General features: G+C 38.4%; 215 protein-coding genes, 1 tRNA gene, 3 pseudogenes and 1 riboswitch (1 of these 220 cut by a window edge). Of the genes and pseudogenes, 90 read left to right on the forward strand and 129 right to left on the reverse strand.

Annotation, left to right across the window (positions count from 1 at the left end):
* Together WA249_RS04400 and WA249_RS04405 are read right to left on the reverse strand one after the other, a co-directional pair.
* A partial coding sequence (locus WA249_RS04400) for an AbaSI family restriction endonuclease (protein ID WP_336166634.1) occupies positions 1–791 on the reverse strand: 791 nt, incomplete at its 3' end.
* A 171-nt stretch (positions 792–962) separates the two neighbouring features.
* On the reverse strand, positions 963–1,520 hold the full coding sequence (locus tag WA249_RS04405; protein ID WP_336166635.1) for an NAD(P)H-dependent oxidoreductase: 558 nt from the start codon (positions 1,518–1,520) through the stop codon (positions 963–965).
* Positions 1,521–1,636: 116 nt separating this feature from the next.
* On the opposite strand from WA249_RS04405, the gene WA249_RS04410 reads away from it, so the two are divergent.
* The 3 genes from WA249_RS04410 to WA249_RS04420 all read left to right on the forward strand — a co-directional run bounded on the left by WA249_RS04410 (position 1,637) and on the right by WA249_RS04420 (position 3,152).
* On the forward strand, positions 1,637–1,972 hold the full coding sequence (locus WA249_RS04410; RefSeq protein ID WP_336166636.1) for a winged helix-turn-helix transcriptional regulator: 336 nt from the start codon (positions 1,637–1,639) through the stop codon (positions 1,970–1,972).
* A 27-nt stretch (positions 1,973–1,999) separates the two neighbouring features.
* Positions 2,000–2,218 carry a DUF6500 family protein gene (locus tag WA249_RS04415; RefSeq protein ID WP_336166637.1) on the forward strand — a complete coding sequence of 73 codons (219 nt, stop codon included), beginning with the start codon at positions 2,000–2,002 and terminating at the stop codon, positions 2,216–2,218.
* A 358-nt stretch (positions 2,219–2,576) separates the two neighbouring features.
* A complete protein-coding gene (locus WA249_RS04420) occupies positions 2,577–3,152 on the forward strand; it encodes a hypothetical protein (RefSeq protein ID WP_336011618.1) in 576 nt (191 codons plus the stop codon).
* Positions 3,153–3,199: 47 nt separating this feature from the next.
* Here the strand turns inward: WA249_RS04420 and WA249_RS04425 are convergent, their stop codons facing one another.
* The 3 genes from WA249_RS04425 to WA249_RS04435 form a co-directional block, all read right to left on the reverse strand.
* Positions 3,200–4,891 (reverse strand): hypothetical protein, encoded by a 1,692-nt coding sequence (locus WA249_RS04425; protein ID WP_336166638.1) that lies wholly within the window; start codon positions 4,889–4,891, stop codon positions 3,200–3,202.
* 50 nt (positions 4,892–4,941) lie between these two features.
* Positions 4,942–6,021, reverse strand: a complete 1,080-nt coding sequence (locus tag WA249_RS04430) for a dsDNA nuclease domain-containing protein (protein WP_336166639.1) — start codon at positions 6,019–6,021, stop codon at positions 4,942–4,944.
* A gap of 191 nt (positions 6,022–6,212) precedes the next feature.
* Positions 6,213–6,761, reverse strand: a complete 549-nt coding sequence (locus tag WA249_RS04435) for a TetR/AcrR family transcriptional regulator (RefSeq protein ID WP_336166640.1) — start codon at positions 6,759–6,761, stop codon at positions 6,213–6,215.
* A gap of 768 nt (positions 6,762–7,529) precedes the next feature.
* Here WA249_RS04435 and WA249_RS04440 point away from each other — a divergent pair.
* Positions 7,530–8,432 carry a helix-turn-helix domain-containing protein gene (locus tag WA249_RS04440; RefSeq protein WP_016143719.1) on the forward strand — a complete coding sequence of 301 codons (903 nt, stop codon included), beginning with the start codon at positions 7,530–7,532 and terminating at the stop codon, positions 8,430–8,432.
* A 112-nt stretch (positions 8,433–8,544) separates the two neighbouring features.
* Positions 8,545–9,546, forward strand: a complete 1,002-nt coding sequence (locus tag WA249_RS04445) for an aldo/keto reductase (RefSeq protein WP_336166641.1) — start codon at positions 8,545–8,547, stop codon at positions 9,544–9,546.
* 46 nt (positions 9,547–9,592) lie between these two features.
* Here the strand turns inward: WA249_RS04445 and WA249_RS04450 are convergent, their stop codons facing one another.
* The 6 genes from WA249_RS04450 to WA249_RS04475 form a co-directional block, all read right to left on the reverse strand.
* Positions 9,593–9,985: a hypothetical protein gene (locus WA249_RS04450; protein WP_336166918.1), complete on the reverse strand. Its 393-nt coding sequence runs from the start codon at positions 9,983–9,985 to the stop codon at positions 9,593–9,595.
* A 22-nt stretch (positions 9,986–10,007) separates the two neighbouring features.
* Positions 10,008–10,751, reverse strand: a complete 744-nt coding sequence (locus tag WA249_RS04455; RefSeq protein ID WP_336166642.1) for a hypothetical protein — start codon at positions 10,749–10,751, stop codon at positions 10,008–10,010.
* A 180-nt stretch (positions 10,752–10,931) separates the two neighbouring features.
* The gene (locus tag WA249_RS04460) at positions 10,932–12,128 is read right to left on the reverse strand and encodes an ATP-grasp domain-containing protein (protein WP_336166643.1); all 1,197 of its coding nucleotides are present in this window, start codon (positions 12,126–12,128) and stop codon (positions 10,932–10,934) included.
* Positions 12,125–13,336, reverse strand: coding sequence for an ATP-grasp domain-containing protein (locus tag WA249_RS04465; protein ID WP_336166644.1), 1,212 nt, complete (start codon positions 13,334–13,336; stop codon positions 12,125–12,127). The genes WA249_RS04460 and WA249_RS04465 overlap by 4 nt, the downstream gene beginning before the upstream one ends.
* 14 nt (positions 13,337–13,350) lie before the next feature.
* Positions 13,351–14,241, reverse strand: coding sequence for a 2Fe-2S iron-sulfur cluster binding domain-containing protein (locus WA249_RS04470; protein WP_336166645.1), 891 nt, complete (start codon positions 14,239–14,241; stop codon positions 13,351–13,353).
* A gap of 15 nt (positions 14,242–14,256) precedes the next feature.
* Positions 14,257–14,937 (reverse strand): hypothetical protein, encoded by a 681-nt coding sequence (locus WA249_RS04475; protein WP_003653956.1) that lies wholly within the window; start codon positions 14,935–14,937, stop codon positions 14,257–14,259.
* Between the two features lie 374 nt (positions 14,938–15,311).
* On the opposite strand from WA249_RS04475, the gene WA249_RS04480 reads away from it, so the two are divergent.
* On the forward strand, positions 15,312–16,196 hold the full coding sequence (locus WA249_RS04480; protein WP_336166646.1) for a DMT family transporter: 885 nt from the start codon (positions 15,312–15,314) through the stop codon (positions 16,194–16,196).
* An 11-nt stretch (positions 16,197–16,207) separates the two neighbouring features.
* Here the strand turns inward: WA249_RS04480 and sxtR are convergent, their stop codons facing one another.
* Entirely contained in the window at positions 16,208–17,119 is a 912-nt protein-coding gene (gene sxtR / locus WA249_RS04485) for a multidrug efflux pump transcriptional activator SxtR (protein ID WP_336166647.1), read from the reverse strand.
* Positions 17,120–17,258: 139 nt separating this feature from the next.
* Between sxtR and sxtP the strand changes: the two genes are divergently transcribed.
* The 3 genes from sxtP to WA249_RS04500 all read left to right on the forward strand — a co-directional run bounded on the left by sxtP (position 17,259) and on the right by WA249_RS04500 (position 19,040).
* A complete protein-coding gene (sxtP, locus tag WA249_RS04490; RefSeq protein ID WP_336166648.1) occupies positions 17,259–18,503 on the forward strand; it encodes a multidrug efflux MFS transporter SxtP in 1,245 nt (414 codons plus the stop codon).
* A gap of 23 nt (positions 18,504–18,526) precedes the next feature.
* Positions 18,527–18,853, forward strand: a complete 327-nt coding sequence (locus WA249_RS04495) for a gamma-glutamylcyclotransferase family protein (protein WP_336166649.1) — start codon at positions 18,527–18,529, stop codon at positions 18,851–18,853.
* Positions 18,854–18,964: 111 nt separating this feature from the next.
* Positions 18,965–19,040 (forward strand) — tRNA-Thr (locus WA249_RS04500).
* Between the two features lie 168 nt (positions 19,041–19,208).
* Here the strand turns inward: WA249_RS04500 and WA249_RS04505 are convergent.
* Genes WA249_RS04505 through WA249_RS04520 form a run of 4 tightly spaced genes read right to left on the reverse strand, consistent with a single transcriptional unit; the run spans position 19,209 to position 22,601 of the window.
* Positions 19,209–20,096, reverse strand: a complete 888-nt coding sequence (locus tag WA249_RS04505; protein WP_336166650.1) for a hypothetical protein — start codon at positions 20,094–20,096, stop codon at positions 19,209–19,211.
* 51 nt (positions 20,097–20,147) lie between these two features.
* Entirely contained in the window at positions 20,148–21,026 is an 879-nt protein-coding gene (locus WA249_RS04510; protein WP_336166651.1) for a hypothetical protein, read from the reverse strand.
* Positions 21,007–22,209 carry a DUF2515 family protein gene (locus WA249_RS04515; RefSeq protein WP_336166652.1) on the reverse strand — a complete coding sequence of 401 codons (1,203 nt, stop codon included), beginning with the start codon at positions 22,207–22,209 and terminating at the stop codon, positions 21,007–21,009. Before WA249_RS04515 ends, WA249_RS04510 begins: the two co-directional genes overlap by 20 nt.
* A 38-nt stretch (positions 22,210–22,247) precedes the next feature.
* Positions 22,248–22,601 (reverse strand): hypothetical protein, encoded by a 354-nt coding sequence (locus tag WA249_RS04520; protein WP_336166653.1) that lies wholly within the window; start codon positions 22,599–22,601, stop codon positions 22,248–22,250.
* Between the two features lie 72 nt (positions 22,602–22,673).
* Here WA249_RS04520 and WA249_RS04525 point away from each other — a divergent pair, with 72 nt between their 5' ends.
* Together WA249_RS04525 and WA249_RS04530 are read left to right on the forward strand one after the other, a co-directional pair.
* Entirely contained in the window at positions 22,674–23,321 is a 648-nt protein-coding gene (locus WA249_RS04525; protein WP_336166654.1) for a hypothetical protein, read from the forward strand.
* 256 nt (positions 23,322–23,577) lie between these two features.
* Positions 23,578–23,961, forward strand: coding sequence for a hypothetical protein (locus tag WA249_RS04530; protein WP_336166655.1), 384 nt, complete (start codon positions 23,578–23,580; stop codon positions 23,959–23,961).
* A gap of 228 nt (positions 23,962–24,189) precedes the next feature.
* On the opposite strand, the gene WA249_RS04535 is transcribed toward WA249_RS04530, so the two are convergent.
* From WA249_RS04535 to WA249_RS04550, 4 genes are all read right to left on the reverse strand, one after another.
* Positions 24,190–24,615: a GFA family protein gene (locus tag WA249_RS04535; RefSeq protein ID WP_336166656.1), complete on the reverse strand. Its 426-nt coding sequence runs from the start codon at positions 24,613–24,615 to the stop codon at positions 24,190–24,192.
* 8 nt (positions 24,616–24,623) lie between these two features.
* Positions 24,624–25,451 carry an SAM-dependent methyltransferase gene (locus tag WA249_RS04540; RefSeq protein ID WP_336166657.1) on the reverse strand — a complete coding sequence of 276 codons (828 nt, stop codon included), beginning with the start codon at positions 25,449–25,451 and terminating at the stop codon, positions 24,624–24,626.
* Between the two features lie 4 nt (positions 25,452–25,455).
* Positions 25,456–26,754, reverse strand: a complete 1,299-nt coding sequence (locus tag WA249_RS04545; RefSeq protein ID WP_336166658.1) for an FAD-dependent oxidoreductase — start codon at positions 26,752–26,754, stop codon at positions 25,456–25,458.
* A gap of 439 nt (positions 26,755–27,193) precedes the next feature.
* Positions 27,194–28,066 carry a pirin family protein gene (locus WA249_RS04550; protein ID WP_336166659.1) on the reverse strand — a complete coding sequence of 291 codons (873 nt, stop codon included), beginning with the start codon at positions 28,064–28,066 and terminating at the stop codon, positions 27,194–27,196.
* A 277-nt stretch (positions 28,067–28,343) separates the two neighbouring features.
* Between WA249_RS04550 and ycaC the strand changes: the two genes are divergently transcribed.
* Positions 28,344–28,970: an isochorismate family cysteine hydrolase YcaC gene (gene ycaC / locus WA249_RS04555; protein WP_335995785.1), complete on the forward strand. Its 627-nt coding sequence runs from the start codon at positions 28,344–28,346 to the stop codon at positions 28,968–28,970.
* 54 nt (positions 28,971–29,024) lie between these two features.
* Positions 29,025–29,966: a LysR substrate-binding domain-containing protein gene (locus WA249_RS04560; RefSeq protein ID WP_336166919.1), complete on the forward strand. Its 942-nt coding sequence runs from the start codon at positions 29,025–29,027 to the stop codon at positions 29,964–29,966.
* A 103-nt stretch (positions 29,967–30,069) separates the two neighbouring features.
* Here the strand turns inward: WA249_RS04560 and WA249_RS04565 are convergent, their stop codons facing one another.
* Together WA249_RS04565 and gabT are read right to left on the reverse strand one after the other, a co-directional pair.
* Positions 30,070–31,518, reverse strand: coding sequence for an NAD-dependent succinate-semialdehyde dehydrogenase (locus tag WA249_RS04565; RefSeq protein ID WP_336166660.1), 1,449 nt, complete (start codon positions 31,516–31,518; stop codon positions 30,070–30,072).
* Positions 31,515–32,807, reverse strand: coding sequence for a 4-aminobutyrate--2-oxoglutarate transaminase (gene gabT / locus WA249_RS04570; RefSeq protein WP_336166661.1), 1,293 nt, complete (start codon positions 32,805–32,807; stop codon positions 31,515–31,517). The genes WA249_RS04565 and gabT overlap by 4 nt, the downstream gene beginning before the upstream one ends.
* 155 nt (positions 32,808–32,962) lie before the next feature.
* Between gabT and pdxR the strand changes: the two genes are divergently transcribed.
* On the forward strand, positions 32,963–34,462 hold the full coding sequence (gene pdxR, locus WA249_RS04575) for a MocR-like pyridoxine biosynthesis transcription factor PdxR (protein WP_336166662.1): 1,500 nt from the start codon (positions 32,963–32,965) through the stop codon (positions 34,460–34,462).
* A gap of 67 nt (positions 34,463–34,529) precedes the next feature.
* On the opposite strand, the gene WA249_RS04580 is transcribed toward pdxR, so the two are convergent.
* On the reverse strand, positions 34,530–35,972 hold the full coding sequence (locus WA249_RS04580; protein ID WP_336166663.1) for an amino acid permease: 1,443 nt from the start codon (positions 35,970–35,972) through the stop codon (positions 34,530–34,532).
* A gap of 327 nt (positions 35,973–36,299) precedes the next feature.
* Positions 36,300–36,848, reverse strand: a complete 549-nt coding sequence (locus WA249_RS04585; RefSeq protein ID WP_004789974.1) for a helix-turn-helix domain-containing protein — start codon at positions 36,846–36,848, stop codon at positions 36,300–36,302.
* 68 nt (positions 36,849–36,916) lie between these two features.
* On the opposite strand from WA249_RS04585, the gene WA249_RS04590 reads away from it, so the two are divergent.
* Positions 36,917–37,612: an AzlC family ABC transporter permease gene (locus tag WA249_RS04590; RefSeq protein WP_016139906.1), complete on the forward strand. Its 696-nt coding sequence runs from the start codon at positions 36,917–36,919 to the stop codon at positions 37,610–37,612.
* Entirely contained in the window at positions 37,609–37,932 is a 324-nt protein-coding gene (locus tag WA249_RS04595) for an AzlD domain-containing protein (RefSeq protein WP_336166664.1), read from the forward strand. Before WA249_RS04590 ends, WA249_RS04595 begins: the two co-directional genes overlap by 4 nt.
* Positions 37,933–37,972: 40 nt before the next feature.
* On the opposite strand, the gene ssb is transcribed toward WA249_RS04595, so the two are convergent.
* The 3 genes from ssb to WA249_RS04610 all read right to left on the reverse strand — a co-directional run bounded on the left by ssb (position 37,973) and on the right by WA249_RS04610 (position 41,211).
* Positions 37,973–38,566 carry a single-stranded DNA-binding protein gene (gene ssb / locus WA249_RS04600; protein ID WP_004639902.1) on the reverse strand — a complete coding sequence of 198 codons (594 nt, stop codon included), beginning with the start codon at positions 38,564–38,566 and terminating at the stop codon, positions 37,973–37,975.
* 51 nt (positions 38,567–38,617) lie between these two features.
* Positions 38,618–39,982: an MFS transporter gene (locus WA249_RS04605; RefSeq protein ID WP_336166665.1), complete on the reverse strand. Its 1,365-nt coding sequence runs from the start codon at positions 39,980–39,982 to the stop codon at positions 38,618–38,620.
* A 146-nt stretch (positions 39,983–40,128) separates the two neighbouring features.
* The gene (locus WA249_RS04610) at positions 40,129–41,211 is read right to left on the reverse strand and encodes a DUF475 domain-containing protein (RefSeq protein WP_336166666.1); all 1,083 of its coding nucleotides are present in this window, start codon (positions 41,209–41,211) and stop codon (positions 40,129–40,131) included.
* A 262-nt stretch (positions 41,212–41,473) separates the two neighbouring features.
* On the opposite strand from WA249_RS04610, the gene tenA reads away from it, so the two are divergent.
* From tenA to WA249_RS04625, 3 genes are all read left to right on the forward strand, one after another.
* Positions 41,474–42,148, forward strand: a complete 675-nt coding sequence (gene tenA, locus WA249_RS04615; protein ID WP_336166667.1) for a thiaminase II — start codon at positions 41,474–41,476, stop codon at positions 42,146–42,148.
* A 66-nt stretch (positions 42,149–42,214) separates the two neighbouring features.
* Positions 42,215–42,586, forward strand: a complete 372-nt coding sequence (locus WA249_RS04620) for a MerR family transcriptional regulator (protein WP_016139900.1) — start codon at positions 42,215–42,217, stop codon at positions 42,584–42,586.
* A gap of 102 nt (positions 42,587–42,688) precedes the next feature.
* Positions 42,689–43,495: an SDR family NAD(P)-dependent oxidoreductase gene (locus WA249_RS04625; protein ID WP_336166668.1), complete on the forward strand. Its 807-nt coding sequence runs from the start codon at positions 42,689–42,691 to the stop codon at positions 43,493–43,495.
* Positions 43,496–43,537: 42 nt separating this feature from the next.
* Here WA249_RS04625 and WA249_RS04630 read toward each other — a convergent pair whose 3' ends face one another.
* The 6 genes from WA249_RS04630 to WA249_RS04655 all read right to left on the reverse strand — a co-directional run bounded on the left by WA249_RS04630 (position 43,538) and on the right by WA249_RS04655 (position 46,877).
* On the reverse strand, positions 43,538–43,879 hold the full coding sequence (locus WA249_RS04630; protein ID WP_003654014.1) for a GlpM family protein: 342 nt from the start codon (positions 43,877–43,879) through the stop codon (positions 43,538–43,540).
* A gap of 52 nt (positions 43,880–43,931) precedes the next feature.
* Complete coding sequence (locus tag WA249_RS04635; protein ID WP_336166669.1) at positions 43,932–44,285, reverse strand: DUF1304 domain-containing protein; 354 nt, start codon at positions 44,283–44,285, stop codon at positions 43,932–43,934.
* Positions 44,286–44,350: 65 nt separating this feature from the next.
* A complete protein-coding gene (locus tag WA249_RS04640) occupies positions 44,351–45,328 on the reverse strand; it encodes a zinc-binding dehydrogenase (protein ID WP_262473124.1) in 978 nt (325 codons plus the stop codon).
* 3 nt (positions 45,329–45,331) lie between these two features.
* Complete coding sequence (locus tag WA249_RS04645; RefSeq protein WP_336166670.1) at positions 45,332–45,934, reverse strand: TetR/AcrR family transcriptional regulator; 603 nt, start codon at positions 45,932–45,934, stop codon at positions 45,332–45,334.
* A gap of 357 nt (positions 45,935–46,291) precedes the next feature.
* A complete protein-coding gene (locus WA249_RS04650) occupies positions 46,292–46,501 on the reverse strand; it encodes a hypothetical protein (RefSeq protein ID WP_336166671.1) in 210 nt (69 codons plus the stop codon).
* Between the two features lie 58 nt (positions 46,502–46,559).
* The gene (locus tag WA249_RS04655; protein ID WP_336166672.1) at positions 46,560–46,877 is read right to left on the reverse strand and encodes a hypothetical protein; all 318 of its coding nucleotides are present in this window, start codon (positions 46,875–46,877) and stop codon (positions 46,560–46,562) included.
* Between the two features lie 919 nt (positions 46,878–47,796).
* On the opposite strand from WA249_RS04655, the gene uvrA reads away from it, so the two are divergent.
* On the forward strand, positions 47,797–50,628 hold the full coding sequence (gene uvrA / locus WA249_RS04660; protein WP_336166673.1) for an excinuclease ABC subunit UvrA: 2,832 nt from the start codon (positions 47,797–47,799) through the stop codon (positions 50,626–50,628).
* Positions 50,629–50,667: 39 nt separating this feature from the next.
* On the opposite strand, the gene WA249_RS04665 is transcribed toward uvrA, so the two are convergent.
* Positions 50,668–52,377, reverse strand: a complete 1,710-nt coding sequence (locus tag WA249_RS04665; RefSeq protein WP_336166674.1) for a GGDEF domain-containing protein — start codon at positions 52,375–52,377, stop codon at positions 50,668–50,670.
* 1,009 nt (positions 52,378–53,386) lie between these two features.
* Between WA249_RS04665 and omp33-36 the strand changes: the two genes are divergently transcribed.
* Positions 53,387–54,289, forward strand: coding sequence for a porin Omp33-36 (omp33-36, locus tag WA249_RS04670; protein WP_199966378.1), 903 nt, complete (start codon positions 53,387–53,389; stop codon positions 54,287–54,289).
* Positions 54,290–54,347: 58 nt separating this feature from the next.
* On the opposite strand, the gene WA249_RS04675 is transcribed toward omp33-36, so the two are convergent.
* From WA249_RS04675 to WA249_RS04690, 4 genes are all read right to left on the reverse strand, one after another.
* On the reverse strand, positions 54,348–56,315 hold the full coding sequence (locus tag WA249_RS04675) for a BCCT family transporter (RefSeq protein WP_336166675.1): 1,968 nt from the start codon (positions 56,313–56,315) through the stop codon (positions 54,348–54,350).
* Between the two features lie 167 nt (positions 56,316–56,482).
* On the reverse strand, positions 56,483–57,175 hold the full coding sequence (locus tag WA249_RS04680; RefSeq protein WP_336166676.1) for an ion channel: 693 nt from the start codon (positions 57,173–57,175) through the stop codon (positions 56,483–56,485).
* Between the two features lie 172 nt (positions 57,176–57,347).
* A complete protein-coding gene (locus tag WA249_RS04685; protein WP_336166677.1) occupies positions 57,348–59,063 on the reverse strand; it encodes a cation acetate symporter in 1,716 nt (571 codons plus the stop codon).
* Between the two features lies 1 nt (position 59,064).
* Positions 59,065–59,397 (reverse strand): DUF485 domain-containing protein, encoded by a 333-nt coding sequence (locus WA249_RS04690; RefSeq protein ID WP_336166678.1) that lies wholly within the window; start codon positions 59,395–59,397, stop codon positions 59,065–59,067.
* Between the two features lie 181 nt (positions 59,398–59,578).
* Between WA249_RS04690 and WA249_RS04695 the strand changes: the two genes are divergently transcribed.
* On the forward strand, positions 59,579–63,076 hold the full coding sequence (locus WA249_RS04695; RefSeq protein ID WP_336166679.1) for a hybrid sensor histidine kinase/response regulator: 3,498 nt from the start codon (positions 59,579–59,581) through the stop codon (positions 63,074–63,076).
* Positions 63,077–63,465: 389 nt separating this feature from the next.
* Complete coding sequence (locus WA249_RS04700) at positions 63,466–64,233, forward strand: hypothetical protein (RefSeq protein WP_016139887.1); 768 nt, start codon at positions 63,466–63,468, stop codon at positions 64,231–64,233.
* Between the two features lie 45 nt (positions 64,234–64,278).
* Here WA249_RS04700 and WA249_RS04705 read toward each other — a convergent pair whose 3' ends face one another.
* Positions 64,279–64,929, reverse strand: a complete 651-nt coding sequence (locus WA249_RS04705; protein ID WP_004790013.1) for a response regulator transcription factor — start codon at positions 64,927–64,929, stop codon at positions 64,279–64,281.
* A gap of 376 nt (positions 64,930–65,305) precedes the next feature.
* Between WA249_RS04705 and msuE the strand changes: the two genes are divergently transcribed.
* Positions 65,306–66,043: an FMN reductase gene (msuE, locus tag WA249_RS04710; RefSeq protein WP_336166680.1), complete on the forward strand. Its 738-nt coding sequence runs from the start codon at positions 65,306–65,308 to the stop codon at positions 66,041–66,043.
* Between the two features lie 43 nt (positions 66,044–66,086).
* Positions 66,087–67,199, forward strand: a complete 1,113-nt coding sequence (gene sfnG / locus WA249_RS04715; RefSeq protein ID WP_336166681.1) for a dimethylsulfone monooxygenase SfnG — start codon at positions 66,087–66,089, stop codon at positions 67,197–67,199.
* A 95-nt stretch (positions 67,200–67,294) separates the two neighbouring features.
* On the opposite strand, the gene WA249_RS04720 is transcribed toward sfnG, so the two are convergent.
* On the reverse strand, positions 67,295–67,708 hold the full coding sequence (locus tag WA249_RS04720) for an Lrp/AsnC family transcriptional regulator (protein WP_336166682.1): 414 nt from the start codon (positions 67,706–67,708) through the stop codon (positions 67,295–67,297).
* A gap of 105 nt (positions 67,709–67,813) precedes the next feature.
* Here WA249_RS04720 and WA249_RS04725 point away from each other — a divergent pair, with 105 nt between their 5' ends.
* On the forward strand, positions 67,814–68,356 hold the full coding sequence (locus WA249_RS04725; RefSeq protein ID WP_336166683.1) for a cysteine hydrolase family protein: 543 nt from the start codon (positions 67,814–67,816) through the stop codon (positions 68,354–68,356).
* Between the two features lie 41 nt (positions 68,357–68,397).
* On the opposite strand, the gene acs is transcribed toward WA249_RS04725, so the two are convergent.
* A complete protein-coding gene (acs, locus tag WA249_RS04730; protein ID WP_336166684.1) occupies positions 68,398–70,347 on the reverse strand; it encodes an acetate--CoA ligase in 1,950 nt (649 codons plus the stop codon).
* Between the two features lie 294 nt (positions 70,348–70,641).
* On the opposite strand from acs, the gene WA249_RS04735 reads away from it, so the two are divergent.
* Together WA249_RS04735 and WA249_RS04740 are read left to right on the forward strand one after the other, a co-directional pair.
* Positions 70,642–71,217, forward strand: a complete 576-nt coding sequence (locus WA249_RS04735; protein ID WP_336166685.1) for a DUF805 domain-containing protein — start codon at positions 70,642–70,644, stop codon at positions 71,215–71,217.
* 115 nt (positions 71,218–71,332) lie between these two features.
* Positions 71,333–72,304 (forward strand): mechanosensitive ion channel family protein, encoded by a 972-nt coding sequence (locus tag WA249_RS04740; protein ID WP_336166686.1) that lies wholly within the window; start codon positions 71,333–71,335, stop codon positions 72,302–72,304.
* Here the strand turns inward: WA249_RS04740 and WA249_RS04745 are convergent.
* From WA249_RS04745 to prfB, 5 genes are all read right to left on the reverse strand, one after another.
* On the reverse strand, positions 72,293–73,000 hold the full coding sequence (locus WA249_RS04745; protein ID WP_336166687.1) for a 16S rRNA (uracil(1498)-N(3))-methyltransferase: 708 nt from the start codon (positions 72,998–73,000) through the stop codon (positions 72,293–72,295). The genes WA249_RS04740 and WA249_RS04745 overlap by 12 nt on opposite strands.
* Positions 72,997–74,289 (reverse strand): 3-deoxy-D-manno-octulosonic acid transferase, encoded by a 1,293-nt coding sequence (locus WA249_RS04750; RefSeq protein ID WP_336166688.1) that lies wholly within the window; start codon positions 74,287–74,289, stop codon positions 72,997–72,999. The genes WA249_RS04745 and WA249_RS04750 overlap by 4 nt, the downstream gene beginning before the upstream one ends.
* Positions 74,290–74,446: 157 nt before the next feature.
* Positions 74,447–75,505: an alkene reductase gene (locus WA249_RS04755; protein ID WP_336166689.1), complete on the reverse strand. Its 1,059-nt coding sequence runs from the start codon at positions 75,503–75,505 to the stop codon at positions 74,447–74,449.
* A 27-nt stretch (positions 75,506–75,532) separates the two neighbouring features.
* The gene (locus WA249_RS04760) at positions 75,533–75,835 is read right to left on the reverse strand and encodes an ArsR/SmtB family transcription factor (protein ID WP_002121891.1); all 303 of its coding nucleotides are present in this window, start codon (positions 75,833–75,835) and stop codon (positions 75,533–75,535) included.
* A gap of 221 nt (positions 75,836–76,056) precedes the next feature.
* Positions 76,057–77,152, reverse strand: a protein-coding gene (prfB, locus tag WA249_RS04765) for a peptide chain release factor 2 (protein WP_336166690.1) whose coding sequence is annotated in 2 segments (ribosomal slippage) — positions 76,057–77,079 and positions 77,081–77,152 — 1,095 coding nt in all. Because the reading frame shifts where the segments join, the coding sequence is not laid out codon by codon here.
* Positions 77,153–77,543: 391 nt separating this feature from the next.
* On the opposite strand from prfB, the gene WA249_RS04770 reads away from it, so the two are divergent.
* Complete coding sequence (locus tag WA249_RS04770) at positions 77,544–78,311, forward strand: putative porin (protein WP_336166691.1); 768 nt, start codon at positions 77,544–77,546, stop codon at positions 78,309–78,311.
* Positions 78,312–78,359: 48 nt separating this feature from the next.
* Here WA249_RS04770 and recJ read toward each other — a convergent pair whose 3' ends face one another.
* The 10 genes from recJ to WA249_RS04820 form a co-directional block, all read right to left on the reverse strand.
* Entirely contained in the window at positions 78,360–80,060 is a 1,701-nt protein-coding gene (gene recJ / locus WA249_RS04775; RefSeq protein ID WP_336166692.1) for a single-stranded-DNA-specific exonuclease RecJ, read from the reverse strand.
* Entirely contained in the window at positions 80,061–80,717 is a 657-nt protein-coding gene (pdxH, locus tag WA249_RS04780) for a pyridoxamine 5'-phosphate oxidase (RefSeq protein ID WP_336166693.1), read from the reverse strand.
* Between the two features lie 10 nt (positions 80,718–80,727).
* The gene (glmM, locus tag WA249_RS04785) at positions 80,728–82,065 is read right to left on the reverse strand and encodes a phosphoglucosamine mutase (protein ID WP_336166694.1); all 1,338 of its coding nucleotides are present in this window, start codon (positions 82,063–82,065) and stop codon (positions 80,728–80,730) included.
* Positions 82,066–82,214: 149 nt separating this feature from the next.
* The gene (guaB, locus tag WA249_RS04790) at positions 82,215–83,681 is read right to left on the reverse strand and encodes an IMP dehydrogenase (protein ID WP_004790042.1); all 1,467 of its coding nucleotides are present in this window, start codon (positions 83,679–83,681) and stop codon (positions 82,215–82,217) included.
* Positions 83,682–83,875: 194 nt separating this feature from the next.
* Positions 83,876–84,673, reverse strand: coding sequence for an MBL fold metallo-hydrolase (locus tag WA249_RS04795; protein ID WP_336166695.1), 798 nt, complete (start codon positions 84,671–84,673; stop codon positions 83,876–83,878).
* A gap of 270 nt (positions 84,674–84,943) precedes the next feature.
* Positions 84,944–85,519, reverse strand: a complete 576-nt coding sequence (locus tag WA249_RS04800) for a TMEM165/GDT1 family protein (RefSeq protein WP_336166921.1) — start codon at positions 85,517–85,519, stop codon at positions 84,944–84,946.
* A 15-nt stretch (positions 85,520–85,534) separates the two neighbouring features.
* A riboswitch (yybP-ykoY riboswitch) is annotated at positions 85,535–85,720 on the reverse strand.
* Positions 85,721–85,748: 28 nt separating this feature from the next.
* Entirely contained in the window at positions 85,749–86,027 is a 279-nt protein-coding gene (locus WA249_RS04805; RefSeq protein ID WP_336166696.1) for a hypothetical protein, read from the reverse strand.
* Positions 86,028–86,172: 145 nt separating this feature from the next.
* Entirely contained in the window at positions 86,173–88,152 is a 1,980-nt protein-coding gene (locus WA249_RS04810; protein WP_336166697.1) for a 2-oxo acid dehydrogenase subunit E2, read from the reverse strand.
* A 2-nt stretch (positions 88,153–88,154) separates the two neighbouring features.
* Positions 88,155–90,872 (reverse strand): pyruvate dehydrogenase (acetyl-transferring), homodimeric type, encoded by a 2,718-nt coding sequence (aceE, locus tag WA249_RS04815; protein WP_336166698.1) that lies wholly within the window; start codon positions 90,870–90,872, stop codon positions 88,155–88,157.
* Positions 90,873–91,122: 250 nt separating this feature from the next.
* On the reverse strand, positions 91,123–91,815 hold the full coding sequence (locus WA249_RS04820) for a M23 family metallopeptidase (RefSeq protein WP_336166699.1): 693 nt from the start codon (positions 91,813–91,815) through the stop codon (positions 91,123–91,125).
* Between the two features lie 107 nt (positions 91,816–91,922).
* On the opposite strand from WA249_RS04820, the gene WA249_RS04825 reads away from it, so the two are divergent.
* Complete coding sequence (locus WA249_RS04825; protein WP_336166700.1) at positions 91,923–92,363, forward strand: DUF721 domain-containing protein; 441 nt, start codon at positions 91,923–91,925, stop codon at positions 92,361–92,363.
* Between the two features lie 97 nt (positions 92,364–92,460).
* On the opposite strand, the gene lpxC is transcribed toward WA249_RS04825, so the two are convergent.
* The 8 genes from lpxC to gshB all read right to left on the reverse strand — a co-directional run bounded on the left by lpxC (position 92,461) and on the right by gshB (position 101,694).
* Positions 92,461–93,363 carry a UDP-3-O-acyl-N-acetylglucosamine deacetylase gene (gene lpxC / locus WA249_RS04830; RefSeq protein WP_336166701.1) on the reverse strand — a complete coding sequence of 301 codons (903 nt, stop codon included), beginning with the start codon at positions 93,361–93,363 and terminating at the stop codon, positions 92,461–92,463.
* A gap of 109 nt (positions 93,364–93,472) precedes the next feature.
* The gene (gene ftsZ / locus WA249_RS04835; RefSeq protein ID WP_336166702.1) at positions 93,473–94,648 is read right to left on the reverse strand and encodes a cell division protein FtsZ; all 1,176 of its coding nucleotides are present in this window, start codon (positions 94,646–94,648) and stop codon (positions 93,473–93,475) included.
* Positions 94,649–94,812: 164 nt separating this feature from the next.
* Positions 94,813–96,075, reverse strand: a complete 1,263-nt coding sequence (ftsA, locus tag WA249_RS04840) for a cell division protein FtsA (RefSeq protein WP_336166703.1) — start codon at positions 96,073–96,075, stop codon at positions 94,813–94,815.
* Positions 96,076–96,135: 60 nt separating this feature from the next.
* Positions 96,136–96,990 carry a cell division protein FtsQ/DivIB gene (locus tag WA249_RS04845; protein WP_336166704.1) on the reverse strand — a complete coding sequence of 285 codons (855 nt, stop codon included), beginning with the start codon at positions 96,988–96,990 and terminating at the stop codon, positions 96,136–96,138.
* A gap of 2 nt (positions 96,991–96,992) precedes the next feature.
* Positions 96,993–97,919, reverse strand: coding sequence for a D-alanine--D-alanine ligase (locus WA249_RS04850; RefSeq protein ID WP_005300616.1), 927 nt, complete (start codon positions 97,917–97,919; stop codon positions 96,993–96,995).
* Between the two features lie 36 nt (positions 97,920–97,955).
* A complete protein-coding gene (gene murC, locus WA249_RS04855; protein ID WP_003654096.1) occupies positions 97,956–99,404 on the reverse strand; it encodes a UDP-N-acetylmuramate--L-alanine ligase in 1,449 nt (482 codons plus the stop codon).
* Between the two features lie 11 nt (positions 99,405–99,415).
* A complete protein-coding gene (gene murG, locus WA249_RS04860) occupies positions 99,416–100,513 on the reverse strand; it encodes an undecaprenyldiphospho-muramoylpentapeptide beta-N-acetylglucosaminyltransferase (RefSeq protein ID WP_005300613.1) in 1,098 nt (365 codons plus the stop codon).
* A 236-nt stretch (positions 100,514–100,749) separates the two neighbouring features.
* Positions 100,750–101,694: a glutathione synthase gene (gene gshB, locus WA249_RS04865; protein WP_336166705.1), complete on the reverse strand. Its 945-nt coding sequence runs from the start codon at positions 101,692–101,694 to the stop codon at positions 100,750–100,752.
* A gap of 160 nt (positions 101,695–101,854) precedes the next feature.
* Between gshB and WA249_RS04870 the strand changes: the two genes are divergently transcribed.
* The 3 genes from WA249_RS04870 to WA249_RS04880 all read left to right on the forward strand — a co-directional run bounded on the left by WA249_RS04870 (position 101,855) and on the right by WA249_RS04880 (position 105,265).
* Positions 101,855–102,067: a DUF1737 domain-containing protein gene (locus tag WA249_RS04870; RefSeq protein WP_002122004.1), complete on the forward strand. Its 213-nt coding sequence runs from the start codon at positions 101,855–101,857 to the stop codon at positions 102,065–102,067.
* Between the two features lie 230 nt (positions 102,068–102,297).
* Positions 102,298–104,490: a TonB-dependent receptor gene (locus tag WA249_RS04875; RefSeq protein ID WP_336166706.1), complete on the forward strand. Its 2,193-nt coding sequence runs from the start codon at positions 102,298–102,300 to the stop codon at positions 104,488–104,490.
* A 397-nt stretch (positions 104,491–104,887) separates the two neighbouring features.
* A complete protein-coding gene (locus tag WA249_RS04880; RefSeq protein WP_336166707.1) occupies positions 104,888–105,265 on the forward strand; it encodes a hypothetical protein in 378 nt (125 codons plus the stop codon).
* Positions 105,266–105,488: 223 nt separating this feature from the next.
* Here the strand turns inward: WA249_RS04880 and pyrE are convergent, their stop codons facing one another.
* Complete coding sequence (gene pyrE, locus WA249_RS04885; RefSeq protein WP_336166708.1) at positions 105,489–106,139, reverse strand: orotate phosphoribosyltransferase; 651 nt, start codon at positions 106,137–106,139, stop codon at positions 105,489–105,491.
* Between the two features lie 38 nt (positions 106,140–106,177).
* On the opposite strand from pyrE, the gene WA249_RS04890 reads away from it, so the two are divergent.
* Together WA249_RS04890 and WA249_RS04895 are read left to right on the forward strand one after the other, a co-directional pair.
* Entirely contained in the window at positions 106,178–107,002 is an 825-nt protein-coding gene (locus WA249_RS04890; protein WP_336166709.1) for an exodeoxyribonuclease III, read from the forward strand.
* A 455-nt stretch (positions 107,003–107,457) separates the two neighbouring features.
* Entirely contained in the window at positions 107,458–107,808 is a 351-nt protein-coding gene (locus tag WA249_RS04895; RefSeq protein WP_016139852.1) for an arsenate reductase, read from the forward strand.
* Between the two features lie 38 nt (positions 107,809–107,846).
* Here the strand turns inward: WA249_RS04895 and WA249_RS04900 are convergent, their stop codons facing one another.
* A complete protein-coding gene (locus WA249_RS04900) occupies positions 107,847–108,284 on the reverse strand; it encodes a DUF2147 domain-containing protein (protein WP_002121971.1) in 438 nt (145 codons plus the stop codon).
* Between the two features lie 152 nt (positions 108,285–108,436).
* Here WA249_RS04900 and WA249_RS04905 point away from each other — a divergent pair, with 152 nt between their 5' ends.
* Entirely contained in the window at positions 108,437–109,348 is a 912-nt protein-coding gene (locus WA249_RS04905) for an alpha/beta hydrolase (RefSeq protein WP_336166710.1), read from the forward strand.
* Positions 109,349–109,522: 174 nt separating this feature from the next.
* Entirely contained in the window at positions 109,523–110,716 is a 1,194-nt protein-coding gene (locus WA249_RS04910) for a GGDEF domain-containing protein (RefSeq protein WP_336166711.1), read from the forward strand.
* Here the strand turns inward: WA249_RS04910 and dsbD are convergent.
* The 4 genes from dsbD to WA249_RS04930 form a co-directional block, all read right to left on the reverse strand.
* On the reverse strand, positions 110,711–112,537 hold the full coding sequence (gene dsbD, locus WA249_RS04915; protein ID WP_336166712.1) for a protein-disulfide reductase DsbD: 1,827 nt from the start codon (positions 112,535–112,537) through the stop codon (positions 110,711–110,713). The two genes, WA249_RS04910 and dsbD, sit on opposite strands and share 6 nt — an antisense overlap.
* Before the next feature lie 18 nt (positions 112,538–112,555).
* On the reverse strand, positions 112,556–113,323 hold the full coding sequence (locus WA249_RS04920) for a transporter (RefSeq protein WP_336166713.1): 768 nt from the start codon (positions 113,321–113,323) through the stop codon (positions 112,556–112,558).
* Positions 113,324–113,335: 12 nt separating this feature from the next.
* A complete protein-coding gene (locus WA249_RS04925; protein ID WP_336166714.1) occupies positions 113,336–113,881 on the reverse strand; it encodes an ankyrin repeat domain-containing protein in 546 nt (181 codons plus the stop codon).
* A 151-nt stretch (positions 113,882–114,032) separates the two neighbouring features.
* On the reverse strand, positions 114,033–114,383 hold the full coding sequence (locus WA249_RS04930) for an HPF/RaiA family ribosome-associated protein (RefSeq protein ID WP_336166715.1): 351 nt from the start codon (positions 114,381–114,383) through the stop codon (positions 114,033–114,035).
* A gap of 252 nt (positions 114,384–114,635) precedes the next feature.
* Here WA249_RS04930 and puuE point away from each other — a divergent pair, with 252 nt between their 5' ends.
* From puuE to WA249_RS04955, 5 genes are all read left to right on the forward strand, one after another.
* On the forward strand, positions 114,636–115,601 hold the full coding sequence (gene puuE, locus WA249_RS04935) for an allantoinase PuuE (protein WP_336166716.1): 966 nt from the start codon (positions 114,636–114,638) through the stop codon (positions 115,599–115,601).
* Positions 115,602–115,699: 98 nt separating this feature from the next.
* Complete coding sequence (gene uraD / locus WA249_RS04940; protein WP_336166717.1) at positions 115,700–116,203, forward strand: 2-oxo-4-hydroxy-4-carboxy-5-ureidoimidazoline decarboxylase; 504 nt, start codon at positions 115,700–115,702, stop codon at positions 116,201–116,203.
* Entirely contained in the window at positions 116,200–116,523 is a 324-nt protein-coding gene (gene uraH, locus WA249_RS04945; protein WP_336166718.1) for a hydroxyisourate hydrolase, read from the forward strand. Before uraD ends, uraH begins: the two co-directional genes overlap by 4 nt.
* 24 nt (positions 116,524–116,547) lie before the next feature.
* Entirely contained in the window at positions 116,548–117,915 is a 1,368-nt protein-coding gene (locus tag WA249_RS04950; RefSeq protein WP_336166719.1) for a nucleobase:cation symporter-2 family protein, read from the forward strand.
* A gap of 122 nt (positions 117,916–118,037) precedes the next feature.
* Positions 118,038–118,763 (forward strand): outer membrane protein OmpK, encoded by a 726-nt coding sequence (locus WA249_RS04955; RefSeq protein ID WP_336166720.1) that lies wholly within the window; start codon positions 118,038–118,040, stop codon positions 118,761–118,763.
* 52 nt (positions 118,764–118,815) lie between these two features.
* Here WA249_RS04955 and hpxO read toward each other — a convergent pair whose 3' ends face one another.
* Positions 118,816–119,973, reverse strand: coding sequence for an FAD-dependent urate hydroxylase HpxO (hpxO, locus tag WA249_RS04960; RefSeq protein ID WP_336166721.1), 1,158 nt, complete (start codon positions 119,971–119,973; stop codon positions 118,816–118,818).
* 199 nt (positions 119,974–120,172) lie between these two features.
* On the opposite strand from hpxO, the gene alc reads away from it, so the two are divergent.
* Together alc and WA249_RS04970 are read left to right on the forward strand one after the other, a co-directional pair.
* Complete coding sequence (gene alc / locus WA249_RS04965; RefSeq protein WP_336166722.1) at positions 120,173–121,183, forward strand: allantoicase; 1,011 nt, start codon at positions 120,173–120,175, stop codon at positions 121,181–121,183.
* On the forward strand, positions 121,180–121,683 hold the full coding sequence (locus WA249_RS04970; protein WP_336166723.1) for an ureidoglycolate lyase: 504 nt from the start codon (positions 121,180–121,182) through the stop codon (positions 121,681–121,683). The genes alc and WA249_RS04970 overlap by 4 nt, the downstream gene beginning before the upstream one ends.
* A gap of 120 nt (positions 121,684–121,803) precedes the next feature.
* Here WA249_RS04970 and parE read toward each other — a convergent pair whose 3' ends face one another.
* Both parE and WA249_RS04980 read right to left on the reverse strand, forming a co-directional pair.
* Positions 121,804–123,687 carry a DNA topoisomerase IV subunit B gene (parE, locus tag WA249_RS04975; protein WP_336166724.1) on the reverse strand — a complete coding sequence of 628 codons (1,884 nt, stop codon included), beginning with the start codon at positions 123,685–123,687 and terminating at the stop codon, positions 121,804–121,806.
* 14 nt (positions 123,688–123,701) lie between these two features.
* On the reverse strand, positions 123,702–124,283 hold the full coding sequence (locus tag WA249_RS04980) for a YqiA/YcfP family alpha/beta fold hydrolase (protein ID WP_336166725.1): 582 nt from the start codon (positions 124,281–124,283) through the stop codon (positions 123,702–123,704).
* A 210-nt stretch (positions 124,284–124,493) separates the two neighbouring features.
* On the opposite strand from WA249_RS04980, the gene WA249_RS04985 reads away from it, so the two are divergent.
* Positions 124,494–125,837, forward strand: coding sequence for an alpha/beta fold hydrolase (locus tag WA249_RS04985; protein ID WP_336166726.1), 1,344 nt, complete (start codon positions 124,494–124,496; stop codon positions 125,835–125,837).
* Positions 125,838–126,084: 247 nt separating this feature from the next.
* On the forward strand, positions 126,085–126,453 hold the full coding sequence (locus tag WA249_RS04990; protein ID WP_336166727.1) for a hypothetical protein: 369 nt from the start codon (positions 126,085–126,087) through the stop codon (positions 126,451–126,453).
* Positions 126,454–126,529: 76 nt separating this feature from the next.
* On the opposite strand, the gene WA249_RS04995 is transcribed toward WA249_RS04990, so the two are convergent.
* A complete protein-coding gene (locus tag WA249_RS04995) occupies positions 126,530–126,880 on the reverse strand; it encodes a DUF5991 domain-containing protein (RefSeq protein WP_336166728.1) in 351 nt (116 codons plus the stop codon).
* 143 nt (positions 126,881–127,023) lie between these two features.
* Here WA249_RS04995 and WA249_RS05000 point away from each other — a divergent pair, with 143 nt between their 5' ends.
* Positions 127,024–127,680 carry a haloacid dehalogenase-like hydrolase gene (locus WA249_RS05000; protein WP_336166729.1) on the forward strand — a complete coding sequence of 219 codons (657 nt, stop codon included), beginning with the start codon at positions 127,024–127,026 and terminating at the stop codon, positions 127,678–127,680.
* 137 nt (positions 127,681–127,817) lie between these two features.
* Here WA249_RS05000 and WA249_RS05005 read toward each other — a convergent pair whose 3' ends face one another.
* The 17 genes and pseudogenes from WA249_RS05005 to gshA all read right to left on the reverse strand — a co-directional run bounded on the left by WA249_RS05005 (position 127,818) and on the right by gshA (position 147,437).
* Positions 127,818–128,489, reverse strand: coding sequence for a hypothetical protein (locus WA249_RS05005; protein WP_336166730.1), 672 nt, complete (start codon positions 128,487–128,489; stop codon positions 127,818–127,820).
* Between the two features lie 69 nt (positions 128,490–128,558).
* Positions 128,559–129,284 (reverse strand): SH3 domain-containing protein, encoded by a 726-nt coding sequence (locus WA249_RS05010; protein ID WP_336166731.1) that lies wholly within the window; start codon positions 129,282–129,284, stop codon positions 128,559–128,561.
* Positions 129,285–129,476: 192 nt separating this feature from the next.
* The gene (locus tag WA249_RS05015) at positions 129,477–129,938 is read right to left on the reverse strand and encodes a hypothetical protein (protein WP_336166732.1); all 462 of its coding nucleotides are present in this window, start codon (positions 129,936–129,938) and stop codon (positions 129,477–129,479) included.
* Positions 129,939–130,245: 307 nt separating this feature from the next.
* Positions 130,246–131,139 (reverse strand): hypothetical protein, encoded by an 894-nt coding sequence (locus tag WA249_RS05020; RefSeq protein WP_336166733.1) that lies wholly within the window; start codon positions 131,137–131,139, stop codon positions 130,246–130,248.
* 210 nt (positions 131,140–131,349) lie between these two features.
* Complete coding sequence (locus tag WA249_RS05025; protein WP_336166734.1) at positions 131,350–132,279, reverse strand: hypothetical protein; 930 nt, start codon at positions 132,277–132,279, stop codon at positions 131,350–131,352.
* Between the two features lie 75 nt (positions 132,280–132,354).
* Positions 132,355–133,220, reverse strand: a pseudogene (locus tag WA249_RS05030) (hypothetical protein).
* A 62-nt stretch (positions 133,221–133,282) separates the two neighbouring features.
* Positions 133,283–133,900 carry a hypothetical protein gene (locus WA249_RS05035; protein WP_336166735.1) on the reverse strand — a complete coding sequence of 206 codons (618 nt, stop codon included), beginning with the start codon at positions 133,898–133,900 and terminating at the stop codon, positions 133,283–133,285.
* A 304-nt stretch (positions 133,901–134,204) separates the two neighbouring features.
* The gene (locus WA249_RS05040) at positions 134,205–134,876 is read right to left on the reverse strand and encodes a hypothetical protein (protein ID WP_336166736.1); all 672 of its coding nucleotides are present in this window, start codon (positions 134,874–134,876) and stop codon (positions 134,205–134,207) included.
* On the reverse strand, positions 134,873–137,218 hold the full coding sequence (locus tag WA249_RS05045; protein ID WP_336166737.1) for a hypothetical protein: 2,346 nt from the start codon (positions 137,216–137,218) through the stop codon (positions 134,873–134,875). Before WA249_RS05045 ends, WA249_RS05040 begins: the two co-directional genes overlap by 4 nt.
* Before the next feature lie 2 nt (positions 137,219–137,220).
* A complete protein-coding gene (locus WA249_RS05050; RefSeq protein WP_336166738.1) occupies positions 137,221–137,829 on the reverse strand; it encodes a hypothetical protein in 609 nt (202 codons plus the stop codon).
* Positions 137,830–138,043: 214 nt separating this feature from the next.
* Positions 138,044–138,397, reverse strand: a complete 354-nt coding sequence (locus WA249_RS05055) for a DUF5991 domain-containing protein (RefSeq protein WP_336166739.1) — start codon at positions 138,395–138,397, stop codon at positions 138,044–138,046.
* Positions 138,398–138,912: 515 nt separating this feature from the next.
* Entirely contained in the window at positions 138,913–139,395 is a 483-nt protein-coding gene (locus WA249_RS05060; protein ID WP_336166740.1) for a hypothetical protein, read from the reverse strand.
* The gene (locus WA249_RS05065; protein WP_336166741.1) at positions 139,392–139,817 is read right to left on the reverse strand and encodes a hypothetical protein; all 426 of its coding nucleotides are present in this window, start codon (positions 139,815–139,817) and stop codon (positions 139,392–139,394) included. The genes WA249_RS05060 and WA249_RS05065 overlap by 4 nt, the downstream gene beginning before the upstream one ends.
* A 1-nt stretch (position 139,818) precedes the next feature.
* Positions 139,819–141,858, reverse strand: coding sequence for a LysM peptidoglycan-binding domain-containing protein (locus WA249_RS05070; protein ID WP_336166742.1), 2,040 nt, complete (start codon positions 141,856–141,858; stop codon positions 139,819–139,821).
* Positions 141,859–141,878: 20 nt separating this feature from the next.
* Positions 141,879–145,160: a type VI secretion system Vgr family protein gene (locus WA249_RS05075; protein WP_336166744.1), complete on the reverse strand. Its 3,282-nt coding sequence runs from the start codon at positions 145,158–145,160 to the stop codon at positions 141,879–141,881.
* A gap of 167 nt (positions 145,161–145,327) precedes the next feature.
* Positions 145,328–145,843, reverse strand: a complete 516-nt coding sequence (locus WA249_RS05080; protein ID WP_004790111.1) for a disulfide bond formation protein B — start codon at positions 145,841–145,843, stop codon at positions 145,328–145,330.
* A gap of 16 nt (positions 145,844–145,859) precedes the next feature.
* Positions 145,860–147,437, reverse strand: a complete 1,578-nt coding sequence (gene gshA / locus WA249_RS05085; protein ID WP_336166747.1) for a glutamate--cysteine ligase — start codon at positions 147,435–147,437, stop codon at positions 145,860–145,862.
* Between the two features lie 168 nt (positions 147,438–147,605).
* On the opposite strand from gshA, the gene WA249_RS05090 reads away from it, so the two are divergent.
* From WA249_RS05090 to WA249_RS05110, 5 genes are all read left to right on the forward strand, one after another.
* Positions 147,606–148,145, forward strand: coding sequence for a DUF924 family protein (locus tag WA249_RS05090; RefSeq protein ID WP_336166749.1), 540 nt, complete (start codon positions 147,606–147,608; stop codon positions 148,143–148,145).
* A gap of 59 nt (positions 148,146–148,204) precedes the next feature.
* Positions 148,205–148,768 (forward strand): CC0125/CC1285 family lipoprotein, encoded by a 564-nt coding sequence (locus WA249_RS05095; RefSeq protein ID WP_151767080.1) that lies wholly within the window; start codon positions 148,205–148,207, stop codon positions 148,766–148,768.
* Positions 148,769–148,781: 13 nt separating this feature from the next.
* Positions 148,782–150,092, forward strand: a complete 1,311-nt coding sequence (locus WA249_RS05100; RefSeq protein ID WP_336166753.1) for a DUF445 domain-containing protein — start codon at positions 148,782–148,784, stop codon at positions 150,090–150,092.
* Positions 150,093–150,120: 28 nt separating this feature from the next.
* A complete protein-coding gene (locus WA249_RS05105) occupies positions 150,121–151,275 on the forward strand; it encodes a pyridoxal phosphate-dependent aminotransferase (RefSeq protein WP_336166755.1) in 1,155 nt (384 codons plus the stop codon).
* A gap of 106 nt (positions 151,276–151,381) precedes the next feature.
* On the forward strand, positions 151,382–152,749 hold the full coding sequence (locus tag WA249_RS05110) for an MATE family efflux transporter (protein ID WP_225623387.1): 1,368 nt from the start codon (positions 151,382–151,384) through the stop codon (positions 152,747–152,749).
* A 57-nt stretch (positions 152,750–152,806) separates the two neighbouring features.
* On the opposite strand, the gene WA249_RS05115 is transcribed toward WA249_RS05110, so the two are convergent.
* Complete coding sequence (locus WA249_RS05115) at positions 152,807–153,640, reverse strand: SDR family NAD(P)-dependent oxidoreductase (RefSeq protein WP_080028011.1); 834 nt, start codon at positions 153,638–153,640, stop codon at positions 152,807–152,809.
* 212 nt (positions 153,641–153,852) lie between these two features.
* On the opposite strand from WA249_RS05115, the gene WA249_RS05120 reads away from it, so the two are divergent.
* The 4 genes and pseudogenes from WA249_RS05120 to WA249_RS18940 all read left to right on the forward strand — a co-directional run.
* The gene (locus WA249_RS05120) at positions 153,853–154,524 is read left to right on the forward strand and encodes a TetR/AcrR family transcriptional regulator (protein ID WP_016139822.1); all 672 of its coding nucleotides are present in this window, start codon (positions 153,853–153,855) and stop codon (positions 154,522–154,524) included.
* Positions 154,525–154,778: 254 nt separating this feature from the next.
* Entirely contained in the window at positions 154,779–155,489 is a 711-nt protein-coding gene (gene phoB, locus WA249_RS05125) for a phosphate regulon transcriptional regulator PhoB (protein WP_016139821.1), read from the forward strand.
* Positions 155,490–155,498: 9 nt separating this feature from the next.
* Positions 155,499–156,857 (forward strand): phosphate regulon sensor histidine kinase PhoR, encoded by a 1,359-nt coding sequence (gene phoR / locus WA249_RS05130; protein ID WP_336166761.1) that lies wholly within the window; start codon positions 155,499–155,501, stop codon positions 156,855–156,857.
* 922 nt (positions 156,858–157,779) lie between these two features.
* Positions 157,780–157,872, forward strand: a pseudogene (locus WA249_RS18940) (hypothetical protein); the annotation flags it as partial.
* Between the two features lie 61 nt (positions 157,873–157,933).
* Here the strand turns inward: WA249_RS18940 and WA249_RS05140 are convergent.
* Positions 157,934–159,130 (reverse strand): alpha/beta fold hydrolase, encoded by a 1,197-nt coding sequence (locus tag WA249_RS05140; RefSeq protein ID WP_336166765.1) that lies wholly within the window; start codon positions 159,128–159,130, stop codon positions 157,934–157,936.
* 243 nt (positions 159,131–159,373) lie between these two features.
* On the opposite strand from WA249_RS05140, the gene WA249_RS05145 reads away from it, so the two are divergent.
* Positions 159,374–160,135, forward strand: a complete 762-nt coding sequence (locus WA249_RS05145) for an AcfC family putative adhesin (RefSeq protein WP_336166767.1) — start codon at positions 159,374–159,376, stop codon at positions 160,133–160,135.
* Positions 160,136–160,294: 159 nt separating this feature from the next.
* Here the strand turns inward: WA249_RS05145 and asd are convergent, their stop codons facing one another.
* From asd to pncB, 3 genes are all read right to left on the reverse strand, one after another.
* Positions 160,295–161,146: an archaetidylserine decarboxylase gene (gene asd, locus WA249_RS05150; RefSeq protein WP_336166769.1), complete on the reverse strand. Its 852-nt coding sequence runs from the start codon at positions 161,144–161,146 to the stop codon at positions 160,295–160,297.
* Positions 161,143–161,991, reverse strand: a complete 849-nt coding sequence (locus WA249_RS05155; protein WP_336166771.1) for a sulfurtransferase — start codon at positions 161,989–161,991, stop codon at positions 161,143–161,145. Before WA249_RS05155 ends, asd begins: the two co-directional genes overlap by 4 nt.
* A 146-nt stretch (positions 161,992–162,137) precedes the next feature.
* Positions 162,138–163,352 (reverse strand): nicotinate phosphoribosyltransferase, encoded by a 1,215-nt coding sequence (pncB, locus tag WA249_RS05160; RefSeq protein ID WP_336166773.1) that lies wholly within the window; start codon positions 163,350–163,352, stop codon positions 162,138–162,140.
* A 168-nt stretch (positions 163,353–163,520) separates the two neighbouring features.
* Here pncB and dtd point away from each other — a divergent pair, with 168 nt between their 5' ends.
* A complete protein-coding gene (gene dtd / locus WA249_RS05165) occupies positions 163,521–163,964 on the forward strand; it encodes a D-aminoacyl-tRNA deacylase (RefSeq protein ID WP_336166775.1) in 444 nt (147 codons plus the stop codon).
* Between the two features lie 43 nt (positions 163,965–164,007).
* Here dtd and WA249_RS05170 read toward each other — a convergent pair whose 3' ends face one another.
* The 3 genes from WA249_RS05170 to serB form a co-directional block, all read right to left on the reverse strand.
* Positions 164,008–164,487, reverse strand: a complete 480-nt coding sequence (locus WA249_RS05170; RefSeq protein ID WP_013196563.1) for a hypothetical protein — start codon at positions 164,485–164,487, stop codon at positions 164,008–164,010.
* A gap of 251 nt (positions 164,488–164,738) precedes the next feature.
* The gene (aciT, locus tag WA249_RS05175; protein ID WP_004704819.1) at positions 164,739–165,074 is read right to left on the reverse strand and encodes a ciprofloxacin tolerance protein AciT; all 336 of its coding nucleotides are present in this window, start codon (positions 165,072–165,074) and stop codon (positions 164,739–164,741) included.
* 416 nt (positions 165,075–165,490) lie between these two features.
* Positions 165,491–166,714 carry a phosphoserine phosphatase SerB gene (gene serB, locus WA249_RS05180; protein WP_336166779.1) on the reverse strand — a complete coding sequence of 408 codons (1,224 nt, stop codon included), beginning with the start codon at positions 166,712–166,714 and terminating at the stop codon, positions 165,491–165,493.
* 59 nt (positions 166,715–166,773) lie between these two features.
* On the opposite strand from serB, the gene WA249_RS05185 reads away from it, so the two are divergent.
* The 8 genes from WA249_RS05185 (at position 166,774) to glmS (ending at position 175,047) form a co-directional block, all read left to right on the forward strand.
* Positions 166,774–168,081: a hypothetical protein gene (locus WA249_RS05185; protein WP_336166781.1), complete on the forward strand. Its 1,308-nt coding sequence runs from the start codon at positions 166,774–166,776 to the stop codon at positions 168,079–168,081.
* A 240-nt stretch (positions 168,082–168,321) separates the two neighbouring features.
* Positions 168,322–169,443, forward strand: coding sequence for a bifunctional 3,4-dihydroxy-2-butanone-4-phosphate synthase/GTP cyclohydrolase II (gene ribBA / locus WA249_RS05190; RefSeq protein WP_016139809.1), 1,122 nt, complete (start codon positions 168,322–168,324; stop codon positions 169,441–169,443).
* Positions 169,444–169,454: 11 nt separating this feature from the next.
* A complete protein-coding gene (gene ribH, locus WA249_RS05195; protein ID WP_002119264.1) occupies positions 169,455–169,925 on the forward strand; it encodes a 6,7-dimethyl-8-ribityllumazine synthase in 471 nt (156 codons plus the stop codon).
* Positions 169,926–169,928: 3 nt separating this feature from the next.
* Positions 169,929–170,378, forward strand: a complete 450-nt coding sequence (gene nusB / locus WA249_RS05200) for a transcription antitermination factor NusB (protein ID WP_336166785.1) — start codon at positions 169,929–169,931, stop codon at positions 170,376–170,378.
* A 16-nt stretch (positions 170,379–170,394) separates the two neighbouring features.
* Complete coding sequence (gene thiL, locus WA249_RS05205; protein WP_336166787.1) at positions 170,395–171,312, forward strand: thiamine-phosphate kinase; 918 nt, start codon at positions 170,395–170,397, stop codon at positions 171,310–171,312.
* Positions 171,290–171,823, forward strand: a complete 534-nt coding sequence (locus tag WA249_RS05210) for a phosphatidylglycerophosphatase A family protein (RefSeq protein ID WP_336166789.1) — start codon at positions 171,290–171,292, stop codon at positions 171,821–171,823. Before thiL ends, WA249_RS05210 begins: the two co-directional genes overlap by 23 nt.
* A gap of 8 nt (positions 171,824–171,831) precedes the next feature.
* Positions 171,832–173,196 (forward strand): bifunctional UDP-N-acetylglucosamine diphosphorylase/glucosamine-1-phosphate N-acetyltransferase GlmU, encoded by a 1,365-nt coding sequence (glmU, locus tag WA249_RS05215; protein WP_336166791.1) that lies wholly within the window; start codon positions 171,832–171,834, stop codon positions 173,194–173,196.
* A gap of 12 nt (positions 173,197–173,208) precedes the next feature.
* Complete coding sequence (gene glmS, locus WA249_RS05220) at positions 173,209–175,047, forward strand: glutamine--fructose-6-phosphate transaminase (isomerizing) (RefSeq protein WP_336166793.1); 1,839 nt, start codon at positions 173,209–173,211, stop codon at positions 175,045–175,047.
* Between the two features lie 263 nt (positions 175,048–175,310).
* Here the strand turns inward: glmS and WA249_RS05225 are convergent, their stop codons facing one another.
* The 6 genes and pseudogenes from WA249_RS05225 to WA249_RS05250 all read right to left on the reverse strand — a co-directional run bounded on the left by WA249_RS05225 (position 175,311) and on the right by WA249_RS05250 (position 180,871).
* The gene (locus WA249_RS05225) at positions 175,311–176,168 is read right to left on the reverse strand and encodes a DNA adenine methylase (protein WP_336166795.1); all 858 of its coding nucleotides are present in this window, start codon (positions 176,166–176,168) and stop codon (positions 175,311–175,313) included.
* 21 nt (positions 176,169–176,189) lie between these two features.
* Positions 176,190–178,772 (reverse strand): nucleoside triphosphate pyrophosphohydrolase, encoded by a 2,583-nt coding sequence (locus tag WA249_RS05230; protein ID WP_336166797.1) that lies wholly within the window; start codon positions 178,770–178,772, stop codon positions 176,190–176,192.
* Positions 178,750–179,367 (reverse strand): hypothetical protein, encoded by a 618-nt coding sequence (locus tag WA249_RS05235; protein ID WP_336166799.1) that lies wholly within the window; start codon positions 179,365–179,367, stop codon positions 178,750–178,752. Before WA249_RS05235 ends, WA249_RS05230 begins: the two co-directional genes overlap by 23 nt.
* Positions 179,368–179,401: 34 nt before the next feature.
* Positions 179,402–180,043, reverse strand: a complete 642-nt coding sequence (locus tag WA249_RS05240; RefSeq protein ID WP_336166801.1) for an HIT family protein — start codon at positions 180,041–180,043, stop codon at positions 179,402–179,404.
* Between the two features lie 98 nt (positions 180,044–180,141).
* Complete coding sequence (locus WA249_RS05245) at positions 180,142–180,411, reverse strand: hypothetical protein (protein WP_336166804.1); 270 nt, start codon at positions 180,409–180,411, stop codon at positions 180,142–180,144.
* A gap of 165 nt (positions 180,412–180,576) precedes the next feature.
* Positions 180,577–180,871 (reverse strand): annotated as a pseudogene (locus WA249_RS05250) (hypothetical protein).
* A 1,003-nt stretch (positions 180,872–181,874) separates the two neighbouring features.
* On the opposite strand from WA249_RS05250, the gene WA249_RS05255 reads away from it, so the two are divergent.
* On the forward strand, positions 181,875–183,089 hold the full coding sequence (locus tag WA249_RS05255) for a hypothetical protein (protein WP_336166806.1): 1,215 nt from the start codon (positions 181,875–181,877) through the stop codon (positions 183,087–183,089).
* A 61-nt stretch (positions 183,090–183,150) separates the two neighbouring features.
* Here the strand turns inward: WA249_RS05255 and murI are convergent, their stop codons facing one another.
* From murI to hutC, 9 genes are all read right to left on the reverse strand, one after another.
* Positions 183,151–183,951 carry a glutamate racemase gene (murI, locus tag WA249_RS05260; RefSeq protein ID WP_336166808.1) on the reverse strand — a complete coding sequence of 267 codons (801 nt, stop codon included), beginning with the start codon at positions 183,949–183,951 and terminating at the stop codon, positions 183,151–183,153.
* Between the two features lie 99 nt (positions 183,952–184,050).
* A complete protein-coding gene (locus WA249_RS05265; protein WP_336166810.1) occupies positions 184,051–185,877 on the reverse strand; it encodes a DUF885 domain-containing protein in 1,827 nt (608 codons plus the stop codon).
* 252 nt (positions 185,878–186,129) lie between these two features.
* Positions 186,130–187,050, reverse strand: a complete 921-nt coding sequence (gene hutG, locus WA249_RS05270; RefSeq protein WP_336166812.1) for a formimidoylglutamase — start codon at positions 187,048–187,050, stop codon at positions 186,130–186,132.
* Between the two features lie 10 nt (positions 187,051–187,060).
* A complete protein-coding gene (gene hutI / locus WA249_RS05275) occupies positions 187,061–188,266 on the reverse strand; it encodes an imidazolonepropionase (RefSeq protein ID WP_336166814.1) in 1,206 nt (401 codons plus the stop codon).
* A 51-nt stretch (positions 188,267–188,317) separates the two neighbouring features.
* Positions 188,318–189,730, reverse strand: coding sequence for an amino acid permease (locus tag WA249_RS05280; RefSeq protein WP_336166816.1), 1,413 nt, complete (start codon positions 189,728–189,730; stop codon positions 188,318–188,320).
* A 64-nt stretch (positions 189,731–189,794) separates the two neighbouring features.
* The gene (gene hutH / locus WA249_RS05285; protein WP_336166818.1) at positions 189,795–191,333 is read right to left on the reverse strand and encodes a histidine ammonia-lyase; all 1,539 of its coding nucleotides are present in this window, start codon (positions 191,331–191,333) and stop codon (positions 189,795–189,797) included.
* Between the two features lie 87 nt (positions 191,334–191,420).
* Positions 191,421–193,100, reverse strand: coding sequence for a urocanate hydratase (gene hutU, locus WA249_RS05290; RefSeq protein ID WP_004640122.1), 1,680 nt, complete (start codon positions 193,098–193,100; stop codon positions 191,421–191,423).
* A 249-nt stretch (positions 193,101–193,349) separates the two neighbouring features.
* Positions 193,350–193,925, reverse strand: coding sequence for a HutD/Ves family protein (locus WA249_RS05295; RefSeq protein WP_336166820.1), 576 nt, complete (start codon positions 193,923–193,925; stop codon positions 193,350–193,352).
* Positions 193,922–194,674, reverse strand: coding sequence for a histidine utilization repressor (hutC, locus tag WA249_RS05300; RefSeq protein WP_336166822.1), 753 nt, complete (start codon positions 194,672–194,674; stop codon positions 193,922–193,924). The genes WA249_RS05295 and hutC overlap by 4 nt, the downstream gene beginning before the upstream one ends.
* 353 nt (positions 194,675–195,027) lie before the next feature.
* Here hutC and WA249_RS05305 point away from each other — a divergent pair, with 353 nt between their 5' ends.
* Positions 195,028–196,140: an acyltransferase family protein gene (locus tag WA249_RS05305; RefSeq protein ID WP_336166824.1), complete on the forward strand. Its 1,113-nt coding sequence runs from the start codon at positions 195,028–195,030 to the stop codon at positions 196,138–196,140.
* 34 nt (positions 196,141–196,174) lie between these two features.
* On the opposite strand, the gene zigA is transcribed toward WA249_RS05305, so the two are convergent.
* The 3 genes from zigA to WA249_RS05320 all read right to left on the reverse strand — a co-directional run bounded on the left by zigA (position 196,175) and on the right by WA249_RS05320 (position 199,819).
* The gene (gene zigA, locus WA249_RS05310) at positions 196,175–197,440 is read right to left on the reverse strand and encodes a zinc metallochaperone GTPase ZigA (RefSeq protein ID WP_336166826.1); all 1,266 of its coding nucleotides are present in this window, start codon (positions 197,438–197,440) and stop codon (positions 196,175–196,177) included.
* Positions 197,441–197,588: 148 nt separating this feature from the next.
* Positions 197,589–198,266 carry a D-Ala-D-Ala carboxypeptidase ZrlA gene (zrlA, locus tag WA249_RS05315; RefSeq protein ID WP_336166828.1) on the reverse strand — a complete coding sequence of 226 codons (678 nt, stop codon included), beginning with the start codon at positions 198,264–198,266 and terminating at the stop codon, positions 197,589–197,591.
* A 164-nt stretch (positions 198,267–198,430) separates the two neighbouring features.
* The gene (locus tag WA249_RS05320; protein WP_336166830.1) at positions 198,431–199,819 is read right to left on the reverse strand and encodes an amino acid permease; all 1,389 of its coding nucleotides are present in this window, start codon (positions 199,817–199,819) and stop codon (positions 198,431–198,433) included.
* A gap of 357 nt (positions 199,820–200,176) precedes the next feature.
* Between WA249_RS05320 and fahA the strand changes: the two genes are divergently transcribed.
* From fahA to WA249_RS05340, 4 genes are all read left to right on the forward strand, one after another.
* Entirely contained in the window at positions 200,177–201,484 is a 1,308-nt protein-coding gene (fahA, locus tag WA249_RS05325) for a fumarylacetoacetase (protein ID WP_336166832.1), read from the forward strand.
* A complete protein-coding gene (gene maiA, locus WA249_RS05330; protein ID WP_336166834.1) occupies positions 201,471–202,103 on the forward strand; it encodes a maleylacetoacetate isomerase in 633 nt (210 codons plus the stop codon). The genes fahA and maiA overlap by 14 nt, the downstream gene beginning before the upstream one ends.
* A 17-nt stretch (positions 202,104–202,120) precedes the next feature.
* Positions 202,121–202,669, forward strand: a complete 549-nt coding sequence (locus WA249_RS05335) for a VOC family protein (RefSeq protein ID WP_004790185.1) — start codon at positions 202,121–202,123, stop codon at positions 202,667–202,669.
* Between the two features lie 295 nt (positions 202,670–202,964).
* On the forward strand, positions 202,965–203,744 hold the full coding sequence (locus WA249_RS05340) for an IclR family transcriptional regulator (RefSeq protein ID WP_336166836.1): 780 nt from the start codon (positions 202,965–202,967) through the stop codon (positions 203,742–203,744).
* Positions 203,745–203,811: 67 nt separating this feature from the next.
* On the opposite strand, the gene hppD is transcribed toward WA249_RS05340, so the two are convergent.
* Positions 203,812–204,867, reverse strand: a complete 1,056-nt coding sequence (gene hppD / locus WA249_RS05345; RefSeq protein WP_336166838.1) for a 4-hydroxyphenylpyruvate dioxygenase — start codon at positions 204,865–204,867, stop codon at positions 203,812–203,814.
* 525 nt (positions 204,868–205,392) lie between these two features.
* Between hppD and WA249_RS05350 the strand changes: the two genes are divergently transcribed.
* Positions 205,393–205,863 carry a DUF523 domain-containing protein gene (locus WA249_RS05350; RefSeq protein ID WP_336166840.1) on the forward strand — a complete coding sequence of 157 codons (471 nt, stop codon included), beginning with the start codon at positions 205,393–205,395 and terminating at the stop codon, positions 205,861–205,863.
* A gap of 4 nt (positions 205,864–205,867) precedes the next feature.
* On the opposite strand, the gene WA249_RS05355 is transcribed toward WA249_RS05350, so the two are convergent.
* Both WA249_RS05355 and pncA read right to left on the reverse strand, forming a co-directional pair.
* Complete coding sequence (locus WA249_RS05355) at positions 205,868–206,830, reverse strand: bile acid:sodium symporter family protein (protein ID WP_336166842.1); 963 nt, start codon at positions 206,828–206,830, stop codon at positions 205,868–205,870.
* A 41-nt stretch (positions 206,831–206,871) separates the two neighbouring features.
* Positions 206,872–207,516: a bifunctional nicotinamidase/pyrazinamidase gene (gene pncA / locus WA249_RS05360; RefSeq protein WP_336166845.1), complete on the reverse strand. Its 645-nt coding sequence runs from the start codon at positions 207,514–207,516 to the stop codon at positions 206,872–206,874.
* Positions 207,517–207,844: 328 nt separating this feature from the next.
* On the opposite strand from pncA, the gene dapA reads away from it, so the two are divergent.
* The 5 genes from dapA (at position 207,845) to WA249_RS05385 (ending at position 211,497) form a co-directional block, all read left to right on the forward strand.
* Positions 207,845–208,738 (forward strand): 4-hydroxy-tetrahydrodipicolinate synthase, encoded by an 894-nt coding sequence (gene dapA / locus WA249_RS05365; RefSeq protein ID WP_336166847.1) that lies wholly within the window; start codon positions 207,845–207,847, stop codon positions 208,736–208,738.
* Between the two features lie 15 nt (positions 208,739–208,753).
* Complete coding sequence (locus WA249_RS05370; RefSeq protein WP_336166923.1) at positions 208,754–209,359, forward strand: lipoprotein-34 precursor (NlpB); 606 nt, start codon at positions 208,754–208,756, stop codon at positions 209,357–209,359.
* 35 nt (positions 209,360–209,394) lie between these two features.
* On the forward strand, positions 209,395–210,114 hold the full coding sequence (purC, locus tag WA249_RS05375; protein ID WP_004790203.1) for a phosphoribosylaminoimidazolesuccinocarboxamide synthase: 720 nt from the start codon (positions 209,395–209,397) through the stop codon (positions 210,112–210,114).
* A 190-nt stretch (positions 210,115–210,304) separates the two neighbouring features.
* Positions 210,305–210,508 carry a hypothetical protein gene (locus WA249_RS05380; protein ID WP_336166850.1) on the forward strand — a complete coding sequence of 68 codons (204 nt, stop codon included), beginning with the start codon at positions 210,305–210,307 and terminating at the stop codon, positions 210,506–210,508.
* Between the two features lie 152 nt (positions 210,509–210,660).
* The gene (locus WA249_RS05385; protein ID WP_336166852.1) at positions 210,661–211,497 is read left to right on the forward strand and encodes a formate/nitrite transporter family protein; all 837 of its coding nucleotides are present in this window, start codon (positions 210,661–210,663) and stop codon (positions 211,495–211,497) included.
* A gap of 10 nt (positions 211,498–211,507) precedes the next feature.
* On the opposite strand, the gene WA249_RS05390 is transcribed toward WA249_RS05385, so the two are convergent.
* Complete coding sequence (locus tag WA249_RS05390) at positions 211,508–212,773, reverse strand: replication-associated recombination protein A (protein WP_336166854.1); 1,266 nt, start codon at positions 212,771–212,773, stop codon at positions 211,508–211,510.
* Positions 212,774–212,987: 214 nt separating this feature from the next.
* Entirely contained in the window at positions 212,988–213,446 is a 459-nt protein-coding gene (locus WA249_RS05395; protein ID WP_336166856.1) for a YcgN family cysteine cluster protein, read from the reverse strand.
* Between the two features lie 193 nt (positions 213,447–213,639).
* Here WA249_RS05395 and WA249_RS05400 point away from each other — a divergent pair, with 193 nt between their 5' ends.
* The 8 genes from WA249_RS05400 to ahr all read left to right on the forward strand — a co-directional run bounded on the left by WA249_RS05400 (position 213,640) and on the right by ahr (position 218,924).
* The gene (locus tag WA249_RS05400) at positions 213,640–213,798 is read left to right on the forward strand and encodes a DUF1328 domain-containing protein (RefSeq protein WP_002053759.1); all 159 of its coding nucleotides are present in this window, start codon (positions 213,640–213,642) and stop codon (positions 213,796–213,798) included.
* 168 nt (positions 213,799–213,966) lie between these two features.
* Positions 213,967–214,704, forward strand: coding sequence for a dienelactone hydrolase family protein (locus tag WA249_RS05405; RefSeq protein ID WP_336166858.1), 738 nt, complete (start codon positions 213,967–213,969; stop codon positions 214,702–214,704).
* Between the two features lie 184 nt (positions 214,705–214,888).
* The gene (locus WA249_RS05410; protein ID WP_336166860.1) at positions 214,889–215,251 is read left to right on the forward strand and encodes an HIT family protein; all 363 of its coding nucleotides are present in this window, start codon (positions 214,889–214,891) and stop codon (positions 215,249–215,251) included.
* Positions 215,252–215,393: 142 nt separating this feature from the next.
* Positions 215,394–216,428, forward strand: coding sequence for an A/G-specific adenine glycosylase (gene mutY / locus WA249_RS05415; protein WP_336166862.1), 1,035 nt, complete (start codon positions 215,394–215,396; stop codon positions 216,426–216,428).
* Positions 216,429–216,474: 46 nt separating this feature from the next.
* A complete protein-coding gene (locus tag WA249_RS05420) occupies positions 216,475–217,011 on the forward strand; it encodes a M23 family metallopeptidase (RefSeq protein ID WP_336166864.1) in 537 nt (178 codons plus the stop codon).
* A gap of 9 nt (positions 217,012–217,020) precedes the next feature.
* Positions 217,021–217,266 carry a hypothetical protein gene (locus WA249_RS05425; protein WP_001287364.1) on the forward strand — a complete coding sequence of 82 codons (246 nt, stop codon included), beginning with the start codon at positions 217,021–217,023 and terminating at the stop codon, positions 217,264–217,266.
* Between the two features lie 30 nt (positions 217,267–217,296).
* Positions 217,297–217,857 (forward strand): DNA-3-methyladenine glycosylase I, encoded by a 561-nt coding sequence (locus tag WA249_RS05430; RefSeq protein WP_005300378.1) that lies wholly within the window; start codon positions 217,297–217,299, stop codon positions 217,855–217,857.
* 38 nt (positions 217,858–217,895) lie between these two features.
* Positions 217,896–218,924 (forward strand): NADPH-dependent aldehyde reductase Ahr, encoded by a 1,029-nt coding sequence (gene ahr / locus WA249_RS05435; protein ID WP_336166867.1) that lies wholly within the window; start codon positions 217,896–217,898, stop codon positions 218,922–218,924.
* A gap of 2 nt (positions 218,925–218,926) precedes the next feature.
* Here the strand turns inward: ahr and WA249_RS05440 are convergent, their stop codons facing one another.
* Entirely contained in the window at positions 218,927–220,351 is a 1,425-nt protein-coding gene (locus tag WA249_RS05440) for an aminotransferase-like domain-containing protein (protein WP_336166869.1), read from the reverse strand.
* Positions 220,352–220,441: 90 nt separating this feature from the next.
* On the opposite strand from WA249_RS05440, the gene WA249_RS05445 reads away from it, so the two are divergent.
* Positions 220,442–220,816, forward strand: coding sequence for a hypothetical protein (locus WA249_RS05445; protein ID WP_336166871.1), 375 nt, complete (start codon positions 220,442–220,444; stop codon positions 220,814–220,816).
* On the opposite strand, the gene WA249_RS05450 is transcribed toward WA249_RS05445, so the two are convergent.
* Positions 220,800–221,702: a LysR family transcriptional regulator gene (locus WA249_RS05450; protein WP_336166872.1), complete on the reverse strand. Its 903-nt coding sequence runs from the start codon at positions 221,700–221,702 to the stop codon at positions 220,800–220,802. The genes WA249_RS05445 and WA249_RS05450 overlap by 17 nt on opposite strands.
* A gap of 120 nt (positions 221,703–221,822) precedes the next feature.
* Between WA249_RS05450 and dkgB the strand changes: the two genes are divergently transcribed.
* A complete protein-coding gene (gene dkgB / locus WA249_RS05455; protein WP_336166874.1) occupies positions 221,823–222,626 on the forward strand; it encodes a 2,5-didehydrogluconate reductase DkgB in 804 nt (267 codons plus the stop codon).
* Between the two features lie 4 nt (positions 222,627–222,630).
* Positions 222,631–223,821 (forward strand): MFS transporter, encoded by a 1,191-nt coding sequence (locus WA249_RS05460; RefSeq protein ID WP_336166876.1) that lies wholly within the window; start codon positions 222,631–222,633, stop codon positions 223,819–223,821.
* A gap of 39 nt (positions 223,822–223,860) precedes the next feature.
* Here WA249_RS05460 and WA249_RS05465 read toward each other — a convergent pair whose 3' ends face one another.
* Complete coding sequence (locus WA249_RS05465) at positions 223,861–224,514, reverse strand: START domain-containing protein (RefSeq protein WP_336166878.1); 654 nt, start codon at positions 224,512–224,514, stop codon at positions 223,861–223,863.
* Between the two features lie 50 nt (positions 224,515–224,564).
* Positions 224,565–225,386, reverse strand: a complete 822-nt coding sequence (gene dapB / locus WA249_RS05470; RefSeq protein ID WP_016139763.1) for a 4-hydroxy-tetrahydrodipicolinate reductase — start codon at positions 225,384–225,386, stop codon at positions 224,565–224,567.
* Between the two features lie 183 nt (positions 225,387–225,569).
* On the opposite strand from dapB, the gene WA249_RS05475 reads away from it, so the two are divergent.
* Complete coding sequence (locus WA249_RS05475; protein WP_336166882.1) at positions 225,570–225,932, forward strand: hypothetical protein; 363 nt, start codon at positions 225,570–225,572, stop codon at positions 225,930–225,932.
* A 114-nt stretch (positions 225,933–226,046) separates the two neighbouring features.
* On the opposite strand, the gene dnaJ is transcribed toward WA249_RS05475, so the two are convergent.
* The 3 genes from dnaJ to WA249_RS05490 all read right to left on the reverse strand — a co-directional run.
* A complete protein-coding gene (gene dnaJ, locus WA249_RS05480; RefSeq protein WP_336166885.1) occupies positions 226,047–227,162 on the reverse strand; it encodes a molecular chaperone DnaJ in 1,116 nt (371 codons plus the stop codon).
* 103 nt (positions 227,163–227,265) lie between these two features.
* Positions 227,266–227,643: a hypothetical protein gene (locus WA249_RS05485; protein ID WP_016139760.1), complete on the reverse strand. Its 378-nt coding sequence runs from the start codon at positions 227,641–227,643 to the stop codon at positions 227,266–227,268.
* A gap of 139 nt (positions 227,644–227,782) precedes the next feature.
* Positions 227,783–230,686 carry the 3' portion of an efflux RND transporter permease subunit gene (locus WA249_RS05490; protein ID WP_336166887.1) on the reverse strand. Its footprint extends 222 nt past the window's final position, so the window shows 2,904 of its 3,126 coding nt (coding positions 223–3,126); its start codon lies beyond the right edge, outside the window — the gene reads right to left on this strand; it ends in the stop codon at positions 227,783–227,785.

Consider the following 230,686-nt stretch of genomic DNA (forward strand, 5'->3'; position numbering starts at 1 on the left):
TGTGGACCATTTTTCCACTCTTCTAATTTTTTAAGAGTAATAGTTTCATCTGTCGACTTTTCAGTAATCATTAAACCATCAGGCGATATAGTATTAATCCAATCTTTATTTTCATAAAGTCTAGGAAACCAGATTAAGGTATCTTTTTCATATGGATGAAGTGCTCCACCTCTCTGATAATTTTTATAGTTATAGCCAAAGCAATTACAAACATCTTTTGTAGTTTTTAACACTACATTGTCGGCTAGGCTAATGCTTCCTAAATCAATATAAGTTTGAGGGTTGTATTCTGTTTCTATATTCCATTCTTTGAACTTAACTACTTCTATCTTCTTATTCTTTGCAACCTTTATTTCTTCTATGATTTTATCAATTTGTTGATGAATACTCTCTAAGTTTTGGGGTTCACCCTCCTGATTTTTATAAACATTCACCCGAAAAATTTTATGGCCAGTAATGCTAATAATGTCTTCTTCTCTCATAGCATCACTTTCGGTCTGAGAAATACTATAAATTGGTTCATCCGTCAGATTAAGGGAATATTCTATTTTGCTATTTTTTAAAAAGTGATGTCCTTCATCAACTTCAATATGAATACCAAGTTGAGGAAAATATAAATCAGTTAAAGCAATTTTCTTATTTGATAATCTAACAAACTGTTGAGTGACAAATTTTAGAGTAAAGTCATTAAGTAAGTGAATAATTCGACTAACCACATATGCTTCATAACGTTTGTTTTTAGTACGTCCTAATTGTCGAATGACATAATCTGTTAAATCTGAACTAATCATGACTGAATTTTAATAATTTATAAGTGACGCTGTAATCTTACTCATCTAAAGTGTATTTGTCGCTTAATTATAAAAGCAATCACTATTTAAATCATAAAGATACCTTAAACTAAAACTGACTACTTATAAGAAAAGACCCAAACCTCACATTCAGGCCTTCCTTCTTTAAACCTACTCAGACAACGCTAATAACTTCTGAACATACTGAACCGCATTATTTTCGATGTCTTGCTGAGTCGGAACATCGTCATCTTCTGAAGGGTTTGTGTCTAAACCATAAAATGCATGAAGTGGTTGATAGTCTGCTCCAACATATAAAGCCGTTAGCTTAAATGGAGTCAAAATCTGCTCTAAAGAAAGGTTATATCCACCATACTCTGAATAAACTTTTTCTTTCACACCAGCAGATACAGCCAACATAAACTTTTTATTTTTGAGCTTGTCGCCTGTTGAGCCGTAAGCCCATCCATACGCCAAAACTTCATCTAACCATTGTTTCAAAAGCGGTGGACAGTTAAACCAATACACAGGAAATTGAAATACTAAATTTTCGTGTTCTTCTACCAATGCTTGCTCTTTGGCAACATCAATTACCCCATCTGGATAGGCTTGATAAATTTGGTGAACCGTAAATTGGTCTGGGTGTTTCTCTAGTTCCTCTACCCATCTTTTATTTACAACAGACTGGTCTATGTGAGGATGGGTAACAATGACTAATGTCTTTTTCATTATGAAAACACGCTTATTGGAAAGTTGATAAATCGATTATAGAAGTGTGCTTTCCTAAATATAAGTACGGTAATTTATGTTATATACTATACTAAAAGATAGTGTAGATTTTAAAAATGACTGAATGTGTTCCATCACATACGCCACTAGAAGAGACAGGTTTTGGCTATACCCTTTCTTTGATTAATGGCAAATATAAAATGATTATTATGTATTGGCTGTATGAAAAAAATGTCATGCGTTTTAATGAGATGCAACGGTGCATTGGCAATATTTCGTTTAGAACGCTCAGCAATACACTTAAAGAATTGGAAAGAGATGGGCTGATTCATCGCAAGGAATATCCTCAAATTCCGCCAAAAGTTGAGTACCGTCTTTCAGAAAGAGGACAGTCTTTAATTCCTTTGTTAGATATGATGTGCCAATGGGGCGAGCAGAATAAGCCGTCTTAGTTTTATAGACTTGAAGTGATACTAAATATGAGAAATGAATTAAGAGAAATTTTTATCAAGGGATGTGACGAGAAAATTGAAAAGAAAGGAGACAATGTCGGTCTGTCTTTTTATGCTTTTTTTAAAAATAAGAATGATAACCCTGAGTTACTGATGGAAGCAGCCCATTGGTGGATTATGGAGCATAAGCTAGATCACTTTGAGAAGGCGGTTAAGATTAAAGAGTTAATTTTGAGTGAAAGTTAACATCCTTTTATAAACCTTCTAGTAAATCATTTAGATTTTACTAGGAGGTTTATTTCTTTCATAAAATTCAAAACATAAGATAATTTTTTTATTGAAGCCTATTTTTTAGCTGTTATTCTAATTTCAAAACGCTATTCCTTATTTATAAAAACCCACAACCTATTGATTTTTATTATTTAATTAAGTTTCAACTTACAAAATTATTATTAATATAAAAATAATTGCAACATTCATATAAGATATTAAGACTTAGCCGGATTTACTTCTGATAAAGTAATACATACAAAAAAACAATATATATTATCAATAACTATATTTTAATAGTCGCTCATTTCTTTAGTAACGTAACATATATAAAATGATTAATTTTTTTAAAAGTAGGCCTTTCTTCTGTCTTTTTATTTTATTAATTTCTGGTATTGATCTAGCTCTATATTATAATTATGGCTATCCAACTAAATTATCTGCTTTCATTGGAGCTTTCCTTAATTTCACTATGATTTCTATTGCTGCTTTACTTAGCTTTGCATACGCAGAAAACAAAAGAGAAAAACCAGATAAAATAGAAAATTTTCTAGAAATTCCCAGTGGAGAATTAAAATATAACCATATAATGTCATTTTTGAGTGATCAAGTATTTGGAACTTTCTTAACTACATTAATGCTAGTCTATGGAAGAAAGATATTTGAAATTACTGAAAGTAGTGTTGCATCTGCTCTTTTTAGTTTTATAATATTTTTTGCTACTATAGTAATATTCACATTTTCTTTTGGAAAAATTTCAATTCAAATATTTCGAAGTCAAATGTCTGGTATTAAACAATTCGCAACAGTAGTTCTATTTTTAGCAATTGCTGGTTGGTTTTATACAGCAGGTATAGAACTGGCTCCCAAAATTTCACCAAGTGTACAGCAGAATTTTTTAAGTAAATAAAGTAAAGGCCCATAAATGGGCCTTTACTTATTTTCTATTTTGTCTTTTTATTGTTTAATATCTGAATCTATAAAAATTATTTTATTTTCATGTTTGTTAATTAATAAACTAGAAATATCAAACTCATCTTCTGACAATAATTTTTTCCCAATAAAAATTTCTGCAAATTTATCTCTTATTTCACTAATAGGTTGAGATTTTACTGCTGCCACAATAAATTGTACATTTTCAGGAATTTTATCAAAGGTTTTCAAAACGAGACCATAATTATAATCATTAATATCTTGCTGACGAGGAGAATCTATAATAAAAGGTGGTATAGATGACTCAGCATAGGTACACATGGCATGTAATAATGTTAAACGAACAGCCAACATATGCTTTATACCATTTGCTCCCCCACTCGTGTGGTTAAGAATTTCTGTAAAATTTTTCTTTTTTCCACTTGTGACTTCAAGTTCTATACATAATTTTTCAAAATAATCTACAAATTCATCTTCTAGATCTTTTTGATTTTCCTTTTCAATTAATAATCTTTCATTCTTAAATTCTGTAATTAGATTCTTTTTTTCCTCTATAAGTGTTTCATTTTGATAAATCCTAGATTGGATGGCAGGGATCATTTGTTTTTGCACGACTGAATGGTTTAAGTATTCTTGTACATCATTTTTATTCATAAGCTCATTTATATTTTCTTCTTCAGATCGGATAAGTTTTGATAATTTATTAAGCTCTTGTCTAGTTTTATTCTCTTCACCTATTAATCGCTCAATTCGATTTAATAAGAGATCTGAGTCTTTTAAAATTGAGAACCTATTAACAATATCATTCTCATGAACCACTCCACAAGTTGGACAAGTGACTTCAAAAGAATCGACATTACGAACACTATATTCATAATCTTGCTCTAACTCTCCTAATGCAATATTAATTAACTCTATTTCATTTGTTAGAGATGATAAATTTGAAGCTTTGTCTAAATATTCATTTCTTAATGTGAGTAGATTTTTTTCATAATTTTCTAGAGTAAGTGACTTTCTGAATACATTATTTAAATAGTTTTCAGTTTCAAAACCTTTTAAATAAGTAAAATTACAATTTTCTCTCTCAAGTGTTTTCTCTATTTCTTTTTTTTCTTGTGTAATTATATTTTCACTATACTTTTTTTCATAGTATTTTTTATCAAGTACACCACATATATATTTAATTAATTCAGTTCTATTATTTTTATCAAAAGCATTCATATTCTGGAAACACAACCAGAAATTAGCCCAGCCAGTCATTTGCTCAATATAAGTAGTCGCAAAATAATAACTTGGTGGTACTCGAGAGAGTTTTTTCGCCTTTGCATATTTTAATAAAACATTAAAGTTTAGAATTTCATTCAACCTTTCAATAAAATCGCTATCAACCTTTTTTGACTTAATTGGATACTTATAAGACTTATCCTCATCTTCAGAAACAATAGAAATGAATTCATTATTTCTATAAATTTCATAATTTTTATCTGCCACTGAAAATGAAATAAGAGTTTCTAGGTCATCACACCAAGTTTCTTCGAATTTCACTTCACAGCCTAGCCCCCAAAAAAGACTATTAATAAGAGTCGTTTTTCCTTTTGTATTATCTTTAGAATCAATTAGAGTTCTGAGATAAAGTTTTTGTACTTTCCCTCCGCGCTCTTTGAGAGATCTCATGACGATTCTCTGAAATTGGAAATAACTCTTTGTATTTTGCATGACGTAAATTCCTGATTAAAAGTTTAAAGTTTCTTTGAGAATTTTTATTTTTAAAACTGGTCATAAAGCACCTTAAAAACTTCATATATAGCTACAGCTTGTAGCTTATTATATTCTTTTAATAAAACATGTTCATTTATTTTTTTATCAAGTAAATCTATAGATTCCCAATATGTTTTTTCATCATCAATATCTAAAGGTAAACTTATTTCACTTAGGAATTGATCTAATTCATTTTCTAATACAGCGGAACTAATACATATTTTAAATAAAAAATATTCACGCACTTTCTTTAATATTCTGGAAATTTTAATTGATTTTTCGCCCTTTTCTGTGAGTTGTGACTCAATCAATTCTTTAAGCTCAATTTCTATATTTTGGTCTGTATTTTTTACAATATGCTCAGAAATGGTTTGACTAGCAAGACCTCTATATTTAACACAATCTTCCCAGAATTCGTAACGTTGTTTATGCTGAGATTTCGGTCGAAGGTCATCTGCAAGAACTCGGTATATATTAGCAGGACGCATACCAATGTCCCCATAAGTATTTTCAATAAAATCTTGAATTTTATGTTTTATTTGACGGTCTGATTGATCTAAATTTAATGCTGTTTTACGGAAGATAATCATATCTTCATATTTAGAATCTATTGTAAAATTTAACTCATTTGATATAGCATTTTTTAGAATTTTCTTATCATTTTCATGTAGTTCACTAAATTTATAGTCTTTATCAACATTTTGGATTTTATAACTAAAATTAATATCTTCTAAGCAAAGCAAACACAATTTATCTATTTGTTTTTCAAATGATTTATCTTTAATTCCTAAAATCATTTTTCCTAAAGTAGAATTAGGGCCTTTTAATGCTGTAAGGCTTGCTGGAGTATAAGATTTATAAGTCGTTTTAATTTGAAAAAGTTCAAATCTAGTAGATGGGCTAAATGCACAACTATTAGCAAATAAAACATCCTCATGAAATTCGATAAAAGCTACAAATTCTTTCTTTTGACTTAACTTATCTAAAGCATGATAAATTGCCCAATCAATTTGATATTCGAATCTTAATAAGGTATCTAAGCCTTTATTCTCGCGCTCTTCATCATCTAATATATTTAAATTTTTCATGTCATAGAAATTTATATAAAGATTAAATTCAATTATAGCTTAAAAAATATATTTTTTTTAGTAATCGGACTATAGTTCATTATAAGCAAATAAAAGTATATAACTTATCCTTTTATTTGCTTAATTTTAAATGAGCTTCTGAGCTTTAAGGAATGATTTAATAGGAGACATTCAATTAAACTATTTCCCCATCAAACTCGCTTTAAAAAATACTCAAGTAACGCATCTCTTTGCATTACTTGATCTGAGCCTAACAAATCTAAAATTGCACCATCAATCATAAATACAAAGATCTCTGCTTCCGCATAGGAAACCGATTTCTTAGTTTCCATCAACAGGCAGAAAATTTCATTTTTAAGCCAGCGCCTATAGCGTATCGCGGTTTGATAGGCATTTGGATAAATCGTTTTAATTTCAAAAATTGCTTTAAACAGTAAATAGTAGGCGCTATTTAAATCGGCATGTAAAAGGTAAATCTGCCTGAGTTTATGCGTTAAAGTTGAGTATTTAGAAGTTTCGATAACTCCCCTCACTTTTTCTTTTAACAGGTCTTTTTGGAAAGTCAGGCACAGCTCAATAAACTTTTCTTTAGATTGAAAGTAGTTGTAAAAGGTCGCCTTTGGAATTTGGGCTTCCTCAATAATTTGATCTATCCCAATGTAAAACCCATTTTGTTTAAAGCAAGGTGTTATCGTGTGGAGCACTCGCAGTGCTCTAAATGAAGGTTGTAAATTTTTCATGTATATCGCTTAAAATAATTTTTTGTTGTAAATAAATGAGATAGGAATGCCGTCACTCTTAAATTGAGTGCTAAAAACAGGCATGCAAAAGCCGCACAAAAATGGTGTGCTCGCCTATCTCGGGTTTTATTGTTGCTATGATTTTTTAGTCGTAATGACCTATGGCTTAAAACCTAGAGTCGGTTAAACCGTTTTAAAGACCAGTTGGGTATAGAGTCAAAGATTTTGGCGATGGTTGCCAATGAGAGAGATGAAATAGTACGCATATGACGGATTCCTGTACAAATAAGGATTCTGCCAATCTCTGCTAAAAGATGGTGGCAGAACGAAAGGGGGTTAGCAGACTGGGTACAGAACCAGCACACCCGAAGGTGTCCCCCTCTCGCCCTACCGCAACGTGAGGGAGACGAGTTGAATACAAGCAGACCTCTCCCTCAGAAGGAATAAATCTGATGTAATCTGTACCGCGGCCTGCTAAGACCGACTGGCAATGTAGGCCAGCAGGCAAAGGATAATCCGCGTGTTTAGGAGTGTCAATGTGATATTCGCTATTCATTTATAAAGATTATTTTTATTTTTCATTGGCATAGTGATTTAACAATACATGTTCTTAAAGTTTAGTTTGTCTGATCATTTCATTATTAATTTATCATTCATTTTCAAAACTGTTTAAATGAACCGATTGATCGCTCTACAAATAAAAGCTACAGTAAATAAAGTTTGAATTTTATAACTTTAAATAAATTGATAACGCATGCAGGCAAAGACATGGAAACCATACATGATTTTTATCGCCGCTTTTCTTTAACCAGAGATAGCGATTACTCGGTTCCATCGACTTCATTTGGGCATTTCAACGTGTTCCAGCGCGATGCCTGCTCGTTTCTGACGCCTTACAGCCGCCGCGATTATTATAAAATTTCACTGGTTTTAGGCACAGGCGACCTTCACTACGCCAACCGCTGGATTCGGGTAGACCGCCCTGCTTTACTGTTTTCAAACCCGATGGTTCCCTACGCTTGGGAAATTAACTCACCCGAACAGGCAGGTTGGTTTTGCCTATTTACCGAAGAGTTTGTAAACCAAGAGTCTCGACAAAGTTTTTTAAAAGACTCTCCATTGTTTAAAGTCGACGGCGACCCACTGTATTTTTTAAATGACCAACAGGTTGAAGAAATTTCATTTATTTTCAAAAAGATGATGACTGAAATAAATTCAGATTACATTCATAAATATAACGTTTTAAGAAACTATTTACACCTGATTGTGCATGAAGCCATGAAAATGCAACCGACCCAACAGTTTGAAAAACATAGCAATGCTGCGGTTCGAATTTGCCATTTATTCTTTGAATTATTAGAGCGCCAGTTCCCGATCGACTCACCCCATTTTCAACTTAAACTCAAAACAGCAAATGACTATGCCTATGGCTTGTCGGTGCATGTGAACCATTTAAACCGAGCTGTAAAAGAAGCCACAGGCAAAACCACATCCGAGCATATTAGCTCGCGTATTACGCAAGAAGCCAAAGCGCTATTGCAGCACACCAGTTGGAATATTTCCGAAATTGCCTATAGCTTAGGCTTTGAATATTCAGCGTATTTCACCAATTTCTTTAAGAAAAATACGGGATTTTCACCTAAAAAGTTCCGCGAAGACTGTGTGGCCTAAAAACAGATTGTTTGAATTTTATAATTATTGGTTTGAATGTTATACGTCAGTTTGAGCAAAAGCATTTTATAGTTTTTCTACTCAAGTGATTTTGCAAAAAAGAGTATGAAAAATGAAATATAGAACTTTAGGACAAACAGGCGAAAAAGTATCAGCACTTGGTTTAGGTTGCATGGGAATGAGCTTTGCCTATGGTGCCTCAGACGACACACAAAGCATTGCAACCCTAGAAAAAGCCTTAGACCTCGGCATTAACTTTTGGGACACTGCCGACATGTACGGCAACGGCGCAAACGAAGTTTTGTTGTCAAAAGTTTTAGAAAAACACCGCGACAAAGTATTCTTGGCGACCAAATTTGGCTTCCGCTACAAAGAAGATAACCTCAACCCACAAAACTCATTAGAGTCTTATATCGACGGCTCTCCAGAGTGGATTAAAGTTGCGGTCGAAAACAGTTTAAAACGCTTAAATACAGACGTGATTGATTTGTATTATGCACACCGCATTGACCCAAACATTCCAGTTGAAGACACCATTGGTGCAATGGCTGACTTGGTGAAACAAGGTAAAGTTCGTTATTTAGGACTCAGTGAAGCGTCGGCTGAAACCATTCGTAAAGCGCATGCGATTCACCCGATTGCAGCGGTTCAACATGAATATTCATTGCTTACTCGTGAACTGGAAGATACGCACTTTCAAACCATTCGCGAGTTGGGCATTAGCCTAGTGCCGTATTCACCGCTATCGCGTGGTTTAATCACCAATACGCTTGATGTGAGCAACCTAGACGAAAACGATTTCCGTCGTCAGTTGCCACGTTATCAAGGCGATAACTGGAAAAATAACCAAAGCCTAGCGCAAGCATTTAGCGAATTTGCCCAAAGCAAAAACGCGACAGCGGCTCAACTGGCTTTGGCTTGGATTTTGGCGCAAGGTGAAGACATTATTCCAATTCCGGGTACGCGTAAAATCGAGCGACTTGTGGAAAATGCTGGCGCTGTAGAACTTGATTTAACAGCGGCAGATTTGGCAGAAATCGACGCAATTATTGCAAGATACCCAAACATGGGCGCACGCTATAACGCCGAGCAACTTGCTGCGGTGAACCACTAAAATATAAGTCATTAAAAAAGTCCGACTCAATGTCGGACTTTTTAATTTAGTCTTTGCTATAACTACCTTGCTGGCGCCCACCTTCCCAAATCACATCTAAGGACTTGTCAGAAATCGTTAGGCTTTCAGGGAAAATACTTAAATCCTTTTTAAATTTAGCCTCAGGTTTTAAACCAATACAGTTGCCATTTTTCCACCATGTCCCTTCAGCATATTGGTCTAAAGCGCCATAAGCTAACATCCATTTAAACTTGCCGTCTGGCTGAAGTAAAAGTTCTGAACCGACTTCCATCACACCATTTAAATAATAGTGTCCGCCCCAAGCTTGATCGGCTTTTTGGAATTTCACCTCTTTACATGCGCTCGTTGGCTCTGCATAAATTTGAGAAGAAATCGCAATCGTAGAAAGTAATAGCAACCGTGCAAATATATTCATTATTTAATTCCCTATATTTTTAGTGTTATTTTCCAGACTCAACTTTTAAATAAGTTCCGTCTGCATACACGTTGTGTCCAAAGCCACAACCCGAGTTACCTTCATTTTGTTTGACCTGAATATAATTTCCTAATTTCGCATTGGTTTTAAAATCGAGCTGAATGCGGCAGTCTTGATCTTTATAGACGATTTGCTTTTTATTGCTCGGCATTGTGGTGCCAAACTCACCCATGTTCGGGCCATAGATTAAGCTTCGTAAGCCCATATATAAACCAGCATAGCTAATTGCATATTGGCCTTGCTTACGACTTACCGTAATGTGATCCCACTCACCAAAACCTGAATAACGCACATACTCACCAGACAGGTCATTTGACGCTTTAGGGGCTGGTAACTGCTGAAGGTTAAACAGGCTCGACTTTGATTTTTCATCGAGCATAAACCATGCTCTCGCCCAAAGTGGCTGACCCAATTTGGCGTAGGCTAAGCCCACATTATTGTTGGCAACTTCAATATCTCGGTCGGTAAATTTAACTGTGGTTTCATCTTCATTGGCTTTACAAAATGCAGTCCAAGAGGCTTGGTTTTGGAAATTTTCAAGTGCCTTTTTATATTGTTTTTGGTCGTAGTTTTTCTTACCTAAGCTCGCGTATTGCTTCACTTTATTACAGCCTTGTTGTAATTCTTGTTCAAAAGAAAATTCTGCATGGGTAACCGACAAAGCCGAAAGTGTAAGAACCGCGCAAACTGAAATAATAGATTTAATCATTTTTAAAATTCTTTAATAATTAACTAATTATATAATATGAGTTAGTTCCACAAATCACAATTCTCTGAAACAAAAGTCTATTAGAATAGGGGTTATGTAGGTACTTTCATTACACCATTTAAAAAGGCCTGAACGTTTAAGTCCAAGCCTTTTGATTTTTAGAGTTTAGCCAAATCTTAACTAAGAAGACTCACTTAGACTCAAACTAGAATGATGATTTTGATAAATTGCGCTTTGCAAAATTTTCATACTATTTTTAATCGCATCTTCCACCTGTATTTGACTCTCTCCCATAAAATGAATTTTTGCAGGAATATTTTCATAGCTAAAATTGTTATGGTCGCCACTTTCTTGAATTAACTGATAAGTAATCGTTTCATTCTCTAATTCTTTAATGCCATTAAATGAAAAGCCAGAACTATACGGATTCGGCATCATCAGAAAACCAGTGATTTTCGTATTCACTGGCTCTAGCGGAATATTCATTGCCGCCTTAATCCACATTTCATATAAATCGACAGACTCATTACGTAAGGTAATAAATGGAATTTCCCCTCCACCGACTCGCCCACCGACTTCTAAAAACACCAACTCGCCCTTAGATTCAATAAATTCGAGATGAATCGCCTGATCTTTTAATTTTAAGAATTTACATACGTCTAAAGTAAATTTTTCTACTTTTTTAATAAATTCAGAATTATCAATCGTGACTGAGCCTAATGGCGCACCATTTCTGAAGTCTAAACAGGTATTAATATATTTTGAGACTTTAAAGTAAGGCATTTTATTGTCTGAAATAATCGCATCGACGTGATAGATATCTCCCTCAATAAATTCCTCTACTTCATAGCCCACATAAGATGACAAATGCGGAATATCAGCCAACTCACTAATTTTAATTACGCCTTCAGAAGCCGCGCCTACCTGAGGTTTTAAAATAATCGCTGAGCCACTTTCTAGCAGAAACTTTTCAATGTCTTGGTATGAAGATACTTCCGAATATTTTGGATAACGCACAGTCGAGTGAGCTAAAGCATCCTTCATTTTTTTCTTGTTACGGCACAACAAATTGTCTTCAACCGTTGCACCCACAATATTCAATTCACTTCGAATGCGAGCCGCAGCATCGAGGTCATATTCTGAGATGGCAATAACGTAATCTATTGGCTTTTTTTCATAGATTTTTACGGCTTCTTTTAATACATCCTCTTCATTTAATTGTTCTAAACCTGCTATGTAGTAACAGTTTGAAGAGGTGATATAGCGCATCGTTTCTGTTAATGAAATATAAGAGACATGGACAGCATCGTGATCTATATATTTATTAAAGTCAGACAATTCATCGTCATATCTATTGATGATTAATACATGTTTCATATGACTTTCACCTGCTCATGTATATGTGTGACTAAACTACGGATCTTATCTTCACTTTCAGAACGGAGAATGATGTAGCCTAATCGTGAGGTCCAATCATGGTTACACGCCAGTTCATCGTCTGCTTCGTAGTAGAAGTGATGGTGTACACATTCAGGTGCTTCTAACAGTTGCTCTAGCCCACTAAAACCTTTAAAAAGGCGGTGATTGCCTTGAGGAATAAAGGCAATTGCAGAGACCATATTTTTCTCTATTGAAGGTGAATATGGCAGGTCGAGGTATTCGCTCAGTACAGCTTGTGCGAGGTCAAAATTAGTCGCCAGTTTAATTAACTCAACAATATTGTCACCCGGTAAACGTGCAGCTAACTCAATTGCAATCGCTTTTCCTTGAGGCGTTACTCTCAGTTCTAGGTGAAAAGGTCCGATGTTTAATTCTAAGGTTTGAATGACTTTTGCGGCATAATCAAAAACATGTTCAGAAAATTGGCTGTCATATTGATTACCCACAATATGCCCAATTTCGACAAAGTAAGGTTCTGGCCCTAATAGTTTTTCTGTCAGTGAAGCAAAGGTTATTTTTCCATCTGTATGAACAATTCCTTCGACACTGTATTCCTTCCCAACGATATATTCTTCAACAATTAAATCACCACTTGCATAGAAGCCAATATCATTCGGTTTAGATTTCCAGATCGCTTCAACTGTTCGTAAAAGCTCCTCAAAATCTGCAACTTTTTTAACAGACATACTGCCCGCCATATCAACCGGCTTCACTACAGCAGGAAACTTAAACCCTTGAGGTAAGCGGATCTCGTTACCTTGTGAAATCAAGGCATATTTAATATCGCTCAAGCCTGACTTTGTTAGCTTGTCACGAAATTTGAATTTATTTCGAACCGTTTGAGCTGTCGTATATTCAAGAGAGTTTTTGGCAAATGAATTGCCTAGTTGTGCGGCCATAGGTACAGCATATTCAACCCCCGGTAATATCGCTCTTACGGTCTTTAACTCATTAATTTTAGAGAGTTGGCTATGAAAATCACTGGTATCTATTTTTATTATCTCTTTTGCTTTTTGTCGCATTGTTCCATCAATGCTGCACTCTCCTTCGTCAGTAGAAAAAACATATAAATCTATACCTAATTCTTGAGCGGCATTTAAATAAGTGATGCCTGAAGAAATAGGTTCTATAACTACTACAGTCATTGTTACAGTCTCCGTTAGGGACCAAAACTTTCCAACTCACACAGAGGCTGATTTAAAATTTTATTAATTATTGGGGTAGAACCGACACCCACTGTTAACTCGTGAGAGTCCAAATAATTTGAAAAATCAAATCCATTATTCGTCCACGTACAAAACGGGATATTTATAATATTGACCTCAGCTTCAACCTGCTCTCGAAAAACATTGACGCAATGTTGATGGTAATGACTTAAAACTGACCGATTAATCGCATAGATATTCACTTTAGAAATAGGATTTTTTCGGATGAGATCCAATCCCCGAGTAAGTGCAGCACCCATGCCACTTCCACCACTTACAATATTAAGCGTAGATATGGCCTTCTCGTATTCAGGTTCTATATGATTATTCAGGTTATATTCTAATTGGTCACCAATCGCTAGCTTTTGAAATAAGTTAGAAAATATTCCATTTGGTCTTAATTTTATGTGCAAAACAAAAAAATCATAATTTTTCACACCCAGTGAAACCACAGAGTAACTTCGAATTAAAGATTCTGATGGGTGTTTGATATTTACAATTGCTTTAGAACTAAAGAAGGTCCTTTTAATTTTAAATGTGAGCTCAACAATATTTTCAGAAAGAAAATTTCTACTGATGAGTTGAGCCACACTAAAATTATTAACCAATGGTGCGATTTCGACATCGCTCTGAGCATAGCTAATACAAGGCAAGAACTCTTTATCTATGGCAACTTGGTTTCCCGATTCATATACGACTCCACCTTTTAGTTTACATCGACAAACTCGGCACACACCTTTTAAACAGCCTTTCATCACTGTGCTATCAGGCACTGCATTGATAAGAGGCTGCTCAGAATCAGCAATGAAAATATGCTCTTTAATGCGAACATTCACCATTGGCATATTCTAATTCCATTGCTATGAAAGCGTTTCAGCACGCACAGCCTGAAAATACTCACCCACCATCGGAACAAAGCTATTGATATGCTTGATTGCAAGATCAAAGTCTTCTTGTGTTTTAATTACCGAAGAAAGCATATCTGTCATCATGCCGCTATGGTCTTCAGCTTCATCAAATGCAACATGCGAAGCTGCACCCGATACAGCCTGATTCCCCATATGGACACCCGCTTTTTGCGTAATAAAATTATTAAATTTGTCGCCATAATATTCGAGGAACCAGTCCCAAACGACTGCTGGCAATGCACCAAATTTCTCTACACAAAAGTTTAAATACCCCATCAGTTTCCATGTTTCAGGAAATGCATTTTTTGAAATAATCTGATCTGAAGAATATCCATATTTAGTCAAGTCTTGACCAAACATTTCATCGTGTCCAAATTCATCATATAAATAATATGAAAGCTGTTTTGCAGCAGAGATATTATTGATTGCTGCAACGCGTACAGCATTTGCATCTAACTCATTATTCATATGAATGCGAATAACACACTCTAAAATATGTCGTTTATAATATTTTTCATCGAACCAGTCTTCATTATGAAATTTATGCATAATTTCATCTTTTTTAAACTCGCTATGCATAGCATGATCAACCGCACTTTCTAATTTTTTCAGACTTTCCTGTGAAAAAAACACGTTTTATCTCCGTTATATTTAAATTATTATCCAAGTATTAAATACTTATTTAGCTAGAATTAAGATTATTATTAATTAAACTTAAAACAAGCAAATATTATGTTTAAATATATTTTATAAAATGTCAACAAAATATTATTTTTTAGATTTTCTAACTAAAAGAAGTATTATTAATTAAAAATAAAATTAATAAACTTAATTAACAATTAAGCAACAATATTGTTTAACCAAAAAAATTAATTCCTATTAATATTCACCACCAACAAAATTTAAATAACTTACACTTCATGGAAAAGAAGGAATTTAACAGGGCTATATTATTACAAAAAATAATGTAGAATCCTTGTGGCTAAATATATGGAAGTATTATAAAAGTGAATAATTTAATTATCGGAACCCTATTTGCGCTCTGTGCAGCTGCACTCAATGCCTCTATTGGTGTGATTAGTAAATTACTCATGCATAGTGGTTTAAACCCACAAGATATTGCCTTTTTAAAAACCATTATTGCCTTTTTCTTTTTAAGTGTTTTTTTATTTAAAGTCCCTGTTAGCCAGAAGATTGCATACATTAGTAACACCCCAAGCAAGCTCAGTATTTTTACTCAAATTGCGATATGTGCCTTTTTAGGGATTTTCTCACTATTCTTTTTCGAGACCATTGCCTACAACCACGGCGCTGCGGCCAATGTGGTCGTGGTACTCATGGCTTCAGCCGCTATTTCAGCTTTATTTTTTGGCAGGTTAGTTTTAAAAGAAAGTATTTATATTCATTCAATTATTGGAACATTATTAGCTGTAACGGGTATTAGTGTAATTTCATGGAAAGGTGAAAATAGTTTATTAATGCTTATCAATGCTTCTATTGCAGGTATTGGATATGGTTTATTTTCAGTATTAATTAAAAAATTCAGATTAAATGGTGGTTTATTTCTAACCAAGTACTTATTACTTTTTGGTAGTGTTTATCTTGCTGTTCCATTTTTAATCAACTTTCATAGCATAAACTTTAACACTGACATTATTTTAGGTTTGGTTGGTTTAGCAGTCTTGCCTACCATTCTAGGCTTTTTCTGTACCACCAAAGCTTTGTCTTATATGAGTGCGGCAAAAGTACAAGTGACTGAGCTTTCTGAGCCAATTTTTGCGGCACTCATGGCTTGGGTCTTCATTCATGAACAACCAACTTTATCTTTTTTATATGGCGCAATTTTCATTATTTCAGGCATCTTTTTAATGAATAGAGCGCCTAAATCATAATTTGACTAATTTCATTTATATTGCTCTGCATGATGGCAAGCCACTTGCACCACACTGGCAAAATTAATCGCCATTTGTGAAGGGGCATGTTTTTTATATGCAAGCGCTAAACCCACCGTAGGTACTGGCGCTTGCAATGACCGATAAGCCACACCCTGTATTTGCAATTGTTTAGTCGACTCTGGAACCAAAGATACCCCCAAGTTTGCAGACACTAACGATAAAATTGACACAATTTGCGGCGCATTTTGTCCAATTTTAGGTTCAAAGCCACAGTTTTGGCATGCTTGTCTAATCGCATCAAAAAGTCCTGCACTAATTGAAGGTGGAGAGACAATAAAATCAAGCTCTCGAAGGGAAGCTAAATCAATTTCTTTTGATGACTCGTCTAGTTTAAAAGACTCTGAAGGCAAGGCTGCAATTAAAGGTTCAGCCAATAATTCTTGAATGATTAAGCTCTCTGGAATATGACTTGGAGGCCGAATAATCGCGACATCTAAACGATCTTCAAGCAGTAAATCAATGAGCAGTAAGGTGTTAGCTTCTTCAAGCTTTAAGTTCACTTTAGGATATTGCTGCTGAAAATAACGAACGCATTTAGGAATTAGAGGATTCAACATTGAAGTGCCTGTAAAACCTAATCGCAATTGGCCGACTTCACCATTTGCCACTTGTTTGACAATGTTCGCTGCATCTTCTACACGTTGTTGTACAGGCTGAATCGCATTAAAAAAGGCCCGCCCAGCTTCGGTCAGTTCCACCCCATGCGGAGAACGAATAAATAAATCTGCGCCCAGCTCTTCCTCTAAGTCCCGTATTTGCATGCTTAAAGGTGGCTGACTCATGTTTAAACGATGCGCAGCTCTGGTAAAGTTTTTTTCTTCTGCTACTGCTAAAAAGTAGCGTATATGCCTTAGTTCCATTGCTATATATAAAACATATCATGACCTATTGTTAAATATATTAGAAAAATACCATCTAAATTGCTAATTTTAATTTATCGAATTTTCTCGATGAAGCACGCCGAAAGGCGCTGCACCTCTTTTCTGTCATGGTTATGATATGAGCTCTTCATCTACACCCAGTACCTTAAGCACTGAGGCAACTTCTGTTCTTTCCCGCCAGTGGATTCACAAAGGTACTCAAGCCTATAAACATGCAGGCGTCGCTTTATTCCTCGTAGGTTTTGCTAGTTTCTCTCTGATTTATTGCGTACAGCCGCTTCTGCCAGCATTTAGCCAAAGCTTCCAGATCAGCCCTGCAAGCAGCTCTTTAGCCTTGTCTTTAACGACCGCCTTTTTAGCGATTTCAATTGTACTATCAAGCGCTTTTTCACAAGCGATTGGCCGTCGTGGTGTGATCTTCAGCTCAATGCTGTGTGCAGCTATTCTTAATATTGTGGCGATGTTTACACCTAACTGGAACAGCTTACTCATAGCACGAGCACTAGAGGGTCTGTTACTCGGTGGAGTACCCGCCGTAACTATGGCTTGGATTGCTGAAGAAATCGCACCTGAACACTTGGGTAAAACCATGGGTTTGTATATTGCAGGTACGGCATTTGGTGGAATGATGGGTCGTGTCGGCATGGGCATTTTGATTGAATATTTTTCTTGGCGCACAGCTTTAGGCTTACTTGGGGCAATCTGCTTTATTTGCTCAATTGCTTTTTTGAACTTACTTCCCGCTTCGCGTAATTTCGTACAGAAAAAAGGTTTGAATTTAGATTTTCACATACAAATGTGGCGTACTCATTTAAGTAATTCCAAATTGCTACGTCTGTTTGCAATTGGATTCTTGCTGACCAGTGTGTTTGTTACCTTGTTTAACTACGCTACTTTCCGTTTAAGCGGTGCGCCTTATTCACTGAGTCAAACGCAAATTAGCCTTATTTTCTTGTCGTATAGCTTTGGTATGGTGTCTTCCTCATTAGCAGGTGGCCTAGCCGACCGCTTCGGCAAAAAAACTATGATGATGAGTGGCTTTGCCTTAATGATTGTGGGCAGTCTCATGACGCTGCTCACCTCTCTTTTCGGCATTATTATCGGTATTGCATTTATTACCACAGGGTTCTTTATTACCCACTCACTCACCAGTAGTTCAGTGGGTGCTGAAAGTAAACAAGCTAAAGCACACGCTAGTTCGCTGTACTTACTGTTTTACTACATGGGTTCAAGTATTGTTGGCTCAGCAGGTGGCTGGTTCTGGTTACACGGCGGCTGGAGTGCGATTGTAGGCTTAACTGTTGTACTGTCGTTACTTGGAATATTTTTAGTCGTTTATACATCACACGCAAAAGCTCATTAATTTTTAAATTAAAGGAAAATCACATGTCGAGTTTATTTGTTTATGGCACTTTAGGCCCAGGTCATCCTAATGCACATATACTTGAAAATATTGGCGGACAATGGGCAGAAGGTTGGGTCAACGGAACCTTACATAATCAAGGTTGGGGAGCTGATTTAGGCTATCCGGGAATTGTGCTTGATGATAGTACCAATCAAGTGCAAGGCTTTGTTTTTAGCTCAGAACATTTAAATGCAAACTGGAAATTACTTGATGACTTTGAAGGCGAAGAATACGAAAGAGTACCTGTTCAAGTCACTTTAAATAGTGGCGAACGTGTTGATTCTTTTATTTATGTGTTGAAGTCTTAAGCTATTTCTAAAGCTCAAGCATATAAACATTTAAAAATTGATAGAAAAAATTTAAGTGATCATTTTTTGGCTTGTATTTTTTTAAAGAAACTGTAAAATTCACTCCACGTTGCCGGCATAGCTCAGTTGGTAGAGCAACTGACTTGTAATCAGTAGGTCCACAGTTCGAATCCGTGTGCCGGCACCATCATTAAACCTCATGAATATTTGATTTATGGGGTTTTTTGTTGTCTGTAGATTTTGAATGGAAAAATTTTGTCTAAAAATAAAAAGTGCTATAGCAATATTATCTCTTTAGCAGTTCAAAAATGAATAAAACTTAAGTTTGAAAACGATTAAGTATTTTGTTTAAGATTTATTTTACATACTGCCAAACATCTGGATCCTGATATGACTCATCAATATGGAAACCTTCTTTTTTGGCTTTAATTTCAGCTTTGCCTCTTTCCTTTTGATCTACTAATACCATTTCATCAAAAGCTCTTTTTAACTCAGCCCCTGTTAATTTATATCCATTTTCAATTAAATTTTTTGTTACGTATCTAATTGATTGAATAGAAAACCTTAACATAAACTGTTCATTCTTTTCAGCGTTTAACTCTTTTTTACTAGTTTTCTCTAAATTTAGTTCAGTTAAAACACCATTTTTATATAAATTGAAATATAGTGAGGTAGCAGATTTAAAATGCTCTCTCCATTCAGCTAGAGTTAATAGATTATAGGGATCTATTACAGTATTATTTTTTCCAATTCTCTTTAAATTATCTTTTTTATCAAAACGAGCATCTGAGGGATAGAAGTATTGTTTCCATCCTGCTTTTTGTAATTGACCAAATAATTCCTTATAAGCCATGTAAGCCTGTTCTTCACTAACAAACTCTTCTTTATTCAACCCTGCTGTCACATCAATAATTTGAATACCTTCATTTTGCTGTGCATAGTCAATACGCGCTCCCATCGCTGAAAATGCATTTTTGATAACAAAACTATTTTCACCTAAATCTATTTTTAGATTTGCTAAATGCAGAGGTTCCCACGTGAGGTCAAAAAAAGACATCCCCGCTGGTTGCTGATCTACACCTGTTTGCATATAAGATTTAAACTTTTTTTCACCTTCTACACCAAAATTCAATGTGTAAAGTTCAGGTTGAGAAAATGCTTCTTTATTACTTCCCTCAGCATTACATCCTTGTAAATTTAAAAAAATAAAAAACAAAAAGAAATAACTAACTATTTTTTTCATCAATTAGAAAATCCAGAGTTTAGTTTTATAGATTTAAATTCGGCAATTTGATTATTTTATATACGGCCAAACATCTGGGTCCTGATATGACTCATCAATATGGAAACCTTCTTTTTTGGCTTTAATTTCAGCTTTGCTTCTTTCCTTTTGATCTACTAATACCATTTCATCGAAAGCACTTTTTAACTCAGCCCCTGTTAATTTATATCCATTTTCAATTGAGTTTTTTGTTACGTATCTAATTGTTTGTACAGAAAATCTTAATAAATACTGTTTTTGATCTTCTTTAGATTTTGTTCTCGACATACTTAATTCTGCTAATATACCATTTGTATATAATCTAATTACTGCTAGCGATTTACTATCAAAATATTCTTTCCATTGTTTTAAAGTTAAGAAATTATAAGGATCAATAATAACTCCATCTTCTTGCATAACTTTAAGATTATCTTTTTTATTAAAACGAGTATCTGATGGATAAAAGTATGCTTTCCATCCTGCATTTTGTAACTGTTCAAATAATTCCTTGTAAGCGTTATAAGCCAGCTCTTCACTAACAAACTCTTCTTTATTCAACCCTGCTGTCACATCAATAATTTGGATACCTTCATTTTGCTGAGCATAGTCAATACGCGTTCCCATCGCTGAAAATGCATTCTTAATAACAAAACTATGTTCACCTAAGTCTATTTTTATATTTGCTAGATGTGGAGGTTCCCACGTGAGGTCAAAAAAAGACATCCCCGCTGGTTGCTGGTCTACATCTGTTTGCATATAAGATTTAAACTTTTTTTCACCCTCTACACCAAAATTCAATGTGTAAAGTTCAGGTTGAGAAGACATTTTTTGTTCCTTTTGCTGGGCATGACAGGCCTGTAAATTTAAAAAAATAAAAATTAGGAATATATAACTAACCACCTTTTCCATCATTTGACTCTTTTCCTATTTTAATAAATAACTTATCGAATCGACTTAGACCATCATCCCATTTACTAGTATTCCATCCAGCAATTGTATGTAACTCTTTTTCTAAATAAGGTCGTCCAACTTCACTCAACATCAAACGATGATACTTTTGAGCTGCCAAATTAATCCAGCGCATACGGCTATCTTGATTCTCAACTTGGGTACCACTCGGTGGTGTACTGATTGGAGATTCAGGTAAAGATTTTATCTTTTTTCCAAATTCGGTTTCATACGAATAAACATTGCCACGAACAGCATGTATTTTTTTTATTGTTCCATCATATTCACTTGAAAGAATCAGTTCAGCCTTCGGAATTCCAGCCTTACGTTGAACATCTGCACCATTTCGCACAATAGGATCATTCCATACGATTTTTTGTAAGATGTTGATTTGTTCTTGATTTGCAATTTGCAAAAGATGTTCTAATAAAAGATTAGATGCTTTCTTGAATTTATTATTCTTATTTGTATTCGCTTTAAATATTTTTTCTATATCAGGTAATATTCTAAAAGCATTACGAATTTCGTCTGTCGCTTGCAGATTACTCACTGTTGTTAAACAATTAGACCATGGAAAATTATATAAAGAGCTTTTAACTTTTTTATAAGTTGCTGTATCTCTGCTACCTACGCAAATTTTAAAATCTTCAGAAGACTTGGCCCAAACAAAATGCCAGACGCTAATATCCATATAGAGCCATAGATTACCTTTTGCAAAGGTATGAATACCTGATACCCCGAAACTATCTAAATTATAATGGTCAGAACTAATTGATTTAATTAAAGCATCTGCATTTGATCCAGTTTTAGAAACAATATGATCAAATACAGCAGCAACTGTTTTTGATGCAAAAGCACCTAAGCCCATCCAATAGAAACGTCCACTATAGGTTGCCGCAGTAACAGATTGATTTGATGTAAAAGGAAACATCTCTAAATAAATACGAGCGTAAATCGATGCAATTCGTCTAGCACGGGCCTCATAACCAGGTTCTATACGGTAATTTTGATTATCTTTTTTATTAGATAATAGGGTCATTGCCATCTGTTGGTAATATTCCCATATCGTAGTACAGTCGCAATTTACCGATTTACAACTATTTTCAATATTATTTGTAGTTCCAGACCAATCAAGAGAACCAGCCATTTTAAAATTTATCCTTCTAACTAATGAATAAGCAACAATTATTTCACTGGGTCATTTTCATCAGGTTCAAAATTCAACCAATTTAAATCCACATCCAGTTGTTCAGCTTCTTTAGTATTTACCCTTTTAGTTTTCCCTTTCACATCAGTTTCTGCCATAAAGCTTTGATTATTAGACTGAATGTTATAGCTCACATTAGTTAAAGGCTTTCCAGAAGGGAGGAATAAATTAAACTTTTCATCATATTTTTCATAAGCAGGTAAACCTTGCAGGTTTACTCCAACTTCTGCACCACCTTTAAAGATATGCTGTCCCGCTTTTACTTCGAACTTTGCGGGAGTAATAATCGTAATACCATTTTTATTAATAATGATTTGTGAACCACCAGCCATAATTTACCTATTATTTTATGAAAACTAATCTATAATTAACTTAATATTTTAAACCGTTTAACTTATTTACACATGACCTTTATTGTTGCTATTCAATTAAACGATAGCATTATTGTTGCATCAGATAACAAAAAAGTTAGCCAACAAAAAGATGGAATAATTAAATCTTCACATGAAAAAATCTTGAAAATGCATTCATGGCAAAATGGTATAATCACAGGGTCTGGTGAATATCAAGTTATAAGTCGGGCTGTTAATCTTTTTAAAAATCTGCCCATTCCCTCAATAGAAGATCTGCCACATTGTTTAGTTATTTCTAGAATTATTAGAGAATCAGAAATTGGAAATGATCACTATCAAGTAGAGAATAGTAAACTGCTATGTTCAAGTTATAATGAAAATGGGGCACAACTTTATAAAATTGAAAAATTTTCGTCCACAGAAGATTATTTTTCTATCCCATTAGAATCTAATGAAATTATTATTTGGCTTGTCCATCCCAACATTGATGTGATCGCAAGTAATCTACAATCATTATATGCAGGACTTAAAGATTATTCAGCTTTTTTAAATAAAACTGACTGGATGAATTACTACATTAAACAACTTTCACCTATTTTTAAGATACAAAGCCAAATTGATCCCTTAATGAGTCAAAGTTTTGATATTTTCTTACAATCAAGAAGTGAATTCCTTCTTAATCATGTGCCAAATACATAAAATTATCAAATAGCATCGAGTCAAAGATATTTTTAAACCTTAATAAAAGCTATTATAAACCTGAGCTTCAAAGTAATTTTCTTAAAAATTTTATCCCCTCAAAAGTAAAATAGTACATTCCTAATTTTTTTAAAAAAATAGATTTAAAAATAAGAAATATTAAAAAGATACGATTATAATGCGCCCCAAAATAAGGTCATGATAATAAGCCCTATTTTATAAACATTCATTCATTACTACATTCAACGGGGAAAAGATGAAACTACGTTTTGTTTTGCCTACTTTATTTATAATGTTGCCTTTTACAGTACAAGCTCAAAACACGAGTTCTACGGCTCAAGCAGAAAACATTGTAAAATCACCAGTCTGCGTACTTGAGACTCTACCTTCTGCTGACCACTATAAGTCTCTTAAACGCATTAAAGTCGCAAAAGGAATATATGGCGGCTATGAAGAAATAAAACCTAAATTAGCAAACGCAGCACGTAAATATGGTGCAGATGTAGTGATTGATTATGAGCAGAGACAAAGATTTGGTTTCTGGCCATGGCGTATTGTTCGTCCAGTACTTACAGGTATTGCAGTAAAATGGAATACACCATTTGATTGTGCTGCCTTAGGCGGAAAAGAAATTCGTTAATAAGAAATGAAAAAAGCCCAACATCCTGTTGGGCTTTTTTCGTATTTCGTTACTAGGTATACATCCTGTAATACCTCACGTCCTGATGCTTAAACTTATTATTGTTGTTTTACGTTTCGGAACTTCCTGTTCCTGATGAGTTCATCATAGGTAATTTGTAGAGTTCTAAAAAGAAGCCATTTTCCCGAATATATGTAAGAAAAAGCGTACGAGCTTGTCAGAGTACTTTTACCCCTCTTTTCTCTTCTCTATCATTTTTTCAAAATGTCTAAGGTTTGGGTTGAGCGTATCCCATGCATAGGCTTGGCTCACAAAGACTTCCGCCCTAGGCTGATAGAGACTTGGGTCATCAAGCGTGCCTGCACGGATTGAAATCATTTCAGGGGCAATTTCAGGTAAGCCAAAAAGCTGAGAACCACAAGTCGGGCAAAATGCTCTTTTAATAGGTCGGCCAGAAGATCCTAAAGTCTCAAAATATTTAAGATCACCATTCACTTTCAATTCAGATTGGTGAAAAAAAGCGATTGGTGCATATGCTGAACCTGTTGCCTTCTGGCAGTCTCGACAATGGCAATTAAAGCTATAACGTGGCTCCGCTTCGCTTTGATAGCTCACAGCTCCACATAAACACGATCCTTGATATTTGGCTGACATGGCTCATCCTATTTTTTTATTGCTGTGATTTGAATATAACGTACATATCCATTTTGGTAGAGTTGTTGGCATAACTTTGCAGTCATTTGAATTTTAAAATTTGCCAACCCTCGGCTTTGATTTTGTCCTTGCTGATTTTGAATATACTGCGAAAAACCGAGTAATACAGGCTCGGATAAATCTTCAATTTGAATATCGGCAAAACCTTGTTGTTCCAAGGTTGTTCTTAATATTTTTTCAGTCGGCACAGTATCCCAAGCGACATTTGCTGCTTTGAGTAAATAACGATGCTTTTGTTCTTGCAGGGCGGTCATGTTTTGACATGTGTCAGCACGCATTAAGTAATGAAAACCTAATCGGCCTTTTGAATTTAAAACTGGAGTGACTGAATCTAGAAATGAATTTAAATTGCTGTGATAAGCCGCATCAATACACAACACCGCATCGAAATGTTGTTTAAATTCAAATTGTTTTAAATTTAAAAATGAACCACAAAACATCTGACTTATTTCAGGAATAAGCTTTTGAATTTTATTAACACACTGGGCTTGTAAGTCAACTGCACTGAGGCTTTTGGGCTGATAGTGCTGTAGCCAGTGCAACAAACTTGCACCCTGTCCGCAGCCTAAATCTAAGAGATGATCTTTTGAATTTAAATTGACAGCTTGTGCCAAATGATCTGCCAATTGGCAACAAGCTTCACGGTAGTTTTGGGTATTTTTCCAAAAACCCAAATTTGTCCAAGCCAGCTCTTTGTCATCTCCCAAACTTGATGCATCAATTGCATATTTATGGGGAATAAGTCGAGAAAGAGCCGCTCGAACTTTTACTTTCACAATTTTAGTAACCGAGTTCAGGGGCAACTTCGACCTGAGGCTTTAAACCTACAAATGGTAAAGGTGCACCTAAAATTTCAGCAATATGCATCGCGGAAGTAACTGCCGACTCTAAAATTGGTAAGCCATCACATGACCATGAACCACAGTAAAATACTTTACGGTTTAAGTCTAAATGGCGTTGTTGCAATTCTTTATTTAGAGCAATGGTTTGTGAGTCAACGACTGCACGCGTTAAGGTCACTTTTGAAATGATTTTTTTAGGATCAATATCAGTCACTGGGCGCCAAGTCTGGAACACTGGATTTTTACCCACAAGTGATGGTTCAACCGCATTCATCCACACTGTGAATTGCTGACGGGTAAACTTACGATCCATCATATAGCTCAGCACTGACCAGTCTTTACGGCGTGGCGGCATTACTGTTGCATCTGTATGAATAACAAGATCACCTTGCTCAAAACGGAATTGCTTAAGCAAATTCATATCTTCAGCAAATTGTTCAGGGTTTAAAAACTCATCGATTTTAGATGTTGGTGTTGCAACAATCACGCGATCAAATAAATTCTGTTCACCTTGGCTGTTTTCAACCAGTACTTTTTCGCCTTGTAATTCAACTTTCTTAATCGCGGATCCGCTATGAATGTCGATATCTTTAATTAAGCTGTCTACAAATGCAGGTGTACCACCTTTCATGCGCAATAGCATGTCGCCATCAGTTAAGTGACGTAAAAACTCAAGTAAGTTTTTTGCAGGCCAGTCGCCAATTGTTTTTGGGTTACACGTACAAATGGTATAGAGCACTGGCATTACCACACCATGCCAGAATACTTCTTCTATATCGTTCTGATTAATAAATTCAGCGAGGGTAATATCTTGATTTTTAGATTTGAAAAACTGGTGGATTGCAGTTTTTAATTGCAACATCCCTTTCACAAGACGCCAGCCATATTGCTGGATGCCTTTACGGTTATTGATAATCGGGAAATTACCAATACGGCTACGAGATGTGGTTAACCATGTTTCAGTACGGTCTTCGAATAACCAGCTACATGACATATAAGTACGAACTGGAAAGGTTTTAATACCTAAATGAGCAGCAAGGCTGAGCGTGTTTTTCCACAAATGTGGATTCATAACACGTAATGGCGCATCAATAATTCCACCGTCGAACTCAATACTATGGCTATCCATTCCCCGGCCAGGAAGTGCTTCAAATATCGTGATCGTATGTCCTGCATCTTTCAGAATTCTTGCTGCCGCAAGACCTGCCATTCCACTGCCAATAATTGCGATATTCAAAATGATGTCCCATTTTTCGAGAATTTTTTTGATTATCACTCATACCCTAAAAAAACACCGTATTAAAAACTACCAGATTTTTATTTTTTGCATCAATTTATATAGAAAAATTTTCACTACCGACTAGGCTGACTTTGTATATTTTTTTACAAAAATATACAACCATATAAAAACTTATATTTTTTATAAATTTAAAAAAAATCTTTTAAATAAAATAAGATAATTTAACTATATTTATATCATCTGTTTTACAACTATCTTTTTTTGAGATATCATAGAGCCACAATAATGAGAAACAAATCACATAAAACAATGCCGCAACAACAATGAAAACCATCATAAAAACAGAATCTTTACAGCGAAAAAGCCCGCTATTCACACTTGATAGCGGGCTTTTTATTACTTTGTTTTAATAGCGGATTAAGCGCAATTAAACAATTTATGCTTCTTGCATGATTGAACCGAATTTTCCACGATTAAAATCATTAATCGCTTCCATAATCTCAGCTTTGGTATTCATTACGAATGGACCATAACCTTCGATTGGTTCGTTAAGTGGTTGGCCAGTCAACACTAAGAATTTAGTGTCTTCTTCTGCACTTAAGCTAAACTCAACACCCTCACGAGACAAAATCGCAACGGTTTTACCTTCAAGACGATTTGCATCATTGACCACAACTGCGCCATCTAATATCACAACAAGCGTAGTGTGCCCTTCAGGTACATACAGGGTATGTTTTTGGCCTTTAACCAATTTACCATCCCATACATTTAATGGACTAAATGTCGTTGCTGCACCTTTTGCATCTGCATATTCACCGGCAATCACGCGCAAATTGCTACCATGCTCGTCTAGTGCAATGTCTGGAATATCTTTGGCTTCAATTGCTTGATATTTTCCAGGTGTCATTTTTGAATGAGCAGGTAAATTTACCCACAATTGCACCATTTCAAAAAGACCGCCATGCTCTGCAAATTCAGGAGAATGGAACTCTTCATGTAACACGCCTGCACCCGCAGTCATCCATTGCACGTCCCCAGTTTTAATGGTTCCGCCGCCACCGCTTGAGTCTTTATGAGTCACTTCACCTTGATAGGCGATGGTCACTGTTTCAAAGCCACGGTGTGGATGCGAGCCTACACCTTGCTGTTCAGTCGTTGGCGAGAAGGTATAAGGCGCTGCATAATCGAGTAGCAAAAATGGGCTTAGGGTTTGGCCTAAACGGTCATAAGAGAATAGGTTATATACAGGGAAACCATCACCCACCCAATGCATGTGGTTATTCTGATATGCACCAAGAAATTTCTTCATCTGATCTCTCCTATATATGTAGGATTTTCTTGAACTGAGATTGATTTTACGCCTCAATAATTGCAGTTTATAGATCAGGATTAGCAACACATTATTTCATCTATGAGACAATCATAAAGTCTGAGGCCTTCTATAAAAGATCGTCTCATTTTTAAAATTCTTAATCCTATTTTTTAGACTTAATCACGACAACAAACTCAATTAGCATAATTTTAGGCAATGATGACCTAACTTAATAATTTTTAATTATTCATTTTGATAACACGAGGAAATAAAAATGGCTCAAGATTACGTGCGTTTAGACAAGGATAATGCTGCGGTTCTTTTAGTTGACCACCAAGCAGGTTTACTTTCTTTAGTTCGAGATATCGATCCAGATAAATTTAAAAATAACGTATTAGCGCTTGCAGATGCGGCGAAATATTTCAATTTACCGACTATTCTTACCACGAGTTTTGAAAACGGTCCAAACGGTCCTTTAGTTCCAGAATTAAAAGAGCTTTTTCCAGATGCGCCATTTATTCCACGTCCTGGTCAAATCAATGCATGGGACAATGAAGATTTCGTAAAAGCGGTTAAAGCGACAGGTAAAAAACAACTGATTATTGCTGGTGTGGTCACTGAGGTTTGTGTGGCGTTCCCAGCTTTATCTGCACTCGCAGAAGGTTTTGAAGTGTTTGTGATTACCGATGCTTCTGGTACTTTCAATGAATTAACACGTGATGCTGCTTGGGACCGTATGTCAAAAGCAGGTGCTCAGCTTATGACTTGGTTTGGTATGGCATGTGAGTTACACCGCGACTGGCGTAACGACATCGAAGGTTTGGGTACATTGTTCTCAAATCATATTCCTGATTACCGCAACCTGATGACAAGCTATAGCTTTAATACATCGCAAAAATAAGTTCAATTACCAAGATTAGAGTGCTTTAAGCATTCTAATCTTGAATTTAAATGGATTGATCTGACATTGATAAGCTCTTTTGATGATTTTTATTATTTCTATTTAGTCGTAAAACACGGCGGCTTTAGTGCGGCCAGTGAAGCCGAAAATATTAGTAAATCTAAGCTCAGCCGACGTATTATTGACCTTGAAAATAAATTTAACGTTAGCCTGATTCAACGGACAACCCGACATTTTAAAGTGACTGATTTAGGCCAAGAGTTTTACGAAGAATGCTGCAAAGTTATAGCTCAAGTTGAATGTGCAGAAAACGTTTTGTTAAAGCAAAAAAGTGAGCCTCAAGGACTAGTAAAAGTAAGCTGCCCCCCGCTGATGATGCATTTTCAAATTAGAAAAATTTTAAATCAGTTTTTAAAAACCTATCCAAAAGTTGAGATTGCTCTTGAGCTGACGAGCCGTCGAGTTGATATTTTGCATGATGACATCGATCTCGCGATTCGGACCAATTTTGAACCAAATGAAGATTCAAATTTAATTGTTCGGGATGTGATTAAAACCGATCACTGTCTAGTGGCGTCGCCTGAATTACTGCAAGGCCGCACTATTGAGCATTATTCCGAATTACAGGACTTTCCAAGTATCAGCTTAGGTACTCAAAAACAAAACCCTATTTGGCATTTATGCAATATTCGAAACGGTGAATCGGTTGATGTGCCTTATCAACCACGAATCAAAAGTAATGACTTGGCAGGTGTCTACTATGCCGTTATGGATGGCCTAGGAATTGCAGACCTTCCGTTTTTAACCGTTGAATCTGAAATTCGTAAAGGCAAACTTATTCATATTCTTCCTGACTGGAAGTCGAATATTGGCATGCTACAACTGGTTTATGTGTCCCGAAAAGGACAACGTCTTGTAGTCGAGAAACTCATTGAAACACTGATTGAAGAACTTAGACGTTTACCCGAAAGCCACGAAGGATATCTGCCAACTTAAATAAAAAACCGGTCATGAATGGGCATGACCGGTTTTTTCTGAAACATCACATACAGCATAACTGCATGCTTTCGTTCAGAACAAAACGAATTCGCTTTGTTCCTTACTCAGATAGGTCTACGCAGAGGTATTTCATTTCGACATATTCTTCGATGCCGAATTTTGAACCTTCACGACCTAGACCTGACTGTTTTACGCCACCAAACGGAGCCACTTCATTTGAAATTGCGCCTGTGTTAATGCCGACCATACCGTACTCAAGTGCTTCACCTACTCGCCATTGACGAGCTGTGCTTTGAGTAAATAAATAAGCAGCTAAACCGAACTCAGTATCGTTCGCCATTGCCACTGCTTCGTCTTCAGTTTTAAAGCGGAATAGTGGTGCAAGTGGGCCAAAGGTTTCTTCTTTAGACACTTTCATGTCTTGCGTTACGCCAGTTAACACAGTCGGTTCAAAGAATGTACCGCCAAGTGCTGAACGCTGACCACCAATACGAACTGTCGCGCCTTTCTCAGTTGCATCTGCAATATGAGACTGAACTTTTGCAATCGCATCTTCATCAATTAAAGGCCCTTGAGTTGAACCTTCTTGGCGTCCATCACCAACTTTAAGCTTAGACACCGCTTCAACCAAACGCTCTGCCAAAGCATCGTAAATACCGTCTTGAACATAGATACGGTTAGCGCAAACACAAGTCTGACCACTGTTGCGATATTTACTTGCCATAATGCCTTGAACTGCTTGTTCAAGATTGGCATCGTCAAATACTACAACTGGCGCGTTGCCACCAAGTTCAAGTGAAAGCTTTTTAATGGTTGGCGCACATTGTTGCATCAATATACGACCAACTTGTGTTGAACCTGTGAAGCTTAATTTACGAACGATATCGCTTTCGCATAAAGTTTTGCCCACTTCAGCCGCATCACCACTAATGTTAATTAAAACATCAGCTGGTAAGCCTGCCTGTAACGCCAATACTTCAAGCGCATAGGCAGTTAACGGCGTTTGCTCTGCTGGCTTAACCAACATTGAACAACCCGCAGCAATTGCTGGACCTGCTTTACGCGTAATCATGGCCGCTGGAAAATTCCACGGCGTAATTGCAGCGGTAACACCAATCGCCTGTTTAATCACGAGCAAGCGTTGGTTTGGCAAAGTTGGCGTTAACACTTCACCATCAACACGGCGAGCTTGCTCAGCAAACCAACGGATGAATGATGCTGCATAACCAATTTCACCACGTGCTTCTGCCAATGGTTTACCTTGCTCAGCCGTTAAAATCTGAGCGATATTTTCTTTGTGCTCAAGCATGAGGTTGTACCATGCCAATAACACATCAGCACGAGCCAAGGCAGTTTGCTTTTTCCAAGCAGCCTGCGCTTTTGCTGAACGATTAATTGCGGCTTCAACCCCTGCACGGTCATAGGTTTTAACCCATGCCAAAGTTTCACCCGTAGCAGCATCATTTACCTCGATATAATCATTTGATGCAGGTGCGTCTAATGAAATATCAGGATGTTTTAATAAATACTGCAAATTATTTTGAATCATGCAGATTGCTCCATCGCTTTTGCACTACCTGCTTTGAGTGTCGCAAAACCTTGTTTCAGGATATCAAGGCCTTGACGGAATTGCTCAGCAGGAATGGTTAATGGATATAGGAAACGAATTACATTACCGTATTTACCACAAGTAAGAAGTAACAACCCATTTTCCATTGCGTAGTTTTGTACAACTTTTGCTTGTTCAGCCGTTTCAAGCTCTACAGCAACCATTGAACCTAATGCACGAATATCAGTCACTACATTGCCTGTTGCTTGCTGAATGTCTTTAAGCGCAACAACTAACTCAGCGCCTAGCTCATTTGCACGGTCGCATAAATTTTCTTCTTCAATCGCATCAATAACTGCATGTGCCGCAGCAACAGCAATCGGGCTACCTGCATAAGTACCGCCTAATCCGCCTGGGTTTGGCGCATCCATCACTTCTGCACGGCCAACTACACCCGAAATTGGGAAACCGCCGCCTAAGCTTTTCGCCATGGTGATGAGGTCAGCTTTAGTCTCGAAATGGTTCATCGCAAACAATTTACCTGTACGAGCAAAGCCAGATTGCACTTCGTCAGCAACCAATAAAATACCGTGCTTGTCGCAAATTGAACGTAAACGTTTTAAGAACTCGGCTGGTACAACATGAAAACCACCTTCACCTTGGACTGGCTCAAGCACAATTGCTGCAACATCGTGTGGTGCAATATCTTCACTGAAAATATCTTCAACGCTTTCAATTGCCGCATCTACTGAAATACCTTTAGCAGGCACAGGGTAACGTGCGTGGAATACACCCGCTGGCATAACACCGAAATCACGTTTGTAAGGCGCAGTTTTACCTGTCATTGCCATGGTCATGAATGAACGACCATGGAAGCCGTTACCAAAAGTGATAATGCCGTGACGGCCTGTGTAACAACGAGCAATCTTCACAGCATTTTCAACTGCTTCTGCACCTGTTGTGAAAAAAGCTGACTTCGCAGGGCCCGCAATTGGGGCACGCTCATTAATACGCTCAGCTAAAGCCACGTAGCTTTCATAAGGTGTTACTTGATAGGCAGTATGAGTAAATTTAGTGAGTTGTTTAGTCACCGCTGCAATGACTTTAGGGTGACGATGGCCTGTATTTAAAACCGCAATACCACCAGCAAAGTCGATAAATTGGTTGCCTTCCTTGTCCCAAAGTGTCGCGTTTTCAGCTTTTTCCGCATACCACTGACACATCACGCCTACACCACGTGGAGTTGCTTGCTGTTTACGTGCGTTAAGTGCAGAATGTTGATTATCCACTTGATTCCCTCATATTTTTCATCATCAGTTGCAGCTTTGGTCTTACATCCTGTGCTTAATTTTCAGGGTGCTTTACAACAACTGCCTATGCATGTAATTTCGCTCGTCTGGCGGCAACTGACGAGAGCCATTTTTTAACTGTAGGAGAGAGCCAATTGCGTAGTTTGCTTGGAGATCATTTATTACAACGGCTCCAACAGGACACCGAAGGTAAACTACATCAACGCCTTTTCCGTTGTCTGCGTGGTGCCATTATTGATGGCGTCGTTCAGCCTAAAACTCGCTTGCCCGCTTCACGTGATTTAGCTAGTGAAATTCATGTTTCGAGAAATACAGTTCTTACTGCCTACGAACAGCTACAGGCTGAAGGCTATTTAGAGGCTCGTACAGGCCATGGCACATGGGTTGCTGAAAAACTACCAGAGAGTTTTTTAAATACACAAAATAAGAAAAAAGCAGCTTCAAGTCCGAAAGTTCAAAACTCTTATGCGCTCTCAAATCGTGGCTCAAACTTATTAGGCTATGCAGCAGCCTCGCCACACCAATGGGGAGCTTTCGTGCCAGGCGCACCTGACGTAACAGAATTTCCACATCATATTTTTAGTCGCATTCAGGCTCGCCTGAGCCGAGAGCCTGACATTAATCGCTTAATTTACAGCAATGCTGGTGGCTGTATTGAGCTTCGAAGTGCGTTGGCAGATTACTTACGCGTTGCACGTTCAGTCCAGTGCGATGCTGACCAGATTATTATTACCGAAGGTATTCACCAAGCGATTGATTTAGTCTCACGTGCGCTCAGCGATATTGGTGATCGCGTCTGGATTGAAGATCCAGGCTATTGGGGAATGCGTAATACTTTACGTATTAATGGCGTAGACATTCAACCCATGCCAGTCGATGCAAAAGGTATTATTCCCGAAGAAAATCCGGTTAAACCACCTAAACTCATTTTTGTCACACCATCACACCAATATCCATTAGGTTCACATTTAAGCCTAGATCGCCGACGCAAATTGATTGAGATTGCCCGCCAGCACAATAGCTGGATTGTAGAAGATGATTACGACAGTGAGTTCCGTTTCTCAGGCCAACCATATCCGTCTTTACAAGGCTTAGAAAATGATGCACCTGTGCTGTACATGGGCACGTTCAGTAAAACCATTTATCCATCTTTAAGAATTGGCTATTTAGTCGTACCTAAACCACTCTTTTCACCTCTACGTATTGTGGCAGCTGAGCTTTATCGTGGTGGACATTTACTTGAGCAAAAGGCCCTAGCAGAATTTATTCGTGAAGGTCATTACGAAGCGCATATTCGTCGTATGCGTTTACTTTATGGCAAGAGACGTGATTACTTAGTCAGTCTAATTAAACGCTATCTTGGCCCCGAATTTATTCACGAATATGACGAAGCAGCTGGATTACACTTAGTTTTAAAATTGCCAAACTCTTGCGATGATGTCGCAATTGCAGCTACTGCTCTTGAACGTGGTGTCAAAGTTCGCCCACTTTCACAGTACTACATGCAATCACATGCACACGCAGAGCGCGGCTTACTCATGGGCTTTGCCTGTGTAAATGAAAAAGACATGGTGATGGCTTTCGGTGTCTTGCTCCAGTGCTTACGCGAAGCGGGTGTACAAACAATTAATTAAGTCTGTTTTTTGCCCCCAATCAATAAAAAAGAGCCTCACAATGAGACTCTTTTTTATGCTGAAAATACTAAACTAATGTCTCTTCTTGAGTATGAGTGAGATGGGTTGTTCTACGGTCTTTACCCCATCCTAGTTTTTCTGACAATATTCCAAAAAACACAATAATGCCGAACAATGCTGTGGTGTAAATCACTTCTTTAAAATATGTGCCTTCAATCAACATGGTAAGAATTGCACCAATAATTGCAAAGATCACCACATAAGTCAGGAAAGGGAACATCCACATTTTAAAGTCAATTTTCACGCCTTCAGCTTCTAGTTTTTTACGCATACGAAGCTGAGAATAAGCAATCGTCAGGTACACATAGAGTGTTGCAGCACCCGTCGTTAGCATGAAAAAGTCATAAACATCCATACTCTTGGTTGCAGTTAAAACCACGGCAATCACAGAGAAGAAACATGATACAATCACGCCAATCCACGGACTGCTTTTGCTGTTTACAGAGCCAAAACTTTTTGGGGCATCACCACGTTTAGCCAAAGAGAATAGCATACGTGAACAGGTATAAAGTGCTGAGTTAAAGCAACTGCATACCGACGTTAAAACCACAAAGTTTACGATATGGCGTGCACCCGGAATACCAAGCGCTGACAAAGTCACACTATAAGTACCCCAAGTCGAATCTTTCAAAAGTTCATTGTTATGAGGAATCAAACATACCGCAACGAACATTGAGCCTACATAGAATAAAATAATTCGCCAAACCACCGAGTTCGATGCTTTACGAATTTCTTTCGATGGATTTGCCGATTCTGCTGCCGCTACAGTGACAATTTCAGCACCAATATAGGCAAACATGACCCCAAGCAAGGCGGTAATAACGGAGGATCCTCCATTTGGCATAAAGCCTTGAGAGGTTAGATTACTAATACCTGAAGCAGCTGGATTGCCCCAAGGCCACAAATGCATGATGGCTAAACTACCAATCACAAGGAAAATAACAATTGCGATAACTTTAATGAGCGCGAACCAGAACTCGAATTCGCCATAGTTTTTCACGTTTTGTAAATTGACTGCGACCAATGCACCAATCACGACAACCATATAGGCCCAGATCGGTATAAATGGGAACCAATTATTTAAAATTTTACCTGCCACATAGGCTTCCCATCCCATGAGCATTGCGAGCGTACACCAATACAACCAACCAATTGAAAAACCGGCCCAACGACCAATCGCACGGTCAGCATAAGTTGAAAAAGAGCCACTATCAGGGTTTAAAACGGCCATCTCGCCTAACATACGCATGATGAACCAAACGAGTAGACCACCTAAAGCATAAGTTAGAAAAACTACAGGTCCCGTATTGTAAATAATACTGCCCGAGCCCACGAATAAAGAGCCACCAATTACCCCTGCAATCGAGATCATCGTCAGATGGCGTGATTTGAGTCCATGTTTTAAACTTTGGGAGTGATTGGCTTCAGAACCATTTTGATGAGCTGCCATATCATTTTCCTTAATATATGGAGGATATCGGCTAGTCTCGGAAATCCTCCGAAGCCAAAAAATATCCCCTAAAAATTTAGCCGTTCTGCCCAATTCCTAAAACAGAAAAATCACTGAGCTTATCCGGCGCTTCCGTATGCATACTTCCAATGGCTTTAATTTGTCGTTTCGGCAGTCAAGAAACGAGAGCCATTTTTGGAATAAAAGAGAGAGCCAATTGCAAAATTTATACGCAAAATTGGCTCTTTTTGTCTGAAATGCTGGTAAATGGTTTTAAGTTTTTATTCTGAAAATAATTAAGTTTTACTTTAATAAGATTGGAATTCTTTAGTTTTGTTCAGAAATTAATAACGCTTTTGTACCTGTTTCCAAGGCTCTAAAGATATGTTTCTGGTCGGCAGGGTAACAAATATAATCTCCGACACCGAGCTCAACAGCTTCATCAATTAAGCCCACTAAAGCTTTACCTTCGACCACAATAATGTGTTCCACAGAACCAACTGGATGAGGTTCAGAAAGACGGTCTTCGCCTGGCTCAACAATCAATAAATACACATCGCGGCGCGCATGCGGTGGACAAGTCGCTAGCAAAATTGCTTTGTAATTGGCAATCTCTGAACTCACTGTTGGCCCATCGCCACAGCGAATGACTTGTACTTGATTGCTCGGTTCTTCCATCAAACGTGCAAATGGAATATTTAACGCCACACAAAGTGCCCATAAGGTTTCAATGCTTGGGTTTCCTTGGCCAGCCTCTAATTGAGAAAGTGTAGACTTTGCAACACCTGCACGACGGGCAACCTCTGCCAAAGAAAGCCCTGCTCTTTGACGTTCACGATTTAAACCTTTGGCAATAATTTCAATTGGCTGAGACATTCACCACATCCGTTCTATAAAAAAAACGATCGTTCGTTTTGACAAAACAATCAGACTTATTCATTATAATGGAAAATCGTTCGTTATATCATGCTATGTCCACATACTCTCTCATTAAGAAACTTAGTAAAGACACCACCCGCTCGATTTTCTTTGTGTGTCTAGCAACCAGTGTTGTTGGTATGTCTTTAGGTTCACTCGCCGCAAGCTATGGCTTAGCGCTCTGGATCCCACTTTGCCTATCTGTATTTGTGCTCGCAGGAACTGCCGAATTTATCTTTATTGGTTTCTTGGCTGTAGGTGGTAGCCCGATTGCTGCTGCAATTGCAGGACTACTCGTCAATTTAAGACATCTGCCTTTTGGGATTGCGGTCAATGAATTAATCAGAGGTAAATTCTCTCGATATTTCGGGGCTCATATCATGAACGATGAAAGCGTTTTATTTGGCATGGCACAGCCCGATTTCGAGACAAAAAAAGCCGCTTACTGGCTATGTGGTATAGGCATCATGCTGACTTGGCCACTTGGTGTCACTGCGGGTTATTTTATTGGAAGCGCTATTCCAGACCCAAAAACATTTGGTCTAGATGCCATTTTCCCTGCCATTTTAATTGCACTTACTTTTAATGCTTTAAAGAACAAATCTACCCGAAAAGCTGCATTTGCCGGATCAACTTTGGCACTGATTACCACACCTTTTTTGGCCTCAGGACTTCCAATTCTGATTTCACTTTTTGGCTTAATATTTGGTAGAAAAAAATGAATCAACAATTACTCATTATTTTGGGAATAGGCTTGTTAGCACTTGGAACATATGGGATTCGTTTTGCTGGTTTTCACTTAGGCGCCAAGTTTACTTTTTCTGAAAAATACCAAGTTTTACTGTCAAATGGCGCAACGGTTTTACTGTGTGCGATTGCTGTCACAACTACATTTTTTGAAGGTCAACATTTCGCAGGTTTCGCGCGTATATTCGGTGTTGGACTAGCGCTTTTCTTAGTCTGGAAAAAAGTACCGCTTTTATTGGTGATTTGCTTAGCAGCAGCTGGCACAGCCCTGATACGTTTAGTCGGAATCGAGTAATAAAAAAGGCGAGATAAACTCGCCTTTTTTTAAACTTTGATTAGAACGGTAAATCATCGTCTAAATCAGCTGGTGCAGACGCAGGCTGTTGTGGTGCTTTAGGAGCAAAGCCACCACCTTGCGGGCTGTTGCCACCATTACCAAAACCAGCTGGGTTGCTGCCATAGCCGCCACCACTATTTTGGTTATAACCACCACCTTGGTTATTATTATTTTGATAACCATTACCACCTTGTTGAGGTGCGTTAAAACGTGGTTGATTAAAATCATTACCGCCAGCGAAACCTTGTTCACCTTGTTGACGGCCATCTAACATTTGCATCTGTTCGCCACGAATTTCTGTTGTATAGCGCTCTTGACCATTTTGATCAGTCCACTGACGCGTACGTAATGAACCTTCAATATAAACCTTAGAACCTTTACGTAAGAACTGCTGAGCAATTTCCCCTAAACGGTTATGCAAAACAATACGGTGCCATTCAGTTTGTTCTTTACGCTCACCTGAAGTTTTATCGGTCCAAGCTTCACTTGTCGCGATTGAAAATTGAGTCAGCGAGCCCCCATTTGGAAAAGTTTTTGTTTCAGGATCACGACCCAAAGTACCAACCAAAATAACCTTATTTACACCACGCATTAGCTGTCTTCATCCTATACATTTCTATGTTTTACTTTATAAGAGTTATGCTTAAATGGCTACCTCTTTACCGAACAACTGCGTTAAATCACGTCGCGCAGCCTCATCAAGAGTCTGTTTATCGACTTTAATATAAGCAACTTGCTGGTCAGGCATCACCACAACTTCTTCTATACCACGAATTGCCAATAGCTGTGTGGTCCACTCATTCACCTGTTGCACTTGCGGCAATGGCAACACAATCGATGACAAATACCGCGGCTGAGCTAAACCAAAACTAATTAGCAGCCATATTATAGCAATCCCTGTTAAGACACTCCATCCAATCGCAGTATTATGTAACATCAATAATTGACCACCTAGTGTGCCACCAAAAAAAGCACCTAAAAACTGACTACTGGCATTTACACCCATAGCAGTTGCTTTTGACTGGATTGGCGCACATTTTGATAACCACGATGGCAATAAAGCTTCCATCACATTAAAGGCAATGAAGAAAATACCTAGGCCTGCGAGTAATACATATTTTGATTGATAACCAAATATGAGTAGCAGTAAACCTGCAATAATCCCTGTAATTGCCGTTAAGAAAATGCCTCGCATTTTGCGATATTTTTCAGCCACGATAATGCTTGGAAATGCAAAAAACAGGCTGATGACTAATAATGGTAAATACACCAAACCATGGTTGGCTAAAGGAATATGTGCAAACTCGATAAGCTGTGAAGGCACATAAATAAACATGGCAGTGAGCAATAAATGCAATGCAAAAACCGAAACATGCAAACGGTTTAAATCACCCATTTGAATGACTTGCTTAAGCTGCGCCATGTAGCCTTGCTGATAATTACGATGATGGCGGGTCACTTTAGGCACAAGCAATAACATCAAAATCGCAATTAAACCCATAATGGTCGTGACAAAGAACAAACCAGAAATGCCGACAAGACTTGTGAGCCAAGGTCCAAGACTAAACGCCACCACAAAAGACAAACCAATACTCATGCCCATAGCGGCCATGGCTTTAGTACGTTGCTCTTCGCGTGTAACATCTGCTAAAAGTGCCATCACGACTGCTGAAACTGCACCAGCGCCTGCTATGGCACGGCCAATAATCACACCATAAATCGTGTCAGATAAACCAGCAATTGCACCGCCAATAGCAAACAGCAATAAGCCAAGCACCACAAGAGGTTTACGGCTAAAACGGTCAGCCAGTAAGCTAAATGGAATTTGTAAAATAGCCTGACTTAAACCATAGACACCCACAGCCAAACCAATGAGTGCTGGAGTTGCATATTGATATGACTGCCCGACTACAGAAAAAACCGGAATAATCATGAACAAACCCAACATGCGTAGCGCAAAAATACTACTTAAAGCAAAAGTTGAGCGGCGTTCCAAAGCATTCATCATATCAATACACGTTATCAAACTAGGCAAATTATAAGCCGATTCGTTTCTAAAAATACGGGAGACATGATTTAAAATAACGATTTCGGCTTAAAAAAATAAAGAGGCATTTAGCCTCTTTATACTATCGAACTTTACTGAAAATTAGCTTAAGACGACTCTTGTTCACGTTTCGCATATTGGATAGAAGCAATGACAGCCCACACAATAAATGCTACACCGATTAAACCAGTTACCACTTCAGGTACATGTACGCCTGTACCACTTGCAATCATAATGAATGCTAAAGCACCAATCGCATAATGTGCACCATGTTCTAAAAACACATAAGCATCTAGCGTGCCTTTTTCAACAAGATAAACGGTCATTGAACGGACAAAAATAGCACCGATTGCAAGACCCAACATAATCACAACAACGTCACTAGTAATTGCAAATGCACCGATCACACCATCAAAACTAAATGATGCATCTAATACTTCAAGATATAAGAAACCGCCTAAACCAGCTTTAACCACACCAGATGCAGCACCCGAACCATCTTGTAATACAGCATTACCATTTTCATCAATTTCAGGCTCACCACCTAACAAATGACTTAATACTTCAACGCCAATGTAAACCACAATGCCCCAAATACCGGCCATGGTCACTGCTAAACGTTGATGGTCATCGACATAACTAGCCATCACAATTAGAGCGATCAAAGCAAGAAATACGGACATTGCTGGTACGCTAGCTAAACTTGAAAGTTTAGATTCAAGCCATCTAAACCAATGTGTTTCTTTTTCATCATCAAAGAAGAAGTTTAAGAAAACCAATAATAGGAATGTTCCACCAAAAGCTGAAATTTCAGCGTGGTGTGCCATTAAGCGCTCAGAATAAGTTTTCGGATCATTGAGTGCCAATTTTGCCACTTCAATAACACCCATATCAGCGGTCACGGCAACAATCACGACAGGGAAAATCAAACGCATACCAAAAACGGCGATTAAAATACCTACCGTTAAAAAGATCATTTTCCAGAAAGGATCCCAATTACGTAGAACCGATGCATTCACGACAGCATTGTCAAAAGATAAAGAAACTTCCATTACAGCTAAAATGGCTGTAATCGTTAAAGCTTTAAGCATGGTCGACACGCCAGCTTCAGGCCCATGGGTAAAACCCCAATACGCGGATAGTGCTAAACACACCACCGTAAAAAATATCGAAAATCGGAAATGCTTCATGGATCAGACCTATACCAAGAACTAAATTTAATCTTTCTTAAAACCGCGGTTATTATATCGATAATTAACCATAAAACGATGGCGTTTTGTGCAGTTATTCCCTTTACTTTATCTCCATGTTTAATAAAGAAATTTATAATATGTAATTAACTAGTTAATCGTATTAAATATTTTCTTTCGATATATCTATCATTATTATTTTTGTATTTTAAAATTGATTTAAAATCCAGTTCAGCTGTTTTATTTTAAATGGAATGATTTTATGCTTTTTTCTCAAGAACTCTGGCAACGTAATTTAAATTTATATCAAAAAATTCTCGATCTGCCTTTTAATCAGGAGCTTGCTCACGGTACTTTAGATAAAGAAGCTTTCTGTCATTATGTCATTCAAGATGCGCAATATTTAGTGGCCTATGGTCGCGTACTTGCTGTTGCGGCAGCAAAGGCGTTTGAGGCTGACGATATTATGCAATTTTCAGATGCCGCTAAAATTGCAATTGTGGTTGAACGTAGCTTGCACGATGACTTCATGAAAAACTTTGGGGTAACCAAAGAAGAATTTAAAAATACGCCATTAACTTTGGCCGGCCACCATTACACTTCATTTTTAACCGCAACTGCTTGGTCTGAAAGCTATCCTGTCGTGCTTGCAGCACTTTTACCCTGCTTATGGATTTATGCCGAAGTCGGTAAAGACATTGTAGATAAATCAATTCCAAATAATCCTTACCAAGCATGGATTGATACCTATGCAGGCGAAGAGTTCCATACAGCGGTTCGTAATGTAATTGCGACAGTTGATAAAGTTGCAGCACGTTGTGATGCGGATACTTTAGAGAAAATGCATGCTGCGTACACCATGGGTGCAAAACTTGAGTGGTTATTTTGGGATAGCGCTTACCACAAAAGACAATGGTTAGGTTTAGACCCTATTTAAAATTTCAAAAAAATCGGTCAGATGGTTCAATACGCTGATCGATTTTTAATAAAATGCGAGACAGATATGTATATCGGCGAATTAGCATCTTTAACTGGAGCCACTCCTAAAGCCATTCGGCATTATGAGAAATTAGGCTTACTCCCTGTAGCAAAAAGAAAAGGCAATTATCGCATTTATGAAGAGATTGACGTCCAATCAGTTAAGATGATTCGCCTTGCACAAGCCGTTGGGTTTAGCCTTTCCGAGCTTTATGACCTGTCAGCTTTAAAATATAAAAATAATCGCTTTCCTGTAGAAGTTGCACAGCAACTTATTCAAAAAAAGAATCAACAAATTATTGAGCAAAAAAAAGCGTTAAATCGTTTACAAGAAGATTTAAAGCAATTGGAAGATGAGATTATTCAGACTTATATTACCAATAAAATTTCGGCTTAAAACAGCCCATTAAAATTTGAAATAGCTTTCAAAATGAGTGCTTGACTCTGCCCTTAGGGTAAAGGTTTATCGTAATGACTTCGTTTATTACGGATAAATAAAATGAGCGCTCATCTTTCTACATTTAAAAATTCAACAGCATTAATTACAGGCGCATCTTCAGGAATAGGCAAAGCCTATGCTCAGAAACTTGCATCTTTAGGCATTCATTTAATTTTAACTGCACGCTCCGAACAAAAGCTGAATGATTTAGCTGATGAACTTCGAAAAACATATAACGTAAATGTTGAGGTTATCGTTTTAGATTTAGCTCAAGCGAATTCAGCTCAAATATTATTTGATGAAGTGCAGGCTAGAAAATTATCGGTAGAAATTTTAATTAACAACGCAGGATTTGGAAAATGGACTAAATTTCTAGATCAATCTGTATCTACCTATCAAGAAATGATCACGCTGAATATCAGCAGCGTAACGTCTTTATGTTATTTATTCTTGCCTCACATGCTTGCTAACAAAAAAGGCATCATGATTAATATTTCATCTACAGGGGCATTCCAACCTCTCCCCTACATTGCCGTCTATGGGGCAAGTAAATCTTACGTATTACAATTTACTGAGGCGCTGGCAGGAGAATATTCATCTTCAGGCGTTAAATTTCTAGCGGTTTGTCCGGGCAATACGGAAACCAATTTTACTCAGGTCGCTAATGCCGATACCAGCGGTATGAAAAGCTCTACAGTCGACGATGTTGTATCTGCAACGGTTGCAGCATTAGATAAAAATAAACCAACTCTTGTTGTAGGTTGTAGCAACTATTTAACGTCTCAACTGCCTCGAATTCTTTCTCGCAAAAAGATGATCAATTTAGTTGAAGGGATGCTCAGAACCCGCGTTGTCGATCCGTCATAAAGCTAGTTCAATTTAAAAGATTAAGGGGTATCTCTTAATCTTTTAATGCTGGAACAACTGCCAGCCATAAATTAAACCTGCCGCGGCAACCACCCAACACAGTGTTGCCAAACCTAGACATGACCACATCGACAGACGTGTTGCAAGTACATAGACTGCCACTAAATAAATGGCATATGGAATAAGTGACCATAGACCAAACAGAGCTGTTTTCTGTAAAGCCTCAGCTCCTTTTTGCTGATAAACAATCACATGAGCAATCAAAGCGAACGTAGGAAAAAGCGGGACTAAACCTGCAATATAAAATGCCTTACTTTTCGATAAAACCGAGATGATGAGGACAACCCCTGCTCCCAACATACACTTTAAAAATAACGCCCACATGTGCTGATCCTACCTGATCATTTCCATTTCAAAACGCTGTATTTTGCACTTTTCAGAGAAAATTAACAGCGATCAAAGCAATCAGTGCTGGAACTGCCTGAATATAAATAATCTTTTTACTAGCAGTCAGTCCACCATAGATACCTGCAATGAGTACACAGCCTAAAAAGAAGTTGGCAATTGATATTGCAAACGGTGCATCAGCCAATAAAGACCAAAACAAACCCGCAGCTAGAAAGCCATTATAAAGACCTTGGTTTTGTGCCATCACCTTGGTGAGTTTTGCTTTTTCTGCATTATTTCCAAAGGCTTTCATGCCATAGGGTTTGTCCCACAAAAACATCTCTAACACCAAAATGTAGACATGTAATATAGCAATAAGCGCAATGAATATTTGTCCGATCATATAACTTTCCTTTTTATTTTAAAGATATGAAAAAAGATCAGTCTCTCGACTGATCTTTTAGTGTTTTACGGTTTTAACAATACTTTGCCTTGGCGAGCACCTTGTGTTGCTCTTTGGGCAGCTGTTTTAATCTCATCAAAACTAAACACACCTTCTACAGGAAGGATTAATTTTTTCTGAGTTGCTAATGTTAATAGCTCAACAATCAGTTCTTTTTTACGTTCTGCTGGCATTTCTTTGTTGACTACACTCGCCCAGAAACCTTTTACTGTCGCTTGTTTGAAAATCAAATCACCCGATGAAATCTGCATGGTTTCACCAGTCATACTGCCAAACGAAACCAATAGGCTATTTTCACTGAGTAAATTCAGCATTTCGCCACTTGCGCTTCCGCCAATCGAGTCCACGCCGGCAATGAGAGGTTGGTCACCGTGAATCTGTTTAACTTGCTCTTTCCAGTTTGGCTGATCAGTTGCAACTACATGTTGAATGCCTAATGCTTGCATCTCTGCAATTGCGTCAGTACGACGAACTAAATTAATTACAGGTAAGCCACGTGCCTGCGCAATCATCGCAACTGTTTTACCTACTGCACCATTCGCTGTGTTTTGAATGAGCCATTGACCTGGTTGAACATTTACAAAGTCCAATAACATGAGAGCACTAATTGGCATACCAATCAGTTGTGCTGCTGTTTCGTCATCAATTTCATTATTGAGTGGTATAAGCCCTTGCGCTGGTGCAATAAAGTATTCAGCCCAACTGCCATGCACAGCTGCAACTGCGATACGTTGCCCTACCTGTACATGAGTAACGCCTTCGCCCAAAGCATCAACAATACCAACGGCTTCACTACCACCAATCGCAGGTAAGGTCGGCTTATAGCCATAGCTTCCGCGTACTGTCCATACATCATGATTATGAATTGGAGACATGATAGTTTTAATACGCACTTCGCCTGCTTTTGGTTCTGGCTTTGGCATATCCGCCTGCTCTAAAACGTCTACAGGTTCGCCAAAATTACCATGGATAATACTTCGCATTATTTATTCCTCTATCGGTTTTAAGAGTTGTTGGGTCGTTTCTAAAGCTAGATGTAGATGTGCTTTGTCTTGCGACAATTTTGTGAGTAAAGCTGCACCTAACCATAACTGATACATGACTTGCGCAGTTTTCAAAGGTTCAATATGTTTTGGAATTGACCCTTCTTGTTGCCCTTCTTTTAGTAGCAAAGCCAGACGCTGCGTTAATTTGTACACACCATCATTGAGAATTTGGCGCATATCTTCTGATAAGTCAGAAACCTCAGCCGCCAACTTCACAATCAAGCAGTTTTCAGCCCAGCTGCCATATACGGGATCATCAATCCACGCCTGCCACAACGCCATTAAACGGGCATGGGCACTTTGTTCACTGTGCTGCCAAAGTTGTTCCATACGAACTTTATAATTGGCCATGTATTGCTCTAACAATGCACAGCCGAAAGCCTCTTTCGAAGCAAAGTAGTGATAGAACGAACCTTTGGGTACGTCACAAGCCTTTAAAATTTCTTGCAAACCAACACCAACAAATCCTTTGTGTAATACCAGCTCAAAGCTCGTATCCAAAATATGTTGTCGCGTGGTTTCGCTTTTGTTTAATCGTTTCATGTAAACACCATACTCCACTATTAGACCAGTCGTCTAGTAAAATTATGTTGCTTAATAAAAATTGCTAGAAAGTAGAAATGGAAGCCGATTTACTCAAGATATTGAGAATAATTAAAGCGTCGGGGATGCACCAAGAGCTTGCTAGAAGGTATCAACAAGATAGACTACACCAGAAACGTCAATTTGAAATATTAGTATGGCTTGTGAACAAGTTGAAGGCTTAAAAGCCCAAAATATAAACTCGCCCAACCCATTACAGGTACTCGAAATACAAGTCGGCAAGATAAATAAATCAACCACGGTAAAGTTATAACCGTGGGGTTGGATGTAATATTGGTTAGATTATTTATGTAATTTTCAGTCATTTTGACTTAGAGAATTTTTTAATTCAGGACAGTGTTCATAAATATTTTTTTGAATTAAGAAAATATTACTCATTGCTTGAGCGATAAGAAGAATATTTTCTTTATTGTCTAATTCTGGAGCCATTTGGATTTTATGTGTAATTTGATCCAAAATTATAGCTGCTTGGTTTAATTCAGAATTTATAGTTTTCAGTAAAGTCATGTTATATCATCTTAAGTATATAAGGGACTTAATTATATTTTATTAAGCCCCCATTTTTTTAAATAGTCGTTATTTGAGAGGTATGAGTATCTTTAGTTACAGAACTAAAAATATTTAAAAATTTTGATGATAGAGAAATATTTGGCGGAATCCAATCACCTGTTGTAATACAGGTATTTAGTGAGTTACCACAAGCAGACATACCACCACTACTTGCAGTTCCATAGACGTCAGCACAATCAGTGTAATATTCAGCACATAGTTCTTTGGTTAGGTTGTATGAATTTGAAGTTGAATCTGCTGCTACAGTTACACTGCTAATCAATAGAGTCGTTATAAATAATATTTTTTTTGAAAAGATATTTTGAATCTTCATTATATAAAATTCCTTATAATAATCGTGATTTGATATTAAATTCACAATTAATATATTAAATAAATAAAATGTAACCTAAAGGAAAAAAAAGAATTTTTTGTAACTAAAAATATAATTATCACGTGAATATTTAATTAAATTTATGAAGTATAAAAATAGCTAGAATTAACATTTAAGTAAACCTTAATTAAATTACTACATCTTAAAGAAGAATTAATACAAGAGTACAATTAATTGAGGTGTAGAGCTAGAAATCTGTATTAATATTGATTTTACTGTTTATATAGCATTTTTTTTAAAATGCTAACGTTAAACAAGTCCTTAATTTTAAACTTTCATGAATTTAGATTCGAGAACCATCAATATAAATCTTTCTGAGATGAGCTTAGCTTACTTCTATTGACCCGTTTTTTTTATCGTTTAGACACATATAACATGTGGTAGTATAGGTGTCGCACAGGCCATATAGTTATAGTCGAAAATTAAACCTTTACAGGTTGACTTCATACAAGTGGGACATTAAGAGTAGTTGTATAGGACGGTTAATTTACACGTTAGGAAATCTTTCCATAGACACACTAAAAGTATGGAAACAATGTTCAAACTTTGAATTCCTCTCTACAAAACTATATATGGACATGAACGATATATGAGTCCGAAACAAAATAAATAAAGATAAATCGGCATACTTAGTGAATATGTCATTTTTTGAGAAATGCTAAAAATACAATATGCTTATTTGAACAAATTTTGTCGATTGTCGTTTAACCGTCACAATTTGTCGCTTTAAATCATTTTGTACTACTTGAACAATTTTAAATCGTTATCATATAGAGTCTGTTGTTTATAAATAGCCATATCTCCCTGTGACTAAACAAACAACACCTAAATTTTCATCAATACATAATTGAGATGTTTTATGAGCCAAAGTCATATCCGTATTCGAGGCGCACGTACCCATAATTTAAAAAATGTGTCTCTCGATATTCCACGCGATAAGTTTGTGGTAATTACGGGGTTATCAGGTTCAGGAAAATCTTCTCTTGCCTTCGATACCCTCTATGCCGAAGGACAACGCCGCTACGTCGAATCACTTTCAGCCTATGCCCGTCAGTTTTTATCGCAAATGGAAAAGCCTGAAGTCGATTCGATTGAAGGTTTATCTCCAGCGATTGCCATTGAGCAAAAATCTACCAGTCATAACCCACGTTCAACGGTAGGTACGATTACCGAAATTTATGACTATTTGCGTTTGCTTTATGCACGTGTCGGTACGCCATATTGCCCTGAACACGACTTGCCGATGGTTGCGCAAACTATTTCTGAAATGGTCGATGCGGTAAAAACACTTGAAGAAGGCACAGCACTCATGTTGCTTGCCCCTGTGGTACGTGAACGTAAAGGTGAATACAGTAACCTGTTCGAACAGCTACAAGGCCAAGGTTTTGTTCGTGCGCGTGTTGATGGTGAAATCATTGATATTGATACGCCACCCGAACTCGACAAAAAGAAAAAGCACACCATTGAAGTTGTTGTTGACCGTTTTAAAGTACGTGAAGACTTAGGTAACCGTATTGCCGAATCATTTGAAACTGCATTACGTTTGGGCGGTGACATCGCGGTTTTGTCATGGATGAATGGCGAACACCCAGACCGCGTTTTTTCTGCAAAACACTCATGTCCTAAATGTGATCGTGCTGTGGCAGAACTTGAGCCTCGCTTATTTTCATTTAACAACCCGTTTGGTGCCTGCCCTGTTTGTGATGGTTTAGGTACACGCAGTCATTTTAGCTCTGAAAAGCTCATTCCAAATCCTGAGCTTGCGATTAGTGAAGGTGCTATCCGTGGCTGGGATCGTCAGCGTCCTTATTATTATTCAATGCTGCAAAAAGTTGCCGACCATTTTGGTTTCCAACTTGATACACCTTGGAACCAGTTAGATAAAGATACTCAAAAGAAATTTTTACAAGGTACGGGCAAAGAAAAAGTCGATTTAAGTTATATCGATGAACGTGGCCGCAAACACACACGCGTACAACCTTTTGAAGGAATTTTGCCGCACCTTGAACGTCGTTACCGTGAAACTGAAAGTAACTATGTACGAGATGATTTAGCTCAATATTTATCTAATGCCGCTTGCGATGCCTGCGACGGTTCACGTCTAAATGAAATTTCACGCAACGTTCGGGTCAAAGATAAGACCATTGCACAAATCACCAAGATGTCGATTGGTGATGCTGAAAACTATTATCAAGATCTCAATCTTGAAGGCGCTAAAGGCGAAATTGCCGATAAAATCTTTAAAGAGATTCGTGAACGTCTCCACTTTTTGGTGAGTGTTGGTCTGAACTATTTAAGTCTGGCCCGTTCTGCCGAAACGTTATCGGGTGGTGAAGCCCAGCGTATTCGTCTCGCTTCGCAAATTGGTGCAGGTTTGATGGGCGTGATGTATGTACTCGATGAACCATCGATCGGTCTGCATCAACGTGATAATGATCGTCTACTACAAACCTTAATTCGCTTACGTGATTTGGGTAACACCGTATTAGTGGTTGAACACGATGAAGATGCAATTCGTGCTGCGGATCATATTATTGATATCGGACCTGGTGCAGGGATTCATGGTGGTGTCATTATCGGTGAAGGTAGCTATGACGAGATTGCGAGCAATAAAGACTCTCTTACAGGTCAATATCTTTCAGGCAGTCTAAAAATTGCGATACCTACGCAACGTACCCAATCACCACGCCCAGATGAATTCATCAAACTCTCTGGTGCAAGTGGTCATAACCTTAAAAATGTCGATTTAAAAATTCCGCTCGGCATTATGACTTGTGTGACTGGCGTTTCAGGTTCCGGTAAATCAACACTGATTAACCGTACTTTGCTTCCATTGGCAGCAACACAGCTCAATGGTGCAACTACGCTGACCGCAGAAAAGTTTGATTCGATTGATGGCTTACAGCATTTAGATAAAGTGGTTGATATTGACCAAAGTCCAATTGGTCGTACACCACGTTCTAACCCTGCTACCTATACAGGTTTATTTACGCCTATTCGTGAGTTATTTGCGCAAACACCTGAAGCCAAAGCGCGTGGTTATAGCGCAGGTCGTTTCTCGTTTAACGTGAAAGGTGGACGTTGTGAAGCTTGTGAAGGCGATGGCATGATCAAGGTCGCGATGCATTTCTTACCTGATATGTATGTGCCTTGTGATGCGTGCCATGGCAAGCGTTATAACCGTGAAACTTTAGAAGTTGGTTATAAAGGCAAGAACATTTCAGACGTATTAGAAATGACCGTTGAAGATGCGGCTGAGTTCTTTAATGCAATTCCTGTGATTCATCGTCGTTTAGATACTTTAATGCAAGTAGGTCTGGGATATATTCGTTTAGGTCAAGCTGCAACGACACTTTCAGGCGGTGAAGCGCAACGCGTTAAATTAGCTCGAGAGTTAGCAAAACGTGATACGGGTAAAACCTTATATATCTTGGATGAGCCGACGACAGGCTTACATTTCCATGATATTGCCAAGCTACTCGACATTTTGTACGAGCTACGCAACAAGGGTAATACCATTGTGGTGATTGAACATAACCTTGATGTGATTAAAACAGCGGACTGGGTTGTCGACTTAGGCCCTGAGGGTGGTTCAGGCGGTGGTATGATCATTGCCGAAGGCACACCTGAACAAGTGGCTGAGGTTGAAATTTCCCACACGGGTCGTTTCTTAAAACCGATGTTGAAGTAATTTATTGAATAAAAAAGCCGGAACTCATTTCCGGCTTTTTTATCCCTCAACTGCATTCCGGCCTCGAGCTTTAGCTCTTAATAGAGAACGGTCAGCTTTCTCTAAAAGCTCGATCCAACTCGCTGCGCCTATCGCAAAACCAATACTGACAGACACATGCAATTTTTCATCTGAACCAGATAAACAAATCTCTTCTAAAGAAATCGCAATCCGAATTTTTTCAGCTAAAAGACGGGCATCTACAAATTGCACCTGCTCTAATAATATTAAAAACTCATCTCCGCCATAACGAACAATTAAATCCGAACTTCGAATATTTTGCTTTAATTGCTCGGCAATACTGACAATGACATGGTCACCTACAATATGCCCATATTGATCATTCACCTGTTTAAAACGATCAATATCTATAATCATTAAACAGGTTTGCGTAAATTTTTGAGGATAACTTTCAACAATTTTTAAATATTCAGATAAAGCTAGACGGTTGGACACACCAGTTAATGGGTCAGTATTGGCAATATTCTTTAATTGAAATTCAAAAGCATCGCGTTGCTGCAACATACGCTGTAATCGATCAATCGCTTCAAAAAGGGAAAGAAATTCACCTTTTGTTGTCATATTCATCTCATCTGTCCAATGATCAGAACTATGCGATAAATCTAAAATTAAAGTTCTTGCTTTTATTAAAGGAGAAAATACTCTTCTTTGTGCATAATTAAGCGTAAGTAACGCTGTGGCCAAAGAAATTAAAGAAATTAATAAAGTTAAAAGAAAACCATTGCGAGCAATCACATTTTCTTGAGTTGCAATCACTATACTTTCATCAAGAATATAACTTTGTAAATCAACCACAGTGGTAAATTTACCTACGATTGCTTCTGTCAATTGAGTACCACTTAAATAATATGGCTCACCTTTTTGGCTTTCTTCTAATAGCTTTTCTACAATCGGAATACCCTTGTCTATAAATTCTGATTTCACTTGGGAATATAACTGGCGGTATTCTGGCGTTTTTGCCTGTTCAGGCTGCAAGGTATCGACCAAAATCCATAAATATCTAGATTGATGCTGCGTTTGTAGAGAACGTGCTCGATTATTACTTGGAATTTCCTCATTAAAGCTCACAGGAGCAATAATATTAGATGCCATCCGTCCCGCCTGATCGCGCATATCTGTCAGAACTATAATGAGCGTAAAGTAATTAGAAATACGGCTGTCTTTACTTTTTAGCTGCAACATCAGTTTTTGTAGTATTTCCCTACACTGATCCCATGCTCCAAACATCCCTAAAATGGCATTATCCATTTGGACGGAAGTTCTGGCTCCATAGGGAGTTTCACCGTAATAATCGACCACATACCGAGCTTGTCTAAGATTTTCTTTGAGGTTGGTTTGCAGCTCATTTGCTAATGAAACATAACCTGCTTGTTTTAAGATAAGAATGCTTGTATCAATTTGCTCATCGACAATTAAACGAAATTTTTTTAATTCTTGTTTATTCTTTAATAAATCATCGGGACTGCTCGACATCATTTTGTTGGCGGGAGCACGCTCCTTAGAAATTTTATATGCAATATCGGCTACCGCTCTTAAACTTTTTATTTCGGCCAAAGCTTGTCTAGTTTTTATATAATCCTGATAGCTTCCCACAATAAGGGGTATTGCCATAAATAATAAGGACAAAATAATAACCAGCATAAAAAAGAACAGTCGATTACTAATATGCTCTGAACGTAATCCTGACATTTCTAGCTGGTACTCCGTAAATGTCCTGCCATTTTTAATACGATATAAATTAGGCTTCAATCCATCCTAGCATTTTAATAACTAGAATTTCATCAATAAACCCTTCATTTCTATTTTAATAATGGTACGGATCCTACATTTTAGTAAGCTTAAATCATAAACAGGATCGAAAAATTGAATGATTTTTATAAAAAAACTCTATTTTACAGATTAAAAAAATTTAGCGATCATAGAAAAACGTATTTAGTTATCCTCTTGGATGCACTTCTCCCTGCATCCATTGCCCAGCTTCAAGCTGGGTTCTTTTTGGCCTACTATTTTTTAAATACATTTCATATAACTTTTCTTATAATTTTAAGATTTTCTTATAGATAAAAAAAAGCTCAACCTTGGGGAAAGCTGAGCTCGTAAAATCTGATGTGTTACACACATCGTATCTGGGAAAGCACTTTAAATCCTAAAACTGTTAGGTAGTGAACTTTGCAATTGAATTATGTGACTTATCTCTACTTTTGTAAAGTAGATTAAATTAATCAGAATTAAAAATTTAATCGATTTTTCAACTTAAAATAGAGATTTCTTTTACCTTATTCACTTATATAATAATTAAGAATAGTTAAATTTTTTAGTTAAACTAATCTAAATATTGTTAACTGTTCCTCAAAATATTACAAATTCGACAAGAAAATGGTGCTTTTTTATTCACTTTGTAAACAATATTATACTTTTATTAACGTTAAAACCGATTGTTATAATCATTTTTTTCAATCACAATAGTAATAACTTTTAAACATTTACATCTTAATTCACTATGAAATATAATAATTAGTCTATTGTAAATGTTCATTTTTTTATCAGGTTGACAATTTAATTTTTATTTGATTATTTTTTCACCAATTTTAACATAAATGCCAAATATCTTTAACATTCCTTTTTTTCATTATTGACTTCATAAATTGTTACAATACAATGACCGCAGCTTTATCTCTTGTTATTGCTGGAAATGATTATGAAAAAACTTGGTTTAGCCACTGCTGTATTATTAGCCATGACCGGTGCTCATGCTTATCAATTTGAAGTTCAAGGTCAATCTGAATATGTTGACACTACTGCAAATGATAAAAACTACACTGGTGACGTTGCTGGTACATTCTATTTAAAAAATGTTGATACCGCTAAAGGTCCTTTAGCTGAAGCAGCTTTCTTAAACCAAGCTTCTAGCGTGTCTTTAGGTTATAGCTATCAACAATATGACCAAAACAACGGCTTAAACTACCGTGTAGGTACATACGGCGTTAAAGGTGAGGCGTACATTCCAACTCCTTACGTTCCTGCTTATGCTAGCGCAACTTATAACCACACTGACGTTGACGGTAAAAACGCAATTTCACGTGATGACCAAGGTGACCGTTATGCATTAGAAGTTGGTGCAATGTTGTTACCTAACTTCTTGATGGCTGTTGGTTATACAAATGTTGCTAACCAATTCGCTTTAGATAACTTCGGTATCATCAGCAACGGTATCTACTCTGCTGTTAACCAAACTGCTGCGATTCAAAACGACCAAGATGCTGTTACAGCACGTGCTAAATATGTAGGTCCAATCGATGGAACTAACATGGCAATTGGTTTTGAAGCTGCTGGTGCTTTCGGTCAAGAAAACCAATACGGTTTAAAAACTGACCTTTACTTAACTCCTAAGTTAAGCGTTGGTGCTGCATTCATCGGTAACGATGGCGTAGCAAACATCAAAGGTAATGACCTTGGTGAATTCCGTCAAGCTTGGGGTGGTAACGTAAACTACTTCATTACTCCAGCTCTTGCTGTTGGTGCGTCTTATATGAAAGCTGACGTTAAAAAGTCTAGCTATGACACACAAACTATCGGCTTAAATGCTAAATTCCGTTTCTAATCTAATTTAGAAATTGAATTAAAAAAAAGGACTCAGTTGAGTCCTTTTTTTATGGCTATTAACTACGTACGACATTTAAGAAATACAGATGACGTTCATATTGATCAATAATATCTTGAATTAAATCTTCTTGTGTCCAATCCATTACATCATAGTTCTGACCACCCTCTCTTAAGAAAACTTCTGCTTGGAAATATTGTCCGTCTTCGGCTTCAGTACGTCCAATTAAAAAACTTGGCGGCACTGTTTCACGTGGAACAACTTTATAAATAAAATTAATTTCATTGTGATGGTCTACCCGAAGCTGCATACCATCTTCAAGTTGGCTAATTGAAACTTCTAGATGACGACGTCTAAATTCATGTTCAATATTTTCAAACGCACGCGTCACTTGCTTTTCAATATATTCACGTACTTCCTCTTCATTATGAGGATAGTGCATGATTAATCCCAAACGCTGTTGCCAGCTTCGTGGATTATGAATGGCGCGTGGTGTAATACGTGCCTCCTGAATGGCTGTCATTTTAGTGACATCAAGATGCAAGGCTTTTATTAGTCCCCAACTCATTAAAAGCATAACGACCGTAAAAGGTAATGCACTCATAATGATTGAAGCCTGAAGTGCGGCCAAGCCACCGACTAGCAATAAAATAATTGCGAGCACAGCCATGAGTACCGTCCAGAACAGACGCTGCCAAGTTGGTGAATTCTCAGATTTAGCAGTTAAATAGTCAGTGACTAATGCCCCTGAATCAGCGGATGTCACAAAAAATAAAACCACCAAAATAGTTGCCAAGACATTCATAACTCCAGAAAACGGCAAGTGACCCAGAAATTCAAATAATGCCACTGACGAATCTTGCTGAACAGCCTGAATTAATGTTGTTTGATGTTCATGAATAATGCTAAATAACGCAGCGTTTCCTAAGAAACCCATCCAGATAATGGTAAAGCCTGTCGGAATGAGTAAAACCCCAACAATAAATTCACGAATGGTACGACCGCGTGAAACTCGGGCAATAAACATTCCCACAAATGGTGACCAAGAAATCCACCAAGCCCAGTACAAAATTGTCCAACCCCCAATCCAGCCATTTGGCTGATAGGCATATAAGTTGAATGTCATAGTGAACAGGTTAGAAATATATTGCCCAGTGTTTTGAATCGTCGTTTGAAGTAAATAAATACTTGGACCAGCAATAAAAACAAATACTAATAATATTAAAGCTAAGACTAAATTTAGCTCCGATAAACGTTTTACGCCCTTATCAAGACCTAAAAATACAGATAAGGAAGCTAATATACTCACAAAAATAATGAGTAAAACCTGTACATGAGTACTTTGCTCTACACCAAATAAATAATGCAAACCAGAATTGATCTGGGTTACCCCAAAGCCAAGAGAGGTCGCTACACCAAATACAGTACCAATGGTTGCGAATATATCGATACCATCGCCCCACACTCCATAAATTCTCTTTCCAATAAGAGGATAAAGTGCAGATCGAGTCTTTAAAGGTAAATTATGCCGATAGGCAAAGTAAGCCAAAGCTAACCCAACTACAGCATAGATTGCCCAAGCATGTAGTCCCCAGTGGAAAAAGGTGACTCTTAGTGCTTGCTGTGCTGCATCAATCGTTTGGGCCTCACCACTTGGTGGATTAACATAGTGCATGACAGGTTCGGCAACGCCGAAGAACATCAAGCCAATCCCCATCCCTGCTGTAAACAGCATGGCGAACCAAGACCCATTGTTATAATCAGGCTGACTATGATCTGGTCCTAATTTAATGCGTCCAATTGAGGAACAGGCAATGTAAATCAATAAGATGAGGAAGAAGGCAACAGATAAAACATAGAACCAGCTAAATGAATCAGTGATCCACTGCTTTAATTGCTGCGTTAAAAGCTCAAAAGAACTCGGAGCAATCACAACCACTGCTAAAAACAAAGCAATAATAATGACCGTCCCAAAAAATACGTTAGGATTAACGTTTGCGAACCAACCGGACTGTTTGGAAGGCATAAATCCTCCATGTTATTTTAATGACGAGTGACAGGCTTAAATGCCGATAAGATATTCATAGAATGAACAAAGCTAGGGCTTTCAATAGAGAAAGCCGATAACACTCTAAATAAACTTAAAGAATATTGCAGTTACAAAGGTGTAAATAAATTAAAACACCTCCTCCATTATTTATCTGAATTTTTTTTAGGGAGGTGGGTAATATATTGTAAAGCGATTAGGCGGGTGACGATTAAAGCTAAATACATGACGCCACAGAACATTTGCAGCATCGCTAAAACGCGCGCTGGTGGAGTGATGGGCATGAGGTCGGATAAGCCTGTAGCTGACTGCAGGCTAAAGCTTAGAAAGAGTAAATCTAGCCAAGTTTGTAAGGCATGAGGGTTATTTGGATTTTGAAAGCTATAAGGGAAAACGAGCTGGCAAATGTTGTATAAAAATGCGAACCCCCATGCAATAAGTGTAAAGACTGCCGCTGCTGCAAATAATTCATCTCTTGTTAAATATCGGTCAGCAAACATATAACAAAATAAACCATAAGCTGCCGAAAAGTAGGCCAGAGCTTCACAGCTATAGGCAAATAGCTGAATATATAAATTGCTATAGCCCAACACAATCAGTACTGATGACAGAATTGCACCGCTCACAAATGTTAAACCTAAAAAAGTAAACATCGGCGTCTGGCGAATAACTTTAGCAATCAATAATAAAGCAAGCATCCCTAATGCCCATGTTAAGGTTCTATAAGCCTCATTATTAAAGGTTAACATGGCCAGAATAAGTAAAATGAATTGCACAAACAGCAACCATGCTGAAGGCAATAATCGAAAGCTCGCCCAAAACTCAATAACAGATCGCATTATTATTTTCCTTGTTTCATCATGCTTTTTTAAGAGTTAACAAATAATACTGTACATAAAACAGGGCAAACAAGTTGTTCTTTATGAAGACCTAAGCTCTAAATTGAAAATAAAATAAGTATAAAAAAAAGCCCCGTAGGGCTTTTAAAAGGATTATGTAGCAATATTGATCTTAGTGATCCGATGCACCAGATGCGCCAATACCTGTCATTGAACGAACATATTGAGCATCGAAAGCAGCACGCTCTTTCTTAGCACGTGCAGAGTTGTCAGTTACCGAGAATAACCAACAGCAAAGGAATGACAATGGCATAGCAAATAATGCAGGACCATTGAATGGATTGATTGGTGTATCAGAGATTTTTAAAGTATCTACCCAAACTGCTTTAGAAAGAACAATGAGGGTTACTGCTGTTACAAGACCAACAACACCACCAATAACCGCTCCACGAGTTGTTAAGCCTTTCCAGAACATTGAAAGAACAAGAACTGGGAAGTTTGCACAGCAAGCTACAGAGAATGCTAGGCCCACCATGAACGCTACGTTTTGCTTTTCAAACAAGATACCTAAAACCATTGCGAAGATTGCTAAACCAAGTGTCGCAATTTTTGACATACGAAGTTCAGAAGCAGGCGTCGTTTGACCTTTCTTGAATACGTTAGCGTATAAGTCATGAGAGATTGCAGATGCACCTGAAAGTGTTAAACCAGCAACAACAGCAAGAATAGTTGCGAATGCTACTGCTGAAATGAAGCCCATGAATAAGTCACCGCCTAAAGCGTCACTTAAATGCACGGCTGCCATATTGTTACCACCAACAAGCTCAAGTTTGCCTGTTACTGCCATTTTTGCAACATCAAGGAATTGCGGATTGTTTGATACGAAAAGAATCGCACCGAAACCAATAATGAAAGTTAAAAGATAGAAGTAACCAATGAAACCTGTTGCAACCACAACCGATTTACGTGCTTCTTTTGCGTCTTTTACAGTGAAGAAACGCATAAGGATGTGTGGAAGACCTGCTGTACCAAACATGAGTGCCAAACCAAGAGACAAGGCATCAATTGGATTTGCAGCAAGTTTACCTGGCCCCATAATTTTTGCAGCATCGGTCAAGCTGATGTCATGTACTTTACTGAAAACTTCAATTGATTGGCTAAACATGTTGCTGAAGCTGAAACCAACTGCTTTCATTACCATGAATGCCATGAAGGTTGCACCACTAAGTAACATGACCGCTTTGATAATTTGTACCCATGTCGTTGCCAACATGCCACCAAAGATTACGTATGCCATCATCAATAGACCAACGATGACTACCGCAATGTTGTAGTTCAAACCAAATAGTAATTTGATGAGCTGACCCGCACCTACCATTTGAGCAATCAAATAGAATGCCACCACAACAAGTGAACTGATTGCAGCTAAAGTACGTACCGGTTTCTCTTCAAGACGGAATGAAACCACATCTGAAAGGTTATATTTACCAAGGTTACGTAAACGTTCTGCAACCAAGAATAAAACGATTGGCCAACCTACCATGAACCCAAGCGAGTAAAGTAAGCCATCAAAGCCCGAACTAAACACAAGTGCAGAAATACCAAGGAAAGATGCAGCAGACATATAGTCACCCGCAATTGCCAGACCATTCTGGAAACCGCTGATGCCACCACCTGCTGTATAGAAATCTTGTGTTGATTGAGTTTGCTTTGCAGCCCACTTAGTAATGAACAAAGTGAAACCAACAAAAATGACAAACATAATAATGGCATGCCAGTTAGTTGCCTGTTGTTCAGCTTCACCCAGATCTGGACTCGCCATAGCCACTGTTGAATATAGCGATGCTGCTGCTAATAAAGCTTTCGCCTTTAATGAATTCCATTTCATATTAGTGTAGTCCTTTCTCATGCGTGATGGCTTCAACTTCCTTCAACGCTTCTTCACTCAACGGGTCAAGGGTCCTATTTGCGATAAAAGAATACACGCCACATAGTAGGAAAGATAAAACAATAATTCCTAAACCTAGCGGGATTCCCCATGTCGTTACACCACCACTAAACGAACTCATTAAAAATTCTTTGTTGTAGCCTACAAGCAGCATAAAACCCACATAAAGAACTAACATGATGATTGTGAGCGTCCAACTTAATGTACTTTTTTTCTTGACCATCTTTTGAAACTTTGGATTGCGTAGAATCTGTTCTACTTGGTTCTGATCCATAACCAAACTCCTTGCCCTGTGCCCAGCCTTGGCCACTTTTTAATAGTAGTTTCTCAGGATTAAAGTTAGCAAAATTACGTGTAATTCGTAACTTAGACTTTGGTCGTTAAAATTTAATCAATTTATAGCTTTGTTTCTGCTTGGGGTATGATAGGCACAAGGTTTTAATCATGTGAGTCATATGAACAGCTGGCTGATTATTGGGGTACTCACCCTTTATATAGCACTCTTATTTGTTTGTGCTTTTTTTGGTGAAAAGCATGCCAGCCGTTTAAGTACACGTGGCCGCATGTTCTTGTTCAGCTTAACACTCGGCGTTTACTGTTCATCATGGACATTTTATGGCGCAACTGGAGCAGCTGTTCGAGAAGGCGTCATTTTCTTGCCTATTTATTTAGGCCCTCTTTTATTTGTCTGGTTTGGCTATGACATTTGGCGCCGTTTAGGTCGGGTACGTCAGCATCACGCCATTTCATCAATTGCCGACTTTGTTGCGGCACGTTATGGGAAAAGTGGGGTATTAGCATCACTGGTCACCATTTTGGCTGTAATCGCGATTATTCCCTATCTGGCCTTACAGTTACGTGCGATTGCTTTAAGTACTTCTGTCATTATGGAACAGAATGCTCATATCCATACAACCACCAATAGTGTTTTACTTTTAACCAGTGTACTGGCTATTTTGGCCATGATTTTTGGTACAAGGCAAATTGCCAATACTGAGCAACATGGTGGCCTTATGTTGGCCGTCGCATTTGAATCTTTTGTAAAATTATTCGCCCTCATTTGCGTCGCTTTATTTTTTATTTTTGAAACGCCAGCGAATCTCGTACAAGTCACATCAGATGTGAACCAAACCTTTCAGGAAGTTCAACTATTTGGGGTGCCTGAAACATTCTGGATTCAAACCTTATTGGCAGGTTTAGCAATTATCTGTTTACCCCGCCAGTTTCATGTGGCCGTGGTCGAGTTACGTGATGAAAAGCATATTCGTGGTGCGCGTAAATGGTTTGCGGTTTATCTCATTTTAACGATTTTAGCCATTATTCCGATCGCAAGCTGGGCCTTGCATGCAGCACCGAAGTTCTTAACTGTACCCGATGTTGCCGTGTTGTCATTACCACTGAGCTATAACCAAGAAGGGTTAGCTTTACTGGCTTTTTTAGGTGGATTCTCTGCATCGACAGGCATGTTACTGGTTTCGTCAGTTGCCCTATCTATTATGCTTAGTAACGACTTAATTATGCCTGCGCTTTGGCGTTTTAAAGTGCTCTCGCGTCACGATAAACATTTACCCAAAGTTCTTAAATTTAGCCGCCGCATTAGTATTGTTGCAGTGATGCTACTTGGCTTTTTATTCTTCCATTTCTTTAATGATATTAACCAGCTTTCAGTATTCGGCCTCTTGGCTTTTAGCGCGGTTGCTCAATTTGCCCCTGCGCTTATTGGGGGTTTGTACTGGCGTGGCGGAAGCCGTCAAGGTGTCTATGCAGGCCTCATCATTGGATTTTTAATGTGGAGTTATACTTTACTGTGTCCAACGATTTTGCGTAGTTTGCCAGAGGCCTATCAGGAAACTGCCCAAAGTATTTTGCTTTTTGGACCATTAGGAATTAATGCATTACGTCCAGAATCACTTTTTGGTTTTGAATCATTTGCACCTTTAACCCATGGCGTTATTTGGTCACTTGGTCTAAATATTGTTTTATATATCTGGATTTCAAAAATTTATCGACCAAGCGTGGCTGAACAAATTCAGGCAGAAAGCTTTTTCTACTATGAAACTAAGCCCTTGCCATCGCCGCATACCTCTACTGATTTAACCTATTTACCGCACGATGCTGCACGCTTAAAAGTAGGTGACCTGTTCGCTCTTGCCAAAAGAATTACGGGTGAGCAACCAACAACACAAGCATTTGAGAACTTTTGCGAGCAAAATCATCTCACGCTCAACCCAAATAGCATCGCCAACGGCATGTGGTGGCGGTTCACCGAGCAATATCTCGCGGGCATTATCGGAGCTGCTTCTGCACGTACTTTGCTCACTACAGCAATGATTAATAATGGTCTTGCATTAGGACAAGTCGCGAATATTTTAGACCAAGCCTCACAGTGGCAACGTTTCAACCAAAACCTGCTCATGACCATGATTGATCACATGACCCAAGGGGTGAGTGTAGTTGATAAAAATATGTGTTTGGTGGCTTGGAATAACCAATATTTAAAATTATTTGGCTACCCAAAAGATTTAGTCTATGTGGGTTGTCCAATTGCCGATCTGATTCGTTATAACGCTGAGCGAGGCGAATGCGGCCCCGGTTCAGTCGAAGAACATGTTCGTAAACGCTTGCACTGGATGAAAGTCGGAAGCGCGCATGAATTTGAACGAATCCGTAAAGACGGACGCGTTATTCAAATGCGCGGTAATCCTATTTCAGGTGGGGGCTTTGTAACGACATTTGCCGACATTACCCCTTTCCGTACAAATGAGGCAATACTTGAAGCCCGCGTAAAAGACCGAACTCAACAACTTGCCGGTGCTTTAACCGAACAACAGCTGGCACGTGAACAAGCTGATATGGCTAATATGTCTAAAAGCCGATTTATTGCTGCGGCAAGTCATGACTTATTACAACCTATGCATGCTGCTCGTCTCTTTAGTACGGTTCTTGAACAAAGCATTGCGACTGAAGAAGACCGTCAAACTTTGCAACAGCTTGACCGTGCGCTGTATGGTGCAGAAAGTATGCTCTCTGCCCTACTCGATATTGCCCGTTTAGAAGGCGGTAGCATTCAGCCAAAAAGACAGCCTTATCCTTTGCATGATTTACTCAGCGATCTTGAACTACAGTTTAAATCGATTGCTGCTCAGCGAAATATTTCACTCAAAGTTCACGATGTATCGTTCTGGATTGACACAGATCCACAGTGGATTCGACGTATTATTCAAAACTTTGTGAGTAATGCTTTGCGCTATACTGCCAAAGGTCGAGTAATTGTCGGTGTATTACGTTCAGCTCAAAAACCTGATCATATTCGTATTGGAGTCTGGGATACAGGTCCCGGAATTGCCGAAGAACAACGTATTAAACTGTTTCAAGAATTCGAACGCTGTGGGCACTTATCACCGTGGGGTGAGCAAGGTCTAGGCTTAGGCCTCGCGATTGTGCAGCGTATGACAGGTTTGTTGAATTACCCTGTTCATGTCTATTCACAGCTCGATAAAGGCTCCTGCTTTATGATTGAGGTTCCAATCGTAGAAGCACCAAAAGTGATAACTCCAACCGTACAGGCAGTGCCTTTAAAAACTAAAGCCTACCGGATTTTATGTTTAGACAATGATGAAACTATTTTAGAAGGAATGAGTAGCTTATTAGGTCGATGGGGTTATGAGGTTTTTAAAGCCACTGAACCAGAACAAGCACTAGAAATTATTCAAAAAGAGAATATTCAGGTCTGGCTCATCGATCAGCATTTAAATAACAACCAACTCGGTGTCGATTTTATTATGCAAAATCGACAGCATGACGTTCCGGTTGCTTTAATTACAGCGGACTCTCATCCAGAATTACCTCAACAATTGAAAGAACTTAATATCGTTTTACTCAAAAAACCGCTTAAACCAGCCTCTCTAAGAGCATGGCTATCGGGGCTTAAAATTGCCAGCGCGGCAGATTAAACATTTTCCTCTCCCAAGCTTTTTATAGGTTTGGGAGAGTTTTTTTGGCAAAAGTTATAGGTTTAATTTAAGCCAATAGGCAGAACTGCTCAAAAAGTCTTCTTTTGTTGATTAAATAATTGGCCAAACTTTCCAACAGCCCTTTTTCTATGGCAAAGCCCATCTTTTTTGTAAGTGAACACTTGTATACTTAGTTACAATTTAATAAGTATTTGTTTTTTAAAAATATTATCTAGATAAAACCACTATGTACGACTTTAGTCGTATTCTACTTGCATTCTTGATGACACATAACTATTCCAAACGCATTTGATAAATGTATAACCATTTTTTAACCGATTTCTATATTAAGCACCCCTGCTCACGAATTAATGCAAAGGACAATTGCCATGAATATTTCTGATAACAGCCCACAAGGCCAACTCTCATCTCAACAGTTTTATCGTCAATACAGTGCCAATGCTTTACTTCCTGAACTAGATTGGCAAAGTATTTTTCCCAACAGCAAACTGAATGAAGCCCATATCAAGGCATTAAATACGATTTATCAGTGTGCTGTTCCTTTGGCACTTAATATTTTTCATGATTTGAATTTTGATGTATTTGCTCCAGCAGCCTACCATCCACAAGGTTTAGGGCTATTTGATAAATTAGGTCAACAAGAAGAAAAGTTCTTACAAGTCCTTACAGCTGAAAGTGAAAATCTTGATCATGACACACGTCATCAAATCTGGAGCATGTTACTTCGCGGTGGTGCTGTACTTGTTTTCAAAGCTTGGCTTGGTCATGTCAAACACGGAGAAAATCAGTTAGATATGACTCAGTTTGATGAACTCTCTGACTTACTCTTTATTAAAACTCATCCAGATCAACTTGCTGAACGACTACATGTCGATGAAAAAGCAAAACTCGACCATATCTTCTTGATGTATGGCAATGATATTTTCCTTGATCGCTTCAATAGTCTAGAAACAGCTGCACTTTTTGTAGATTTAGGCGTTTATGATGCAGCGTTTTTAAGCTTGCGTGATGACCGCGTGGCTGAATATTTAAAAATGAAAGGTTATGTGACTCAAGATCAAATTGATGATTTGCAATGTGCACTCAATCCCTTGTACTGCGACAGCCTAACACCAAAGCAAGATTGCCTTGCTTAAATGGCACACATAAAAAAGACCTCAACTGAGGTCTTTTTTATTTTTTTAAATTTTCTTATCTTCAATATTTAATGCACTAATTGCCAATACAGCCTGTGTACGATTTTGTACACCTAATTTTCTAAAGATGGCTGTCACATGGGCTTTAATCGTTGCTTCTGAAACATCGAGTTCGTAGGCAATCTGTTTATTTAACAAGCCTTCTGCAACCATCATCAAAACACGGAATTGCTGTGGTGTTAAAGATTGAATACGCTCAGCTAAAGCAGTTTCATCTGCCGCTCTCGGATCAAGATTAAGGTTAGGTGGCAAGTTAGGTGGTAACCAGATTTCACCTTCTAAAACGTGGCGAATCGCTTCACCAATATGACTTGGATGAGCAGATTTAGGAATATAACCCATCGCGCCATGTGCAATCGCACGCTGAATAATTGAAGTTTCTTCATGCGCAGAAACCACAATAATTGGAATAGCTGGATACTGTGCTCGTACATAGACTAGAGCAGAAAAGCCTGAAGCACCCGGCAAATTTAAATCGAGTAATACTAGATCAGGTTCTGCCCCATTTTCCAAACGCTCATAAAACTCATCAACCGAAGCTGTTTCATGAATTTGTGCCTGTGGCAGGCTATAACGTACTGCTTGAATTAAAGCATGACGAAACAAAGGATGATCATCAACGATTAAAATATTCATAAGCGATTAAAGTAATCTTGAGCATAAGTATGGCCTATTGTAACCCTACTATTTAGTTGAAAGATACGTTCATCTTATCCATTTTTATGCAAAATGTTGATAAATGCAGAACTTAGCTAAAATATTCAGATGTTTTTTAACATTTAATCAAAATTAATCTGTTTTTTATATAAGCTTACTTTTTATTATAAAAAATATATCACCAATAATTATATAAAATAAAAACAGCAACTTAGTATAGAAACAAAATATATAAATCCACTATTTATCTTTTATATTTAAAACTGATAAGGTTGACCAATTTCGTTATTTTACAGTTTGCCGTCGTTGTTGATTAATAAGTCCAATCTCTTATTTTAGGCTTAGGAATCAAATTATGACTGGTATCACATCACCAAAACCTTTGAATATTGTTGCTGTTTCTGGTGGCTTAAATACCCCATCTAAAACGGAAAGTCTGGTTCAAGCCATTCTTGATGAGTTAGCCGAAGCAACCGATATTAAAGTTCATTTTATTAAATTAAGCGAAATTGGGCCATTACTAGGTGGTGCATTTTATCGCAACCAACTTCCACAGCGCGTACAAGATGATCTTGCAGCAGTTGAAGCAGCAGATGCTTTAATTGTAGGTACCCCTGTTTACCGTGCCTCTTTTACGGGTCTTTTCAAACATTTCTTCGATTTTGTTGAACAAACTGCATTGGTCGATGTGCCTGTACTTTTAGCAGCATCAGGCGGTAGTGATCGTCACGCACTCGTACTTGAACATCAACTTCGTCCATTGTTCAGCTTCTTCCAAGCACAAACTTTACCAATTGGCGTATATGCAACTGATCGTGACTTTACTCCTGAATATACGGTGAAAAGCGAGCAATTATCAGATCGTATTACGTTAGCAGTGGCCCGTGCATTGCCAATTTTAGAATGGGCGCCAGCGAAAGGTAAACGTGCTGAAGTGATCAAATCTAAGACTCAGCAAGCGAATCAAGAGCTTGGTATTAACAAGCAAATTGAGCAAGAAGAAGTATTACCTTCAGCAGCTGTACCTGATCTTGATGCAGCAGAGTCTCGCTTGCACCACAAGTCTGGCAAATCATTAACGCATGTTGCCTAAGCGCAATATCGCTAAATAAAAATACGAATTGGGAGAGCGTACCATGACGCAATTACAACAACCGATTAAATTTGCTTATTGGGTACCAAACGTAAGCGGTGGCCTTGTCGTAAGTAACATTGAACAGCGTACAGACTGGAGTTACGACTACAATGTTCGACTTGCTCAAGCTGCTGAAAAAAATGGTTTTGAATATGCGCTCACCCAAATTCGTTTTACGGCGGGCTATGGGGCAGAAAACCAGCATGAATCAGTAAGTTTCAGTCATGCATTATTGGCAAAAACTGAAAAACTTAAGGTCATTGCTGCTATTCTGCCCGGCCCTTGGAAACCAGTACTCGCGGCTAAGCAACTTGCAACAATTGATTATCTAACTGAAGGCCGTATTGCCATTAATGTGGTGAGTGGTTGGTTTAGAGGAGAGTTTGATGCGATTGGTGAAGAGTGGCCAGAGCATGATCAACGCTACGTCCGCTCTGAAGAATTTATTCGTACACTAAAAGGAATCTGGACCACTGATAACTATAGTTTTGATGGTAAATACTACCAATTCCAAAACTACACACTTAAACCAAAACCTCTGCAAAAGCCTCATATTGAAGTGTTTCAAGGCGGCAGCTCACGTGCTGCACGTGACATGGCTTCACGTGTATCTGATTGGTATTTCACCAACGGTAATACCGTAGAGGAAATTCAAAAACAAGTCGAAGACATTCGCACTAAAGCTAAAGCCAATAACCATCACGTCAAAATTGGGGTGAATGCGTTCATCATTGCCAGAGATACCGAAGAAGAAGCAAAAGCGGTACTTCAAGAAATTATTGATAAAGCCAACACTGAAGCGGTAAATGCTTTTGGCGATGCAACACGTGAAGCAGGTGCAGCTTCTCCAGAGCAACAAGGTAACTGGGCAAAATCAAGTTTTGAAGATTTAGTGCAATACAACGATGGCTTTAAAACCAATTTAATTGGTACACCGCAGCAAATTGCAGAGCGTATTGTGGCGCTTAAAGATGTCGGTGTTGATTTGATTCTTTCTGGATTCTTACATTTCATTGAAGAAGTAGAATATTTTGGGGAAAAAGTTCTACCACTCATTCGCCAATTAGAACTTCAACAAGAAAAGGAGATAGAAATTCAAGCCAAATCAGCCTAAAAAACTTCATTTAAAGCAGCGCAAGACAATAAAAACAATAAATTAAAAATAAAGACTTATTGGCTCCAAGACTCGGCTTGGAGCCTTTATTTTTTTTAAGATTTCTCAACTTCTCGAATCACTGTTTCAACCGAATAACGGCACCATTTTGAAAGTTTCTCGATAAATTCATTTAATGCTGCGGATTCAAAATGGCTTACGATCATATAGCAAGCATTGCCCATCACTTTAAAGCATTCATCTATTTGTTCATATTGCTTGACCAAATTTTCAATTTCTTCAAAAGCGCGTTGTTCATTTAAATGCAAATGAATAAATTGTTTATGCGAATATTGCACGGCAATCGTGTAATTTTTGATGACACCAGCATCCATTAACTGAGCAATTCGAGCACCCACTGCCTGCCCTGTCCGGTGAACTCGCTGCCCAATTTCTTTATTGGTTAAGCGTGAATCTTGCTTGAGTAATGCAATAATTTTTAGATCAATCGGGTCTAATTCAATATTCATTTTTCATGGCGAAAGAAAACTGGCGGTAATGCTTTCATCTGACTATAGCCGATTTTACCAGCAGAGAATAATCTTGTTTTATCTCATATCAACAAGAGTGATCTCATGAAACAAGCACTATTAGTTATCGATGTACAAAATGATTATTTTAAAAATGGCAAAATGGAATTGGTTGGGCCAGAGCAAGCGCTAGAAAAAATAAAACAACTCGAACAATATTTTAACGAGAAAAACTTGCCAATCATTTATGTGCAACATATTAACCCGCCACAAGCGAGTTTCTTCCAAGAAAATACAGATGGGGTTTTACTTCACCCTGAACTTAGTGCTCACGATGAGTCATTAATCATAACAAAGCATTATCCAAACAGTTTTTTAGAAACCAATTTAGATGAACTTTTAAAAGCACATCAAATTGAGCAACTCGTGATTACAGGTATGATGACTCACATGTGTATTGATTCAGGTACACGTGCAGCCAAAGAACTGGGCTATCAACCAATCTTAATTGCAGATGCCACCGCAACTCGTGATTTAAGCTATGCTGGGAAGACTGCAAAAGCAGAAGATGTACAAACTGCTTTTTTAACTGCCCTTAGCACGTTTGCGAATGTACAAAATACTGCTGATTTTTTAGCAAACTCTTAATAAAGCTTAATAAAAAAGCCCCATTTGGGGCTTTTTTAAAATTAGTTTTGCTTATCGGGATAAACCGTTGCAATGAGCTGATCTACTACAGCAGGTTCAGCCAAAGTTGAAGTATCACCTAAACTATCAAGCTCATTTGCCGCAATCTTTCTTAAAATACGGCGCATGATTTTACCCGAACGCGTTTTAGGTAATGCTGGCGCCCAGTGTAGTGCATCAGGTGAAGCCACAGGCCCAAGCACTTTACGCACCCAATTAATTAACTCTTTACGTAGTTCTTCCGACTCTGGAACACCTGCTTGTAAAGTCACAAAAGTACAAATACCTTGTCCTTTAATGTCATGCGGCATTCCTACTACCGCAGCTTCGGCAACAGCTTCATGCGACACCAAAGCACTTTCAATTTCAGCAGTGCCTAGACGGTGTCCAGAAACGTTTAAGACATCATCAACACGACCTGTGATCCAGTAATATCCGTCTTCATCACGGCGAACGCCATCACCTGTAAAGTAAGTGTTTTTAAAGGTCGAGAAATACGCCTCAATAAAACGGTCTGGGTCACCCCAAATGGTACGCATCTGGCCCGGCCATGAATCTTTAATCACAAGGTTACCTTCAGCAGCACCCTCTAGCTCATTACCTTCGCCATCTACGATGGCTGGTTGAATACCAAATAACGGACGTGTTGCCGAACCTGGTTTTAATGCTGTTGCCCCTGGTAACGGTGCAATTAAAATACCACCTGTTTCAGTTTGCCACCAAGTATCAACAATCGGGCAGCGACCTTCACCAACAACGTTGTAGTACCAATTCCAAGCCTCAGGGTTAATCGGTTCACCGACCGAACCAAGTAACCGCAAGCTACTACGGTTACTTTCACGTACAAACGAATCACCTTCTCGCATCATGGCGCGAATCGCGGTTGGAGCCGTATATAAAATAGAGACTTTATGTTTATCGACCACATGACCAAGACGGGCCCAAGTTGGATACTGAGGTACACCCTCAAACATTAAGGTCGTGGTGCCATTTGCAAGTGGGCCATAGATCAGATAACTATGACCTGTAATCCAGCCTACATCGGCCGTACACCAGTACACATCATCTTGTTTTAGATCAAAGACCTCTTTAAAGGTACTTGTTACATAGACTAAATAACCACCTGTGGTATGCAATACACCTTTTGGTTTACCTGTCGAGCCCGAGGTATAGAGAATAAATAATGGGTCTTCAGCCTTCATCGGTTCTGGAGGACAGTTGGCATCCACTTCCATAATAATGAGGTGATACCACAAATCACGTCCCGGCTTCATTTCGATCGGGTTCGCATTACGGTAAACCACCACTACATTTTCAACACACTCTGTACCCGGCAATTCTAGAGCCAAATCGACATTTTCTTTGAGTGGTAGCAACTTACCAGCACGTAGACTTGAGTCTGCGGTAATCACAAGTTTAGCTTGGCTATCTTCAATACGGCTTGCTAAAGAGTCTGGCGAGAAACCGCCAAATACTACACAGTGAACCGCACCAATACGAGTACAGGCCAACATGGCAATTGCAGCTTCCGTTACCATCGGCATATACAGCACAACACGGTCACCTTTACCAATCCCATATTTCTTTAAAACGTTGGCAAAGCGGCAGACTTCATCGTGTAATTCTTTATAAGAAACGATTTTATGGCGAGAAGGATGGTCACCTTCCCAAATAATTGCAGGTTTATGTGGATGTTCTTTAAGATGCCTGTCTAGGCAGTTTGCTGACACATTCAACTCTCCATCAGCAAACCATTCAATTTTGAAATTGTCTTTGTCAAAACTCGTATTTTTAACTTGGGTAAATGGTTTTATCCAATCGACAATTTTAGCTTGCTCTGCCCAGAATTCATCTGGGTTCTCGATAGAGTGTTGATAACGTTTAAAGTAGTCTGCTTCAACAGTACGAGCTGTTTTTTTAAACTCCTCTGGTACCGGATAGATCTCATTCATACGCAACTTCCTTGATCTTGTGCATCCCATCTCGAGACTGTGGCTATTATTTTACTGGATCTTATTTGCATGCCTTTGCAGTATGATGACTCTTTCAAAGCCCAAACAATGCGACTTTGGTCATATATTAACCACTTACTTAAGCATACGAAATTGTGAATATTTTTATAAAATTAAGTTGATTTAAAACATTTGTCTATAGCTTTTCCTTTTATAATTTTTTCAAGATTTGATGGTTTTGACCATCAACAAAGATTATTTTACCTTTTAGAAGCAGCACAGGAATAAAATAATATGTTTGCCGAAACTCCCTCTTCACGTCCACCTCAAATCCCGTTTAAAGACAGCCCTTTTTCGATTCATGGGCGTTTTAATCGTATGAGCTATTTAGGTGGTTATGGCCTAATTTATTTAGTCACCCTCGCAGGCTATTTCATTTTGGCCTCATTTCTTGGAAGTTTTCAGCTTTCAAGCAATCTGTTTAATTTTGAATTTTATAGCTCTCTTTCTGGAGCCAGTGCTTTAGTAGTCTGGGCTTTTTCGCTGTTTTTAATTTATTTAAATATTGTTCTCGTTGTTCGACGCCTGCACGATCTAAATAAGAGTGGCTGGATGGGATTGCTATTGTTCATTCCAGTTGTTCAATTCTTTTTTATGATTTATTTACTGCTTGCTTCCGGTACAGCAGGTCCAAACGAGTACGGTCCTGTTCGACCAGCAATGTTTATAGAAAAACTGATGGCTTGGCTTATTTTAGTGGCTATTTTAGTTAGCCTCATTTCAACAGCAGGAATTTTTTATTATTTCTCAGGGACCGACAGCCTAGAAACACCGACACAAATCTTACAAAAAGGAACGGAATACTTTTAATTAAAAAACACTTTATTATTCAGATGAACTCATTATAGTAGGCGCACATTTTTATCTCCTACTATGATGAAAGCTGAAAATCGCTTTCATAAATTTTTTTTAATTGAGACTTGTCGTGGCTGATGAACAAAAATCCTTAACGGATGTCGCAAAAAATACAGGCGAACTTTTGCAAGAGGCGGGTACTAAAACCACTCAAACGGTTTTAGCCCATACTGAAAAGTATCATGATGCCTATACCACAATCGATAAAATCGTGGATAGCTTCTGGGAACGTGTGCCTTATATATGTATTGCGATTATCGTTTTTATTATTTTTTGGCTACTGACCAAATTATTTAAGTTCTTTGTTCGTAAAACATTAGAAAACCGCTCTTACACGCGCCAAAACCTAGTGTTGGTCTTAAACCGTGTAGGCAGTACAGCGATTTTATTCTTTGGTTTCTTAATTGCTTTAGTGATCTCGATTCCAGGGTTTACACCAGGGCAACTCATGAGTGCTCTTGGAATTGGTTCTGTCGCTATTGGTTTTGCATTTAAAGATATCTTTCAAAATTTACTGTCAGGCATCTTAATCTTATTAAGCGAGCCATTCCGCATTGGCGATTCGATTGTTGTCAATTCGCTTGAAGGAACTGTTGAAGATATTCAAATTCGTGCAACATTCTTACGCTCACCAGATGGACGCCGTATTGTTATTCCAAACGCAACTGTTTATACGAGTGCTTTAACTGTAAATACTGCTTATCAACAACGACGCTGTGAGTTTGTAGTCGGCATCGGATATGACGACGATGAACAAAAAGCCAAGCAGATTATTTTAGATATTCTTAACAATGACCGAAATGTACTCAGTCAGCCAGCCTTCTCTGTTAACGTAACAGCTTTGGCAGACTTCTCGGTTAACCTTACCGTGCGCTGGTGGATTGATACCACTGAAACTGATATTTCATCATCTACAAGCACCATTCAAGCGCAAGTAAAACAAGCTTTTAATGCAAACGATATTAATATTCCTTACCCAATTCAGGAATTAAAAATGGCTGTAAATCATTTGCCATTGAATGCCGAGAACTCAAACAAATAAACGTCCTAAAATATATGAAATAGACGTTTCAGTTCTTAAAATACGGTTGCCTAAGCTCACAGCTTGGCAGCCGTTTTTTGTGAGCAAATCAACCTCATAAGGGATAAAGCCACCTTCAGGCCCCACGACTACACTACAAGCATGTGGAATATTAACAGGCATGCTGTGCGCGGCATAAGGATGAGCCACATAGGCTGGTGTTTCTTTCGAGATCAAGCTTGGCAGAACGTCTTCAACAAAAGGTTTAAAGCGTTTGTACATGTGAATTTCAGGAACAATCGTGTCACCTGCTTGCTCAAGACCTAAGGTCACATAGTTATCAATTTGCTGTAAAAACGGCGTTTGCCAATAGCTTTTATCTACGCGATAGCTATGAATCAGACTAATCTTTTCAACCCCTAAAGTCACACTGTCCATGATTAAACGACGTAAAACTTTGGGCCTTGGTAAAGCCACAATTAAATGAACCGGAAGCTTTGCAGGGACAGCTTCTTCACTAATAGGTCGTATACAAACTTCTTGCTCGTTAATCGAAACAATTTCCGTCATATAACGCGAACCATTACGAATGCCAACTTTTAGATTTTGGCCAACCGTAATATCAAGATGTTCCCGCAAATGCTGTAATTGGCGCTTTGAGTGAATTGACCATGTATCTGACTGAATATCTTCAGGCTCTAGTAAAACGATATTCATGGTTTGTCGGCCAAATACCGGTTAATTACGCCAATATGTTTTTGCAATGAACCTTGGTTACGTTGTAAGACTTTATGTGCTTGTTCTACTACTTGTTGAGCCTGATCAGGTTCAGCTAAACAAGCCATCCAGATTGCTACAACTTGCTCAGCATCTTGGGCAATGAGCACACCATTTTCATCAATAAACTCATCGACAATGGTTTGGAAATTAAAGTAACGAGGTCCAATGACGGTCGGCACATTTAAAACCATAGGCTCTAAAATATTATGTCCACCACCCGGTTCATTTAAAGAACCGCCCACAAAACACACCTGACTTAAGGCATACCATAACCAAAGCTCCCCCATACTATCGGCTAGATAGACCTGTGTGCTCGTATGAATACTTTGGTTCAAGCTTCTACGATGAGTAATTAAATCTAGGTTTTGGCAAATTTCAAATACTTCATCGAAACGTTCAGGATGTCGAGGTACGACAATACAAACTAACTCTGGATTCGATTTTAAATAAGGCTGAATTGCCTGCAAAATTTGCTGTTCTTCAGATGCATGTGTACTGGCAATTGTCAGGATTTTACGCTGATCCAAATACCATAGCTGATATAACTTTGATGCCTGATTTATAAATGCTTCTGGTGCGTGAATATCAAATTTAATATTTCCCACCACCTGACTTTTTTGTTGATCTAAGCCAAGTTCAACATAACGTTGGCGAGTAGCATTATCTTGTGCCAACACCCAGTCAATTTGTCTCAGCATCCCTGCTGTTAAACCTGTAACTCGACTATAACCTTTAGCTGATTTTTCTGATAACCGCGCATTTAACAATAAGCAAGGTACATGTTGTAGCTTGGCTTGATCAATTAAATTTGGCCAAAGCTCAGTTTCAACCAATGCTAAAAGTTTTGGCTGATACAACTCAAAAAATTGTTTTAAAAGATGCTTTTGATCAACAGGCAAATAAACTGCTTGAAATAAATCTAAATAAGGTGCTTTTAAAAATAATGATTTCGCACGTGCCTGCCCGGTTTTAGTTGTATTAGTAACTAGCACAGGTTGACCTAGTTTAAGATAATGCTCGATTAAAGGCTGCGCAGCATTGGTTTCTCCAACCGAAACAGCATGGAACCAAATTGCTCTCACATTTTTCGGAGATTCAAACGGCCCAAATCTTTCAAGACATTCTTGATTATATAATTCCTGGCTTTCTGCACGTTTTTTTATCCGCCAGTGGTAAAAAGGTTTTAATAAATGGAGTGCGGTGTTGTACCAAAATGGGGTCGCCAAGCGGTTTGCCTCAAATAGTCAAAGTTTAAAACTGGGGAAAATATAACATAGATAGAAAAAATGGCAGAGTTTCGATACCTAAACTCTACCATTACAAGGAAAAGCGATTTACTAAGTTCAGAAATGAACGAGGTCAGTAAATCATCTGTTCAAAAAATTACGAAGCTTCTAGCGTTGGATAGTCTGTATAACCTTCAGCACCTTTAGCGTATAAAGTTGTTGGTTGAAGCTCATTTAAAGGTAAGTCTTGCTCTAAACGCTGTAAAAGATCTGGGTTTGCAATATATGCTTTACCAAAAGATACTGCGTCAGCTTCACCATCACGCAAAATACGTTTTGCTGACTCTGGTGTTAGGTTCTCATTCGCAATCCATACACCATTAAATTTTTCGCGAAGTTTAGGGCTAATACTGTCAGCAGCTTCGTATTCACGAGAGAAGATGAAAGCAACATTACGTTGGCTCAGTTGTTCAACCACATAACCAAACGTTGCTAACGGGTTTTCATCACCCATATCGTGTGAATCACCACGTGGTGCAATATGCACACCTACTCGGCCAGCGCCCCACACTTCAATAAATGCATCAACGACTTCTAATAGTAAACGTGCGCGGTTTTCAACAGGACCGCCATATTCGTCATCACGTTGATTCGTATTGCTTTGAAGGAACTGGTCAATTAAATAACCATTCGCTGCGTGTAATTCAACACCATCAAAACCAGCTGCTTTAGCTAATTCTGCTGAATGTTTATATTGAGCAACAACCTCTTTCACTTCTTCAAGTGAAAGTGCACGCGGTTTTACATACGGACGTTTAGGACGTAATAAACTCACTTCACCCGCAGGTTGAATCGCACTTGGTGCAACAGGAATATCACCATCTAAAAGTTCAGGATGCGAAATACGCCCCACATGCCAAAGCTGAGCTACAATTTTTGAACCTTGAGCATGAACTGCCTCAATAATTTTATTCCAAGCTTGTGCCTGTTCTTCTGACCATAATCCTGGGGTTTCTGCATAACCCACAGTTTTTGAACCAATCACTGTTGCTTCAGTCAAAATAAGACCAGCATTTGCACGCTGTTGATAATATTCAACCATTAAATCATTCGGTACTCGGCTTTCACCACTACGCGCACGCGTTAATGGAGCCATTACCAATCGATTTTTGATTTCAAAATCACCAACCGTTAAAGGAGTATTGAGTTCAGCCATAGTCGCCTCGACTTACACTTTATATTGTTAAAGTGTTTGTTTTAAATGTTCGATATATTGCTGAATCAAAGCTTCGTTACGTGAAAAATAAGACCATTGACCATATTTTTGGACCTGAATCAGGCCCGCCTGTTGTAAAACAGACAAATGATTCGACATTGTAGACTGAGCTACTTTACCCAATCGCTCAATATGACCTGCACAAACACCTTTCTCAAAACTACCACCACACTCTTCCACGGGTAAATAATGCGCAGGTTCTTTCAACCATTGCAAAATCTGCCGACGTAGCGGATTGGAAAGGGCTTTGCTAATTGCATCAATATCCATAGGCTCAACACGTCTTTTAAACGAACAAAGCTTTATTCAGCATTTCGAAAACATCATATCGCATTTCTGCGATATTCATATCCATTTTTTTCGATATTCATATCGCATTTTTTCGATTAACATTCGAAGGCTGAACTGCTTTGCCGTTTTAATCGCTAAAAATCCAAGAGTTCTACATATTCATAGATGAACTGTATTTAAACTAAAAGTTCAGCAGACTCTTATAAACCTTGTTTTAAGCTCGCCTCAATAAAGCGATCAAGGTCACCATCAAGAACAGCACCTGTATTAGAGTTTTCAACACCCGTACGTAAATCTTTAATACGTGAATCATCTAATACATACGAACGAATTTGGCTTCCCCAACCAATATCAGACTTCGAGTCTTCTAGCGCTTGAGCTGCTTCATTACGTTTTTGCATTTCCAATTCATACAATTTCGCACGTAACTGTTTCCATGCGTGGTCACGGTTAGCATGTTGCGAACGCTGGTTCTGACACGCCACCACAATACCTGTTGGGGTGTGAGTCAAACGAACGGCCGAATCGGTTTTGTTAATATGCTGACCACCTGCCCCAGATGCGCGGTAAGTATCTGTACGAACATCAGAAGGATTAATATCAATTTCAATATTGTCATCAACTTCTGGTGAAATAAATACCGCAGAGAATGAAGTATGACGGCGGTTACCACTATCAAATGGTGATTTACGAACTAAACGGTGTACACCCGATTCAGTACGTAACCAACCATAGGCATATTCACCTTCAACACGAATCGTTGCAGATTTAATACCAGCTACGTCACCATCAGATACTTCCATGAGCTCTGCTTTGAAGCCATGACGTTCAATCCAACGCATATACATACGTAATAGCATAGATGCCCAATCTTGTGCTTCGGTACCACCGGAACCTGATTGAATCTCGACATAGCAAGGATTCGGATCCATTGGGTTGCTAAACATACGACGGAATTCAAGTTTAGCCAGCTCATCTTCAGCAGCATTAAGCTCTGACTGAACATCTTCAAGCAAGCTTTCATCATCAGCTTCTACAGCCAAATCTAACATCGCTTTTGCATCTTCAAGTTGTGTTGACAACCCATCTAATACATTAATAACGTTTTCTAGTTCGCCCTTTTCTTTCGCCATTGCCTGAGCACGGCTTTGGTCGTTCCAGATCGCAGGGTCTTCTAACTCACGTAAAACTTCTTCTAAACGTTCTTTTTTCAGATCGTAGTCAAAGATACCCCCGTAGTGTTTGGCTACGATCAGTTAAGTCTTTCAATTGGTTTAGATAAGGATTAATTTCCACGCGAGTGTTCCCATAAGAGCAGATAAACAGGCAATTATTTTAGCATAGCTGCGGTTATCTTCGAACCTGCTTTGTATTTCTCATCATATTTCACTCATCTGATTTCTAATTTTTCTTCAGTTCATTTTAAGTTTAACCAGTAACATCCTCATACAAAATTGGGTACTTTTCCAGCATTTCTGAATTTCTACACAAAATCTCCTCATTTTTAATAAAATAAAACATTATGTTTTTTAATTTGTAAATCAAATATTTAAGTTGATCAAATTTACAAAAAAAGCACATAGTTACAGTGCAGTTACTTGTGCAAGATTGACGGTAAATGATTTTGCTCTAGACTTAAAGTTGTAACAAAACATTTATAAAATCGTTTTTAGAGGGGAGAGATTCCATGAAAAAACTAGCAATTGCATCAGCTCTTTTATCTGCACTTGCAGTAAGTGGCGCAGCAAACGCTTACCAAGCTGAAGTTGGTGGTTCTTACAATTATCTTGATCCAGACAACGGCAGCAGCGTAAGTAAATTCGGTGTTGACGGGACTTATTACTTTAATCCTGTTCAAACTCGTAACGCTCCACTTGCTGAAGCGGCATTCTTAAGCCGTGCAAGTAATGTTAACGCACTTATCAACTATGGCGATAACAGCGGTACAAAAGACACTCAGTATGGCGTAGGTGTTGAATATTATGTTCCTAACTCAGATTTCTACCTTAGCGGTGATGTAGGTAGAAACGAGCGTAAAATTGACAACATAAATTACGACCAAAAAGTTACGACTTATGCGGCTGAAGTAGGTTATTTACCAGCTCCAGGTTTGTTACTTGCGCTAGGTGTTAAAGGTTACGACGAAAAAGACGGTAAAGACGGCGCTGATCCAACAGTACGTGCTAAATACGTTACTCAAGTAGGTCAACATGACGTGAACCTCGAAGCGTTCGGTGCGTTTGGTGACCTTGACGAATATAAAGTTCGTGGTGACTACTACATCGATAAAACTTTAAGTCTTGGTGTGGATTACTACAACAATGACTTAACTGATAAAGATGAATTTGGTATTAATGCTAAAAAATTCTTAAATCAACAAGTAAGTCTTGAAGGACGTATTGGATTCGGTGACAACGACAACACTTATGGTGTTCGTGCAGCATACCGCTTCTAATCTCATCTAGAAGTTTATAAAAAAATCCGCTCAATTGAGCGGATTTTTTTATTGATTTAAATGCACAATTCGCAGTTGTAAACTCACGTTCCCATTAAAAACATTACGGTCTATTTCATAAACTAGATGTACATGATCACGCATCGGATCAAATTCAAATCGACCTGCTGCATTAAAAGCAATTGCATCGAAACTATAGTGATCTAAAGCCAATTTCAGCTTTAAATGGGTCTCTTTAAGCCAACGAAAATCGATGACTTTAAAATTTCCTTCAAACTGAGGTAGCGGAAATTTTTGCCCCCAAGGTCCTAACTGCTCAATCCAGTTCAAGGTATCTAACTGCAAAGCCGAAACTGGTAATTCTCCATCTGTCCATAATGTAGCCTGAAAGATGGATTCATCCATCGCCGCTACACAGTCATTAAATACTGTTTTAAAAACCTCAAAATTTTCTTTACGTATCGTTAAACCTGCTGCTGCCGCATGTCCGCCAAAATGGCTCACCAATTCGGGGTGTTGTTCAGCGACCTCTTCAATCATATCTCGAATATGCACGCCATCAATTGAACGCGCAGACCCTTTAATATGAATACCATCTTCATCTGGTGCAAAAACTATTGTTGGTCGATGGAACTGTTCTTTTAAACGCCCTGCCACAATCCCAATCACGCCTTGATGCCAACTCTCTTCAAATAGTACAAGAGCTTGTGGAATATCTTCTTTTGAGAGTTGCAAGCTATCTAAAGCAGATAAAGCTTGTTGCTTCATCTCCCCTTCAATTTGCCGCCGCTCTATATTTAACTGATTTAATTGTTGAGCAATCGGGTAAGCCGTTTCCATTGAATCCGCTAATAAACATTCAATACCGATTCGCATGCTCTCCATACGCCCAGCAGCATTAATACGCGGACCTAAAACAAAACCTAGGTCTTGTGCACGCAAAGACGATGCCTCTCGACCAGCAATATCCAATAAAGCCAATATTCCGACCCGACATTGATGTTGCTGAATACGCTTCACACCTGCATCCACTAAAATGCGGTTGTTATAATCGAGTACAGCAACATCCGCATAAGTTCCCAAAGCGACTAAATCTAGATAATGAGTGACTTTACTTGTGCTTTTACCTTGTCTGCTACGTAAACTTGCCAAATTGGCCAGCACATAAAATGCAACACCAACCCCAGCAAGCGCTTTACTTGGAAAATCACAACCTAACTGATTGGGGTTAACCACCGCTTCTGCTGGAGGTGTTTCTTTAGTTGTTAAATGATGATCTGTAATAATGACCTTCAGCCCCAAGGCATGGGCCGTATCAACCCCAGCATGGCTGGAAATGCCATTATCTACAGTAATCAATAAATCAGGGTGATAAGTTTGATGAGCAAGCTCTGCAATTGCAGGCGTAAGCCCATAACCGTACTTAAACCGATCGGGAACCAAATAGTCGACTTGTGCACCCATATCGCGAAGTACGAGTACCATTAATGCTGTGCTGGTTGCACCATCTGCATCATAGTCACCAACAATAACGATTTTTTTCTGCTCATCAATGGCTTGATCTATTAATGCTACAGCGGTTTCTAAACCTTTGAGCGCTGGAGCAAGTAAATTCTTAAGTTTTAGCTCGAGTTCTTGTTCTGATTGCACTCCACGTCTTGCTAAAATCTCGGCAATAAACGGAGGCACGCCTTGAAACTGTTCAGGGCGTGTCAATAAAGGTCTTTGTTTGATTTGTATTTTTGTCATTTAAGGCATCAGTCGGTGCAGCGTCCATTGACCGTCGATTTTTTCATAACTCAAGCGGTCATGTAAACGATTTGGTCGCCCTTGCCAGAATTCATAATAATCCGGTTGCAGACGATAGCCTCCCCAGAACTCTGGCTTATCAAGCACATCAAGGCTTTCGACTTGCTGTTGTAAGTCATGAAAACGCTGCTGTAACAGTTCTCGGCTTTCAATCTTACCACTTTGTGGAGTACTGATATGCGCTGCAATCTGGCTATCACGTGGTCGTTTAAGATAGTAGTCTGTAGATTCCTGTTCAGGAATTTTAACAACATGACCACCAACTCTCACCTGACGCTCTAGACTTGGCCAATAAAATAATAATTCAGCATAAGGGTTTTCTGCCAAATCTATACCTTTCTGACTGTCATAGTTAGTATAAAAATCATAGCCAGCTTCTGTAGCACCACGTAACAAGACTGTTCGAACATGTGGTCTACCATTCGCATCCGCTGTTGCTAATGACATGGCATAGGGTTCATGCAAATTGGCTGCTAAAGCATGGTTAAACCAACCAAGAAACTGCTGATGAGGGTTTGATTCAACCTGCCCCTCATGCAACTCACCTTGCTCATAGCTCAAGCGTAATTCACTTAAATCTTTAATGACATCACTCATGCCATGCACCTTATGCAACTTGTGCTTGTGAACGAACTGAATCTGCTAAATGCTGAGCTAAAGCATTCACTTCTTGCTCATCATCACCTTCAACCATGACACGAATCACAGGTTCCGTTCCTGACTTACGAATCAAGATACGGCCTCGGCCTTTGAGTTGCGCTTCTGCTTTATCAAATTCAGCAACCAATGCTGGAATCGAATATGGATCAAGCATTTGTTCTAAACGTATATTTAAAAGAACTTGTGGGAATAGTTTAAAGTCTTGAACCAATTCGTGAAGAGCCTTATTTTGCTCGACCATTACAGTTAAAACTTGTAGGGCGGCAATAATCGCATCACCTGTCGTACTCTTGTCTAAAGTTAGAATATGACCAGAAGGTTCACCACCTGTCATCCAACCATTTTCATCTAATGCTTGTAATACATAGCGGTCACCGACTTTTGCACGAACAAAACTAACATTTGCTTTTTCAAGTGCAACTTCAAGTGCCATATTACTCATGACAGTACCAACAACGCCCACAGGTTTTTTCTGAGTCTGAGTTGCCAAAATATATAAAATATGGTCACCATCAATTAAGTTACCAAACTTATCGACCATCACCACACGGTCAGCATCGCCATCAAAAGCAATCCCTAAATCTGCTTGATGCTCAACCACTGCTTTTTGCAAGTGTTCGGGATGTGTTGAACCACAGTTTTCATTAATATTTAAACCATCTGGCTCATTATATAAGGCTACTACTTTAGCGCCTAGTTCACGAAAAACCGAAGGACCAACGCTATAGGCTGCTCCATGAGCACAATCCACAACAATTTTTAAATTATTTAAATCAAAATGATATGGGAATGTAGATTTACAAAACTCGATATAACGGCCATTCGCATCATTTACACGAACGCTTTTACCCAAGTTTGCAGTGTCCTCAATTAATAAATCTTTTTCTAACTCGCGATTAATTTCTTCCTGTAAGGAATCTGGTAGTTTTTTACCTTCACTTGAGAAAAATTTAATCCCATTATCATAATATGGATTATGTGAGGCAGATATAACGATGCCCGCATAGGCATGTAAAGCACGTGTAAGATGCGCAATTGCTGGTGTCGGCAATGGACCAAGTAAGTGAACGTATACGCCAGCAGCGTTTAATCCAGCCTGCAATGCAGCCTCTAAAATATAGCCAGATAAACGAGTGTCTTTTCCTAATACAACAAGCGGTTTATTTTTTGGACTCGTTCGCTTTAATACCTTCCCTGCAGCAAAGCCTAATTTTAAAGCAAACTCTGGTGTAATAGGCGTTTGCCCAAATTTTCCACGAATACCATCCGTACCAAAATAACTCATAGCTTATCTCATTTTTACGCCACTTCAGGGGTGGCTCACTTCATATATGGCAATTCCGCCATATTTCTTTTCGTCAGATTTACTTTACACCAAAAACAAAAAGCCGTCAGTGTAATGACGGCTTTCTTCATTGTTTTGGTTACCAAAATCTAACCAACACGATAGTTTGGAGCTTCTTTAGTAATCGTTACATCATGAACATGCGACTCAGACATACCTGCTGAAGTAATTTTCACAAATTTCGCATTTTGGCGAAGATCTTCAATCACAGCTGAACCGGTATAACCCATTGATGAACGTAAACCACCCATCATTTGATGAACGATGTTACCCATTGGGCCTTTATAAGGAACACGACCTTCAATTCCTTCCGGTACTAACTTTTCAGCGCCCGCTTTTGAGTCTTGGAAATAACGGTCAGCAGAACCTGTTGCTCCCGCCATTGCACCTAATGAACCCATACCACGATATGCTTTGTAGTAACGACCTTGGAAAAACTCAACCTCACCAGGCGCTTCTTCAGTACCAGCTAGAAGAGAACCAACCATGATGGTGCTTGCACCCGCACCGATCGCTTTTGCCATATCGCCAGAGAAACGGATACCGCCATCTGCAATTAAAGGAATTTGATCTTTTAGTGCGCTAGCAACGCTGTCAATCGCAGAAATTTGTGGCATACCAATACCTGCCACAATACGAGTTGTACAGATAGAACCAGGACCAATACCCACTTTTACAGCATCTGCACCTGCATCTAATAATGCTAATGCAGCATCACCAGTTGCAATATTTCCACCAATCACTTGTACTTGAGGGAAGTTTTGTTTCACCCAACGTACACGTTCAATTACACCAGCTGAGTGACCGTGTGCTGTATCAACAACGATTACGTCAACGCCGGCTTCAACCAACGCTTCCACACGACTTGGTGTATCAGCACCTGTACCTACCGCAGCACCAACACGTAACCGACCAAGATCATCTTTACAACTGTTTGGATAGCTTTCAGCTTTGCGGAAGTCAGTCACTGTAATTAAGCCTTTTAGTTCGTTGCTCTCGCCAACGACCAAGACTTTTTCAATACGGTGTTTTTGCAATAATGCTTGAATATTTTCTTTAGACTCGCCTTCACGTACAGTGACTAAACGATCTTGGCCTGTCATGATGTTGCTAACAGGTTGTTCTAAATTAGTTTCAAAACGCGTATCACGGCCTGTCACAATACCAACAACCTTGCCGTCTTTAACAACAGGTACACCGCTAATGTTATTAGCAGTGGTAATTGCAATCAGTTCACGTACTGTAGTTTCAGGCGTTACAGTGATAGGGTCTTTCACCATACCCGCTTCGAATTTCTTTACACGGCGTACTTCTGCAGCTTGAGCAGCAATATCCATGTTTTTGTGCAAAATCCCGATACCACCATTTTGTGACATCGCAATCGCCATACGTGACTCAGTCACTGTATCCATTGCAGCTGAAACTAATGGGATATTTAAATGAATGCCGCGAGTTAAACGTGTCTTTAAAGAGACATCTTTTGGGAGAACAGTAGAGTAGGCAGGAAGTAATAAGACATCATCGAAGGTTAGCGCTTCTTGAACGATGGTCAGCATAACAATCTCACTGGTAAATTCCGTGAGCTATTATAAACAAATTTCAATGCAATTTTCATATTATCTTTGCCTTTTTCAGCAATAGATGTAGAGCTGCTCTAAATAATTCCCACTTATTATAGTTTTAACGTTATTTTTTAATCTATGTTTTTGCAACCCAGAATTTTATCTGGGTTGCTCATTAGAGATCATATTTAGGCGGGGCAACTAAAAACTTGTTCTGTCATTAAGTCGACACCACAAGGTAAAGTCTCAATCCAGTCCAAAAACTGATTAATCATTTCTTTGCCCATAAATGGACTGCCATGCTGTGGAACAATCATTTCAATATCCATCTGGCGAACCATTTTAACCCATAAGCGGATGACCTTATTGGAACACATATAGCGTTGGTGAAAAGCTTTCATTTTTAGAACATGCGTATCGAAATCTGTTAAAGGTTGGTTAGCATCCTCAACTATCGAAGCGCCCATATCACCAGAAAATAAAATTTTGGCGACTGGATCATAAAACTGAAAATTACCTACCGAATGTAGAAAATGGGCTGGGACTACCACAAGTTTTGATTCCCCCAATTGAATCACTTGGCCACGGTCAGGTAATTCAATAAGACGGTCTTCCCAATTACCTTTCATACGTTCACTCATAAATGAGGAATTTAGGTGCGGTAGAAAACGTGCCCATAATTTTGACGCCACCACTTTAGCATCGGTATAGACCAACCAGCGTGGCATTGAGGTAATAATGTCCGGATCCTGATGAGAAGCCAACACATAGTCGAGATTTTTCAAGCGTGTATATTTATTTAATTCCATGGTCAACGGAACATAGGTCAAATCACCACCTGGATCGATTACAGCAGCGCGCTCATGATCAATAATTAAAAATTGATTGGCTTGTATACCTTCCCCTTTAACCAAACTGGTAAAACTAATACATTTATGAATGCCATTATCAAATAATATCTGCGAAGTTGTTTTTTCAAACCCCATACAATTCCCCAAAAAAACTTTAAATATTAGATATTTTTATATCCATAATAAAATAAAGGGATTCGACCACTCTTGCAATGAATTGCTTTATTTTTCTCATAATATTTTAAAATAGCTTTTGCTTTTCTTATTTTAGAAATGAATTATCAATAATTTTGGTAGCCTCAACAACTCACGCCAAATTAACTTCACAGTGAAATTTAACTACTAAAATGACCTACAAAAAAACGCACTCGAATTGAGGGCGTTTTTTGGACAGCTTTAAATGCTTTAGAAGAAGTAATGCTGTACCAAAGTAGAGACACCTACAATTAAGAAAATAGCAGCACCAATTTTATGAATGAGTGAGATAGATAAGCGTTCAGCTAATTTATTACCAATAAATACAGCGGGTGCATTGGCAATCATCATACCCAACGTTGTACCTAGCATCACCCAGAAAATGCTGTCGTAACGTGCAGCTAAAGCTACTGTTGCAATCTGCGTTTTGTCACCAATTTCTGCTAAGAAAAACAAGATAAAGGTTGCACCAAAAACACCAAATTTTTGCCATCTGTTAATGCTATCAGTTTCATCATCTAACTTATCTGGAATAAGCATCCAGAACGCCATACCAATAAAACCACCCGCAAGTACCCAAACCAAGATTTCGGGACTCAAAACCGTCGTAATCCACTGTCCAAGCACAGCAGAGATACCATGATTAATTAAAGTCGCAAAAAGAATCGCAATGAGAATAGGGATTGGCTTACGGAAACGTGCAGACAGTAAAAGAGCTAACAATTGAGTTTTATCGCCCATTTCAGCTAGGGCAACGATCGAAGTAGAAATCAGAAATTCTTGCATGTCGTTTCTCTGGCTAGCATAAATGCCCATGACCTACCCCTCCTGCTAGCCAAATATCTGCAGAGTGGTAAATCAAAGGTCTTGCCAACTCAGAAACGATGAGACGTTTAAGCTATGATGACCATGTTCTGTTGAACAATTATGTTGATCATCACCTATTCATTCAGAAATGAATAGCGGCTACTCCCCAATGAAGTATGTGCTCATTATATTCGAGGAGTTCCATTTTTCAAACAAAAAATTTTATCCATGCCCACACTAACAGTCGACCTAAGCCCAATAATAAAGCTAAACAAATACTAAAATTAATAAACCCAACATTGTTCATGCCAGCTATATGTTGTGATTGAAATTCAAATGGCAAAATAAGCGTTGCCACAAATACTTCCAAACCCATTGCCACGTAGGTCATCCACTCCCAAGGAAAGTGCAAAAGACTGACCCATAATCCCATCAATAAAAATACAACCAACAGAATCAGCAACATGATTTTTAAAAAACCCACCATTTATTATTTCTCCTTTGTCTAAAACGAGAAATTTTTCCTCTCTCGATCACTCCCTCTTTATCTTTAGATTAACCTAAAATCAATTAAATTAAATACCAAAATAAAACCCCGCCGAAGCGAGGTTTTAATGATTCATTTCAAAATATTAGATTAATAAAGTACGAATATCTTTAAGAAGTTTCGTAAGTTTATTGGTAAAGCGAGCGGCATCTGCACCATTAATTACACGGTGGTCATAAGACATCGACAACGGCAACATTAAGCGTGGGTCAAAGTCTTTACCATTCCAAACCGGTTGCATCGTTGCAGGTGAAATACCCAAAATCGCAACTTGTGGCCAGTTTACTAGTGGTGTAAAGGATGTACCACCAATCGAACCTAAGCTTGTAATCGTGAAGTTCGCACCTTGTAAGTCTTTCGGTGTTAATTTCTTATCACGTGCTTTTTGACCTAACACACCTAATTCAACTGCAATTTGCTTAATTGATTTTTGGTCTGGGTTACGAAGTACTGGCACAGTTAAACCATCAGGTGTTGCTACCGCAATTCCCATATGGATTTCATTGCGCAAGAGCACTGATTTACCGTCATCAGATAGATGACCTGCAAACTCACGCTCTTCTTTCAACAAATGCGCAACGGCTTTGATAATGAATGCCATAATCGTCAGGCTGATACCTTCTTTTTTGAAGTTGCCTTTCAGCTCATTACGCCAATCTTCTAACTCAGTAATGTCAGCCAAATCAAACTGGGTGACTTGCGGAATAAAGTTGTTCAATGACAATTGCGGAATTGATACTTGCTGCAAACGCGTCAGTACTTTTTCTTCCACGCCACCAAACGCAGTGAAGTCAGGAAGCTTTGGCAAACCCGAAACTGCTGGTGCAGCCGCAGCTACTGGAGCTGCTTGTGGTGCAGTTAAACGAGTCTTCACATAAGCAAAGATATCTTCTTTAATCACACGACCATGTTCACCAGAAGTTTTAACTTGTGATAAAACCACACCAAGTTCACGAGCAAGCTTACGAACAGCAGGGCCAGCATAAACTTTAGCGTTTTCAGCTTCTTGCTCTTTCGTTAACTTATCACTACCAGAAACTGGAGCAGATACAGCCTGAGTCGGAGCAGGAGCCGCCACTTTAGGTGCTGAAGCTTGTGCTGCCGGAGCTTCTGCTTTTGGCGCTGGAGCTGCTGCAGGTGCTTGGCCTTCCGCCTCAATTGTTGCAAGCAAAACACCTTGTGAAACTTGTTGACCTGCTTGCAAGTGAATCGCTTTCACAACACCAGCAACAGTACTTGGAACTTCTACAGTTGCTTTATCAGACTCAACCACAACAAGGCTTTGGTCTACATCAACTTTATCGCCAACTTGTACCAAAATTTCAGCAACAACTGCTTTATCTACGCCCAAATCAGGAACGTTAATATCAACTGGTCCAGATTGAGTAGCAGCCGCAGCTACAGTTTCTTGTTGAACTGGTGCAGGCGCTGCCACTGAAGCTGCTGTAGAAGCAGGAGCTTCAACTGGTGCACTTGATGCAGATGTTGTTTTCACTTTAATGAGCACAACACCTTCTTTAACTGTATCGCCTTCTTTAACTTGAATGCTTTCTACAGTACCCGCAACACTGCTTGGTACTTCTACAGTTGCTTTGTCAGATTCAACCACAACGATGCTTTGCTCAACATCGATTTGCTCGCCAACTTTTACTAAAATTTCACCAACAAGTGCTTTTTCAACACCAATATCAGGAACTTGAACTTCAACCACTTGACTCGTGGTTGCCACTGCTGGTTGTGCAGCAGTTGAAGCCTGTTGTACCGCTGCCGGCGCTGCTGTTTGTTCAGCTGCTGGAGCAGGTTTTGCAACTTCTTCTGCTTGAGCTACAGGTACATTACCTTCAGCTTCAAGTTCAAACAATACCGTACCTTCAGTTACGCTATCGCCTTCCTTGATTAAGATACTTTTTACGACACCTGCTGAAGTGCTAGGCACTTCAACAGACGCTTTATCTGACTCAAGCAAAACAAGGCTGTCATTTTCAGCAATGCTGTCACCAACTTTTACCAAAATTTCAGCAACAACTGCTTTATCTACGCCAATATCAGGGGTCTTAATTTGCATGCTTAGTTCCCCTCACCTGTTTGCGCTTCATGGTATTCAGCAACTGCTTGAACTTCTGGATGTGCTTGTGGAGCCCATGCCACTGGACGATCAGTGTCTAACTCAAAGTTAGAAATTGCATCTTTAACTAAACGTGCATCTACTTCACCTTCGTCAGCTAATTTTTTCAAAGTAGCAACAACGATATGTGCAGCATCAACACCAAAGAAACTACGCAAGTTAGCACGTGTATCTGAGCGACCATAACCATCTGTACCCAACGCAACAAATGGACGACCATCTGGAAGATAAGCACGGATTTGTTCGCTATACGCACGCATATGGTCTGTTGCCGAAACAACAATACCTTCTGTACCGCGCAATTGTTTAGATACCCAAGACTCTTTCACTTCTTCAGTAAGTGGGTGTAAGCGATTGTATTCTTCACATGCCATACCATCACGCGACAACTCATTGAAGCTTGTTACACTCCAAACGTTTGAATGGATTTGGTATTCATCACGTAAGATTTTTGCAGCTTTGATCACTTCACGAAGAATTACACCTGAACCCATCAATTGGACAGTTGCTTTTTCATCTTTTTCGAACAAGTACATACCACGTTTAATGCCTTCCTCAGCGCCTTCAGGCATTGCAGGATGCTCGTAGTTTTCGTTCATTACAGTGAGGTAATAGAACACACGCTCTTGGTTCACATACATACGTTGTAAACCGTCATGAACGATTACAGCTAACTCATAACCAAAACATGGGTCATAAGATACACAGTTAGGAATCGTGTTCGCCAAGATATGTGAATGACCATCTTGGTGCTGTAAACCTTCACCGTTCAATGTGGTACGACCAGCAGTTGCACCTAACAAGAAACCTTGAGCTTGTGCATCACCTGCAGCCCACGCAATGTCACCAATACGTTGGAAACCAAACATTGAGTAGTACATGTACATCGGAATCATTGGCAAGTTATTGGTTGAATAACTTGTTGCCAACGCAGCCCATGCGCTCATCGCACCAGCTTCGTTAATCCCTTCTTGAAGCATGTGACCGTCACTTGCTTCACGGTAATGCATTAACTGTTCTTGGTCTTCTGGGGTATATTTTTGACCGTGAGCAGCATAAATACCAAGCTGACGGAACATACCTTCTAGACCAAAAGTACGCGCTTCATCTGGAACGATTGGTACTACGCGGTCTTTAATTGCTTTTTCTTTAAGTAAAGCAGCAATTAAACGAACCATCACCATAGTGGTAGATTGCTCTTTACCACCTGAACCGTTTAATACTGCATCAAATACAGATAATTCAGGAATCGCTAGAATTTCACTCTCTTTACGACGTGCAGGTAGATAACCACCTAATGCTTCACGACGCGCTTTCATGTACTTCATTTCTGGAGAGTTTTCACTTGGGCGATAGAATGGAAGCTCTTCTAATTGATCATCTGTAAATGGCAGGTTAAAACGGTCACGTACATATTTTAAAGAATCGATCTGCATTTTTTTGATTTGGTGAGTTTTATTCACCGCTTCAATTTCTTCAGACAAACCATAACCTTTAACAGTTTTCGCAAGAATAACTGTTGGTTGACCTTTGGCTGTCATTGCTTCTGCATAGGCAGCAAAAACTTTGTACGGGTCATGACCACCACGGTTAAGATTATCGATGTCTTCATCGCTTAAATCTTTTACAAGTTCCGCAGCTTCTGGGTACTTACCAAAGAATTTCTCGCGTGTATATGCACCACCTTTCACTTGATAGCGCTGGTATTCGCCATCAACTGTTTCTCCCATTACCGCTTTTAAAGCGCCTGTGCTGTCTTTTGCAAGTAGCGGATCCCAATGACGACCCCATACCACTTTAATGACACGCCAGCCCGCACCACGGAATAAAGATTCTAATTCTTGAATGATTTTACCGTTACCACGTACAGGGCCATCTAGACGCTGTAAGTTACAGTTAACAACCCAGATCAAGTTATCAAGTTTTTCACGACCAGCAAGTGAAATTGCACCAGTACTTTCTGGCTCATCCATCTCGCCATCGCCAAGATATGCCCAGACTTTACGATTTTCTTCTTTGATCAAACCACGATTCATCAAATATTTTTGAATGTGCGCTTGATAAATCGACATGATTGGACCAAGACCCATTGATACAGTTGGGAATTGCCAATAGTCCGGCATTAAATATGGATGTGGGTAGCTTGGTAAACCGTTACCGCCAACTTCACGGCGGAAATTACTTAACTGTTCTTCAGTCAAACGCCCTTCAAGGAATGAACGAGCATAAATACCAGGAGCACAATGTCCTTGGTAATAAATCATATCTCCGCCAAAATTATCGCTGTTTGCGCGGAAGAAATGGTTAAAACCTACGTCATATAATGTTGCACTTGATGCGAAGCTCGCCAAGTGTCCACCTAAATCATCACCTGTTTTATTCGCACGAAGTACCATTGCTAAGGCATTCCAACGAATCAATGCACGAATACGGCGTTCCATATCTTGGTCGCCTGGCATTGCAGGTTGTTCTTCAACAGAAATTGTATTTAAGTAAGGTGTATTGAGACGTTGAATTGGAACATGCTTAGCAATTGCTTGTTGGTAAAGTTTTTCCAATAAGAATGCTGCGCGCTCAGTTCCCATATGTTGTAAAACTGAATCGAATGCATCTTGCCACTCTTGGGTTTCTTGTGCATCGGAGTCACCGTAAAACGCCATAATTCACCTGTTCCTTGTTCTTTAATCTACTTTGTATTTTTACCACGTTTTACCCCTCTCTAGTTATTGCCACGGGTGAATGTGAGGGGGGCCTATTATTTTCTGAATGAATAGTCATTGACCGAGCATTGAACAAAATAACAAAAAAACGCCAATAATGGCGTTTTTTTATACAATCTTTACGTTAAAAAAGGTTTAGGTTAATTTGAGATTCATAAATTTAATAACCTTAACTTTTTTAACTATGCTTTTAAGGAAGCATCGCCAAGTAAGTTGTTGGATTCTTACGTTGACCATCTTTTACTACTTCATAGTGCAAATGTGGTCCAGTACAGCGACCTGTACAACCCACATTAGCAATATGGTCACCAGCAGAAACCTGATCACCCACACGAACCATCAAACGTGAAGCATGCGCATAGCGTGTTAAGTAACCATTTCCATGGTTAATTTCAACATATTGACCATAGCCAGTACCCCAACCTGATTTGGTTACAATACCAGGTCCTGTCGCGTAGATTGGTGTGCCACTTGGCGCAGACATATCTAAACCACCATGATGCTCTGCACGACCACCCATGGTACGACCACCAAAGTTAGATGAAACACGTACGCTATCTGGAAGAGGATGAGAAACTAACCAAGAATAAGGACTTGAAGAAGAGGCATTGAAAGAGCTTTTAGCGGTCGTATGACCATATTTTTTTGCGAGCGACTCATTGTTGAGCTCAACTGTTTTTGGGCGTAAAGTTACTGAAACTTTCGCACTCGCCGGAAGATCTAGATCATCAGGATGCGTATATGAACCTTGAGATAATGTTTTTGATAATTGTTCCAATCGATCTGAATCAGTAGATTGGTTAATATTTTGATAATCTGCAAAAGCAACTGATGCTGCCGAAGCTGCCAGTGAAAACGCTAATAAAATACGACGCGTGTGCATAAAAACCTCTTGAAACTGTTCTTACTCAAGTTCCTTATGATCTCTTCCTTGATATCAATCGAAATGAACGCTTAAGATGAAGACAAGAATCTATCTGAGAATGACCCATGTCTAAACCCGATAACGTTTTTCAACAAACCGGAAAACACATAAAAACAGGAAACCTTACGTTTCTAACAACGCAAGTCGCGCAATGGCAAAGACTTACGAAAATAATCCAACCCTTATTGCCCCAACCGGAACAATGGCAGGTCGTGTGTTATCAAAATGGTTCTTTAATCATTACTGGTGAGAATCAGGCGATGATTAGTCAACTCAGTTACTTACAGAACCAATATGTATCTAAATTATCTCAACTTGAAGGGTTAAAAGACTTACAAAGAATTCAGGTTCGTTTGAGAAATAAAAACATTCCAAATACACCCTCATCTGAGTCATCTAAACCCATCCCCCCGGAAACACAAGAAATGTTACGTAGTGCAGCCGACTTTGTGAGCGACCCTAAGCTTAGCCAAGCTTTACTACGTTTGGCAAGCAATAAAAAATGATGGGCTTTCTATTTCTTAATTAGAATCGTTCTTATTGTGTGATTATAATCACACTTTTTAGCGTTACATTATAACATGACCAAATAAAGACAATGACTTATGTCACACTGACATAGGGAATTGGACACTCATTCTCGTCATTAAATGTTACAATTTCATAATTACTCGGATCACTTTGAACATTGCGTAACAACTGATTATTTAAAGCATGTCCTGATTTATAACCATCGAACTTGGCAATAATTTGATGACCAAGCAAATACAAATCACCTACTGCATCTAAAATCTTATGTCTTACAAATTCATCAGCGAAACGTAAGCCTTCTTCGTTAACAACGCCAGTATCATCTACCCCAATCGCATTATCTAAACTTGCGCCTAAAGCTAAGTTATTTGCTTTAAGGTAATCTAGATCTTTCATGAAACCAAAAGTACGAGCTTCACTGACTTCATATACAAAAGTTTCAGTAGAAAAGTCGATAGTGGCAGATTGATATTCTTTAGCAAATGCCGGATGGTCAAAATCAATTGTAAAATTTAACTGAAAACCATTATGCGGGCTAAAAATTGCTTTTTTATCATCTATTAATGCTTCAATTGGCTTCAATATTCTTATAAATTTTTTCGGTGCATCCAGCTCACGTAATCCACCTTGCATTAACAGGTAAATAAATGGGCCGGCACTTCCATCCATAATCGGAACTTCGGATGCAGATACCTCAACAATGAGGTTATCAATTCCCAAACCTGCAATTGCACTCATCACATGCTCAATTGTTCCAACTTTTATATCTCCAGTCACTAAATTGGAGCACATGAAAGCTTCTTGAATCAGCAAAGCATTCGCATGGATTTCCACAGGTGGGTTTAAATCGATACGACGAAATACAATACCTCCATCCACGGTATGTGGAATGAAATTGATCATCACTTTTTGACCGCTATGAAGACCTATTCCACTCGCTTTTACCACACGATTGAGAGTACGTTGTTTCACCATGCTTTGTAACTTCTTTTTTAAAACCGCTATACGTTAGCATATTTAGTCATTGATCAAAAACAAAAAAGGCAGTGTTTAAACACTGCCTTTTTTTAAATCTTATAATTTTTTACTTACGTTGCTGATTTTTCAAGTAATCTTGAATGCTCATTGGAGAAGAACGTGGAGAAGAACTTGCAGTACTACTCACTTCATTGTCAGCACTTTGACGCTTATTAATTGCAGGAACGTCATCTTCATCAACAGATTGAGCTGATTTAGTCGATGCATGGCTTACTGTATTACGTTTTCTTGGTTCTGCATCTGCTGCATTACGTGTTAAACCGGTTGCAATCACTGTTACGCGTAATTCATCACGCGCATCTGGATCAAATACCGTACCGTAGAAAATTTCACCTTCATCAAGATCAACAATCTGGTTCACGACATCAGTAATGATTTCAGTTTCACGTAACGTAATATCATCACCGCCAGTAATGTTAATCAACACACCTTTAGCATTAATAATATTGACGTTATCAAGCAATGGACTACGAATAGCCTGCTCAGCTGCTTGACGTGCACGATCTTCACCACGCCCCAAACCAGCACCCATCATTGCGTAACCACGAGTACTCATTGCAGTTTTCAAATCGGCGAAGTCAAGGTTAATGTGACCACGGTTTACAACGAGGTCAAAGATACTACGTACAGCATTTAGCAACACATCATCAGCTTTTTTATAAGCATCTTTCATTGAAATATCGCCATATACGCTGAGTAAGCGTTGGTTAGGGATAATAATCAATGAATCAACATGTGCTTCAAGCGCTTCAATACCACGCTCAGCAGATTTTAAACGGCGACGGCCTTCAAAGTTAAATGGGGTTGTTACAACACCGACAGTCAAAATACCCATTTCTTTGGCAACTTCAGCCACCACAGGTGCCGCACCTGTACCCGTACCCCCACCCATACCAGCGGTAACGAATACCATATCCGTACCTTCAAGGTGGTGACGAATAATTTCACGGCTTTCTTCTGCTGCAACTTGCCCGACTTCAGGGTTAGCGCCAGCACCTAAACCACGTGTACTTTGCTCGCCTAACTGAATTTTGAAAGGTGCATTCATACAGTCTAGTGCTTGTTTGTCTGTATTGGCACAAACGAATTTAACACCTTGAATATCAGACTGCACCATATGTTGAACGGCATTACCGCCACCACCACCTACACCAAATACAGTGAAACGGGCTTGACCGTTGCCATCGTTTAGTTCATCTTCTATAAATTCAAATGAGGCCATGACCTTTAGGGTTCCTAATACATTATGGCAGTCACTTCAGCCCGTATACTGCCTTGATTTTCAAAAATAACTAATTTTAAGAATGCTGTGCAATACAAACCTTGTCAAGTACAGTGGTTTTCTCTTACAACTTCCCAACAATTCTACCAATAAATCCATACATCCTAAAAAATGGCTTTTAGCTTGCTATTAAATGCATTCCAGCCATTTACCATTCGCTCCCATACCGAACGGTCATTTGCTTCTTCAGGCTCTTCAACAGCTTCTTGTAACTCACTTTGACTAAACATGAGCAAACCAGCGGCTGTTGCATACATCGAACGACGTAATGCTGCTTGATGCTGATCATCAACATAAACCTGTAAAGGTGGATTACCCAAATGTGCAGATACCCCTAACATACGACGAGCTAAACTCACCATACCTTCGATTTGACAAGCATCCCCTGTCAACACTACACCATGGTATAAACCATGAATTGCACCGCTGTGTTCGAGTTCATCGCGGATCTGGCTAAAGATCTCTTCATAACGGGCAATAATAATTTCTGACAACTCAATTCGACTAATAGTTTGAGGGCCGTCAATTCCTTCTACCTGAATCATGTGATCTGGCTTAACGGCACTTAAATCAACACAACCATGCAGAATTTTAATGCGTTCAGCTTCTTCTGTCGTGGTTTGCAATACAGCAGCAATATCACGTGTAACGTGTTCACCACCGCGCTGCAATGTACGTGCCAGAGCCAAACGGCCATCTAGATAAACCGCAAGATTGGTAATGCCAGCGCCAATATCGACCAGACAAACACCATATTCTTTTTCATCTTTAAGCAAACTTGCCTCAGCGGTTGCGAGACAAGATACCACCATTTTTTCAACCCCGATATTTGCACCTTTCATAGCGCGATCAAGATTTTGCATAGTCGCTATAGGCATCATCATGAGCTGATAATGTCCTGTCATACTATGGGCAGTCATGTTAATTGGATTCTGTACCCATTCAGCAGAATCACCCAATTCAAAGCCTAACGGCACTGCACTTGCTAAATAGTAATCAGAAGTCACATGACTTGCTTTTGCCAATTCTAACGCGCGCACGACTTCATTTGTTGTAATAACATGTGCGGGATTAGCGACTGGTGTGCGGCCAGAGGCATAAAAACTTTGCAACTCGGTACTCGGAATCGATACCCATGCGCTATGAATGCGACATTCGGCCATATTTTCCGCTTCAGCAACAGCATTTTTAATCGCAGCGATGACTTTATCAAGGCTTACGATCTTTCCTTTATTCATGCCTCGATTGCGAGCAGTTGCCATACCGATAACTTGAATGTTATCCGGTGCATGAATTTTTCCAATCAAAACTGAAACTTTATGCGTCCCAATGTCAATCGCAACAACTGAGGGAACAGCTTCACTCATCACTCATACCATTTCTTTGTTGTTTAATACCAGGCAAATTGCCTATTTTAAAGCCACGTATTATGGCTTTGCTTTTGTTCCACCTGCAATGCTTGTGTCATCAATCGTTACAACAAACTGACCATTCGCAATTTTAGGTGGTGTTGCGTTCTTCCATTGAATAGATAATCCATTACGATATCGCAAATCAATGGCTGAGATTTTCGACCACACCGGTTTTAAGTCAGATTGTGCCAGATGACTTAATCGTTGCAACTTATTCATTGTTTGATCTTGGTCAACAATAATTCGTAAACCTGAGTCAAACTGCATAAACCAAGTCATTCGCTCTGTCAGATATAACTCTTTTAGGCGCAAATTCGCTGGATGGAATAATTGATTAATTTCATTATAGCGTCGCATCATCATTTTCGACTGGCTTACCGGACCATGTAGTAACGGAAGCTCGGGGTGAATCGTCGGCTCTGCCTCACTGAATACATCGCCTCCATCGCTTAACAAGCGACCTGTTCCCCAACGGGCGATGGCATGTCGAGGCATGACACGAACACGAATACCATTGGGCCAAGCACGAGATACGACAACTCGGTCTACCCACGAAATTTCTAATGTTTTATCACGAATCTGTTCTAAATCAGATGTGAAATAATTCGCTTTTATAATTGGAGCAACATGCTGCATCACTTGTTGTGTTTCAACTGAAGTCGTCGATCCCACAACCTCTAGCTTTGCAACTGTTGCATCTGTAATAACTTTATATAGCCCATAAATTCCGACTGCCAGCACTACAAAAGCAATAACCAACAGCACCCAACCACCAGCATTGGCAAGCTTCTGCTTACGTGTAGGTGGTTTATCATGAATAGAGGTGATGGCCGCACGTTTACGGCGCATGGAAGCCGGAAGTTGTGCCATATTTAAGCCGTACCTTCCAATGTTTGCTCAAGAATGGCAACACACAATTCATCAAAACTATAGCCAACAGCTTTCGCAGCTTTTGGAACTAAAGAGTGGCTAGTCATACCTGGCACAGTGTTTACTTCTAAAAGCCAGAAATTACCCTGCTCATCCTGCATCGCATCAATACGGCCCCAGCTTTCTGCACCAACTGCCTGAAAAGCGCGTAAGCACAATGCTTGCAGGTTTTTCTCTTCTGTCTCACTTAGACCGCAAGGAATACCATACTCAACATCATTACGTTGATATTTCGCTTCATAGTCATAGAAGGCAACATCTGCTGGTGGCTGTAAACGAATAACCGGTAAAGGCTGACCATTTAGGAATGAGATTGTGAATTCACGACCTGTGATCCACTTTTCTGCCATCACAACAGCATCGTGCTGAGTTGCTTTCTCAATTGCAGCAGCAAAGTCTTCTGCTTTCTCAACCTTACTCATGCCGACACTTGAGCCTTCATGTACAGGTTTGATAATTACAGGTAAGCCTAACTCAGCAATCACCGCATCTAAATCTGTTTCTTTAGTAATAATGCGATATGGCGCTGTAGGTAAATCGCTACCTTGCCAGATTTGCTTGGTTTTGACTTTATCCATGCCAATCGCAGAACCTTGCACACCCGTTCCTGTATAAGGCAGATTTAACCATTCAAGCACACCTTGAATCTGGCCATCTTCACCGCCACGACCATGCAATACAATAAATGCACGATCATAATTTACAAGTTCAGTCACACTGCGGTCTTGCGGATCAAATGCTTCAGCCTGAACACCTGAACGCAATAAAGCGTCCAGAACTGCCTGACCACTATCTAAAGACACAGCACGCTCAGCCGATTTCCCACCAAATAGCACGGCAACTTTGCCGAATTTTGTAGCATTTGACACGTTTAAATCCTTAACCCGATAATTCAATATTTTTGTTTATTTCACATACAAATGGTGTTGTGCAAGTTCTACAGAAATTGCTCCCACGTTACCCGCACCTTGCGTTAATAACAAGTCATTTGGTTGTAACACATTTTGCATGATGTTTTGCAAATTACCTTCAACCGGATCAACCAAAATCGGTTCCACCTGTCCACGTAAACGAATACTACGTGCCAAAGTACGGCTGTCTGCACCTACAATAGGCTTTTCACCGGCAGGATAAACTTCCAATAATAATAATTGATCGACCTGAGAAAGCACTTCAATAAAGTCATCGAAACAATCGCGGGTACGAGAGTAACGGTGTGGCTGGAATAACATCACCAAACGACGATCTGGATGGCTCTGACGAGCAGCTTTAATGGTTGCTTCTACTTCTTTCGGATGGTGTCCATAGTCATCAACCAACTTAACGTTACCATCGGCAAGCTCAAATTCGCCTTGTACCTGGAAGCGACGACCAACACCACTGAAGCCCGCTAAAGCACGGCTAATTGCATCATCAGAAACACCTTCATCAGTCGCAACACCAATAGCAGCCAAAGCATTCAAAATATTATGCATGCCCGGTTGATTAATCGTTAAACGTAGCGGCTCACGACCTTTACGTAACACAGTAAAGTGTGAACGCATGCCATCTTGTTCAACATCAATTGCGCGAATGTCGTTGTCTTCGTTAAAACCATAAGTAATGACTGGACGGCCTACACGCGGCATAATTTCACGAATGTTGGCGTCATCACCACAAACGACAGCCAAACCATAAAATGGTAAGTTATGAAGGAATTGTACGAACGTATCTTTTAATTTATCAAAGCTACCTTCATAGGTATCCATATGGTCAGCATCAATGTTCGTTACAATCGCTGCCATTGGTTGCAAATAAAGGAAAGATGCATCTGATTCATCAGCTTCAGCTACGATAAAACGGCTTTCACCTAATGCAGCATTTACGCCTGTACTATTAAGCAAACCACCAATAACATAAGTTGGATCAAGGTTTTCTTCAGCCAACATGGTCGTTAAAAGACTTGTGGTTGTCGTTTTACCATGTGTACCAGCTACAGCAATACCATGACGGTAACGCATAAGCTCACCTAGCATCTCTGCGCGGCGTACGATTGGAGTACGTTGCTCAATCGCTGCTTTAATTTCCGGATTTTCTGGATCAATCGCTGTAGAAACTACAAGCACATTGGCATTTTTAATATTTTCCGCTTGATGGCCGATATAAACCTTGATGCCATTTTGCTCTAATTGTTCTGTAGTTTTAGATGCTTTAATGTCCGAACCGGAAATTTTATAACCTTGGTTACCCAATACCTCTGCAATGCCACACATCCCAGCACCGCCGATTCCCACAAAATGAATATGTTTGATACGGCGCATCTCAGGCACTTTAATCAGTTTTTTTGCTTGGTTCGCAGCTGTTGATGGAGACATAGTAAATCCGATTACATTTTTTGGATAAGATCAACCACATGCTGAGTCGCATTTGGTTGGGCATGTTGACGCGCTTTCACTGCCATTTCTGTAAGTAACTGGCGGTTCATCAGCGAAGTGAACAATTCATTTAGAACATCTGGTGTCATAGTCGATTGCTGACAAATTTTTGCAGCACCGAAATCCGCCAGAAATTTGGCATTTGCAGTTTGATGGTCATCAACTGCTATAGGAAGTGGCACAAAAACTGCGGCCACACCTGCTGTTGCAACTTCTGTTACCGTGAGTGCTCCAGCTCGGCAAATAATTAAATCTGCCTCACTATAAGCCTTTGCCATATCTTCAATAAACGGCAAAACGTGTACAGTTAAATTGGCTGGTGCATCTGCATAGAGTGCTTGAGTTGCCTCAACTTGTTGCTGACCGCACTGGTGAAAAATATTAAGTGGAACTTGTAATTGTTTTAATGCTGGAGGTAAGCGTTCGTTGAGTGCTTTGGCACCTAAAGAACCACCAACAATTAGAATATTTAGAGGCTGCCCTGCTTGCGCACGCTCATCATAACGCCATTTTGGGCTTAAAATATCTGTGATTTCATGACGAACAGGATTTCCTGTTGTAACGACTTTTCCACCAGCAGGAAATGTATTTGGAAATGCTTCACACACGACTTTAGCAACACGAGACAACTGCGCATTGGTAAAACCAGCAACCGCGTTTTGTTCGTGAATAAGTACAGGAATACCTAACAAGCGTGCTGCCAAACCACCCGGTCCCGCAACATAACCGCCAAAGCCTGCAACTGCATCAACTTTAAGCTGTTTCATATAACGCATTGCGCTTAAAGTGGCTTTTAAAATTTTAAAAGGTGCAGCAATTTTACGGACTAATCCATTGCCACGAACACCTTGAATATCAATTTGATATATTGGAATATTTTGATCTTTTAATAATCGGTTTTCCATACCTGTTGGCGTGGCTAACCATGAAACCTGACAACCTTGTTGTTGAAGTTTTTTGGCTACGGCGAGGGCTGGAAAAACATGTCCACCTGTACCGGCAGCCATCATCATGACATGTTTAGGTTTGCTTTGCTGTGAATCGGTCACGGTCTAATTCTTCAACTTAAAAACAATGGAAATTGTCATCTATTTTTGTAGCCGTTTATTTTAATCCTAAAGCTTCATTAACGAAAAGCTAATTTCACTCGTTTATAACAGAAAGATGTGCTTTTTTGAAAATATGCCTACAAAGCTGTGGTGTATTTAGTATTGTTATTTTATTAATTCATATATTTTCAGGTGATTTCCCATAAATACCGCTGAAAACCACCTGAAATAACTAATTAAGCCGTACGCCCAGCTTCTAATACATCAAAGAGATCGTCTGCAATTGATGTACCAAATTGAGCATCAATTTCACGAATACAGGTTGGGCTGGTGACATTAATTTCAGTAACATAATTACCAATCACATCTAAACCTACAAAAATCAAACCTTTTTCGCGTAAGAAAGGCCCAATTTTAGCTGCAATCAGCTTATCGTTTTCAGTAAGCGGACGCGCTTGGCCTAAACCTCCTGCCGCCAAGTTACCGCGCACTTCACCATTTTGTGGAATACGAGCTAGACAGTAAGGAATAGGTTCGCCATTCACCATTAAAATACGCTTATCCCCTTCTACAATTTCAGGAATATAGCGCTGAGCCATAATTGGACGGTTGCCTAGCTCTGTAAGCATTTCTAAGGTAGAACCAATATTTACACCGTCTTGGTATAAACGGAAAATCCCCATACCACCCATACCGTCAAGTGGCTTAACAATGACATCGCCATGTTCTTTAATAAATTCACGAATTAAACTTTGTTGCGATGTCACAAGTGTAGGTACTTGTAGCTCTGGAAATTGCGTTGCAAAAAGTTTTTCGTTGCAATCACGCAATGATTGAGGATTATTAATAATCCATGAACCTTCGCGTTCAGCTTGCTCAAGCACGTAAGTCGTATAGACAAAATTCATATCAAATGGCGGGTCTTTACGCATAAGCACTACATCATAAGTAGCGATCGATTCTTTTTTCTTTTCGCCAAGCTCATAGTAATGATTGTAATCTTCAAAAACTTTTAACGGTGAAATGAGGCCGTAAGCCTTACCTTGATCGATATACAAATCTTGCTGTAATGCATAACCTAATTCATGTCCACGACGGCTCGCCGCCCACAACATTGCCATGGTTGAATCCTTTTTAAGATTTACGGTTTCAATCGGATCCATGATGACAAGTACACGCATGCTCAAGCTCTTCTTAAAATTTAAATTAACATGAGTATAGCTGAGATTTTTCACTGGTTTTTCTTAATTTCAGTAAAACCTTATCTGTTATTTCTTGATCTGGAATTTAAGTAAATTCAGTTAAACTATGACCATAAAATATTATTTTTAAAGGCTAAACATGAAACTTTATCGCTATTTAACTGGCCCTGATGACTCTGCTTTTTGTGCACGAGTGACTAAAGCACTGAATCATGGTTGGGAATTATATGAAGCGCCAACCATGACCTTTAATGGAACGCATGTCATTGTTGGACAAGCAATTTGCAAAACAATTGATGAGAATTATGATCCAGAAATGGATATTTTAGATGTTCTGAAAAATAACGCTTAATCCCAAGGAGGAGTTTTTTATTGGTAAAAGCCCCTCCCCAAAACTCAATTAACAAGAAAAACTAATGAGTTAATTCCCCTAGTTTGCTTAATTTACTCATTACATTCCTAAAAAATAGTTATTAAAAAATAAATATGTCATTTTTTAAGGTAATAGTTCTTTTATTCTAAACAATTAAATGATTATAATTATCATTTATACTTTTATTTTTGTTAACTGATTTTATTTTTATGTTAAGAATTTCTATATCATCTCCCCAAATTAAGCGTCTTTTCCCGCTGAGCTTACTCAGTTTAATGATCCTGAATATTCAAGGTGCCTACGCAGAGGAAGCGACTGATTCAACCGCAAAAGTTGCAGCCACCATGCCCACCATAAAAATTGAGGCCATGAGTGAACTCGACCCAATTAAAAGTTATATCGACTATGACAAGGCCAATGTCACACGTAATGGTTTAGATAAAAAAGATATTCCTCAAACCGTTGATACGATTGATGTTCAGAAATATAAAATTTATGGATCGAATGATTTAAGCGTTATGCTGCAAAGCACCCCTGGCGTATCAACCAGTTACGATATGCGCGGCGATGGCATCACGATTCGTGGCTTTGGTGCTGATACAGGCGATATTTACCGCGATGGCATACGTGAAAGCGGACAAGTACGTCGTAGTACAGCAAATATCGAACGTATTGAAATTTTAAAAGGCCCTGCTTCGGTTTTATATGGTCGTAGCGCTGGCGGTGGGGTTGTGAATATGGTGAGTAAGTTCGCCAATTTTGACTCTAAAAGTTCGGTTGGTGCGTACGCAGGTTCTTACGACAACTACGGAACAACGGCTGACATTAACCAAGTCATTAATGACAATTTAGCAATACGTTTGACTGGTGAATATGGCGAGTCAGGTAGCTTCCGCTCAGGTATTAAAAATAAAATTGAGATGCTCTCTCCAAGCTTTACCTATAAAAATGATGATGGAACACTCACTTGGACCACACAATATACCTATGACAAATTAGGCCGTGTGCCTGATCGTGGGCCAACACGTGATAACTTACCAACAGAAACTTCAATCAAAACAGGATTTGCCCAAGACGGCGATTATGTTGATGATATTTTGCAAGTGGTTCGCACCGATGTGAATTATCAATATGCGCCTGATTGGAACTTTCACTGGGCAGCAAGTTACCGCCAAGCAGAACAGAACTTTGATCATTTTTATTTTGGAACTTATTGTGGGTTAGATGGTAAAGATTTAAAAGGTAAAGCATGCACCACTAAAAAAGGCTACATCAATCAAATTTACTACTGGCAACAAACTAGCAATAAGACCACCACCAATACATTTGATATTAAGGGCAAGTTCAAAACAGGCTCACTTGAACATCAAATCATGATGGGTACAGACTGGACGTATGAACAGCGGGAGCCACGCTTAGCCAATAAAACTCAAAATGGTTCAGTTATTTATGGTTATGTTAATCCCATTACAGGTGAGCGAGAAAATAGTCGTGGCAATGGTCCTCTCTTAATTAGTCAGCACAACTATAATGAAGGCACAACTTATGGCGTATTTATTCAAGATTTAATTGGCCTAAATGACCAACTTAAACTCATGATGGGTGTCCGCTACGATTACTTCGACTTTTCAACCACGAACAAACTTACCAATGAACACCGTAATGTAAAAGATGGCAGCTTTAGCCCAAATGTTGGTTTGGTCTGGCAACCGCTTCCTGAACATAGTTTTTACACCTCTTACTCTAAGAGCTTTGCACCATTTGGCGGACAAATGGGTGTTAACCAAGTCACTGGAAGCACCGATGTCACAAAAATGGATAAAGAGCCTCAATATAACGAGCAATACGAAGTTGGGGTAAAAAGCGAATGGTTAGATAGTCGTTTAAATACTCAATTTTCTATTTTTGACATTCGTAAAAATAATATTCGCTATAAACCAAACCCAGACAGTGAGCCAGATGTATGGGCAACTGCTGGTCAGCATCAATCTCGTGGTCTAGAATTTAGCTTTATTGGCCGTGTACTTGATAATGTCTTTGTCCGCGGTGGTTATGGTTATACCGATGCCAAGGTAAAAGAAGACAAACAAAAACCTGAACAAGAAGGTAACTATTTAGCAAATACATCTAAGAACACTGGTAATTTATTTGTTCGTTATTTACCAACCGAGCAGTGGTATACCGAGGTGGGCGTGACTTATGTCGGGTCTTATTATCCAAATATTAATAATCAAGTAAAAATGGAAGGCTTTAACCGTGTCGATGCGGCGATTGGCTATAGTGCAGACCCATGGAATGTCACACTTGCGGTGAATAATCTAACCAACAAAGAGTACTGGCGTTCAGACAGTATGCCAGGCACACCACGTAATGTGTTATTGCGTTTGAATTATCAGTTTTAGGTAAACATTAAAAAGGCATACTCCTATTTAGAGGTATGCCTTTTTCTTTTTAGATACCATATTTCTCGCGATAAGCTTGCATATTTGCCAGCGCTTCTTTTTCGCCTTTAGTGACGACTTAACAAAACAAGTTGGGCATGATCTTGAAGTGTAAGAAGTGTGATGTAAAAGATTTCGAATAGATCACTTTATTGACAAGAAGTCATAAAACCGCTTAAAAAAAACAGCCAACACGTTGCCAAATCAGCTGGTTGCTGTTTTTTTAGAGTGGTAAAAATATTTAAAAAATTGATTTTATATAACTAAAATTAAAGCATTTCGCATAATAGCCATTATTTTAAATGGACGGGATTTTATGCTTTAATCCTTTTTGTATTTATAATTTGGTTTTAACTTTATGCGAAAGCAATATCATTTTAGAAAAGTTGGAAATGATACCTATATTTGGGATGTACATAATCTAGTAGAGTTAACTAAAAAGTTTAAAGTGAAAGAAATTCCACTATCAGAAATTAAGGAGTTAGAAGAACCATATTGGTATCCAGATACTCATCCAACAACTCAAGAAATTATTGAGCATATGCAATTAATTCAGGAAGCTGATCTAGCTTATCCAATTATTCTATGTTCACAAGGAAGATTAATGGATGGTATGCATAGGGTTGGGAAAGCCAAAATTTTAGGAAAAAACTTAATTTCTGTTGTTCAATTTGATGTTGATCCTAAGCCTGATTTTATCAATATTGATGAAGATGATCTGACTTATGATGATTAAGTTCTCCTAAAACTAACATAATAAGCCTTATGCCAAATTATTAATTTTTTATTATAATTATCAACACCTTATTCTAAATCACTCTATATTTCAGCGCACTGGAACGGTTTTTTATGATTTTCACGCCCCCAACTATCATTTAACCAATGCCGTGAGATTAACTCAACAATTTGATTAAATTATAAAAAAAGGAAGCCACAGCTTCCTTTTCCACACCTAACTCTTAAATACCATATTTCTCGCGATAAGCTTGCATATTTGCCAGCGCTTCTTTTTCGCCTTTCGCCTCTAAATAATCCATTAAATCTTTCATGGTAATCAGTGCGTGCACAGGAATTTCTAATTCTTTTTGAACTTCCTGAATTGCAGAAAGTTCACCTTGCCCACATTCCTGACGATCTAATGCAACCAATACGCCCGCAATAGTCGCGCCTGCATTTTTCAAAATCGTTACAACTTCACGAATAGCTGTACCCGCAGTAATGACGTCATCAATAATCCAGACTTTTTTACCTTCAACCGCAGCACCAACTAATACACCGCCTTCACCATGATCTTTAGCTTCTTTACGGTTAAAGCCCCACGGTACACTTTTGTTATGTGTTTGCGAGAAAGCAACAGCAGTCGCAGCTACAAATGGAATCCCTTTGTAAGCTGGCCCAAAAATAACATCAACATTTTCACATTGTATTAATTTATCAGCATAGCCTTGTGCTAAAAGAGATAAAGCTTCACCATCGTTGAGTAGGCCTGCATTAAAAAAATAAGGACTCACGCGTCCAGATTTTAAAGTAAACTCACCAAATTTAAGCACACCGCGTGATAATGCGAGTTCGATAAATGCTTGCGGGTTAAATGACACAGGCGTTGTCATGAGGTGCTCCAAATTCACAATTGAGGTTAAATTTTCGCATGATACCAAAGGATCAGTATCCAAGTGATGTAAAAATTCTTCGAGTCGTTTCCATTAACGTAAATGGCTTACGTTCTTCAGTAACGAAAGGCTTACTTGAATGGTTAGAACAATCAGATGCCGATGTCGTATGCATGCAGGAAAGCCGCATTACCCATGAACAATGGACTGAAAAATTTAGACCCGAAGGATGGCATACCCATCTCTTTCCAGCAGAGCGCGCAGGTTACGCAGGAACTGCGATATATAGCCGCCTACCCTTCGTCTCTGTTAAAGATGGTTTAGGGTTTGAGCTAGCTGACAGTCAAGGCCGCTTTATTTCTGCGGAATTCGATTTAGGTTTGTCACATCCGGTACATATTGCATCATTATACTTACCTTCAGGCTCAAGTGGTGAAGAAGCGCAAGCACGTAAAGATTTATTTTTAGGTGAATACGCAAAAATCTTGAAACAATGGCGTGATGAGAATAAGTCAGTCATCATTTGTGGTGACTACAACATTGTTCACAAACGGATTGATATTAAAAACTGGTCAGGTAATCAAAAATCATCTGGCTGTTTACCACATGAACGTGCATGGCTTGATCATATTTACGATGAGCTTGGCTATGTCGATACCTTCCGAGTAGTTCGCACAGAAGCAGAACTTTATTCATGGTGGTCAAATCGCGGTCAAGCTCGCGCAAAAAATGTAGGGTGGCGTATTGACTATCAAGCGTGTTCACCAGACTGGAAAGCGCGTACAACCAATGCTTGGGTCTTTAAAGATCAATGGTTTAGTGATCATGCACCCGTTATTGTCGACTATAAAATTCAAGAGTAAGTGAACACCTGTTCACTTACATTGTCGTTTTCGCTTACAGCATATGTCGTTTTTGAGTATTTTTCTTACACAGCTTTAACGGCATTATAGCTGCACGGCACAGGGAAGCAGTCAGGATGACGCAAAAGGATAGGACGCCGTAGGAAGATAAAATAAACTTATTATAAGTTTATTTTCAAGGATGTGACATTGGACGTTGAAATGAGACCCGCATGATCAGGATGATTAAATGCGGGTTTTCTCTTTTCAATCTCTTATTTTTTTGCGCTAAGTTCTTTTAGTTTTAACTTCTTCTTATTAACCTCATTATCGCTTTGTCTTATGACAATAACATGACATTTCTCTTTCGATTAATCATAATTTTTCATTTGTTTTAAAAGTATCTGTATAAAGTAGTGCTCACATGCATTTTGAGTTAGGCTGTGTGCTCTCTCTTTTTGACATGGCCCGATAAAATGTTAAAAATTTATGGAATTAAAAACTGTAGTTCAATGAAAAAAGCATTTGATGCTTTGCAGGCTAAAGCGCTTAGCTATGATTTTCATGATTATAAAAAACAAGGCATTGATGCAGATACCTTAAAAATCTGGTTAAAAGAAATTGGACAAGATACTGTTCTCAATAAAAAGGGAACGACTTGGCGCAAACTATCAGAAGAAGAACAAACTCGTGCTTTAAGCAGTGAAGATAACCTTATTGAAGCACTGATTGCTCAACCAAGTTTAATTAAAAGACCTGTTTTACAAACCTCAAAAGGTTTTGTTGTGGGTTTTGATGAATCTACCTATCAAAATATCCAAGCATAAAAAAACGAGCCAAATGGCTCGTTTTTTTATTGAGGCTTTTAGTTAGCGCGAATCCACGTTTGGTTACGACCAAGTGCAGAAACACCAATATAGCCACGCAATTTAAGCTTCTTACCGCCGTCTGTTAACTCACCTTTCAATTTGTAAGTTTTGCCAGATTTTGGATCTAAAATCGTACCGTTTTCATAACTATTGCCACCCACATTTTTCAAATTATGTACAATGGTGACACCTTTAAGCGGTTTGTTTTTGTACGGACCTTCACATTTTGTACAAGCGTTTTCTTCACCTGGCGTCAAAATGTTTTGAATGGTAGCAGTTAAGGTTCCATCTTTCTGTTCCGTAAATTTAACTACGGCTTTTGGCTTATTGGTCTGATCATCAATTGTTTTCCATACCGTTCCATTGAGTGAATCAGCCGCATTGGCAAATGCAGCCATACCAATGAGTCCTAAAGCTAAAGCAATCTTTTTCATTTTTGTAATATCCTTGGGTCTTTCAAGATTTTTAGTATTCAGAAGTCGCAAAGATATTGCAATTTTTGAATGTGACTGTTTCGTGTAACCTTGTAATCTTGCAAAATAAAATTTACAAGAAAACAAGAAACTAGCATAAAAATGGATGCTGTATGAATATATCAAATGTTTGGAAATATTACTTTACAGAAACTTTTCTTAAAACAACAATTCGCAAGCCAAGTCAGCTCAATTTGCCGGCTACCGCCTTACGTCCCGTTCTAGATCAGATGTGTCGTGCTTTCCCACGACAAAAAAATGTCTCTGTACGCCCAATTCGGTTAGCAGGCATTAAAGGTGAAGAAATTAAGCCACAAGATTCTGCCACTCAACTGATTTTCCACATTCACGGCGGCGCTTTTTTTCTTGGCAGTGTCAAAACACACCACGCTTTCATGACTGATTTAGCTGCCCGTACACAAATGCAGGTTATTCATGTGGACTATCCGCTTGCACCTGAACACCCCTATCCTGATGCAACTGAAGCTCTATATGACATCTATCAATCTTTAGTGGTACAAGGCATTCAGCCTAAAGATATTATTTTGTCAGGTGATTCATGCGGAGCAAATTTAGCGTTAGCACTTTGCTTACGTTTAAAAGAGCAACCTGAGCTCATGCCAAGTGGCCTGATTTTATTATCTCCATTTCTAGATTTAACGCTTACCAGCGAGTCTCTCAGATTTAATAAAAAACATGATGCCTTACTATCTATTGAAGCGCTGCAAACCGGAACTCAATATTATATAGGCAATCAGATCGCAGCCGATGACCCACGTGTTTCACCTATTTTCGATGACTTACATGGTCTACCGCCTACTTTGGTTCAAGTCGGATCTAAAGAAATCTTATTAGACGATGCCAAGCGTTTTAGAGAAAAAGCTGAAGATGCTGGTGTTAAAGTTCAATTTAAACTTTATACAGGCATGTGGCATAACTTCCAGATGTTTAATGCATGGTTCGATGAGGCTAAACAAGCATTGGCAGATATTTCTGAATTTGCTCACGAACTTGATAAAACTTAATTTATCTATAAATGATGTGAACAGTGAACAAAACTTTTCACATCATTTTCTTTATACAAAGTCATCATATATAAATTGAAAATCATGTTATGTTTAAAACATAAATTATTTAAACAATCCAATTTTAGGATGGTCCAACAAAGAGGCATCTATATTTAGGAGGCCTTACTTATTATGAAAATTCGTTTAATCACTCATCCAATACATAGAATAAAACAGGTGATAATCGATTTCATCCACAACAATCACATCATCAACTGGACACCATTACAAAAAAGTGCACTCATGCTCACACTTGCCTGTGCCATGAATTTCAGTTGGGTTTTATGGAAAGGTTATATTCTAATTACCCCAAGTGTCTGGCAATGGGCACATTTACCTTTAGTTGAGTCGCAACTCTGGCTCAATTTATTGACTTTATTTTTATTGGGTCTTTTGATTATCCCCTGCTATCGCTACAAAAATGATGAACAGGCTCAAAGAATTATTCCTTTTGTGAGTGTGCAATTTTTTACGCTCATGCTATGCCACGATGGATATTTAATTGGCAGTATTAGTCCCGCCACCATGGTGGGTTATGTCGGCACCATTGGTGTCGGTCTCGTATTATTTGACCGAAAAATTGTTTATAGCGCTCTCGTACCCGCGACAATTATTTTAACCGTATGTACTTATTTGAGTATGAGAGGTGCTTTGCCTTATGCCCCTCTATTTAATTTTAATGCCATGAAACATGCTCAAACTAATCCCTTTTGGTTGGGAAGCATGGCATTTTTTATTATGCCCATTTTATTGGCCTGTTTTATTTTATTTGAAATATTACTCACTCAATGGCGTCAACGAGAAACTTATATTCAACGCTTAAGCCAACTCGATCCATTAACGAATGTATTAAACAGGCGTAGTTTAAACACGCATTTAGAATCAATGCATCAACAGCAATTTAACTATGCGATAGTACTTCTTGATATCGATCATTTTAAAAAAATTAATGACATATACGGACATCACCAAGGTGATCAGGTCTTAATTGAAATTGCTCAATGTCTTTCTGAAAACTTGCGTAATGAAGATATTATTGGTCGGTTTGGTGGAGAGGAATTTATTTTATTACTTCCTCATACCGATATTATTCAAGCAGAAACAATTGCTGAGCGTTGTCGCTGTGCTTTACAAGAATTACCTGTTTGTAGCACTCAAAATAATCCCATTCACATTAGTGCAAGTTTTGGAATAAGCTGTTCAGCTTTTGCACAAGACCCTTATCTTGTTATTCGGCAGGCAGACCAAGCACTTTATGCAGTAAAAGCTTCAGGACGTAATCAGGTACGTACATTTCATCAGACTGAAGCTGTTAATACACTATGATTTTTTTAGTTTTGCCAAACTCGCGAGTTGCTGCAAAAGCTCTTGCTGACTAAAAGCACCCGTTAAACGCAAAGCACGAATTTCTTTTTGCTCTGGGCTTAAAAATAGATAAGTCGGTGGTCCTAAAATATTCCACTGCTTGAGTAGCGCTTCATGTGACTGATCATAATGGCTCAAATCAAGCTTAATTAAATAATATGGCGCAAGAGCAGATTGAACCTCGGGTGCTTTTAAAATACGGTGTTCAATCGGTTGGCAGGCAACACACCAGTCTGCATAAACATCAACTACAATAGCCCGATCAGCTGGAGCAGCCGCTAAAATCTTTTGGAAGTCTGCCGCGCTAGTTGCAATATGCCACTCGGCCATATGCTCGGAACTTTGCAAATTTCGATTATGAATATGTTGATACTGGTTATAGGCTACAAAAGGGGTAACGATTAATAATAAGATCGCGTAGAGCCATTGCAGCTGTCCTTTTTTCCAGAGAAGCTGATAAAGCGAATAAGCTATAAAAGCGAGCCCTAGTACTAAACTAAGTACTTGCATACCCCAATCTGGCAATAAAGGACGAATAAAGTAGAGGCTTAAACCCAACATCAGAAAAGCAAAAATCACTTTAATCTGATGCATCCAGTCGCCCGCTTTAGGTAAGAATTTTGCCCCTAAAATACTTGCCAGCAGCAGCGGAATTCCCATTCCAAAACCTAGGCAAAATAAAAGCAAAGCACCTTGCCATTGGTTTTGTGTTTGAGAAATAAATAATAAAGTTCCAGCGAGAGGTGCAGTCATACAAGGACCGACCAAGAGTGCAGAAACCACACCCATGACTCCTGCACCTACTAAAGTGCCGCCTTGTTGCATCGACTGAATACGGTCAAGTCGATTTAACCATGTTTGCGGTAAACGAAGCTCAAACAAACCAAATAGGTTCAGAGCAAATACAATAAACAGCAAACTGAATGCAATTAAAGTCGCAGGCTGTTGTAACCAGCGTTGAAAATTTAAGCCTGCTGAAGAGGCAATTAAACCTAAGCCTGCATAGACTAATGCCATGCTACAAACAAAAGTAAGTGCAATGACCCAAGCCTTTAGACCTTTATGTTCTCGAATAATTAACGAGGTTAAAATAGGCAGCATTGGTAAAGAACATGGCGTAAATGCGAGCAACATGCCTAAACCTAAAAATAATAAAACACCATACCAAAGCGAGTGTTCAATTAGCTTAGCGGACCAAATCTGATCTTGTGCAATTTCTGGCGTGGCTGGATCTATTACTGACTCTGTGCTCTGTGCTTTTTCTAAAAGTTTTGAATCTGAAGAAGCATCTGCTTTTGTATTTGCCAAATCTAGCAATCGTTTTGGCGCTGATCCTGCTTGATTTTGTACACCAACCAAGCCATCTGCATCAGTTTGAAACTCAATGGTTTGTGGTGGATAACAAATTCGATCTTTTGCACAGCCCTGCCAAGTCACACTATAGTGCTCTGAAGGCTTAATCTTAATTTGGAAATTAACTTGATGGTAGTAAACCTCACTTTGCCCATAATTTTCATCATATTGAGCAATCGCTTTAGGTAACTTTAAAGCTAAAGGTTGCGTACCTTGTTGGACGGTAAATTTATGCTGATATAGATAGTAATTTGGCTGAATCTGCCAAGATAAACTTGCAGTATGCGGCTCAGAAGATTCAACCGAAAATGAAAAAGCTTGTTCGGGTGACAGTAGCTTATCTTGCGCAGAAACCAATTGGCTAAACACACAAACAGCAACTGCTAGAAAATAAAGAATTCCCTGATGAATAAGCTTTTTCATTAACATAAATTTAAATTGCTTCGATTAGAACAAAAACGCCATACCTAAGCCACCTCGGTAGCCCTTATCTTGACCATCCAAATCGACGCCAACACTCGCATCAAGTTGAGTACGTTTATTTAGTGCATACACTAAACCTGTACCTAAACTATATTGGTAGTCTTGGCTTTCAGCTTTACGATAAACAAATTCAGAATAACCAGAAAGTTTACCCGCAATCTTATAATTGATAGTTGGAATTGCAGTCACAGCCCAGTTACTGTTTTGCACTTCGTAGCGCATGGTAATTGCGGTATTGATCAAGTCACTATATTGATAGGCCACTGCTGAACTTAGGCTATAAATATCATCATGCGCAGTAAATTTATCATTACCCGTTGCAATGACAGCTTGAGCCAATACAGCCATTGTTAAATTTTCATCATTTAAATCAATAGCTCTTTTTAAACCAATGCTTACATCGCCTAGACCAGAGGTATCTGTTGTTTTACCTGCACGTTTGGTTTGAGTCCATCCCGGACCTTGCCAGCCTAATTGTAATTCTAAGTTCTTAGCCAAACCTGTACGGAATAACATATCCGCATTTACGGTTACAGTTTTTTCTTTCACGCCATCAACAGTTGATTCTGTATAAGTTGCACTTGGTAAACCTTGTTCCCAAGCTAACTGCCCTACTGGCGTGATGCCTGTTCCGAAGCCTGAACCTGGACGGTCAAACGAGAACTCTGCTGCGAAAGTACTTCCTGCTGCAACGGTGGTCAGAGCAAAAGTTAAAATTTGTACTATTTTCATTTTAATATCCAATCAAGTAGTGAGTTCTTTTGACATTTTTGCTCCATGACGGCGCAATAACTCTAGTGTTTCACGCTCTTCTTGAAGCGCCTCTGACCAATCTATTTCATCAAAATCACAATCAAAGAACAACTGACTGATTGAAGATAAAATGGTGAGTCCTTCCTCATCACGTGTGTTTGGATCAACTTTTTCGTCAAGTAAACGTTGAACCGCTGGTGCACATGCCGAGCTTGCAGCATCCCATAACGGACCATAAAACTCTTCTGCATCCCAAAGATGTAAATTAGCTTTAGCCTGAATTAAAGCTTCGAGTATATCGAGGTAAACTTGTAATGCTTGTTGCTTTTCTTCTTTTGATAATGGTGTACCTGCTTCATAAGCTTCAGATACATTTTCCCACCATTTAAAAATTCCGTCACAGATAATTGATATAGGTGGCCCTTGTTCCGGATCAATAAAGTTCGGATCAAGTCCGTCAGCAAGTAATTTCTGCACTTGCGCGAGTTCTAATTCTTCTATGGCTTTAATTAAAGCTTGCTGCTGGGTGGTTAACATGACCATCTCTCAAAAATATATTAGAGCTATTATGCCTAATCTCTTCTCCAGATTTTAGAGGTTGATTGCATTGCATTGCAAATCTAATGTTGTGAATAGTTTTATTTTCAACAAATAAAAAAAAAGCCCCGCAGGGCTTTTTTACAATCTTTTATACTTCATCATCAATAAATTCAGGAAGGCCGCCTCTCGGGTGCTCCTTTTTCTCAAAAGTATGTTCAAGGCTACGTTTTAATTTTTCAATCGCACCATGAATTGAAGCATCAATATTGCCTGCTTTATGGTGCACTGCAATTGGTTTCAAACCAGAAGGACGTGCTTCGATCATACATTGGATGTCTTTGTCGCCACTTTTATCCCCATTTTCATCACTAAAATGAACCGAGAAATGCGTAATACGTTCGCTATGACGTTGGAATTCTTGAGTAAGTTCTGCACGTACATAAGTAATTAAACGTTCGCTATTATGGATGTTTTTATCTGTGCGGATTTCAATATTCATAAATACCATCCTCTCTTTCTTACTGTGGATCTTTTCTATGCAAAACTTTTTTATGTTGGCATGTTTTAAGCATGCATGAACTGACTTCAATTGTACATTTTGATGGTGTAATGGTTTGTTATCTCCTGACTTAAACGTACTGCTTTTAATATATTTTGAAGATCTCCATATCTTCAATATCAGTCCATCTATAAAAATATGCAAGCTGATTTTTTAAATTTTTATGAAAAATTGAACAAAAGGAGAGCAATCGTGTCCAAATTTTACCTATCTGGAGCCGAGCTCATTGAGCAAATTCAAAAGTCTCCTTATTCACGTGATTTAATCGGTTATCACGGGCAGCCTCCACAGGTGAAATGGCCTAACAATGCCAAGCTTGCTGTGCAATTTGTGCTTAATTATGAAGAAGGTGGCGAAAAACATGTTGAGCACGGCGATGAAGGCTCAGAACAGTTTTTATCGGAGATTATTGGCGCTGCAAGCTACCCTGCTAAACATATGTCGATGGACTCTATGTACGAATATGGCTCACGTGCTGGATTTTGGCGCATTCATGCTGAATTTCAAAAACGTAAGCTCCCGATGACCATTTTCGGAGTTGCGATGGCACTTGCCCGAAATCTTCATATTGTGGAAGCAATTAAGCAAGCTGATTATGATGTAGTTTCTCATGGCTACCGCTGGCTTCACTATCAGGACACTGATATTGAATTAGAAAAACAGCATATAGAACAAGCCTTATCTGTTTTAGAAAACTTGTTTGAAAATAAAACAATAGGTTGGTACACCGGACGTGACAGTCCCAATACGCGTCAGTTACTTACCGAGTTTCCACAAATACAATACGACTCTGATTATTATGGCGATGACTTGCCTTTTTGGACGACGCTTACCGATGCTGCTGGTGCATCAAGAGCTCATTTAATTATTCCTTATACGCTCGAATGCAACGATATGAAGTTCTGTTCACCGGGGGGATTTAATAATTCAGAACAATTTTTTCAATATTTAAAAGATAGTTTTGATGTGTTGTATGCAGAGGGTGAAACTGCACCAAAACTGATGTCGATCGGTATGCATTGCCGTATTTTAGGGCGTCCAGGACGTTTTAAAGCATTACAAAAATTTCTAGACTATATTCAAATGCACGATCGTGTCTGGGTTTGTCGTCGTCAGGATATTGCAGAACATTGGTATAAAAATCACATAACTCAATAATTGATTTTAATTTTCTAAACTCATAAGCGAATCACAAATTATTGTTGGCACTGTTATTGCTAAAACTCTATATCACCATAATGAGCTTAGGAATAACAGTGTTTTTAGCCGAGTTTAACCAAGCACCACCTGAACAACTCAAGACTCTGTTAAACAACTGCGTCCATATTCCAGCTTGGGCAGAAAAAATTATTTCAGAACGCCCCTACTCATCAACGTCAGTTCTTTTAGGGTATGCAGAACAACTAAGCCACATATGGTCATGGCAAGACATCGAAACTGCTTTAGCAACCCATCCAAAAATTGGTGAACGACAGGCAAAAAAGCAACTCAATGCAAAAGAACAAGACTTTTCAGCTCAAGAACAAGCCGACATTTCGTTAGATGAACAAACACAAAAGGCTCTGCTACAAGGCAACCTAGATTATGAACAAAAGTTTGGTTTTATTTTTTTAATTAAAGCCGCAGGACTCCGTAGCGATGAGATTTTAAAAAACCTTCATAAGCGTCTTCAAAACAACTTAGCTATAGAAAAACTAATTGTACATGAGCAACTCGCAGCGATTGCTCTATTACGCCTGTCTCAGGAAATACAAGCATGATCAGCACTCATATTTTAGATACGAATTTAGGTAAACCAGCTGCATACGTAGAAGTGAAGTTATTTCATGCAAAAACCCATGAGCTGATTGCGACCGCAACCACCAATCAAGATGGGCGTGTGGGTGATTTTGGAATAAAAGACTTGGGTGAAGGTGCTTATCAACTTGAATTTGAAATTGAATCTTATTTTTCCTCACAACAAGTCAAAACTTTTTTCCCGCGTGTCTGTATTCAATTTTTTATAGAAGACATCAACCAGCATTACCACATTCCATTACTCATTAGCCCGTTTGCTTACTCCACTTATCGCGGTAGCTAACTCAAAATATAAATAGGAGAAAATATGAATCATCGACAAAAGAATGCGATTTCTCCAGAGCATGAATATTTAGGAATTTCCAAAAGTTTTGCTTACGGTTTGCAGCATGTGCTTACTATGTATGGGGGTATTGTAGCCCCGCCACTTATTATTGGAACAGCAGCTGGCTTAAGCTCAGCACAAGTCGGAATGCTCATTGCAGCTGCCCTATTTGTAGGCGGATTGGCAACACTGATACAAACCATTGGAACCAAATATCTAGGCGCAAAATTACCTTTAGTTCAGGGTGTGTCTTTTGCTGGCGTAGCAACCATGGTTGCCATTATCACCACTGGTGGCGGCTTACCTGCTGTGTATGGTGCGGTGATTGTCGCATCTCTGATTGGACTATGCCTTGCACCTTATTTTTCAAAAATCATTCGTTTTTTTCCACCTGTTGTGACGGGATGCGTCATCACGATAATTGGACTATCTCTGTTACCCGTTGCAATTCGCTGGATGATGGGTGGCAACGATAAAGCACCCAGTTGGGGAAGCGTAGAAAATATTTCTTTGGCTCTACTCACCTTAGGCATTGTGATTGTTTTAAATATGCTGCCTCAAGCAAGCATTCGTCGTTTATCCATATTATTAGCGATCGTGGCTGGCACAATACTGGCTTACTTCATGGGCTTTGGCGATTTTAGTCAGGTCAGCTCAGGTGCATGGCTACAATTTCCACATTTATTTGCATTTGGATTACCAACTTTCGAGCTCAGTGCGATCTTGTCGATGCTGATTGTTACCTTGGTGATTATGACGGAAACCACAGCTGATATTATTGCTGTCGGAGACATTGTAGGAACTGAGGTCGATTCGAAACGGATCGCCAATGGTGTGCGTGCCGACATGTTTTCTAGTGCTTTCGCACCTCTCTTCGGTTCATTCATGCAAAGCGCTTTTGCCCAAAATGTTGGGCTGGTTGCAATTACCGGCATAAAAAGTCGGTTTGTCGTGGCAGCCGGCGGTGTCATTCTGATTATTTTGGGTCTATTACCTGTTATGGGCCGCCTCATTGCCGCAATTCCTATGCCTGTACTTGGTGGTGCAGGTTTGGTCTTGTTTGGGTCGGTTGCGGCGAGCGGAATTCGCACTTTGGCAAAAATTAATTATAACGATCAGAAAAATTTAATTATTGTCGCGACTGCTTTATCGGCAGGAATGATTCCAATTATTAACCATGAATTTTATGCTCATTTTCCAACTTGGGTACAAACTTTATTTCATTCAGGTATTAGTTCAACTTGTATCTTTGCTATCTTATTGAATTTATTATTTAATCATTTACCTTTACTTCATAGCTCATCTACCCCTCATTTAAGCCAAACCGTAAACACCCGAAATACACATTAATGAATTAATTTTTAGAGTCCCACTTCGGTGGGCATTTTTTTTAACCGTTGATCAAATTTGGCTTCATTTTTGCTTAAGACTCTGTATCCTTAGCGTGCTTTATTTGGGGGGAGATCATTTAAATGCGATTAAAGCAACTGGCGGCGACTTGTGCCTTGTTATCTACAACTGCCGTGGTTCAGGCAAAACCAATCTGGCAAGATTTTAGCGTGACTGGACTTTATGGTGAAAACTATGAAGTTGTAGACGCTAAAGAAACTACCATTACATTGGAATATGCAGCAAAAGTTAAATATGCTGATGTGTTTTTCTTTATGGACCGCATGCGCGGCGAAAACGATCACAAAAGCACATATTTTGAGTTATCACCACGTTTGAGCTTAGGCGAAATATCTGGCAAAAAATTGGCTTATGGCCCAATTAAAGATGTGCTCATTAGTACCACTTGGGAAAGTAACAGCGAAAACGGCAATAATTTCGATAACTTCTTATATGGTTTTGCTGTCGATTTAGACATTCCATATTTTAAATATGCGAATTTAAACTTCTACCGCGCGAGCAATGAGAAAACTGACGACGATTATCAAATGACATTCGTCTATGGAATTCCATTTAATATTGCATCTGAAGAATTTTTGGTAGATGGTTTCCTTGATTGGTCAACTGCTGAAGGTGACCATGCCAGCGAAATGAACTGGACAACCCAGTGGAAATGGAATGTGGGTAAACACATTTCTCCTGACACACGTCTATACCTCGGTATCGAACACTCGATATGGAATAATAAATTCGGTCTGCAAGGCCGAGACGAAAATAACGTCAGCGCATTGGTTAAATACCACTTCTAAAATTTTATTTAGAAGCATAAAACAGCAAGGATAATTCCTTGCTGTTTTTGTTTTAATCGAGTGGATTACCCACAATATTGCTAATAATCCCCTGCATAATATGTCCACCTTGTTCACGGCGTAATTCTGCATACCATGCTTGTGTAACGCTTTCATCTTTCATATGAGTCACATCACAGCGTTTACGCGCACGAAGTACCAATTCATTTGCACGTTCATTACGCTTGTTTTGATAGCGACGTAAAGCATCTTCGACACCTAAAGTGTTAATTTGCAGAGAACGCGCTAAATAAATCGCATCTTCCATCGCTTGGCAACCGCCTTGTCCAATATCAGGTGTGGTGCTGTGTGCAGCATCTCCCAAAATCACCACACGACCTTTATAAAATTGAGTAAATGGTTCAATGTCATGGATTTCTACCCGATTGGTCTTTTGCGAGTCTAAACGTTCGATGAGCTGCTGCACAGGCTGGCACCAATCAGCAAAATATTGTTTTAAAAGTTTTTTATAGTCATCTCGATTATTGTCTAGACCTGCTGGCAAAGGCACATCTAAAAAGAAATAGAACTTGCCATCTGCAACTGGCATTAGAGAAGCTCGCTTGCCTTCCCCCACATAAGTCGTCCATTGCTGAGCTGGAGCTAAATCTTCAGATATTTCAACCAAGCCATTCCAGTTCACATAACCTGCATAACGGCGCTGTACTTGCTGACCCAACACATAGGCACGAGTTAGTGAGTGGGTACCGTCAGCTCCAATCACTAAATCGGCTTGTGTAGAGCTACCGTCTGCAAAATGGACCTCAACATAATCAGCTTTATCATCAAGACTGACCATTTTTTTGCCTAAATAAATCTGATCTCTGCCAAACTCATCCATCAGCATATTTTGTAAATCGGCGCGTGCAACTGGATAAGGTCTTTGGCCTACTTCTTCAATTAATGGTAGTAAACTGAATTGTGTCATCACATCTCCAGTTAGACCATCCACATAGGCCAAATCATCCATTTGTCCACCAAGTTTGGCGATTTTGTCAGTTAATCCCAGATAGTTTAGACATTTCACACCATTCGACCACAGCGAAATTGCGGCTCCGACGGGCAAAATCTTTTCAGTTTGCTCAAAAATACGAACTGGGTGACCAAATTTTTTTAATGCAATGCCTGTGGTTAGACCTCCCATTCCCGCACCAATAATCACCACATTCATAACACGCTCCTATAGATATTCACCTATAGGGTGCTTATGCTAAAAACATGCCATTGTTCAAAATTTATTTAGTTTTTCCACAAAACTGGCATGCACCATGCTTATATATTTACGTGTAAAACTCGTCTCAACACGCTCCGTGTTGGCGCAGTTTTAAATGAAAAATCATGTTTTTAACAAGAAATACGGATAATCTACTATGGCAACATTGCACGCTCCAGCATTTGAACTTCCTGAAATTTTGAATTCGAAAACTAATTTGGCAGATGCCCGAATTGGTGCACAAGTCATTGAGTGTTCAGATGATTTCTTTGCAGAAGCAAAGCGTATGCTGCAATTTGATGCACCTATTTTTGTTGAAGATAAATTTGATGACAACGGCAAATGGATGGATGGTTGGGAAACGCGCCGAAAGCGTCATGCAGGTTATGACTGGTGCATTGTGAAGCTAGGTGTTAGTGGAAAAATCAGTGCTCTTGATATTGATACCAGCTTTTTCACAGGAAATTATCCAGCATCTGCATCTTTAGAAGCATGTTATGCACCAAATGGCGACCTTACAGGGGCAAAATGGGAAAATGTTTTAAGTAATACTGAACTCGGCCCAAGTCAGCATCATATTTTTATGGTCAATAATGATGCACTTTTCACTCATATACGCCTCAATATTTTCCCAGATGGTGGTATTGCCCGTTTACGTGTTTATGGAGACGTTCATATTCAGGTAACTGACAGCGAGCAAACTCTCGATTTATTAGCCCTCGAGAATGGTGGTCGCGTAGTTGCTTATAGCGATGCTCATTTCGGACATCCACGTAATTTGATTAACCCTAGCCGTGGCGTCAACATGGGCGATGGATGGGAAACCAAACGCCGCCGAGCACCGGGTTATGACTGGTGTATTCTTGCGTTGGGTAAAAGCGGAAGAATTGAGAAACTTGAAATTGATACAGCTCACTTTAAAGGGAATTTCCCTGCCCAAGTATCTATTCAAGCGGTTTACCTTGAAAATGCAACCGATGCACAACTAATTCCACAAAGTATGTTCTGGTCTTATTTACTTGAAGCTCAACCAATGCAAATGGACCATATTCATGAATATGTGAATGAAATTTTACAGCATGAGAAAATCTCCCATATTCGTATTAACATGATTCCGGATGGTGGAATTAGCCGCGTTCGTTTATGGGGAAAAATTGCCAAGTCATGATCATGAATAATGTCCAAATTCAGCCTTTAACAATTGAGAACTTTCAGCCCTTCGGAGAGGTCATTTGTTGTGACGGGCATGACTTTTTTCATATTAATGATGCCCACACCGAGCGCTACCATGCGCTCGTCCAAACTGAGATTGAGGGGGAAGCAAACGCAGGAATTAGTATTTTTCGTAATATTAAAGCCAGTGTATTGCCTCTGGAAATTTCAATGCTAGAACGTCATCCGAAAGGCTCTCAGGCATTTATTCCATTACAGCAACAAAAGTTTTTAATTATTGTGGCACCCGCTTTAGACGAGAATACTCCCGACATTTCAAAGCTATGTGCTTTTATCTCAAATGGAAAGCAAAGTATCAATTATCGGGCAGGCACTTGGCATCATCCTTTGCTTACCTTTGAAGCACCGAGTGATTTTGTGGTGGTGGATCGAATTGGAACGGGAGCAAATTGTGATGTTTTTCAATTTCCAGAGCTTATAAAAATTACGGCCTAAATTAAAATATACAGATCTGTCTATTTTAATTTAATGGCAGAAACTGTTGTGGTGATTTCCAACAATTTAGATTTACATAAAAAATCCCCGCCTATTAAGCGGGGATTTTTTTATTCTATTTTAAACAGTAATATCGGCTAAGTTACCTTTCTGCTCAAGCCACTGCTTACGATCTGCTGAACGTTTTTTGGCAAGTAACTTATCAAGTAAACCCGCTGTTAAATGAGCATCGTCTAGATCGAGTTGTACTAAACGACGAGTGTTTGGGTCCATGGTCGTTTCACGTAGCTGACTCGCGTTCATCTCACCCAGTCCTTTGAATCGGGTAATTTGCGGATTACGATTGCCTTTCACATTTTTCAAGATGACTTCAAGCTCATCATCATCAAGCGCATAATGGACATCTTTACCAATGTCGATACGGAACAATGGTGGCATTGCTACAAATAGATGACCTTCCTCAACCAATGTCGGAAAATGTTTAACGAATAAGGCACAGAGTAAGGTCGCAATGTGTAAACCATCCGAGTCAGCATCGGCCAAAATACAGATTTTGCCATAACGCAGCTCTGATAAATCATCACTACCTGGGTCTACGCCAATGGCAATCGCAATGTCATGAACTTCCTGAGAAGCCAAAACCTCATCTGAAGAAACTTCCCATGTGTTTAAGATTTTTCCACGAATTGGCATGATGGCTTGAAAGTTTTTATCACGTGCTTGCTTGGCACTACCACCTGCTGAGTCACCCTCGACAATGAATAACTCAGTGTCTTCACGGGTTTGCCCAACACAGTCAGCCAATTTACCCGGTAAAGCAGGGCCAGAAACAATCTTTTTACGCTCAACTTTTTTAGCTGCTTTTAAACGACGACCTGCTTTAGAAATTGCCATTTCTGCCAGTTGCATGGCAATTTCAGCATGTTGGTTTAGCCAAAGTGAAAAAGCATCTTTGGCAATATTTAAAACAATATTAGATGCTTCTCGGCTAGAGAGACGCTCTTTGGTTTGACCTGAAAACTGCGGTTCTTGGAACTTGAGTGACAAAATATAGTTCACGCCATCCCAAACATCTTCTGCCGAAAGTTTAAGGTTACGTGGCAACAAGTTACGTAACTCACAGAACTCACGTAATGCTTCGGTTACCCCTGAACGTAAACCGTTCACATGAGTCCCGCCTTGCGCGGTTGGAATCAGGTTGACATAACTTTCTTGAACCTGCTCACCACCTTCTACATTCCAGCAAATCGCAAACTCACATGCCGCACGATCTGCCTGACCATTACTCACAAAAGCAGGATTTGGCAAAATTTCGCGGTCTTGCAATTCATCCATCAAATAATCGACGAGGCCATTTTCAAATTGCCATTCGATTTTTTCATCGTTAATTTGATCGATATAAATAATTTTTAACCCAGCGGCTAAAACAGCTTTGGCTTTTAAATTATGTTTTAGGGCTTTTAAAGCAAATTTCGGACTATCAAAATATTTGGTTTCTGGCCAAAAATGTACTGTTGTACCTGTCGCGCGTTTTGGAGCTTTACCTTCGAGAATGGCCAAAGGTGCAACGGGTTCACCCTGCTCAAACGCCATTTGGTATAGATTACCCTGACGTTGAACTTCGACCTCAACACGTGTTGATAAAGCGTTTACAACTGAAATTCCCACGCCATGCAAACCACCAGAAAACTGATAGTTATCAGTACTGAATTTACCGCCAGCATGGAGCTTGGTCAGAATAATTTCGATACCACATTGACCATATTCAGGGTGAATATCGACCGGCATACCACGGCCGTTATCTTCAACCGACAATGAACCATCTTTATAAACTGTGACACATATTTTGTCGGCATGACCCGCTAATGCTTCATCAACAGCATTATCAATAACTTCCTGAGCTAAATGGTTAGGTCGAGTCGTATCGGTATACATCCCTGGACGACGACGAACAGGGTCTAAACCAGAAAGGACTTCAAGCGATTGAGCCGTATATTGTGTCACGTTGTACGTTTTCCTTATTTGATGGTGTGCGCAAAGAATTCGATCACTAACGGTAATTTTTCTTCAAAATCTTCCATAGCATGATTGCCATGAGCATCCGTCAAAATCAATGAGGATGGCGTTGCAGCACTATAATAGCGTTGTGCTTGACGATAATCCAAAATTTCATCGCCTTGTTGCAACAAGACGAGTATTTTGTCAGCATTTTCAGGTTGTTTCAGTTCCAGTTGTTGTAACTGTCGCAACTGAACATGATCAATTGACCATTGATCATTCACCACATAGGGCATGCTTTCAACTTGGAATAACTCATCAAACAACTTCCATGGTTGCATAGCAGGATTAATCAGTACAGCCGGAATATTATATTTCGCGACAAAATATGTCGCAAAAAAACCGCCGAGACTACTACCAACTAAAGCCACGTCTTGCAAAGATTCAATCAGCGCTGAAACTTGCTCTACCACTAGATTAGGAGATCTGTTTAGGTCTGGCAAATGCACATTTATGCCTAATTCGCTACAATACTGCTTAAGGCTTAGTCCTTTAATTGAAGAAGAGCTACTATTAAAGCCATGGAGGTAGATAATATTCATATATTTCCCTCTAAATTGAGAATAAACTCACATTTTTGTTCTCAGTTTGTATATAAAAACACTATTGTCAGACAAGAAAAACCACTCAACTTACCATTCATCAGTATTTTAAAAACATGTGTTATTTAAACTACTAAGATGGAAACGTTTACTGCCGTTGATAAAAAGTACAGCTTAAAACGTCAGTTATAACGTATATGGGGAAAAGATATGCCGAGCTTAACACCACTACATGAAACTTATTGTAAATGGGATCGTACGCCACCTAGTCAGGCAGACGTATTAGAAGGTTTAGCTCAACTGTTCAGTACCAGCTTAAATGGTGTACATGAATTAATACAAGTTATTAATATTGAAGTATTAAAAAATGCTTTTGGTGTGAGCACACAAAATGCAAAAAACTTTCAAAAACGACCATTTGTGCAAAAGGCATATCAATTTTCTTATGGCGCATTACAGAAATATGGTAGCCACTTTTTAGCCCCAAGTTTACGTCACATTATTGAGAAATATCCCACACTTCACGAAAAACCACTCACTCAGAGCCAACATTTTTTGGTCGGAATTTTGAATGGGATTTTTGGGGATTACCTACTTAAACAACATAGTCCACTCGCTTTACCAATGGTGCTATACGATCACTACGGTGCAATACAACAAGGGGAACTTGCAGGACGTATTGTGATTTTGGTTCATGGTTTGTGTATGAATCATCTGAGTTGGTCAAACGCACATTATGGGGGTATTGGGGAGCGCCTCTTAGCACAGCGTGACCACAACACCATGCTGTATTTAAACTACAATACCGGTCGCCGCATTTCAGCAAATGGGCGCAGTTTTTCCAACTTATTAGAAGATTTGGTACAACGTAATCCAAGAATTACCAGCATTGATATTATTGGCCATAGTATGGGCGGACTGGTTTCTCGTAGCGCCTTGTTTTACGGCAAACAAAATATGTATCAATGGATTCATATGGTCGAGAATCTAGTATGCATTGGCTCTCCACATCATGGTGCAGTACTTGAGCGTTTTGGCTTTACCATACAAGATAAGCTCGGGGCCTTCCCTTTTGTGGGTTTACTCGGTCAGTTAGTTAATATTCGTAGTAATGGGATTTTAGATTTACGCCACGGTAGTGTTCGTGATGACGACTGGGAATATATGGATGCCCGTATTGGCATGATGGATGATAACCGTGCCCCAGCTCCGTTACCTTCCCATATCAATACTTTTTTAGTGGCAGGAACACTGGAGTTTGAAAAAGTACGCAATAAAGCGCTTACCGTGATTGGAGACTATTTGGTGAGTGTGAAAAGCGCACTTGGCGAACATCCAAATCCACGTTTTCAGCTTAAAGTTCCAGATTCGCACAAAGCCGTGTTTTATGGCTTAAATCACTTTGAAATTCAGTATCACTCGAGTGTTGCCGAGCAGATCACACGCTGGCTATACCCTCATGTGAATGATTATGTCCAAGAAGGTATTCAAACTCATATTATTGATATGCCAAACTATACGCTCGAAGATTTAGAAGGAATTGTAGAGACGTAAAAAAAAGCCCAACTTAAGTTGGGCTTTTTAATTAAAAGGATAAATTCAATTTTAGAATAATATATATACACTAAAAAATTTATAGTTTAAATAAAAAACAATTATCCAAGAACCAACAATTTTATTATTTGATAAATATTAAAATTTTCATATAAAATACAACCATATTATTTAATATCTTAATATTTTCATTAAATAATTATTTTTGATATGCAATTTTTTATAATTTAATCTATTGGGGATAAAAATGCATGAGCATAAAGTTTATGTCTATGTCGTAGACAAAGAATACCAACCAACACAAGATCAAAAAGATCAAGCTATATCTTTTTTTGAAATAATTGTACCGGAAGCAGAACACTATCCATGTGGTTGGGATAATGCCAAAATTACTCTCGACAGTAAATTTATAGAAAGTCCTTTTACATTAACTGCTGGATTACCAAGTGGTTCAAATAAATATTGGCTTATTGATGAGGATGAAAACGCAGTCAACTCAGATGAAGATGATTATGATGAGTTAGCTTTGGATACTCAACTTCGACCAGAAATAATAAAAGAACTAGAAAACATATTAGGAACAGAACTTGCCTTAGTTTGGGAACCTGATTACTAATTTTTAAATTAAATAAATAGGATACTTTTTGGTATCCTATTTATTTTAAAATTATTAAGATAACTTATAGTCATTACTAATCTTTATACAATAGATTATCTTTGATATCTAAAACTTCATCAGAATAAAGATAGTATTTTCCTTTCTTAATGACTACTTTTCCTAACTTTTCACTACTTTGAACTTCAAAGAAATAAAGCTCGTTATTTTTCTCTTTCACTTTGCATATATAGGATTTATCAACCTGAAAGCCAGCAATAGAATACTCACACTTTTTTGGTGTTAGTGTTAAGACAGATTCTATCGTCGCAACATTTCCACCTAGTAGTTCTTCTGAACTATAATAATGATAAGTACCATTCCACTTATCTGTATTTGCAAATGTGTTAGCAGAAAGAATAAGCAATAATAAACAAATTTTTTTCATTTAATTAATTTATAAATAATCAAATCAAACTATTATAACCAAATTACAATACAATAAAATATTTTATTATTTTATAAATCAATCCTTAAAAATACTATTTTGAAAATTAATGCTTATCACTATTACCAAATATAGAGAAATATATGAAAGAAATTGTTGTTTTTGACTTGGATGGGACATTACTATCGGGTGACTCTACAAAGGCATGGTTAACAGATAAATTGAAATCTAATATTTTTAGATTTATCGCTGCACTTATTATTACGCCCATCGCTTTACCTCTTATGAAATTTAAGAAATATAAATCTAAAGGTGCTTCATTGTATTTATGGATTGCAACGTATAGCTTAAACGAAAAAGAATTAGAATACAGCTTTAAAAATTTCTCTAAGAATATCAATGAAACTACTTCCAGTTCATTATATTGGTTTGAGCAAGGTATAGCCGAAGTTAAAGATCATTTAGCCAATGGAAGAATTGTGTTTATTGCCACGGCTGCACCAGAAAAGTTAGCGAATGTTTTACTCGAGTCTATCAATCTAGATGTACGAATTATTGGTACTCCTCTACAAAAGAAACTAGGAGGATGGATAAGTGGGATACATTGCAGGTCTGAAGAAAAAGTAAGAAGATTGAATAAGCTTGATATCAAACAACCTTGGTTTGCAACATACAGTGATGATATTGAAGATGACTTACCTATTTTAATTGGCGCTAAACTACCCTATTTAATTAACGGGAATAACAACAAAATTAAAAATATAAAAATCAATAACTTAAAAATATTAAATTGGGTTTAAAAGTTATGATATGAGTATTGTTTATATAAGCTTTCTAACGACTAAATAAAGATAGTATAGGCACTTTTAGTAATAAAAGTGCCTATACTATCTAAATTAAATTTTCATTTATCGTGAATATTATCAGATACTTTTCATTAATTTTCTCTATATTTATTTCTTAAATCCAACAAACCTTTACTATATATTTCTTCATTTTCAGTACATGAAGCTTGTAAATTCATATCTAGGTAGGTATAACGATGTAATAATTTTTCTTCATTATTGTGTCCTCCAAAAATATTAAAATGAGCACCTTCATTCGAAAAACATTCAGTTACAATATTAGGAATTCCATCCCCTATCAAATCAACTCCTCTAATTTTATTATTTTTATATAGAATCTGATCCTTATTTAATTCAAGACCATAACCACGAACTAACTCATTACTTCTTTTATTAATATTATAAAAATAATTAGGCTCATCTGTAACAAAAGCTAATTCTGAAACACAATCAGAATCATCATTTTTCAATACTGGTGTTACGACATCATATTTAATTTTTTCATCATCTTTATAAATAATTACGATATCTTGATTAAGAGGTTTTTCACTTATAATACATTCTTCATCAGGATCTAATAATAAATAAATTTTATTATCTAAACCCTTTTTTATTTTTCTAATTTTTTCAGTAGATTCAATGGATTGATTATTATTTACTTTCTTTATTTCAAAAGAATTTGCATAAGCTCCTTCAATTACATATTGAATAGTAGATAAGCTAAAACCTACTAAACATACAAAAACTAATTTTTTATAAATCACTTCTATTTTCTCGCATCACTAATGAAATTAATATTTATAGCCATTCATAACTTTACTATATGAATTTTATCAAATTTCAACTTTCCAAGCTTTATTAGAAACTAATTTCCCATTCTTTACATTTAAAACAATATTGTAAGCTGCTGCACCACTCTCATTAAAAGTATTTAAAATAAAGATATTATTATTTAAGTAATATATTTTAAAATCAGCAAGCTCATTCTTGCCCCCATCGACACCATCTTTAGGGAAAAAATATTGCTCGAGCTCAGTTCTACTGATTTCTATTCTGTTATCTTTTTCTTTAACAATAATTTTATCAAGTTGTAAAAAATTATTGTCAGGTAGGCTACCATCTGTACCAAAGAACTTTTTATTATTAAAATACTTATATTCACCTTTAAAAGTTTTATAAAGTTTAGGATCTAAAATAGCTTTTTTTGCATACACTTCTACTATTATATTTTTATCACTATAAACAGCTTTTTCTCTAGAATATTGAGATAGTTTAATAGAAGTGTAACCACCAAAATTATTTATTCTATTTTTATAGACAAATCCTGTTACACCATTGCTTGCATTAACTAAACAAAAATTATTTGTCCCTCCATCCATTGCACAAGAAACAATTTCATTGTTATATAATTTGGATGTAACTTTCGAACTTAAACTTGAATTTCCTCGTACATTAACGTACCCATCTTTATCTTGAATAAAACCAAAGTCAGCATATGAAGCCTCAATAGATCCGATCATGAAAGAAGTAAAAACTATAAATTTAAGATATTGTTTCATTTAAGCTAAGCTCATTATTTACTTTGAATGATCTCTTTTATAACAATATCATCTTTCAAAATAATATTATTATAAAATATAATCAAAATTTTAAAAATTCATGGTTATTCTTTATCATCATGAAAATCACTTTCAGATTTCTATCAAGCCGCAATTTATATACTGCATTGACATAATCACTAAATAAAAAAATTATTGCTGTAGGATCTTAATCAAATTAGTATTATTATCGTATTTTATATTCTTAATAAGCTTACATTTCCCTTTATTTTCTATCAGAAAATCAATAAATTCATCGTGTGTAGGCGTATTAAATTTAACAGTAACAATATTATCTGTAGCTTGTAGTATACTAAATTTACCTATATCATCTTGTGCATTGCTTAAAATATTAAAATCTATATTGCATACACCATTTAAATTACTTCTACACGTATAATCTTTTACTAACATATTTGTTAGTTGATTAGAAAAAAACCTAGAAATAGTTTTTCTATCAGCATTCTCAATAATTTTATTTCCATCCACAGGATAATTTTTATATAAGGTAGTGATTAAATTTTTCGAGTCTTTAAAACATTTCTCATCATTACTTGCATTTGTAACACCAAAGAAAAAGGATAGAAAAATAAATGTAAATAATTTGTATTTCATAAGTTACACCTAAACTTGTACTTTATTTTATAAGAAAATTTATAAAAAAACATCATAATAATTTTTATTTTACTTATTTATAATCTTTCATTAATGATTTAAATTTTATTTTATAGTTTTAGTTATTAAAATTGATAGAAGATATATTTACAATTTGAGTATTTTCATTAGCAATGACAGAGCTTTACACTGCCATGACAATAAAAAATATTACTATTTTTCAAAATTTTAATTAAAATTTCTCTCTATACCCCAACTTGGTTGGGGTACAATCAAGGTATATATTAGTCTAATTTAAGACCTTTTTTTATTTTAAATTTTTCTTTAAAATTTTACCATTTTTATCTTTATAACTTATTACCTCTGAATTATCAATTGAATAGTAATCTCCTATTTTTTCCACTTTTAAATCAGGCTTTATTTTTATTAAATAAAATTCAGAACTAGAACTTTCATCTGTATCAATATATTTTTCAGCAATAGAATAAAAGCTATCTTTGAATTGAGGAAGGAATCTAAATGTATTTACATTTAATGAATCCACTTTTGTGTCATTAAGTACATTTATAAAATCAGGAGATATTTTTTCTAATTCAGAGAAAGAGTAAGCCCGATTATTAGAATTTTCAAGTTGCGTGCATTTCTTAGCTGAGTTTTTCTCCCTACATTTAGAGAAAAAATCTGAGGAAATTGGTAAATTAAGTTTTTTTATCACATTATTAGAATTATTTATATCCTTATCTAATTCAACTCTAGATTTAAAATCAAAACTTCCATTATTATATGTATAACAAGTTTTTACTGCTCTATAGGAGTTTTGATATTGATTAAAGTTACCATTTAAACAAAATGAATTACTATCAGATGAAAACTCTATAGGTTTAATATTTGACATTACACTTAATGAAGCTGGGAATGTGAAAACCTTAAGCTTTTCTAATTCAATAACTGCAAAATATAAATAATTTTTTTCTTTAAAATTCATTAAAAACTTGTTTTTATCAAAATTTGATACTTTGTTTTTTAAAATATTATTATAATCTTTTAATCTTTCTTTGGAACAAAAATCCACCTCATCATAATCAATTGAGCAGTCCTTTACATCGATTTTATTGATATCCTTAGCTACAGATGTATTACTTGAATATCCGAAAATTGATAAAACTACAAATATAGTTGAGCTAACAGATACATTTTTCATTTTTTCACCATTTAGTCTGTTTATTATCTTCATAAAATTTCTAAAACCACTACTATTGATTTCTTAACCAAGAATTCCAATTATTTTTTTGCAGAGAGCTGATATTCACTCAGAAAATCTCCCATTCATTATTATAAAAACAAGATCACTTATATAATATTAGCAAAATAACGAGATCAAAAAATCGTTATTTTGCTATAAAATAAAACATTAATCCAACATTATTTTATTTCCATTAAAATATACATTTTGATTACCATCTAATTTAAAAGACTTAACTTCACCTAAATTTTTTGTTTTTAAATTATTATTTAAAAAATAAGATAAATATAATATTTCTTGTTCACTATCTCCCTCACTATACTTAAATATATATAATACTTTATTTCCTAAAGGTGCATTAATATAAGTTGTATTAGAACCTCTCTCACTTACGAGAAATCGAAGTTCATTATTTTGAGGATTTTTTGACAATTCTTCTAGTTTTTTGTTATTAAAAATAGTTTCTTTACACTTTATCCCATTACATATAAATTTATTGTTTTCAAAAATAACTGGAAGATTTTCTTTTTCATGTTTCACATCTTTTTCTTTTTGTACTTTTTTAAAATAATTTATATCATTTGAATTAAAAATATAACATTCATTTTTAACATTTATATTATTATCTCTATATAAAAAAGTTGTTCCAGACAAACAAACTTTATTGCTGTATTGATTAAATTTAATAGTAGGTGGTTCTGATGCTATTTCTTCTAATCGATCATTAACAAAATATCCTATAGATTGCTCAAGTGGATATACCTTTTTTGTTCTAGGATCTATTACAATAAAATATTTAACTTTTCTAGGTACTCCCTTTCCTGTATCTTTATCTTTGTCAAGAATTAAAGCAATTTTATTTTGAGCAAAATTCTCTTTTTTATTTAATGCATCATTGTAAAGTTTTAAATTTTCATTTGAACAAAAATCAATATACCCTTGTTCAAATTTGCATTGAGTAATACTTTTTTGCGTAATATTTTCAATAATTGATTTCTTATCTCTTAATCCAATATCTTGATTATTTTCCTTAGCGAAAATACAGCTCGATACTGATATGACAGTAGAAAATATTACTAATTTTTTCAAAAGTTTCATTAAAAATGTCTCTCTGCACCCCAACTATGTTGGGGTACAATCAAAATATATACTAGTCTAATTTTAAGACCATTCTTATTTTAAATTTTTCTTTAAAATTTTACCATTTTTATCTTTATAAGTTATGACTCCTGAACTATCAATTGAGTAATAATCTCCTATTTTCTCCACTTCTAATTCAGGCTTTATTTTTATTAAATAAAATTCGGAATGAGAACTTTCATCCGTATCTATATATTTCTCAGCAATAGAATAAAAAATATCTTTTAATTGAGGAAAGAATCTAAATGTATTTACATTTAATGAATCTACTTTTTTGTCATTAAGTACATTTATAAAATCAGGAGATATTTTTCTTAATTCAGATAAAGAATAAGCCCGATTATTAGAATTTTCAAGTTGCGTGCATTTTTTAGCTGAGTTTTTCTCGTTACATTTAGAGAAAAAATCTGAGGAAATTGGTAAATTGAGTTTTTTTATCACATTATTAGAACTAGAATTATTATATTTATTTATGCCCTTATCCAATTCAACTCTAGATTTAAAATCAAAACTTCCATTGTTATATGTATAACAAGTTTTGACTGCGCTATAAGAATTCCGATATTGATTAAAGTCACCATTTAAACAAAATGAATTACTATCAGATGAAAATTCTATAGGTTTGATATTTGACATCACATTTAATGAGGCAGGGAATGTAAAAACCTTAAACTTTTCTAAATCAATAATTGCAAAATATAAATAGTTTTTTCTTTAAAATTCATTAAAAATTTGTTTTTATCAAAATTTGATACTTTGTTTTTTAAAATATTATTATAATCTTTTAATCTTTTTTTGGAACAAAAATCTACCTCATCATAATCAATTGAGCAGTCCTTGACATTGATTTTATTAATATCTCTAGCTACAGATATATTACTTGAGTATCCTGAAAACAAATATCACACCTAAGTTATTTATTTTGAATAAAATATGTTAGGTTTAAAAATGTAAGACTAAATCAGTTTACCTGCTTAAAATATACTTTTCTCCCTTCGGAACATATTCCATAAAAAACTCCATAAGATTCATTCTTTACTGAGGGATTATTCAAATAACTATTACAGTCCAATACTAAATCTCCAGCATTTTTCTTAAAAAATATTTTTTGCTTTTGATAATATGGAGCACCCGTATAATTATCAGCCAAATAATAGATTCCCGATTTAAAATTCTTTGATTCAGCCTGTTTTGTTGCATATCCATTTTTTATAAAATCAATCCCACCCAAGGCTAGGTTAACTTTATCAATATTTAAACTCAACTCACTACTATTATTTTTATCCGCTTTAGCTTCTGCCCATCCAACTTGAACATCTTCACTATAAACATTTTTATAATATAAGGTAAAATTACCATTATTATCTTTTATATAAAATTCATCATATGCAGGATCAAGTCTTTTAAAGAGATAATTATCCATCTTTTTTGTAGGTGTAAAATTCTTACACTTTCCTGACTTTTCACAGATTCGATATGAAAAATAAAGTTTTGTGTTACTTGATTTAGGCTGATCCGCCTCAGTTGTACATGCATACATTAAACTAATTAAAAATACAAGAAATAATCTGCTCATCATTGCATAGTCTCTATGTGCATAGCACCTTCACCCGCTACATCTGCTAAAATAAAATATATTGAAATATTTGATACTTAATTTTGAACATCAACAATTTTACGTAATTTAATATTAAATATTTTAGTTAAATATAATTAATAGTAATACATACCATCTTACACCTAATCTTATTACTTAAATAAGATTAGGTGTAAATAATATTATTCTCATATTAAGTACTTAGTCTCTCTAATTTATAAAAGTAAAAAAACTTACCACTCTTCGCATAAAGTTAAAGATTTAATATAGTAAAAAACAACCTTGGTTATAACTCTGGAATTTCTTTAAAATAAATTTTTTCCTTATCAGAACAAACGCTATAGAACATGCCTGAATAATTATTCTTCGGATCTAAATCTTTCATATAACTTTTACAATCAAGTAAAAGCTGCTTATTTTTCTTTATAAAAGTTAATTTTTGATATTGTTTGAAAGAGTAACCATCATAGAAGTCATTAATTATATACATATCTTTTCTATAGTTTTTCGAGGGAACATAATCAGAGTTATCACCACTACCTATAGAATTATAGTTTCCTAAAGTTTGAAATATCTTATTAGTTTCCATAACTAGATTATTTTCATTATTTGTAACTATTTTCATTTGTGCCCACCCCATTTCAACACCTTCTGAAAAGATATTTTTATATATAACATAATATTTATTATCTTTTATTTTTATATAAAATTCATCTACCGAAGGCTTATAAGCAAACAATGCATAGCTGTTTTGATTTTTTGTATAATTAAATTCATTACAAATGTTTTTTAAAGTGCATTTTTTATATGAATAATAAATTGTATTAGCTGTATTAGCTGTATTAGCTGTATTAGCTGTATTAGCTGTATTAGCTGTATTAGCTGTATTAGCTGTATTAGCTGTATTGAAACATCCAGAAATTAATAAGACTAGTATTAATAATAAAGTATTTTTCATTGGGTTATCTCTATATGCATTGCACCTTCTCCAGGTTCATCCCCAGAAATAAAGCCACTAATGATACCATTAAGCTTAGCATCCTTACAGGCTTGCTTAAATTTTTTCCCTTGTGCATTCAAGTGACTATTAGTACCAAAACCATTACTATTTAATCCTATATCTACTACATTAACCTTGTTATATTGTTCAGTACTGACACAATGTTTGGAAACTTTTTTATTTTGTTTTTGTAATTCAATAATTTTCTCTACCATTTTACTAATAGTTTGTTCCTTCCTCATATTCTTGGCTTTACATTCATCTCTGACTCTTTTTACTTCTTCTCCCGGCGCAGTATACCTAATATTCTGACTATACATTGCATTAGCTTGGGATTCAGCTGTTCGAATTGTGCTTGTTATATATATTTTATTCATTCCCGCTTCTTTAGCTAAAAATGCTAATATTTTTTTGGTTTTTTCAGAAACAATATTTCGTCTCCACTCTTCATTCACGCCGCTAAATAGAACACTTACGCCTTCAACCTTAGCTACTTCTACTTTTTGAATTTTCAAATTAATCGTTGCCATACTATTTTCAATTTTTCCATCAAAAATAATTTTCTCTTTATTGGATTCCAAAACTATAATTCTAATAGATTCATTTATTACCCCCTTATGAATTTTTTTACCCAATCCATTTGCACCACTGACATGACTACGTTTTGTTCCTTTATACTCAACAATATAACTACCACCATTAAATAATTGATTAGTTTTAACGTCATAAGTTAAAACTGTAAATTCAACTTCTCTACTATCATTAACCACCATTTTGGGATGACCATCTTTACTTACCGCAGTGTTTTCATCTCTTTTAGGAGTAGAGTCATGAGTTTCCACTGGGTGCTTCTGTTTTGAGGAAGGAACGGGTTGTTTAGATTGAGCTATTTCTACAACTTTAGTCCCTATCTTTATATTTTTTGATGCTTGCTCTATTGCTGACGAGTCAACATCGATAACACGAAGCGATTTATTTTTATCAACTTTGATAGTCAATAAGTTCCGTTCATCTCTTAATTTATAATTCAGCTCGAATCCTGTCATTGCACTAACAGTTATCTTTCCATTACCATCAGTCTTTTTTTGCTTTATCTGATTTCTATATTTTTGAATTAAATTCAAATTTGTTATAGGTTTTTTCGTATCTTTATGTCTAAAAAGGATATTAAAAGTATGTAAATTAAGCTTTATCGTCTTTTCGCCCATACCTTCTTGTGCTGTAAAACGAATAATTTCTTGTTTTGAGTCTAGCCCACTAATTAAAACTGTAATCTCCTCGCCACTTAATGCTACTAAGTTATTTTCAATACCATTAGTACCTACACTATGCTTCTTTTCTGAATTTTTATATTTTAGAAAATAAGAAAAATTTGGAATCGGTTTATTTTCACTGTCTATAACTTTAATACTAAAATTAACATTTTTTTGCTGATCATTACTTTTACTTACTTTCGCGTTTTGCTCAACACTTGCTTTATTTTCTAATTTCACAGGCTCCGGTTTCTGCGAAGGAGTCGGTTGTTGGGTATGGATATCTGTTTGGGATTTGATTCCGCTTATACCATTTGCAACCACCAAAACTGCAGAATGATTTTTACCATCAGCAATTAATAGTACTGGCTTTTGATTATTATCAACAACAGGTTTTCCATCAACGGTAATCCTTGCTCCCCATCCTCCTTTCACTAAAATAGATCTAATTTTTCCTTGACTATTTGTCAATAAATTACTAAGAGTTGGCACTACTTTTGTTTTTTTGTAACCAACACTTACTGTAGAGTTAACTAATGGGCTAGCACTTTTATCTACAAATTGCACGTAAAACCGTGAAGTATCCTTGTATCTGTGCCAACTCATGTCATCATTTTCAGTACCTTTTATTTCAACTTTTTCCGTTTCAGAGTTTAAAAATGCTGGTGGATACTTATAAATTTTTGGCTGTTCTTTATGTAGTTGTGCTTGAGCTTTTGGACTCCAATATAGCACGATGCCATTTGTAAAATCCTCTTCTTGTCTATTATAAATTGGCGACACTAAATCAATAATATGCTGAGTAGATTTAGAAATTTTATTAGATTTCATTTCCAATCTAACTTGGCGAACAGCATCAGTTTCATTTGTTAAAGCATCAAAATCATCTTTTAAATATCCCATTATACTTATGTGTTTAACCCATTCACCAAAACCTATTCTATTCATTATACAATGTGCAACGGCTCTCTTTGAAATGTCTCCACAAATACCCGCTTCGCCTTTTACAGTTGCGATAAAATCAATAAATTCTTCAGAATAACTCATCGTTATTCTCCACATGGATTAGCTATTTTTTTATTAGCTAATATAGTTGATTCATTACTTGCTATTAAATTTAAACCACCATCAGGTGAAAAATAACTCATATTTTTAAAATAAGTATAATAATCAAATCTTTGTAGCAACCCATTAAATTCTTTAGTTTTTAAATTGACAATTTTTCTAGGCTTATTTGTAAACAATTTTCTTGCATAAATGACTTTCTTTTTGCTATCACTTTCGATCAAACAATTATTTTTATTATCAATGGCAATAAATTCGTCTGTGGCATCCTCTTTATTTTGACTATAGAAAAGCGTAACTGAACATGGAGACCCACATGATGTTTTTACTTTATATAAGTTTTGATTTATTTTTGAAATATTTAAAAGTTTGACACCTTTTACAACTATTTCATTCTGAACATTTACAGTTCTCACAATGTCACAACTAGAATTATATTCATCCTTACATTTTGCAGAAACTACAAAAGTATCGTCATTTGCATGTATATTAAAGCTAAAAATAATTCCGCTTAATAAAAAAATTGATATAAAAGTCTTTTTCATATTAAATCCTGTAACTTCTGTTATTTTTCGTTTAAATATTTCAATCATATTCTATCCTATAGTTACTTCCATAAATATCTTCATCACTTAGGTATTAAAACCTTCATCTTAGATATGCCGAGCCATATGCTTAAATGTTAACAATTAACTGTAAAGATATATAAAAAGTGAACTTATGTTAGGTTTCTTATAAAATTTTAAATCTTTTCTTATTTTTTCAAATATTAAAAAATAGAAAAGGTTATAAAGAACCCTATATCAATTATTTATCCTTATAAAATAGATTATTTTTGGTATCTAAAACTTCATCGGAATAAAGATAATATTTTCCTTTCTTAAAGACTACTTTTCCTAACTTTTCACCACTTTGAACTTTAAAGAAATATAGTTCGTTATTTTTCTCTTTCACTTTACATATATAAGATTTATCAACCTGAAAGCCAGCAACAGAATACTCACACTTTTTGGGTGTTAGCGTTAAAACCGATTCTATCGTCGCAATATTACCACTCGGCAACTCTTCTGAACTATAATAATGATAATTACCATTCCACTTATCTACATTTGCAAATGTATTAGTAGAAAGAGCTAGCAATAATAAACAAAAAATTTTCATTTAATTAATTTATAAATAATCAAGTTAAACTATTATAACCAAATTACAAAATCTAGAGAAATATATGAAATCTAACTGTCAGTATGTAAAACCTAAAGATAAGGCTTATTCATAGATTACATTATTATAGAGATTTCTTAGGATGTTAAGGGAGAACATCTATGATTTACTTCAATCTTCAATAGTAATAACTTTGTAAGTTATAATCTTATGCTATAAAATTTTAATTTATAGCATTATAATTTAAATCGAGATCCTTTAGGTGAGTAAACATTCAGGTTATACATTTTCGTACATGCTACTCTTTTCGATCCTTATCACATATTTGAGATATAGTTTAGTCAGCATCCTATAAGATTGTTTAGCTAAGAAAAGCTAATTTTAATATTTTTATACAGTTATGATCTCCATTCATTTAACCACTATAGACACAATCTGTGTCCAGTGAAGTATGATGTGTCTAGTAAAATTTACCACTCTACTTTTAGATTAAAAAATTCCACCTCTCTTTCCAACTATTTACACTTATTCGTTATATTGAACTTTGGGGATTTATTAAAACTTACTAAGGTAAAACTTCTATCGATGAAGTTTTCTGAATCTTCATTGGGAGCATGAAAAATCCACTCTGAAATACCATTATTTTTTAAAGTAACATCAAAGTTAAAATTACTTCCCATATTCTTATCTTGGAAATACACCTCATACTCATTAGGATTAGTTTTCAATATTTTAGTTACTTTATAAAATGGTTGATCAGGAGTATCAAATGAGAATTTAATTAATTGATTCTTTTGATCAAAGTTCACAAAATTGATGTTAGTTGAATTTTTTTTCCTATTCGCCTCCACACTACACTCATATATCCACTTATCTTTTTTATCTTTATAAATATAATAATTATTACTGTCCTGAAATTTTAAAAAAAATTCACTAATGTTATTAGCAAAAGAAATACTAGGAAGCATCAATAAAAAATACAAAAAAACAATTTTCATTTACAAATACCTACGCTGATAATATTCTTAGCCTTATTTTTAGCAATAGAAAAGAACGATAAGTCTTCAATCCTCTTATTTCCTAAATAAGCATCCCATTTATAGACATCACTATTATTAATCTTTTTTATTTTATAAGTATATACAATATTATATGGATTACGAACCTCTAATATATGTTCATTTTTGTTCATTTTTTCCTTAAGAATTAAATATTCTGTACTCTCTGGTAATGCTAAATGTAAAGATTTATCTGTTAAGGTTATGTTCTCAAGTTCTTCAGTTGATTCACTTTTACAAAGCCTAACAAATTCCCCTTTCTTCTTATCAATCATAATATAATCACCCGTAGGAATTTTTGCTCCAGTAGGAAATGCTACTATTATAAGTACTAACAAACTTATTAGTTTCTTCATCATCATACTAATTTCTTCTAACTTGTGTCATCGTATAAGTGCTTCCATTATAAGCTGTTTTACCCCGTAAAAATCCATTAATTATATAAAGCTTGTTACTATTACTTGTTCCTTTTTCTTTATGGCGTGTTCCTACATCATAAAAACGATAGTAAACTTTTCCATTTTCACATCCTCGCCCTACAACTACAATAAAATGATCTGTTGTTCCTTCATTAACCCCATATCCAAGTTTATGATCTACACCAATCATAACAGGATGACCAACATTAAGTTCTTTATCCAAATAATTCAATCCATTTTGAAAATTTGATGTTGCTTCAATTGTAGAATGATTCGAATTTTCCAAAGCTACTTGAAATAGTCCAGTTGGTGAACCAGCTGATGAACTAAGCTTGCTATTTTTCAAAATTAATACACATGTCCGAGCACAAGCTACATTTGGTCTAGGTTGGGTAAATTGAGAAATCCACTCTACAGATGCACTCAAATCTACATGTTTTGTTTGGCAATTCGGACATATATCTTGTATAGGCTGTACAGGTTTAATTGAACAAGCGAAATTATTTTCTTTATTTTTACTGTCTAAACCTGTAGTAAGATGTTTATTTATTTCTTGAGTAACCTCCCAGATATATGTCTTCCCATCCTCAAACCCCCTTATAGGAATTTTTTTCTTATTCTTATCTAATTTAAAATTACCATTCTTATCTTTTCTATAAGCAAAAATATTTTGATATTCTCCTTTTTCCTTCATAAAAGCAGGATTAGCATGATAAGCACTTCTCTCACTACCACCCTCATATAAAATATCATTTGGCTTATTTTTACCAGACAATAAAGCATTAGGATAATTAATATACAAATACATATCTGTTAATGACTTCATTAATTTATGCCGATCAGATCTCGTGAAATGTTGTTTAACGAGATCTAATTGTTGAGCCCCGCTCATTTTAGTAAGTCTTTCTACCGAGATATTATTTAAATCTTTTCTAACATCTGGACCAAATTGAATAAGGCCATAATAACCTAAACCATTAGGTTGGGCTGGATCAAATGATCCACCTGTTTCCAAATGCATACATGCCATTAAATAATTAGCCATATTTTTAGTATCATTTGGCCACATATCTTTACAAATCTGTATAACCTTTTTTCTAAACTCACAATTTACAAATTTTGTAGTTTTCCCCCAAATTAAATCATAATCTTTACAAACACATCCACTTAAACTTGCTACAGCTACTGGTTTTTTATCTTCATTATGTTCTTGCTGTACTTCAATTTTTTTAGTGGGTGCGGTTGACGTTTTCTGTTGAGGAATTGATTTAGAATCCGATGCCGTTGACTGCTCTTTTTTGGTCACAGGTGGTTGTGGTTGTGGTTGTGGTTGTGGTTGTGGTTTAGTCTGCCCAACCTTTGGTTCTGCAGTTTTATTTGTTGTATCTGTTTGTGGAGCAATACTTGTTGATTTACTCTTTCTATCAATAGAAACTGTTCCCGTTTTCTTATGTGGGGGCACTTTAACAGTCATATTTTCATCAAGCTTAATTATTGCATCTGCGTTCCCTTCAACTATATCAATATTTTCATTTTGATATATTTCATGTGGAGATTTTATATTTGGATTCAAAGCTAATAAAGCGGAAACAGTTGTATGATGCTCTTTTGCTATTTTAGATAATGTATCTCCACTTTTAACTTTGTATGTTCCTCTCCAATATTTACCTTGTTTTTGATGAGGTAATAGAGTTACATCAAATTTCATTTTTGGACTAATAAGCTTTACTTTTATATTTTTACTTGGGGTATGTACTTTACCAATTTCTTTCAGAGTATTATCTATATCCTTTCTTACAAAAATAGTTAGTGTATTTCCTCCCACATATTTAAGTGTGATTTCACCTTGTGCATTTGTATTACCTTTTTTTACCAAATCCTTCCCATTCTTAATTTCGTAATATAAATTAGGAATAGGTTTATGTGTTAAATCATGTAATGTAAAAGTAATATTATAAAGTTTATGTTTTAATTCCGTATTCATCTTTTTTTAACCGTATATATTTATTTAATATCTTGATTTTGAGATTCAACTTGAGAAACTTCTTCTTCAATTTCAACAACCCAATCCGTATTTGTATCCACAAAAACTTCAGCAGGTTCTGAAGAATCAGAACTAATTCGTGCAGTACGACCATTCTCATCCAAAGAGCCAGTCGAAACTCGTCCATTTTTAAACTTAGCTACATAAGACAATCTAGATAAATCAAAATCCCAAAATAAATCATAAACATCTAATTTATTACTATACATCATGGTACTTGGCAGTTGAGGAACCTCATAAGAAACCTTGGCTCCACCCGTAAATAAATGCTGCCCAGCTTTACTTTCAAACTTACCGCCTGTTGTTGAAAACACGCCATTGGCATTAATTTTGAGCTGTGACCCACCTGCGGTTAATACAATTTCTTTTGGACTCGTAAGCTCGATTTTATCTTCAGTAGAAATGAGCTTAATGACCTTCTTGGCAATTGCTTCAATGGCATCGTCTTGTGCTTGTAGTTCGAGCTTTCCTTTTGCTGCATAAGCACGCAAACCCTTTTGCGCGGCAAACAAACTAATTTTGTCTTGTGCATGCCCAATAATATTTTTCTGTGCGCTGAAATTAATTGAACCGCTGGCACTTTGGGCAATATCTTGCGACGCTTGCAAAATAATATTTTCAGGTGTCGTCAAAGCAATACCATTGGGTGATGCTAATAACATCAAGGCTTGTCTAAAGATTTTGCCTTGTTCTTGCTGTTTAGTATTGGAACTACTTTCTAAACCTTGGGTATAACCCTCCATAAAGCCTTGCAAAGAACTCAATGCTTTAGAAGGTGATACTTCTAATTTACTGCCTTTACTAAATGTTCCACATACACTCATCATGTCAAAGTCTTTAGTCTCGACATTTCCTAAGACTTTTCCAACCTCTTTAATACTTTCAAATGGATTTTTATGAATCTGGTCTTTAATGCTGGCAAGCTTACCTTTAACGATGTCGGCACCATGTTCTTCAACGTTTTCGATGAACGCTTTTAAATTTTCCACCGCATCTTTAGCATCGCTAAAGAAAGCATTAAATTCGTCTACAACGCCTTTTGCATTTCCACCTAGTGCACCAATGTCTTGAATAAAGCCCCCACAGCTTTTTAGTGCATGAATAGGATCGTTATTAATCCCTTCTTTAAACAGGTTCACCGTACTATCTAATGCCTGTCCTGTAGTTTTTAGCTCAAGCGACTGGATAAATTTGGGTAAGCGATTAATCACATTCAAAGCATCAGTTTGTTGCTTGGCTGCAACTTCACTGAGCATTTTCATGCTTTCATAGCCTTGTGAAAGTAAAGATTGTGCTTGTGCAGCCTCTAAATGATCTGCAATCGCCTGCTCTTGTGCATAGGTGCTAATGAGCATGCCTTTACCTGCACGCACAGCACCCCAAGCGTCTGTTCTAAGCTCAAAGCCTTCACCACGGCCTTGACTCGTCTCTTGTTCTTTCGGATGGCTTAAATTGCCCAAATTCAATTGTGTCGCTGCATGACTACTTTGGAGTTGAGTACTGATTTGCCCTGTTGTGTCATCAAAGCGTAATTGGTTAAAGCCACTACCACTGATTTCCTGACTACGAATACCACTCAGTTTTTTAGTCGCAGGAAGCTGGCCTTTTACATCGAACTTAGTTGGTGAACGCTGTGCCTCATGGATCCGTCCCGTCACAAATGGGCGGTCAATGTTGCCATCAAAGAAGTCAATGACAACCACTTCACCAATACGTGGCAAGAAACGTGCGCCATAGCCTTCTCCAGCCCAAGGAGTCAGTACATCCACCCAAGCCGAGTCGGTATCATTGTCATTACTACCCGCACCACCGTCATGACCATGATCATCACTACGGGTAAATAGAAAACGTACTTTAATGCGCCCCCATTCATCAACATGAATGGTTTCTCCTTGTGGTCCCACGACTTTTGCTCGTTGTGGGTACGCAATTGGGCGATGCTGTTCTGGATTATATTCAGGTGCGGTTTTGATTTGACGGCGTATTAGGGTCAGCTCATTACCTTGACGCTCTATATCGTCATAACCATGTTGATCCCAACGACTTTGGGTTAACAACTGGTTGACTTGCTGATATAAATCTTTAGGCAAGTTGTTTTGGTTATAGAAATTTTTAGCAATGATCAAGAACTCTTGATCTGCTCCTTCGTGCTGATCAATTTCAGGGTGCTCTCGTAGATTAAACCAATAACCGACTTGGCTATCGCGGACACGACTATAGGCTTTAAAGTATTTGGCCCGACTCGCATGCATGTCCGTGAAGTGCTGATTTAATTTTTCTAGTTGACCATTACCTGAAGCCGTTGCCTGATCTTCCCCTTTTAAATCTTGCATCCAAGCTGGGCTGACGTGCCATGCTTGCTCAAGACTTAAGGTGGCTGAGTCGAAGCTGTCTGAATGTGTATGCGTAGTAACAACTGAACCATTACCCTCTTCTTGTGCAAGGGCATCGGGTTGCCAGCGCTGCACATGTACCGCTGTCGGTTGCAAACTTCGCACCGCAACAAAACCAGTAATACTATCTTGATATTCGGTTGCACTACTTCTGTGATAGCGAATACTACGACGCGCTAAAGCTTGGTACTGGCTATTGTCATCAATGAGTCTAAGTTTCTGAGCTTGTATGGGCGCAGTAAAATGAGGAACAAAAAGCTCTGATTCATCAATGAGCCAACTAATACCTTCACTTCGCCATAAGCGCGTAAGAAAGTCATAGTCAGACTCATTGTGCTGCATGGTGAAAGGTCGAATATCATAGTTTTGACTTAACCCGCCCAAATCAAGACTTAAACTCGCAGCAAAAAGTGGACTTTTTTCTTGCCATTCTTTAAATAAAACTTCGGTAATTTCTACGATACTTTTATTCATAAAAACACGACTATTACGGCGTTTGTGCCATAAATTAGTCGCATCTTCTAAAGTCAGCTTATAAAGCGTTAAAGCACCATCACTTTGTCCATAACTGGCTTCAGTCACAATCCCAGTTGTTCGGAACAATTGGCCCGAATCTGTGACCTGATCAACAGCAACCTGAACGCCAATAAATTGCTTCAGTGCAATTTGGGCATTGGTTGAAAGGCAGATCAACTCTGCCATCAGGCCACCATTCAACTGATGTTGGCCTTCTATACGTTGTAAGAATACTTGATTATTGAGTAGTTCATTAGAAAACTGTACATGGATAGCACGTTTCTGAGCATTTAGCCCTATTTTTTCCAAGACGCTGAATATATTAAAAAGCATTTTTTTATAATCATAAGGATATATAAACGGCTGCACTTTATAAAAAACAGAACTATCTGTCTACAAAATTATGCATTATTTCTATCAATTTTTCTTATATTCTCACTTATTCGAATGTGATTAAAAAAAACCCAACTTAAGTTGAGCTTTTTTTAATCACCTTAAACTCACTTTTTAGCAGTCTTAAATACTGGATAAAAACGGAATAACTGCCATAAACATACTAATAATAGCAAAAGGAAATAAACCAACGACCAAACTGGTAACGATTGACCTAAAAAGGTCCAGTCAATTGCAGCACATTCACCTGAACCAGAAAGCACTTCTTGCAAAACTGCTTTCATCGGTAAGGCATCAATTAAATAATTTAAACCCGGTCCACAACTCGGTACTTGATCTGCGGGTAAATGTTGTATCCACACATGACGCCCTGCCACCCCGACTGACCATAAAATTGCGATGCCAGCCAAAAATGCATAAAAGCGTTTAATCGCATTGGAAACTGGATTATGCAAAAAAGCGACGAGCGCCACAAAACCCATTGCCATTAAGCCAACACGTTGAAAAATACAGAGCGGACATGGCTCTAAACCTTTTACATGTTCCAAATACAACGCAAAAGACATGCCGACAATACTTGCTAAAACAAGTAGCCCACTCACCAAACGGTAACTTAATCGCATGTAAAACCTCGTTTTATTATCGATATTGTTCAAGATATTGGTCAAAACTGACCTGAGTATCTTGCTCAAGTTGTTCTTGCTGCTGTAACGACTGTGCAGCCAATTGTTCAAAATGTTTCAAAGTTTCCACACTAAGCTCATGCTCTTCATAACTTTCAGCATGTAATTGCGCCATGTGGCTACCAAAACTCCAAGTTCCACCATGTTTTAACGTATCGTCAATGACATGGGCAGATAAAGTCTCATCAACTTCATCAATTCGTGCTTGCATGATCGCTAATGCTGAACCATACAAGTCTGTTGCATAGGTCTGATCGAGTAGCTGTGCACAATCTTGCATGTTAGCAATATATAAACGTGCCCAATCTTCGATGTGATATGACCCTGTTAAATCTGTAATGGTTGCATTCGGTGCCCGACCTCGGTTTACCACCTCAGTCTGATTTTTCTCAACCAAGTCTTGCTCTGGACCTAACAGGTCTGGGCTGTCACTTAGCAAACAATAAAGTGCTAACACTTCAAGGAAGCCTGCTGTCGTTTCATCAACACCAATTGCCGAATATGGGTTTACATCAACAGCACGTAACTCAACATATCCCACCCCTCGATTTTTCAAGGCTTGTGACGGCGTTTCACCTTTTTGAGGCACCTGTTTTGGACGTACAAGACTGTAATATTCATTCTCGATCTGCAAAACATGATCATTGATTTGCAACGGCTCACCAGAGGCATCATTTAACCCTAAACAGCTAAATGGCGGGTAAGGAGAATGAACAGCTTTTTGTAAACCATCCAGATAGCCAGTCAAATTATTGTAATGAATACCTAAGCTTTTTTGGGCTGAGTTTTGATAGCCCAATCGCCCCATACGTAAAGCTGTAGCATACGGTAAATAGTATGAACCTTTGATTAAAGGCAACAACTGATGTTTATGTCCGGTCAAGAAACAACGACATACCGTTGGGCTTGCACCCACTAAAAACATAACCAGTGGCGTTAAACGAATAAAATTACGAACGAGACCAAAATAACGATGGCTGCGATAATCCTGCAAACTTAATGATTTTAATTGTTCGTCAGTTTCATGAGCTTGTAACTCAGCAAAAAGTGTATCTGGAAAAGATAAATTGTAATGCACGCCTGAAATGGTCTGCATGCGGCGACCATATCGAATTCCCAACCCACGGCGGTATAGTGTTTTAAAACGACCAATATTAGAGGTACCGTATTGTGCTAGACGAATCCGTTCTTCATTATCGTCTAACATACATGGCATAGACAGCGGCCAGAGTTTCTCACCATTTTCTAAATGACGATGCACAACCGCATGAATATCGGTGAGCTCATGTAAAGCTTCACCAATGGTTGGCTTTGGAGAAGTAATAAACTCCATTAATGCTTCTGAATAATCAGTCGTAATTTGCGGATGTGTTAAAGCTGAACCTAATGCTTTTGGATGTAACTCTTGCGATAAGAACCCATTACTTTGCATACGTAGGCTTTCACGCTCTATTCCACGTAACATGCCTTGTAGTAGCGACGAATCCACCCAAGCAGGAATAACTGATTGAGATGGTGTAGTGGGTTGACTCATGCATTTGCTCGCTTATTAAAGATCACTATATACAAAATTGTGAGATGATACGGCTATTTATATACTCACATCATTCCAGTTTGGCAATTTTTATCACAATCTTGTTATTTAAGACACGAAAGAATTGTGATTTTATTGAAGAATAATTGCTAAAGAGTTGTCAATATCATGAACGAACAAGACATTTTAAACTTCTGGTTTTCTCCTGAACACCGTTCACTTTGGTTTGCAAAAAGTGATGATTTTGACAAAAAAATCCGTGAAAATTTTTCTGACGTTCATCGACAGGCAACTCAAGCAGAACTGTGGTCTTGGCGAAAAACACCGGAAGGCCGTTTGGCAGAGATTATTGTACTAGACCAGTTTTCTCGCAACATTTATCGTGATCAGCCGCAATCTTTTGCCTATGACAGCTTGGCATTAGCTTTGGCGCAAGAAACCATTAGCTTGCAACTAGATGCACAGCTTAATCCAGAGCAACGTTCTTTTTTATATATGCCGTTTATGCATAGTGAATCAAAATTGATTCATGAGTTTGCCTTGAAACTATTTCAACGCCTCGGCAATGAAATTAATTTAAGTTTTGAGAAAAAGCATAAAGTCATTATTGATCGCTTTGGACGCTATCCTCATCGAAATACCATTCTCGGGCGTGTTTCCACTCCAGAGGAAAGCGAATTTTTATTAGAACCGAACAGTAGTTTTTAAAACTTCTTAATTTTTAATACTGAGTCATTTATTTTTTAATGCTCAGCTGGGAGTTCATCATGAAATATCTCTCTCTTTGTTTAGCCTTAGGCACTGCCTTAACTTTAACTGCGTGTGCAACGACTCCAAGTAAACCAAAAACCTTTGATCAGCTTGGCCAGTTTTCAGCATATCCTCTAAATGCCCAAACGTTCCGTATTAGTTTTCAAGCCGACCCAAATATGAGTTATGGCAGAGCTGAAGAAATTACCTTGGTGAAAGCAGCACAAACGACGATACAAAAAGGTTTCCGCTTTTTTAAAGTGCAAAATGATCCAAGTAATCAGAGCCAGAAACCGCCACGTCAGGCTGTGGTTTATCCATCAGCTCCAAGCTTTTACCCATATGGTTATGGTCGTCGCTACCCAGGTTTCTGGCATGATCCGTTCTATGATTACCCACAAGTGGTCAATATCGACCCTGTTCAAGTGTCGTATACTATTGAATGTTATCGGGATCAAAAGCAGGCTCCACAGGATGCTTTTGATGCAACCTTGATCTTGAAGTCAATCGGACAAAAATATGGATTGAGTCCGACAGGAGAGCTGTTGCCACCGCCTGAGCCTCCAGTAAAACAAAAATGAACAGGATAAATTTATGAACATGGCAGAAGAAGTTCACCACGTGCCCAGTCTTAAACGTAGCAAATATTTTGCTACTCTGGCGCTTATTATTGTCGTTGTGCTGTGGATTGCACTGATGGTGGCTGATCGTTTTCTGCCAGAGTACACAAGTTTTATTCATATTTTAATGTTAGGGGCAGAAGCCGGTGTAGTCGGTGGTTTAGCCGACTGGTACGCGATTACCGTTCTATTTCGGAACCCATTTGGTAAGCTTCCGATCCCTAAGTTTTTACGCGACCACACCGAAATTATTCCGCGCAACAAGGCTCGCATTGCAGAGTCAATGGGACGTTTTGTGCAGGAGAATTTCCTATCGCCTCAAGTGGTCGAACGTAGCTTAGAAAAAACTGACTTAAGCCTCGCAATTGGTCAATGGTTAGCAAGCCCACAAAACAATACGCAAGTGGTGCAGCTCATTCAGCAAACCGTACCGAAAATTTTTGAGTTTGTTAGCCAAGATCAAATTGCCAATTTTGTGCAAAACAATAGTGTGCAATGGGTACGTAATACTGAAGTCAATAAACTCGCAAGTGAAATGCTACGCGCGGTATTGGAAAATGACTTCCACCAAGACGTTTTACAGCGTGGACTCGATATCGCCCATGATTGGGTGGTACAAAACCCAGACAAAACCCGTGAATTAACCCGAAAAATGTTTAAAGCGCTTGGTGTCTGGTCACTTGCAAAAGGTGCAAGCTGGATTGGTATTGATGTTCAACAACGTACCATCGACTCACTCGTTGAAAAAGTAGAATCGATGCTGGCAGATGATGAGCATCCATGGCGACAAGAAATTGAAACCATTGCCCACTCTCTCATGCTTGAGCTGGCAAAACCAGACAGCGTTGCTAGCCAACGTCTCAACAGCGGTAAAGATGCCCTTCTCGATAGTCCACAAGTCCTAAATTTCATCAGTGGTGCTGTTACGATTTTGTGTAATGCCATTAAAGAAGATTTAATGAAAGAAGACTCTGGCATTGCAATGAATCTTAGAGCTGCTATTCAGCAACTAGGTGAAAACCTTGTTCAAAATGCTAAAGTACGTGAAGTGCTAAACAAAGAAATGACAGGTCTTGCGCTGAATTTTACAGATCAATATAGCCATAAAATCATCCGCTATGTCAGCGAACGCATTCATGAATGGGATTCGCGCGAAATGATTGGAAAAATTGAAAATGAAGTCGGTGGTGACTTACATATGATTCGAGTAAATGGCGTTGTAGTCGGTGCATTTATTGGTTTAACACTCGGTGTAATCCGGGCAGTGATTGAATCAATTTTATAACTTTAAATATTTTTAATAAGAGAACAATATGCTACAGCTGCAGTCAAAATTGGCCACTCAAGGCGTGACTATTTTTAGCACCATGACGGCAATGGCACATCGTCTAGGTGCACTCAACCTGTCACAAGGCTTTCCAGATTTTCCGGCGCCACAGGCCTTACTGGAAGCCCTATCTCAGGCGACTTTAGCTGGGCATAATCAATACCCACCCGGGGATGGTATTCTCGGTTTACGCGAGCAACTCGCTTTACAATTTCAGCAGCGTGAGCAACTTCAACTTGACCCTGTAACGCAAATCACGATTACTCCTGGCGCGACCATTGCAATTTTTTGTGCCATACAGGCCTGCATCAATGCAGGTGATGAAGTCATTATTTTTGACCCAAGTTATGACAGCTATGGCCCTTCTGTGCAGTTAGCAGGTGGTAAAGCAGTTCATATTGCACTTGAAGCACCTGACTTTAAGGTGAACTGGCAGCAAGTTAAAGATTTGATTAATGACAAAACCCGTATGATTGTGGTGAATACCCCCCATAATCCAACAGGTACCATCTGGGCAAAACAGGATTGGTTAGAGCTTATTGCACTGATTCAAGATAAAAACATTGTGGTTTTATCCGATGAAGTCTATGAACACTTAGTCTTTGATAATCAACAACACTTTAGTGCTTTACATTTTCCAGAGCTCAGAGAGCGTAGTTTTGTGATTGGGTCTTTTGGGAAAACCTTTCATGTGACCGGCTGGAAAACAGGTTATTGCGTCGCTTCACCTGAGTTAATGCGTTTATTCCGCCAGATTTACCAATATGCGAACTTCTGTGGCACGACACCTTGTCAGATTGCTCTAGCGCAATATATGCAACAACATCCAGAACATATTCAAGAGCTTTCGCAGTTTTATCAAACTAAGCGAGATCGATTTAATCAGGCGATTCACCATAGCCGTTTCTTGCTAAAACCGTCTCAAGGTACGTATTTTCAAAACCTTGATTACAGTCAAATTAGACCCGACTTAAACGATGTTGAAATGTGCCAGTTTCTTGCCGAGCAACATAAAATTGTGGCTATTCCTGTTTCAGTTTTCTACCAGCAAGCGCCCGAGTCTTTACGCCTCATTCGTTTCTGCTTTGCTAAAAATGATGAGACATTGCAAAAAGCAGGAGAAATCTTGAATGAATGTTAATAAATTTAGCCACTTAGCACAGTAAAAACACTACAAGTTATTCGCTCCAACTATGCTAAGTTGAATGTCTGCCCCGCTCATCAAAGAGATGGGCGATGGAGAACACATGCCACCAAGACAGTCTTTAATTCACCAGCAAAATCTATGGAAAACATTTTTCGTTTTCTTGCTCCCCCTCATTGCAACCAATATTTTGCAAAACTTGTCGGGGACGATTAACACTATCTTCGTTGGCCAAATGATGGGAGTTGATGCGATTGCTGCCGTCTCAGTTTTTTTCCCTATTTTATTCTTGCTCCTTGCTTTTATTATCGGGATTTCAACGGGTACTACTGTTTTAGTAGGGCAAGCGTGGGGCGCGCAAAATATTGAAAAAGTCCAAAGTGTGGTGGGTTCTACCCTCTTTATGACACTGATTGGTGGGGTAATTACTGCGATTATCGGCGTGTTTTTTGCCCACGACATTTTAGAGTTATTGGGTACTGACCCCAAGGTAATGCATCTGGCTTTGCCTTATGTGCAATGGATGCTGGCGGGTAGCCCGCTTCTGTTTGTTTATATTATCTATACTTCAATTTTACGTGGTGTGGGTGACAGTACCACGCCTTTACTTGCATTGGCTTTAACCAGTGTAATTGGCTTAGTGATTACCCCGATATTGCTTAAAGGTTATTTTGGCTTACCAGCTCTGGGAATTATTGCTCCAGCAATTGCAACGATCACGGGTTATGTTGCTATCTTAATTTTTCTGGCAATTTATCTGAACAAGAAAAATCATCCACTTCGGCCGAATCGTCAGCTTCTGCAACATATCCGTCACAATCCAGAACTAAGCAAAATCATTTTGCGCTTAGGCGTTCCAACCGGCATTCAAATGATTACCACCTCAATGGCTGGCTTGGTTATTGTTGGGTTGGTTAACCATTACGGTTCACATGCTACAGCAGCGTATGGTGCAGTGAATCAGGTGCTCAATTACATCCAGTTCCCTGCCTTGTCGATCTCAATTGCAGCTTCAATTTTTGCAGCACAAGCGATTGGTGCAGGCAAATCAGATCTGTTAGCACGAGTAACCCGCACAGCTTTGGGAATGAACTTTTTATTTACAGGTACCTTAATTGCACTTGGCTATCTATTTTCAAAATATTTAATGGCTTTGTTCATTACCGACCCAACTGTGGTGGTGTTAGGGCAGCAACTTTTATTTATTGTACTTTGGGCAATTTTATTCTTTGGTGCAGGTGCCATTTTTGCATCGATCATGCGTGCCAGTGGAACCGTGACTGTCCCAATGCTACTTAATATTTCTGCTATTTTATTTATTGAAATTCCATGTGCTTACTGGTTTAGCTCAATGTGGGGGCTTAAAGGAATCTGGGTTGCCTATGCCTTGGCATTTGTGAGTTTATGTATTATTCAAGGGCTCTATTACCAATTCATCTGGAAGAAAAAGAAGATCAAAGTTCTTATTTAGAACTAATAAATTCTTATAAAAAAAGCCATCATTTGATGGCTTTTTTTGACTTTAAAATTATTTCATTAACTTGGTCACAATGGTAGAAGCACGTTGATACCCAGTTGGGAACAAACGCTGGAATGCATCAAGAATTTTTGCGTCACTACCAATCAATAAACGACGTTTATTTTTTAATACAGCTTGTAGAATTTGACGAGCTGCTTCTTCAGGTGGAGTACGTAGTAGCTTGTCAAAGTTTTGGATCGATTTCGTCGGGTCCATACCCAAACTATTCAAGCTATCACTCATTTTTGCAGATTTAGCAATATTGGTGCGGATTCCACCCGGATGTACACACAAAGAGCTTACGCCACTTTTTTCAATATCTAACTCTTGGCGCAATGACTCGGTAAAACCACGCACAGCAAATTTAGTCGCGTTATAAGCAGATTGAGTTGGTTGAGCGGTTAAACCAAATAGGCTTGAAATATTAATAATATGGCCATCTTGAGTTTGCTTAATGAAAGGTAAGAACTCTTTCGTTCCGTACACCACACCCCAGAAGTTAATCCCAACGATCCACTCTAAATCTTCGTAGGTCGCACCTTCGACAGTTGAACCTAGAGCGACGCCAGCGTTGTTGAAAATCAGGTTAACTGATCCATGATCTTGAACAGTTTCTTGGGCCCACTGCTTTACCGCTTCACGATCAGACACATCAAGCTTTTTAGTGGTAACAGTAATCGTGCTATACGGTTTTAAAAGCTCAACGGTTTGCTGTAATCCCTTCTCATTAATATCACTCAACGAAAGATGGCAGCCCTGTTTTGCCAAAAGAATTGCTAACTGTTGCCCAATGCCAGAACCCGCGCCCGTAATTGCAGCGACTTTGTTTTTAAAATTTTTCATTGTCCATCCTTTGTTTTTCGATATTTGCACAACCGGTTCATTGCATGTGCAGCTTAGACATCTTTAATATAATTTTGACAATATCCATTGTCAATATAGTACACTGTAATTTCAGATAGAATGGCACAATTCTGCTGAGGGCTTTATCATAGTAAGCATATTTGGCCAAAACCTATAAATTAGGAAACCAATCTTTAGGAAACGACTTATTTATGGCGACTAACGACTCAACCAGTAAAAAGAAAACAAAAAGTGTGAGTAAAGAACGTCAGTTCAAAGGGTTATCTCTATCTGAACGTAAAGAGGCACGCCGAGAAAAACTGATTGAAGCGGGTATCGCGACTTACGGAACGCTCGGTTTTTTTTCCGTGACGGTCAAAGATGTCTGCCAAGAGGCAAAACTCACAGAACGCTATTTTTATGAATCATTTAAGAAGAGTGAAGATTTATTTCAAACCATCTTTTTAAAAATGATTGAAGAATTACAGCAAAACTTAATGCAGGCCGTGATTAAAGCGACGCCCGATCCAGAAAAAATGGTCGATGCGGGATTACGAGCACTACTGACGACATTAAAAGAAGACCCAAGATTGGCTCGTATTGTCTATGTTGACGCAGTTTTGGTACAAGAGTTACATAATCAAGCCACCATTCAAGAAACACTTGCGCAATTTGATCGCATGATTCAAGCCTTTGTTATGCTGACCATGCCGCAAATTCAACACCATGAAAATGAGCTCTCTTTAATCGCAACTGGATTAAATGGATATGTCACTCAAATTGCGATTCGATGGGTCATGGGAGGGTTTGAACAGTCGCTTGAGCAGGTTTTAACCGCATGCCGTATCGTTTTCTTATCTTTATTAGCGCAAGTTTCAAAATAATATTAAAGTTTTTTGACAGCCATAAATGTGCAAAACCAGTTAAGCTACTTCATTGATAAGCTATTGAATGATTTTAAGAAAAATAAAGTCTTCATGTCATAATTTGGTCATACCTTTGCCTTAGTTTTGTCACAAATTATTGCTAAATTTAATTTTATAGACTTTTCTGCAATGAAATTGTCATAATTAATCTTTGTAATAAGCCTGTCATAACTACAAAACGGTTCACCGTTAAATCTATAGGATATTGCGCTGTGAAAGATGACTATATTTTAATTGTCGATGATGAGCTTCCTATTCGTGAAATGATCCATACTTCTTTGGACATGGCAGGCTTTCAGTGTTTACAGGCAGAAGATGCCAAACAGGCTCATCAAATTATCGTCGACCAACGTCCGGCGCTTATCTTGCTTGATTGGATGTTACCTGGAGGCGTAAGTGGTGTCGATTTATGTCGCCGCTTAAAACGAGATGAAAATCTATCAGAAATTCCAGTCATTATGTTGACTGCCCGCGGAGAAGAAGACCATAAAGTACAAGGTCTTGACGCAGGTGCTGATGACTACATGACTAAGCCTTTCTCAACACGTGAACTGGTTTCTCGTATTAAGGCAGTTTTGCGTCGTGCTAATGCATTAAGTGGCGAAAAAACTATTGATGCCAATGGTTTAATTCTTGATCCTGTAAGCCAGCGTGTTAGCTTTGGCAACAATATTTTAGAAATGGGTCCAACTGAATATCGCTTACTTGCGTTTTTTATGACCCATCCAGAGCGTGCATATACGCGTGCCCAGTTGCTCGATCAGGTGTGGGGCGGTAATGTATATATCGAAGACCGCACTATCGATGTGCACATTCGCCGTTTGCGTAAAGTTTTAGAACCGTTTGGTGTTGACCGATTTGTTCAGACTGTGCGTGGAACTGGCTACCGTTTCTCAACACGCGCAGATTTAGCCGCAGGTTAACCAAGATTTATGTATGAACCCTACCCCGTCCCCGAACAGGTACGTGAACAAAAACTTTCCCGCTACAGTAGTTTATGGACGTTTGCCAAACAAGATTTACGGCTTTTATTATTTTTTCTAATTATTGCTGGTTTAGTCGGTTTAGGCCTTGGGTATTTCTGGAGCTGTATTTTTATCGCCTTCGTGGTGTTTTTTACACTCCAGTTGCGTTCTTTATATCTGGTCAATGACTGGATTGCGAATAAGCCTTATGACGTTCCTCCAAATCTTAATGGGATTTGGGGGGCATTATTATTTAATGTTTACCGCGCTCAGCGCCAAGAACGAATTGTTCAAGCCGAAATGGTCGGTTTAATTGACCGAGCACAGTCTTCATTAGTTGCACTTGCTGAAGCCGTTGTTTTAATTGATGACCAACATCAAATCGAATGGTGGAACCCTGCTGCTGAACGTTTGCTAGGGATCAGCCCCCTCGACCGCGGCCGAAATCTATTAACGATTTTACGTCAGCCGACCTTTATTGAATATTTTAACAATATTGATCAGGCACCCGACGGGATTAAACTTCACTCAAATTTTGATGATGACCGCTATGTACAGGTCAAACTCACACGGTTTGGTGGAGAAAGTCGCTTATTGGTGGCTTACGACGTGACTCGTATGCACAACCTTGAACAAATGCGTAAAGACTTCGTCGATAATATTTCTCACGAACTTCGTACGCCATTAACTGTACTGAGTGGTTATATCGAAACGTTTACAGATCAGGAAGATATTAGTCCGCGCTGGAAACGTGCCTTTGATCAGATGCAGTCACAAACCAAGCGCATGAATGCGTTGGTGAATGATTTACTGCTGTTATCAAATTTAGAAAATAATAAAAAAGTTGCAAAAAATCAGATTATTGAAATGCCTAGCTTAATGAATCAACTCTTTGATGATGCTCAGGCCTACAATGCTGATTATGGACACACGCTTAATTTACACATTGATAGCCACTGTGACCTGATTGGTTCTGACATGGAAATCGCCAGCGCGTTTAGTAACTTAATTACCAATGCCATCAAATACACACCAAAAGGTGGAACTATTACGATTGGCTGGCATGATGATGGTGAACATGCTTACTTTAGCGTACAAGACACAGGCATCGGGATTAACCCCAAACATTTACCACGTTTAACTGAGCGCTTCTATCGTGTTGACAGCGACCGTAGTCGCCAAACAGGTGGTACAGGTTTAGGTCTTGCGATTGTAAAACACGTGCTGATGCAACATGGTGCTTATTTAGATGTGCAATCTAAAGAAAATGAAGGTTCAACCTTTACCGTAGTTTTTCCGAAAGAAAGACTATATAACATGGCTTAAAAAGTATTCATTTCACACAAAGGGTGGATATTAAATAGACGCAGTGAAAGATACTTAGCCATTTTTATATATAAGTTATTATGGACATAATTTGATTTTTTTGTCATTGATAAAATCAGATACTATTTATAATTAACCGATATAATTTATTTAATAAATCACATTTTTCTCTCATATCTATTTCATAGATCAGAATTTATGAAATAGATATACTAACTGTACTTTAAAAAATAAGACCACCCAATTTATACAATATATATAATCAATGTCATTGATAATTTAAAAACAGTTAAAATAAAAAATACTATTTTAAATTAACAATTCAACAATTTTAAAAATCACTTTCATTTTTAAATAAAATTAGTATTATTAAATCGCTACAAAAAACTTAACCCATAAGAACAGCTAACATAATAATTAAGCGAGGCTTAAATGACTATTAACCCTGTAGAAATAATATCGAAGAATGCAGAAATAACTGATTGCTTTATTCTTGGTTTGAAAAATGGAGAATCATTAAAAGTAAAAGTTCTTCATATTGATAAAGATCAACAGACTATTCTTGTATCAATTCGAGTATTCATAGAAGGTGAATCAATTGGACTAATCTCTTTTGATAAAATTAAATCACTTGAGCCAATCGAAGAAGAACCTTATATAGAAACTATTGATGATCAATTAAGACGCATCCCTATGGGCAAGTATTTAATGGTTTGGGGACATTTTGGTGGTTCAATAAATCAACGTTGCGAACAGGGAGAACTTAAAAGTATTGATTGGAACCAACGTACAATACTGTTGCGCAGCAGAGTTTATAAAGATCGAGAAGATACTGTGAACATTGATAAAATTGATTATATAGATGAGTCACGAGAAGGCTCAGGAGCATTAGGCTCAGCTGTAGCCCCAGACTGGAATAAAGGTGCTGATGGAAAATGGCGCAAAAATGGACGTGAATACGAAGGCTGATTTTACTGCAGTTTTCCCTAAAGAAAGACTGTATAACATGACCTAAAGTCACCTCCTTTTAAATAAAAAGCCGACTAACGAAAAGTCGGCTTTTTATTTAAACCAATTTACTTAGAAGTCGAGCAATACGACTTACTTTGGTTTTTCTCTATTACATTTAAAAACTTAGTGGCAAAAGTATTGCTCTGGCGTAATGCATCGCGATGATCTCCGCCATCAATCGTTTGATAGATGGTTGGTTTTTTTAATTTACATAGCTGCTGGTAATAAGCAGATGTCCCTCTAGGGTCGACTAAATGATCTTTAGAACCTTGAACAATCATTAATGGCACGGTAGGCACCAGATTTTCAATGGACTGTTGTTTTAGATAAGCCAAAAGAGGTTTTAAATCAGCATCAGATCGAAATATGCTAGAAGGAGATTTCTTCAAATCAGATTGAAGTTCAGATAAACAACGACTGCGCCCTTGAGTCAGTACTGCGTTCATTTCTGGACTGACTAAATTTTCAGGAACAATACTTGGTTCTGCTGCTTGTGCTCCTAATAACACAATCGGGAAAAATGCTGCCACACTAGGTTCTGGGTTTGGATTACTCCGCACATATTCTGCGATGCCCTCATATTGATAGCCACCTGGCGCAAGAGCAATTGCCCCTTTTAAATCCAGTTCAGGCGCATCTTTTTGACCATAGGCAGACACTGCAATTGCCGCAGCCCCGCCTTGACTATGTCCCATCACCAACCACTGTTTATTAAAACTCTTGGGCTTAAGCAAATGTAATGCACGCACTGCATCGACCACCGTATGCAATTGGCTCTTTGCATTCATATAGGGATGCCCACCCGGTGTACCTAAGCCCTGATAATCAGGTGCAACAACTGCATAGCCACGTGCAAGCCAACCATCTAAAGCTTTAGAAGCAACTTCTTGATATGAATGAACTGGCCCACCAACATAATCACCCGAAGGTGCACAGGTGTCAGCAACTCCAGTCGTACCATGCGCCCAAGCGAGTATAGGCCAGCCATTTTTTGGAGGTGTTCCTTTCGGTAATAAAATAAAAGCCGATGCAACAATAGGTTCGCCCTGAATACCTCGACTACGATAATTTATTAACAAACGCTGATCGGCGTGAGGAAATAAATTCGTTACATCTTGCTGTGCTATAGACAGTATTGAACCCGGTTTGTCGCTCACAATTTGCTTACCCAAATCTGTAATTGGAGCAGCCATAGCAGAGCCAGACACCAAACAAGCGCTGCTAAATAAAATTTTTAAAAGAAAATTACTTTTTCTAATCAAGGGATTACTCCTCTATTATTTACAATACATCTATTCAAATAATTAATTTATAAAATATAAATTACCATAAAAACTTCTATATTTATATTCACCTCAAAATAATTTACATTTATATATAGCTACTTAAAATCTAATTAAAATATATTTTAAAGAAATGTATTATAAATATCGTTGCAAAAATTAATCAAATTTCAATAATAAAAAATATATGCTGATATTTTCTTCATTACTATAGCGATTAAAATGTCAAAACAATATAAATTTATACCCTACCTGATTTGCCTTATTCTTGGTTCTCTCCCCATCCATAGTTTTGCAGACGTACAGGTATATGGTTCTGGTGGGCCAGCACCCGCAATGTCAGAAGCAGCCAAACAATTCACCAATAAAACGGGTATAGCAGTCTATGTAACGTCTGGACCTACTTCTCAATGGTCTGACCAAGCGAAACTAGATGCCGATGTTATATATAGTGGTTCCGAAGCCATGATGTCGGATTTTGAAAATGCTTTTTCTGAGCAAATTATAAAAGACTCGGTAGAACCTTTGTATTTACGTCCCGCAGCTATTTTAGTACGCAAAGGAAATCCTAAAAATATTAAAGGATTTAAAGATCTAGCTAAATCTGGCGTTAAAGTTTTAGTTACTCACGGTGCAGGTCAGGTAGGTATGTGGGAGGATATTGCTGGTAGATCAGGCAATATTCAATTAACCAAATCTGTTCGAAAAAATATTGCCACCTATGCAGCCAATACGGGTATTGCCAAGAAAAACTGGGAAGAAAATAGTAGCTATGATGCTTGGTTAGTTTTTAATATTTGGGGAGTTAGTAACCCAGATGTTGGGCAAATTATACCTATTGAACCAGAGCTGGTGGTCTATCGTGATACAGGTGTTGCCTTAACCATACATAGTTTAAAAGACGCTGAAGCTAAACGTTTTGTAGAGTTCTTATCGTCTCAGCAAGGTAATGCTATTTTCAAAAAATCTGGTTGGACTAAATAGTTAAAAAAGGAATTAAGGTCATTTTATTCTCTTATTAAATATTTATAGGGAATTAAAAATTTATTTACTAGCAAACAGTATATTTAAAAATATAATTAATTAGAGAAATATAAATAAAAAAAGAGAGCAAATGCTCTCTTTTAAAATCTTATTTATGAGTTAAATCGTGTGGCCCATGCGCTCGCCCATTACAACCACAGACTCAGCTTTAAAACGTCGTTCCCATTCGATCTTATCTTTTTCAAATAAAATAACTGCGGTAGAACCTAAATAAAAACGTCCAAGCTCAGCACCTTTCTCTAGCTTTAACTGATGATGCTGTAATTCAATACGACCTGAAGGTTTCACTTTACCTGTCGCCACAGTTTCAATACCAGCAACAATCATTGCACCCACTAACACAACAGCCATACGGCCAAGTTCAGTATCGAACAAACACACCATGCGTTCATTACGGGCAAATAGTCCCGGTACATTTTCAGCAGTCACCTGATTTACCGAAAATAGCTCACCCGGTACATACAAAGTTTCAGTTAATGTACCTGCAAACGGCATATGTACACGGTGGTAATCGCGTGGAGATAGATAGACTGTCGCGAACTCGCCTTCTTGAAATGGCTGAGCAAGTTGTGGGTCACCAATGAGTTTCTCTACAGAGAAGCTTTGGCCTTTTGCTTGAAATACTTCACCCGCAGTAATTTTACCAATCTGAGAAATAGCACCATCGGCAGGTGACACAATGCTATCTGCATTTTCGTCAACGAGACGCACGCCATCTTTTAAAGCACGAGTAAAAAAGTCATTAAAAGATTTATATTTTAGTGCGTTGCCTTGTTCAGCAATCGATAAATCAATCCCATATTTGGTTTTAAATGCATGAATAACAGCAGTTTTCACAACTGGATTTTCACTCGCAGCAACTTTACCTACCACACGGCTCAATTGATGCTGTGGTACAAGGTTTTGTGCCTTAATAAATAATTCTTTTTTTAATCGAGATGTGAAACTCACGACGGTGATTCTCCAGTAATAATAGGACTATCGAGGCGATTGCCCCATTCACTCCACGCACCATCATAGGCTTTGGCTTCCCAGCCCAAGAGCCTAGCCAAAATATAGGCCAAACCAGAACGGTGATGTGACTGGCAGTACACAACTACAGGTTGCTGTAAATCGAACCCAAGTTGTTCAAGGCGCTGCCGCGTGCGTTCAAGCGGATGCAATTTTAGATGATTTTGACGATTAAGTGCAGTACTCCATTCAAAATGGAGCGCATTTGGAATGTGACCGCCGCGTCGCGCTGCTAAACGGACCCCACTATATTCATCACTCGTTCGACAATCCCACAATTGAATATTTTCTTGCTCGACTTGTTTACGTAGTTCTTCATAGTTCACACGGAACTGAGCAGCATGCGATAAATCAATTTGGATTAAATCATCAACCTTCGGAAGTTTTTCAATTTCGGTAGTAGTCGGCAGTCCCGCTCCTAACCATGCATGGATACCGCCATTAATTAAACTGGTACGGGTAAATCCTAAGCAATGCAAATTCCAGATTAAACGTCCAGCCCATGCTCCGCCTTCATCGTCATAGACCACAACATGATGATTAGGTGAAATATTCAATTTTTCAATCAGTGCTTGTAAACCTGCTTCATCTGGCAAAATGCCAGTGGCTTCTTCGTGTTGAGACACTAACCATTTAGGTTGTAAGTGAATAGCATGCGGAATATGAAGTTGCTCATAAACAGAAGCACGGCTCAAATCTACAATGCGAATATATTCATTGCCTAGATAAGGCACTAATTCTTCTGCTTCTATTAATAAATCGAGTTTAAAATCCGGGAGTGTCATCGTCATGGTTTCTTTTTATACCAGCTTAATTTCATATTAGCATAAGCTTATATCTAACAAACTCTGATTTTCTGCAACTCTTTAGCAGAAAATCAGATATCAGCATTCTTACTTTTAAAAACACAAAATAGCGAAACTACTTTTACTTAAACCGCTTCTTCAAGTTCTTCGATTTCAAAAACCTGACGTAAATAAGCCAGGAAGGTATCGTTATCGGTCATGGTTTTACCTGGACTATCAGAAATTTTTGCAACCGACTGACCATTACATTCGACTAGTTTCAACACAATATTGAGCGGCTTTTGGCCCATATCATTAGTCAAATTAGTTCCAATACCAAAACTCACCTGAAAACGATCTTTAAAGTATTGATGTAATTCCCATGCTTTTGGCAAATTAAGACCATCGCTAAAAGTCAGCATCTTGGTTTTAGTATCAATTTTTAATTTACGATAATGCGCATAAGCCTTATCGCCCCATTCGTAAGGGTCACCACTGTCATGGCGTAAGCCATCAAAGAGTTTCGCGAAATACAAGTCAAAATCTCTGAGGAAAGCGTCCATACCAACAACGTCAGTTAGGGCAATTCCTAAATCGCCACGATATTCTTGAACCCACGTCTCTAAAGCAGCTTTTTGAAAGTCACGCAGTCGTACATCAAGTGCCTGAAAAGCTTGTAGGAATTCATGAGCCATGGTCCCAATTGGCGTAATGTTTAGCTCTTTTGCAAGCAGGACATTACTTGTACCACGGAACACATTTGGTACTGTTTTATGAAAGGCTGCCACAACATGTTTTTGCCATACGAAGCTATAACGGCGACGCGTACCAAAATCAGAAACTAAGAATGGCGGGTCATTCGGTTTTTGTGTTTTTTCATATTGCTGAACCAATTCAAGCTTGGCTTTTAAACGGCGCTCGCCCTCAGCCCATACGTCATCGTTTTTAATACGGCTAAAATAAAGTTCATTTACAATTGCCAATACAAAAATTTCAAACATCATGGCTTGGACCATCGGACCTTCAATATGAATATCCAAACGACCTTCCGCATCGATACTAGCTCGAATAAAGCGTCGCTTCAGTTGAAACAGTTCTAAGTAATCAACAAAATCACTTTTTATAAAGCGTAATTTACGCAAATATTGAAGCTCGTCTTCTTTATATTTTAGACTACACAAATAGTCGAGTTGCTCGTTTAAATCATCCAAAATATCTACTAGTGGATAGACAGTATCTTCTAAATTTCTACAGCGGAAATGATAGACACTATGGGTTTGCGGGAATTTATGCAAAACCACTTGTAACATCGTAAATTTGTACAAGTCTGTATCTAGTAAAGAATGGATAATTGGAGACATAGTCAATGATTATTCGCTTGCTTCTTAGCATTAAAGCATATTTTTATAAATCAATTGCGAGCTTTTAGACCATTGTTGCAATTCCATGAAATTTCCTTTTAAAAATCATTTAATTTAAATTCTGCTAAACTAAATCAATTCAATTAATTGCAGAAATTTGCTTTAACTATGCGCGCTTTAATACAACGAGTTCTTGAAGCCAAAGTGGTGGTTGACGGTGAGACTACCGGTGAAATCCAACACGGACTACTGGTTTTTTTAGGCATCGGCCGTGATGACACTTTAGCAATTGGCCAGAAGCTTATTGATAAGATTTTGAAATATCGTATCTTTGATGACGAACAAGGCAAAATGGACTGGAATGTCTCTCAAGCAAATGGTGGAGTCCTGCTTGTTTCACAATTTACTCTAATGGCCCAAACGCAAAAAGGTTTACGTCCAGATTTTGGTCCAGCCATGCCTCCATCAGATGCCAAAGCGTTATATGAGCAGCTGGTTGAATATGCCCATTCTCAATTTGAAAAAGTACAAACTGGGATATTTGCTGCTGATATGAAGGTTCATCTCATTAATGATGGTCCAGTGACGTTTAACTTAGAAGTCGAAGCATAGATATAAAAAAACTCCCATTTGGGAGTTTTTTTATATCTGGCGATTAGCGACCAGTTTTCTCTTTAATAAAAGCACGTGCTTGACGTACTTTCTCTTTAACTGGTTTTGGCAACTTAGGTGGAATGAGTCTAGCCACTTGGTTAAACCAAACGAGTAGGCTGAAGTCTCCTTCCATCTTAATACTGCCATTTTGCATGCCTGTCATAAATGCAGTTGGGTCACCTTTAATCAAAGTTTTCACACCCTGTTCACTATCTGCAAACTGCAAGATAAAGTCAGCTTTTTCAGGTGCGCCAGCAACAGTGTCGATCTGCCCATTATTAATAATGATCTGACGTGCAACACCTAAATCCGTACCAATTTGAATACGGAAAGCGCGATCATGAATCAATTCAATAAACTTAGGGCTAGTACGTGCCAATTGCTTCATACGCAGCACTAAACCTGCTACCAATAAATCTAACGGGTCTGTACTGACATCAACGAGAGGTAATTTGACTACAGGTATAGAAGAAAGTTTCATGAACATTCACGCCTATTGTATTTTTATGAAAACTGTATAGCAAAACTCGGCAAGGGCATACCATTGCTTGTGTTTTGTGCATCAACTGATAATTTTTAGCTGGCAACGCAATCTAGATGAAACGTCAACAGACGCATCTATCGTAGCATAACTGGCTATTTTTTAATAAATGCTTTGTATAATAAAAATCACGTTTCGTAAATAAAAAAGGCATGCTGTGCATACCTTTTTACCGTTAGATAACAATTTAATTATCGGCTAGAACATTGCTGCTGATCATCTTCATATACTGGCGTGTGTTCTATATATTGGCGATTTGCCAAAGCCTTTTGTGCCTGTTTATCCTCACGTAACAAAACAAATGTAACCATTACCATCGCTAGACTTAGTGCAGTTAAATAACTATATGTGACTGGCATTTCAAAAGTGACTTGAACTCCAAAACGGACCACTTCCAATAGCCCCCAAAAGAACATTCCTGCAAGCATAAAACCAAGCCAACGACGGTAAGGAGAAAAGAAAACAGCAACAAGCGCGACAGCGATCAAGCTGAATCCGGCGATAGCGGCAAAATTCGCTGTTACCATAGAAACCTCCGTCTTAATGAAAACGTCTAAAAAGATTCGGTCTTAAAAACCGACCTCATTCCAAATTCCAAAAACAACTTTAATTCATAATTTGTGTTGAAGCTTAGGATGCATTATGGATGTTTTTTTTTAGAAAAAAAGACCCGTTTTTTCTTAATGCGACATACTCTGTCGCAACATTCTTTTGTCATTACATTTTTGTAAAATTCAAAAAGTTCGATTCCCTATATGGCATCAATTCTGGCGTGTCATTACAAAAAAATATGCTGTTTTTAAGGACCAAAATAAGTTTTTTTCAGATTTTTTTATTGCCTTTTTTCTGTGCATGATTTGAGCATAACACCCTTGATTTTATAACTATTCTGCATAAAAAAAGCGCTACTCAGAAGTAGCGCTTAAAGCTTAGCAACTATCGGTTACGCACGATTTAAATCTTTGTCATGCATACCCAGTAAATACAGCACCCCATCTAAGCCAACACTTGAAATAGCCTGATTTGCATTTTGACGTACTAAAGGCTTCGCGCGATAAGCCACTCCAAGCCCTGCAATCGCAAGCATTGGTAAATCATTTGCGCCATCGCCTACTGCCATCGCTTGCTCTAATGAAATATCGAGTTTGTTTGCAAGTTCGCGTAATAATTCAGCTTTACGTGCACCATCAACAATTACACCTTTCACTTCACCTGTTACGAAACCGTCTTGCACATCTAAAACGTTAGCATGAACTTCATCAATACCAAGTTTGCCTTGTAGATATTCAGCAAAATATTGGAATCCACCAGATAAAATTGCCGTTTTATAACCCAGCGCTTTTAAGGTTGAGATAAGACGCTCTGCACCTTCTGTAATGGTTAAACGCTCTGCAATTTTAGGTAAAACAGCAGCATCCAGCCCTTTTAATAATGCAACACGAGCACGGAAGCTTTGCTGGAAATCAAGTTCACCTTGCATCGCTCTTTCAGTAATTTCAGCAACTTGTGCGCCTACCCCTGCTTCAATCGCCAACTCATCAATCACTTCTTGTTCAATGAGGGTTGAATCCATATCAAAACAAACTAAACGGCGGTTACGTCGATAAGTGTTGTCTTCTTGAACAGCAACATCAATGTTTAATTCACTTGAAAGACGTAAACATGCTGCACGCATGGCTTGTGCATCTAAAGTTGGGCCACTACTTAAACCAAACTGTACACATGCACGACGTGGGAATGCGCTATCCTTTTCAAAGTCGACACGGCCCGATAAACGGGTAACAGTTTCAATGTTAAAGCCTTGGCTAGACACAATTTGTGTAACTGCTTGTAAATGTGCAGCAGTGAGTTCAGGGGCTAAAGCCGTGACGATATAACGAGTACGGCCTCCTTCAGTTACCCATTGATCGTATTCTGCGCCTGTGATTGGTTTAAAGCGCACTGTTAAGCCAATATCATGTGCTAAAATCAGAATTTCTTTCATTGCCAATGCGGTCGCAGTTTCATTATCTGACGCGACTACAATGCCCAATGTGAGTTGATTATGAATAACAGCCTGACCTACATCCAGTATTTGCAATGAATGTACGGATAGTACTTGCATTAATCGGGTAAACTGGTTTGGTTGGTCTGGTCCTAAAAAGGATATAAGAATGATTTCTCGCATGAATTGACTCTAGTCTGAGTGACAACTATTGTAAGAATCATAATCGAATTTCAATATAATTGCCTTGGAAGTTTAACTTGATTGCGCCTAGACAAGGGCTATTTGCTAGCCTACTGATCGTTAGTTTTGCATTGCATACCTTTTTATTGGTGATTGCAACGACACACCAGCTCAATGAAAACCGTGCGAGTCAAGGTCAGCTCATGACCAGTCAGCTCGTTGCAGACAGCTTATCCGAGCTAGAACCGGCAAATACGGTATCTTTAGCTCTGATTGCCAATCGCTATGCGACCAATCCAAGCGTTGCGTCTATTCGCATTCTTGATGCCAATAAACAAGTGCTGGCAACAAGCGGAATTTCAAAAACTCGCCAAGGTGAGATTTTTGCTCGAGATGCTCTGCAAAACGAAAAGAAAGTGGGCTCTATTGAAATTACGCTTATTCAGCCAAGTATTGGTGAAATTCTGCGTACTCAATGGCTGGCAATTTTAGCTTCTCTGTTTTTGCATGTTTTATTATGGCTTGCCTATCGCGCGATTGCTCGTCCGACCCGTAGCGAATACTTGGCACGCATTAACGAAGAAAACCGCTTAAAACATGAAATTCAGCAGTTAACTCAGGCATTGGCTCTAGAAAAACAAAATACAGTAACGTTGGTTGCTCAAGCTCAACAACAAGCCAAAGGTAAACCCGCGGCTCGTCCACAGCCAGAGAAAACCGCAGATTCAGCTGACCAACATGTGTTGGCACTCAATATTCAGTTTTATGACCCTAAACAGTTATTAAGCAGTGTTAACCAATCGGTATCTGTTCCGTACTTTAAACTCTGTCAGCTCTTTTTAAACAAGAGTATTGAGTTATGCGTGAAACATTACCAGTTAAAGTTAGCGGACATTGAAGTCGTAAATGAGTTTAATGCTGACGGCGCTACACTTGCGATTTCAACTTCGCATACACACGCTGTAGAGTGTCTGCTTATGGTTGGAACCGTATTCCAGTTGCTCTCTGACGTTTTATATAAACGTTATCGCGAAGATAAACGCTTTGCGCTTCAAACTCGTAGTGCAACGTGTAATGCTGTGGAAGCAATGCAAATTGACGCGAAAGAAGCTGCTCAACGTTTGGCACAGCATCTTCATGCGAAAGAATCTGCTTTATATCTTGAGAATGATCAACTCAAGGAAATTCAAGACAGCTATCAACTTGTTGCGATGCCAAACCCAAGTAATGTCATGACTCGTCATGCCTTTATGATCAATGGCATGAATGCAGAGTGTGCTGAACTTGCTCAAAATATCCGAACTGAAATTTTGATGGGAAAAAAATCAATCCCACAAAATGATAGTCCAAGCAGTGCAGCTTCATAAAAAATAACTGCGCATATCAGAACCTAGCCTTTTGGCTAGGTTTTTTTTATTTAAATTCATTGTTTTTATTTTAAATTATTCCATTTACTTATAATTTATTTGTATAAATAAAGTTGGATCTATTCTATCTCGTTGCAAAGTTGGATAAATCAGAATCATAGGCAAAATTCTTTAAACAGCGTAAACTATGCAAAATTTATTAAATAGAAATTGTCTAACGACAAAAAAAGGTGAAAGCGAATGCCGCTGAGTCGTGTTGAAGATCTTGTCGCCGATATTCGTGCAGGCAAAATGGTTATCTTGATGGATGACGAAGATCGCGAAAATGAAGGTGATCTTGTCATTGCAGCAACGCATGTTCGTCCTGAAGATATTAACTTCATGATTACCCATGCACGTGGTCTAGTTTGCCTAACGTTAAGCCGTGAGCGCTGTAAGCAATTAAACCTTCCGTTGATGGTTGACCAAAACGGTGCTCAGCATAGTACAAACTTTACACTATCAATCGAAGCAGCTGAAGGTATTACGACTGGTATTTCAGCAGCAGAGCGTGCACATACAATTCAAGCTGCTGTCGCAGCGCATGCAAAGCCAAGTGATATTGTACAACCGGGCCATATTTTCCCATTAATGGCACAGCCAGGCGGTGTTCTACATCGTGCAGGTCATACTGAAGCGGGCTGTGATTTAACACGCTTAGCAGGTCTTGAACCCGCTTCTGTCATTTGTGAAATCATCAATGAAGATGGCACAATGGCACGCCGTGCAGATTTAGAAATTTTTGCCGAGAAGCATGGCTTAAAAATTGGTACAATTGCGGACTTGATTCACTACCGCATGACCAATGAGCAAACGGTTGAACGTCTGGATCAAAAAACGATTCAAACAGAATATGGTTCATTTGAACTCTATCGTTATCGTGAGATTGGTAACCCAGACATCCATTTGGCTTTAGTCAAAGGCGAGCCAAAAGAAGGTGTTACAACAGTACGTGTACATGGTTTCAGTCCAATTCGCGATTTACTTAAGCTAAATAAGGCTGATGGTGAACCTGCGTGGAATCTAGACCGTGCACTACAGACAATTGCAGCGAGTGATCGCGGTGTTTTAGTCTGGATCGGGCAAGATCATTTGCAAGACTTGGGACCAGCGCTGGATGATTTAAATAAACCGAAACCGGTGAAATCCAATGCAGCACTTTCACATCAATATCAAACGATTGGTGTAGGTGCTCAAATTTTGCGTGATTTAGGTGTTGAAAAGATGAAGCTTCTTAGCTCACCATTACGTTTCAATGCTTTATCTGGCTTTAATTTAGAAGTAGTGGAATATATCACTGCTGATCAAATCACAACGAAATAATCGAGGTTGCTATGGCAATTCGCCGTATTGAAGGTTTATTACATCTCGCAAGCGAAGGTCGTTATGCGATTTTAGTGGGTCGTTTCAACAGTTTTGTTGTTGAACACTTATTGGATGGTGCAATCGACACATTAAAACGTCATGGTGTAAATGAAGATAACATTACTGTTATTCATGCTCCTGGCGCATGGGAACTCCCGATTGTTGCTAAAAAATTAGCTACATCAAACCAGTTTGATGCAATCATCGCACTTGGCGCAGTTATTCGTGGTAGCACACCACACTTTGACTTCGTTGCTGGTGAATGTGCAAAAGGTTTAGGTGTAGTGGCGTTAGAAAGCAGCTTGCCTGTCATCAATGGTGTATTAACTACTGATAGCATCGAGCAAGCCATCGAACGTTCAGGTACAAAAGCAGGAAACAAAGGTAGCGAAGCTGCTTTAACTGCAATTGAAATGGTTAATTTATTAAAGGCAATTTAAAGCATGTCTCAAACACTGCAAGCCGTTTATGCAGCAAAACGTAAAGCACGTCGTTTTGCTGTACAAGGTATTTATGAGTGGCAAATGAGTCACAACCCTGTACATGAAATTGAAGCACGTACCCGTGCTGAAAATGCGATGCACAAGGTAGACTTGAATTACTATCACGAACTATTAACGCAAGTGATTGCACTGCGCGACGATCTTGATGCATTACTCATTCCGGTACTTGACCGTGAACTTGATGCACTTGATGGTGTAGAGCTGGCAACCTTACGTTTAGGTGCTTATGAGTTACGTGATCATTTAGAAGTACCTTATCGTGTAGTTCTTGATGAAGCCATTGAACTCGCCAAACACTTTGGTGGAGCAGATAGCCATAAATACATTAATGGCGTTTTAGATCGTTTAAGTTCAACACTACGTAGTGCTGAAAAACAACAAGCAAACTAATAGGTTTGAAGTTGATATGGCTGAGTTTTCGATTATTGATCAATACTTTAACAGACAATCTTATACAGATGTCACCTTAGGTATTGGAGATGACTCAGCCTTAGTTACCCCTCCTCAAAATCAACAATTGGTGATCTGTGCAGATACACTCGTTGCTGGTCGTCACTTTCCTCTTGATACCTCTCCCCATGCAATTGGTTGGAAAAGTGTGGCTGTAAATCTTTCCGATATTGCTGCTATGGGTGCTAAACCCCATAGTATTTTACTTGCGTTAAGCTTACCTACCATTGACCATGAATGGCTTGAAGGATTCAGTCAGGGTATCCATGACTGCTGTAATCAATTTGGTGTTGCTCTCATTGGTGGAGATACGACCCAAGGTCCACATCTCACCATTACCGTGACGGCTATGGGCTGGATTGAAACTGGACAAGCTGTGTTACGTTCAGGCGCAAAAGTCGGTGACTATGTGTGTGTGTGCGGTCAAGTTGGAGATGCAGCTTATGGTTTACAACACCTAGGTCATCCCTTACAACAACGACTAGACTACCCAACACCACGTTGTCAGCTTGGACAACAGTTGAAGGGATTAGCCTCTAGTATGATTGATATTTCTGATGGATTAGCCCAAGATTTAGGCCATATTTTAAAAGCATCCAAGGTTGGAGCACGACTCTTCTTGGAAAAATTACCTGTCGATCCAGTATTACAACAATTAAAAGAACAACAACGTTGGCAATATGCGCTTGCAGGTGGTGATGACTACGAATTATGTTTTACAATAACACCGCAAAATTATGAAAAACTTTTGCAAAAACAACTGGACGTTAAGATTACAATGATTGGACAGATCGTCGAACAAACAAAACTAACTTTTGAGCATTTGGGTTCAGATTACCCGTTGCAAATTCATGGATACCAACACTTTGCATAAGCCGCCGATTCATTTTAAGAACATGTCTTGGTTCAACCGCTGCATCGTTTTCTGTGGGGTTGGTTTTGGATCTGGTCTCGCACCTAAAGCACCCGGTACTTTTGGTTCTGCTTTTGCCTTACTTTTCATCCCTGTCTGGGTATCTCTCGGTTTTACGTTAAGTACAATTGCTATTCTCATCATGTCCTTGGTGGGAATTTATATTTGTGACCAAACCGCAAAAATCATTGATGTTCATGATGATGGACGAATTGTTTGGGATGAATTTGCAGGGCAATCAATTACTCTGCTGCCTTTAATATTTTTTAATATAATGTCGTTACAATGGGCGCTAATTGGTTTTTGCTTATTCCGCCTGTTTGATGTTTGGAAACCTTGGCCAATCCGTGTTGCCGACCAGAAAGTTGCTGGTGGCTTCGGAATTATGCTGGACGACATTATTGCAGGGCTTTGGGCGGCACTATGTATCATCATATTTATTACTTTTTGGGGCGTAACGCCATTTAAGTAGGTTTACTCATGTCAACTACCGTTATTATCCTTGCTGCAGGCAAAGGAACGCGAATGCGTTCACAACTACCTAAAGTATTACAACCTTTAGCTGGTCGCCCGCTACTAGGACATGTTATTAAAACCGCAAAACAACTATTAGCAAAAAACATCATTACCATTTATGGACACGGCGGCGATCACGTAAAACAGACGTTTGCACAAGAAAATATTCAATGGGTTGAACAAGCAGAACAGTTAGGTACAGGTCATGCAGTAAAAATGACTTTACCAGTACTTCCTAAAGAAGGAGTTTCACTGATTTTGTCAGGCGATGTGCCATGTATTAGTGCAACTACTTTACAAAAATTATTAGATGCATCAACTCAGACAGGAATTGGCTTAGTTACGCTCACTGTCGATGATGCAACAGGTTATGGTCGTATTGTGCGTCAAGATGGCAAAATACAAGCCATTATTGAACATAAAGATGCAAGTGAAGAACAACGCCAAATTAAAGAATTTAATACAGGCATTTACTGTGTTAGCAACGCAAAACTTCATGAATGGTTGCCTAAACTTTCAAATGACAATGCGCAAGGCGAATACTATTTAACTGACATCGTTGCGATGGCAATTGCAGATGGTTTAGAAGTTGCCTCAGTTGAGCCAGAGCTTGCTTTTGAAGTTGAAGGTGTGAATAACCGTTTACAACTTGCTGCACTTGAACGTGAGTTTCAACAACAGCAAGCAAAAGAGTTGATGCAAGAAGGTGTAACTTTTGCAGACCCTGCCCGTTTTGATTTACGTGGTTCTGTAAAAGTTGGACACGATGTTCGTATTGATGTGAATGTCATTATTGAAGGTGACTGTGAAATCGGTGACTTTGTAGAAATCGGTGCTGGTTGTATTTTGAAAAATACAAAAATTGCAGCAGGAACTAAAATCCAAGCGTATAGCGTTTTTGATGGTGCAATTGTTGGGGAAAATACCCAAATTGGCCCATTTGCACGCTTACGCCCAGGCGCTAAATTGGCTAACGAAGTCCATATTGGTAACTTCGTTGAAGTCAAAAACACAACTATCGGTCTTGGCAGTAAAGCTAATCACTTCACCTACTTAGGTGATGCCGAGATCGGTGCGGACTCAAATATTGGGGCAGGTACAATTACCTGCAATTATGATGGTGCAAATAAACACAAAACCACTATTGGCGATGCAGTCTTTATCGGTTCTAATAGCTCGCTGGTTGCGCCTGTGACTATTGGGAATGGAGCAACAGTCGGTGCGGGTTCTGTGATTACGAAAGATGTGGCTGAACAAAGTCTCTCCTTTGAACGTGCTCAACAAATTTCTAAAGCAAATTATCAACGTCCCCAAAAGCGTGAAAAATAAGAGGATTGAATTATGTGTGGTATCGTCGGAGGCGTTGCAGAGCGTTGTGTAACTGAGATTTTAATCGAAGGTTTAAAACGTCTTGAATATCGCGGTTATGATTCAGCGGGCGTTGCTTTACTGAATAATCAACAAGTTTTACGTGAGCGTCGTGTGGGTAAGGTCATTAACCTTGCCGATGCAGTTGCTGATCAGCAGCTCACTGGGGTAGTTGGTATTGCTCATACACGTTGGGCAACACATGGTAAACCAACTGAAAATAATGCTCACCCACACATGTCGGGTAAAGTGGCAGTCGTCCACAACGGTATTATCGAAAACTATCAAGAGCTTAAAGATGATCTTCAAGCTTTAGGTTATGTATTTACCTCTCAAACAGATACTGAAGTTGTCGCTCACTTAGTTGCAGAAGCGCTAAAAAGCACTGACAGCTTACTTGAAGCAGTAGAATCTGTTGTTCCTCAGCTTAAAGGTGCATATGCACTGGGTATTATCCATAGCGATTACCCAGATGAGTTAATCACTGTACGTGAAGGTTCACCACTCGTTATTGGTGTAGGTATTGGTGAAAACTTTATTAGTTCAGACCAACTTGCGCTGTTACCTGTGACTAACCGCTTTATGTATTTAGAAGAAGGCGATATTGCGCGTCTTACACGTACTTCAATTGAAGTATTTGTAAACGGTCAACCTGTTGAACGTCCAGTGAAAGAGCTTGACGCAACAGTGAGCAATGCTTCAAAAGGTGAATACAAACACTACATGCTCAAAGAAATTTATGAGCAACCAGAAGCAATCAAACAAACGATTTCTCAAGCACTTGATGGCAACAGTTTACGTGAAGATTTCTTGCAAGATGCAAATGCAGATTTCAGTAAAATTCAAAGCGTGCAAATCATTGCGTGTGGTACAAGCTATCACTCAGGCATGATCGCCAAATATTGGTTTGAACAACTGATTGGTGTGCCATGCCAAGTTGAAATTGCGAGTGAATTCCGTTATCGCACACCTGTAATTGTTGAAAATACGCTCTATGTTTGTATTTCTCAATCAGGTGAAACAGCCGATACTTTAGCTGCATTACGTGAAACGCAAAAACGTGCCAAAGCAAACAAGCTCAGCATTCAGACTTTAACGATCTGTAACGTTGCAACGTCTTCAATGGTACGTGAAACTGATCACCACTTATTGACCCTTGCTGGGCCTGAAATTGGTGTTGCATCAACTAAAGCGTTTACGACTCAGCTTGCTGCGCTCATGTTACTCGTTCTAAAAATTGGACAAGTAAAACAGCGTATTAGCAACGCGATGATTGAAGAGCTTGCTCGTGAATTATGGCACAGCCCGAAAGTCATTCTTGATACGCTTAAAAATGATGATGAAATTTTACGTTTATCAGAATTGTTCGTTGAAAAACAACACTGTTTATTCTTAGGCCGTGGCACACACTATCCAATCGCATTGGAAGGTGCATTAAAGCTTAAAGAAATTTCATATATTCACGCAGAAGGCTATGCGGCTGGTGAGTTAAAACATGGGCCATTGGCACTTGTTGATAACGAAATGCCAATCGTTATTCTTGCGCCAAATGATGAAATGCTTGATAAGCTTAAGTCTAATATGGAAGAAGTTCAGGCGCGTGGCGGTGAATTATTCGTTTTCGCTGATGAAAATAGCGGTATTGCCGAAAAAGATCGTCAACACGTTGTACAAATTCCAGCAGTAAACGAATGGCTTGCTCCAATTGTTTACAGCGTACCAGTTCAGTTGTTGTCTTATCACGTTGCTGTATTACGTGGTACAGACGTTGACCAGCCACGTAACTTGGCAAAGTCAGTAACTGTAGAGTAATTCAAAAAGATCATTATTAAGGCATCACCTGCTTTAATAACTGATTGATTAAGCCCGATATGTATAACTGCATAGCGGGCTTTTTTATTGCTTGATTAAAAGGATTGATATAAAACAAACCTAAAAATAAAAAATGGAAAAAATAATTTTTAAGAAAATTACCCATATAAATAGCACCCTAAACCACCCAAGAATGGGTAGTAAGAACAAAAAATATCACAAAGTTAGTTATTTAATTGATGTAATAAACTAAATAATTTATTTTAAAAATTACTTTCAATAATTTTTAATGGCATATTGTTAGGTATATTCATATCATTACTAAAAAATATCACCTCAGAACCACTATATTTATTCTGAGCCGTATAGTTTAAATGATAAATAATACTTCTATTTTTTTTATAAAAATCAATAATATTCTGATTGTTATCATAAGATACAATCCAGTGCTTAAGTGTACTAGATTGTATTAAATAAGCGATTTCAGCATGATCTGAGTGCTCATAAAAATTTTGGTATAAACCTTTACCTTTTTTATAATAGGGTGGATCCAAATACACAAAATTATTTTTTGAGGTACAGATATTTGGAATTAACTCCTTTGCATCTAAATTGGTTACAGTAATATTTTTATTAAAAACAGCAATATTTTCTATTCTTCTGATTAAATTTTTCTTATTAAACCTTGTATCAAGCTTCCAGTTTCCTTCCTGATTTTTCCCCCCAATAACTCCTGCCTGCAAAATTCCAGATCTATTCGTTCTATTCAGAAAAAAAGTTGCAAAAGCCACTTCTTCGATAGAATAGTTTTTATAATTTTTGAAAATTTCACTTTGAATATGCCATTCTTCGATGCAAATTAAAGTATCCTGAATATTCTTACATAAATATTCAGGATTATCTTTAAGCACTTTCCAAAAAGAGTACACAGGAAAATTTAAATCATTAATATGGATATTTGATACCGTTTGGTCTAAAAGTAGATTAATTGCAACTCCAGCACCACCAGCATAAGGTTCAATGTAATTAGCACCCATTAAATTATTATTTTCCAACAATAATTTAATTGCATTAGTGATTTTACCTTTACCACCAGGATATCTTAAAGGAGTATTAAACAAATTAGAACCTACTGTAAGCCTTTACCACTCGAAACCCAATTGTTCAGCCTGAGCTTTTTGTGGACGTAATTCAATTTTAACTCGTATATTGCCCGCATTTCTACTTAAGTTCCACTGAACTTTAATTGGAACAACTACATTTCCGTCAGGAACAGGCAGATTTAGTACAGTATTTTTTTCTGTATCATTACTAAAGTCTATGGGAAAATCAATTTGAAGAATTTTTACAGTCTCTCCTAAAAACTTCTTCTCATCTTGATGAACATTTACCTCATTTTTCAAATCGTCAGCTGTAGCTAGAAAACTTTCTTCGCTAGCAAATAAGTCAACATTAGTATCATGTACATCCAAATTGACCGTAAGACTTCCCACTGAACTAGTTTTTAATAGTATTATTCCTTTGTCAAAGCCACCTTTCTCTTGTCTTTTAATATCTTGAATTTCCTTGATTTCAGCATCAGAAATTTCCAGATTTGTCTTTAAAGCCTCAATAACTTCAAGTACATCTGCGAGCTCCTCCATAATTTCTGTAGTTGAGGTAGCGTCATTAACCTCAAAAGCTTCTTCAATTAATTTAGTTTTTAACGCTTTTGTTAATAATTCACCCCTGACTTCTTTTTTGACAACTGCTTCACCTTTAAATTCTATATTCTCAGGTATTTTATCCCTTACAATTTTTTTAAATACTAAAGTATCTTCTTTTTTACCAAATAAATCATTAACTTCGACTTTACAACCTCTATCTTGCAACATATAGAAAGCATGCGACAATATTCCACCATGCAATTCTATAACTATATTTTTTTCTTTAACATAATCTGCTAACTGATTAATAAAACTATCATTTCTTATCATCTGCTCCTCTCGGGGCAATATAATAATTCTATCAAGTACTTTTCCACTTGATTTTAAAACTTCCCAGTCAGATAAGGTATTAATAGTCGCGACATGTTGATCTGGTTGTTTAAATTTGGATACTTTATTAATTTTTCTTTTATCTAATTCAAACTTATGATGATACCAAGGCATATAATCAATAACCTGATTATTTTTATGTGCTTTAATAAACCACATTATATTTACAGGCTCATTTAAAATATTGGAAAGTTTCCTACTATTTAAGGCTATACCATTGCATATATTTAGATCGCCAAGAGTATCTTTCCAATCACATCTTTCATCTGTTTTATAAGTAATCCACCGTCCCTCTTCATTAGGGGCAATAAAGCGATCTTTATACCTAATTCTTGAAGATACTTTATAGTTCTTCAATTGTTTTTCTGACTTATCAAGGTTTAGACTTTGTGTATCAACTTCATATACATCATGTGAGAACCAATACATACCTTCAGGAATACCCCATAATGCCTCTATTCTCACATTACGCTTATTTGGTTCCGCGAAACTCCAAGCTGAAGCAATTGCTGGTATAAAATTATGAGAAATAAAAATATAGTCTTCTATATTATTAACTATATCTAAATAATCTTGTTTTAAAGTATTTTGGAACCAATTAAAAACGGATGTAACATCTCTTAACTCATCACTTCTAGCAAGCATATGTTGCTCACGGTTAAGAACATCTGTTCTAATTACTAAAGGGCCTAATTTTAAAAGTTTTTTAATATCCTCTTCTATTTTCTGAGATGGGTTCCCATTAATAAGGCTTTTAATTTCATGAATGTTATCAAGGATATAAAAATCACCAATATCAAACCCTAGATCATTTTTATAAATTCTAGCATTATTTAATTTATTAAAAGAATGATAGTCTTTTTCAATTGCTTGTCTAAATATATTTAAATCATTATAGGATGCAATATCATTATTACTAGTATTATTTAAAAGATTCTCAGGAATTTCTCCTTTTTCTTTATTGCATAAGTCTGCTTGAACTAGCCAGATACTTTCCCCATCCCATACCCACTCAAAATGCAGTCTTAATTTATTCTTATGAGCCCATAACATTACAGGTTTAATATGTTTATCAATAGCAAGAGGACTGGTACAAACTAACGGTGAGAGCTCTCCTAATGTTCCATCTCGCCAAGGTCTAACTGCTTTATTTTTACTAAGCTGACCAGATTGTAATTCAGTTTCGAGCGCAAAATCTCTCAAATCCTTGCCAATTCGTCTTTCATTGGAGAGATGACCTTTAGCTTTTGTTTTGACTGATTTTTGTATAACCCAATGTATTTTAGTATTAACTGTACGGACGTATGCTAATATTTGATCGATAGTTTCAAATAATTTTTCTGTATTTGTTTCAAACGATTGATAAGTACCTCTCAGCTCTATTGACTCATCAACCGCGCTTGATCTTATATATAAGTTTTGATTCAAAAACCCGATCGTAGAGAGAATTGATTCAAATTTATCTCGTTTCTTTAAATAATACTCTAAGTTCTCATTTGTAATTACAAAAAAATCTGGAACCCACAAATGAGGAATAGATGATAATCCAAATGCTTTTAAACCAATGCTCTGTGATGTAATTTCATCAATACTTAATTCTTTTAATCCAGTTTTATCAACAATATTAATTGGCCGTAAAGGGGAGAATTCAGTTTTGCCTTCCTGATTAATATTTCTTCTCTCCACCATTACCTGAAGCTCCAAAAATAACTTTCGCTAATTCTTGCAGCTTAGCTAATGCCGTATCTGCAAAATATCCTGTAATAAATCCAATTCCAAGAAATGTTACAAATGGATTAGTCTGCCCTTCCTTGGTTGCAATTGCTAAACCAACTATACCACTCTCGAATAAAATTCCTAAAATAGCAGCTAAAGCGGCTGATAACCATGGAGAAAAAAGTCGCCAGATACGTCTATCTTGATGCCACCAACCTCTTCCCACTACATGGTATAAATACTTCAGCCCAAACATTGCCCCACCAATTAAACCAGCTATAGCGAAGGCTAATAACTGTTGTAATGGAGTGGATAGTGTATCAAAAGTTAGTGAAAAAGGGAGAAGCACAAAATTATAGTCAAGTATCCAAATTATTCCGCAAAATGAATAAATCAGCAGAATCAAAAGGTAAATTGATTCAAGACCAATTTGAACTCTAATCCAGACAGGATACTCGCTTCTATATTGATGTCTTACTCTGCCATCAGTTGGGTCTGCACTATTCCATACAGGGAGGCCATCTCTTCTACCCTCTTCAACAGCATTTTCTGTATCTTGCTCAGACATTTCTAATTGCCCCTACATAAATGTGCTTTCGGGCTCAGTCATTCACAACATTACAAAAAACATTCTTAGATCGCTTATATGTATGAAGTGACTGCTCTTCAAACGCATGTGTTTTATAACTATAAGAATCTGCAATCCCATAAAAATTTGCTAAAATTTTTCTAAAATATTGAGATTGGGGATTAGGCAATTTTGTAAGTAGACCAGTTCTATTTTGCTTTGAAAAAGAATCTGAACAAAATAAATACTCTGAGTTTTTTCCTATATTGCACAAATCATTTTCGTCTGCCTTTTCCCAAAGAAAATTTTCGTCATCCTGTACTAATTTCTCGAGACTATCTTCAAAAGGAACTATATGTAAATGCGCATGATTTACTCCACATGAAGTTAATCCTTCTAAAAGTGAACCATGCTCAAACACTACACATTTACCATATTCTCTTTCAATATTTTTTTTAACAATTTCTACAAAATCAATGAAATAAGATTCACAATAATATTCTGATAAATTATATATATGCTGTTTAGGAAAAATAAGTGTCCACCCAGAAATAAAACCACCAATTGAACAAATCGCATAAAATGAGTCATCCTCATAAATCGGTCGATCTATGTCATTCAGGAGCTCATGATCTGAGCTTGCAATATTGCAAAATTTGCACTCATGAGGTTTCATTTTTTGGCTCTCTATAAGTTATGACCCTAGTTTTAACTTAAACTATGTAGAAATAATAAATTTTTACTCTACATTATACAATATCTCTCTTAAGCTTTTTATGTTGTATAAAATTTCAGAATCAAAGTGCTAAGGAAGCCATCACAAACATTTAGAATATTAACTATTTCATAAATTTTTTCTAAAGTTCGATTCCCTTCTCCTAACTCGACCGGTACGGATGGCTTTTGAAGTAAGTTCCGTGACAAGATCGGCCAATTTCGGCCCGCAACTGTTGCTGAACAGCACTTAATAGCCAGCGAAACTGCCAAGCATGCAAGATTAGCTCCGATAGTGCCGCTGCCGATGAATCCGATAAGTGAGGGCATGAGTTGTGCTCCTTATGTCGAGGCAAGCAATTGTGCATTGCTTTGCTATGAAAGAAAAACCAGTTTGATAGTAGAAAACTCCCCTAGGACCCTATGTCACAACGGACTTTTACTTTTGCGCTGATTTAAAGTTTGAGAGATCATTGCGACACAGAGATAAAGGAGCTAAGCGAACTTAGCCCATTTTAGTTTTGTCACAGCGTTGAATGCTGCTGAACAAGTTAGGGGCAAAGTCCTGTGGGAGAACAGGACTTTGCAAACTGGTGTGTTTTAAACGCTGTACGGTTTGAGATGAATACACCTGTGCAAGCTGTTGGCAAATACAATCGCAACTGGCTTGCATGTGCTCACCTGACAAGCAAATTCTTTTAAATTCCTGCTGAGCATGGGCATCATCATGTGTAATACCGTAAGCACCGACCATAAGGTTTAAAAACAATATTAATTTATGAAGTTTCATATTATTCTCATGATTATTTATATCTTTAAATAAAACAAAAATACAATTCATCTTAATATTAAAATATTTTTTTAAATAATAATTAACCCTCCCACAAATACAGGAAAATAAAATAATTAAAATTTTAAAATAAAAATAATTTATAAATTTAAAAAATCAGGATATAGAAAACCCAAATTTTAAATAAATAAAATAATTAAATAAGAGAGAAAATGAGTTTGAATAGTGGCATAGCCAACTCCTTAAAAATGGAGTCCTACCACCAAATTACCGCGAATTAATTTATGGTGGTAGAACGAAAGAGGGTTAGCAGACTGACCTAGCGACCAGCACGCGCGAACGCGTCCCCCTTCCGCCCTACCATAGAGAAAAAGGGGGCACAAAGGTTCAACACGGGAAATACTGAGAAAGTATAACCCGACACGCTAGGGTACGGTCTGCTAAAACCGACTGGCAATGTAGGCCAGCAACGAGATAATAATCGGTGATTTTAATTACGTCAATTTATTTTAATAAAAAAGTTTAAATATAATAATTTAATTAATGTTTAGATAATATTATCCTTTTTATTATATTTATGACTTTTAATTAAATTTAAAATATAAAATTTGGTTATATATATTTAGTTAATAAAATAGATTAATCGTTAATTCTAATTTAACAGTTTATATAGATACATCTAACATGAAGACGATTTAAGTATAAAAACAACTTATAGAACGCCCCTACTCCATAAGTCGATAACAGATACCTCTTACCGTCTTTTCGAGTGCTTATTTTTCTACAGCTTTATTGAATTTATAAAGCTCTAAAGCATAGTCTCTGGTCTTTATTAAGACATTCTAATAAATATAATTAAATCAACATGTTATATACAAAAACCAACAAAAACAGTTGGATTTATATGTGAAAAATTATGATATAAATCACGCTTCGAAATTTACTTGATAACTATTAATTTCGACAACTACAAAAACTTTCTAATTATAAGGAGTGACTTATCATGGCTAATGGATTCCCAGAAGGAAACTTTAGAATCGTTAACAAAGCGACAGGTGCATGTATTTCAAGTCTGTACGGTGGTCAGACCCATGGTTTACAAGATGCAGTAACTGCGCGTGGTGAAACGGGTAAATTAGCTTACTCTCATACAAATGACCGCCTATTTACGGTACATGACAAAGTTAAAAATATAGAAGAAGAGCTTTGGTATTTTGACAGTCACGCAGACAGTTGGGGTCGTAGAGTGAATATGCTTTATAACAAAGTTAAAGATATCCGTTCTAGTTGGGCTCTCGGTGCTCGTGTTGAAACAGATGCGATTGCATATAAATTATTAGATAAAGATTTAGAAAATTTCCTTAGCCTTTTACCAAAGCAAGATGAAGAAACACTCACCCACTTAAAAACCAGTGATTGTCTTGATATTGTTGGTTTATTAGAGACATTTATTCATAGTAACGGCGAAGAAAATATTAAATCCGAACTTATTGGCAAGCTCGATGAAACTAAGCTGAATGAATATTTAAATGCAGTACTGGCTCATGAGTCAATTCGTCGCATCGAACAAAAATTCGATAAATATGCTGAATCTTCGTTTCTATTTTTAAAAATTCCTGGACTTAACGATTTACCTGAAAATCCTTTCGCTCAGCAAAATGAACAAATCTATAAGATCATTCTTGCCGCTGTGCAATTAGATGTCTTGGATCAAAAAGATTGGACTACAAGGTCAGAGTTCCGATTGCATTTACGCCATGACAATATCGATGCTCTACTAAAAAATATGAAGAAAGAGAGCATTGAGACGCTTTATGAAAAAGTTTATAAAGAATATGAAAATACTCAAGACCTCAAAAAAGAAGCCGTAAAAGTCCTTCTAGAGCTTAGAAAAACGCTAGATTTACATACGAATGAAAAAAATATGGATACGGTCAAAAAGATTTTACAGACAAGCTTAAAATCAAATGAGTCTTTTGAACAACTGCAAACAGCGTTAAACAGTACCAATGGTAAAGAATTAAAACCAGTGAATTGGCACAGTGGCGATGTTTTCTTGCAAGGTGCGGGTCGCCAGTACCAAACTAAGTGGGCATTTGAAGATGGTTATATCTTTGTAGAAGGCCAACCAGATGCGGTACTGACAAATACTTGGGGTTCATCTGTAGGTATTAGTCAACGATCTGATGATCCAAGACAACGTTGGGAATTTAAATAAGCTTAATTTGAGCTAGAAAATAAGATGGTAAGAGAAAGCTCTCTTACCATCCTTATAAAATTTATATTGCGATATCTTTTACTAGTAAATGCTTACCTAACAAAGAAAAACTAACATCCGCAACTTCCAACGGGTCTGAACTGGTCCAAATAATATGATTCCCCTCATTTGGACTTTCAGAACTTAACTTATATTGATTGAGCTGCCGAATTAATTGCGCTGTTACCGCTTCCGAAGGCTCAATAATTTGGATATCACGGCCTACAATTTCCTGAATCGTATCTGAGACAAACGGATAGTGTGTGCATCCTAAAATAATCGTATCGACTTTTTGTTCGACCAACGGCGCCAAAATATTTTTTAAATAATCCTTAACTTCCGCTGTATGCGCTTTACCCGTTTCAATTTTTTCGGCTAAACCAATACACGGCACCAAAGACACTTTAATATTTTGCGCATACGTTTCAATTAAACTTTTTAAGTTTTTGCCCTTAACCGTCGTTGCGGTTGCCAAGACAGCAATATGCTTGCTCATGGTCATTGCTACAGCAGGTTTTACCGCTGGTTCTATGGCAATAAGCGGCACACTAATTTGTGCTCTAATCGTTTCAATCGCTACAGCCGTCATGGTGTTACAAGCAACCACAATCGCTTTGCACTTCCCGTCATTTATAAGATTTGAGATTAAATGAGTAGTTCTTGAAACAATCCAGTCGCTTTCCCTGTCGCCATACGGGACATATTTCGAGTCTGCAAAATAGATAATATCTTCATTCGGAAGAGCCTGCCGAATATGCTTAAAGAGAGACAGCCCGCCTAAACCAGAATCAATCATTCCAATCGGGTTATTCTTCTGGTTCATTATTTTTCCAATTTCAATTTCGAAAATATACTTTTTATTATTATATTCTGTTTTTAAATCAGGCCCAACGAGGACCTGACCTAAATTTCAAATTTTATTTTAGGCTGCCGCTTTTTGTTCCTTAATCCAATTTTTAATACGGGCATCCAATATATTTAAAGGCAAAGTTCCTGCATTTAAAACCATGTCGTGGAACGCTTTGATATCAAAACGGTCTCCAAGCTCATGTTTCGCTAACTCCCGTAGCTCTAAAATTTTCAGTTGTCCCATTTTGTATGCCAAGGCTTGGGCAGGAATAGCAATATAGCGGTCTGTCTCTGCCTGAATATCAGGTTCATCTAAAGCAGAATGTTCTCTCATAAAATCAATCATTTGCTGACGTGTCCATTTTTTATAATGTACGCCAGTATCAACCACTAACCGACAAGCACGGAACAACTCACTCGATAGTCTTCCATAGTCTGAAAGCGGGTCTTTATAAAAACCAACGTCTTTACCCAACTGCTCTGCGTAAAGTGCCCATCCTTCAATGTAGGCGGTGTGATTGGGTTGCTTACGGAACATCGGCAAATTAGGCAGGTTTTGAGCAATATCAATCTGCATATGGTGGCCGGGAATTGCCTCATGGTAAGCAGTCGCTTCCATGGATATTTTGGAACGTTCAGAGAAGTCGCCTGTATTCACATATACTTGTCCGGGGCGTGAACCATCAGGCGTGCCTTGGTGATACTCCGCTCCTGCCGCTTCTTTTTCTCGATATTGCTCTACAGGTAAAACTTCGACTTTATTTTTGGGCAATAAACCAAATAGCTTCGGCAACTCTGGTTGCATTTGGGCAATATACCCGCGATAAATCTCTAAAATTTCTTCACGAGATTTTGGGAAAACAGCTGGATTTGTTTTTAAAGATTGCTGGAAACTTTTTAAGTCATTAAAACCTTGTGCTTTGGCAATTTTCAGCATTTCCGCTTCAATACGAGCAACTTCTTTTAATCCGAGCTGATGAATATTTTCAGGGCTTTCAGAGGTGGTCGTATTGTTTTCTACATAATAGCGATAAAGCTCATCACCTTTTGGCAAACTCCATATACCCTCATGCTGTCGTCCATAGGGTAAGTAATCTTTCTGAATAAACGTACCGAGTTTTTGATAAGCAGGCCGTACACTCTGATCTATGGCCTGTAGTATTTCACGGCTTAAACGCTCTTGTTCTGCTTTCGGAATATTATTTGGAAATTGCTTTAATGGCGAAGCAAAAACACTGTCCTTCCCTGCTGGCGTTGCAATACTATTAATCTGCTTTGCTACCTTTTCAATTAAATATTTCGGTGGCATTAAACCATCTTTTTGTCCTTGTTTTGCTAACTGAATCCCTTGATCAAGAATAAGAGGAATTTGTTTTAAACGAGCAATATAGTCTTGATATTGCTTCGCATTATTAAATGGAATCGAACTAATAAATCCCGGAAATTGTAAATGTAGCCCCCACATTTGATTGAAAGGCATCTCATAGAGTTTCAAATCATAATTTTTAAGTGTCTCTTTCAACTGATAAATCATTAATTCTTTATTTAATTGATCAGTTGCTGAAAATCCTGTGCTATCAATCGCTTCAAAACGTTTTAAAAAATTTTGAGTAGTTTTTCTATCTTTATCGATCTGATTTTTTGAAACCTCGGTCCATCGATCGTTGTAACGTAAATCTCCTAAACCCGTTGCAGTTTCAGGATTATTTTTTAAAGTGTATTCCCATTGCTCTTGTAAAAGCTGGTTTAAAGCTTTCACCCGAACAGAGACACCCCTGTTTTGTTTAGATTGTGATTTTTCGATGGTATTTGTATTTATTTCGGGGCTTGCAGCATAAGAAGAATGAGACATCCAAAATAAAACACTGATACAAGCCAACTGTAAAGTTCTGTTTTTCATTTAATTATCCAGACATATTTAACGAAGTTTAAAATATAGACAAAACAATTTACGTGCCAAGCAGCATATAAAATAGTGTAAAAATCGAGTATTTTTTTAACTCAATGATTTTATAAATTAATTTTCTTTTTAATTAAATTATTTATAGTTGCTATCTATATTCCGTAGCTGACTTTAATGGTTCAGAAACTTAAAAAAGTGCACATGAGCGATCTCAGTGCACTTTTGAATTTCTACATTAAAAATTGTTTCTTAAGAAAACAAATATTGATAAACAATATATGCAGCCAGTTTTGCTGTTCTATTGTCTAAATCAAATTTTGGATTGCACTCAGCAATATCTAAAAGTTTAATTTTTCCAGTCTCTTGAATATGCTTAAAAATTGCTTCAAAAGTGGCTAAATCAATTCCTTTGACAGCTGGTGCACTGACCCCCGGTGCAACCGCAGCCGCGAAGACATCTAAATCAATCGTAACGTACAAACAGTCTACTTTTTCAATAAAAGCGTCAACCGCCGCGAGCACTTTTGGTAGGTTAAAAATATTAACCTCATGATCGCGTAAATATGAACAATTTAGCGCATCAGCTGTATCAAACAAAACTTTAGTATTGGCATGGTTGGCGACCCCAATACATAAATAATTAAATTGTTTTTGATGCTGTTCTGAAAGCCTTGCTGCTTGTAAAAAAGGTGTTCCAGAGGTGGCATGCTCTGCTTCACGCAAATCAAAATGGGCATCAAAATTAATAATGCCTATTTTTTTATCTGGCGCGTGCGCTTGTACATATTGGAATAGACCACTAAAGCTACCAAATGCGACTTCATGTCCACCGCCCAATACAATCGGTTTTAAACCATTTTGTAGGCTAGTTGCGACTTGCTCAGCCAACTCAGTTTGGGCTTGCTCTAAATTGTCATATTCGCAGGTCACTGTACCCAAATCGATAATACTGACTGGACGATGAATAGGTAAATTGGCAAGCTGATTACGGATTGCATCTGGCGCATCAGCAGCACCGACTCGACCTTTGTTACGTTTCACACCTTCATCAGAGCTAAAACCAATCAGCGCAAATTCGGCATGTTGGGTTTTATTCATAATATGGTGAATACGTTGGTGTGCTTCACCCTCGCCATCATGGCGACCTTGCCATTTAAATGTGTGATTCATGTGACACCGTTTAAAAAATAACTTCTTGTCCATGCTGAATTACTCGCTTAGGCAAATCGCCACCAAGCCAGTAAACAATTTCAGATGGATGCTCAATATCCCAAGCCACAAAGTCAGCGACTTTACCCTGCTCCAAACTACCGTGTGTTTGCTCTAAACCGAGCGCTTGTGCAGCATGAATGGTGACACCCGCTAAAGCTTGTTCAGGCGTTAAACGGAAGAGCGTACTGCCCATATTCAGCATTAAACGTACAGAAAGTGCTGGAGATGTGCCCGGGTTTAAATCACTCGATAACGCAATACGCACACCATGTTTAATCAGACTTTCAACAGGTGGATATTGTGTTTCACGCAATAGATAAAAGGCACCCGGCAATAACACAGCAACCGTGCCCGACTCTGCCATGGCTTTAACATCATCTTCGGTCATGTACTCTAAATGGTCGGCTGACAAAGCATGATAACGTGCTGCCAAGCTTGAGCCACCTAGCGATGAGAGCTGTTCAGCATGAAGCTTAACGGGTAAACCCAATGATTGTGCCGTTTTAAAAACACGTTCAACCTGAGCAGGTGAAAAGGCTAAATGCTCACAGAACGCATCTACTGCATCGACTAAACCTTCAGCATGCAGTTTAGGCAACATTTCTGTACAGATATGCTCAATATAAGCATCGCTTTGATCTTTGTACTCTGGCGGTAAAGCATGAGCAGCCAAACATGTGCTTTTGACCGTCATTGGTAAAGCTTCACCAATTTGACGGATTACACGCAGCATCTTGCGTTCATTTTCGTAATTGAGTCCGTAACCAGACTTAATCTCGATGGTCGTTACGCCGTCTTGCTGCATACAACGAATGCGCTTAAGCGCCGAATTTAATAATTGTTCTTCGCTTGCTTCACGCGTTGCACACACTGTGCTGGCAATGCCACCACCGCTTGCTGCAATTTCAGCATAGCTCACACCTTGCAAGCGTTTTTCAAACTCAACACTACGGTTGCCACCAAATACACTATGCGTATGACAGTCGATGAACCCTGGGGTAACCCAAGCTCCATTTAAATCAACTGTTTCGGAATATGTGTCGGTAGGAAGTTGTTGTTGTTTTCCAATCCACTGAATGAGATGCCCTTCTGTGACAATTGCAGCATCTTCAATGTAAGAGTATTGCCCATTTTGCATGGTCGCAATGTGGCAATTTTGCCAAAGTTTTTTCATGAGCCTTTCCTCAAAACTGCCCAATAGTTAAACCATTGGGCAGTTCATTTGTTAGCTTTCTATCTCAACATTTTGCTGGATAGGATTACTTTCCTTTCCCAAGTTTTGCTGTGGTTTTACCCATATGCGATAAGCAATAGTTAAAAGAGCAAGCCATGTTATCCCTACATAAATTGCAGGACGTGAATCAGGGAAATAACCCATCATGGCTAAAATAAACACCATAAAACCAATCGCGAACGCAGGTGCATATGGCCAACCCCATACAGGGAAATCAAGTGCCTTAATTTCAGCAGTAGATAATTTACGGCGCATCGCAACTTGCGAAAGCAAAATCATGAGCCATACCCAAACCGTTGCAAAAGTCGCAATTGATGCAATGATCATGAATACATTTTCAGGAATCAGGTAGTTCAGCACTACGCCAATCAATAGCACGCCAGCCATAACAACGACAGTCATCCATGGCACACCATTACGTGATAATTTTTGGAAGATTCGAGGTGCTTGACCACGGTTTGCCATACCGTACAACATACGGCCAGCGCCAAAAACATCACTATTAATTGCCGAAATCGCAGCAGTCACCACCACAACATTTAGAATATTTGCAGCAGATTTGATACCTAAATTTTCAAAAATTTGTACAAATGGGCTTCCTTGGCTACCAATCTGGTTCCATGGAAAAATCGACATCAAAACAAAAATGGTCAGTACATAGAAAAGTAAAATACGTACTGGAACAGCATTAATTGCTTTTGGCAAAGTGGTTTTCGGGTCTTGTGATTCGCCAGCAGTTAAACCAATAATTTCGATACCACCGAAAGCAAATACAACCACCGATAAACATGCAACTAAGCCTGCAATACCATGCGGCATAAAGCCATCATAAATCCATAAGTTTTGAAGTCCCGGAACGACATTGCTATGGTCAGCATGGAAGCCATAGAACATTAAGCCTATTCCGCCCACAATCATGGCAACAATGGCACTCACCTTGATGATGGAAAGCCAGAATTCGAGTTCACCAAAGACTTTAACGTGAATCAGGTTAATGGCGCCCAAGAACATAATGAGAGATAAAATCCAGATCCACCGTGGTACATCGGGATACCAGAACCCCATATAAATACCAAAAGCGGTGACATCGGCAATCGCTACAATCACCATTTCAAAAACATAAGTCCACCCAGTCGTAAAACCTGCCAAAGGACTAATGTATTGTGATGCGTAGTGGCTAAATGAACCGGATACTGGGTTATGGACAGCCATTTCACCCAGTGCGCGCATAACAATATAAATTGCAATCCCTGCAACGATATACGCCAATAATACTGAAGGCCCCGCCATTTTAATGGCAGTAGCCGAACCATAGAAAAGCCCAGTTCCAATTGCTGAGCCCAATGCCAAGAAACGAATGTGGCGGGTGTTTAGCCCCCGCTGTAATGTAGAGTCTTGTGACATTATAATCTCCAATCCTTGAGGATATTTAGTTGGATTCGGCCACTCCATGTGACCGTTTTATCAATCACACTTCAGATAGACTAGGGAGTAGTTTTGGAATAACTAACTCGTTTAAACAACCACTCGAAAGTAATTCACTTGCTTGTTCAATATCAGGAGCGAAGAAACGGTCTTCGCTGTAGTAAGGAACTTGATCGCGCAAGATTTTACGAGCTTGTTCAAGTTTAGGCGAGCTTTTTAAGCCTTCACGGAAGTCTAGACCCTGACAAGCGCCTAACCATTCGACAGCTAAGATGCCACGAACGTTATCGGCCATTGGCCAAAGTCGTTTACCAGCATTCGGAGCCATTGATACATGGTCTTCCTGATTCGCTGAAGTTGGCAAACTATCAACACTTGCAGGATGTGCTAGTGCTTTGTTATCACTCGCAAGAGCTGCTGCGGTAACTTGAGCAATCATGAAACCTGAGTTAACGCCACCATTAGCAACCAAGAACGGTGGAAGCTGCGACATGTGGCGGTCCATCATCATCGAAATACGACGTTCAGACAGTGAACCAATTTCTGCGATTGCCAATGCTAAATTATCTGCCGCCATTGCAACAGGTTCTGCATGGAAGTTACCACCAGAAATCACATCACCTTGTTCTGCAAAAACAAGTGGGTTATCAGATACAGCGTTTGCTTCAATTGCTAAAACTTCAGCAGCCTGACGGATTTGGGTTAAACATGCACCCATCACCTGTGGTTGGCAACGTAAAGAATACGGATCTTGAACTTTGCTACAGTCTTCGTGTGAATGTGCAATTTCACTCGAATCAGTCAATAAATCGCGATAAGCCGCAGCAACATCAATTTGACCACGTTGGCCACGTACTTCATGAATACGTGCATCGAACGGTGAACGTGAACCCAGCATTGCTTCAACACTTAAGCCACCACAAACTGTCGCAGCAGCAAATAAATCTTCAGCTTCAAACAAGCCACGTAAAGCATAAGCAGTCGAAACTTGTGTACCATTTAAAAGTGCCAAGCCTTCTTTCGCTGCTAAAGAAATTGGTTCTAAGCCTGCAATTTTTAAAGCTTCAACTGCTGGTAACCATTCACCTTTATAACGCGCTTTACTTTCACCAAGTAAAATCAATGACATATGGGCAAGTGGTGCCAAGTCACCTGAAGCGCCTACTGAACCTTTAAGAGGAATATGCGGATAAACTTCAGCATTAATTAAAGCCAACAAAGCATCAATCACTTTACGGCGAATACCTGAGAAGCCACGTGCTAAGCTATTTGCTTTCAATAGAATAATTAAACGAACCATTGCATCATCAAGTGGTTCACCTACACCTGCTGCATGCGAAAGAACTAACGAACGCTGTAATTGTTCTAAATCTTCAGGAGCAATCTTGGTTGAAGCAAGTAAACCAAAACCTGTGTTAATGCCGTAAGCTGTACGCCCTTCATTTACAATCTGTTCTACACAAGCCACGCTTGCGTTGATTGCAGCTGAAGCACTGTCATCTAATTTAACTTTAATCGGGTTGAGGTAAGCTCGACGTAAATCAGCTAAGGTTAATTTTCCCGGTTGGATCAGTAATTCCATGTTGGCTTCCTAATTTTTTGCACTATATTCTGCTGAGACAGTGCTTTTCACAATTGCAAAAAGCACCGCTAGTTCTTCCATGTGTTTTTATTGAGTGATCATTGGCAAGTTTAAGCCTTGCTCTTTCGCACAGTTAATCGCAATTTCATAACCGGCATCGGCATGACGCATAACACCTGTTGCAGGGTCATTGGTCAGTACACGAGCAATACGTGCAGCAGCGTCATCTGTACCGTCACACACAATCACAACGCCTGAGTGTTGAGAGAAGCCCATACCTACACCACCGCCGTGATGTAAAGACACCCAAGTTGCGCCGCCCGCTGTATTTAACAATGCATTTAATAAAGGCCAGTCTGATACTGCATCTGATCCGTCTTGCATTGCTTCAGTTTCACGGTTTGGACTCGCAACTGAGCCTGAGTCTAAGTGGTCACGTCCAATCACAACTGGCGCAGACAATTCACCGCTACGAACCATTTCGTTAAATGCCAAACCAAGTTTTGCACGTAAGCCTAAACCAACCCAGCAAATACGTGCTGGTAAGCCTTGGAAGCTAATGCGTTCACGTGCCATGTCTAACCAGTGATGTAAATGTTCATCATCAGGAATTAATTCTTTAACTTTGGCATCTGTTTTATAAATGTCTTCTGGGTCACCAGAAAGCGCTGCCCAACGGAATGGACCAATACCACGACAGAACAATGGACGGATGTATGCAGGTACGAAGCCAGGGAAATCAAAAGCGTTTTCTACGCCTTCTTCTTTCGCCATTTGACGGATGTTATTACCGTAGTCAAATGTTGGAACACCCATTTTTTGGAAATCGAGCATCGCTTGTACGTGTTTCGCCATCGACTGTTTTGCAGCTTTTACAACAGCTTCTGGTTCAGTTTTCGCGCGTTCACGGTATTCATCCCAAGTCCAGCCTACTGGTAAGTAGCCATTGAGTGGATCGTGTGCGCTTGTTTGGTCGGTGACCATGTCAGGACGTACACCACGGCGCACAAGCTCAGGTAAAATCTCTGCAGCATTGCCATGAAGTGCAATTGAAATGACCTTACCTTCTTTCGTGTAACGATCAATACGCGCTAAAGCATCATCTAAATCAGTTGCTTGTTCATCTACATAACGAGTACGTAAACGGAAATCGATACTTGCTTGTTGGCATTCAATGTTTAAAGAGCAAGCCCCTGCAAGTGTTGCAGCTAAAGGCTGAGCACCACCCATACCGCCTAAACCAGCAGTAAGAACCCAACGACCGTTTAAATCACCATTGTAGTGTTGGCGGCCTGCCTCAACGAAAGTTTCGTAAGTACCCTGCACAATGCCTTGGCTACCGATGTAGATCCAAGAACCCGCTGTCATTTGACCGTACATTGCCAAAGCTTTAGCGTCTAATTCGTTAAAGTGTTCCCAGTTTGCCCAGTGCGGTACAAGGTTTGAGTTTGCAATTAAAACGCGCGGTGCATCTTTATGAGTTTTAAATACACCGACTGGTTTGCCTGATTGAACTAATAAAGTTTCGTCAGTTTCAAGATTTTTTAAAGTATCTACAATTTTGTCGAAACATTCCCAGTTTCGTGCTGCACGGCCAATACCACCGTATACAACCAACTCTTTCGGGTTTTCTGCAACGTCCGGATCAAGGTTATTCATCAACATGCGTAATGGAGCTTCAGTTAACCAACTTTTAGCCGTCAATTCAGTGCCGCGTGGCGCACGAATTTCTACATCACGAAATTTTGTTGTCGTTGTTGTTGTCACAGGCGGACTCCTTCCTTTGAGCTTACATCAGCAGAACATCACTTGTTTCTGCATTTGTATAGTAATGTATTAACTTGTATATACATCCATATACTACACAAATATTTTACGGCGTGAAGAGGGTTACTCATATTTTTTTAAAAAAAATGAATAAGTTTATGAATTAAATTAATTTATTTTTATATTAAGCATAAAAAAGCACATATCTTTTCACTAGACATGTGCTTTTAAAAAATAATTTATTTAGTTTTAACGTTGAATTAACTCAATAACATAACAATTTTTTGCCCAATTTTGAGGGAAATGCACTAAGGTAATCGCAGTGGTTTTCTCAATTTTTAAAGTCTCGTGAGCAGCAAGCAAAAGGGTTTTGTCCTCAATCGCGACTTCTGCTTCGGAACCACTATTAAAAATGAAAATCAGGTCTGCCGAACTTAAAAAGGTTTGTGCTTCTGTACCGTCTATTCTCTGAAAGCGGGCATGAAACTTTGCAGGATCATAAATTAAATTTAAATCTCGAATTGCCCCATCTATCAGTTCACTTTGGACCAGACTTTCACCATGGAAAACAAAAATATCGCCTTGGTTTAGCTTCTTGGCAAGAAGATCATCGACGTGTAACACCATACCTTTCCCATCAAGCACGCTAATAATTCGCTGCTTATTGGAAAATAGCGAAAATGGCCCAGAAGTGGTCACATCAGCCATCGAAATGCGCCACTCAAAGTCGGCTTCACCTTGGCTTCGAGCAATTTCTAAAGTAAAGCCTGCACCATTTTTCCAAAGCATTTTTGTATATTGATCGGCCCTGATCAATTCAATCATGGGTTAAATTTCCCTTCGAGATAATAGCGACTACCCGGATAAATCAAACGCGCACTTGAAATGAGCTGTTTGTTTGACCATGTACGACGACGAATCAGTAAGCATGGTTCAGCTTTGGTGATCTTCAACCATTTACACTCTTGCGGCGATGCTAAAACTGCCTCAACAATATGCTCACCTTCTGACACAGGTGCTTTCGCCATTAAATAAGCATTTGGGGTAATGGTTTTAAAATCTTGTTGTAGATAATCTGGAATAAGCGCTGCATCGACTAAACGATCTTCGACCTGAACAGGTACATCATTTTCATAATGCACAATAATCGAGTGAAATAATCTTTGCCCTTCGCGAGTCTGCATTAACATGCTTTGTTCTGCATTTGCATAAATTTGTTCTAAGACTAAAACTTCAGCGTGGTGCTTATGGTTTCGTGCAATAATCTCTTCAGCAATATTATTAATCTGAAAAAGTGCAGTACGGCCCTGTCCTTCAGCAACGAAAGAACCAACGCCCTGAATTCGAACGAGTAGGCCCTCAGTCGTTAACTCACGAAGCGCACGGTTTACCGTCATGCGGCTACAACCAAGTTGATTGACCAATTCACTTTCCGAAGGAATTTTTTTATTTACAGCCCACGTGCCTTCATAAATCTTTTGTGAAATCAGCTGTTTTACGCGTTGATATAAAGGAACGGGACTATCAGCTTCAATCGAAAGCTCAGTATGTTCTTGTTTTGATGTTCTGGGCATAACAAATACTCAAAAAGGCAGCAGGCAAAAAGGTATTTTAGTTGACATGCTATGTATATACAACCACATACAACGTGTTAATTTATGAATTAAATAGATTTTAAAAAGTTTAAAAAATAAACATAACTCTACAAGAGCTAATTTAAAGTTTTATGTAGATAAATTCAAATATATTAGGGTTTTATTAATATTTATTTAATAGTTATTTCTGCTATGCCTGTGCTCAATTCAAGGATGTAAAAAGTATCGTCTTTTCTGGTTCACCAAATGCTGCTGAAAATTTTTATTTAAAATAACTGATCGATAGTATTCTTCTGCCACACAGTATATTAATAAAACTGGAAGCACATCGAATGCGTAATTATAAAATAGATATTCTTCGTGGAATCTCTATCCTTTTGGTTCTTTTACACCATTTTAATATTCCCTATAAACTTAAAGATACATGGTTAGGTTTTGATTTCTTAGGTGAAGCATTTAGCACAGTCATCGCAAGAAACGGAAATTATGGCGTGACCATGTTTTTTGTGATTTCGGGTTTTCTAATTACCCATCACACTTTAAAAAGAGACAAACAATTCTCTGCAATTAACCTCAAGCATTTTTATATCCGACGAGCAGCGCGTATTTTACCGTGTCTGGTTTTACTCATTTTAGGTGTAAGCATACTTGGGTCATTTGACTTAAAACCCTTTATGAACCAAGCTCCGAATGGCATTGAGGTTTCCTATCCTTTAACCATATTTGCAGCTTTAACCTTCTGGATGAATATCCTGATTATTAAATTCGGTTGGGTAAACTACGCTTTGGGCGTGTTGTGGTCACTCTCTGTAGAAGAAGTTTTTTACTTTGTTTTTCCATTATTGTGCTTGTTCACACGTAGTAATAAGGTTTTTATTGCTGTACTTGTTGGAGTGATTTTATATGGGCCTTATTTTAGATCTCTGCATTTTGGAGAAGAAAGCGGTGCCTATTTATATCATTATTTTTCAAGTTTTGATGGCATAGCAATTGGCTGTTTAACTGCCATTTTCTCTCATAAATATCAGCCAGATTGGCACTATAAAAAACCTCTTTCGTGGTTAATTATTTTGAGCATGGTCGCTCTTTATTTATATGCGCCAATTAAAGAAGTGAGTACTTGGGGTATTAGCTTATTTGCTCTTGCCACAGGCTTACTGATTTTGTGTTTTCAGCATCCTTCCGAAACGCAAGCACATAGTCTATTTACAAAAATCATGGTCTGGTTGGGGCAACGAAGTTATGAGACTTATCTGTTCCATCTGGTAGTACTGGGGCTTATGAAAGTTGCTTTTGTTCCGGCTCAAACCGACGCTAGCATTAAAATTATGCTTTTAATTGGCTATCTGATTCTGACCTTTATTATCAGCGCAGCGATTGAAAAATATTATTCGACACCGCTCAACAGCTACATTCGAAAGATTTTCATTAAAGATAAATCATAAAAAAAAAGCCCCTTTAAAATAGGGGCTTTTTTAATTAAGCGATCAACATGGTTTCATCTTCTTGTTTAAAAGGATTAGGCCAGTTCTGCCAAGCTTGTGGTCCTAAAGCCATTTCTCCATCACTTAATAAACAACGGTCTAAGCGTTGTATTAAAGCTTGCTCATCCATTTGCATACCAATTAAAACCAGCTCCTGACGCGCATCACCTGTTTGAGCGTCCCAAACCTTTTTAATTTGTTCGATGCTGTCTAAGTCACTTGGCCAGTCTTCTTCTGCAACGGCGGCCCACCAATAACCTGCTAAGCCATGCCGCGCCATTGCACCTGCTTGTGACCATGAGTAAGCCAATGTCGGTTCAGCAGCCAACCAGAAAAAGCCTTTAGAACGGACGACACCCGGCCATTCAGCCTGCACCAAATCATAAAAACGTTCTGGGTGAAAAGGTCGGCGAGCGCGGTAAACAAAGCTACTAATGCCATACTCTTCAGTCTCTGGCGTATGCTCACCACGTAATTCTTTTAACCAGCCTGGTGCTTGTGCAGCTTCATCAAAATCGAATAGCTGTGTATTTAAAATTTTATCTAAAGCGATCTTTCCAAATTGAGCAATTTCAATTCGAGCACGCGGGTTTAAAGTTTTTAAAATTGCGATGAGTTGGTCTTGCTGAGCCTGATCAATCAGGTCAATTTTATTCAGCATAATCACATCACAAAATTCGATCTGATCAATAAGAAGGTCGACCACAGTTCGCTCATCTTGTTCACCTAGCGACTCACCACGTTGTTGCAGGGAGTCCATTGAACCGTAATCTTTAAGAAAGTTAAAAGCATCGACTACCGTGACCATGGTGTCGAGTCGAGCAAACTCATTGAGTGACTTTCCATCTTCATCTTCAAAGGTAAAGGTTTCTGCAACAGGCAGCGGTTCAGAAATGCCAGTCGACTCAATCACCAATTGGTCAAAGCGTCCTTCATCAGCTAACCGTTTAACCTCAACCAGTAAATCTTCTCGTAGCGTGCAACAGATACAGCCATTACTCATTTCAACCAGCTTTTCATCTGTTCTTGAAAGCTCCGCGCCACCTTCGCGTACTAATGCCGCATCAATATTCACTTCAGACATATCATTGACGATCACGGCAATACGGCGGCCTTCACGATTATTTAAAATATGGTTGAGTAATGTGGTCTTTCCTGCACCCAAAAAGCCAGATAAAACAGTGACGGGAAGCTTGGCAAATGAGTTGGCGATTGCAGTGCGCATGGCTTGATCTCTTTGAATAATATTTAAACTGATCATGGCTGGCCATTTAAGTATGGCCAGATCACAGGCGTAATCTATTTCTAAACCACAGTAATGTTATGTTATAACATAACTATTGATCAAGTTTTTATTCCAGTTTTATTTAAGCCAATTCACTTAGTCTTTGAAAAAATTGCTTTTATAGTTACTGACAAATTGAGGTTCTATAGTGATGGTCAGGTCCCCATGAACGGAATCCTTGGCTATCAATATGGATTTGTCCCGAAGCATAAACACCCAGACCCATGTTAAGTACTTGGCCCTTGGTTTCCCAGAACTGACAAAGTTTAGTTTTGGTTTGTAGAATATTAAACTGGTCTAAATCGGTAGGCTGTTCTGGTCCAATTCGAAAATCAAGCGCTGCATTAAAGACATGTCGAGAAGCATCTGCACCACCAGCACAGCGGTTTAGAGATAAAGCTCGATAGGCCGATGTCACTTCAAAATCATTAATTACACCATCATCAACTAATGCTTTTAAAATGCTAAGTGTCGGAACGATGTTGGACCAAATCTCTCTTGGTGGCACTGCATAAGGCTCGACTCCACATTTTTGCCAATCGCGAGCCGAGCGTAACAACTCATGGTCTGGAACTAAATTGGCAAGCCCTTTTTGCTTAAGAAATTGCTTATAGGCTTGCACAGACTGTCCATGATCTGCGGTTGCGATCCAAGCCACATAATCTTCGGGTTGCTGCTTTATTCTGACCACTGTTTTTTTAGGCTGCGGCAAAGGGTGGGTGTGCAGAGGAGTTGTTGGCTTGGGTGTTTGAGTACTACAAGCTGTGAGAGATAATAAAAGTAAACCTAAATAACGCTTCATAAATATGCTCTATCTTCACCCCAAAGGGGAAAACTGCTCATCATTAAATTGAACAAATGTTATATTATAACAATAATAAAATCCTTTAATTTCTGTTGCTAAATTTTAAAAATAAAAAAGGACGTATGAGATACGTCCTTTTTTAGCTACAACTTACTATCTTATTAAATATCTGCTTCTACAGCAGTTAAAGACTGCTCAGCCTTTAATTTTCGGCGTTTAAATTGATAAGCCACCATCAAACATAAGATCCAGCCAGGAATCATCATGACCGCAACACGCATATCTGGTGTTAAAGACATCACAATTAAAATGCCCAACATAAACACGATGCATAAATAGTTGCTAAATGGGTACATAAAGCTTGGGAACTTAGTGGTTTGACCTTGGCTTTGCATATATTTGCGGAATTTTAAATGTGTCCACGAAATTACCACCCAGTTAATCACAATGGCTGCAACCACGAGCATCATGAGCAAACCGAAAGCTTTTTCAGGGAAAATATAATTTAACAATACACATAAAATAGTCACCGCAGCAGAAAGGATCACTGCATTGGTTGGAATACCGCGTTTATTGATGTGTGCAAATGCTTTTGGTGCATTTCCTTGTTGCGCAAGGCCCAATAGCATACGGCTACTGCAATAACTCGTACCGTTATAAACTGAAACCGCAGCAGTCAAAATCACAAAGTTCAATAACGTTGCAATTCCTTGGCTATCTAAAGAAGCAAATACCATTACAAACGGACTGCCACCTTCTGCCATCTGGTTCCAAGGGAATAGCGAGAATAAAACCAAAAGTGTCGCAATATAGAAAATCAAAATACGGTAAATAATTTGATTTACAGCTTTAGGTAAAGTTTTATCAGGATCACGTGCTTCAGCCGCAGTAATACCGAAAAGCTCAATACCACCAAAAGCAAAAATAATGACCGCCATTGCCATGACTAAGCCTTCAACACCAAATGGGAAAAAGCCACCGAGTGCCCAAAGGTTAGAAATGCTTGCTTGTGGACCTGCTGTACCGGTTGCAAGTAAATATGAACCAAAACCAATCATTCCCACAATCGCCAAGATTTTGACAATAGAGAACCAAAATTCCATTTCGCCAAAAAACTTAACGTGTAGCAAATTAATGCCATTGATTAAGACAAAGAAGGTTAAAGCAGATGCCCACGTTGGGATTTGTGGCCACCAATATTGAATATAAAGACCAATTGCGCTTAGTTCTGCCATACAAACGAGGACATTGAGTACCCAGTAGTTCCATCCAGACATGAACCCTGCAAATGGTCCCCAATATTTGTAGGCAAAATGACTAAAAGACCCACTTACAGGCTCTTCAACCACCATTTCACCAAGCTGACGCATCATTAAAAAAGCAATAAATCCTGCAATTGCATAGCCAAGGATGACCGATGGACCTGCTAATTTAATCGATTGTGATATACCAAGAAAAAGCCCTGTACCAATCGCCCCACCCAATGCAATAAGTTGGATGTGCCGATTACTCAAACCATGTTTCAGGTTTCCTTGCTCTTGTGCTGACATATGATTATTCTCATCCTTGTCACGTAATTTTTTTCCAATAAATTACGTATATCATAAATTAAGCAAACTTTCATAGAGATTCATGAAAAAATAATTGCGTGACTTTTCTCATGACCGCGAATGAAAACAGAAAATACAAGAAATGACAATTATTATGATATGTGTAATTAAATTATGTATTGCGTAATTTTATGAATTCAGTATTATAGAGACATGAAGCAATTGGTTGTGCTCGGTCTATATCAAACTGATAAGACAAAAGATGATCTAAGCAAAGATTAAAAACTTATTGAGTAGCTCAGTCCTAGACCGAACTTTTATTTGTATAAGACCCGAGATAAAGACAAGGACGCGAAAATGGAACAAAAACTAAACTCTTTTATTGAAGTTTCACCTCAATCAGATTTCACTATTCATAATTTACCTTATGGTATTTTTAGTAAAACAGCCGATGGCGAGCGCCAAGTCGGTGTAGCTATTGGTGATTGGGTACTCGATCTCGCAGCTCTTGAAAAACACGGGCTTTTAAAACTTTCAGAACAAGACACATACTTTAATCAACCGACACTGAATAAATTTATCTCGTCTGGCAAAGCCAACTGGTCAAAAGTTCGTAAGACACTACAGTCTCTTCTCTCAGTTGAAAACTTAACACTTCAAGAAAATCAAGCATTACGCCAAGAGGTTTTAGTTAAGCAAGACAGCGTTACTTTGCATTTACCTCTTCAGGTGCCTGGTTATACCGATTTCTATTCTTCTAAAGAACATGCAACCAATGTAGGCTGTATGTTCCGCGACCCTAAAAATGCTTTACTGCCAAACTGGACTGAATTGCCTGTTGGTTACAACGGTCGTGCTAGCTCTGTTGTAGTTAGTGGCACTCAAGTGGTGCGTCCGTCTGGACAAATTAAACTTCCAAATGAAGAGCGCCCAGTTTTTTCTGCATCGCGTAAACTCGATTTTGAACTTGAAACAGCATTTGTTATTGGTAAACCAACGGCGCTTGGTCAACCGATCTCGATTGAAAATGCGTGGGACCATATTTTTGGAATGGTATTACTCAATGACTGGTCAGCACGTGATATCCAGCAATGGGAATATGTGCCTCTAGGTCCATTCAATTCAAAATCATTTGCCAGTGCCATCTCACCTTGGGTGGTAACACTTGAAGCACTTGAGCCATTTAAAGTTGAAGGTCCAAAACAAGAGCCTAAACCTTTAGCTTATTTACAAGAAAATATCGCCAACAGTTACGACATTAATTTGAGTGTTGAAATTCAAAGTCCGAAATCGGCACAAGCTGATGTGATTTGCAAAACCAATTTCAAATATATGTATTGGTCTATGTCTCAGCAGCTCACTCACCACACCATTGGCGGCTGTAACGTTCAGGTTGGTGACTTAATGGGTTCAGGTACGATTTCAGGTTCTACACCTGACGCTTATGGCAGCTTGCTTGAGCTTACTTGGAACACCACCAAGCCTCTAACACTTGCCAATGGCGAAACTCGTGGTTTCTTACAAGATGGCGATACACTCATCATGAAAGGCCACTGTGAGAAAAATGGTATTCGCATTGGCTTCGGTGAAGTTCGAAATACGGTTCTTCCTGCATTAACGTTCGACTTTGCAGAAACTTCGGAGCCAGACTATGAAGCTGTATAGTTACTTTCGTAGCTCTGCAGCCTACAGAGTACGAATTGGTCTAAACATTAAAGATTTAGCTTATGAGACTGTTCCAGTTCATCTGGTAAAAAATGAACAGCAAAGCGAAGACTATTTAAAGTTAAACCGTAGTGCTCTGGTTCCGACTTTAATTGACGGCGATTTAACCTTGTCTCAATCGTTAAGTATTTTGGAATATCTGGATGAGCAATATCCAGAAACCAAACTACTTCCAAGCGATGTGCAAGAGAGAGCCAAAATTCGTGCTTTTTCCCAAGCAATCGCTTGCGATATTCACCCGTTAAACAACTTACGCGTACTGAAATATTTAAAAAATGACTTAAATGTTTCGGACGAACAAAAAAATTATTGGTATCAGCACTGGATTATTGAAGGCTTTCAAAATCTCGAACAGTTAATTCAAGATTCAAATGGACAATTTTGCTTTGGACACGAAGCCACAATTGCCGATTGCTGTCTGATTCCACAGGTTTACAACGCGAAACGCTTCAAGATTGATTTATCTGCGTTTCCAAAAATTGAATCGATTTATCACCATTGTTTGTCTATCCCAGCCTTCTATAACGCGGCGCCAGAACAACAACCAGATTGGGAATAGTAAAAAGGAGTTTTAATATGACATTTGCCATTAAAAAAATACATCACGTTGCATATCGTTGTAAGGATGCGAAAGAAACTGTTGAGTGGTATAAAAAAATGCTCAACATGGACTTCATTTTAGCTTTTGCTGAAGACCATGTGCCTTCAACTAAAGCCTTTGACCCTTACATGCATTTATTCTTAGATGCAGGACAAGGCAACGTTTTGGCTTTCTTTGAATTGCCAACTCAACCAGACATGGGCCGAGACGAAAATACCCCGCAATGGGTACAACATATTGCTTTTGAAGTTGAAGACTTAAATGCTTTGATGGCTGCGAAGCAACATTTAGAAGAAAATGGCGTGAAAGTTTTGGGCGTAACCAATCATGGCATTTTCCACTCAATTTATTTCTTTGACCCAAATGGCCATCGTTTAGAACTGACTTATAACGATGTACATGCTGAAGAAAAAATTGCAAAAATTACTGAAGAAATGAAAGCTGAAATGCTAGAGGAATGGAGCAAAACTAAACGCGCTCCGCACCACACTCATTTCTTACATGAAGCAGAGTTAGGAACCTAATTTAAAAAGAGCAAACTAAAAAGTCGGCATTGATTAGAATTGTTTGAATGAACGGTTCTATATCAATGCCGATTTATATTATTTAAAACTGCTAAATTTTTAGAAAATCGCGCTATAAATGAGAGTGCCGTGACTTTAGAAAATTGTTGATTATTAAACATGCCAATTTCGCTAATAGAAAAAGGTGATTTCTATTTCTCACTAGGCTCAGGCATGATGTAAATCGCAGCAATTTCAATTTATGTTTTGAACAGCGTTGTTTAACAGCTGAAGTAACTTTATTAAGGGTATTTAAATGATTGAAGAAAAAGTATCTGGGGGGGTTCAATCACTTGAAGTCGGTTTATCTGTACTAAACGCCCTTTTAGAGCACAATCAACCTATTATTCTCAAAGATCTGTCGAGTAAGCTAGAAATGCATCCTGCCAAGGTACATCGCTATCTGGTCAGCCTTATTCGCATGGAATATGCAAAACAACTTGATGATGGGCAATATGCTTTGGGTGATCAGGCGTGGCGCTTAGGTCTAAACTGTGTTCAACATAGCGACACCCTACAACTGGTACAGCATTTAATTTACGACCTACAAAACAAAATTGGTTGCGGCATACAAATTAGTAAATGGTCGCCTAAAGGCCCTGTAGTTGTTCAATCGATTGAATCAAACCACCCTATTTCGATCGTTACTAAAGTCGGCTCAATTATGCCTTTAGTCAACTCTGCTGCGGGACGTTTATTTGCTTCTTATCTTCCAGAGCATTTTGTTCGCCCCTTAATGGAAACAGAATGGCAAAAGCATCAAGAGCTTGGTCTAAACATTGCACCGCAAAACTGGGAAGCGTTTACAGAGCTTAAAGAAACCATCCGCCAGCAAGAAATGTCGGCAGCAAAAGGTGATTTACTGACAGGAATTAATGCCGTGGGCTTACCTGTGTTTAACTCAAATCGAAGCATTGAATTTTGTATTGTCGCATTGGATAGCGAAATGTTTTTACCAGTCGACCCTCACAGTAAAACGATTGAAATCTTAAAAAATGAAGTGAAGCTTATTAATCAATATATTAAAAGCCGCTAATCAATAGCCATAAAAAAAACCAAGAGATCAAACTCTTGGTTTTTTTAGATCAGGAATAAAGTTTAGCTTATTTAGTTTCTAAAACACCACGGCGAATCTGGTCACGTTCAATCGACTCAAATAACGCCTTGAAGTTACCTTCACCAAAACCATCATCATCTTTACGTTGAATGAATTCAAAGAAAACTGGACCAATCATATTTTCAGAGAAAATTTGCAATAACAATTTCTTCTGACCATCTTTAGTATTGCCGTCTAACAAAATACCACGCTGTTTTAACTCGTCAGTCGGCTCACCATGCTCAGGTAAACGCTCTGGCAGCATTTCATAATACGTATTTGGCGGCGGTGTCATAAATTTCAGACCAAGGCCTTTTAACTTATCCCAAGTCGAAATTAAGTCATCACAAATAAACGCGATATGTTGAATACCTTCGCCATTAAAATCAGACAAGAACTCTGCAATTTGGCCGTTTCCTTTGTCTGAATCTTCGTTTAACGGGATACGGATCATGCCGTCTGGGGCTGTTAATGCTTTAGACGTTAAGCCTGTATATTCGCCCTTAATATCAAAGTAGCGAATTTCTTGGAAGTTAAAGATTTTTTCATAGAAGTTTGCCCAATACTCCATACGGCCTTTGTAGACATTATGAGTTAAATGGTCAATCTCGTTTAAACCTGCCCCTACTGGATGTCTTTTCGCATCATCAAAGAAGACAAAGTCATTTTCATAGATATCACGATCAACTAAAAAGATTGGCATGCCACCAATACCTTTAATTGCCGGAATGTTGAGCTCCATTGGGCCAACTTTTGAATACATTGGTTCAGCACCAAGCTCTACTGCTTTTTGGAAAGCTTTGGCTGCATCACGTGTTTTGAAACCCATCGCACAAGCAGATGGACCATGTTCATTAAAGAAGAATGAAGCATAAGATTCTGGCTGATAATTCAGGATAATATTGATATTTCCTTGACGCCATAAGTACGCTTCTTTCGATTTATGCTTGGCTACTTTTGAAAAGCCGATTGTTTCAAAAATTGGATCTAATTCATTTTCTTTTGAAACAAACTCAATAAATGCAAAACCGCATAATTCTAATGGGTTCTCTAAAATATCCATCTAGTTTCCCTCTGGTGATTACCTGTTCCGTTTATCTCTATTGCTGATGAACTCAGCTCCTTTCTCTATAGAATACGTAATCATTGGGTGAGTCTTTGAACCGTCAAAATGCCTTAACCCAACGCATCCTATGAGAAAAAAACGAATCATTAAAACGAAGATATGATGAGCACGAAGCCTTTGATGATTAATTCCCGTTCCATGTGGTGTTTGTTTTCCATACACACTGTCCTTTGTTATCTAAAAGTACGATTGAGATTTTTCAATAAATCTTTAAAAATCGTCTTTTCCTAAAAATCATTTATAGATTTATGGAGACCAACATCCTTGTTGGATCTCCATTGGCCATTTACCTTGAATTAGATCCTACTAAAAACAATTAAATTATGCAATACATAACTTGATTATGAATTACATAATTTTGGTAATATTAAATTAAGTAATTTTAAAATTAATGGTCAGTTTTCAAATTTTGTTTATGATTTCTACAATAAGCCCCGCCATCCATTTGATTTAGGAAAACTTATGATCTTAGTCAGCGCCTGTTTAACTGGTGAACCTGTTCGATATGATGGTAAATCTTGTCCAAATACTTTACTTAAGCAGCTGCTACTCAATAAAAAAGCCCAATCATTATGCCCAGAGTTATTAGGAGGTTTTAGTACTCCTCGCTTACCCGCAGAAATTGTGGGAGGAACAGGTCAAGATGTGCTTAATGGCAAAGCCATAATTACCGATTCATCTGGTTTAGATGTAACAGACTTATATTTAAAAGGAGCTTACCGCACTTTAGAAATTGCACAGCAAATAAAAGCGAGCTGTGTGGTTTTAAAAGAAAATAGCCCTTCTTGTGGTAGTCAAAAAATTTATAACGGAACTTTTCAAGGTGAAAAAATTATTGGAACTGGAATCACCACGGCACTATTGCAGTGCCATGGCTTTGAAGTGATTTCTGAAAACGAAATTGAAGATTGGTTAACAACCCATCCTCTTTAGTGAATTAGTCAGCTTGTACTTGAATGGATTTGTCTACCTCTGTACGACTTGCCCAATAAGTCGCCAGTGCAGGCCCAGAAATATTGTGCCAAAGACTGAAAATCGCGCTTGGTACTGCTGTAATTGGAGAAGCAGCAAAATGTACTGCTGCAAGTGCCACACCTAAACCTGAGTTTTGCATCCCTACTTCTACAGCAATTGCCTTACTGTCTGCATAAGGTAATTTAAAGAATCGCGCTGCTGCAAAACCTAATAAATATCCAAATCCATTATGTAAGATCACCACAGCTAAAATGAGCAAACCCGACTGTAGAATAGCCGCTTTGCTTCCACCAATAATGGCGGCCACAATCGCGACAATTGCAATAACGGAAACTAACGGCATGACTTGAATATAGGATTCGACCTGACGCTTGAGCCACGTTCTTAAAATTAGACCAACGACAATAGGAAGCAGGACCACCTGCAAAATTGAAATAAACATCGAAGCTGCATCAATCTTTAACCATTGACTCGCGAGCAAATAAAAAATCGCTGGTGTTAACACGGGCGCTAAAAGCGTTGATACTGATGTACAGGCCACCGATAAAGCCACATTGCCTTTGGCCATGTAGGTAATCACATTTGAAGCAGTTCCACCTGGGCAACACCCCACTAAAATAACCCCAACGGCGATTTCAGGCGGTAAGTTAAATAATTTACATAGAACATATGCTAAACCGGGCATCACCACAAACTGGGCAACCACTCCAATCAACACAGCTTTAGGGCTTTGTAATACCCCTTTAAAGTCGTCTACAGTCATGGTCATTCCCATGCCGAGCATAATAATGCCCAAAATCCATGGAATGTACGCTTTGAGCCAGACAAAAAACTCAGGCTGCCATAGCGCTAGTGCTGCAAAAACTATCACCCATAGGGCAAACGTTTTTTGAATAAATTGGGTAAAGCACAGTAATGCAGACATACTTTCTATCCCTAAAAATTAAAATACTAGACCAGATAGACTTAGTGCCCACTCAACAGATCAGTCGATTGAATGCGAACAACACCTTGTTGCTGCATGGTTTGCCACGCGTGCTCTAACGAGCCATTCAGATCAATCCCTTTACAAGCATCTTCAACCACTAAAGTTTTAAAACCTTGTTTAACTGCATCCAAGGCAGTCCATGCCACGCAAAAGTCCGTGGCGATTCCGACTACATAAACCGTATCAATGCCGCGCTCTTTTAAATAACCCGTTAAACCCGTCATTGTGGCATGGTCTGCTTCCATAAAAGCCGAATAACTATCAATATGAGCATGAAAGCCCTTTCGAATAATCAGTTGAGCTTTCGGAATATTTAAATTCGGATGGAACTCGGCATCTTTGGTGCCTTGTACACAATGCTTAAGCCAAAGCACTTGTGGTCCATAGTCGAGTTCAATGGTTTCAAATGGCTGCTTGCCCGAATGGTTTTGTGCAAAAGAGATATGATTATCGGGATGCCAATCCTGTGTCAGAACAATATTTTCAAAACAATCAGCAAGTTGGTTAATCGTTGGAATAATTATATCGGCATCGGCAACTGCTAAATTTCCACCCGGTGTAAAACCATTTTGTACATCAACTACGATTAAAACCGCATTTTGTGGTTGTATATTCATATTCATGTCATCTTCAATCCCAACCGGGAAAATTGCATTCTATCTTGCCATAAAAAAAGCCCATATTAAGTAAGGCTCAGTCGAATCAAGCTGTATTGTTATATTTACGCCCCTTCTCACCCCTGCAATACCAACACATCCTATCTTTTCCTCAAGTTTACATCGCGATTATCCGTTAGGCGTATTGTTCTTATGCGTCTGATCAGTCATAATTTGCATAATTGTCATTCAACAATCTGTTATTGTTAGAACTGGACAATCAAAATACTGCAACCATCCCACATTTTGTTTTTCTTACCTCAGATTCGGATGGATAAATAGGATATTTTTAAAAATGACTCAGCAAGCACAGACCATTCAAGGCTCAATCGTCGCAATCGTCACACCTATGTTGAAAGACGGCGGTGTAGATTGGAAGGGTCTTGAGAAGCTGGTTGAGTGGCACATAGAACAAGGTACAAACAGTATTGTAGCCGTCGGTACAACCGGCGAAGCCTCAACATTGAGCATGGAAGAGCACACACAGGTTATTAAAGAAATTATTCGTGTAGCCAATAAACGTATTCCAATTATTGCCGGTACTGGTGCAAACTCAACCCGTGAAGCAATCGAATTAACTAAAGCGGCTAAAGATCTTGGCGCAGATGCAGCCCTACTTGTTACGCCATATTATAATAAGCCAACTCAAGAAGGCCTCTACCAACACTATAAAGCGATTGCTGAAGCCGTAGAACTACCACTTATTCTTTATAACGTACCAGGCCGTACTGGTGTAGATCTTGCAAACGATACAGCTGTACGTTTGGCAGAGATCCCTAATATTGTCGGTATTAAAGATGCGACAGGTGACGTACCTCGTGGTAAAGCTTTAATCGAAGCTTTAAACGGTAAGATGGCTGTATATTCAGGTGATGATGATACTGCTTGGGAACTTATGCTTCTTGGTGCAGACGGTAATATCTCTGTTACAGCAAATATTGCACCTAAAGCAATGAGTGAAGTATGTGCTGTTGCAATTGCCAAAGATGAACAACAAGCGAAGACGATTAACAATAAGATTGCAAATTTACACAATATTCTATTTTGCGAATCAAACCCAATTCCTGTGAAATGGGCACTACATGAGATGGGACTGATTGATACTGGTATTCGTTTACCACTCACTCCTCTCGCTGAGCAATATCGCGAACCTCTCCGCAATGCCCTAAAAGATGCGGGAATTATTTAATAAGAGCAATTTATGATGCAATTACGTCTTGGTTTAGTCCTTGCAGTTTCAGCCTTAAGTTTAGCTGGTTGTAGTCGCTTCGCAATTAATAATCATTCTTTAGATTATAGAAATGCCAAGCAACTTGCCCCGCTTGAGTATCCTGCCGACGCAACTGTACGACCAGTGACGCCTTTGTACCCTGCACCAACTGTTGACCAGCTCGCTATCGAGCACGCGCCGAAGTTCGAAAACCAGCGTGGTAACCGTTTTGCACTGCCACGTCCTGAACAAACACAGGGGGGCAATGCAACAGCAGATGCATCTGCTCAATCGGGTGCCGCGCTTGGTCGTCCGCAACTTGTGACCGACGGTAATAAAAACCCATTATTAAAAATTGATGGGAATACGACCGAGATCTGGCAATACACCAAAGCGACTTTAAGCACTTTGAATTACAACATCATCGCTCAAGGCAGCAACCAAGCGACGATTAAAGTAAATGACAAAACTTATCTGCTTAAACTCACTGGTGTGGGTTCAAGTCATACTCTTGCTCTATTTAATGTAGACAACACTTTTGCAAGCCCAGATGTGGCCGCTGAAGTGTTAAACCAGATTTACCAAAATTGGCCAGCCTAGTCGTTTACTAGGCATTTTTTTTAAAAGGTTCCCTCATGTTAAAACAAACCTTGCTCTATACTGGTAAAGCAAAATCTGTATATGAAACAGACAATGCCGACCATCTGATTTTAGTCTTTCGTGATGATGCCTCTGCGTTCAACGGCGAAAAAATCGAACAACTAGATCGTAAAGGCAAGGTGAACAACCTTTTTAACGCCTTCATCATGGAAAAACTTGCTGCTGCAGGTATTGAAACGCATTTTGAAAAATTGCTTTCTCCAACTGAAGTGCTTGTTAAAAAACTTCAAATGATTCCTGTTGAATGTGTAATTCGTAACTACGCAGCTGGTTCTCTATGCCGTCGCTTAGGTGTAGAAGAAGGTAAAGAATTAACTCCTCCTACATTTGAATTGTTCTATAAAGATGACGGTCTAGGCGACCCAATGGTTAACGAATCTCAAGCGATTGCTTTAGGTTGGGCAACTGCTGAACAATTAGAACAAATGAAAGTGTTAACTTACCAAGTAAATGATGTATTAAAAGCATTATTTGCTGAAGGCAACATGATCTTGGTGGACTTCAAGCTTGAATTCGGTGTTTTCCATGACCGTATCGTGCTTGGTGATGAATTCTCTCCAGACGGCTGCCGTCTATGGGATAAAGACTCTAAGAAGAAACTCGACAAAGACCGTTTCCGTCAAGGTTTAGGCGGTGTTGTTGAAGCTTATGAAGAAGTTGCTGCTCGTTTAGGCGTAGATTTATCTGCTCTCTAATCGTTCAAACTTCACGAAAACCCGGGCTTTAGCCCGGTTTTTTTATATTTAATTACTTTAGATATTAAAAAGTAGACAGATTTGTCTATTAAAGTAAATTATCACTTGCACAAACTCAATTTAAAACACTAAAATCTAAAAAAACATTAAGCACTTCACAATAATTAAATTTCAAAACTAGGGTAAAGCTATGGAAATATCTAAGCTTGAAAAGAGATTAATGAATCATTCAGTCCATTTTGGTGAAAATCCTTTGGTCTTATTAACCAACTTTAGCAGTTCCGCCTTAAAACAAGGCTGGAGTCAGGCAGAAGTCGAATCTGTTATTTCTAAAGCCTCTAAAGGTGACTACATGGCACTGATCCGCACGTTAAGGGCTTATACATTTCTTTAATCTTATTGTTGATGATCTGCTGCCACTTCACATTCAATTTATAAAAAGACACATAAAGCTGTTAGGAATCGACTGGATTTATCCCAAGTACTGCCTTATCAATGAATAAAAATAAGAAATAAAAAATATTTATTCAGTGAGGAGTAAAGCTGATGGATCATGAAATAGAGGAAAAAAAGGTCGAGAAAACCTTAAGCTGGCGTGAAAAAATGGCAGTTGAAGAACATGAAAAACTGTCACCCCGTTTGGTCTATGAAATTATCCGCCGTGATGGTGCCGAAGAGCTGGATCGTCCGACAGCTGCACTGATCTTTTCAGGGATTGCTGCGGGTTTGGTCATCAGTTTTTCATTTATATTTAAAGCGATTATTGCCTCTTATCTCCCAACTGATGCGATCTGGACCGATTTAATCACCAATGTCGGTTACACCATTGGGTTCCTGATCGCAATTTTGGGTCACATGCAACTCTTTACCGAGAATACCATCACCACTGTTGTACCTTTATTTAAGCCTTTTACCTTCGATAAATTACAAGCAGTAGGCCGCTTATGGGGGATTGTGATTCTATGCAATATCATTGGGACAGCTTTGGCGAGTTTATTTTTCTTAACTACTCACCTGTTTACTGCAGATATCGACAAGGCACTAGATGAACTCGCCCATCATGTGGGCTCCTTTTCTGCAACCCAGAATATGCTCAAAGGTATTATGTCAGGGCTGTTAATTGCAGCTTTGGTTTGGATGTTGCCCTCTGTTAGCAATAAATTTCTTGTAATCTTTTTCATGACGTATCTGATAGGACTGGGTGACTTTACCCATGTAGTGGTTGGTTCTACAGAAATGTCCTACCTGGTCTGGCAAGGAGATGCTTCCATTAATGACTATCTATTTACTTTCCTGATCCCGACCACCATTGGCAATATTATTGGTGGCACAGGCGTGTTTACACTACTGATTTATGGTCAGGTGACTGAAGAACTGGAATAGCAGAAACAAACTATTGTTCCTGCTGCCATCTGCGTTGCTGTAAGCGCTCACCTTCAACCTCACGCTTGTTTCTTGCAGATTCATAGAGTTTGGTTCCCCTTAACTCAGGTGGCAAATAGTCTTGCAACACAAAGTGCTCAGGATAATCATGAGGATAGAGGTAATTAATCCCATAGCCTTGCTGTTTCATCAGCTTGGTTGGTGCGTTTCTCAAATGCAAAGGCACAGGTAAATTTGCCGTTTTTTCAGCAAGTTCCAAAGCCTTATTAATTGCTAAATAAGTGCTATTACTTTTTGCACTCGTTGCTAAATAAACCGCGGTTTGGCCTAAAATAATTCGAGCCTCAGGCATTCCCACTGCTTGTACAGAGCGGAAACACTCACCTGCAAGCAATAGCGCATTTGGGTTAGAGTTTCCGATGTCTTCTGAGGCTGCAATCAGCATACGTCTTGCAATAAAAACCGGATCTTCTCCACCTTTGAGCATACGTGCCATCCAATACAGGGTTGCATCTGGATCGCTACCCCGAATTGATTTAATAAAGGCTGAAACCAAGTCGTAATGCTGCTCACCCGATTTGTCATAACGCGCAATATTTTGCTGAGCGACTTTCACCACAACCGCATTGGTAATCGTATTTTCAACTTCTGGCTCAAATGTACTTGCAATCAGATCTAGTAAATTAAGCGCTTTACGAGCGTCGCCTGCTGCAAACTGAATGAGTGCATCGTACTCTTCAACATGAATGTAACGCTCTTTTAAGAATTTATCGGCTTGAAGAGCATTATTGAGGAGTGTCTGAATTGCTTCACTATCTAAACTATTTAGAGTGTAGACCTGACAACGAGATAAAAGCGCACTGTTCACCTCAAAAGATGGGTTTTCAGTCGTCGCGCCAATTAAGGTAATTTTGCCTTTTTCAACTGCACCCAATAAAGCATCTTGCTGTGATTTATTAAATCGGTGAATTTCATCAATAAAAACCACAGGTGTCAGTAAATCACCACTTTCTGCAATTATTTCACGTAATTCTTTTACGCCCGTATTCAGCGCAGATAAGCTCACAAATGGGCGATCTATCGCTTGAGCCAAAAGCAAAGCGATTGTTGTTTTACCAACGCCTGGTGGTCCCCAAAAAATAATAGAAGGCAAATGCCCCTGATCGATCATTTGACGTAAGGGCGCATGCTCACCTAATAAATGATCTTGCCCAATAATTTCAGACAAGTCTCTCGGGCGTAGGCGTTCAGGAAGTGGAATATGGGTGTCTGACATCTCAAATGGCTTTATCGTCTTTTCACTATAGTCTATTGTGTCTCACGGAAATCTACAATTTGAATCTATGAGACACGTTCTTTAAATCATAAGGAGCTGCTAGTCATCTCAGCATGTTCTCCTTTTATTGTTATATAACGGAGATCATTAAAAAATTTACGATAAAATATTACTTTATAATACGTTGTAATTAAAAATGCCCATCACGAGCATATTAACGCACCCATCGTACGACATAATCTTCTAGATCATCTTCATGGACATCAACTTCAGAAAGACAACGTCCAGCAACTGACTTTTTCGCCTTAACAACGCTTTGTCTCAAACCTGTATTTAAATAATGCCAAGAAGGTAGATTTTTACCTTCATTCAAACGTCTATAAGCACAGCTCGATGGTAACCAATGAATGGTTTTTAAGCTTTCTGGCGTCAGTTGCAAACAGTCAGGCACTTGCTGCTGACGATTTGGATAGTCGGTACAACACCCTGTATCACAATCGAGTAACTTACAGGCCACTTTGGTATAAGCCACTTCATGAGTATCTTCATCTTCAAGCTTGACCAGACAGCACAAACCACACCCATCGCATAAAGCTTCCCACTCAATTTGAGTGAGTTGCTCTAATGGATAGTTTTTCCAGAAGAGTGGTCGAAGTGAGGTCTCGGTAGACATAATTTTTTAACAGCTAATGAGATGAAACAGTGGTTAAGTATAGCATTGAAGTGATCTTTACGAAAAAAGAAGCTGTATTCCTAACATCACAAAATGATTGTTTAATATACATTTCAACCACATAAACGACACATTCGGTGCAAAAAACACGCTATATAGTAAAACGACAATGAAAAAATAAGGAGAACAGCATATGTTCCGTTGGGCTATAATTTTTGCAGTGATTGCACTCATTGCCAGTCTATTAGGGTTTGGTGGTGTTGCAGGGTTATCTAAAGACTTTGCCGTGATTTTATTAGTTGTGGCTGTAATTCTTGCTGTAATTGGGTTCATTTCCCGAGGCAGAACATAACTTAATCATGATCACCTAAAAAGAAGGAACTCGTTTCCTTCTTTTTTATTGCGTGAAGCTTTATATCTTCTTTTAATGTAGATTCTTACATAGTTATTTATATTACTTTTATCTTTTTATGCTTTAATCAAGCGTGTTTAAATCTCTTTAAATTTCAGGATTAAGTTCATGAGTACAGCAATTAAAACCCGTGAAATTCAATATACTGCACCAGACGGCAGCCATTTAATTGGTTACTTTGCGGCTCCAGATAGTGAAACACCTGTTGCGGGTGTAATTGTTGGTCCTGAGTGGTGGGGGCGTAACGAATATACGCAGCAACGTGCACGTGAGCTTGCTGAACATGGCTATGCTGCACTTGCAATTGATATGTATGGCGATAAAAAAGTGACCACGACTGCAGCTCAAGCCTATGAATGGATGATGCAGACCTTTGAAAATTTAGACACAGTTACTGATCGTGCCAATGCAGCGCTTCAAACTCTAGCAGCCCAACCAGAAGTAAACAGTGAAAAACTTGCCGCTGTTGGCTTTTGCTATGGCGGTAAAGTCGTGTTGGACCTTGCTCGATCAGGGGCACCACTTAAAGCAATTGCAACATTCCATGGCACATTAACTCCGAAAGCACCTGCTCAAAAAGGCAACATTCAAGGCGAGATTTTAGTTCTACATGGTGAACTAGACAGCATGGTCACCTTAGAAGATGTTGCTAATTTTGAAAAAGAGATGCAAGCTGCTGAGGTTAAATACGAAGTAGTGGTTTTAAAAAATGCTAAACATGGCTTTAGTAACCCGCTTGCAGATGAAAGAGCTAAAGCGAACGGTGTGGACCTTGGCTATAACAGCGAAGCGGAAAAACAAGGCCTTGCTAAAATGTACACTTTGTTAGATCGTACTTTAAAATAAAAGAAGCAAATTTGGAGCAAATGTTTTTTTCGCATTTGCTCCCTTAAATGTTTATGACTTTGCAATATTTTTACTGTATTTTTTAAACCATACTTCAATAACTATACTCCCGTTGAGCTAGAGCAAAGCCTAGTCTTATTTCCCGCACTCGGGGTTTAATGGAATAATATGAGAGGATACAACAATGACTGACAAGAAATGTCCATATTGCGAATTTGATGAATATGACATCATTGATAAAAATGAATTTGCTGTAATTTTACCTGATTCTAATCCGCTATCTAAAGGCCACTGTGTGGTAACACCACTACGCCATGTTCGTTCTTTTTTTGACATTACTTCTAAAGAACACCAAGGCCTACTTACACTTCTTGAAATTGCTCGTCACGAAACACAGCTTCGACATCAACCCACTGGTTTTCATATTAGCTTCAATGATGGTGAAGTGTTCGGACAAAGCTCAGATCATTTCCACATTCATGTCATCCCTTACTATAAAAACCAACCGTTGAAACTTGATCAACGTTGGGGCGTAAAAGAGAACTAATCCTTTTTATGCATGAAACAGAGATTACTCGTTTTAAAGTAATCTCTGTTTTAAGATGTCCTCATTCTTCGCCTGCTTTAAACAAAATTTACCCGCAAATTTCAGCTATAATTTAGCCCTCACTTTTCTTCTATAGCTGTTCATGCCTGAATTTTCTTTTTCTGATGCCCTCTTAAACTGGTTCGATCAACATGGTCGTCATGATTTGCCTTGGCAAGTTGCAGATGATCCGTACAAAGTTTGGGTTTCTGAAATTATGCTACAACAGACTCAGGTGAAAACGGTTCTGCAATATTTTGACCGCTTTATGGAGCGCTTCCCCACTGTAGAGACGTTAGGTCATGCAACTTGGGATGAAGTAGCGCCTTACTGGGCAGGTCTTGGCTATTATGCTCGTGCGCGCAATTTGCATAAAGCAGCTGGTCTTGTTACTCAGCAGGGCAAGCTTCCTGAAACACTAGAAGAATGGATTGCACTACCTGGCATTGGTCCCTCTACCGCAGGTGCACTCATGTCTTTAGGTTTACGTCAGTATGGTGTCATTATGGATGGCAACGTAAAACGCGTCTTAGCCCGTTTCTTTGCCATTGAAGATGACTTAAGCAAACCACAGCACGAACGTGAAATGTGGAAACTCGCTGAAAAGCTTTGCCCTACCCATCGTAACCATGACTACACTCAGGCCATTATGGATTTGGGCGCAACCATCTGTACGCCAAAAAAACCGCTGTGTTTATATTGCCCAATGCAAGAACATTGCCAAGCTTACCAGCAAGGTTTAGAACAAGAATTACCTTTTAAGAAACCGAAAAAAACACCTCCTGTTAGAACCGCAGATGTTCTTATCATTCAATGCGAAGACGAATGGTTTTGGCAACAACGACAAGCTCATGGTCTATGGGGCGGTTTAATCTGTTTACCTATTTTAGAAAATGAACATGAGCGACTAAGCCTAAGTCAGCAATTTAAACTGCAACCTCAACCACAGACCGTTCAAATTAGTCATAGCTTCACTCACTTTACATGGCTACTTAATGCTCACACGTTCCACGTGGAACCTGACCAAAAAGAGCATCTAGCAATTGAACTTGAAGGCCAATGGCTGAGTCCAGAACAAGCCATTGCCAAAGGTGTACCAACCGCTATGAAAAAATTGATCTCGACAAGCCGTTCGTGACATAGTGAGCAAAATAGATTTGATATGGGTTTACAGGGAGTATTTTGTGCGACGTTTTGTTTCTCATTTCTCACTTGGTTTTCTGATTATTCTATTGGCGGCCTGTGCCAGTGCGCCTAAAAAACCTGCCCCTCTTCCACCCGCTCAAGTCATCAAGCTCAAAAGCATGCAGCTTCCAAATCGACTGCCTGTACCAGTAAAAGGTGTCGATCGAGATGAGTTAAAAGACACGTGGGGAGCTGCTCGCAGTCAGGGTCGTAGTCACGAAGGAATTGATATTTTGGCTCCACGTGGAACCAAAGTGTACAGTGCAACCGAAGGACTCGTTGCCGATCTTCGCAATAACAACTTAGGTGGCAAAGTCATCTGGATTTTAGGCCCAGCGGGAACATGGCATTATTATGCCCACCTTGATGGTCACAAACGTGGCCTGAGTGTGGGTGACTATGTCAAAAAAGGCGATCTAATTGGCTATGTCGGCAATACAGGCAATGCACGTTATACTTCACCTCATCTTCATTATGGTCTTTACCTAGATGGTAAAGGACGTGGTGCTGTTAATCCTTATTCATATTTACGCTAGGAACATTTTATGTCGGAAGCGCTGATCAATCGCTTAGTAGAGTTTGCCGAGTCTGGCAACCAGCAAAAGATCATTTTAAATGGCAATAGCTATCAAGGCTGGATCATGGAAATCAGCGATGATGCCCTGCTAATCAGTACCGGTTTTTCAGATAAAGTTGGTAAAGACTTTTGGCTAAAGTTTGAAGACTTAACTCAAGCTGAACTGTATTATTGGGATACTCGCCCAAATGAATGGGTGCTGTTTAAACTTTAAAATTCTAAGATAAATATAAGGAGCATCATCATGAAAACTCAACGCTGCGGATGGTGTTCCGACGATCCACTCTATATTGCCTACCATGATGAAGAATGGGGCAAACCGGAACATGACGAAGCACGTTTATTTGAAATGCTCTGTCTTGAAGGTCAGCAAGCTGGTTTATCTTGGATTACCGTACTAAAAAAAAGAGAAAGCTACCGTCAGCACTTTTTTAATCATCCGATTGCAGAAATTGCTTCATTCACAGATGATTTTTTAGAATTAAAATTATCCGATGCAGGCTTAATTCGCCACTTAGGCAAACTCAAAGCTATTCGTGATAATGCAATTGCTTGGCAAGCGCTCAAAGCGCAAGTCGGTGACGTTCCTAAATGGCTTTGGCAGTTTGTAGATGCAGCTCCACAACACAATGATGTTGTAGATTATCGTAAGGCTCCTGCACAAACTGAACTCAGCGTAAAACTTTCCAAGACTCTTAAAAAGAATGGCTTCAAATTTGTCGGCCCAACCACCTGTTATGCTTTTATGCAAGCAGTAGGCATGGTCGATGATCATGAAAACGATTGTCAATTTAAAGCTTCATAATCCACTCGAACGGTTCAAATCCGCTTAAGGAGTTTCCGATGAGCAATAATACGATTCAGGCTTATGCCGCAATGCAAGCAGGTGAAAAACTGGTTCCCTACCAATTTGATGCAGGTGAATTACAACCGCATCAAGTTGAGGTAAAAGTTGAATACTGTGGTTTATGTCATTCTGATATTTCTGTGTTAAACAATGAATGGCGTTCAACTGTGTACCCTGTGATTGCGGGCCATGAAATTATTGGACGAATTGTTGCTTTGGGTTCAGAAGCCAAAGGTCTACAAATCGGGCAACGTGTCGGCATTGGCTGGACGGCTGAAAGCTGCCAAGCCTGTGATGAATGTATTGGTGGTCAGCAAGTACTTTGTACAGGCAGAAGTGTTGCAACAATCGTGGGGCATGCTGGTGGTTTTGCCGATAAAGTCCGTGCAGGCTGGCAGTGGGCTATTCCCCTCCCTGACGATTTAGACGCTGAAAGTGCTGGTCCTTTACTTTGTGGCGGAATTACCGTTTTTGACCCACTACTCAAACATAAAATTCAAGCAACACATCATGTCGGTGTGATTGGCATTGGTGGCTTAGGCCACATAGCCATTAAACTTCTCAAAGCTTGGGGCTGTGAGATCACTGCATTTAGTTCCAACCCTGATAAAACAGAGGAACTTAAAGCAATGGGAGCAGATCATGTCGTGAATAGCCGCGATACAGACGCGGTAACAGCACAAAAAGGGAAATTTGATTTATTGCTCAGCACAGTAAACGTGACCTTAAACTGGCGTGCTTTCATTTCTACACTAGCACCAAATGGTTCGTTGCACTTCTTGGGGCTGACTCTTGAACCTGTTCCTGTTTCTGTAGGTTCACTTATTAGTGGTGCTAAGTCAGTGACAGGCTCACCTACGGGTTCACCAGCTGCACTGCGTCAACTTTTGAAGTTTGCTGCACGCAAAAAAATTGCGCCTCAAATTGAACTATTTCCCATGTCACAGCTGAATGAGGCAATTGAACGTTTACACTCAGGTCAGGCACGCTACCGCATTGTGTTGAAAGCAGACTTCGCAGAATAAAACTAACTCACAATTTTCATCTGTTGTCGTGACCAGTCCGCCAAGTCACTAATTGCTTGGCGGACATCTGCTGTTAATTCATGACCCGCATTTAAACGAATGAAGTGCCGATATCGTTCATCCTCACCAAAAACATGGCCTGGTACCACGGTAATTCCTTGAGCTTTCGCAGTGTAATACAGCGCTAAGGTATCTACTTCTTTTGGTAACTGTATCCAGAGTGCATAGCCGCCTTCGGGCTGGCTTAACGCAATTGGAAGGCCGTCAAAGGCTCTTAAAATACAACTGCGATATTGCTCGACCTGTCGCATTAGATTTGGTCGTAGCTGCTCTAAATGCTCTCGATAACCACGGCTATAAATAAAATCAGCTAAGCCTAATTGTAGTGGTGTATTTACACCAATATTACTTGCCAGTAGCTCTAGTTTTAAATGCTGTAGCTTTGAACTTAAACAGAACCACCCTACCCGATATGCACTCGACAGCGACTTAGAAACTGATCCACACCAAATGACATAGCCTTCGCGATCCCAATAGCGAATCGGTAGCGGGCGTTCATTGCTGTAACCACATTCACCAAAAATATCGTCTTCAATAATAAAGCACTGATACTTTGCAGCTAATTCAGCAATCTTTTGTTTTTCCGCATTACTTAAACAATATCCTAAAGGATTTTGATAGTTGGCTGTCATCAGGCAAACCTTTGCCAAACCCTGCTGCATCAATGATTCTAAACGTTCAAGATCAATGCCTCGATGATGCGCTGGAATTTCAATAATCTGCCGTTTTAAACTAGCTAAAAGTTGTAGTTGCCCATTGAAAGTAGGTGTCGGAATTAAAATACTATCGCCTACTTCTGTTAGATGCTGAATGACTAAAGACAAAGCAGGGATGCAACCATTGGTAATAAAAATATCTTCCGTTGCAATGAAGATTCCGTCTTCGCGCCAATGATCAGATAGGGCTTTTCTTAATTGCTCATGTCCTTGTTTATTACAATAGAGAAAATCTTGTGGCTGGCAATTTTTTAAAGCCCGTTGAATAGAACGACGTAAACCCTCTACCGGAATAAAATGTGGCGTCAACTGAATCGAACCCAATGGTACGAGATGGCTTTGTAAGGCTGCTTCTTGAATTTGGTTATGCAACTCTAGATTTGAGACTTGCCGAGGCAAAGACAAAAAATCTGGGCTATCAGGAATAGGGCTAGATTGACTACGAGCAACCACAAAGTAACCTGATTTCGGCTTTACATAAATCAGTCCCCTCGCCTCAAGCAATTCATAGCAACTTTTTGCCGTGCTTAAGCTAATACTGTGCTGACGAGCGAAATCTCGTAATGAAATCAGCTTCTGATGAGGCTTGAGCTCATCTTGATAAATTCGATGTGCTAATTGATTGGCAAGAACCTGATATTGGAAAGTCATTCTGTGCTGCTTTTTTAAAAATTTCTGTATCTGTACTGGTTTATAGAACACCTTTACGCTATAGAAATCAACTCAAAGAGCAGCAAGATCATGAAATCAAAAGCTATATTGTTATTTACTATTGTTTTAGCAGGTTGCCAACCACAACCAAAAAACGAGCAGTACAGACATACGGTTTGCCAAAGTCTCATTGAAGGTTATTTAAAAATGACCAATCAACAAGACTATAAAATGCAGCAACGCACTGATAATGAGGCTAGTACGATTTCTCATTATCAATATAAGCGTAATAGCTCTAATGAAGTTGTGATGGTGAATTCGACTTATTCCAAATTATATTTTAGTTGTCGACAACAGCAAAAAAGCTATTTTCTGGCACAACATTCATCAGAGGGACAAATCACTCCAATTTTAGAAGTTCATTTTCCAACTGATGGCTATGCTACTTTTAGAGAGCGCTTTTAAAACCATCTTTTAACTGTTCTGCCAAAAACTCAATGAATAAACGGATTCGTTTTGGTAGATGCTCTTGTTGATAATACACAGCATGGATGCTTTGATATTGATGCTCAATTTGGTCTTCGAATAATGCAATCAAGCGTCCTTCTTGAATATCTTTCCAAATTTCAAATTCAGATAGTCGTGCAATACCATGGCCTCTAATCGTGAGTTGGCGTACCGTCTCACCACTAGAAGCTTTAATATTTGCTTTTGCAAAAAAATATTCATCGCCGATTTTAATCGGCCAGCTATTAATATAGGCAGGTCTGGTAAAACCAATCAGATCATGCTGTTCGAGTTGTTCAGGCTGTATTGGTGTGCCTTTAATCGCTAGATATTCTGGGCTCGCAACAATAAATAAACGACTTTTACACACTAGTTTGGCATGCAGACTCGAATCATTAAGTTCCCCAAACCGAAATGCCACATCGGTTTTATGCTGTAATAGATCAATCACCTGATCATTACTATTTAACTCAATTTCAATATTTGGATGACACTCTCGAAACTTATGCATTAATGGGGCAATCACGTGTAAAACAAACGGCGTTGCTGAATCAATACGAATGAGTCCCGCAGTACCCTGATCAGATTTTTGTAGTTCTTCTTCAGCCGCATTTAGTTCATTTAAGATTTTACGGGCCTTTATAAGAAACTGCTGCCCTTCTTGAGTGAGTTTCAATTTACGTGTCGTGCGCTCTAACAAAGTTACATCTAACTTAGCTTCCAAGCGTGTTAAAGATCGACTAACTCCCGAAGGTGTTTGTTTTAAATGCTCTGCTGCCGCAACAAAAGAACCCGTATCAACGATTGCGATAAACGCGACGAGTTCTTCAATGGTTGATTTCATGTCTTATTCCATTATTGACTAATGATCAAAGATATTTTGCTTATTCATCTATTTTTTCGCAACAATAAAAAAAGCAAAATGCACCTCAAGTTAAACAATTATTTAAATTCAGGTGAACACATGAATATCCCACGTTTTGGCCTAGGAACTTTCCGTCTAAAAGAACAAGCAGTAATTGATTCAGTTAAAAATGCTTTAGATGTAGGTTACCGTGCAATTGATACTGCTCAAATTTATGACAATGAAGCAGCGATTGGTCAAGCCATTGCCGAAAGCGGCATATCACGTCAGGATTTATTTTTAACCACAAAAATCTGGGTAGATAATTTTGCTCAAGATAAGTTTATTCCAAGCTTAAAAGAGAGCTTACAAAAGCTTCGTACTGACCATGTCGATTTAACGTTGATTCACTGGCCAGCACCGGACTTAGGCGTTTCATTTCCTGAAATCATGCAGCTTTTACTTGAGGTAAAGCAACAAGACCTTACTAAACAAATTGGTATCTCAAACTTCAATATCGAGCTTATCCAACAAGCAATTGACACAATTGGTGCAGAGCATATTGCAACTAATCAGATTGAGCTAAGCCCTTATCTTCAAAATCACAAACTTGTGAACTTCTTACAAGAGAAGAATATTGATGTCACTTCATATATGACGCTTGCGTACGGTAAAGTGCTTCAAGACCCTGTTTTAGCTGAAATTGCAGCAGCTCATCAAGCAACAACAGCACAAATTACACTGGCATGGGCATTGCAACGTGGTTTTGCAGTCATTCCATCTTCGACTAAACGTGAAAACCTGATGAGCAACTTAAAAGCACAGGATATCGAGTTAACTTCAGCTGAAATGCAAATGATTGCCGAACTTGATCGTAACAGTCGTGAAGTTAGCCCAGAGCCATGGGCACCAGTTTGGGACTAAACTCATGAACACTCAATCAAATACAGCGTTCTCGTTATTGGCATTGGCAATTGGTGCCTTTGCCATTGGCACCACTGAATTCTCACCAATGGGATTGTTGCCGAATATCGCTAATGATTTAGGGATTTCAATTCCAACAGCCGGAATGTTAATTACGGGCTATGCACTTGGTGTCATGCTAGGTGCCCCGTTCATGACCCTGTGGTTTGGTGGTTTTGCACGACGTAATGCGCTTATTTTACTCATGGCGATCTTTACGGTAGGTAACCTGATTGCCGCGTTTTCACCAAGCTATATGAGCTTATTAGGTGCACGTCTCATCACAAGCCTTAACCATGGTGCTTTCTTTGGAATAGGTTCAGTTGTAGCAGCAAGCATTGTGCCCGCACATAAACAGGCCAGTGCTGTAGCAACCATGTTTATGGGCTTAACCATTGCCAACATTGGTGGCGTGCCTTTGGCAACATGGGTTGGGCAAAACATTGGCTGGCGTATGTCTTTCCTTGCGATTTCGTTACTCGGTGTTATTACCATGCTCGCTTTATGGAAAGCCCTCCCACAAGGTATGGTTGCCAAAAAACCAAACGTGAAAGCTGAGTTGAAAGTGTTAACGCGCACTCCTGTAATACTTGCTCTACTCACCACCGTACTCGGTGCAGGTGCAATGTTTACGCTCTATACCTATATCGCGCCAAGTTTGACTGAGTTTACGCATGCTTCACCGACCTTCATTACGTTTATGCTGATGTTGATTGGTGTCGGTTTCTCAATTGGTAACCATTTAGGTGGTCGCTTTGCAGATTTGTCTATCAATAAAACCCTGATTGGCTTCTTGGTTCTGTTAATTGTAATGATGGTGACTTTCCCAATCCTTGCACAAAGCCAGATTGGAGCAGCCATTGCATTAGTAATCTGGGGTGCAGCAACCTTTGCTTTAGTGCCTCCATTACAAATGCGTGTAATGTCCGTCGCTCACGAAGCACCAGGCCTTGCCTCTTCAGTAAATATCGGTGCATTTAACCTAGGTAACGCAGTAGGAGCAGCAGCAGGCGCATTAGTACTCGATTTAGGTTGGGGTTATAGCGCAGTATCATTTGCTGGTGCATTGTTAGCAGGGTTAGGTTTGTTATTGGTTTTATTCCAAATCAAACGCGAAAGCAGCCCAGCCCAAGCATTACAGCAGTGTTCAGATTAATAAAAAGCGCCTGAAATCAGGCGCTTTTTTATGCTTTATTTATTTTAAAATATCAGGCAGTTTAGGCTGTTCATAAATAGGGTTCATCACTTCTCGCTTCATTTTGAGTAGCATCTGATACGGTTGCTGCTGAACAAACATATTAACGAAGCTTAAAGGGATTGAACCAGCTGGGTCAGCATAACCACTTGTGGTTACTTTAACTTTGTTATTCGCTAATTTCTGGAAGGTCCAATCCCCTTCATAGCGTGTTAAGCGCACTACATCAGGTTGAATCGGATAATTACTATTAATCGCCGTGTTCTTAATGGTAATGAAGCCATTGGCCGCTTTACTCATTTTTCCTTTAACCACCACATCGCGATCTTTTAGAGGAAAAGGAAAATCTAACAGCATATAGAGTGTGAATTCACCCTTTTTCTCATCTTGAGACAACATCTGAACTTTGCCCATATAAGGCACCCACTGATCGGCACGATTTACATCTAAAATCACCGCAACTGCACGTTCAAGTGGCACATCAAAAGTCGTTTCAGCCTTATATTGAAATACTGGATTATCAGCCCTTTGATAGGTCCAGACTTTAATATGATTACGGTCTAAGCTGAGTTTAGCTTTTTCCGTAGAAGCAGCCCCCGTCCAGAGGCTGCTTAAGCAAAGAAGAGTGGTCAAGGCAATTTGTTTTTTATTCATGTTCTGCTCTATCTTGTTTTTCTCGCTACACATGGAATACGGACAGGGTTTTAAACCTGTACGTCGTTCAATCCTAAAACATCTTTCATGTCATATTTACGTGCTTCACGGCCCACAACCCATGCCGCAGCTCGCACTGCACCAGCAGCAAAGTTCATACGGTTCGTGGCTTTATGAGTCACCTCAACGCGCTCACCCTCACCAATGAACATCACAGTGTGTTCACCAACGATATCACCACCACGAATGGTTTCAAAACCAATGGTTTGACGGTCACGCGGGCCTGTGTGTCCTTCACGTCCATAAACAGCAACTTCTTTTAGGTTCCGGCCTAAAGTATCTGCAATCGCTTCACCCATCATTAACGCTGTACCTGACGGCGCATCTACTTTATGGCGGTGATGAGCTTCAATCACTTCAATATCTACTGTATCGCCAAATACTTTTGCTGCAAGCTCAAGTAACTTGATTGATACATTTACGCCTACCGAATAGTTCGCAGCGTAAACCACAGGTGTATGAGTAGCAACTTCGTCTAACTCAGCTTTTTGCTCATCTGACATACCTGTTGTGCCAATAACCATAGCAACCCCAGCTTCACGGCAAAGCTTCAAATGCTGAGCAGTCGCAACTGGCGCAGTAAAATCAATAATTACATCGCAGTCTTTCAGAACATCTGACAAACTTCCTGAAACCTTCACACCCACTGAACCAATACCAGCAAGCTCACCTGCGTCGGTGCCGACCAAACTACTTTCCGGACGCTCTACTGCAGCAGCCAATTGATAGCCTGCCTGTTGAACTGCTTGAATAAGCGTACGGCCCATACGACCGCCTGCACCTAAAACACCAATGCGTGGAGCTGCTGACATAATCCTTTCCAATCTTCTGTTTTACGTAATTTGTCTACTATATCAAAACTCTTTGCTCACGATAAAAAGTAAAAATTATTTTTTAAGATCAGCTGAAATTTAATCTGTTTTCACAAAAGTTAAAGAATTGATCGGCACACTACTCAGCCACGAATGAAAAAAGATGACTATAAGGAGTTCAGCATGCATTCGAGAGTTATTGGCTTCACAGTGATAATGGGGATTATGAGTTCAATGGCATTTGCAGAACCTGCAATCCAGCCAGGAGACACATTAGAGAGCTTATCTAAAGCGCGTATTACGACTAACATAAATACTCAAACGGCAACGCCTACAGCTCACATGAGCATGGCAACCGATGCCAATACTGACGTTAAAGTTGAAGATATTGACCCGATTATTGGCGAAACAAAAGCAGAAACACCAAAAGTAGCAGTACAGACAGTAACAGCAGCCGCACCAGTGATCGAAAGTGCTCCGACTCTTGCTTCTAGCGAACCGACTGTAGGTGTTAATGATATTGATGTTGCTCACCCTACAGAGTAAGCAGACGTAATTTACTTTTAAGCAGAATAAAAATAATAAGATGAATCAGCGCAATAAAAAGGCGGATATTTTATCAATATCCGCCTTCTTTTTAATTTCTTATCTAATCAAGTATTAATCGAACAAACGATCAAAGAATGATTTTTTCTTTGGTGAAGAAGCACTGTCTTCGCCATCAAAAGAAGCTTGCAACTCTTTAAGTAATTCACGTTGACGAGAATTTAAGTTGACCGGTGTTTCTATCACAATACGGCAGAGTAAATCACCTACCATGCTGCTACGTACTGGACGAACGCCTTTGCCACGTAAACGGAATAATTTGCCTGTTTGAGTTCCCTCAGGAATCTTCAAGCTAACGCGACCTTCCAATGTTGGAATTTCAAGCTCTTTACCAAGTGCAGCATCAGCAATGCTTACTGGTACATCCATATAAAGATCGGCACCATCACGTTGGAAAATTTCATGTTCGCGAACAACCACTTCAACGTACAAGTCACCTGATTGGCCATCACGAATTGCTTCGCCTTTACCACTCAAACGAACGCGGTCACCATTATCTACACCCGCTGGAATTGTAACTTCCAACGTTTGCTGGCGATCGGCTACACCTGAACCATGACATGCCTGACAAGGGTTCTTAATAATTTTACCTTGGCCACGACAAGTACCACATGTTTGTTGTACAGAGAAGAAACCTTGCTGCATACGAACTTGTCCTGAACCATGACAAGTTTTACAAGTTTCAACATCTTTTGGATTTTTAGAGCCTTTACCATCACACACATCACAAGGTGCTGGAGCAGTAAAGGTAATGGTTTTTTTCACCCCTTTTACAGCTTCTTCAAGGGTAAGTTCCATTACATAACGTAAATCTGATCCGCGACGTTGACGCTGTTGACGTCCACCACCACCGAATGCACCACCGAAGATATCACCGAACTGGCTAAAAATGTCTTCGGCACTAAATCCGCCGAAGCCACCACCGCCGCCGCCACCGAAGCCGCCTTCGAACGCATTATGACCCATGCGATCGTACATGCTGCGCTTTTCGCTGTCCGATAAAACTTCATAAGCTTCAGCAGCTTCTTTAAATTTATCTTCAGCTTCGGCATTGTCAGGGTTTCTATCAGGATGATATTTCATCGCCAATTTACGGTAGGCTTTTTTGATCTCATCATCACTTGCGGTTTTTGAAACGCCTAAAACCTCATAATAATCACGTTTAGCCATTTTTGGCGGTGCTCCTCACGGAATTTTATCAATACTCTATTGCCGACTAAATTGGGGGCTTTAGCCGAATTTACAAGGGTAAAATGTTTAAAAAATAGATATATTAAAAAACTGCCTTATTTTTTAAATATTTAGACAAGCCTTTTAACCATGCATTTAATAGAAATAACCACGCAATAGCGCTAAATACCACACCAGCAACCGTAGAGGCGGTTACCCAAAGGTTACTATCCCATGCAAAAAAGAAGAGTGGAATAAACCAGACCGCAGCAAAAATTGCCATACAAAGAAATAGAATCCCGTTTCGCATAATCCATAGCGCATGCGCATGAATCCAAACTTCTGCATTATCTACAACCGCCACTTTACGAGCGACCAAATAAGCAAAGGCCGCAAAAATAACCGTAAACAATGCAAGAAACATGAACGCATAAGAAATTACTATATAACGGCGATGCTGTTCGATATGGTCTTGCCCCATCTGTATTTCACCTCAATTCACTGCACTTAGCCTATTTTTTATGCAGTGAAATAATCCTGTATTTTTTGTGTAAAGACAGGTGCTACTATATTGGAGTTTTCAATATTTCGCACCTTTATTCACAAAAAATTTATGTATTTTATGCGGTTTTTTTCACCTTAAACCACGCTGCGTAGAGCGCAGGTAAGAAAAATAATGTCAGTAAGGTGGCAACAATCAATCCGCCCATGATCGCAACTGCCATCGGACCAAAGAAAATACTCCGTGAAAGTGGAATCATGGCTAGAACTGCGGCTAAAGCAGTCAAAATAATCGGACGGAATCGACGCACTGTTGCCTCAATAATCGCTTCCCATGTTGGATGCCCTGCTTGCCTATCTTGTTCAATTTGATCAATCAAAATAAGCGAGTTACGCATGATCATGCCAGAGAGTGCAATTGTGCCCAACATAGCCACAAAACCAAACGGTTTGTTAAATAGGAGTAAGAATAAAACCACACCAATTAACCCGAGCGGCGCTGTTAACAACACAATGCTCGCACGAGATAAGCTTTTGAGCTGAATCATCAGTAATGTCATGACCACAGCTAAGAACAGTGGCATGCCCGCATTAACAGAGTTTTGCCCACGTGCAGACTCTTCTACGGTTCCACCGACTTCAACAAGATAGCCACTTGGTAATTCAGCACGTAACTTATCCATTGATTCGGCCAACTCACCAACCACTGTAGCGGGCTGTAATTGAGTACGGATGTCTGCGCGAACAGTAATGGTAGGTAGACGATTACGATGCCAAATTAAACCATCTTCAAACTTATACTCAATTTTAGCGATTTGAGCTAAAGGCACAGTCGTTCCATTGGTCGTTGGTACAGCCAAACTTGCCAGTGAAGCCACTTCAACTCGCTCGCTCTGATCACCGCGTAAACGGATTTCAATAAGTTCACGCTTTTCACGATATTGCTCAATCGCACTACCTGTAATTGATGCATTAATGAAGTTCGCTAAATCGACACTAGAGACACCCATTTGTCGAGCACGATCTTGATCAATTTGAATTGAAATAATCTTACTCGGCTCACCCCAATCTAAATGCACATTGGTGGTATTCGGGTTTTCGCTAACCAGTTTAGCAACCTTCTGTGCTTCTTGGCGTACCAGATTTTGATCTTCACCCGACACACGATATTGCAATGGATAACCAACAGGTGGGCCATTTTCCAGTAATGACACACGAGTACGAACTTGTGGTAGTAATTGCCTAATTTGTTTGTCTAACGAACGTCGAATTTCATCACGATCATCAAGCGATGATGCAAGTACAACAAACTGCGCAAAGCTGGCTTGCGGTAATTGCTGGTCTAAGGGTAAATAAAAACGTGGTGAACCTGTACCGACATATGCCACATAGTTATCAATACCTTTTTGTTTAGACAGGAATTTTTCAACCTTTTTCACAGCTTGTTCTGTCGCTGTTAAAGAAGCGCCTTCTTCAAGTTTTAAATCGACTAAAATCTCGGCACGATTCGATGGTGGGAAAAACTGCTGAGGAACGATCTTAAACATCAGCACAGATAGCACAAAAACACCCACCGTCGTCGCAATTACAGTTTTACGGTAAGTCACGCAAAACTCGACCATCTTTCTAAAACGTAAATAGAAGTTAGATTGATAAGGATCGTAGTGATGGTCCTGTGAAATCGCCACAGTTTGCGGTTGCGGTTTTTTGGTTAATCTCGCCCAGAAACGGGCATACCAAGGTGCCTGATGACCTGTTTTAGTAAAATCGGGTAATAGCTTTTCACCTAAATAAGGTACAAATAAAACTGCCGCGACCCAAGACACCAATAAGGCAATCGTTACCACCTGAAAGATAGAGCGAGTGTATTCACCTGTACCAGACTGAGCTGTAGCGATCGGTAAAAAACCAGCCGCAGTAATCAGTGTTCCGGTGAGCATTGGAAAAGCTGTTGTTTTCCATGCAAATCCGGCGGCTTTAATCCGGCTATAACCCTGCTCCATCTTAATTGCCATCATCTCGACGGCAATAATGGCATCATCGACCAACAAACCTAGCGCCAGAATCAAGGCACCCAGTGAAATCTTATGCAGCCCGACATCGAATAGGCTCATACCTGCAAAGGTCATTGCTAAAACTAAAGGAATAGAAAAAGCGACAACCAATCCCGTGCGGAAACCTAAAGAGAAAAAACTTACTAACAAGACAATAATAACTGCTTCAGCGAGTACCTTTATAAACTCATGAATACTGCGTTGTACTGCTACAGGTTGGTCAGAAACTTTTTGGAGCTTCATGCCTAAAGGCAAAGTTTTTTGCAGTTGGGCAAATTCTGTGTCGAGATTTTTACCTAAGGCAATAATGTCACCGCCTTTACGCATCGATAAAGCAATACCAATCCCATTTTCACCCATGAAACGCATACGTGGCTGAGCAGGTTGACTAAAACCACGGTAGACATCAGCGACATCTCCGAGCTGAATGGTTTTATCACCTACCAGTAAAGGCATTTTCTTAATTTCATCAATATTTTGTAAATGACCACTTACGCGAATCTGAATACGGTCTGTGCCTGTTTCAAAAAAACCTGCACTTGCCATACTGTTTTGCTTTTGTAAGGCATCTTGAATCGCTGTAACTGGAATGCCAAGCTGTACAGCTTTGGTGTTAGAAATCTCAATCCAGATTTTTTGATCTTGCAGACCAATCAGTTCAACCTTACTGACATCCTTGACGCGTTGAAGCTGTAATTGCAAACGATCTGCATATTCTTTTAAAAGCGCATAGTCAAAGTCTTTGCCTGTCAGTACATAAATATTGCCGTAAGTGTCTCCAAATTCGTCATTGAAAAATGGACCTTGTACACCGTTTGGCAGTTCATGGCGTATATCATTTACCTTCTTACGAACGTTGTACCAAACATCGGGAATCTTGTCAGAAGTAAGTGAATCCTTGGCTACAAAAGTGACTAGTGACTCGCCTGGACGGGAGTAAGCCATAATCTTGTCATACTGCCCTGTTGT

The organism is Acinetobacter sp. 161(2023), assembly GCF_037027805.1.
Lineage (GTDB): Bacteria > Pseudomonadota > Gammaproteobacteria > Pseudomonadales > Moraxellaceae > Acinetobacter.

Excerpts from the sequence above, each read along its gene's own strand:
- WA249_RS04405 (WP_336166635.1), bottom strand. The coding sequence starts at position 1,520 with ATGAAAAAGACATTAGTCATTGTTACCCATCCTCACATAGACCAGTCT.
- WA249_RS04410 (WP_336166636.1), top strand. The coding sequence starts at position 1,637 with ATGACTGAATGTGTTCCATCACATACGCCACTAGAAGAGACAGGTTTT.
- WA249_RS04415 (WP_336166637.1), top strand. The coding sequence starts at position 2,000 with ATGAGAAATGAATTAAGAGAAATTTTTATCAAGGGATGTGACGAGAAA.
- WA249_RS04420 (WP_336011618.1), top strand. The coding sequence starts at position 2,577 with ATGATTAATTTTTTTAAAAGTAGGCCTTTCTTCTGTCTTTTTATTTTA.
- WA249_RS04425 (WP_336166638.1), bottom strand. The coding sequence starts at position 4,891 with ATGCAAAATACAAAGAGTTATTTCCAATTTCAGAGAATCGTCATGAGA.
- WA249_RS04430 (WP_336166639.1), bottom strand. The coding sequence starts at position 6,021 with ATGAAAAATTTAAATATATTAGATGATGAAGAGCGCGAGAATAAAGGC.
- WA249_RS04435 (WP_336166640.1), bottom strand. The coding sequence starts at position 6,761 with ATGAAAAATTTACAACCTTCATTTAGAGCACTGCGAGTGCTCCACACG.
- WA249_RS04440 (WP_016143719.1), top strand. The coding sequence starts at position 7,530 with ATGGAAACCATACATGATTTTTATCGCCGCTTTTCTTTAACCAGAGAT.
- WA249_RS04445 (WP_336166641.1), top strand. The coding sequence starts at position 8,545 with ATGAAATATAGAACTTTAGGACAAACAGGCGAAAAAGTATCAGCACTT.
- WA249_RS04455 (WP_336166642.1), bottom strand. The coding sequence starts at position 10,751 with ATGATTAAATCTATTATTTCAGTTTGCGCGGTTCTTACACTTTCGGCT.
- WA249_RS04460 (WP_336166643.1), bottom strand. The coding sequence starts at position 12,128 with ATGAAACATGTATTAATCATCAATAGATATGACGATGAATTGTCTGAC.
- WA249_RS04465 (WP_336166644.1), bottom strand. The coding sequence starts at position 13,336 with ATGACTGTAGTAGTTATAGAACCTATTTCTTCAGGCATCACTTATTTA.
- WA249_RS04470 (WP_336166645.1), bottom strand. The coding sequence starts at position 14,241 with ATGCCAATGGTGAATGTTCGCATTAAAGAGCATATTTTCATTGCTGAT.
- sxtR (WP_336166647.1), bottom strand. The coding sequence starts at position 17,119 with ATGGAACTAAGGCATATACGCTACTTTTTAGCAGTAGCAGAAGAAAAA.
- sxtP (WP_336166648.1), top strand. The coding sequence starts at position 17,259 with ATGAGCTCTTCATCTACACCCAGTACCTTAAGCACTGAGGCAACTTCT.
- WA249_RS04495 (WP_336166649.1), top strand. The coding sequence starts at position 18,527 with ATGTCGAGTTTATTTGTTTATGGCACTTTAGGCCCAGGTCATCCTAAT.
- WA249_RS04505 (WP_336166650.1), bottom strand. The coding sequence starts at position 20,096 with ATGAAAAAAATAGTTAGTTATTTCTTTTTGTTTTTTATTTTTTTAAAT.
- WA249_RS04510 (WP_336166651.1), bottom strand. The coding sequence starts at position 21,026 with ATGATGGAAAAGGTGGTTAGTTATATATTCCTAATTTTTATTTTTTTA.
- WA249_RS04515 (WP_336166652.1), bottom strand. The coding sequence starts at position 22,209 with ATGGCTGGTTCTCTTGATTGGTCTGGAACTACAAATAATATTGAAAAT.
- WA249_RS04520 (WP_336166653.1), bottom strand. The coding sequence starts at position 22,601 with ATGGCTGGTGGTTCACAAATCATTATTAATAAAAATGGTATTACGATT.
- WA249_RS04525 (WP_336166654.1), top strand. The coding sequence starts at position 22,674 with ATGACCTTTATTGTTGCTATTCAATTAAACGATAGCATTATTGTTGCA.
- WA249_RS04530 (WP_336166655.1), top strand. The coding sequence starts at position 23,578 with ATGAAACTACGTTTTGTTTTGCCTACTTTATTTATAATGTTGCCTTTT.
- WA249_RS04535 (WP_336166656.1), bottom strand. The coding sequence starts at position 24,615 with ATGTCAGCCAAATATCAAGGATCGTGTTTATGTGGAGCTGTGAGCTAT.
- WA249_RS04550 (WP_336166659.1), bottom strand. The coding sequence starts at position 28,066 with ATGAAGAAATTTCTTGGTGCATATCAGAATAACCACATGCATTGGGTG.
- ycaC (WP_335995785.1), top strand. The coding sequence starts at position 28,344 with ATGGCTCAAGATTACGTGCGTTTAGACAAGGATAATGCTGCGGTTCTT.
- WA249_RS04565 (WP_336166660.1), bottom strand. The coding sequence starts at position 31,518 with ATGATTCAAAATAATTTGCAGTATTTATTAAAACATCCTGATATTTCA.
- WA249_RS04580 (WP_336166663.1), bottom strand. The coding sequence starts at position 35,972 with ATGGCAGCTCATCAAAATGGTTCTGAAGCCAATCACTCCCAAAGTTTA.
- WA249_RS04585 (WP_004789974.1), bottom strand. The coding sequence starts at position 36,848 with ATGTCTCAGCCAATTGAAATTATTGCCAAAGGTTTAAATCGTGAACGT.
- WA249_RS04590 (WP_016139906.1), top strand. The coding sequence starts at position 36,917 with ATGGAAAATCGTTCGTTATATCATGCTATGTCCACATACTCTCTCATT.
- WA249_RS04595 (WP_336166664.1), top strand. The coding sequence starts at position 37,609 with ATGAATCAACAATTACTCATTATTTTGGGAATAGGCTTGTTAGCACTT.
- ssb (WP_004639902.1), bottom strand. The coding sequence starts at position 38,566 with ATGCGTGGTGTAAATAAGGTTATTTTGGTTGGTACTTTGGGTCGTGAT.
- WA249_RS04605 (WP_336166665.1), bottom strand. The coding sequence starts at position 39,982 with ATGATGAATGCTTTGGAACGCCGCTCAACTTTTGCTTTAAGTAGTATT.
- WA249_RS04610 (WP_336166666.1), bottom strand. The coding sequence starts at position 41,211 with ATGAAGCATTTCCGATTTTCGATATTTTTTACGGTGGTGTGTTTAGCA.
- tenA (WP_336166667.1), top strand. The coding sequence starts at position 41,474 with ATGCTTTTTTCTCAAGAACTCTGGCAACGTAATTTAAATTTATATCAA.
- WA249_RS04620 (WP_016139900.1), top strand. The coding sequence starts at position 42,215 with ATGTATATCGGCGAATTAGCATCTTTAACTGGAGCCACTCCTAAAGCC.
- WA249_RS04625 (WP_336166668.1), top strand. The coding sequence starts at position 42,689 with ATGAGCGCTCATCTTTCTACATTTAAAAATTCAACAGCATTAATTACA.
- WA249_RS04630 (WP_003654014.1), bottom strand. The coding sequence starts at position 43,879 with ATGTGGGCGTTATTTTTAAAGTGTATGTTGGGAGCAGGGGTTGTCCTC.
- WA249_RS04635 (WP_336166669.1), bottom strand. The coding sequence starts at position 44,285 with ATGATCGGACAAATATTCATTGCGCTTATTGCTATATTACATGTCTAC.
- WA249_RS04640 (WP_262473124.1), bottom strand. The coding sequence starts at position 45,328 with ATGCGAAGTATTATCCATGGTAATTTTGGCGAACCTGTAGACGTTTTA.
- WA249_RS04645 (WP_336166670.1), bottom strand. The coding sequence starts at position 45,934 with ATGAAACGATTAAACAAAAGCGAAACCACGCGACAACATATTTTGGAT.
- WA249_RS04650 (WP_336166671.1), bottom strand. The coding sequence starts at position 46,501 with ATGACTTTACTGAAAACTATAAATTCTGAATTAAACCAAGCAGCTATA.
- WA249_RS04655 (WP_336166672.1), bottom strand. The coding sequence starts at position 46,877 with ATGAAGATTCAAAATATCTTTTCAAAAAAAATATTATTTATAACGACT.
- uvrA (WP_336166673.1), top strand. The coding sequence starts at position 47,797 with ATGAGCCAAAGTCATATCCGTATTCGAGGCGCACGTACCCATAATTTA.
- WA249_RS04665 (WP_336166674.1), bottom strand. The coding sequence starts at position 52,377 with ATGTCAGGATTACGTTCAGAGCATATTAGTAATCGACTGTTCTTTTTT.
- omp33-36 (WP_199966378.1), top strand. The coding sequence starts at position 53,387 with ATGAAAAAACTTGGTTTAGCCACTGCTGTATTATTAGCCATGACCGGT.
- WA249_RS04675 (WP_336166675.1), bottom strand. The coding sequence starts at position 56,315 with ATGCCTTCCAAACAGTCCGGTTGGTTCGCAAACGTTAATCCTAACGTA.
- WA249_RS04680 (WP_336166676.1), bottom strand. The coding sequence starts at position 57,175 with ATGCGATCTGTTATTGAGTTTTGGGCGAGCTTTCGATTATTGCCTTCA.
- WA249_RS04685 (WP_336166677.1), bottom strand. The coding sequence starts at position 59,063 with ATGAAATGGAATTCATTAAAGGCGAAAGCTTTATTAGCAGCAGCATCG.
- WA249_RS04690 (WP_336166678.1), bottom strand. The coding sequence starts at position 59,397 with ATGGATCAGAACCAAGTAGAACAGATTCTACGCAATCCAAAGTTTCAA.
- WA249_RS04695 (WP_336166679.1), top strand. The coding sequence starts at position 59,579 with ATGAACAGCTGGCTGATTATTGGGGTACTCACCCTTTATATAGCACTC.
- WA249_RS04700 (WP_016139887.1), top strand. The coding sequence starts at position 63,466 with ATGAATATTTCTGATAACAGCCCACAAGGCCAACTCTCATCTCAACAG.
- WA249_RS04705 (WP_004790013.1), bottom strand. The coding sequence starts at position 64,929 with ATGAATATTTTAATCGTTGATGATCATCCTTTGTTTCGTCATGCTTTA.
- msuE (WP_336166680.1), top strand. The coding sequence starts at position 65,306 with ATGACTGGTATCACATCACCAAAACCTTTGAATATTGTTGCTGTTTCT.
- sfnG (WP_336166681.1), top strand. The coding sequence starts at position 66,087 with ATGACGCAATTACAACAACCGATTAAATTTGCTTATTGGGTACCAAAC.
- WA249_RS04720 (WP_336166682.1), bottom strand. The coding sequence starts at position 67,708 with ATGAATATTGAATTAGACCCGATTGATCTAAAAATTATTGCATTACTC.
- WA249_RS04725 (WP_336166683.1), top strand. The coding sequence starts at position 67,814 with ATGAAACAAGCACTATTAGTTATCGATGTACAAAATGATTATTTTAAA.
- acs (WP_336166684.1), bottom strand. The coding sequence starts at position 70,347 with ATGAATGAGATCTATCCGGTACCAGAGGAGTTTAAAAAAACAGCTCGT.
- WA249_RS04735 (WP_336166685.1), top strand. The coding sequence starts at position 70,642 with ATGTTTGCCGAAACTCCCTCTTCACGTCCACCTCAAATCCCGTTTAAA.
- WA249_RS04745 (WP_336166687.1), bottom strand. The coding sequence starts at position 73,000 with ATGAATATCGTTTTACTAGAGCCTGAAGATATTCAGTCAGATACATGG.
- WA249_RS04755 (WP_336166689.1), bottom strand. The coding sequence starts at position 75,505 with ATGGCTGAACTCAATACTCCTTTAACGGTTGGTGATTTTGAAATCAAA.
- WA249_RS04760 (WP_002121891.1), bottom strand. The coding sequence starts at position 75,835 with ATGGATATTGATGCAATTAGCAAAGCCCTTTCCAATCCGCTACGTCGG.
- WA249_RS04770 (WP_336166691.1), top strand. The coding sequence starts at position 77,544 with ATGAAAAAACTAGCAATTGCATCAGCTCTTTTATCTGCACTTGCAGTA.
- recJ (WP_336166692.1), bottom strand. The coding sequence starts at position 80,060 with ATGACAAAAATACAAATCAAACAAAGACCTTTATTGACACGCCCTGAA.
- pdxH (WP_336166693.1), bottom strand. The coding sequence starts at position 80,717 with ATGAGTGATGTCATTAAAGATTTAAGTGAATTACGCTTGAGCTATGAG.
- glmM (WP_336166694.1), bottom strand. The coding sequence starts at position 82,065 with ATGAGTTATTTTGGTACGGATGGTATTCGTGGAAAATTTGGGCAAACG.
- guaB (WP_004790042.1), bottom strand. The coding sequence starts at position 83,681 with ATGCTGACCATCGTTCAAGAAGCGCTAACCTTCGATGATGTCTTATTA.
- WA249_RS04795 (WP_336166695.1), bottom strand. The coding sequence starts at position 84,673 with ATGGGGTTTGAAAAAACAACTTCGCAGATATTATTTGATAATGGCATT.
- WA249_RS04800 (WP_336166921.1), bottom strand. The coding sequence starts at position 85,519 with ATGCAAGAATTTCTGATTTCTACTTCGATCGTTGCCCTAGCTGAAATG.
- WA249_RS04805 (WP_336166696.1), bottom strand. The coding sequence starts at position 86,027 with ATGGTGGGTTTTTTAAAAATCATGTTGCTGATTCTGTTGGTTGTATTT.
- WA249_RS04810 (WP_336166697.1), bottom strand. The coding sequence starts at position 88,152 with ATGCAAATTAAGACCCCTGATATTGGCGTAGATAAAGCAGTTGTTGCT.
- aceE (WP_336166698.1), bottom strand. The coding sequence starts at position 90,872 with ATGGCGTTTTACGGTGACTCCGATGCACAAGAAACCCAAGAGTGGCAA.
- WA249_RS04820 (WP_336166699.1), bottom strand. The coding sequence starts at position 91,815 with ATGCACACGCGTCGTATTTTATTAGCGTTTTCACTGGCAGCTTCGGCA.
- WA249_RS04825 (WP_336166700.1), top strand. The coding sequence starts at position 91,923 with ATGTCTAAACCCGATAACGTTTTTCAACAAACCGGAAAACACATAAAA.
- lpxC (WP_336166701.1), bottom strand. The coding sequence starts at position 93,363 with ATGGTGAAACAACGTACTCTCAATCGTGTGGTAAAAGCGAGTGGAATA.
- ftsZ (WP_336166702.1), bottom strand. The coding sequence starts at position 94,648 with ATGGCCTCATTTGAATTTATAGAAGATGAACTAAACGATGGCAACGGT.
- ftsA (WP_336166703.1), bottom strand. The coding sequence starts at position 96,075 with ATGAGTGAAGCTGTTCCCTCAGTTGTTGCGATTGACATTGGGACGCAT.
- WA249_RS04845 (WP_336166704.1), bottom strand. The coding sequence starts at position 96,990 with ATGGCACAACTTCCGGCTTCCATGCGCCGTAAACGTGCGGCCATCACC.
- murC (WP_003654096.1), bottom strand. The coding sequence starts at position 99,404 with ATGTCTCCATCAACAGCTGCGAACCAAGCAAAAAAACTGATTAAAGTG.
- gshB (WP_336166705.1), bottom strand. The coding sequence starts at position 101,694 with ATGCGTGTACTTGTCATCATGGATCCGATTGAAACCGTAAATCTTAAA.
- WA249_RS04870 (WP_002122004.1), top strand. The coding sequence starts at position 101,855 with ATGAAACTTTATCGCTATTTAACTGGCCCTGATGACTCTGCTTTTTGT.
- WA249_RS04875 (WP_336166706.1), top strand. The coding sequence starts at position 102,298 with ATGTTAAGAATTTCTATATCATCTCCCCAAATTAAGCGTCTTTTCCCG.
- WA249_RS04880 (WP_336166707.1), top strand. The coding sequence starts at position 104,888 with ATGCGAAAGCAATATCATTTTAGAAAAGTTGGAAATGATACCTATATT.
- pyrE (WP_336166708.1), bottom strand. The coding sequence starts at position 106,139 with ATGACAACGCCTGTGTCATTTAACCCGCAAGCATTTATCGAACTCGCA.
- WA249_RS04890 (WP_336166709.1), top strand. The coding sequence starts at position 106,178 with ATGATACCAAAGGATCAGTATCCAAGTGATGTAAAAATTCTTCGAGTC.
- WA249_RS04895 (WP_016139852.1), top strand. The coding sequence starts at position 107,458 with ATGTTAAAAATTTATGGAATTAAAAACTGTAGTTCAATGAAAAAAGCA.
- WA249_RS04900 (WP_002121971.1), bottom strand. The coding sequence starts at position 108,284 with ATGAAAAAGATTGCTTTAGCTTTAGGACTCATTGGTATGGCTGCATTT.
- WA249_RS04905 (WP_336166710.1), top strand. The coding sequence starts at position 108,437 with ATGAATATATCAAATGTTTGGAAATATTACTTTACAGAAACTTTTCTT.
- WA249_RS04910 (WP_336166711.1), top strand. The coding sequence starts at position 109,523 with ATGAAAATTCGTTTAATCACTCATCCAATACATAGAATAAAACAGGTG.
- dsbD (WP_336166712.1), bottom strand. The coding sequence starts at position 112,537 with ATGTTAATGAAAAAGCTTATTCATCAGGGAATTCTTTATTTTCTAGCA.
- WA249_RS04920 (WP_336166713.1), bottom strand. The coding sequence starts at position 113,323 with ATGAAAATAGTACAAATTTTAACTTTTGCTCTGACCACCGTTGCAGCA.
- WA249_RS04925 (WP_336166714.1), bottom strand. The coding sequence starts at position 113,881 with ATGTTAACCACCCAGCAGCAAGCTTTAATTAAAGCCATAGAAGAATTA.
- WA249_RS04930 (WP_336166715.1), bottom strand. The coding sequence starts at position 114,383 with ATGAATATTGAAATCCGCACAGATAAAAACATCCATAATAGCGAACGT.
- uraH (WP_336166718.1), top strand. The coding sequence starts at position 116,200 with ATGATCAGCACTCATATTTTAGATACGAATTTAGGTAAACCAGCTGCA.
- WA249_RS04950 (WP_336166719.1), top strand. The coding sequence starts at position 116,548 with ATGAATCATCGACAAAAGAATGCGATTTCTCCAGAGCATGAATATTTA.
- WA249_RS04955 (WP_336166720.1), top strand. The coding sequence starts at position 118,038 with ATGCGATTAAAGCAACTGGCGGCGACTTGTGCCTTGTTATCTACAACT.
- hpxO (WP_336166721.1), bottom strand. The coding sequence starts at position 119,973 with ATGAATGTGGTGATTATTGGTGCGGGAATGGGAGGTCTAACCACAGGC.
- alc (WP_336166722.1), top strand. The coding sequence starts at position 120,173 with ATGGCAACATTGCACGCTCCAGCATTTGAACTTCCTGAAATTTTGAAT.
- WA249_RS04970 (WP_336166723.1), top strand. The coding sequence starts at position 121,180 with ATGATCATGAATAATGTCCAAATTCAGCCTTTAACAATTGAGAACTTT.
- WA249_RS04980 (WP_336166725.1), bottom strand. The coding sequence starts at position 124,283 with ATGAATATTATCTACCTCCATGGCTTTAATAGTAGCTCTTCTTCAATT.
- WA249_RS04985 (WP_336166726.1), top strand. The coding sequence starts at position 124,494 with ATGCCGAGCTTAACACCACTACATGAAACTTATTGTAAATGGGATCGT.
- WA249_RS04990 (WP_336166727.1), top strand. The coding sequence starts at position 126,085 with ATGCATGAGCATAAAGTTTATGTCTATGTCGTAGACAAAGAATACCAA.
- WA249_RS04995 (WP_336166728.1), bottom strand. The coding sequence starts at position 126,880 with ATGAAAAAAATTTGTTTATTATTGCTTATTCTTTCTGCTAACACATTT.
- WA249_RS05000 (WP_336166729.1), top strand. The coding sequence starts at position 127,024 with ATGAAAGAAATTGTTGTTTTTGACTTGGATGGGACATTACTATCGGGT.
- WA249_RS05010 (WP_336166731.1), bottom strand. The coding sequence starts at position 129,284 with ATGAAACAATATCTTAAATTTATAGTTTTTACTTCTTTCATGATCGGA.
- WA249_RS05015 (WP_336166732.1), bottom strand. The coding sequence starts at position 129,938 with ATGAAATACAAATTATTTACATTTATTTTTCTATCCTTTTTCTTTGGT.
- WA249_RS05020 (WP_336166733.1), bottom strand. The coding sequence starts at position 131,139 with ATGAAAAATGTATCTGTTAGCTCAACTATATTTGTAGTTTTATCAATT.
- WA249_RS05025 (WP_336166734.1), bottom strand. The coding sequence starts at position 132,279 with ATGAAACTTTTGAAAAAATTAGTAATATTTTCTACTGTCATATCAGTA.
- WA249_RS05035 (WP_336166735.1), bottom strand. The coding sequence starts at position 133,900 with ATGATGAGCAGATTATTTCTTGTATTTTTAATTAGTTTAATGTATGCA.
- WA249_RS05040 (WP_336166736.1), bottom strand. The coding sequence starts at position 134,876 with ATGAAAAATACTTTATTATTAATACTAGTCTTATTAATTTCTGGATGT.
- WA249_RS05045 (WP_336166737.1), bottom strand. The coding sequence starts at position 137,218 with ATGAGTTATTCTGAAGAATTTATTGATTTTATCGCAACTGTAAAAGGC.
- WA249_RS05050 (WP_336166738.1), bottom strand. The coding sequence starts at position 137,829 with ATGATTGAAATATTTAAACGAAAAATAACAGAAGTTACAGGATTTAAT.
- WA249_RS05055 (WP_336166739.1), bottom strand. The coding sequence starts at position 138,397 with ATGAAAATTTTTTGTTTATTATTGCTAGCTCTTTCTACTAATACATTT.
- WA249_RS05060 (WP_336166740.1), bottom strand. The coding sequence starts at position 139,395 with ATGAAAATTGTTTTTTTGTATTTTTTATTGATGCTTCCTAGTATTTCT.
- WA249_RS05065 (WP_336166741.1), bottom strand. The coding sequence starts at position 139,817 with ATGATGATGAAGAAACTAATAAGTTTGTTAGTACTTATAATAGTAGCA.
- WA249_RS05070 (WP_336166742.1), bottom strand. The coding sequence starts at position 141,858 with ATGAATACGGAATTAAAACATAAACTTTATAATATTACTTTTACATTA.
- WA249_RS05075 (WP_336166744.1), bottom strand. The coding sequence starts at position 145,160 with ATGCTTTTTAATATATTCAGCGTCTTGGAAAAAATAGGGCTAAATGCT.
- WA249_RS05080 (WP_004790111.1), bottom strand. The coding sequence starts at position 145,843 with ATGCGATTAAGTTACCGTTTGGTGAGTGGGCTACTTGTTTTAGCAAGT.
- gshA (WP_336166747.1), bottom strand. The coding sequence starts at position 147,437 with ATGAGTCAACCCACTACACCATCTCAATCAGTTATTCCTGCTTGGGTG.
- WA249_RS05090 (WP_336166749.1), top strand. The coding sequence starts at position 147,606 with ATGAACGAACAAGACATTTTAAACTTCTGGTTTTCTCCTGAACACCGT.
- WA249_RS05095 (WP_151767080.1), top strand. The coding sequence starts at position 148,205 with ATGAAATATCTCTCTCTTTGTTTAGCCTTAGGCACTGCCTTAACTTTA.
- WA249_RS05100 (WP_336166753.1), top strand. The coding sequence starts at position 148,782 with ATGAACATGGCAGAAGAAGTTCACCACGTGCCCAGTCTTAAACGTAGC.
- WA249_RS05105 (WP_336166755.1), top strand. The coding sequence starts at position 150,121 with ATGCTACAGCTGCAGTCAAAATTGGCCACTCAAGGCGTGACTATTTTT.
- WA249_RS05110 (WP_225623387.1), top strand. The coding sequence starts at position 151,382 with ATGCCACCAAGACAGTCTTTAATTCACCAGCAAAATCTATGGAAAACA.
- WA249_RS05115 (WP_080028011.1), bottom strand. The coding sequence starts at position 153,640 with ATGAAAAATTTTAAAAACAAAGTCGCTGCAATTACGGGCGCGGGTTCT.
- WA249_RS05120 (WP_016139822.1), top strand. The coding sequence starts at position 153,853 with ATGGCGACTAACGACTCAACCAGTAAAAAGAAAACAAAAAGTGTGAGT.
- phoR (WP_336166761.1), top strand. The coding sequence starts at position 155,499 with ATGTATGAACCCTACCCCGTCCCCGAACAGGTACGTGAACAAAAACTT.
- WA249_RS05145 (WP_336166767.1), top strand. The coding sequence starts at position 159,374 with ATGTCAAAACAATATAAATTTATACCCTACCTGATTTGCCTTATTCTT.
- WA249_RS05155 (WP_336166771.1), bottom strand. The coding sequence starts at position 161,991 with ATGACACTCCCGGATTTTAAACTCGATTTATTAATAGAAGCAGAAGAA.
- pncB (WP_336166773.1), bottom strand. The coding sequence starts at position 163,352 with ATGTCTCCAATTATCCATTCTTTACTAGATACAGACTTGTACAAATTT.
- dtd (WP_336166775.1), top strand. The coding sequence starts at position 163,521 with ATGCGCGCTTTAATACAACGAGTTCTTGAAGCCAAAGTGGTGGTTGAC.
- WA249_RS05170 (WP_013196563.1), bottom strand. The coding sequence starts at position 164,487 with ATGAAACTTTCTTCTATACCTGTAGTCAAATTACCTCTCGTTGATGTC.
- aciT (WP_004704819.1), bottom strand. The coding sequence starts at position 165,074 with ATGGTAACAGCGAATTTTGCCGCTATCGCCGGATTCAGCTTGATCGCT.
- serB (WP_336166779.1), bottom strand. The coding sequence starts at position 166,714 with ATGCGAGAAATCATTCTTATATCCTTTTTAGGACCAGACCAACCAAAC.
- ribBA (WP_016139809.1), top strand. The coding sequence starts at position 168,322 with ATGCCGCTGAGTCGTGTTGAAGATCTTGTCGCCGATATTCGTGCAGGC.
- ribH (WP_002119264.1), top strand. The coding sequence starts at position 169,455 with ATGGCAATTCGCCGTATTGAAGGTTTATTACATCTCGCAAGCGAAGGT.
- nusB (WP_336166785.1), top strand. The coding sequence starts at position 169,929 with ATGTCTCAAACACTGCAAGCCGTTTATGCAGCAAAACGTAAAGCACGT.
- thiL (WP_336166787.1), top strand. The coding sequence starts at position 170,395 with ATGGCTGAGTTTTCGATTATTGATCAATACTTTAACAGACAATCTTAT.
- WA249_RS05210 (WP_336166789.1), top strand. The coding sequence starts at position 171,290 with ATGGATACCAACACTTTGCATAAGCCGCCGATTCATTTTAAGAACATG.
- glmU (WP_336166791.1), top strand. The coding sequence starts at position 171,832 with ATGTCAACTACCGTTATTATCCTTGCTGCAGGCAAAGGAACGCGAATG.
- glmS (WP_336166793.1), top strand. The coding sequence starts at position 173,209 with ATGTGTGGTATCGTCGGAGGCGTTGCAGAGCGTTGTGTAACTGAGATT.
- WA249_RS05230 (WP_336166797.1), bottom strand. The coding sequence starts at position 178,772 with ATGGTGGAGAGAAGAAATATTAATCAGGAAGGCAAAACTGAATTCTCC.
- WA249_RS05235 (WP_336166799.1), bottom strand. The coding sequence starts at position 179,367 with ATGTCTGAGCAAGATACAGAAAATGCTGTTGAAGAGGGTAGAAGAGAT.
- WA249_RS05240 (WP_336166801.1), bottom strand. The coding sequence starts at position 180,043 with ATGAAACCTCATGAGTGCAAATTTTGCAATATTGCAAGCTCAGATCAT.
- WA249_RS05245 (WP_336166804.1), bottom strand. The coding sequence starts at position 180,411 with ATGCCCTCACTTATCGGATTCATCGGCAGCGGCACTATCGGAGCTAAT.
- WA249_RS05255 (WP_336166806.1), top strand. The coding sequence starts at position 181,875 with ATGGCTAATGGATTCCCAGAAGGAAACTTTAGAATCGTTAACAAAGCG.
- murI (WP_336166808.1), bottom strand. The coding sequence starts at position 183,951 with ATGAACCAGAAGAATAACCCGATTGGAATGATTGATTCTGGTTTAGGC.
- WA249_RS05265 (WP_336166810.1), bottom strand. The coding sequence starts at position 185,877 with ATGAAAAACAGAACTTTACAGTTGGCTTGTATCAGTGTTTTATTTTGG.
- hutG (WP_336166812.1), bottom strand. The coding sequence starts at position 187,050 with ATGAATCACACATTTAAATGGCAAGGTCGCCATGATGGCGAGGGTGAA.
- hutI (WP_336166814.1), bottom strand. The coding sequence starts at position 188,266 with ATGAAAAAACTTTGGCAAAATTGCCACATTGCGACCATGCAAAATGGG.
- WA249_RS05280 (WP_336166816.1), bottom strand. The coding sequence starts at position 189,730 with ATGTCACAAGACTCTACATTACAGCGGGGGCTAAACACCCGCCACATT.
- hutH (WP_336166818.1), bottom strand. The coding sequence starts at position 191,333 with ATGGAATTACTGATCCAACCGGGAAAATTAACCTTAGCTGATTTACGT.
- WA249_RS05295 (WP_336166820.1), bottom strand. The coding sequence starts at position 193,925 with ATGATTGAATTGATCAGGGCCGATCAATATACAAAAATGCTTTGGAAA.
- hutC (WP_336166822.1), bottom strand. The coding sequence starts at position 194,674 with ATGCCCAGAACATCAAAACAAGAACATACTGAGCTTTCGATTGAAGCT.
- WA249_RS05305 (WP_336166824.1), top strand. The coding sequence starts at position 195,028 with ATGCGTAATTATAAAATAGATATTCTTCGTGGAATCTCTATCCTTTTG.
- zigA (WP_336166826.1), bottom strand. The coding sequence starts at position 197,440 with ATGATCAGTTTAAATATTATTCAAAGAGATCAAGCCATGCGCACTGCA.
- zrlA (WP_336166828.1), bottom strand. The coding sequence starts at position 198,266 with ATGAAGCGTTATTTAGGTTTACTTTTATTATCTCTCACAGCTTGTAGT.
- WA249_RS05320 (WP_336166830.1), bottom strand. The coding sequence starts at position 199,819 with ATGTCAGCACAAGAGCAAGGAAACCTGAAACATGGTTTGAGTAATCGG.
- fahA (WP_336166832.1), top strand. The coding sequence starts at position 200,177 with ATGGAACAAAAACTAAACTCTTTTATTGAAGTTTCACCTCAATCAGAT.
- maiA (WP_336166834.1), top strand. The coding sequence starts at position 201,471 with ATGAAGCTGTATAGTTACTTTCGTAGCTCTGCAGCCTACAGAGTACGA.
- WA249_RS05335 (WP_004790185.1), top strand. The coding sequence starts at position 202,121 with ATGACATTTGCCATTAAAAAAATACATCACGTTGCATATCGTTGTAAG.
- WA249_RS05340 (WP_336166836.1), top strand. The coding sequence starts at position 202,965 with ATGATTGAAGAAAAAGTATCTGGGGGGGTTCAATCACTTGAAGTCGGT.
- hppD (WP_336166838.1), bottom strand. The coding sequence starts at position 204,867 with ATGGATATTTTAGAGAACCCATTAGAATTATGCGGTTTTGCATTTATT.
- WA249_RS05350 (WP_336166840.1), top strand. The coding sequence starts at position 205,393 with ATGATCTTAGTCAGCGCCTGTTTAACTGGTGAACCTGTTCGATATGAT.
- WA249_RS05355 (WP_336166842.1), bottom strand. The coding sequence starts at position 206,830 with ATGTCTGCATTACTGTGCTTTACCCAATTTATTCAAAAAACGTTTGCC.
- pncA (WP_336166845.1), bottom strand. The coding sequence starts at position 207,516 with ATGAATATGAATATACAACCACAAAATGCGGTTTTAATCGTAGTTGAT.
- dapA (WP_336166847.1), top strand. The coding sequence starts at position 207,845 with ATGACTCAGCAAGCACAGACCATTCAAGGCTCAATCGTCGCAATCGTC.
- WA249_RS05370 (WP_336166923.1), top strand. The coding sequence starts at position 208,754 with ATGCAATTACGTCTTGGTTTAGTCCTTGCAGTTTCAGCCTTAAGTTTA.
- purC (WP_004790203.1), top strand. The coding sequence starts at position 209,395 with ATGTTAAAACAAACCTTGCTCTATACTGGTAAAGCAAAATCTGTATAT.
- WA249_RS05380 (WP_336166850.1), top strand. The coding sequence starts at position 210,305 with ATGGAAATATCTAAGCTTGAAAAGAGATTAATGAATCATTCAGTCCAT.
- WA249_RS05385 (WP_336166852.1), top strand. The coding sequence starts at position 210,661 with ATGGATCATGAAATAGAGGAAAAAAAGGTCGAGAAAACCTTAAGCTGG.
- WA249_RS05390 (WP_336166854.1), bottom strand. The coding sequence starts at position 212,773 with ATGTCAGACACCCATATTCCACTTCCTGAACGCCTACGCCCGAGAGAC.
- WA249_RS05395 (WP_336166856.1), bottom strand. The coding sequence starts at position 213,446 with ATGTCTACCGAGACCTCACTTCGACCACTCTTCTGGAAAAACTATCCA.
- WA249_RS05400 (WP_002053759.1), top strand. The coding sequence starts at position 213,640 with ATGTTCCGTTGGGCTATAATTTTTGCAGTGATTGCACTCATTGCCAGT.
- WA249_RS05405 (WP_336166858.1), top strand. The coding sequence starts at position 213,967 with ATGAGTACAGCAATTAAAACCCGTGAAATTCAATATACTGCACCAGAC.
- WA249_RS05410 (WP_336166860.1), top strand. The coding sequence starts at position 214,889 with ATGACTGACAAGAAATGTCCATATTGCGAATTTGATGAATATGACATC.
- mutY (WP_336166862.1), top strand. The coding sequence starts at position 215,394 with ATGCCTGAATTTTCTTTTTCTGATGCCCTCTTAAACTGGTTCGATCAA.
- WA249_RS05425 (WP_001287364.1), top strand. The coding sequence starts at position 217,021 with ATGTCGGAAGCGCTGATCAATCGCTTAGTAGAGTTTGCCGAGTCTGGC.
- WA249_RS05430 (WP_005300378.1), top strand. The coding sequence starts at position 217,297 with ATGAAAACTCAACGCTGCGGATGGTGTTCCGACGATCCACTCTATATT.
- ahr (WP_336166867.1), top strand. The coding sequence starts at position 217,896 with ATGAGCAATAATACGATTCAGGCTTATGCCGCAATGCAAGCAGGTGAA.
- WA249_RS05440 (WP_336166869.1), bottom strand. The coding sequence starts at position 220,351 with ATGACTTTCCAATATCAGGTTCTTGCCAATCAATTAGCACATCGAATT.
- WA249_RS05445 (WP_336166871.1), top strand. The coding sequence starts at position 220,442 with ATGAAATCAAAAGCTATATTGTTATTTACTATTGTTTTAGCAGGTTGC.
- WA249_RS05450 (WP_336166872.1), bottom strand. The coding sequence starts at position 221,702 with ATGAAATCAACCATTGAAGAACTCGTCGCGTTTATCGCAATCGTTGAT.
- dkgB (WP_336166874.1), top strand. The coding sequence starts at position 221,823 with ATGAATATCCCACGTTTTGGCCTAGGAACTTTCCGTCTAAAAGAACAA.
- WA249_RS05460 (WP_336166876.1), top strand. The coding sequence starts at position 222,631 with ATGAACACTCAATCAAATACAGCGTTCTCGTTATTGGCATTGGCAATT.
- WA249_RS05465 (WP_336166878.1), bottom strand. The coding sequence starts at position 224,514 with ATGAATAAAAAACAAATTGCCTTGACCACTCTTCTTTGCTTAAGCAGC.
- dapB (WP_016139763.1), bottom strand. The coding sequence starts at position 225,386 with ATGTCAGCAGCTCCACGCATTGGTGTTTTAGGTGCAGGCGGTCGTATG.
- WA249_RS05475 (WP_336166882.1), top strand. The coding sequence starts at position 225,570 with ATGCATTCGAGAGTTATTGGCTTCACAGTGATAATGGGGATTATGAGT.
- dnaJ (WP_336166885.1), bottom strand. The coding sequence starts at position 227,162 with ATGGCTAAACGTGATTATTATGAGGTTTTAGGCGTTTCAAAAACCGCA.
- WA249_RS05485 (WP_016139760.1), bottom strand. The coding sequence starts at position 227,643 with ATGGGGCAAGACCATATCGAACAGCATCGCCGTTATATAGTAATTTCT.